The sequence below is a fragment of the Chryseobacterium fluminis genome, assembly GCF_026314945.1.
Lineage (GTDB): Bacteria > Bacteroidota > Bacteroidia > Flavobacteriales > Weeksellaceae > Chryseobacterium > Chryseobacterium fluminis.
This window is the reverse complement of sequence record NZ_CP111121.1, coordinates 4,094,682-4,325,367: the sequence shown is the minus strand read 5'-3', so window position 1 is coordinate 4,325,367 and position 230,686 is coordinate 4,094,682. Positions and strand designations below refer to the sequence as shown.

Sequence of the window (230,686 nt, the reverse complement as noted above, 5' to 3'; positions counted from 1 at the left end):
TCTGCGGGTTTAATTGCCAATAGTTCAGGAAATCATTCTATTGCTGTGGGAGCAGGTTCTCATACCGTAACCCCGATCCTTGAGAATCCTGCTTATTTTACGGTTTCACCAGTGAGCGTGACCGCAGATTTTCCGGCACAAAGCAGTCCGCTGTCACAGAATTTCTGTATCTCAGCCAACGGGAACCATAATGATCTGGAAGTTATGATCATTCCGGTGACTGCTGCAGCCCCAGGTTTTGATGCAGAATATAAAATCATTTACAAAAATAAAGGAACGGGTCTGCAATCTGGAAGTATTGTTTTGAATTTTAACGACGACCTGATGAATTTCCTGACCGCTACCGTAGCTCCTAATACACAATCTACCGGAATTTTAACCTGGAATTTTGTCAATCTGCTTCCTTTTGAACAAAAAGAGATCATCACAACGTTCAAATTAAATACGCCTACTGCTACGCCGCCTTTAAACGGTAACGATGTTCTTCATTATACGGCACAGGTAAACGGGGCAACGGATGAAACTCCTTCGGATGATATTTTTACTTTGAACCAGACTGTAGTCAATTCCTTCGACCCGAATGACAAAACCTGTCTGGAAGGAACCTTCATTACCCAGACAAAGGTGGGAGATTATGTTCATTATTTAATCCGATTTGAAAATACAGGAACTGCCAACGCCAGAAATATCGTTGTGAAAGATGTGATTGACACGTCAAAATTTGATATCTCGAGTTTGGTTGCATTACACGGAAGTCACAATTTTGTCACAAGAATTACAAATCCGAATACGGTAGAATTTATCTTTGAAAACATTCAGCTTCCATTTAATGATGCAGATAATGACGGCTATGTTTCATTTAAGATGAAGACAAAATCTACTTTAGCTGTCGGCGACAGCTTCAGCAATACAGCCAACATTTATTTCGATTACAATGCTCCGATTATCACCAATACCTATACGACAAATGTTCAGAATGTATTGGCAACAGCTGAAATAAACAGCAAAGCCAATGCAGTTTCTGTTTATCCGAACCCGGTACAGGATATTTTATTCATCAAATCAAAAGACCCGGTAATCAAAGCTGAAATTTACGATGCAGCAGGAAGAATTTTAAAATCTGTAAGCGTAAAAGATCACTCGGTAAATGTTTCTGAACTTGCTAAAGGAAATTATATAATCAGATTATCCACGAAAGATCAGACAATCATTGAAAAGTTTATAAAAAAATAAATTTGAATAATATTACCAAAATTAAGACTGTCTGCAAAGGCAGTCTTTTTATTTCAGATTGTATAACAATCGACAGGCATTATTCGTAAAATATGAGTACAGACGGGCATTATTTGAAGATGAGATTAACATTATTCCACTATGATGAATATTTAGTAAATTATGTATTGAAGTATACATTTATTAATTTATTTTTGCTCATTGAAATAATTCAACTAATAACTACATGAAAAAAATCTACTTCATCGTCTCTTTGATGATCTTTGCGGTGTTTCAGTCGCAAATCATCAATATTCCTGATGCCAACTTCAAAGCCAAGCTTCTCGCTGCGGACACCACAAACGGTATTGCTTCTACCAGTTCGGGTAATTTTAATATCAAGATTGACACCAATAATAATGGCGAAATTGAAGTATCGGAAGCTTTACAGGTCGGGATACTGAGGCTTTACGGAGGCGGGATCGCTGACCTTACCGGAATCGCGGGCTTTACAAATTTAGGAGCACTGGAGATTTCGGGGAACAGTCTCACCTCACTTAATCTAAGTTCTAATACAAAACTGGGACAATTGATGCTTGACGGAACGACTCAGCTGAGTGCTCTTAATATTACCAACTGTAACCAGTTAAACAGAGTTCATTTTACGAATACAGCCATCACCACACTTGACTTACAGAACAGACCGAACTTAAAGACACTGTATCTTTTTAACAGCCCTCTGACCAGTGTCAATATTTCCGGATCCACCCAAATTGAAGAACTGGATATTGAGAATACTCAGCTTACAACGTTCGATGCTTCCAATCTTCAGAATATTTTTGTTTTTTATCTTAAAAACAATCCTCTGCTTTCGTCTATTAATTTTACCAATGCGAATATGCAGATCATTGACGTCACCAAAAATAACCTGTCTACACTGAATATTCAGAATCAGACCAATCTGCGGGTTCTGTATTGCGGTGAAAATCATTTGACAAGCCTGAGTGCCCCGGGATGTCCGGATATGAGAATGATCTATTGTAACAATAATCTTCTGACCCATCTTAATCTTTCTATATATCCTCAGTTAATACTACTGGATTGTCATAATAATTCGATTCAGTCGCTGGATTTGTCTCAAAACCCGGAGTTTTACAGCATCAACTGCGCTACAAATGGAATGAGTTTCCTGAATCTGAAGAACGGTAAACTAAGTACCTCTACCAATGTAGCGTATAATCCCAACCTGGTAATCTGCTGTGATGACAGTGAACTGGCGACTTTCCAGAATATGATTACCAATGCTCCGTTTTTTTATTCTACTTATCAGGCTACGACCTACTGTTCATTTACTCCAGGCGGAACGTTCTACACTGTTCTTGGAAATACTAAGTATGACAGTAACAATAATGGCTGTGATACGAATGATCTTAATAAGGCATTTCAAAAATTCAGTATTACCAGCGGAAACAATTCCGGCAGTGTGATTGCCAACAGTTCCGGAAATTATTCGATTCCGTTACAGGCAGGAACACATACGATAAAACCTGTCATCGAGAATCCTGCTTATTTTACGGTTTCACCAGCCCAGGTGATTGCCAATTTCCCAACGCAGGCGAGCCCGCTGAATCAGAATTTCTGCCTTACGGCCAACGGATTACATAACGATCTTGAAGCTGTTATCATTCCGGTAACAGTGGCAAGTCCGGGATTTGACGCGAAATACAAGATTGTATACAGAAACAAAGGAACAAATGCCCAGTCGGGAACAATTGCATTTAATTATAATGATGATGTCATGAACTATATGACATCCACTTTATCTCCGGGCTCTCAGTCAACCGGAGTACTGAACTGGAGTTTTGCCAATCTTCTCCCTCTGGAATCCAAAGAAATCATGGTGACGTTCAAACTCAATACTCCCACTGCCACGCCTTCCCTAAATGGTGGAGATCTTCTTCAGTACACTGCCCAGATCACGGGTGCTGCCGATGAAACCCCTGCCGATAATATTTTCACACTGAACCAGACCGTGGTTAATTCTTTTGATCCGAATGATAAAACCTGTCTTGAAGGAGCTTCAATCTCACAGGCTAAAGTCGGTGATTATGTTCATTACCTGATCAGGTTTGAAAATACGGGAACAGCAAATGCGCAGAATATTGTGGTAAAAGACGAAATTGATGCTGCAAAATTTGATGTATCAACCCTGGTTCCTCTTACTGCCAGTCATCAATTTAACACGAAAATTTCAGGAAATACAGCAGAGTTTATTTTTGAAAACATACAGCTTCCTTTTAATGATGCAGATAATGACGGTTATATTTCGTTTAAAATCAAAACAAAATCTACGCTGAATACCGGCGACAGTTTCAGCAATACCGCTAAAATTTATTTTGATTACAATTTCCCGATCATTACCAATACGTATACGACTACGATCCAAAATGTACTGGCAACAGCAGAAGCAACAATACAAAACAATATAATTTCTGTTTATCCTAATCCTGTACAGGATGTTTTATTCATCAAATCGAAAGATCCTGTGATAAAAGCTGAAATCTATGATGCAGCGGGAAGGGTTTTAAAATCTGTAAGTGTACAAGATTACTCGGTGAATGTTTCTGAACTTCCCAAAGGAAATTATATGATCAGATTATCGACAAAAGATAAGACAATCACAGAAAAGTTTATTAAAAAATAAATTTGAAATAGTATTACCCAATAAAGACTGTCTTTTTAGGCAGTCTTTTTATTTTTAAGATAACCTGAATCATAAATTATAAAAAGTTTTTATCGTAATTTTAATCGGTAAGTTTAAAGTACAAAACATGGAATTTTTACAGGATCATTCAATTCAAAATAAGTTACTGCTGATATTTATTTCGGTTATTCTGGGTTTATTTATTGGTACAGAAAGAGAATACCGCAATAAATCTGCGGGACTGCGAACTTTTATTCTGATATGTTTCGGATCCTGCCTGTTCACCATACTTTCTATTAAAATCGGAGCCAATGATCACGATCGTATTGCTGCCAATATTATTACAGGAATAGGGTTTCTGGGGGCGGGCGTAATCTTTAAAGGAGATAATAAGATTGACGGGATCACCACTGCAACGACCATTTGGGCCACCGCATCCATCGGAATGGCAGTCGGTTCAGGCTACGTGTATTTATCCTTACTGGGAACCGTTCTGGTGCTTCTGGTATTAAATTCACTCACCTTTTTTGAGAGGTTTATTGATAAGGTGCACAAAATAAGAGAGTATAAAATAGCCGTTACGGATTATCATGATATTTCGCACTGCGAAGCGCTCTTTAAGAATCATCAACTGAAATTTTCGTTGTCAAAACAACAGTATACTCAGGGAAATCTTTCCACAACGTGGATCGTTACCGGCAAAAATACACGTCACGAAGCATTAATGAAAAATCTCATGACGGATGATAAAATAATAGCCTACCAGTTTTAAAATCAGAGTTTTTGAAAAACTTCTGGGATCAGCCTTATTCTTTTTGAAAACATACAGATCTTTAGTTGTAGCATCGGTAGGCTGACCGACGCTATTCCTGCAGTTACTGATAAAAACTTAAGACAGTCACATCTTTTTAATAGATTCTACGATGAATACAAGTAAAGCAATGGCTAAGAACATGGCTAAAACAGAATAAGGATTTGCAAAATTAACCGTCCAACCTAAGAATTTATTTCTTTTCGGCGGAAAAAGTCTCCTGTCATCTTTATTGTAATAAAAAACGCCCCATTTCCAGTGGCTTTCATCATCTTTTTCCATACTATTTTTTAATTAATTAATTAAATATACAGTTTTTTCTATTTAAAAATCAAAACATTACAGGTGGTATAATTTACATACAGATCGAAATTTAATATGATATTACAGAAGATGGATAATCAGAAGGATATATAAAAAACCTTAATTATACAACCATTGAGTACCACTGCCCAATTGTAAGAGACTGTTCAAAATTTAAATCATAAAAATCTATGTACCTTTTTATTTTTGTCATACTAAAATATCCGTTATAGAAAATCTATTGAAAAATTTTCAACAGGTTCTTTATTATCAGTTAAAAACTCATCAGTCAGAATTCCTATTTTCTTTGTAAATTAGGGCAAAATTTTGATTATGACAAAAAAGATACTATTATCTGTATTTCTTTTGCCGGCTGCTATGGCTTTTGCACAGCAGTATGGAGGAATGTGGATTCCAACAGAGCTTAATGAGAAGGAAATGAAAGATTTGGGAATGAAAATCTCTGCTAAAGACATCTTCAATCCTCAAAAAGCAAGTATAAAAGATGCTGTCGTTCAGTTCAACGGCGGGTGTACTGCCGAAATCATTTCCCCGAAAGGTTTATTACTGACCAATCACCACTGTGGTTACGGACAGATTCAGGCCCACTCTACGGTTCAAAACGATTTATTATCCAATGGATTCTGGGCTAAAAATATGAGTGGAGAACTTGCGAATCCCGGAGTGACCGTAGATTTCATTGTAGACATCAAAGAAGTATCGACCCGGATTTTAGAAGGCACCGATAACCTTACAGAACCTGAACTTTCAAAAAAAATCGCCAATAATATTGAGATTTATAAAAATTCTCAAAAAACGGAACCGTTTCAGTCTGTTTCTGTAAAACCTATGTATTACGGAAATAAATACTATGCTTATACCATCGAGACTTTCAAAGATATCCGTCTTGTGGGAGCACCGCCTCAGAGTATAGGCAAATTCGGTTCTGATACGGATAACTGGGTTTGGCCGAGACATACGGGAGATTTTTCGATGTTCAGAATTTATGCTGATAAAGACAACAGGCCTGCAGAATACTCCAAAGACAACGTCCCGTATGTTCCGAAGCATTATCTTCCGGTTTCCATAAAGGATAAAAATGAAAATGATTTCACTTTTGTCTTTGGTTTCCCGGGAAAAACAACAGAATATCTTCCGGCTGTTGCTGTGGAAAAGATCATGAAGGAGATCGATCCGGCAAGAATCGCTGTGAGAGATGTAGCTTTAAAAACGCTTGACGAAAAAATGCGTGCCGACGATGCCACGCGGATTAAATATGCTTCAAAATATGCCTCGGTAGCCAATTACTGGAAAAAATGGATCGGTGAAGTGGAAGGTCTGAAAAAATCCAATGCCGTTGAGAAAAAAGTAATGTATGAAGGTTCTCTGGTTGCTAAAAATCATGAGATTAAATCTACTTTGGATCAGCTTAACAAATTATACAATGACCAGGCTCCTTATGCTCTAAATAATGCCTATTACACTGAGGTGATCAGAAATGCGGAAACCTTAAAACTGGCAGGAGATTATTATACATACATTGCCTCTGTGGAAGCAGGAAGAATGAATGACAATGAGCTGGCCAAATTAAAAAGCAGGCTTTCTTCATTCTACAAAGATTACAGCGGAGAACTGGATGCAAAAGTAACGGCCAAGTTATTAGCATTGTATGCCAACAAAACGGCTCCGCAGTTTTTGCCGGCCGGATTTGAAAAGTATAAAAATGAAGCCCAGAATATTCAGGCGATTGAAGAGATGTCTAAAAACTCCATTATCTCAGGTAGAGCTGAGGTCAATGGAACGGCTTTAAACAGAGATATTGAAAAAGCATTCTCCAATCAGGACAAACTGATCAAAACACTGAAGAAGGATCCTGTTTATCAGCTTTACGTGGTCATGAGAGAAACCTATATGACGAAGGCCGATCCTCAGTTTACGGCTATGCAGACCAAAATCGATGCGTTGCAGAAAACATTTATGGCCCAGCAGATGTCGACGGATAAAGACCGTAAATTCTTCCCTGATGCCAATTCAACTTTAAGGGTTACGTATGGAAAAGTAAAAGGATCCTCGCCTAGAGATGCCGTTTCCTACAGCTATCAGACCCACCTGGCAGGAGTTATGGAAAAATATATTCCCGGAGATTATGAATTTGACGTTCCTAAAAAGCTGATCGACCTTTACAGCAAAAAGGATTTCGGAAACTATAAAGACAAAACAGGCGATGTTCCTGTAGGATTTACGGCTACCAATCATACGACAGGAGGAAATTCCGGAAGTCCGGCCCTGGATGCTTACGGGAACCTGGTAGGACTGAATTTCGACAGACAGTGGGAAGGAACCATGAGTGACATCAATTATGATCCGCGTTTCAGCCGTAACATTATGGTTGACACCAAATATATCCTTTTCATCATTGATAAATTTGCCGATTCCAAATGGCTGATCGATGAAATGAAAGTAATTAAGTAAACGGTTACGTTTTAAAATATCTGAATCTATTTAAATTGACCTTAATTTAAATAGATTCTTTTTTTATTTTTGATCTGCAATGAAAGATAGCATTATTAATTTTTTATCAGGATTCGGAAAAGAAAATATCGGGAAATCATTTCCTTTGCCGTATTGCCTGCCCGTGTATCATTGTGTTTCTGATGAAAACCTGCCGCACATCAGGAATGTGATCCAGTATAAAAATGTAAGGCAGTTTGAAAATGATCTGGATGAGTTTTCAAAGTATTTTCAATTCATTACCTGGGATGAGTTTAAACAATTCATCAGGGGAAATTTCAGATCTGAAAAAACAGTCGCCTTACTAACCTTCGATGACGGATTCCGCGAATTTTATGATGTCGTTGCCCCTATTTTGGAAAGAAAAGGAATTTATGCCATCAATTTCATCAATCCTGCCTTTATTGATAACCGGGATCTGATGTTCCGCTGCAAAGCTAGCCTGATCGTTGACCGATTAGAAAAAATGCCTGCCCTCAATCCCGAAATTCAGAGAATTTTTCACTCTCAGGAAGATCTTAAAACGCAGCTTCTTAAAATCAGATATGCCGAAAGAGAAAAACTGGACAGGGCGGCAGATATACTGGACATAAATTTCAATGCTTTTTTAAACGGGCAAAAGCCCTATTTAAGCTTCGACCAATTAAATACTTTAACAGAAAAAGGATTCGGGATTTCTTCTCACAGCTGGGATCATCCGCGTTATCACGAGCTTTCTCTGCAACAGCAGTTAGACACCACCTTCAGGACGTCAGAATACTTAAAAGAGCACCATTTCCTGTACGAAAGCTTTGCATTTCCATTTACTGACTTTGGAGTGAGCGAAGCTTTTTTTAATGAGGTTTTTAAAAATAATGAAATATTCTGTACTTTCGGAAGCGCTGGACTCAAACTCGACAGTGTGGAGAAAAATTTCCAGAGAATCCCAATGGAAACCGGCGAAAGTGCCGCCGCCATTATAAATAAAGAAATTGCTTATTTTAAGGTAAAAAAATTTTTAAACAAAAATAAAATTATCAGAAGATGATCCACTTACGAACTTTGAATAAAAAACAGCTTGAAGAATTGGTGTCATCCGGTGATTTCAAAAAACACGATTTTTTACCGATCAGTGAGCACAGGGCTAAATCACAGATCAAAAACCCTAAAGCAGATCATCACCAGACGTTACTGATTCTGGCTTATGATGATGAGCAGCTGGCAGGTTATCTCGGATGTCTCCCGGATGACTTTGATCTGAATGGTGAAAGGTTTTCGTATGCCTGGCTGAGTACCTTGTATGTAAGTCATAAATTCCGGGGAAAAGAATCGCCCAGAGTCTTTTAAAAAAGGCATTTGAAGAATACAACGGAAATATTGCCATCACCGAATTCACTCCGGAAGCCGAAAGCCTTTACAACAAAATCGGAGTATTCCGGTATATTCAGCCTAAAGCCGGAAAGAGATTTTACTTCAGAACCGAACTGGCTGCGATTATTCCTTCGAAAAAACCATCAATGAAGCCATTCCAGCCTTTGTTTTCCATCGGAGACCGTCTGCTGAATTCATTCGTAAGTTTAAAAAACAGCTTCGTCAGAAAACCTGATTTTAAGTTTGAAATCCTCGATACTGCAGATCCTGAAAGTTCAGATTTTATTTCACGGTTTCACAGCAACCGTACGGGTGATGATATAAACTGGATCATACGCAACCCGTGGATCCTTGAGGGACATGATAAAGAAAAAAATTATTTATTTTCAAGCGCCTCAGAAAGTTTCAGATATTTCTGGATCAAAATTTTTGATGCTGAAGATAAAGTGACGAGTTGCGCACTCCTCCTCGTAAGAGATGGTTATCTTAAAATCCCCTACTTCTTCTCTGAATCAGGTTTTGATGAATTCATCGGCCTTTTGAGTTATTTTATTGTCAGAAATAAAATTAAAGTATTGGTGAGCTACCATTCCGAACTTAATGAAAAGCTGGAAACTTCTCCTGAATTCCCAAAAATTCACCAAAGAGATATAGAAAGGCGATACATGTTCCACGAACAGATGATCCAACATCTTCCCGCTGATTTTTCTCCGAAATTTCAAGACGGTGACGGTGACTGCGCCATGACCTGATTTTTTTAGAATATTGAGGTAAAGGGAAGCCGGAAATTGATCCGCATAGGTGCTGATCAATTTCCGGCTTTTCCTTCAATGTTTTTCTTTTGATTTATTTTAATGCCCGAAAATATCTTCTAAACTCACCTCTGTAAAGCTGCCCATCTGATCTACAGTCTCTCTGTTCAGGTTTTCTTTTTTCCCGATGATAGCGGTATTAAAATGAACGGGTTTGATCTCCGTCTGATAAAACTGTTTTAAATCTTCAAAACTAAGATTCTGGATCTGTTCGTAAATATCCTTCCTGAAATCATGATAAACCCCCAGTTTTTTTAATCTTAACGTGTTGAAGAACGTATTGGTTCTGGTTACCCGTGTTGAAGCTATCTGCTTTAAAGCTGAATTTTTAGCGTTTTCAAACTGAATCGGAACCTCCGGAAGTTCAGCCATTAACTCAGACATCGTATCTACAGCTAACTGAAGTTTGTCTGGCTGTGTTCCAATATAAGTCGTCACATAATCGGGATGCCCCAATTCTGCGTTGGCAGCATAGGAAACGTAAGCAGAATAGGCCAGACTCTTACTCTCACGGATTTCCTGGAATACAATGGATGATAATCCTCTTCCAAAATATTCGTTAAAGACATTTACCTTACCGAAATTATCCGTATTCACCGGACGTCCTTTGCCAACTTTGGTCATTTCCATCTGCACCATATCATAGTCTGTAAAATATACGCTGCCATTGGTTTCAGGTTCAGGATAGTCTTTAGCCTCAGGAATTTCTAAACTCGTTTCTTCCACATATTTCTGGATATACCCATTAAAACTTCCGATATTCTTCCCATAGAAAAATATCTGATACGGATATCTGAACAGGTTTTTTATCCTGTCCGTAAACACTTCTACCCTGCTGGACTTCAGTTCTTCTTCTGAAATAATATCCGTAAAACGCGAGAACTTTCCAAACTTCGTATAATTTGTCAAGGCCGTCATGATCCGGTTTTTATCTTTTTTAGCAGCTGCCCGGTTTTCAAGTACGGTTTCTACAAACTGGTTATAAATTTCCTGATCAGGGCGTACTTCATGCATCCAGTGCTGAAGCAGCGCAATTCCTTTTTCGATATTTTCCTCCAGCCCGCTTAAAGAAATGGTCAGCTGGTTACTGGTTGTTTTAAAATCATTGCTTACCCCGATCTTGAAAAATTCCTTTTTAAGATCTTCCGGAGAAAATGCATCCGTCCCCATATATTGGAGCACCTGTGCAGAAACACCCAGATCCCTGTCGTTGTCTGCTCCAAAAGGAAAAATAAAGTGTACCTGAGCAATTTCGTTATGTTTATTTTTAACAAAACTGATTTTTTTATCTTTAACGAGACCGGTCTGGATTTCTTTCCCGTAATCAATAAATTCAGGTCTGATATCTGTCGTTTTTTCTGCCAGAATCTGTTTTAAAAAATCTGACTGAGCGTCACGGTTAATTTTTACAGGGGTAATTCCCGGATTATCCACTCTCAGCAATTTATCATTGATTCCCTTCTCTTTATATACAATAACATAGTTTTCCTGAAAGAACGCATTGGAAAAAGCGATAACATCTTCTCTGGTAATGGCAGCATACTGATCCATCTCGTTCAGTTCTTCTTCCCAGGTTCTCCCTTTGATATAGGTATCATACAGGTTGGTGGCCAGACCATCAGCCGTCTCCAGCCCTTTCATCCTCTGCAGTTTGAAATCATTGATAATAGCGGGAAGCATCCAGTCCGGAAATTCTCCCCTTTTAAGCAATTCAATCTGCTCAAGTATCATGTCTCTGGCTTCATCCAGGGTCTGGTTTTCTTTCGGAACTGCCACAATAGAAAAATATCCATACTGCCTTAATCCCACCGAAAAAGCCTGTGCCCAGAGCATCTTTTGCGTCTGGTTGATATTAAGATCCAATAGTCCTGCTTCTCCCCTGTTGCTCAGGATATTGGCAACAATATCGGCCAGCATCGCTTCTCTGGACCCATAATCATCAGTTCGCCAGGCCAGCTGAACCCGCGGGGTTGTAGGACTGTTGACGGTTCGTTTGATAATCCCAGTCAGCGGTTTCTCTACAATTGCTGTTTTCTCAGGAAGCTCCCGGTAAGGAATTGTACCGAAATACTGATCGATCAGTTGTATGGTATTTTCAAAATCCAGGTCACCCACCAGAACCATGGCATAATTATTAGGCACATAATATTCATCAAAATATTTATGAATGGCCTTCATCGAAGGATTTTTCAGGTGTTCCGGTTTTCCTAATGTGGTTTGCTGTCCGTTGGGATGCGTTGGAAAAAGGGCGTCCATCAGTTCATAATTCACCAGTCTTGAATCATTATCCTGCGCTCTGTTGAATTCTTCATAAACGGACTCCAACTCCGTATGGAAGAGTCTTAGAACAATCTCTGAAAATCTTTCTTTTTCAACTTTCAGCCATTTTTCAAGCTCGTTGTTAGGAATATTATTTTTGTAAACGGTCTCATCAAACCAGGTATGTGCGTTAGTACCCGTCGCGCCTAGTGAAGAAATGATCTTATCATATTCATTAGGAATCGCAAACTGGCTTGCTTCCTGGGAAATTTCATCTATTTTTTTATAGATTTCTTTTTTCCGACTCGCATCAGCTTCAGCTTTATGCTGCTCATACAGATCTGAAATCCTGTCTAAGAGTACTTTTTCCTGTTCCCAGTTCTGAGTCCCTATTTTGGATGTTCCTTTAAACATCATATGCTCAAGGTAATGGGCCAGTCCTGTATTATCAGAAGGATCATTATTGCTACCGGTTCTTACAGGAATATAAGTCTGGATTCTCGGAGCATCAAAATTCTGGGCAAGAAAGATCTTTAAACCGTTTTTAAGCGTGTAAATCCTTACTTTATTTTCATCATTGGAAATTGTGATATATTCGTTATTATTGTTATCTTTATACGTAGTCTCGATGTATCTTTTATTCGTCATAAATAAATTCATTTTCATTCTTTAAATCTGAATGTATACAAATGTAAGCAATCAAAAGGAACATATGATCATTTCCCTATCATTCCATCTATCGTTTTGATTTGTAATAAAATTTAACCTGTTTTAAGTCAAATATCCAGCCAATGAATATTGAATACCGACCGCTTCTGCCCGAAGAAAGTCAGATGTACAGACACATAAGACTTGAAAGTCTGCAAAAGTTTCCTGAATCTTTCGGAATCACCTATGAAGAAGCCATAAAAAATGAGAAACTGAGAATAGAATATGATATTGAAAATCAATCTGCTGACCGATTTGTGGTAGGAGCCTTTGCTGAAGATCGGCTAATCGGTATCTGCACTTTTGTGAAAAATGAAGATGGGCATGGAAATATCTATCAGCTGTACGTTAAAGAAGCATTCCAGGGAAATAATGCCGGCGCCCGCCTGATCGGTAAACTCATTGACGAAGCATCTACCCGGTTCGGAGATATGGAAATCTGTCTTGAAGTGAAAAAGACGAATCTTAAGGCATATGGTCTTTATAAAAAGCTAGGGTTTGTTGAAATTAACGGTGATTTACAGAATAAAGATGATTCTGCTCTTGTCATGAGATATGAGCCAGATTAAGATTTAAAACACTGGTAGGGCAACATACTATCAGCCTATACGTTCATTTTTTTCTTTACCTTTTCAAAATAAATTCGATAAGTTTGCAGTGGTTTTCCAAAAATTACAACCATGTCCGGAAACATTCTGATCATCGATGATGAGATCAAACTCCTGAAATTACTGGGAATGATCCTTTCTCAAGAAAATTTTAACGTAAAACAAGCCTCAACAGCACGTTCAGCCATGACGATGCTCGAACAGTACGAATTTGATGTTGTTTTAAGCGACGTACGGCTTCCTGATGCTTTTGGGATTGACCTGATAAAATCCATCAGGGCAAAATACCCTCACCTGGAAATCATTTTAATGACTGCTTTCGGAAATATTACGGATGCTGTTCAGGCCATGAAAAACGGAGCGTATGATTACCTGGTGAAAGGTGACGACAACGAAAAAATTATTCCGCTGGTTTATAAAGCACTGGAAAAGGGAAAAGACAACCGATCTGCAATGGTACAGAAAAACCACCATCAAAAAGGATTTGAAACAATTATCGGGAGTTCGCCACTGATTCTTCAGGCGAAAAAACTGGCAGAAAGAGTAGCCTTAACGGACGCAACAGTTCTTCTTACCGGTGAAACAGGAACGGGAAAAGAGGTTTTTGCCAACGCCATTCACGAAGGCAGTGACAGGAAGAAAAACAGTTTTGTGGCCATCAACTGTTCGGCTTTCAGTAAAGAAATTTTGGAAAGTGAGCTGTTTGGGCATAAAGCAGGAGCCTTCACAGGAGCCATAAAGGATAAAAAAGGACTGATTGAAGAAGCCAACGGCGGAACTTTATTCCTCGACGAGATTGGAGAAATGCCCATCGAACTTCAGGCTAAACTACTCCGTGTTCTCGAAACCAAAGAATTTATTAAAATGGGAGAAACGAGAGTTTCAAAATCTGATTTCAGACTGATTGCTGCTACCAACAGGCATTTGGAAGACGAAATAAAACAGGGCCATTTCCGTGAAGATTTATATTTCAGGCTAAATGTTTTTGAGATTACCCTTCCCGCACTTCGTGAAAGAAAAGAAGATCTGAAAGCTCTGGCTAAAAATTTTATCGCCGTATTTTCCCAGAAATTACATTTAACAGCTGTTCAGGTAACTCCTGAATATTACAAAGCATTAGAAAAAAATGATTGGAAAGGCAACATCCGCGAGCTGAGAAATACCATTGAAAGGAGTTTAATTTTAATGAATGACAACACGCTGGACGTCGATACTCTGCCTTTATATTCCAAAACCGTTTCTGCAGAAAGAGATTCATTAAGTATCAGATCTCTGGAAAAAGAACATATTCTGAAAGTTTTACAATATACCAAAGGCAATAAAGCAGAAGCCGCAAGACTGCTTGAAATCGGGATTGCAACGCTGTACCGGAAGCTTGAGGAATATGAATTACGTTGAGAGTAATGAGTAATGAGTGCTTATAGCTTACTTCTTTTTAAAGCATCCTATCATTTTAATAACGAGCCTATCATTCTGATAGGCTTTTCTGTTTTTTGTAACTGCTTCATAAACCCACAAACTATTACCAATCAATAAATTAACTCACCATTCTTCTGATTGGACTTTTTTTTGGCATTACGGTTTAGAATAAAAATATTTAAAAAATGACAATTTCAAGAAAAACATTCAAAAAAAAGGAACACTCAGAATGGAGTGAATTGATGGTATCATATGTATTGCTCACAATTTTAATTCTGGTAGCAGCGATATGATGTTGGTATGTTTACTTGTACTATGCGTAGTACTGTTCTGGATGTTATATCAATCTGTTGAATTCTTTGATAAAATATAAAATTATGTGGACTTTATTTTTTCTTTCAATAGCAGCTTTTGTATACATCTGTTATGTCCTGATAAAACCTGAAAAATTTTAATAAAAATGATGAATACAGAAATTTTGGGCATTATCGTAATGTTTATCATCACATTGGTGATCGGTATTTTTTTAGGAAAATATATTGCTGATGTCTATGGTTATAAAAAAACTTTTTTAGATACCGTTTTTCAGCCTGCTGAAAATTTAATTTATAAAATCTCAGGCATCAACCCGAATAAACCTATGACGTGGAAGCAAAATATGTTCGCCATGCTGACCATCAATATGGTTTGGTTTATCATCGGATTTTTACTTTTATTAAACCAGTCATGGCTCCCTTTAAATCCTGATGGAAATCCGAATATGTCCCCGGACCTCGCCTTCAATACGGCAATTTCTTTCCTCGTAAACTGTAATCTCCAGCACTATTCGGGGGAAACCGGAGTAAGTTACCTGAGTCAGCTGTATTTAATGTTTCTGCAGTTTGTTACGGCAGCGACGGGCATGGCAGCCATGGCCGTCCTTTTTAAAGCTTTCAGAGACAAAACAACCACTGAATTGGGGAATTTCTATGATTTTTTCACCAAATCGGTGATCAGAATTCTGGTGCCGATCAGTATTGTAGTCGCGTTCATTCTTTCTGCGAACGGAAGTCCCATGACTTTTGAAGGCAAAGATCAGATCACTACGCTGGAAGGGCAGAAAACTGATGTTTCACGAGGCCCGGCTGCCGCTTTTATCGCCATTAAACATTTAGGAACAAACGGCGGCGGTTTTTTCGGAGCCAACTCTGCACATCCCCTGGAAAATCCCAATTACCTGACCAATATGACCGAAATGGTGACCCAGATGATCATTCCGTTTGCCCTCGTTTTTGCTCTCGGATTTTATCTGAAGAAAAGAAAACTGTCGTGGACCATTTTCACGGTAATGACCATCGGTTTTCTTGCGTTAACGATTCCGAATGTTATTAACGAGACCCATGGAAATCCTTTAATTACCCAAATGGGAACAGATTCGCACCTGGGAGCCATGGAGGGAAAAGAGATCCGGTTTGGAAGCGCTGCTTCTGCCTACTGGAGCATTGCAACCACGGTTATTTCAACCGGTTCGGTGAATGCGATGCACGACAGTACCATGCCTCTTTCAGGAATGAATCAGCTGCTGGCCATGATGATCAACTGCTTCTACGGCGGATGCGGAGTCGGGATTCTGAATTACTTTATATTCATCATTCTCGCCGTATTCATCAGCGGTCTGATGGTAGGAAGAACACCCGAGTTTTTAGGGAAAAAGATTGAAGCCAAAGAAATGAAAATTGCGATGATCGTTGCCTTGTTTCACCCGTTTTTAATCCTTGTAGGAACAGCTTTGACAGCCTATCTGCCGGAATTCGGAGCGAAGACCTTAAATAATCCCGATTTTCATGGATTCAGCGAGATGCTGTATGAATTTACCTCATCTTCAGCCAACAACGGTTCCGGATTTGAAGGACTGGGCGACAATACCCCGTGGTGGAATATTTCAACAGGCATTGTTCTGTTGCTGTCAAGATTCATCCCGATCATCGGTCCGGTCGCGATTGCAGGGTTGCTGGCACAGAAAAAATACATCCCTGAAAGTTCCGGTACATTAAAAACGGATACGGCCACCTTCGGATTTATGACATTAGCCGTAATTCTTCTGATTGCCGCCCTGTCTTTCTTCCCGGCCCTGACTTTAGGACCGATCTCGGAACAGCTTCAGTATTTTTCAAAATAAAAACAGATCACTAAACCATGAAGAGGGATGTAAGGTATTTTTAACTGAACTTTACTTCTTACATCATTCTTAATGGCTAAAAAAAACATCTTAATAATTAAAAATCAATAGCAAACCATTAAGTGAATCGAATAATTAAAACCAGTCTCACTTTTCATACACTTTAAATAATTATCCATTTTAACGTTACTTTATTTGATTGGTCTTAATGGTTTATATTGGTTTACAATGACATAACTCTTTCAAAAAAATGAAAAATCAATCACAGACATTGTTTCAAAAAGATCTGGTCAACGAAGCTGTTAAACAGTCTTTCGTGAAGCTGAATCCAAAAATCATGTTTAAAAACCCTGTCATGTTCCTGGTGGAAATCGGAACTGTGGTCATGCTGGCAGTAAGCATATTCAGCTTAACAGGAGATCAGTCTCAAGGCAGTTTCACTTATAATTTCCTGGTTTTTATCATCTTATTTTTCACGGTCTTATTTGCCAATTTCGCTGAAGCCATTGCTGAAGCCAGAGGAAAAGCCCAGGCTGACACCCTGAGAAAAACCCGTGAAGAAACGCCCGCAAAAGTAGTTGAAGACAATAAGCCGGGATTCGGGGTGGAAACGGTTTTAAAGAAATCTGCGGAGATGAAAATGGGCGATATCTTCCTTTGTGAAGCCGGAGACCAGATTCCTATGGACGGAGAAATTATTGAAGGTCTGGCTACCATTGACGAATCGGCCATCACCGGAGAAAGTGCCCCGGTCATCCGGGAAGCGGGCGGTGATAAAAGTTCTGTGACGGGCGGTACCAAAGTATTATCTGACAGAATCAAGGTAAAAGTCACCACAAAACCGGGAGAATCCTTCCTTGATAAGATGATTGCCCTCGTAGAGGGTGCTTCGAGGCAGAAAACACCTAACGAAATTGCATTAACCATATTGTTGGCAGGGTTTACCCTCACTTTCATCATTGTTACGGTTACCCTCAAACCATTTGCAGATTATTCGCAGACCCCGATTACAATCGCAGCACTGATATCCCTTTTCGTTTGTCTGATTCCCACAACGATCGGCGGTCTGCTTTCTGCCATCGGAATTGCCGGAATGGATAGAGCACTGAGAGCCAATGTCATCACAAAAAGCGGTAAAGCCGTTGAAACAGCCGGAGACATCGATGTTTTGCTCCTTGACAAAACAGGAACCATTACCATCGGCAACCGGAAGGCTACCCAGTTTCATCCTTCAAACGGAATTCAGCTTGATGAATTTATAAAAGCGTCGGCCTTGAGTTCTGTGGCCGACGAAACCCCGGAAGGAAAATCCATTATAGAACTAAGCCAGTTAAAATCCGAAGATCTGTTGGTGAGCAGCCCGGTTTATATCGATTTTACGGCTGAAACCAGAACTTCAGGTATCGATTTTGAAAACACAAGAATCAGAAAAGGAGCTTATGACACGATTAAAAAGCTGACAGAAAAGGCAGGGAATATTTTCCCTCAGGAAACGCAGGAAGCCACGACAAAAATTTCCGAAAACGGAGGAACGCCGCTTGTGGTATCGGTGAATGAAAAAGTCTGGGGCGTGATCGAGCTTCAGGATATCATTAAAACAGGAATCCAGGAACGTTTCCAACGCCTGAGAAAAATGGGGGTAAAAACCGTAATGGTGACCGGTGACAATCCTTTAACGGCAAAATTCATTGCTGAAAAAGCCGGCGTGGATGATTTTATCGCTGAAGCCAAGCCTGAAGATAAAATGAATTACATTAAGAAAGAACAGCAGGAAGGAAAACTGGTCGCCATGATGGGTGACGGAACCAATGATGCTCCCGCCCTTGCACAGGCTGATGTAGGCGTTGCCATGAACAGTGGAACCCAGGCCGCCAAAGAGGCCGGAAATATGGTGGATCTGGATAATGACCCGACGAAACTCATCGAAATCGTGGAAATCGGGAAGCAGCTGCTGATGACCCGCGGCACACTGACCACCTTTAGTATTGCGAATGATGTTGCTAAATATTTTGCAATCATTCCGGCATTGTTCATCACATTTATTCCGGCCCTCCAGAAGCTGAATATTATGAATCTTCACAGCCCCGAATCAGCGATTCTGTCTGCTATTATTTTCAATGCCATCATTATTCCTTTCCTGATTCCACTGGCATTGAAAGGAGTTGCCTATAAACCGATCGGGGCAAGTGCCTTGTTAAGAAGAAACCTTTTCATCTACGGTCTTGGCGGGATCATTGTTCCGTTTATCGGGATAAAACTTATCGATCTGCTGATCAGTTTATTCTTCTAAAAACCGGGAGCATGATAATGGAAGTCCAGACACGTGGCTTTTAACTTTCATCATCCCGCTCCTACTTTCTATCATTATATAAAAATTTAATTACAATGAAAAATCATATTCTATCCGCATTAAGATTATCCCTGGTTATGCTCATTATCGTCGGTCTTTATTTAGGAATCGTTTATGCGGGTTCTAAAATTTTACCAACTCAGGGAAATGCGGAAATCATCCATGATCAGGGACAAAAATTCTATGTTAATATCGGGCAGAACTTTTCATCTCCGAAATACTTCCACGGCCGCCCGTCTGCAGTAGATTACAATGCAGCAGGAAGTGCGGGAAGCAACAAGGGACCAAGCAATGAAGAATATCTGCAAACGGTTCAGAAAAGAATTGACACCTTAAAAATGCAGAATCCGGAGATGCAAAATGTAAAGATCCCGGTAGAACTGGTGACGGCAAGCGGAAGCGGCCTGGATCCCGATATCTCTCCGGAAGGCGCCTTCTATCAGGCCGGGAGAATTGCAAAAGCGAGAAATATTTCTCCTGATAAAGTTGAAAATCTGATTAAAAATCAAACGGAAACATCGCTTTTCGGTCCTTCTAAAGTCAATGTTTTAAAATTGAATATCGCTTTAAACAAATTGAAGTAAGCTTTACTACAGTCATGAAAAAATATATAATTAACACCCTGCTTTTAGGAATATTTTTTCCGAAAGCTCAGTCATCGGATTCTCTAAAGGCCGAAAATAAAGTAACATTTTCCGCGTATGCAGAATTGTTTTACACCTATGATTTTAACGAACCGGCCAATCACCGCCGCCAGGATTTTTTATATTCGTACAACCGCCACAACGAGCTTAACCTGAATCTCGGGCTTATTAAGGGTTCTTATCAAAATGATAATCTCCGGGCAAATCTGGCTTTCATGGCGGGAACGTATGCCCAGGACAATATGAGTGCGGAACAGGAAGCACTTCGATATGTCAACGAAGCCAATATCGGGATCAAAATCTCAGAAACAAAGAACCTGTGGATCGATGCCGGGATTATGCCTTCCCATATCGGTTGGGAAAGTGCGATCGGGAAAGATAATATGAACCTTACCAGAAGTTTTGCAGCGGAAAATTCGCCCTACTTTGAGACGGGAGCTAAAATTTCCTATACTTCGGATAACGGAAAATGGTTTCTCAGTGGGCTTATTTTAAACGGCTGGCAGAGAATTGCTAAAACACCGGGCAACCAAAGCCTCTCTTTCGGACATCAGCTTATGTATAAACCCAACGAAAAAATTACCCTGAACAGCAGTTCGTTCGTGGGCAATGATCAACCGAAGGAAGAGAAAAAGATGCGTTATTTCCATGATTTATATGGAAATTTCCAGCTGACGGAACAATTTTCGGCCCTGCTTGGTTTTGATATCGGAGCTGAACAGAAAGAAAAGCAAAGTGAAAGTTACAATATCTGGTATTCCCCTAATATTTTAATGAAATATCAGCTGAATAACAAGTGGGCCTTAGCCGGCAGACTGGAATATTACAGTGATAAAAACGGCGTGATTATCAAAACGGAAACCCCCAATGGCTTCCAGACTTTCGGATATTCCGTGAATGTGGACTATGCTATCCTGAAAAATGTCGTTTTCCGTACAGAAGCGAGAGGTTTCTCTTCCAAAGATGCCATTTTTATGAAAAACAATGAATATCGACAGGGAAATTTCTTCATTACCACAAGTCTTGCGGCCTGGTTTTAATTAAACGGAAAACGGAGCCGGAGATCGGGAATAAAAAATGGTGATGATCACTTCCGGCCTACGGCTTCCTAGTTCCGGCAACATTATGTTTCAGAAAATAAAATTAAAAAGAATAAAATCAATGTCATCAGCCACCGATTTTTTAGAACTGATTCAAAAATCCCGGAAAGGGAAATTTAAAATTTACATTGGAATGAGCGCCGGTGTGGGAAAGACTTTCCGTATGCTTCAGGAAGCCCATTCTTTATTACGGAACGGCATTGATGTTAAGATCGGGTATATCGAAACCCATGGCAGACCAGAAACGGAGGCTTTGGTAGAAGGAATTCCGGAAATTCCGAGGAGATCTTCCTTTTATAAAGGGAAAAACCTGGAGGAGATGGATTTGCAGGCCATCATCAATACCCATCCCGAAGTAGTTTTAGTAGACGAACTGGCACACTCGAATATCGAAGGTTCCAAAAATAAAAAAAGATGGCAGGACGTACTGGAAATACTGGATAACGGCATCAATGTGATCAGCGCGATGAATATTCAGCATATTGAAAGTTTAAATGAAGAAGTCAAAAAAATAACAGGTATAGAAGTTTCCGAACGTATTCCTGACAAAATTTTAGCGCTTGCAGACGAGGTTGTGAATATTGACCTGACGGCGGATGAACTCTTAACCCGGCTTAAAGAAGGGAAAATTTATAAAAAGGAAAAAATACAGACGGCCCTGAATAATTTTTTCCGGAGCGGGCCTATTCTGCAGCTTCGTGAACTGGCTCTGAAAGAGGTGGCCACTCATGTGGAAAGAAAGGTAGAAACCGAAATCAAAACTGAAAATTTCAAGCCTGTAAAATTTCTTGCCTGTATCAGCAGTAATGATAAGATCGCCAAAAACATCATTCGGAAAACATCGAGACTGGCAAGTTATTACAACAGTCCATGGACCGTTTTATACATCCAGAGGCCCGCAGAAAATCCTGAAAAAATAGCCTTAAACAAACAGCGTTATTTAATTAATAATTTTAATTTAGCACAGGAATTGGGAGCAAAAGTGATTCGGGTACGGGAAAACAGGGTTCACACAGGAATTTTAGATTATGTTATCGAGCATAATATCACCACCGTATGTATCGGAAAACCCCACGTTCATTTCTGGCAAAGGATTTTTGGCTACAGCTGGATTTACCCACTGATGAACCGGCTGAATGAGAGACAGATTGACATTATTATTTTATCTTAAAAACAATGAAATTAAAAACAAAACTCACCTTAGGAGTCGGTCTTCTGTTTCTTCTGATTGTTTTGCTGTCGGTGATCGGATCTGTGTATATCAACAAACTGAAATCTGATACAGAGAAAATTCTTACCGCCAATTACAACAGTATAGAATTCTCCAAAAACATGCTTCTTGCTTTAGATAAGATGAAAACTGACAGCAGCATTGCCATTAAAGATTTCCGCAAAAACAGCATTTTACAGGAAAAAAATTTAACTGAATTTGGTGAGAAAGAAGCCACTCAGAACCTTAATTTACATTTTAAAAGTTATCTGAGCCAGCCTACCGAAGAGAAAGAAAAACTGATCCGCGAAGATCTGGTAACGATTATGTCTCTAAACATGAAAGGGATTGAGAGAAAAAGCGACATTGCGATCATTACAGCAGAAAATGCTACTTTCTGGATTGTGAGCCTGGGCACGGTCTGTTTTTTAATCGCTTTCATTCTGCTGTTTAATCTTCCTCAGGCGATTGCAGAACCCATTAATCAATTAACATTCAGTATCCGCCAGATCGCCAATAAAAATTACAACGAAAGAGTTCATTTCAAAGGCAGTGAAGAGTTCGGTGATCTTGCGAATTCATTCAATATCATGGCCGAAAAACTGCAGGAATATGAAAGCAGTACCCTATCTGAACAACTGATGGATAAAAAGCGTATTGAAACGCTGGTGAATAATATGCATGATGCGGTGATCGGCCTGGATGAAAATCATTTTATCTACATGATCAACGATGAAGCATTAAAAATCACGAACTTAAATAAAGAGGAAATCATCGGGAAAACAGTTCATGAGGTGGCTGTTAATAATGACCTGATACGGGAATTGTTGAAAAATATAGATCATCCCGTAAAAGAACCCATTAAAATTGTTTCCGATCATAAAGAAAATTATTTCGAACAGGATATTGTTCCTATTAATATTGTCCGGACCGGAGAGAAAGAAAAAAAGTACATCGGGAAGGTTATCTTATTGCGGAACATTACGCCTTTTAAAGAGCTGGATTTTGCAAAAACCAATTTCATCGCGACCATTTCGCATGAATTAAAAACACCGATTTCGGCCATAAAAATGGGGGTTCAGCTGCTTGGAAATCAGAAATTCGGAGCCCTGAATGATCAGCAGCAGGAATTGTTGAAAGGCATTAATGAAGATGGCCAGCGTTTACTGAATATTACGGGAGAGCTGTTAAACTTATCGCAGGTGGAAAGCGGAAATATCCGTTTGAATATTGAAAATTGTTCACCAAAGGAAATCGTTCAGACCGCTATAAAAAATATTGAAAAACTGGCTGAGCAGAAAAATATTACCATCCATACCCAATTTTTACTGCCTGATGATGCTCTTGTCTCCGCAGATTTTGATAAGACGGTCTGGGTGATGAATAATTTCCTGAGCAATGCCATAAAGCATTCTTTCCAGGATGAAAAAATTGAAATCTCAGTTGAAAAAACAGATTCGGAAATACAGTTCAGCATCACCGATACCGGAAAAGGAATCGATGAAAAATATCTCCGCCAGATCTTTGACCGTTATTTTCAGGTTCCCGGAGAGCATCAGAACGGCACGGGTCTCGGTTTGGCCATTTCTAAAAATTTCATCGAAAAACAGAATGGTAAAATTGGGGTGAAAAGCTCATTAAACCAGGGAAGCACATTTTATTTCACATTAAATACACCGTCGTAAAGGTTTCACAGGACTTTTAATTAAATTAGCGAAAATTAAAAAACAAGATGAAGTTGAAAATCTTCGTTATCCTGTTCCTGTTTTCAGGGATATTCCACATGAATGCACAACAAAAAATATATACCATTGATGAAATTGGCTGGCAACTCACTGTTCCGGACGGCTTTAAAATAATTCCCGAGCCTAAGAAACCTGTCAAAAAATCTCCCAGTGGCAGAGTTGAAAAAATGATTTTCAAAAATGACAGACAAACTTCACTTTCGATATTGTATATCAACTCTCCGCAGGATGAAAGTACATTTAAAGAACATATAGAAATTTTCGAACAAAATTTTATTCAGGAGATCAAAAAAAAAGCTTCTGATATTTACACCGAAAAAACAATTTCTGAAGAAAAATTTCAGGGATTGGATTTTCACAAATCCGCTTTTAAATTCGAAGGCGGAAATGATACGAAGCAGTACTTCATATTTTATTTTGCGCAGATTGGGCAGCGTTATGTAGTCTTTAATATTATTGCCGGCACTGATGAAGAAGCAGACAAAATGATGAAGGTATTTGAAAATGAATCGAGATTCGAATAACGAACTGACATTAATTAACTGAAACTTTTTTATTATTTGTTAAAAATTTTAAATCATAAATTAAAAAACTTTTGATAACATATTTCTTTATTTTACTGGATTACAGCATCGCATAATTCCATGATCTTTTAAATGGTAATGAGATCATGTTAAAATTTAAACCAAATTGATTTTCAAACCCATACCCTATTTTAGTTTTTAAGTAAATTTGCCTCATGAGCAGTTTGATATATCAATCCCAGCCACCAGATTCTTCCCTTTCGGATTTTGTCGAGAGTTTCTGGATGCTGGACAATCCGTCGGAAAATAAGGAAGCCGTTCTTTTGCCCGATGGCAGGATTGATCTCATCTTTTCAGAATCTTCGACAGAAGCTTTTCATGTGGTTTTATTAGGAATCGGAACCCTTCCCGAGCAGGTCACCATTGCAGAAAAAACCAAAATTTTTGCGGTCAGCTTTAATTTATTGGCGTCTGAATATATTCTGCATCAGAGTATTTCAGGATTATTAAATACTGCTGAAATTTTATCCTGTGACTTCTGGAATTTCAATGCTGATGATTTCAATGATTTTGAAAAATTCTGCAAAAAAATCTCTGTTAAAATAAAAGAGGAACTCCCCACTCAGAAAATTGATGAGAGAAAAGTAAGACTGTTCGACTTGATTTATTCTTCCAAAGGTTCATTATCCGTAAAAGTACTGTCAGAAAAAGTGGTTTGGAGTGAAAGACAGATCAACCGCTATTTCAATCAGCAATTTGGAATTTCCCTGAAGGCTTATTGCGGTATATTACGTTTCAGAGCTTCTTTCCAGCATATTAAAGAAGGAAAACTATTTCCCGAAGAAAATTTTTCTGATCAGTCCCATTTTATTAGAGAAGTCAAAAAACTTTCCGGATTTCTTCCCAAACAATTGAGCCTAAACAAAAACGACCGATTTATACAATTTTCTGTTCTGCCCAAAAAGTAATTTTGTATCATAAAAATTAAGTTATGGTCATAAAAAACAAGAAAATCGCCATCGTTGGCGGAGGCCCCGGCGGATTGACTCTAGCCAGACTCTTACAGTTGAAAAATGCTGATGTAAGAGTTTATGAAAGGGATGAACATCAGGAGATAAGAGTTCAGGGTGCTACACTGGACCTCCACGAAGAATCCGGACTGGAAGCGCTTCGCAGAGCGGGTTTAATGGAAAAATTCAAAGAAAATTACCGTCCCGGTGCCGGAAAACTAAAGGTTTTAGATAAGGATTTACATATTTATTTAGATGAACATTCCGAAGCAGGATCTCATTCCGAAGGCCGCCCCGAAATTGACAGGGCACCGCTCAGGAAAATATTACTGGAATCTTTAGATCCTGGTACCGTGATTTGGGACTGTCAGTTGGTTTCCATGGAAAAAGAAGGTGAAGGTTGGAGGTTATACTTTAAAAACAACTCATCTCATTATGCGGATATTGTTATTGCTGCAGACGGAGCCCATTCAAAGATCCGGCCTTATCTTACCGATATCAAGCCTGTTTATTCCGGAATTACCATAGTCGAAGGGAATATTCACCATGCTGAAATCAACGCTCCGAAGCTTTGGAAACTCGTGAATGGCGGGAAAATTTTCGCACTGGATAATGCCCGTTCACTGCTTTTCAGCACAAAAGGAGACGGAACCTTAACCTTCTACACAGGTTGTAAAACAGATGAAAACTGGATCTACAGTTCCGGAATCGATTTTAATAATAAGCAACAGGTTTCAGACTGGTTTAAAAAAGAATTTGGCACATGGGATGAAACCTGGCAGGAAATATTCGGAAGTGATGAGATATCTTTTGTTCCTCGCCCCCAATACCACTATCCTTCAGATCAGAACTGGGAAAGCAGACCAGATCTCACTTTGCTGGGTGATGCCGCCCACAGGATGCCGCCCTATGCCGGGGAAGGGGTCAACATGGCGATGCAGGATGCTTATGAATTAGCAGAATGTCTTACGGGCGATACTTTCAGGGATATAAAATCTGCCATCTCATCTTATGAACGGGCTATGCTGAAACGTGCCTCTGCAGTTACAGAAATTACATTATCCAGTACCGGGATGCTGCATGCTCCCGATGCCATAGACAATCTTCTTAAAATATTCCGGGGAGAAGAGGTATGATGTTCGGGGGATTCAGACCTGAGTCTGATGAGATCTGTTTTCGGGCGGGAGCTTTGCTCCCGCCTCAAAACATTTGCTAATCCGGAAGAGTATTTTTACTTATTTTTCTCAGAAAATAAGTAAATTCGGTACTCTTTACTCCATTTATGAAAACAGAAAGAAATAAATATTTAATTCTCAATTATATTTTTATTATTTGCCTGGTGGTCTTATTTGTAAACGATCATTTTTTGAAAGCTCAGTTTTCCAATGGCCTTACCGGAAAGCTTTCCGATATCGTTGGGATTGTTATACTGCCTTTGCTGCTGACTTATATTTTCCCGAAGCTTAAAACAAAATCGATATGGATCAGTGCTCTGTTGTTTACGTTTTGGAAATCTCCGTACTCACAAAGCCTTATCGATTTTTATAATCAACTGACCTTTATTCAGATCACAAGGGTTGTAGATTATTCTGATCTGTCTGTTCTTATTCTGCTGCCCGTCCCTTACTTTTTAATGCATACAATAAAGGAATGGAATACTTTTAAAATTAAGAATATCCAACCTTTTTTGGTATTATTTCCAACCGTCCTGGTCCTGATGTCAACCTCTCCTCCGCCCAGCTTCTACTACACCTACAGCGATGGTAATTTCCGGTGTTACAAATGTAATATCACCGTAAAACACACCCAGGAGGAAGTTATTGAAAAACTGAGACAGGCGAATATGGTTTTCGACAGCATCTATCCTATGAGTGAATTTACCCATCAGAGAATTCCCGGTTTAAGAAGCCAGGATATTCATTTTTACAAGATTAATACCATGGTTATCGGTCAGGATACGTTACGAAATCTTGATTTTTCCATGAGAAGCATCAGTGATACTAAAACCACGATTTATTTTAACGGAATGGATATTAATCGTACAACTTCACATGATCAACTGTACAGAAAAATAAAAAAATACTATAAATCTCTCATTCTGGGGCGAATTTCGGACCCATTGAAGAAATAATAATCACTTGATTTATGAATATTCAGGATATTTACCAGAAAACCATACAATTTGCTGCCAGAAAGCATACCGATAAAAATCAGACCATTCCGGGGACAGATCTTCCGTATGTGGTCCATCTCAGCAATGTCGCTATGGAAATACTCGTAGCAGCAGCAAATACTGAAAATTTTGACACGGCATTTGCTCTTCAGATGGCCCTGCTGCATGATACCTTGGAAGATACGGATCTGACTTTTGAACAGCTGGAAAGCGGGTTTGGAAATGCTGTTGCCAAGGGTGTTCTGGCACTAACTAAAAATCCTGATCTCGAAAAATGCCAGAGAATGGGTGACAGCCTGAAAAGAATTAAGCAGCAGCCAAAAGAAGTCTGGGCTGTAAAATTAGCCGACAGAATTACCAATCTGCAACGCCCGCCTCATTTCTGGACCGAAGAAAAGATCCGAAAATATAAGAAAGAAGCCGAAGTTATTCTGCAAGAGCTTCATCACGGAAATGAGTATCTTGGAAACAGACTGAAAGAAAAAATAGAAATTTATAATTTATAAAAATGACTGCCACATTTTTTACAACACAGGAAGAGTTCCGGGAATGGCTGGAGAAAAACCATATCACTGCGAAAGAGCTGGTGGTCGGATTCTATAAAGTCGGAACGAAAAAACCTTCTCTTACCTGGTCACAGTCTGTAGATCAGGCACTGTGTTTCGGATGGATCGACGGAGTGAGAAAATCGATTGATCATGAAAGTTACAGCATCCGTTTTACTCCCCGAAAATCTACCAGCATCTGGAGTGCCATCAATATTAAAAAAGTTGAAGTGCTTTCAGAAGCCGGATTAATGAAACCTGAAGGATTAAAAGCTTTTGAGCTCCGAAAGGAAGAAAAATCAGCCATTTATTCTCACGAAAAAGAACCGGCAACGCTGGATCCTGAATTTGAAAAGATTTTTAAAGCCCATAAAAAAGCCTGGGAATTTTTTAACAGTCAGGCTCCTTCTTACCAAAAAGTAATGCTGCATTGGATCATGCGGGCAAAGCAGGAGAAAACGAGGTTGTCGCGACTGGAAAAGACCATCAGAGAAAGTGAATTGGAGAAAAGAGTTTTGTAAATTATATGATAAAAGTAGGTTTACGGGTTTCCTTATTACATTTATGTAATTATATATATATTTGTTAAAAGTAATATATATGCAAATCAATAAAATTATTATAAAAAATTTATATGGTTATATAGATAAATCAATTGAATTCAATGACGATTTAACATTGCTTGTGGGAATAAATGGTTCAGGTAAAACCAGTATACTTAATATTATAAATTGGGTATTAAAACCATCAATTGAAAACCTTTGTATAACTCAATTTGACTATATTCAATTATTTTTCACATTTAACAATGATGATTACGAAATTAAATGCCAACATGATAAAATAAAATTTGCTTATAACATTAAACGTAATAAAGTTAAATTTCATCCCTTAATTGTCAAAATTATCACGCCACCCTCAGAACTAAATGAAAACGAATCACTTAGAGATAGTTTAATAACTCAATATGCTCGTTTAAAACCTGACTCTGAAGAACAAGAAACTTGGGAGCTAATTTCTACATTTCCAAGCCCCACTGTTATCGGTCTCGATAGGAATTTATATGCAGAAGAATCTGAATATTTATATTATGAAAGCAGTCATGAATCTATAGCTAACAGGAAATCAATATCTAAATATTCTCCATTAGATAGAGTTAAAGATATATTGAACAAAGAATATAGAAGAAAAAAAAATGAAATATTAAAACTAACTAATAATCTAAAAAATCACCTAATGTTATCCTCATTTGAAGGTAGTATAACATTAGATTCTATATCAGTAACTAGTAGGAATAAGCTTACAATTAATCAAATAGAAAAAGCTGAAAAAAGAGTAAATGACTATTTTATAAATATCGAAAAAAGTGTATTAGACAATACTGCAAAAAAAATTATATCTAATTTTTTCACCAACTTAAAAGAAGTTATTATTAAATATGATGAAAATTCAACAGATCCAACATTTAAATTATTATATAATTTAAATTCAAGTCAATTTGTTAAGGTTAATAAATTACTAAAAGAGTTTGAACAATTTGATACCGAATCAAATAAGAAATTAGAGAAAATTATTAATTTTATAGATACTTTGAATTTTTTTTTGAAAGATTCTTCAAAAAAAATATTGTTTAAAGATGATACTGCTGAACTATGTTTTCATACTCTTGATAGAAGAGGTGAAATTTTAAATCCATATCGAGATCTTAGATTTTTATCATCTGGAGAGCAGCAGCTTTTAATACTTTTCTCATATATTGCCTTTAACAGTCAAGATGGTAAAATTTTTATAATTGACGAGCCTGAACTTTCTTTACATATTAAATGGCAAGAAGATTTTTTAGATCAGTTGGAAAGAATAACACCTAGTGGTATACAATTAATATTAGCAACACACTCTCCTATATTAGCAAATAAAAAAAGAATAAAAACTAAAATTTTATTACCTTATAATGAATAATACTCAAATTGGTTTTCCTGAATTTACTGATTCATTTTTATTGGGACAGGATATTCTTTACACACAGTTTAATGAAGTAGAATTTTACATTGAAGATACTGATCAAGAACATTTATACTTTAATATTCTAAAAAAATTATTTCCTGATTTAGTCTTTGAAAAAATTTTTCCTTTAAATGGAAAATCTAATATTATAAGTTCTGCAGGCATTAATCATGGGAATAAAAAGAAAATATACATTGCTGATTTAGATTTTGATTTAATACTTTCTAGAGTCAGTATCCTTGATAATCTTTTTTATTTAAGAAAATATTCAATTGAAAATTACTTATTTGAAAAGGAATCAATCTATGAAATTATACGTATAAAAGATCCTAAATTAAAAAATCACCAAATTGACTTATTATTAAATTATAAATTTATGCAAAAACAATCTGTACAATGTTTAAAAGAATTGGCATGCGTATTTATAATAATTCAAGAAAAATCATTAAACCATCCTTATTATAAAATAAATAATGCTCGAGATTTTGATTTTTCAACTCCGTATCCTTGTTACAGAATGAATTTCATTACAGATTATTATGATGAAATTCAAATTTTGTTAAAGAACATTAATTCAAGATTCTCACTTTCAAATCAGTTACGAAAATTTAAAAAATATTTTAAAACACAACAATTAGCATTAAGTAATATACCGGGTAAATATTTATTGTTATTCTACAAGGAATATTTACAAAGTTTAAATTTAATATCCCAAATGACACTTGAATCATTCACTTATTTATTATCAAAAGACATTAATGACAAAGCTCTTTTATATCTAAAAACAGAAATAAATTCATATATAAAAAGTTAATAGTAAAACAATTATGACAATAGAAACACTAGATTTCTGGGTAGGAAATTTCAACAGCGAGGAGGATTTTTATGACTTTGTAGAAGAGGATGAAAATTTTTATCTGGAAGAAGAATCAGACGAGAAATACATTTCAAAATTTGCAGAATCCCAGGACACCATCTGGCTTGATCATGATTTTGTAGAATACGGCTTTGATGACAGAAATATCGGACTTTATGAAAAGTTTTCAGACTATTCATTCGCAGAGCAATGGCTTCCTATTTTAATTAACAGAATCAATGCGATGAATCTTGATATGGATATCAATTCGATTATTTTTCTGAATAAGCAAATCCCAAAACCTGTTTCCGTAGAAAATGATTTCTTTTCTCTGGTATACATCGGCGGGATTGAATACAGTGTCTGAAAGTTCAGGATCATCTTTTTATTCCAGTAATTATTCCTTAAATAAAAAACAGAACTTATTTATTCGATGAGCAGATCTTTCAAAATTACCGGGGGAGCCAGAATCGGACGTGCTAACGCCACCTATCCTTTTGCAGATTTATATGTCGATGAAAACATCCTGAAAATCAATGCTTCGCTGATTGGAAATCTTATTTTTCAGCCTCAGGATATTATTACCATTAAGGCATATTCTTCACTTGCATTAGTTGGGCAGGGAATAAAAATCGTTCATAAAGTGGAGAGCTATCATGAAAACATCATTTTCTGGACCATGAAAAATCCGAAGTCTGTCATTAATGAGATTCAAAATACCGGTTTTTAGAAAAAAGAAATTCACCGGAAATAAAAAATGATTCCCGAATTGTCTCCCGGCAAAAACAGGGCGGTTTTCCTCTGAAGCCTTTTTTGCCAATCGTCTTTATTATCATCTGGAATCTTTTATTTCTCTATGATTTCTTACCTCTCTTTCATGAAGGTTCAACATCAAAACCGTTTGGGTTCGGGATTGCAACCGCTCTGGGATTACTCTTTTTCATCGCTCTACTGTCTCTTATTTCCGGAGGCTTCAGGCGATTGATCTTAAAAGACGGGCGGGGCTTAAGTGATATTAAAAAAGCAGCATTATTTATCCTGTTTTTAAGTGCTGTAATGTTCACCGCGTTTTTAATGTTTGCGCTTTCTTAAACAATTTAAAGTAATGAATATTTATTCTGCATTACAGATCGGTGACTATCATGTTAATCATGGTGAAGATGCATAGAATATCATTGTATAAAAAATGCTTCGACAGGCTCAGCATGACATGGCTACAAACTCACTGTTTAAATAATACAGTTAGTATTAAATCTGTCATATTAAGCATGCCGAAGCATCATTCTATTTTTTGAATCTTAATGCGCTTCCAGCCAGTTGTTCCCTACTCCGACTTCCACCAATAGCGGAACCTGCGTTTCGATGGCATTTTCCATTTCCATTTTGATGATATTCTGAGCTACTTCAAGCTCATCAACCGGCGCTTCGAAAATTAATTCATCATGAACCTGCAGCAACATTTTTGTCTTCAGCTTTTCTTTTTCAAGTTCTTTCTGAATTTTAATCATCGCCATTTTTACCACATCAGCAGCGCTTCCCTGAACCGGGGCGTTTACTGCATTCCGTTCGGCATGACCTCTCACCACAAAATTATTGGAATTGATATCTTTTAAATGACGCTTCCTTCCCAGAATAGTCTCCACATACCCTATTTCCCGGGCCTTTCTTACCTGATCCGACATATATTCCTTCAGTTTGGGATAGGTTTCAAAGTAGGCTTCGATCATCTGTTTGGCCTCCGCTCTCGAAAGTCCGGTCTGTTCTGCAAGGGCAAAAGCTCCCTGTCCGTAAATAATTCCGAAATTTACTGTTTTTGCCTGGCTCCTTTGGGTTTTCGACACTTCTTCCAACGGGATTTTAAATAATTTTGCCGCGGTGGAAGCATGAATATCTTCTCCATCCTGGAAAGCCTTAATCATATTATCCTCACCGGAAATTTCAGCAATCAAACGAAGTTCGATCTGTGAATAATCGGCAGAAATAATCTTTTTCCCTTCTCCTGAAACAAAAGCGCCACGGATCTGCTGACCTCTGAGTGTTCTTATCGGGATGTTCTGTAAATTTGGGTTTACACTGGCCAGACGACCTGTTGCCGCCGTAGTCTGTGAAAAATTGGTATGTACCCGGTTATCCGTTTTTTCAATCTGTGAAGGTAATGCATCAACATACGTTGATTTTAGCTTCTGATAGGTTCTGTATTCCAGAATATGCTGAATGATCTCATGTTTTGAGGCTAATTTCTGAAGGACATCTTCAGAAGTGGCATATTGGCCCGTTTTTGTTTTTTTAGCCTTCGGATCCAGCTGCATTTTATCGAACAGAATATCTCCCAGCTGTCTTGGCGAGTTCATGTTGAATTCTTCTCCTGAAATTTCAAATATTTTAGCTTCCAGTTTTCTTAAATCATTATCCAGATCTATACTTTCCTGAGCCAGCCATTTTTCATCAAGAGAGATGCCTTCCAGCTCCATTTTAGCCAGAACTTCCATCAACGGCATTTCTATAGTAAAAAATAAGTCTTCAAGCTTTTCCTTTTTCAGCTGGGGGGCAAACAGCTCATACAGTTGAAAAGTGATGTCTGCATCTTCCGCCGCGTAGTCGGTCTGGGTCCTGAGATCTGCATCTCTGAAAGTACCCTGATTTTTTCCTTTTTTACCAATAATGGTCTCAATAGAAACCGGTTTATAGTTTAAATAAATCTCCGAAAGATAATCCATCCCGTGCCTGCCGTCCGGGTTTAAAAGGTAATGAGCAATCATGGTATCAAACATCGCTCCCTTTACGGTAATATTATATCTCTGAAGAATTTTGTAGTCAAATTTCAGATTGTGAGCTACTTTCAGCAGGTCTTCTTTCTCAAAGAACGGTCTGAAAATCTCCAGGATCTGCAGAACCTCACCCTGATCTTCGGGTAAGGGAACATAGTAAGCCAATCCTTTTTTATAAGAGAAGCTCATGCCGACCAGTTCTGCTTCCAGCTCATTCAGGGAAGTTGTCTCTGTATCGAAGCAGACTACTTTCTGCTTTAACAGGTTATTGACCAGAACTTTCTGCGCTTTCGGATTATCTACGAACTGGTAGAGATGATCGTAGGTATCAATGGTTGACTTGGTTGAGGTAGCCTGATCCAGCTCTTCATAAGTCGCAAAAAGATCCAGTTGACCTACCGCCTGCGCCACTTTTTGCTGAGGCGACGTTTCTGTAACCGTCACTTCTACCTCAGCAACCACCGTTGTTGAAGTTGCAGCCGGAGCAAAGGCACGGTAAAGGTTTTCGTATAATCTTCTGAATTCTATTTCGTCAAAAACCTCTTTTACTTTTTCAAAATCCGGGGTTTCAAGATCGTACTGTTCCTGGTGGAATTCGATGGGAGCGTCGCAAATAATTGTGGCTAATTTTTTAGATAAAATTCCACGTTCTGCCGAGGCTTCCACTTTTTCTTTAAGCTTGCCCTTCAGCTGATCGGTATTGGCCAGAAGATTTTCGATGCTTCCGAATTCTTTCAGGAATTTCATGGCCGTTTTTTCTCCGACCCCTTCCAGTCCGGGGATATTGTCTACGGCATCGCCCATCATGGCCAGATAATCGATCACCTGTTTCGGATCTTCGATTTCATATTTTGCCTTTACCTCTTCTACTCCCAGAATTTCGATGTCTCCACCTTTTAGACCGGGTTTATATATTTTAATTTTATCGGTAACCAATTGGGCAAAATCCTTATCGGGAGTTACCATAAAAGTCGTATAGCCTTCTTTTTCAGCTTTACAGGCAATGGTTCCGATCACATCATCTGCTTCGTAACCTTCCACTCCCAGATGGGGGATGTGCATGGCTTCCAGAATCCTCTGAATATATGGAATCGCTACCTTTATTGCTTCAGGGGTTTCGTTTCTGTTGGCTTTATACTCTGCAAAATCATCGGTTCTTACACTGGCCTGTCCTACATCGAATACAACGGCTAAATGGGTAGGTCTTTCTCGTCGGATCAGTTCGATCAGAGAATTTGTAAAACCAAAAATAGCGGAGGTATCCACTCCTTTGCTGGTAAGTCTCGGATTTCTGATCAGTGCGTAATATCCTCTGAAAATCATCGCATAAGCATCGATGAGAAATAATCTTTTATCTTGAGTCGCGTCCATATTTACAAAGATAAGAAAAAGAGTTCTTTTTTGTGCTGAAAGATAATGAGTCCGGGTGAAAGTCTCGTGAAATAAGTTGTTCTATTTACCGCTTTTTCTATTTAAAATAAAAAGACCTCTTAAAAAATGAGGTCTTTCAATATAGAATGATTTTAATCTAATTCTGCTTTGGAAAACAAATCCTGAATTACCATATCGTCATCACAGGTTTTTTTGAAATCTGAAATGAATTCTTTCAGGCTTTCCGGCTTTTCGGAGTAGGCACAGAACATATCGGCTTCCGGATCGAATTTAATATCATCAGCAAGATGTGGTTTTTTCTCGCTGATAAAAACTTTTGCCAGTGAAGTCCAGTCATAACCATTCCCTTCAAAACCTTCATCTTTTCTCCATTCAAAGATATCCGGTTTTGTACGTTCCCGCATTTAAACAAACTGAAGAAGTTTTTTCGGATGACACCCAGAAAAAGGGTTTAATCGCTGTTTCAAAATTGTAGGCTTCCATACTGTTTTTATTAAAATTAAATTGAATATTAAAGATAATAAATTTCTGTTTTTGGAAAGATCTTTATAACATATATTAACGTTTTAATTCATCATTGGAAAGGTCATTTCTTCCTTATTATTTTATGAGATGATGCTTATATGAGCGTCTTTACCTATGATCATTTCATTGTCCATCCTCAAATATTTACTCGTTATAAAAAGAATTCAAAAAATCTGTAAAAGTTTCCGAAACTAAAATAAATTTTTTGTCAGCTAAGAATTCCGCTTCAATAATGTGTACCTGTCCATTTTCAGATATTACGAAAACATTGCCCCCATTATCATAGGCAAACGGAATCTTTTTTTCGAAAATAATTCCGCTTTTTCTATAATCTGCAATAATTTGTTCAATAGGCAAAGAGCCATACTTCAATGAATTAAAACCATTAATTGTAAAGATATTTCTTACCCCTTTTACATATTCGTAAGGGGGATATCCACCATTATAATTCAGATAATGCTGTATAAAATCCTCAGGAAGATTAATCCCGTTTGTTTTTTCAAATTCTGAAATCTCAAGTTCAGTTAGCTGTTTTTCTGTCTGCTCAAATTCCATAATAATTATATTTACCAAGTTTTAAAAGTATATGAGTTACCAGTAGCTGTTTTATACTGGCTACAACCCCCGACATGCGAAATCCCGTTATGAGCCTGTTGCTTTACCAGCTGCATGGTACCCGTATTGGTTACCGGATCATAATCATCCAGATGATGCCAGACATATCCTTTGGGTGTACTCTTCTGTCCTAAAGCTGCCAAACTTGCAGCTTCAAAATCCATTTTATAATCTCCGGAATATTGTATCGGTATTGTATTTGTCTGCCCTGGTTTTACAGATGGTTTTTTCAGATGGTATTATACAATTACCGAAAGTCTGTCTTAAAACCGGCTACCCCAAATCACTGTACGCAAATTTACCATCTTCACTTAGGATCAAGTGACTGAATATAGTCTTTAAACCTTGGGAATGGTTTTTTATGGTTTGCCAGATTCCAGATCAATTGTCCCGGAGTACCTTAAAGCCTTTATATTATTAAGTTTCTGCTTTTTCAAAATAAACAGATGCTTCACTATATTTTCCCGTTATACTATTCAATTCCCAGATCAAGAAATTTCTGACCGTCCTATTTTAAATAAAATTATCCCTCATTTGCATTTACGGTTATGCTTTCTGCAGTATCTGCAGCAAAGCTTTCTCCGGCAATTCTAATGGCAGCTTCAGCAAAATAATTACTGACGAATGGAGCAATAAGAGTAATAATACCTCCGACAGCCGTTGCAGAAGAAACACGATTTGCTCTCATGTTCTCCATAATTGAAGTATTTCCCCGTTCCGAATGAGAGTTAGCAACATTGTTGATGTTCCGCTCGTTAATCATTCCTCTGAGGTTTCCATTTCTATTTGTTACCATATTCTGAAGCTCCGGGCCGAAATTGCCGTTTCTCATCCTTGTTATCATTTCCCTAAGCTGCGGATTTTCCCTCAGGGAATAAGTGCCTTGTCTTTCCGCTTCGGCCACCCCTGCATCAAATGCCGCTATATCATTTCTTGTAGCATTATTTTGAATCAATCTGTTTCTTATAGCCATCATATCATTTCTTGGAGAAAGCGGATCCCAGCTATCTGTAGGCTGTATGAGACTTGATGATTCAGCTGAATTCCCTTTCACATTCTGATAAGCTCCATCACTTTGTACACTATTCAGCATCTGTCCCGAGGACGAAGCGATGGGGTTAATGATAAAAAAACCTATTGGCAACCATGCCCCGAAAACAGCAGTCTGTGTTAAGATATGCAGACTTTGGGCACCACCCAGAAAGCCTCCAGCCGGCAGAGCAGTCCCTAAACTAAAACCAAACAAAACACCTGCTATTAAACCTGATCCTATATTCACTCCCATCTCCATCCTATTATTAGAAGCTATATTACTTGCAGCTATACTCGCCTGGGTTTCGCTGATGAAAGGCAATAATACTCCGCCCTCCTTGCACGCCAGCATAGATTTTTTAGTCAGGGCCAAGGATAAATCTTCTCTGATGCAATTCTTATCGAAACTGACTTTTTCATGATAAAGCTTCCACATGCTTTCATCATAACCAATCATTTCACTGCAGGTAGGACTTTGCATCATCTGCCAAATCCCGAAACCAATAGCGGCAACTGCTATTATACCTCCAACAATCCATCCTGCTACAGGAACAGTTGCTGCTGTAGCGGCTACAAGTAACATCCCTCCTACGACACCTCCCCCAAAAGCAACTGTTCCGGCTCCAGAGCTCCATCCACTTTTGCAAGTAAAATCATCAGATAATTTTTTATCCAATTTAACCAGAAAAACACGATTCTGTGAGCCAAGCAGGACTGTTTTGCCGGGTCTCTTATCACTGATTTCAAATTGCTTGTATCCAGAGCTCAATTGGCTTGTACATACAGCATAAACTCTTTGTGGTAAATAAACTGCCATTGAGATTTTATTTAATGGTTATCAAAATAATAAAATAAAACTTTCATCAATGTAAACATAATCAGCATCAGGGTTCCTACAATAAGCGTTGCTATCTGCCAAGGTTTTAGCTTATTAATTAAGGTGTAGCGAATTTTCTGCTGTTTTTCAATATATACCCCAAAATTTGGAATAATATTGGGGTTAGCTGCGTTTTTTAAAATCTTTTTATTAAAGTTCTTTTCTATGTAAGGTTTCAGAAACTCTACAAAAGAATCCAATTCATGAATATCTTCTGGTGTAGAAAAAGGAGCAAAACCTGTATTTCCAACCCGGATTTTAATGGTGTCCAGGGTTGTTTTGAGAGTCAGATAACGAATATTGACATTCCCCATATTTTTAATCATCAGGATGTCTTTTAATCCGAAATTATATTCTTTATTTCTGAATTTTATAAATACATTCTGTCCGTTATCAACTTTGATAGTCCATTCTTTGTCATTAATTCTTTTAGTGAGATGTCTTAGCAAAATAATGCTTACTGAAATAGTAAGTATCGCGGCTAAGATTAGCGGTATCAGAAAAAATATTCCGGGAAATATTACGTGTGAAAAATATAAAATTACGATCATAATAATTACTGAAGGGATAATCAGTAATAGTGATATTCTTAATTCAGTTTCCGCGTCCAATCCCTGAAATCTAAACTCTTTTTTCTCCATATATTATGGTGTGAAATTTTCTAATTTTTTAATAATGAAGGTACATTCATTTTCTATGTTATCCGATACTTCTTCTTTTAAGACAACTTTTCCTGTTTTTAAGGTTTTATTGCTGCTATCTATTTCAATGGTAGATCTGAAGATGAGTTTATATGCTGTAAAGTTATATTTAACAACACTTTTGTGAAGTTCATCGTATCTTTTGATTATTTCTTTTTCGAGGTTTTCCGTCAGTTTATATTCAGCCACTTTCCTAACAGTTATGATACCGTCTTTCTCATCTACTTTATCATACCGTATTGACAAAGGTATAATAATGGGCGGTACAATAGTAGATACAAAATCAAACTTCATTTCATCCCAATGATCATTATTGAATAGATATTGATCAAAACAACAGAAATAGAAGAAATTTCTCCAGTATTCTTCTTCATTGTTCGCAGAAAGAGAAAATTGCCTGTCCCCTATATTCTTAAGTTCATGTACGGCAGACGGATTGACCTCCTGAAGCTTCTTAATAAAAGCAAGATTATTAAAAGTATTTTCCTTAAAATCATTCCAGTTCTTATTAATTTCCTCCTTATTGGTAATCTCTTTGATTTTACCTTTAGAATTCAATTTAAAGCTGACATTATTTTTTATCCTTTCGGTAGCCTCAATAAAATCAAAAGTTTCAGCAATCAGGGCAGGAGACATATTTTTTTTGTAATCTTCAAGTTTTACATGCCCTGTTTTTTCCTGGAAATTAATTTTGAGCAGATATTGAAAATTCTGTTCAACATAATGAACCAGATTTCCATTAAATTTTGAAGTGTTGATCTGTTCACATCTGTACCTGGCAGCAAATATATCTTCTTCATTTATATCTTTTTTTTCTTTTTCCAGTAATATGAATGTCAACTGAATTGGAACTTTATCTCCAATAATCATATTCGTTAATCCACAGTTCTCATTATGAAAATTTACAAGTTCCCGTACAGGCAATCCCTGCTGTATAGCTATTGATTCTAATGTATCTCCTTTTTTTATCTCGTATTTAATTATTTCCATTTTTTCTAATTTATATCTACCTGACCACCTTTAATGATTACATTGCTGTTCACCACCATTCCCGGGCTGCCGCCTTTTTTCCCTACATTAGTGGTGGTTACTCCTTCTATGTGTACCGTATCAGATTTTATGGTAATGGAAGTTCCTGTGATCTCAATATAACTTTCACCTACTTTCAAAGTTACTTTCTCTGCTCCGCTCAGGTCTATCACTCCATCTTTTCCCATAGTCAGCACACTCTGCCCTTCTCCTACATCTGTAGTATGCTTACAACCAACACTCGTCGTATTATTATTTTTAACTGTTTTTGTATTGTTGTTTCCGACATTGACGATTTTATCATTGTTGGTATTGGTAGTAGCATTTCCCGCCCCATCGAATTTCATATTAGCTCCTCCCTGATCGGTTAGATAGACGGAACCTTCACCATCATTTAATTCAAGCTTATTCCCGCTACGGCTGCTTAAACTTTTAATATTATTCCCTGTACCGCCGCCAGCGCCGATACTTCCATGAAACATTCCGCCCATCACAAACGGCCGGTCCGGGTGCTGGTGTACAAAATTGGTAATCACCTGGTCGCCTACTTCGGGAACAGACATGAAGCCGCGGTTTTTGTTTACTTTATCACTGCTTCCCGCGTCAGGAGACATCACACGGATAAATTCTGTAGTATCCGCTCCACTCTGCCAGTCAAACTGGACCTGTACACGCCCCTGATTCAGCGGATCTGTATTGGAGACCACTTTTGCAAACTGCGGTTCGGCTTTTGGCTGTTCAAACTCGGGACGCGGAATAAATCCGGTATCTGAAGCGATGGCTTCAAATGTCCCGTCGTAGTATCCTCTTGCATCTACTTCGTGGGTCACTTCAATGATCATTAATTTGGTAAAATAAGAGGTCTCATTGGTCTCTTTTTTACGCATTTCAATATCTGCCACACATCCGGGGTATAAAAATGGAACCGTTGTGGTGGCGGAAGTCAAAAATACATCTGCAGCCTTACTTCCTGCCGTTCCTTTTTGGGAAGCGTCGATATCCATGAATGAAGCAGCCTTAATGGGTGCCACTCTTAAGGATGGGGTCTGAAATGTTTTGTCTGAAATTTCGTATGCTCTTTTTGCGATATCGGAGGTGTGGTTTATTTTTGAATTTCCGGTTGTCAGTTTTTCGTTCTTACTGCTGTTATAGCCATAGAAGGTAGGATTTACATGCTGAGCCTTCATTTTGATCTTTACATCATTCACACTGCTTCCATAGGTAAGGCGGACCGGTTTTTCCTGTGGGGGAAGCTTTCCGAAATGGAGAACTTCACCATCGTAATAAAACTGCTCGCCATAAGCTTCTGCTATTCTTGCCAGATAATTGTAGTGGGTCTCTTCATACTGCGAACTGTAAGAGACATTTCCATGCTGGGCATCTACGCGAAAATCGAATTTATTTTGTCCGAAGGCCTCCTTTATGACCTGATGGGCAATGCTGTTTAAACTTATTTCTTTTGCTCCTCCAAAACTCTGAATATGGGGAGCCGCGTCTAAAAGAACGGTTGGACTGAAACCCGTCAGTAAAATATTCCCTAAACTTCCTTTCTCCTGACTGAAACCTACTTCTGTGATAACGCCGACAAAATTTCTTTCAGGACCGTCTTCAACATCTTTATATTTGAAAACAACGGTAATGCGTTTTCCCAGAAAGTTCTGAGCTTCTTCAAGCTGATGATTTTCGGCATTCCCCAGACTGTCGTATGCCAGCATAAGGCTGAACTCGTGATGTCTTACAGCACTTTGGGTCAGCTTAAAATGTTTGAAATGCTGTATATTTTTTCCTTCAATGACAATGTCAAGCTTTACCACCCGGTTGATCCCCATCACCTGGCTTTCCGGAATGGCCTCTGCGTTATATATTCTGGAGGTCGGCTGTTTAGACCATACTTTATCTTCCACGACGGAGGGGTCATTGTCTCCGGTCAGCTGGTTCATAAACATATGGGGAATATTGCCGGTAACTGCCGGGGAAACCCGCTGTGCTTCAGCTACTTTTTGAGTTGTTTTCCGTATGGACTCGTTCAGCGGTTGCAATTTTTCTTCAGCCACTTTCGCGGCTTCATCTTTAGCCTCATCCTTTATATTCATCGTAGAATGATCTACGGTATCCGGACTCTGTAGTTTTGTTGATTTCTTATCCTGAAACATGGTATCTTGTGTTTTATTTATTTTGATATAACATTCACTATTAAATACTTACAGCATATATCGAACCAAAATATTTTCAATTAATGAGTATCAATTGAAAATTATCTGTCATACAAATGAAATGGAATATCGTTATTGTCAGATGGATATTCATCTGTATTTCATTTGTTCCCACAAAGAAAAAAACAGAATAGTTTCCTCTTTATGAGTTTACTATTCTGTACCAATTTTATTTTACTAAGATGATGATTTTTTAGTTTCTCTGACCACCGTCGCCAGGCCATAATCCTTTGTACTCGGAATCACCATAATTGATCGTTTCAGCGCTTACGATAAAACTGATCAACATGCTGTTTTCGTCTACAGCGTCGAAATCTACTTCGTGCTGGATAACGTACCCGTTCTCCCAGTTTAAAGTAATTAAAGTACCTTCTTCATGAGATTTGTTGAAGGTGATTAAACCTGATGTCGGTTTGTATTTTCCGTTTAATAAGCTTTCAAGAATGTCCGATTTGTCAGTAGCTTCTACTGTAACTTTAACCAATGCATTGGAAGGATCCGAAGCTACTCTGCCTGATACATCTGTAGATCTTGATACACTATAGTTCAGCTTTAACAGTTTCTGATCTTCGCCTCCGTTGAATTTTAAAATTCCTCTCGAATTTGCTGCCATGATTTGTAAATTTTAATCGTTAATATTTTGTGACTTGGTGATTGTGTTTAGCAAATATAGACCACTTTAATTTCAGCTGAAAGTATTTTGACCGCTATTTAAACTTTTGTAGTAATTCTACGACTTCGTGTAGTAATTCTACGATCCAGGGATATATACACTTAAATATTTTATTGAAAAACAGATTATTATAATCCTTCAATACATAAAAATAATATCAGATATTTACACCTGTAAGGGAAATATTAAGATTTGTTAACACCAGTTAACTTAAAGGCCAATCATTCTATGGTACAAAAAATGACAACATCTCTGCTGTCATTTTAAATTATATGAACTTTGAATTTATTTATAAGATTCGTGGAAGTCTCTTTCTGATTTAAAAACTCTTATACTATCTGCAGGTAACAGTTCTCCGTTTAACAGAATCTGAAAACTGCTGTTATCAGACGAAATTTTAAATTCTAAATTCCCTTGATTTTCAGACTTTTTAAATACCTGGTTTACTTTCCCCCAATTAAAATAGGCTCTGCCTATAAATTGCTCATTTGGTCCTGTTTCCCATGTAAAATTCAGTTCCTTAGGAATTGCTCTATCTTTAAGCGGTATATTATCAATCCAGGGACGCAAGATTACTTCTGATTCACCATTGAAGTACATCACATTCATTTCAAATCTTCTTAACTTCTCGTTTTCAGATGAAATTATTGGTTTCCAATTGTATCGGGTCCTGTAATCTTCCCATTCCTTTGAAGAGATATCCAGAAATCTACTTTTCTTCATCTCTTCACGGGTGACAGACAATTTTGAAAAAAATTTCTTTTCCAATTCTTTATCGTCTTTTATGATTTCTGCCTGATATTTCCCTAATTCAATTTGAATGATACCAAAACGCAACCAAACAACGACCATTCCTTTCGGAGCAAAACCAAAAACCAATGTCGAAAAGCTGCTGTAAGGATTTTCTGTACTTCCGAAATGCTCGAATCTGCCAAGATTTTTGTATTCCTCAATTGGTTTTGTATACAAAGACGCTTCACCTTCTGCATAAGCCCGTTTCATATAATCTTTAATCTTATCAAGGGGAAAATCTGTTTTTAAATGATAAAAAGTGTCTTCATATCTTGAAAAATAAATAATATCTGCACCAATTGGAGTTCCGTATTGTTCTGTCCATCCTTTTCCCGACCATCCCCAAGATCCGGACGAACTTCCATAAGGCAGGCTCGCGGACACTCCCTCCAAAGTAATAATTTTATCTTCAACTGGACTGATATCAAGCTTATTCGTGGGGTGGCTGATCTCTACAGTAAATTCAGGAAGTTTTTCCTCCTTATGTTTCTGACAGCTCATATTTTGGGTGACAAGTATAAAAAAGCATACTATTTTTAGTAATTTTTTGTCCATTCTGTGTTTTTTTTCAGTACTGTGCAGCCAGAGTTTATTTTTATCTCAGGCTTTTTCTTATTACAAACTACCGTTTACAGGAAGCTGTTATTTTGTTATTCAATTCGTGCAAATTACGGCATCATATCATGAAATTTAAGTTCAAGCCGTACAAAAACACATGGAATTTAAAATAATCATCTGAAATACATTTGATTATAAAAATAAACCTCATTAAAATAAAATTTATTACTTAAACCCGAAAACAAGGACTTATTAATACAAATGTACTCAAAAAGACAATTTCATTGCACGGTACAAAAAATGACAACATCTCTGCTGTCATTATTATTTTAAGTTAAATCTTTATTGGTAAGAATCTTTAAAGGTGAAATTGCTTTTATAAATCCTGGTACTGTCCACTTTTACAGGATCACCGTTAAGAAGTACCTGACAGGAATTATTATCTGGTGCGATTTTTATCTCCAGTTTGAAATCTTTACCTGCTTTTTTGAACTGATTATCTACTTTTTCCCAGTTAAAAAATGCCCTGCCTTCAAAAGCTTCTCCTTTCCCGGTTTCCCAGAAAAAGGTCATTTCTTTTGGGACAGCCCTTTCTTTTGCAGCTGGATTTTCTACCCACGGACGCAGCATAACCTCACGTTCTCCGTTATAATATTCGGTCTGAATATTAAAAATCTTAAAACCTTTATGATCCGAATGAACGGCCGGAGACCAATTGTAGCGGGTTCTGTATTTCTCCCAGAGCTCCGGAGATGCGTTTTCTATAAACATATCTTTTTTAATACCTTCTCTAGTCTGAGAAATCTTAGAAAAAAGCTGATCTGCGTATTTCTTATCATCTTTTACAACTTCAGCCTGAAATTTTCCTAATTCTTTCTGCACATAACCAAAACGAAGCCAGACTACCACCATTCCTTTCGGTGCAAAGCCAAAAACAAGATCGCCCAATTTTTTATAGGCAGCACAGTAGTTTTCTTTATCGGTATACACAAATTCTTTCAGTACGCCGCACTCATTATCTTCTTCGTCGGCGTAGGCCCTGCGAACCATATCTTTGATATCATGTTCAGGAAAATCGGTCTTCAGATGGTAAAAAGTATCTTCGTATCTTGAAAAATAAACAATATCAACCCCTTTCGGAGTTCCTGTTCTTTCTGTAAAAGTTTTCCCGGAATCTCCCCAGCTTCCTGATGAACTTCCATAAGGCAGACTGGAGTCGTTTCCTTCAAATGTAATAATTTTATCCTCAACAGGAGTTATTAAATAAGAATTGTCCGGATGTGATATTTCTACATTGTAAACGGGTACAGATTCTTTCTTAGACATAGATTCTTTTTTTGTTTGCTGACAACTGATGAGCTGTGATAATCCCAGCAGGCACGTTATTATTTTAGTTTTTAAATTCATATTTTCTATCCGGGAATGATGTATCTTTTCCTTTTATCCGCAGTCGCGACACTGGCAATGTTCGGCCCCATTCCTGTAGAGCCAAGATTAACTGACCAGTGGAAAAAACCGTTCCTTAATTTTTTTAATAATTCTTCATCGATATAAGAAAGGTAAGATTGTTCTTTTACTTCTTTAATATATTGTGAAACCGAAACCTTTTCCCCCCTGTTGCTTTTAGCGACATATCCGTTTCTGATCTGATTACACTGGTTCATATAAGCAACCAACTTATTAAAGGCATTCATAATAATGGGATCGATAATCTCATGATCTTTTACCAAATTATCCACATATTCCACTTCAAATGATTTTGAGTAATGAAACATCTGTTTCAAAGGTATTTTATCATAATGATTAGATAAGAATCTTACGCCTCTCAATTCATACACCGTACTGTAATTGTACCCGAGAAATGTTTTTTCTATTTCATGGATCGTCAGTTCTCCGGTTGTAAACCAACCTTCCTCTTCCAGAATCTTTTTCATCTCTTCACATTCTGATCTGCTTCCTTTAAAAAGGTTTGAATTTTCCTTTTCATTATCCGGATAAGAGCCTCCAATATCAGAGTGTACTCCTGGCAGTGTAAATTCCAGCCCGTTAATGCCCGTACTTCCGATATCAGTAAGGCTGAAATTATCCCTGTATTCATTGTCTGAAGCAATCTGAAGTACAAATCTCGCCTGTCTCACTGCATTTAATCCCAATTCTTCAGAATCATTATCGATAACACTGAACGGACCCACTTTCACTCCTCGGTGGTTCATTCCAAATGATGCCACCGTATCGTAAAGTCCTATAAAATTAAAGAGCACACGTTTAATCTTAATTTTATTTTTCAGAAGACATGCTCCAAAGTACCCGAAAGTCTGCAGATATATATGCTCTTTATCTTCCGCGCTGATTTCGATATTTTGTTCATTATGCGATCCGGCATCCTCTTCCTGTTTCGACTGTTCGAACCAGCGGTGGGCATAGACATAATATTTATTTTTATCTTCATTCCAAACTGCTCTCGACGATGTTGTCGCAACATGTACAAAATGTCTGGCTGCCGCAGCCCCACGACTGAATCCGTAGACATTGATTGTTAAGGTATCAATTTCTTTTCCCTTAAATTTTTTGGCGATGGCTTCGGCACCGGTTTTGCATCCTTTGGTTGCTTTAGCTTCAACACCCCTTTCTCCCTTTCCTAAAGGAGAACCTACATTATTTGGATAGTCATTCATCCATTTCATGGTGTCCCTGCTGCCATCTACCGTACCTATCCCTTCGATATAGACGGTAACCTGTTTTGGAGCACTTGTATTTATAGCATCATATCCTCGTGCCACGTTGCTGAAATCATTTGCATAACTGTCGTTTCCGTTGGAAGTGGGGTTTTTTCCGCCAAGACCTGTATTCGTCTTATTATTTTGTGTTCCGTCAAAGAACAGGTTAAGGTTTACATCAATAGTATTTACCGGTTTATCATTAGGATTTACCTTTTCTGCTTTATTATAGCTTACGCCATTGCTCTTTCCCTTTTGCTCTACCGCTACTCCGCTATTATGGTCAATACCTTCTTTAGCATAGGTTCTGTAATTGCCACCAGTCTGAGTGGTGGTTTTACCTTCTACAAAGTATTCAATGCTCATTTTTAGTGATTTTTAGATTTCTCACCACTGTTATTCTGAACTTCTTTTTCTGCGTGATGTTCAACTTTCCCCTGACTGTTTACCTCAACGCCTTTCAGGCTTGTTAATTTATGTTCTTTTTCACCGTACACTTCCATATCTCCTTTTACGTAGTGACTCATTTTTCCGACCACATTGGTCATAAAATCGGCACCGGTAGTCAGATATTTCATAGATCCTACGCTTTCGGTATGATTCGCAACGATGGTATCGGATTTATTCATTCCCACATTGGTGGTCATATTCATTCCGACATTGATATTCATATTTTTACAGTTCAGCGTCATGGTTTCGGGTGCTGTAATAGTAATGTTGCTGCCTGTGGTATCTAAGTGAATTTCGTTTCCTGATTTATCGGTAATAATAATGCTTTCATCTTCTGTAAAAACTACTCTGTGCCCACTTCTGGTCTGGATTGATTTTACCCTGTTGTTGGCTCCGCCTCCAAGACCTACTCCACCGTGGAACATTCCTCCCATTACAAAAGGTCTGTCGGGATGGCTGTGAACAAAATTCACCATCACCTGATCCCCTACTTCCGGAATGGCGACATATCCTCTGTTCTGGCTGATCTGGTCTGTTCCTCCGGCATCGGGGCTCATCATTCTGATAAAATGGGTGGTGTCACTATTCTGCCAGTCGAACCTCACCTGAACTCTTCCCTGGCCTGCCGGATCTGCATTGGAAATAACCGTAGCGATCTGAGGCTCTGCTTTTGGAATTTTAAACTCAGGTTTCGGTAAAAATCCCGTATCAGAAGCTATCCCTTCAAAACTTCCGGAATAATGACCTATGGTATCTATTTCATGGGTGGATTCCGTGATCATAATTTTAGTGAAATAATCACTTTCATTGGTATCTATTTTTCTCATCTGGATATCGACGATGCATCCCGGATGTAAAAAAGGAACCGTGGTGTTTCCTGATACCGAAAAAACATTCACCGCTTCACTTCCGGACGCACTTTTCTGAGAATATTCAATATCAAGATGGGTTGTTGCTTTAATGGGGGCTACCTGCAAAGCAGGGGTTTTATAGATTTTATCATTAAGGGAATAGGCCGTTTTTGCCAAATCGCTCACATGCTGAACGGGTGTTTCCCCGGAAGTCAGCTTTTCGTTTTTATTGCTGTTATATCCATAGAACTGCGGCTTGGTATGTACAGCCTTTAATTCAACTTTAATATCATTGGCACTGCTTCCGTAAGTAAGGGTAATGGGTTTGTTCTGTGCAGGAAGCTTTCCAAAATGCAGAACTTCACCATCATAATAAAACTGTTCGCCATAGGCTTCAGCCATCCTGGCCAGATAATTATAATGGGTTTCATCGTACTGACTGCTGTAGATGATCTGAGAATAATCATTGGTGTCAATCCGTACATCAAAGCGGCTCTTGTCGATTCCCTGTTTAATTACTTCTTCCGCGATAATTCCCATATTGACAGGTTGTCCGCCTCCAAAACTCTGGATGTGGGGCGCACCGTCCAATAAAATCGTCGGACTGTATCCTGAAAGAACAATATTGCCCAGGCTCATTTTTTCCTGGCTGAAACCCACTCCGGTGATGACCCCTACGAAAGTTCTCTCCGGACTGTCTTCGATGTCTTTATAGGAGATTACTGCTGTCAGGCGTTTTCCGAGAAATTTATTAGCTTCCTCCAGGGTATGGGTCTGGCGGTCACCCAGCGCATCGTGGGCCAGGGTAAGCGTAAATTCGTGATGACGTTTTGCGCTTTGCTTTAGCTTAAAATGTTTGTAATATCTGATCACCTTACCTTCGATGACCACCGATAGCTTGACCAGCCTGTTGATTCCTGCATGATGATTTTCCGATACGCCGTCTGCATTTTGTGATGGACGGAATGACGGGCTTTTTAGTATATTTTGTGATTCTGTTTTCATATTACCTTGTATTTGGAACGGTTAAACATTATCGCTCAGTGTTCATATTATTTGGTGATTATTTTACGCCTTCTTTGATCGACCGGGAAAGAATCTTTGTCTTTCGCAGTAAAAAATCCGGCATTAAATCTGTCGGCAGGTAGAGTGTACCTACTCCTTTATTCTGAAGTTCCTGATCAATCCCGGGATTCCAGGAAAGCAGTTTTTCTTCCTCTACTTTCAGTTCGTCGGCTATTATTTTTAAATTAAAACCTGCATTAATCTCTGTTTGTGACAGGTCACCGTTGTTGATTTTACTCCCGCCATTACCAAAGAAAACAGTATTCATTCTCGATGAATTATAATTGCTTAACACACTCTGTAATTCTCCTGTTGCATAGCAGGCATTGAGGTATTTTTTAACGTGGTTTATGGTTTCAGCAGGAAGGTATTTGTAAAAAATATGATATTGGGAAGATCCTGCTGCCTGCATTGCCTTGGCAACATTTCCTTCTCCGCAGTTGTAGGCGGCAACCACCGTTACCCAGTTATTGTACTTTTTATAAAGACTGGAAAGGGATACGGCTGCTGTTTTGGTACTTTTATACAAATCATTCCGATCTTGCTCTGTAAGGCCATACTGGTTGGCATGGGAAGTCATAAACTGCCATACGCCAACGGCTCCGGCCCCGGAGGTAATGTTTCTGTTGAAATGTGATTCAATTAATGCTAAATTTCTGAGGTGTCTCGGCAGACCTTTTTCAGAAAGCGAATATTCAATAAACTGAACGATTTCCCTGTTAGAACTGATAATGGATTTATATCTTCTCACACTGCTTTCTGAGGTGTCGGATGCAGAAAGAAACTGCCCGCGTACCAGCTGTGAAGTCAGTATGATAAGAATAGGTAAGATATTTCTGAGATTTGGTTTCATTGTTTTATTTTTTGAATAAGGCTAATGCATATATTAGTTTATTCTACTTTCCAGGTTAGTTTTTCTTCCTCCGTATTCCAGTCAACATGAATGGTCTGTCCGGATTTCACTTCTTCCCGTACGATCATTTTTGAAATGGGTCTCGCCAGTTGGGACCTGATAACTCCGGAGATCTGTCGGGCTCCGTATTTACTGCTGAATCCGCCAAGAGCAAGATGTTTCACCGCTTCATCACTTATTCTGAGGCTCATTCCCAGTCGCGTTAATGAAGTGTGCAGTGATTTCAGCTGAATATTAAATATTCTTTCTGCAATAGATTCGGTAATCGGTGCAAAAGGAATAATTTCCGTAATTCTCGCCAGAAATTCCGGCCTGAACCGTCCTGAATTCGACATAATCTGCATTAATGATGAAGATTCCGGTATTTTTCCTTCTTCAAACTGTCTTACAATTTCTTCACTTCCGATATTTGATGTAAATAAGATCAGGGCATTGCTGAAATCCCCTTCCTTTCCAAGCTTATCATGCACCTTTCCTTCGTCCATGATCTGCAGAAACACATCGAAAACAGAATGATGGGCTTTTTCTATCTCATCAAATAATACGACGGTGTAAGGCTGCTGCCTGATTTTATTCACCAGCATTCCTCCTTCCTCATAGCCTACATATCCCGGAGGGGCACCGTAGAGAAGTGCTGCTGAGTGCTCTTCTTTAAATTCTGACATATCAAAACGCACCATGGCTTTTTCATCATTGAAAAGCAATTCTGCCATTGATTTTGCCAGCTCTGTTTTTCCGGTTCCTGTAGGTCCTAAAAGGAAGAATGAACCGATAGGCTGGCCGGGTTTATTCAATCCGCTCCGGTTTTCGACGATGGCATCGGAAAGAATTTTTAAAGCATGATCCTGCCCTACAACCCTGTTCATGAGAAGGCCTTCCATATTCAGTAGCTTTTCTTTTTCCTGCGCCTGAATTTTCCCGATCGGGATATTGGTTTTCGCGGCCATTACTGCTGCCAGTTCCAGACGGTCTACCTTTTCTCTTTTTACCGCTGCATGCTGCAGAAGTTCGGTGTAGGTATCTTCAATAATTTTCTGAATAGCCTCTACCGGCATCGAATTGTCGATTTGTGGCTGCTCACTCAGCGAACCCCACAAAATCGGACTTATTTTATCCCGTAACAGATTATAGGTCCAGATGAGTTCATCTGCTTTATCTTTATCGTCAAAAAATTCTTCCTGCAGAATTTCGTCATATCTTGCTTTCCAGCTTTCAAGCTCTTTTTCAGAAAGCTCATCCAGCATTTTTATTGCGGCCATGGTTCTGTCCAGCAAATCGATGGCAGCATCCGGCAGCTTTTTGCCTTTTGCATATCTTTTTGCCAGACGCACACATTCAGGAAGTGCGGTTTTTTCAACTTCAATGCCATGGTGCTTTTTATAACCTTCCAGTAAAACATCAATCATTTTGACACATGTTTTTTCATCAGGTTCATTTACCGTCAGCACTTCAAACCGGCGGTTAAAAGCCTGTTCCGGCTCTATAATTTTTCTGTACTCCTCCTGGGTCGTCGCACCGATTACCGTAATTTCCCCTCTTGCCAGTTCAGGTTTCAGAAGATTGGCTACGTTTCCGATACTTCCTTTCGGATCTAAAAGAGTGTGAATTTCATCGATAAAAAGGATGGCTTTTTCTATTTTTTTACATTCGTTGATGACTTTCTTGAGACGGTCTTCAATTTCCCCTTTATAAGAAGTTCCGGCCAGCAGAGCTCCGGTATCCAGTTCCAGTAAAGTACCGTTTTTCAGCATTTCAGGAACGTTCCCTTTGATAATTTCTGTGGCAAATCCTTCCACCAAAGCTGTTTTACCCACTCCCGGCTCACCGATGATAATCACATTGGGTTTACTTCTTCTGCAAAGGATTTCAACAAGCATCCTTAATTCTTTATCTCTTCCGATGATATTCTCCAGTTCTCCTTTCCGGGCCTGCGCCGTTCTGTCGATGCAATAGCTTTTAAGGGACGGGAAAGAAGTATCGCTGTAATCTGAGCCATTGGAAAAAATGGATGAGAATTCTCCGCTGTCTGCAGTTTCGTAAGGAGTATCTTTTCTGTATAAATTAAAAATTTCGTGCTCTCTGAGCGGCAATGATTTCAGCTGCTGTAGGGTAAAAGCAACCTGGGGCTTCACAATAGCTGTCAGAATACAGATCGGGGTAATTTCGTCCAGGCCTAATTTCAGACGGATATCATCAGCTTCTTCAACGATATTATCAACAAATTCATCTTCTCCTACTTCGTTGGGAAGATGGGTGGTCTTCGGATAATCCTCTATGCGCACATCGGCCCATTCATAGAAATATCCGGGATCTTTATCGATACTTTTTAAAAATTCGTTTAATCCGATATCTTTATGCATCAGAGCCTGAAGGATGTGCGGACCGCCGTAGGACGCATTATAATTTTCCCTGGCAATGGACTGTGCGATATGAAAGAGTTGTTTTACTGTTTCGTTGGTTACTAGTACTCCCATTTTACAATTTTTCTCAAATTAATATTTATCCGGTGTGATGTGATGTCTTTGATTTGGTTTTCTGTAATGTTCTATAAGGATTAAACCATAATCATTAACAGTTTTAATTCTTTACTAAGATATTAGTTTTTTTTATATTGTAAAAATAGGTCTTGAGAAATAACCTATCCATATTATTCAATGCATAGCAATATAAGACAGATCTGTTCTGTAATGGTAAAAAAGACCGTCTTGAAGGGACAGTCTTTTATTATGAATGTTAGTTAAATGCTGATTATACTCCAGGCCATAACCCTTTATATTCAGAATTACCGTAGCTGATGGTTTCAGCGCTTACGATAAAGCTGATCAACATGCTGTTTTCATCTACTGCATCGAAGTCCACTTCATGCTGGATAACATATCCGTTTTCCCAGCTTAAAGTAATTAATGTACCTTCTTCGTGAGATTTGTTGAATGTGATTTCTCCTGTCGTTGGCTTATATTTTCCGTTCAATAAGCTTTCAAGGATGTCTGATTTTTCAGTAGCCTCTACTGTTACTTTAATAAGTGCGTTGGAAGGGTCTGAAGCTACTCTGCCGGATACATCTGTAGATCTTGATACTCCGTAGTTCAGCTTTAATAGCTTTTGTCCTTCACCTCCGTTGAATTTTAAAATTCCTCTTGAATTTGCTGCCATGATTTGTAAATTTTAATCGTTAATAATGTTGTTACTCAGTGATTGTTAAACAAAGATAAAACCGTTATTGTTTTTTTGAAAGTAATTTTATTTAAATCTTTAATTTTGTCGTAATTCTACGATTTGATGTCGTAATTCTACGACTTTTGAATTAAAGAACACTCTTAGCTTCTTATAACAGAGATTTAAGGTAAATGTTTAATAATTATTTTAGTTTTATTCTGAACATTGTATCGCGAAATAAAATAATCAATTTCCGCTTTACTGATTACAGAATTTTCGGTATACAGGGAATAAGTACCCGAATACATGATATCTTTCTGCAGAGAAATCAGGCTTTGTGAGAGTACAATTTCATCTGAATACTGCTCATCTAAAACTTTTTGCTGAACCTGTATAGGTAGATTTTCTTCTCCGATGGTCTGGTCAAAGTGAGAGGTCCCGTTAATAAATTTATTTCTTATAGCCGCAAAATAGGTTTTAATAAAACTGTCCTCCTTCATTCGCCGGTCAAAAAGTTCTCTATCAAGAACAATAAACTCAAATTCTTCAATATAAATCGCGGCATATTTATCCGGGAAGAGATCGAACAGTTTTTCTTTATTGTGTTTGAAACCCTTGATAATTTCATCCCACAACTCTATTCTCATCACCTCTCCCTGCAGATTTGTATAGATTTTCATCGGATAAATAAAGTTCATACATTCTCTTGCGAGATCCGCCATTTTGCTGCCATCCATATTGAAAAAGTCAGTTTTGGACAGTTCAAACAGATGCTGATTATTTATTTGCCTGATCCACTTTACACGGGCGGCATAGGTAAGAAAATTACGCCCGATATTTTCCCCGTCTCTCTCAGCAGATTCTATAATTTCAACAAAATATTTATCATCAAGGCCCTCAGGGTTAAAGATTAATTCAGGATTCAGCCGGACTGCTTTGAAAGGAGCATCGTTCCTGCTGTTATATTCTATAATCTCTTTAATACCGGGAATCAGCAGCCTTTTGCCCGGAACCAGCCGGTCATGTATATAGTCTACTCTCGCACACCGCTGGTTATGGTATTCTTTGAGGTATTTTGGATTTTCCAGTCGTATTTCTTCAGATATACTTTCCAGTGTTTCCCCGGAAAGAATAAAATGAACCATCATATCATTTCTTTTTTTGGCAGAATACAATTTAATCCAAAATATTTATTTTACAAATATTCTCCTTTACTATTTTTATTAAATCATATATGGTGAGGTCTAAAAGAAAAAGCAACGAAAAATATTCCGTTGCTTTTATCTTTATATCAGAAGTTTACTTTACAAAATTGAGATATTTATCAGCACACTGACCAAAATGATCAAACTGGTTCATTGAATTTCCGTAATTCTGTATGGTGAGCGTATCTCCCTTCAGAATTCCGCCCATCGCTCCGATGGACAGATTAAATTCGTTGCTTTTATCTGTTTTATAAATATTGGCTTTTCCGGATGCAAATACTTTCTTCTTATCAAAAATTTTATAACCAATTCTATTGCCTTTACTTTCAAGCATGATGGAAAATCTTCCGTCTTCGCAGGTTTTAGCCGTAAATTTGCCTTCAATCATAGCCATTTCAGCGGCGGTGAGAGAATCTGCTTTTTTTTCCGCTGGAACTGTTGCTTTCGGAACTGTAGGTTTAATGGCACGTGCCTTTTCAGCCGAAACGGAATCACTATCGGTCCGGTTTACTATTTTTTCAGTCTCTTTGCAGGCAGAGAATGCCAGACAGAACAGGAGACCCAGGCCTATAATTTTTTTTTCAATCATAATTTAACATTTGTTTAACGCTCCTGAAGCAATTGCAGTGCCAAAAATCATATGATCAATATTCTTATTATTTTCATAAAAAACAGGTTATAGAATATTCTACAACCTGACTATGTTTCAGATAAAATTATTTTATGTGCATTTAGATAATGTGACCGGATTTTTTCCTCCGTTTTCCCGGATCATGATAAAATTGTCTTTAAATTCAAATTTCTGAATTCTGTTGTTGTATAAACCAAACCATTCTAGTCTAAGATTATTTTTATCTGAAGATAATTTTCCGATAGGTTTGTCTTTAGAAATTTCCGAATCGTTGACATTCGGTTTGTCTTTATAAAATCTTTTCTGCGAATCGGTGCTTTTAAAGTAAATCAGGAAATCAGGAGTATCCGGTGATTTTTTAACCGTCACATTAATGTAAATGGCATTATCCGAATACAACGTCATAAATCCTTCATTTTTATCAATAGAAAGTTCGGTCAGTCCGTTGTCACAGTTGACGGCCCAGCTGCCTTTTAAATCGGCGACATACGACCCTTCTTTATTATTATCCTTCTTATATTCCGGTACCGGAGCGGTCATTTTCTCACCAACTGATACGCTTGCATTAACCGAAGAAAATTTTGTCTTCCCGGCATCGTTCTTTATTTCAGGGTCTGCGCTTTTTTTACATCCCGACAGCAATAAAAGTGACAGAAGTAGTATATAAAGGCAAAAACTTTTGATATTTTTTATATTGTTCATAGGAATCTGTTTCTGTTACTGTATTTCTTTTTCCAGATAAAGGTACCGGTTATCCGTTTTCAAACTCTCAGAAGCTACTGAATAGGGAGCGATCTTATCTTTATTAAATTTAAAGATCAGCTTTTTATCCATCAGGGAAATGCTGATAAAATCTTTGATGTCCGTGGTTTCAGAATTACTTCTGGGTTCATTGATATAAAACTGATCAAGCAGCTTCTCATTTTTGACTACTACGGCGTAATACCATGCGGTTCCTATATCAGCCTGTCCTTCGATCATGATAATTTCTGTTGCTTTATCCTTACTGGACTGATACGAGTACACCGAAAATCCCGGTCCTTCAAAATCCGAAAAATCGATATGGGTTATTTTCTTATTTCTTTTAAAGATATCAAAACCACCATCTTTCGTATCTGTAAGTCTGGTTGTTTTGTGTACGAAAGAGTTTTCTTTATGATTAAAGGTAAAGGCACCTATGGCATCGAAAGAAATTTCCTTTAATTTATTTCCATACGAACTTCCGCCTGAACGTTCAGAAAATTTCACCTCAGACAGCTGACTGTTGTACAATAAGCTCCAAAGGAATAATCCAAATAAAAAAAATACTTTTAAAAACCTGTGCATGATATCTTATCTACTGTTCACTATTTATTCTGTTGACCTGATTATTTCTGTTTTCACCTATGATCTTGCATTTTTCACGGTTTCCTGAGCCGGCTGGTCTATCGCCGTCAATCTCACAAAATAAGCCGGATTATATCGGTTTTGAAGACCTGTTCCGTTTCCTGTAGCTTTCATGGCTACTTCAAAATGAAGATGCGGATTCGGCACTCCGCTGGCATTTCCCGAATCTCCTGAATGGGCGATCAGTTCTCCTGCCGTTACCGTCCCGCTGGTTTTTTCCGCCGATTTTAAGTGGGCATACCGGAGGTAAAATTTTTCTGCATTGATATCAAATCCGGTTCCACTTTCCACTTCAGCGGTAAATTCATGAGTATAGGCCCTTTTTGCATTCCGCAGATCTTCCCCGCTAACTTCCAGAACCAGTACATTGCCGTATCCGTTGGCTCCTTCGTTGCTGTAACTTACAATAGTCCCGTCAAGACAGGCTTTACACGGCGTGTCCACATCTGCAAAAATATCTAGTCCCTGATGGTTTTTCGGAACGGCTACTCCATTTTCTATTTTAGTTCTTACCGGTCCGAAAGCACCATTCTGCTCCTTATGTGCTCCTGATGAGTTATAATAAGTCCTCTGGGGATTATCGATAGGATCATGCCATGTAGAGTCGCTTTCTACGGGAGAACAGGAATTTACTTTAAATACATCAATTCCTTTTTCGAAATATTCTTTGGCTTTTTTCCAGCCAGCTGTTCCTCCATTGACGGTTCTTCTTATTTTTTTGATGTTATCATCGGTAGACACTTTTATGGTATCTGCAGTTTTCCAGACTTCCACGCTTTCCCAGTAAGCAATGGCAGAGAGCACCGCATACTTGGCTTCTTTTACTTTGTCGGGATTGGCTTCAAGATCAATATATTCGTCAGGGAAAATCTCCTTTAAATAGGTGGACGCCTGTTTATAATTTCCACGACCGGTTAACTGCTTCAGGCCGCGCCCTCTGAAAGTATATCCGTCGCCACTCGCTTCATTCCCGTTTCCGTTTCCAAAACCATTTTCCGCGGCATATAAAAAGCTAAGTAATTTTTTCTGAGGTCTTTCTGCACAATATTCATTGATCTTCCCCTGACTGCTCAGTTTCGTCGCTCTTTCCCCAAATAAACTTGCCGTAATATTGGAGGCACCATAGGGAACGGCATCGGTTTCCACCATCCAGTCGGGATTTATTCCTGATGTTTCAGCGCCTACCTGAGCGAAGAAATGGGCTTTCCGCAAGCAGGTATCAATATGAATATCTTTTCCGGAATCGAAAATGTATTTGTTCAGATTATCGACGATTTCCTGTCTGAAAGCCTTGTGGTTCGGAAGTACGCCAAATAAAGACTCAATCTGTTCCAGCGTGATTTTCTCTTTACACCTCGGGCATTTTTTTCCGATTTCAAAATAGGCACCTTCCTTTTTGAGGAATTCGCCCTCATGTTTTTTAAGGTTTCCCTGACAGTCTGCTTTAAGCCACAGAAATTCGGTGACACTTTTATAAACATCAAAGGTTACCTGCTCGTCTTTATTGTAAACCTGTTTCGTTAAAGCAGCCTCAATGGTTTCTACCTTCGCAAACTTTTTCTGCTCAGTCAGTTCGGCTTTGATTTTATTTAAAATAATCCCGGCAATCCTCTTTTTCTGTGCTTCGGTTCCCGTATTATTTCCGTTACCTCCAAAGGTGTAAGTATGTGTTCCGTCTTTGATCCCACTCAGTTTATCCTGCCAGGCTTTCAAAGTGTCGTCAGATTTCGGACGAAGTTTAATCTTCACTTTTGCAATACCGTTCTGGGCAGTGGCCTTTAATGTTGTGAGCTCATTTCCGTTTTCTTTTGCTTCCAATACCGGAAGGTTTGCATCTTTCTCTACGAGAATAGGCTCTTTTTCGCGTATGTTAATGTTTACTTCCTTACCGTCCAGCAACATCGTGGTGGCTACTATATAAACCTCATCTTCCAGTGGAGCATTGTTGATTCTTACATAAGCCGGCCCGAGTTTATGGAGGGCAAAAGAGACAGATTCTCCTTTCGCGTAGGATGTTTTGGTAAATGCTGCTTTTATTGTTTCAAGTTTAGCATATTTTTTATCTTTTTTCACTGAAGCATCTACCTTCGTTTTAATGATATTGGCTACACTGTCTTTGTTGATATTATTGTTATTGCCTTGAAAAGTATACGTATGCTGCCCGTCGGGCTCGTCCGTTTGTACGGTAAACTCTTCTTTGGCAAAATAAGCATCAAGAAGGCTTTCCGTTTTCAGTTCTTCCACCACACTGGTACTTTTTCCTTCAGGAGCCTGCTGAGTAGGGGTTTGCTCAGGTTCTACCGTTCCCTTTGCTTCCTGATAGTCAACCGGTTTTTCAGCAGCGGGATCTCCGATTCCGTTTTCTTCTTTTTTAGAAGCAGGTTTTTCGGTAGCTGATTCTTCCGGTTGTACAGTCGGGTTATTATCCGGGGAAGGTGCGGGATGCTGTGCCGGTTCTGCTGTTCCAGGCCGGGCGGGTCCTCTGTATTCCGGATTCTGAACGTCTATATTGTTCGTTGCATGCTTTCTGTTTTCATAATATTCTACGGTGACATAAAACTCCAGTTTCTGAGGCTCTCTTTCCCCGTTCACTGCTTTTTGCATCAGTGCTTTTGTCAGTATAAATTCGGCTGTGGCAGTCCCGTTACTTTCAACAACGGCCTGTTTACTGTCCACAAATAAATTTCCTGTATTATGACCATTGCCTGCTGCACTGTCTTCCCAAAGTGTAAATAATAATTTTTCACCTCTGAGGTTAACACATTGAGCTTTAGCAATTAATTTTTCATGATAACTGAACACTGTTCCTACGGAATCGTCGCTATAAAGCAGTTCTACTTTATTGATTTTCGGAACACCTGCCGGTACGGGGTTAATATCGATCGTGGAAGGGCCCTGGCCTTCCGAAGAATGAAGATAGGCCTCCAGGCGATAGGTATGCTTTGAAGCTACTTCTCCGAATGTAAAATCTCCGCTTCCTACTTTCTTGATATTAGTGGTGGTATAGCTTCCGTTGAAACGTCTTTTAAACAGTTCCCAGGTTACCATAGCCGGATTTTTTTTAGTTTGGGGAGTTGCCGGATACCATTCCTCAATAGTATAGGATGTCTGCTCACCCACTTTCGGATGAGGATTTCCGGTAATTCTTGAAACGCCCTGTTTTGACATAGAGAAAATGATTAAAGGTTAATAAGCATCTATTTCACTTTCTTCCACAAGCTCTTTAAAGTCCTGCATTTTTACCAGCGGGCTGATGTGCTGTACGGTTTTATTGTCTGCTGCTTTCACATTCTGTTTGCTCAGTTGTCCGCGCTGTCCATGATCATTAATGGTGATCAGACCGCCAATACAGCATTGCAGTTCTGAGATCTCAGTAACGATACTCTTTCCTAAAATATTAACTTTATTATACGTTTTCTGCCATTTTCCTGCCGGTGCGTAAGTACAGGGTAAATATCCGCCGGGAGTGGGCTTCAGTTTGCACAAACCAAAACTGGGCCCGGGAGGATTAAACTGCAGATCATCTTCCGTTACGGCCAGGAAATCTGCTTTACCATCGGAATCATTCCAGTAATGATGCTGATGGGAGGTCACTTTATGCTGTGGCAACTGATCACCCTGATTGCACTGGGCTTTGCCTTTCTGAACGACAAAATGCTTTCCGTCGTGAGGAGATGATTGGGTAGACATACTTTACAATTTGGTATCATAAAGATAAAAAAATTACATTAAAAAATAAAAAAAGCAGAAATAAATTTCTGCTTTTCAATATTATAGATGATTAATGTTTGGTATACTGGGGTTCTTCAACGGGTAGCATTGTAGGCATGAAGTACTCGTTAAGCCAGTAAAAGGTCTGCCCGTTCTGCTGAATTTTCACCGCCGGATCATTTCTGTGGTTCAACATTCTCTCTGAAAGATTTTTATAATTTCGGAAATAGGTCCTTACGGTTTCATTGGTTACAATCTTAGATTTTTTCCAGCCTTTCAGTTTGTATTTGGACATCAGCTCCTCTTCGGAATTATCAAATCCTGTACTTACTCCTACCGAATAAGACATCGGCTGCTCATACAGATCACTTTTATCCAGGAATTTAATGGTGGGATTGTATTTCTTAAGAAGATTTACATATTCTCTCACGGCTCTGGACTGGCTGAAGTCTGCTCTTTCAGCACCTGTTTTCATGTATACTTCGGTGTAGAAGGCTTTTAAATTATCATATTCTGTTTCAGAAATTAAGATTCCTTTTTCCAATCCCGGTTTGAAATCTTTCAGTTCCTGCGGAATATATCCTTTTGCCAGAAATGGGTTTCCATAATTGATCAGCTGGGCCGCAATGCCTGCCGGAACAGGATTGGTAAGTCCCGGATACAGATATTTGTATTTCACATCTACATCTGTTCTTCCCGCTCCTACCGAAGAGTGGAAAGATTTGTTCAGGGATTTATCCAGTGTTTCATTATCCAGCGTCACCTGTGCAATTAAACTGTCAACAGATTTTTTAAGATATCCCGGAGTTCCGATATCTCCTTTTTTAGGAAAGATCACAAAGCCCTGAGACATGCTCTGTTTAGGATAATCTAATGAGAAGAATCCGGCATCACCTTCAATAAGACTGAAGTTATTTTTGGTCAGCACATCATTCTGATCGATAATTTTCTGCTTCTTCAGTTCTGCAATATTTTTTGCTGTATTGGTGACTACATTTTCAGAAAGCAATACAAAATCATTATAGGTATCAGACGATCTCGCATTGGTCTGAAACATAATGATTCTTGCCTGGGCCTGTGTCAGTGAATTGATCACACCGTACATATTCCCGCTCTGGCTGGAAGATGTTCCTACCGTAACCACAATATTGGTTTCATCCGGAACGTTGGAAAGGAGATTCCCGGCAGCCATCAGCCCTTCATTTACCGGCTGGTTTCCGATATTGCTGGGACAGTTCATTTCATTGGTCTTCTGGTCAATGAACGTTGTGATTTTACTGTAATCTGTGCTTAAGTCAGATACTGCAACATTGTCTCCACACGAATTATTTTTATATAAGACCACTCCGTATTTTACGGTATTAAAATAAGAAGGTTTCTCAAATTTCAGCTGAAGATCCTGAAGCAACGACTTTACAATAGGAGCATATGGTGCATTCTGAGCACTGATATCCAGAGCAAAAACAATATTTATTTTTTTATTTCTATCGGTAATTTCTCTGTAACGGTCAAAATAAATAGGTTCTCCCAGTACATTGAAAACATAATTTTTACTGTAATCTAAAACATTCGTGAAATATTTTGTCTTAGAATCAGGAGTGGGTGCTTCATTCAGGGGTAAACTTATCGGATAAATATTTTCAAGAGGAGATCTTTTATTCACATCGGTCAGAAGAACAGCCGTCCTGTTGTCCGTATTATTCCCTCCCGGATGCCCTTCATGAATTCCTAATGCTGATTCTGAAATTCCTGTGGTATTTTTCATTTTAACCGCAGAACGTTCGCCCCAGGCTGAAATAACGTTGGAACTCACCCATCCGTACAGACTTGTACTGATGCTGTCGATATCAACAGAAGGTTTCTTCCCGACCAGAAATCTTTTGTTATTTTCTGCCTGTTTATATACATACACCATCTGTCCGTTAGGAATCTTTACGTCTGCCTGCTCGATCAGACTTGGAGAATTGAACACCATGATCGAATCATTTTTGTAATATCTCTCAGAACTTCTGATCACTTCACTGTTATTCGGAAGTACTGCGACCCTTACAGGGAAGCCTGTCTTTTCGCTTTTTAAGGAATTACTCCAAAGCAGCAGGTCGGATTCCGGAATCCAGCCGTAGGTTTTAATTGATTTTGAAGAAACTTTTTTCATTAAAGCATCAGGAACATATTCTGCTACTTTCACCATCCCGTCCCTGTGTTTCAAAACCATCAGCGGTTCTAAAAATTTAACTTCCTTATATGATTTTTCATCACTTTTATCGAGATAAGCCGTATTTCTGGACCGGTCTGATATCGCAATCCATGGAACCGATTTTTTCGGAAAGCCGTTGACAACAGGTGAATTATCAACCTGGCCATACTGTGACGGCTCAGGCGTTTTCTTGGAAGGCAGCCTGACCTGGCAACCCGTTAACAGTACCGAAACTCCTATGTAATATGCTGCTAGAGGAAATTTATTTTTCATCCTTATTTCTTTTATGATTGGTGTGCCCGAAAATGAGCCGACAGATTATTTACTTTGATTGATATCTACTTTGGTGACACAGTTCTGTGCATCGTCAAAATTTACTTTTACGGTCTGAATGACATTATTTTTATCAAACTGAAGCCCTGCACAATACATATAGAAGTTGTTGGCTTTGCTGTCATTAACTTTGACTACTGTGTTTTCATTGTTACACAGATACGTTCTCAGTAAATAATTGTAATGGGTATTGAAACTGTTCCCGTTGGCAATCTGCTGCAGGTGATATTTAAAATCGTTATCAATTTTCGCGTAGGCATCTTCCACACTTACTTCTTCTTCCATGGCGTCATAGGCCGGAAGAATTTTGATATGGTGCAGTATAGGTTCTTTTCCCTCATCCGTAAACAAGGTTACCACATAATCGCCCGGTTTTTTATATGAATAAATGGCCATCTTGTCTTTGGAATCTATATTTCCTGTTTCCCCAAACTTCCATGTAAACTGTTTAGCCTCAGAAATCGCACGAAACTGCACATTAATGAACTGCATAGCCTGGGAAGGACCATCAATCGTGGTTTTGATTTTCATCGTATCCTTCGGCTTCGGAAGACTTCTTGCAGAAACCATTACGGGAAATGATTTAGAATACTTGCTGTCCACAATTAAGGTTACCTGATAATATCCCGGTTTATTGTAAAAATGAATTCCGCTGCTTTTGTCTGATGTGGTACCATCCCCGAAGTTCCATCTTTTGGTTTTTGCAAATTGTGTTTTGTCTTCGAATAAAAGGGTATCTCCCACAGCCACCGAAGACGGATAGACAACTCCTACAATATCATCGGCTGAGTGGATGACTTTCTTCTGCAGCCACAATACGACCAAAGCTGCAATGAGCAGCGTCGCAATGACACCGATAATAATGTTTTTCCTGTTCTTTTGAAAGTAATTCATAGTTAATGATTGTGTGATGTGTTTTATTTCTTTAATTCTCTTAATCTGATTATTGGCTTCTGGCTTTCAGAGCATTCTCACGCTGGAACAGCTGGCTTTTCTTTTCTTTAAAACCTATCGAGCAATCTTCAAACTGTTTTTCGAGTTTCTTGATATTCTCTGTTTTACTTGAAATGATCTTCTTATCATCGAAGTACATTTTATAAAAATTGGCAATCTGAGGATAAGCTTCCTTTCTGATGTCCAGTGTATTATTATTTGCATAATAATTGGCTACATCATTAATTCCGTTCATAATCCGGTCTTCTTCAAAAGGAGAAGGGGGCTCATCGGTAAGCCTCCTGATCTGTGAGAACGTACTGTCTAATAATTTATAGGTAAATTTCTGCTGCTGATCAAATTTTGATTTTTCCTCAAGATTCCGGATAGAAATTACATCTTCGTCAGAAAATGGTGATTCAAATCCTTTTAAAAAGATTACACTTAAAAAAACAATGGCGGCGGCAAGCATTAATATTAAATAAATAAACTGGTAATGCTTTTCTTTTTTTGATAACGAAATGTGTCCCTGCATAACTTGTGTTTTTTATTTTCTTCTTCTGCTTCCGGTAAATTTTCTGGTAGGGTCTACCTTCAGTTCACTATTGGCAATTCCGATTTTCCCCCGGCATTCGCTGACATCTCTTAAAGCAATCTGCTCTTTGTACGATACGCCTACGATCTGGTTTTTCAGGGCCAGCATTGGCTCTATATGTTTCATTAAAATAGAGTAATGCTTAAAATTATCCACGCTGTCTTTACCCATGATGTTTTTGGCATCCTGAACATTATCGAGAATATAATTTTTGAGAATAATATCATTATTGACCTTGCCGATGTCCAGCTGATCCATCCTGTAGAAAATACTGTCTACATGGGTTCTGAGAAGATCGCCCCGGGTGAGCAACTCTCTATAAGCATCCGCTTCCTTCTTAATTCCCTCTCTCTGAGTATCATAACTCTTAAAGAAAAAGAAAACGCAGCAAAAAGAAACTGCCGATAAAACGATAAATGATAGAACAAATTTCCAAATGCCTATCCTGACGTCCGATTTATTTAATTTTTTCTCCCTGTTCGAAGACATACGATTGTGATTTGTTTGGCCTGTGAAATTATAAAAAAATAACTTATTCACAAAATTTAACTTTTTAAATCAATTGGCACTACAATGTTAATTAATTTATGATTAATTTTTAATATCACCAGATTTTCATACCTTAGGACTCTAAAAATTTTAAATATCACACGCCAAATCGATATTAAAAATGAGTAAATCATTAACTAATACTGTGAGATTTTCTATTGCTGACAGTGATTTTTATTTTAAAAAAATAATGATCCGGACACTTACTGAAAATCCGTTCTTCATGCTTTTAAATGACTGTAATAACGGTCACGAGCTTATCAGCCGAAATTACAGAAGGCAGGAAGATGTTTTCATCATTGAACTTTTCATGCCTGTCCTCAGCGGAATCGAAGCTATTAAATACATCAGAAAAAACAATCCTGAAACTCCTGTCATCACTTATTCAAGCACCTACCAGGAAGATATGGCGGAAATTCTTTCTAAACTGCCCAATATTTATTACTGTCAGAAAAAAAGTAATATTATCAAAGATATTATTAAGGGAAAAATTGCATCCGACACCTTCGATTATACAGCTTATACTAAAGAATGGGAACAACAGCCGCTGGCTGTACAGGATTATATGGAAAGGCAGAAAAAAAGCCAGGAAGAGCTGTCTTCTACTGAAATCCAGCTTATGAAATTCTGTTACGAAGGCTTCAGCAATAAAGAAATCGGAGAAAAACTGAACCTGAGTACCAGGACGATAGATACCTATATCAACAGGCTTACCGAAAAGCTCGGACTGAAAACAAAACTGCATCTCATCCGCTTCTGCGTAGAGAATGGATATTACAATTCCAGCATGTAAAGTGATTTAATATTAGATGAACAAAGATTAAACACTAATATCTCAACATTTTAAATAAAAATAATTTGCCACTAATTTGCTAGTATTCAATTTTTTTAACTAAATTTGCACACCTAAAATTTAAAATTAAAAAAGGAAATGACAAAGGCAGAATTGGTAAACACCATCTCAAATAAGTTGGGAACAGAAAAGAATGAAACACAGAAAGTTGTAGAAGCTTTTATGCAGGAGATCAGGACTTCTATGTATAATGGGGATAACGTTTATTTAAGAGGTTTTGGTTCTTTTATCATTAAAACGAGAGCTGCTAAAACGGGAAGAAATATTTCTAAGAACACTGCGATTGAGATTCCTGCTCATAACATTCCTGCTTTCAAACCTTCAAAATCTTTTGTTGAGAAAGTAAAAACAAAAGTTGCAGTAAAATAAAAATTAACTGAATATTAACTAGTTACTAAAAATTAAAATTATGCCAAGCGGAAAGAAAAGAAAAAGACACAAGGTTGCAACACACAAGAGAAAGAAAAGAAGAAGAGCGAACAGACATAAGAAAAAATAATCTCTTTTTCTCGAGATTTACAATATAATAATATAGTTGGTGATTTTAAAATTTTAAAAGCTCACCGGCTATATTTTTGTTTTGCAACTATAGGATTCCGTGGATATAAAGCGTTTTTTAAAGATTTTTTTTTAAGAAATCATGAATGTTTTAATTTAATTCTTAATTTTAAGATTCATTCAATAATAAAAAAACAATGCTTATTTCCTTTAATCTTAACAATTACCTTATAACAAAATGAAGAAAGAACTAATAGTTTCGCATGAGGATGATCTTACAAAGATTGTATTGCTGGAAGACGGAAGACTATGTGAACTTCATGAGCAAGAGGACAAAAGCGAATTTATAGTTGGAGATTTGTTTGTTGGAAAAGTAAAAAAACTGGCCCCTAACCTTAATGCCGCATTCGTAAATATAGGATATGAGAAGGATGCATTCCTGCATTATCAGGATCTGGGACCACAATACCTTACTTACCGTAAATTTCTGAAAGATACGATTTCTAAAAAACAAAGCTCCTCAAGCTTAAAAAATTTCGAAATACAACCCGAAATAGACAAAAATGGAACAGTAGACAAAGTAGTCGCTAAAGATGATCTTGTTTTGCTGCAAATTACCAAAGAACCTATTTCTACAAAGGGACCCCGAATTTCTACTCAGGTTTCTTTAACAGGCCGTTTTTTGGTACTGATACCTTTCGATAACAAAGTTTCAATTTCTAAAAAAGTTAAAAGTTTCGAAGAAAAAGAAAGACTGAGAACACTTATTGAAAGTATTAAGCCTGAAGGGTTCGGAGTCATCATCAGAACCGTAGCCGAAGGTAAAAAAGTAGCCGATCTTCATAATGACATGAATCAGCTGATCCAGAAATGGGAAACTACTTTTAAAAACATTCAGAAGAATAAAGTTCCGGCCCGGGTTTTAAGCGAAGAAGACAAAGCTTCAGCTATTTTACGAGACAATTTCAACCAGGATTTCGTCAGCATTACATGCGATGATGAGCAAATGGTGGAAGAAATGAAAAATTATGTGGAAGTTATTGCTCCGGAAAGAAAAAATATTGTCCATTTTTATAATTCCCACATTCCTCTACTCGAATATTACAACGTTGAAAAACAGCTTAAACAAAGCTTTGGAAAACACGTTAATATTCCAAGTTCCAAAGGTGCTTATCTGGTCATAGAACACACAGAAGCCCTTCACGTCGTAGACGTCAACTCCGGCAACAACATTACAGCCGGAAATACCGCCAATAAAGAGCATGCATTACATGTGAACAAAATGGCATCCACAGAGATCGCCAGACAGCTGCGTCTCCGTGATATGGGAGGGATTATCGTGATCGATTTTATCGACATGCCCAATCCTGAACACCGAAGAGATCTGTTCGAACATCTTAAAGAAGAAATGAAACGTGATAAAGCACGTCACAAGATTCTTCCGCCAAGCAAGTTCGGATTGATACAAATTACCAGACAGAGAAACCGTCCGGAAAAACAGATCGAAACCAAAGAAGAAAACCCTAATAAAGACGGAGAAATCGTTGCTCCGATCGTTATTGTGGAAAGAATGGGAGAAACCCTCAGAACAATTATGCAGAAGGAGAAAGGAAAACTGTACCTGCATGTTCATCCTTTCGTGGAAGCATTCCTGACCAAAGGGATCAACAGCATCCAGATGAAATGGTTTGTTAAATACAAAAAATGGGTAACCATCATTCCCAGGGATTCTTTTAAATATTTAGAATATAGAATTTATAATGCCAACAAAGAAGAGCTGATTGGATATTCTAATTAAGACAAAATTAGGAGGCCGTTTTCACAACCAGTGAAAACGGCCTTTTTTATACATTTTTCTTCTGCCTCTTCTGTGAATAGTATCTGCAAATCTATTCTTATCAAAAAGATAATAGAAAATACAGAGAGACATACTGTATCCGTATTACAGACCTTATAAATTACTTACCAATCTATCCTGATCATTCAGCAGTACGGATTTAATAAAAAAATAACTTTATTATCGACTAAAACCATTAAAATTTCTAATTAACAAAAGCAGCAAAACAATGATGAATCTAGATTTACATATAGTGAATTATGATTAATTAACATTTTGCGCGCTTCTTTTCTTCGGGATATATTCTTAAATTTGAGGTATGAGTTTTGGAAAAGATTTATTACGAAAAATAAAAACCACGGAATTGCCCGGGATAAATGCTCATGGAGTATTTTCACCACCCTCGCGTCCCGTCTTCACCTATGATGAGGTTTTGAAGAAGAATCCAAAATTTGCTGCCGTGAATATAGTTTTGTATCTGAAAAATGACGAGTGGCATTTTCCGCTGATCCAGAGAACGATTAACGAACACGACAGACACAGTGGCCAGATCTCTTTACCTGGCGGAAAACGCGAAGAACTGGATCAGGATTTTGCAGAAACTGCGGTCCGTGAAACTTCAGAAGAAATCGGTATAGAAAAACATTATGTGAGAATGATCAGGGAATTGTCACCGATCTATATTCCTCCGAGTAATTTTTATGTGTACCCCTACATTTCGTACACTAAAAAAAATCCCGAATTCATTTTACAGCAAAGCGAAGCGGTAGAAGTAATCGAATTTCCAGTTACCTCTTTCCTAAATCTTCCGGATCAGCCTGAAATGATGGCGCTTCCGAGCGCTGCAGGCCATGAGGTACCGGTTATTAATTTCAACGGATACATCATCTGGGGTGCCACAGCAATGATTTTAAGCGAATTCAGCCAGTTGCTGAAAAAAATGTAACTTTGCACTATCGTGTTTAATTGAGAGATGGCGAAGAAAAATATTTTCACTGATGCATTCGGTACACCCTATTTTTTTAAGAGGGTAATTATTTTTATTTTAGGATTTGTGTCTTACAGAAGATTCAACGGCTTTAATAAATTGAAAATAACAGGTACTGAGCACCTCGTGGATCTTCCGGATTCCAATGTGTTATTTGTATCCAACCACCAGACCTACTTTGCTGATGTTGCGGCCATGTATCATGCATTCTGTGCTGTGAATAACGGATACCTGAATACGATCAAAAACCCGATTTACCTGCTCAATCCAAAGATCGATTTTTATTATGTAGCAGCTGAAGAAACCATGAATAAAGGTATTCTTCCTAAAATTTTTAAAATTGCAGGCGCAGTAACGGTAAAGAGAACCTGGAGAGCTGAGGGTAAAAATGTCAACAGACTGGTAGACCTCACGGAGGTAGATAATATTATGAAAGCTCTGGATAACGGCTGGGTAGCCACTTTCCCTCAGGGTACCACTTCTGCTTTTGCCCAGGGAAGAAAAGGAACTGCAAAACTGGTAAAAAACCAGCGGCCGATTGTGATCCCCATTAAAATTAATGGATTCCGGAGAGCATTCGATAAAAAAGGTCTTCGTGTGAAAGTAACGGGTGTAAAACCTACCATGGAGTTTAAAGCGCCTCTGGATATCGATTACGATAAAGAAAATGCTCATGAAATCCTGTTAAAAATCATGACTGCCATAGAGCAGACAGAAGATTTTAACCTGCTGCACCAGTATGATGAAGAACTGAAAGCTAAAAAATCAGAACAAAAGGAATCAGATAATTAAAGTAAAACAGATGAAAAGAATAATAGAAATCTTATTCGCACTCATAGTATTAGTTTCATGTAATAGCCAGAAGGTATATTCAGATTTTGATATCAGCTATTCCAGAAGCGGGGGACTTGCTCCCGTTTATGAAAACTTACTGATCAAGGATAACAGTGCCCACTATTCTTTTGAAGGGCAGGGAAAAAAGCACAAGCAGGATTTTAAAATTTCTGACGAAGATTTAAAAAAAATAACGGCTACCCTTTCTCAAAATAACTTCAGAAGAATACAGGAAGATCATAAGAAGATTTATGATATCGTAGCGACGACCATCAATGTAAAGAAAAGTCCTAATGAAGGCAGTAAAACCGATGCCAGTTCGATCATGCCCAATTATAAAACCAACTGGGAAAACATCATCACTGTGTTTCAGGAGATCATTAATAATAATGTAAAAAACAGTAAATAAGTTGAAGACCCATTTTATCGCTATCGGCGGGAGTGCCATGCATAATCTTGCCATTGCATTAAAAGACAAAGGATATCAGGTAACAGGTTCAGATGATGCTATTTTTGAGCCTTCAAAATCCAGGTTGGCGGAGAAGGGAATTTTACCCGAGGAGTTAGGCTGGTTTCCCGAAAAAATCTCTTCTGATATTGATGCTGTTATTCTCGGAATGCATGCCCATCAGGACAATCCTGAATTGGCAAAAGCAAAAGAACTGGGTTTAAAAATTTATTCTTATCCTGAATTCCTTTACGAGCAGTCTAAAAATAAAACAAGAGTGGTGATCGCCGGTTCTCATGGAAAAACTACGATTACTTCGATGATCCTTCATGTTCTGAACTTTCATCAGAAAGATGTTGATTTCATGGTAGGCGCCCAGCTGGAAGGCTTCGACTGTATGGTAAAACTTACCCCGGACAATGATTTTATGGTATTGGAAGGCGATGAATACCTGTCCTCTCCTATCGATCTGCGTTCAAAATTTTTGTTGTATCAGCCGAATATTGCTTTGTTAAGCGGAATCGCATGGGATCATATCAATGTTTTCAAAACGTTTGACGATTATACAGAACAGTTCAGAAAATTCGTGGCCAGCATTACGCCGGGAGGAATTCTGGTCTACAATGAGGAAGATCCTGAGGTCGTGAAAGTAGTGGAGGCGGCTGAGAATTATTTCAGAAAAATCCCTTACCATACGCCGGATTATGAGATCATAAGTGGAAAAGTTCATCTAAAAACTGAAATGGGAGATATCCCGCTTTCCGTTTTTGGTGCTCACAATCTTCTGAACCTTGAAGGTGCAAGACACATCTGCCATCATCTGGGCGTGATGGATGAAGATTTCTACGAAGCGATTATGAGCTTTAAAGGTGCTTCCAAACGACTTGAAAAAGTGGAAAGAGAAGATCACGGAACACTTTATAAAGATTTTGCCCATGCTCCCAGTAAAGTTAAAGCTGCCGTGAAAGCCTTTAATGAGCAGTTTAAAAAAGATAAAAAATACGGTTTCCTGGAACTTCATACCTATTCAAGCCTGAATCCTGCCTTTCTGGAGCAGTATGACAATGCGATGGATGACCTGGATGAAGCAGTCGTTTTTTATTCTGAAGATGCCTTGAAGATCAAAAGAATGGACCCGATCTCTCCGGAACTGATCAGAGAAAAATTTAAAAATGAAAACTTAAAAGTTTTTACTGATGCCGAAGAGCTCCACGCCTATTGGGATCTTCTGGATAAAACCCAGGGAGTTTTCCTGATGATGAGCTCAGGTAATTTCGGAGGTCTCGATTTGACGAAATAAAATAATAATTGATATCTGAAAAAGATCTGTACTCACTGAATACAGATCTTTTTTATAGCCTGGGCTATTGATTAATCCTTAAAATCTTCACCATCATTACGGATGGTGCCTTTATTTTCTTCTGTATCGTCAGTTGCCTTACGATCCTCACCACTTTCTTCTGACGGATCAACAGAATGAACTATATTCTGATAAATACTTTCTAAAGTTTCCGCGGAAGTTTCTTCTTTGGCGCCCTCATCGGGCTGCGCAATGGGGTCGGTAATTTCTGACTGGTTCTTAGAAATCATAACTTAAATTTTTTGTGATTATATTTAAAGATAAGTTTATTTTTTAACTTTTTACAAAAATTAATAAAAAAAAGGAAGCGATAATGACTGCTTCCTTTAAAATTTATAAAAATTCTGATTAGATATCGGCTACTGCATTCAGCATTTTTTCTTCCCATGCAGGGTCTTCAGGATCAAAAAATAATCTTTTCCCGGTGTCTAAAGAACGGACGGTATTCATGTCAGCTTCCGTTAACTCAAAATCAAAGACATTGAAGTTCTCTGCAATCCTGGAAGGTGTTACAGATTTTGGAATGACACAGAAACCTTCCTGCAAATGCCATCTCAGGATCACCTGTGCCACTGTCTTATGGTAGGCTGAAGCGATCTTTTTCAGCTCCTCATTATCCAGAAGTCCTGCATTCCCGTTGCCAAGCGGACTCCACGGCTGCGTAATGATATTATTTTCTCTGTTGTATTCCTGAAGTTCTTTCTGTTGGAAAAGCGGATGCAGTTCGATCTGGTTGATAACCGGAGGAACGCTAGCATTTGCTTTCAGCTCATCCATTTTTTTAATAGTAAAATTACAGACTCCAATTGCCTTAATCTTCCCTTCCTGATACAATTCTTCCATCGCCTTCCATGCTCCGTTGAAATCTGAATACGGCCAGTGAATCAGATACATATCCAGATAGTCAAGCGCCAATCTGTCCAGTGTTCTCTGGAAAGCCGCCTTTGTCTTTTCATAGGTCGTATCCTGCACCCATAATTTTGAAGTCACAAATAAATCATCGCGGTCTATTCCACTGTTTCTGATCGCTTTTCCAACCGCTGTTTCATTTTGATAAATGGAAGCCGTATCAATCATCCGATATCCTGTTTCAATGGCTGTCAGGACAGCATTTTCACATTCATTCAGATCTTCCATCTGCCAGACTCCGAAACCCAGCGCAGGAATGTTTACTCCGTTATTTAAGGTAATGACAGGTTGCCCTGTATATGTTTTCTGCTCCATACTGTTTTTATTTTTGATGTAAAGTCAAACAAATTTCCGATAAAATTATGGAATTTCCGGTTACCAATTTTACTTATTATATAACGCCACACCTTTTCTCCTCCGTTAAAGAAGATCGGCGAATGATCCCGTTTTATGAAGAATTTCTCAATATTAAAACTTAATTTTTTAGTTTTGTAAAAATTAAAGTTATGCCACTTCAATTCAGACCTGCAGAACCGGAAGATTATTTCAGAATCATGGAAATCTGGGAATCTGCCGTGAAAGCGACGCACCATTTTCTCACTGAAGAAGATTTTGAATATTATAAAAGGATTATTCCCCTGGAATACCTGCCGGTTCTTGAGATACATCTGGTTACTGAAAATGAGGAGGCCAAAGGTTTTGCCGCAGTGGCAGAAGGAAATTTGGAAATGCTTTTCATTCATAATGAGGTGCGGGGAAAAGGATTGGGTAAAAAGCTTTACCAGATGATGCAGGAACAAACCCCTTTTACAAAGGTAGATGTTAACGAACAAAATCCGCAGGCTATCGGATTTTACGAAAAGTTAGGATTCAGAAAAACCGGAAGATCTGAAAAAGACGGCTCAGGGAAAGAATATCCGGTTATTCATATGAGTTTGTAATCGACACCTAGGGAGGAAATATTAAACAACCAACGGCTCATCCTTACTCATCATCTTTCTGAATAAACCTTTGATGTGATCTATTTCCTCCTGGTACATCGTTTTTTTCCGGCATCCGAAATATAATGTATTTTCCAGTTTTTTTTCACCTTCCCAGATCAGTTTGACCTCTCCGTTTTCGATCTCATTTTTACACAGAAAATCCGGAACGACGGCCAGTCCGGTTCCTCCTTTCAGACAACGGATAATGGAGTTTAAATTCGGTACAATGTAGTTGGGACGGAAATCAGGTTTATGTCCAAAGTTTAAAATCCAGAACTGAAATAGGTGCTCCATATCTCCGGTAGTTCCGTACCATTTTTCTTTTTTCAACCAAGCTTCGATATACTCTGTCCCCTGTGTGGCTGCTATCTTATTAAAATCTTCTGTATCCACATCTTTTCCACCTACTAAAATAATCTGTTCAGAAGAAAATGCTTCATGTAAGATGTTAGGAGATGTCCCTTTTTTTGGGGTAATAATTAAATCTAAAATTCCTTTATCCAGCTGATCCAGCATTTCGGGATATTCCCCAAAACTGATAATCAGATTAAAGGGCAAGGTCGAAACATACTGTTCTAGTGTAGTCTGAAAAGTTTCAAAACACATTCCCACACTGATGGTCGGGGTATGTTTTTCTGTTGACTTCTGGAAATTTTTCTCCACTTCCTCCAGTTTGGTCAAGGGTTCGGAAATCGCATTAAATAATACTTTTCCTCTTTCTGTCGGAATCATTTTCCTTCCGGTTCTGTCAAATAACTTATATCCCACATATGCTTCAAGGGAACCAAGATGAAGGCTGACACCGGGCTGCGAAATAAACAGAGCATCTGCAGCTCCGGTTAGGGTTCCGGTCTTATAAATTGCTTTGAAAGTTCGGTACCATTCAAGATTAACCATAATTCCAGGTATTAATATTCTGATACAAATTTATAAAATAATCAGATAACTGATGATTTTAAGCACTAATATTTCTCTATATTTTCTAAGCTAATACTTGTCGATTATCTGATACGATCAGAATTTAATATTCTGCATTCTTAATTCATGTATTATTTTTATAATACTTAACTATAATTTACATTATTTTTATTATACATCCATCCAACATAACTTTGTACTACAAAATTTAAACAATCATACAATAATGAAAAAAGTATTAATTATCAATGGTGGTCAGAATTTCGGACATTCCGGAGGGAAATATAACCAAACCATTGCTGACAACACAGTGGAAACTCTTAAGAAATTTCAAGATATCGAAGTGAGAATCACCAACGTAGGAGAAGGTTACGAGAAAAATGAAGAAGTAGAAAAGTTTGTGTGGGCCGATTATATCATTTATCACACTCCGATCTGGTGGTTTCAGCTCCCGAACGGTTTAAAAAAATATATCGATGAAGTGTTCACTGCGGGACACGCGAAAGGAATTTACATGAATGACGGAAGAACCTCTGAAAATCCTGAAATCAACTATGGAACAGGAGGAATGCTGGGTGGAAGAAAGTATATGGTAACCACAAGCTGGAATGCGCCGGAAACTGCATTTACCCTGCCGGGAGAATTTTTCAGCGAAACCAGTGTGGATGATGGGCCACTATTCGGATTCCATCGGATGAATGCCTTTGTTTCATTAGAAAAACTGGAAAGTTTCCACTTCCACGATGTCGAAAAAAATGCCGATATCGACCGCGATATGAAGCTTTACAGAGAACATATTACCAAAGTTTTTGAAAAAGAATTAAAACCCAACTTAGTGTCATGAAAATTTATCTTACTGCAATAATACAATCAAAAGAAGAATACAGGACGGAAGTCATGGAAGTTCTTCAGAATATGGTTAAAGAAACCCGGAAAGAGGAAGCCAACGAATCGTACATCCTGCACCAGGGAATCGAAGATAAAAATCAATTTGTGTTCTACGAAATCTGGAAAAATAAAGAAGGATTAGCCCTGCATAATCAGCAGTCCTATATTGAAACCTTTGGAGCTTTAGTGGATGAAAAACTGCAGGAAAAGCCACAGATTTTTCTGACCACTATCATTTAAAATACAACCTTTCATGAAAAAATTAGCCTTTTTAGTGATTACTCTGTTCACTATAGGATTCGTCCAGTCTCAAACGAAAAAATCTGAAAAGATGAAAAAGAAAATTTTATTTGTCGTAACCAGTCATGACAAAAAAGGAAATACGGGTGAAAACACCGGGTACTATCTTGGAGAGGTTTCTCACCCCTGGGAAGTTCTTCGCAATGCCGGATATGAAATTGATTTTGTAAGTCCGGAAGGAGGTACACCGCCCGTTGACGGATTCGATCTAAAGGATCCGGTAAACAAAGCATTTTGGGAAAATGAAGAATACAGAAATAAGATAGAGCATTCTTTTACTCCTTCACAGGTAAATCCTTCAGATTATTCAACCATTTTTTATGCAGGCGGTCACGGTGCGATGTGGGATTTTGCAGATGATACGGAACTGGCCGCTATCGCTTCGAAAATCTACACGAACGGAGGGATTGTGGCGGCTGTCTGCCACGGTCCCGCCGGCCTGGTGAATATTAAACTGGATACCGGTAAGTATTTAGTGGAGGGTAAAAAAATAAATGCTTTCACCAACGAAGAAGAAGCTGAAGTAAAATTAACCCATGTGGTTCCCTTTCTGCTGGAAGATAAGCTGAAAGAAAGAGGTGCAAAATTTGAGAAATCAGGACCCTGGCAGAACCATGTAGTGACAGACCGGAGAGTAATCACCGGCCAAAACCCTCAATCTGCAAAAAGTGTCGGTGAGGCCATTGTAAAAGAATTAAACAGGTAATATCTTATTCATGCTCTCAGGTGACTGAAAAAGCAGCCCTGATGTTTGCCTGATCCTGAGAATAATTGATGCTGACAATTCTGACCTGAATGAATTTAATTATTATTGATTTGGTGTAAAAATTTCATTATACCATATAAAAATAAAACCGGTTATGAATGTATTGAAAACAACCGTCACAGGATGTCTATTTTTTGCGATGAACTTATTTTCTGCCCAGCAGAAGGAAACCTGCCGATATACTAAAACTCCGACGGGATACCTGATGGTCCTTCGACAGGATGACGATGTTCTGGCTCACGTTGAAAATCTGGCCAAAACAGAAAATATTCCGTCAGCCAGTTTTACAGGCATAGGCTTTGCCTCGGAGGTCACTTTCGGATTTTATGATTTCAAGGCGAAGAAATTTAATCCTGAAACTTTTAAGAAAGTGGAAATGGGCAGTTTAACAGGTTCAGTCGCCTGGAATGAAAAAGGTCCTTCCATCCACGTTCACGGCATCGCAACAGATGATCAGTTCAAGGCTGTTGGTGGACATATTTTATCCCTTCGTGTCGGAACAGGATCTATGGAAATTTACGTAGCTGTGAATGATGAGAAACTGGAAAGGAAAATCGAGCAGCCGCTAAATGCGAATGTTTTGCAGATCAACTGCAGTCAATAGCCTTTCAATCAGAGACGTTGTAAACGTTATGATAAATAGACAAATAAAAGAGCTTCTCAAAAATAAGAGAAGCTCTTTTCGAAGGTGATAAATTCCGGATTATTTGGCAACCGGCATGTGGGTGCTGATCGCAATTCTGTTCCATGCATTAATGGTGATAATGGCCATAATGATTTGTGCGATCTGATGTTCATTAAAAATCTGTCGTGCTTTACCATACGTTTCGTCAGTCAATCCTTTCCGGCTGATCAAGGTAATTTCCTCTGTCATTTCAAGCAATACCTGTTCTTCTTCAGTAAACAATTCCTTCGCCTCTCTCCACGCATTCAAAAGATAAATTCTCTGTGGAGTTTCACCGTATTTCACGGCATCTTTCGTGTGCATATCCAGACAGAAGGCACATCCGTTAATCTGCGAAGCTCTGATTTTTATTAATTCTTTTTGAATTTGATTTAAAGAAATCGTCTGAAGATACCCTTCAAGTCCCATCATCGCCTTGTAAGCGGCGGCATCTGCGGTCGCCATGTTAATTCTTGCGCTCATATTATATATATTTTAAGTTAATAATTTACTTCCTGTCATCTGTCGTTATAGCCAATGTAAATGAGTATTTTTCCTGTCCTGCCAATAAAAATGCAGCTGTACCTGCTATCCGGACAGAATAATCCAGAGGCATTTTAATTCCCAGTACCACGGTCATCGATAGAGCAAAAGTGAGTAACAGAAATCCGGCACCGTATGCTCCGGTTTTAGTTCTAAAACCGAAAATCAGCATCAAAGGAAAAATGATTTCCAGAAATGTCGCCATATAAGCAGAAAATACACTCAGGTTTTCAGGAAGAAAAAAAGTGAGCTTACGGGTATATTTTTCAAAATTCTCCCAGTTTCCCCATGCAGAATTTTCACCCCAGAAACCCAACCGGTCAGCGACCGCTGAAAGCATCGTCACAGAAATAGCCAGTCTTAAGAATAGCTGCGAAAACCAAGAATTTTTGCCTGTCATTATATTTGTTTTTCTGAACAGGACAAAGTTGTGATTTCTGCGCCTAAAAAATCTTAAACTGGTTTAAGAACGTAATTTCGCTCTTATTTCACTTAAATATTCCGGGGTAAAACCTAAAAAAGAGGCAACCAGGTATTGTGGAATTCTCTGGATAAACCAGGGATACAGAGTACTGAAGTGAATATAATACTCTTCCTTGGTCATTTCATACAGATAGCGCAATCTTTTTTCAGCCGCAGCATAAGCCGTCTGGTAGACCATCCTGAAATAGCGTTCCATAACCGGGTGTTTTTCCAGCAGGTGCTCCTGCGAAGAATAGTCGATCATTAAAATCCTGGACTTTTCTACCGCCTGGATATTAAAGTCGGATTTCATCTGTTTCTCAAAAGCAAATGTATCGGAAATCCACCAGTTTTCGATGGCAAATTCCGTAGTCTGCTCGATTCCTTTTTCGTTAATGAAGAACTTCCTGAGGCATCCTTCCAGTACAAAATATTTAAATTTACAAATTTCACCTTCAAGCATCAGATTTTCTTTTTTTCCGGTATTTATGATCTGGAAATATGAAATAACAGAAGCAAATTCCTGATCGTCTATTGAAATAAATTTATCTAAATGTGCCTTAAAAGTTTCCATTGTTGAAATTCTGTATCCAAACTTAACTTTATTTTTTTAGTTTTACAATGACAAAACATTAAATCATGGAAGTCGTAGCCAAAATTTTAATTGCCATCGTAGCGATCGAACATCTTTACATTCTATGGATGGAAATGTTCGCATGGGAAACCAAAGGAAAAGAAGTTTTCAAAGCAGCATTGCCGGCTGAAATGTTTAGACCGACCAAAGGACTGGCAGCCAACCAGGGACTTTACAACGGATTTCTCGCTGCAGGGTTATTTTGGTCTTTCCTGATAGAAGACCCCAAATGGCAGACCAATATCGCCTTATTCTTTCTGGGATGTGTGGCTGTTGCAGGAATTTATGGCGCCATTTCAGCTACAAAAAAAATATTTTTCGTTCAGGCACTTCCTGCTATCCTGGCAATGATAGCTGTATTACTGAAATAATAACATAGCTTGCCACGCTTATTATAAACACAAATTCTTACAGTACCGGAACTTATAATTTCATGATGTATTGTGAAAGCTTCTTTTATTTTAAATGAAATTAACTTTACACCCCATTTATATTAACTATTGATATTCAACGCGTTACATGCGTTAAAATCCATTTAATATTAAATTCGTAAATTTGCATAACCGATAAGAAATAAAGCATTGCTTTTTTTATTGGCCTGCATTTTGATAAAATGTAGAAATTCAAGTTGTTCAGTACAAATATCTGTTAATTATCCGGGCGGTAATTATTTTGAAATCTATTGAAAGATTAATTTCTTTTTTCATGATACGCTCACTTTTGAGTACCATCTATAGAAATATTTAAAATATAGCATCAGACTTTACGTCTTTTGCATGTTTTCGTTTTTCATACATGATTCTTTTGAATCCTGAATAGATCCGTATTATGTCCATCCAGAAAATAAATAGATTATACGTTTAATCTGTACTCTAATGAACAATAATTTTATATAACCACAAAATACTGAATATGGATCATATTGAAAACGGCAGAAAAGTAAAACTAAAAGTAGAGGACCTTACGATTATTTTCGGAAAGCAAAAAGAAAAGGCACAGGAACTTCTCGGGAAAGGCTTTTCAAAAAAAGAAATTCTTGAAAAAACAGGCTGTACTGTTGGAATCAATAAAGCCAGTTTTGAAATTTACGAAGGTGAATTCTTTGTCATAATGGGATTATCAGGAAGCGGAAAATCAACGCTGCTGCGCTGTCTTAACAGGCTGAATGAACCCACATCCGGAAAAGTGTATATCAACGATGATAATATTACCGATAAGAATAATAAAGACCTCCTGGAAGTAAGACGGACAGAAATGAGCATGGTCTTTCAGAAATTCGGGCTCCTTCCCCATCACACCGTTCTGAGCAACGCTGCTTTTGGTCTGGAAATACGGGGTGAAGACAAAGCATCCCGTGAAAATAAGGCGCAGAAAGCATTAGACATTGTGGGGTTAAACGGTTTTGAAAATCAGTTTCCTTCCCAACTTTCCGGCGGAATGCAGCAAAGAGTGGGATTAGCCAGAGCACTGGCCAATGATCCGGAAGTTTTATTAATGGATGAGGCATTCTCCGCACTCGATCCGCTGATAAAATCTGAAATGCAGGATCAGCTGCTGGAACTTCAGAATACCCTCCAAAAAACAATTGTTTTTATAACCCACGATTTGGATGAGGCCATTAAGATCGGAGACCGGATTGTGATTATGAAGGACGGGGTGATCGAGCAGATAGGAACTGCGGAAGATATTTTAACCAATCCGGCAAGCGATTATGTAAAAGCTTTCGTAGAAAAAGTAGACCGTAAAACCATCATTACGGCCAGATCTCTGATGTTTGATAAACCTACTGTCGTGCGTTTCAGAAAAGACGGTCCGGAAGGTGCTCTCAGGAAGATGCGGGCTACCGGCCTTGAAAACTTACCCGTAGTGGATTTTCAGAATACATTTTTGGGATTTGTCACTCTCAGTGATATTATGATGATCGCCAGACGTAAAGAGCCTACCGTAGAATCGGTCATCAATACCAATGTTCCTTCTGTTTTCCCCGAAGCTACGGTAGAAGAAATGTTACCGCTTATTTCCGGAAGTAAGTCTTCTATCGCTGTTGTAGACGAAAATAATAAGTTTTTGGGACTGATCAGCCAGTTATCCCTGGTGATAGAAGCGACAAAATTTAACGAAGAAGAAATTATAGAACTAAAAGAAATCGCAAACAACCAGTAAGATGAATAAAATTATAGATATAGGCCAATATGTGGAAACAGCGATCAATTGGCTCACCGAACACGGAAAACCTTTTTTCGATATTATTAAACATGCAGGTAACTCTTCGATCATGGGACTCGAATGGGTTCTGGTACATACTCCTTTTTATGTGATCATTCTCCTGTTTACAGCCTTAGCATGGTGGAAAGCCGGAAAAGGTACGGCAGTGATGACTTTAGCGGGACTGAGCATTATATTTTTAATGGGATTCTGGACAGAAACCATGGAAACGCTGGCACTTATTTTTGTATCCACGCTTACAGCACTAATGCTGTCGGTCCCGTTGGGAATATGGGCTGCTAAAAATAAATTCGCTGCAAAAATGATCCGTCCGATGCTGGATCTGATGCAGACGATGCCGGCCTTTGTATATCTGATTCCTGCCGTCTTATTTTTCAGTATCGGTAAAGTTCCCGGAGCATTTGCCACCATTATTTTTGCCATGCCCCCGGCAGTACGGTTAACCACCTTGGGAATCGAGGCTGTTCCGAAAGATATTGTGGAAGCTGCCCGGGCTTTCGGAGCAACCAACCGCCAGATCCTGTTTAAGGTAGAGCTTCCTCTGGCCACGCAGACCATTCTGGCCGGAGTAAACCAGACGATATTGTTATCACTTTCCATGGTTGTTATTGCAGGAATGATTGCCGCAGGAGGCCTGGGAGAAAAAGTACTGGAAGGAATTAATAACCTTGATATCGGACTGGGATTCGAAAGTGGATTATCCGTTGTGATTCTGGCCATTATACTTGACCGTATTACGCAGGGGTTTGTAAAGAAAAAACAATAAAATGAAGAATATAAAATATGTTATACTTGCTGTTTTAATTGCCTCTTTCGGGATATTTAATTCATGCGAAAAAAAGAACTCAAGATATATCACCATCGGAATGGTCGACGGCTGGGCGGAGGATGTTGCCATGACCCATGTTGTCAAAGCCATTCTGGATGAGCAGGGCTATCATGTCATTATCCAGAAGGCATCCACCGATATGATCTTAGCATCAATGAATAATGAAGATACCGACCTTTTTATGGGAGTCTGGCTGCCCTACACGCACGCCGTAAAAGTCGCAAGGTTTCCGGAACTGATAAACCTTGGAAACAATTATGACAATGGCCGGATCGGGCTGGTAGTCCCTGATTATGTCCCCGTTACTTCCATTGAACAACTTAATAAGCATACTGATCAGTTCAGTCACAGAATCATTGGAATAGAAAAAGGAGCCGGATTAACCGCTGGTACGGATAAAGCCATCACAGATTATGCACTGAATTATAGACAGGTCAATTCATCTACGATTGCTATGATCACCGAACTGCAGAACGCCATTAAGCGTAAAGAATGGATCGTGGTGGCGGGCTGGCAACCCCACTGGATGTTCGGAAAGATGAAACTTAAATTTCTGGATGATCCTAAAAAGACATTCGGTGAAGCAGAGCAGATTAAAACCTACAGCAGAAAAAGCTTTGGTAAAGACCATCCGGAACTGGCAAAATTCTTTTCTAAAATGCATTTTGATGACGCCGATATGACCGATCTTTTAACAAAAATGGAAGACAGCAAAGATAAACAGGCCACCGCCAAAAAATGGGTGAAAAATCATCCTGAACTTGTAAAACTATGGCTTGAGCATAATTAATTTTATAATAAACAGAATATCTGGTCATGATGAAGGTCAAAGAAGCCATGATATCCGTAAAATTTACAGAAATGACAAACTCAAAATTTCTTCAAGCTTCTGTTTCAGCTCTTTTGGTTTAAACTGACCTTCATGATAATCCACTAATTGCAGGTTCCGGTCTAAAATAATCCATAAAGGATAAACAGATTGTCTTTTATTTTTAGAAAGTGCCAGCGCCAGTTCGTGAATCCCGGAATTTCCGTTCACACGGTACGCGAACTCCTTTCCCTGAAAACTGATTTTATCTTTTGTTTTTTCTGCTTCAAAATCAATGTAATAAAATTTGTCATTTATTAATGAAACCAAATCTTTGTTCCTATTTAACTGATAGGATTCAATTTTACATACCGAACACCAATCGGTGTATATATGGATAATAACAGGTCTGGAATTTTCCTGATGTTTCATCTCAAGATCAGAAAAAGTGCCTGTCTTTATCTGTGAAAGATAAAAACAAGGCACAAACATTAAAAATAGTATAAGTTTTTTCATTTAATAGTATACTTTAGTCCCAAAAATCCCCGGATCCCCTGCATCGGAGCATATCCGTAGGTGGTATCAAAAGTATAGCGATAGGGATTAATAACCGGGTCATCCACATTTTTATCAAAAGGATCAAACGGTCTCATCAAAGGATTTTTCGGTGTGAAATTGAGAAGATTTTTAATTCCTCCATAAATCTCCAGTCCTGATCTGAAACTTTTAGAAACCTGAATATTGGCCAGTGTATACCATGGTGAATATTCGGGTCGGTAATCGTTCGGCAGAACGGGCAATCGCATCGGCCCGTAAAACTGGCCTGTAAAATCGATGGTCATATTATTCTGAAATTTATACGACAGACTGTATGTTCCGCTCCATTTTGGAGCATGCAGCTGCTGAACTTTTCCCTTATCACCATCAAATTTCTGGTAGACATCCAGATAGGTAACTCCCAAATTTATACTCAGCGGAAAATTGAAAGTATAGTCTACATTCAGAGAAGCTCCTTGTGAAATGCCGTAACCCTGAAGATTATCATAGATGATTTTCTGTGGATCCGTATCGAAATCACCCACAATTTTATTGCTGAAATAGGTATAAAATAGAGACGCATCAAGATTAATCAATTGGTCACTGACAGGAATTTTCCAGATATAATTTAAATTTCCGTTGGCGGATCTCTCAGGTTTCAGTTCTGATTTAATCACTACCTCCCGTGATCCCGTTAAAGCGGCATGGTCTTCCGTGAACAAGTTAACCACTCTGAAACCTGTTCCGAAATTGAACCTCAGCGTATGAAAAGGATTCGGAGAAAACTTCCATGCAAAACGGGGGGAATGTATGTCATGATGTATTTTATCATAATCCAGTCGGTAGCCTAACAGCAACGTATTTTTTTTGTTAATTTTCCACTGGTCCTGGATAAACACCCCTAAAATCGGTGATTTCATCGGCTCATTGGTAAGTCCGTCGCCTGATAATGTCCCGGGAGTATTATCATCATAAAACGTTCTTTTAAAAGTAATCCCCAGCATCAGATCATGGTTCCCCAATTTCTTATCCCAATACGTCTGGGCAAAAGCCACTTTCTGAGTTGCCGTATAAGGACTGGTTCCATAGAATGAATTCTGATCATGAAAATTATAAGAAAACTGAGTGATGACATTTTCGTTCAGCGGCCACTGATAGACCCCGAAAGCCTCAGCTCTGTTGGTGTAAATACTTTCGCCGTATACTTCACTACTTCCCCGGTAAGATTTATTCCACTGCATTTCACCTCCGAAACGGTCTTCGTAAAGATACCTCAGTGCAAAACCTGCCAGCCGGTTTTCTTTCCTCTGAAAGTTCCATTTATTAAACACTGAAATTCTGTTTTGTAAAGCAGCATCTGTAAAATTGTCTTTATTCTGATCTGTTCTTTGATTGTAATTAAAATAATTAAGGCTTAATAATGAAGCCACATTTTTCCCAAAATTAAATTTCGTTGATAGATCCACATTATTTTCGCTCCATGTGGTGGTCATCACATCCACACTCAGTTTTGGTGCAGTGAGCGCATTTTTGGTAATGATATTGATGACACCGCCCATGGCTTCAGAGCCGTAAATGGATGAAGCCGGCCCTTTCACGACTTCAATTCTGTCGACCAGGCTGTTGGGAATTCCACTCAAACCGTAGACGGTGGACAGTGAACTCACGATCGGCATTCCGTCAATCAGAATCATGGTGTAAGGTCCCTCAAGTCCATTGATGTGAATGTCTCCGGTATTACAGACCGAGCAGTTCAGTTGCGGCTTAATACCGTTGACCATCGCAATGGCCTCAAAGATGCTCGGTGTAGGGTTTTTCCGGAAAAATTTCTGATTGTAGATCTCCACGGCGACCGGGCTTTCTGATCTGCTTACCGGTTTTAGAGTACCGGTAATGACTACGTCATCAATATCTTTTGTGCTTATGTTATTGTTCGAGATCCCTACCGAATCTTTTTTTCCGGTTTGATCCAAACGGAGACTATCAGCTTCCTGTGAAAAGCAATATCCTGAAAATAAAACAGCCGAGAATAACATTCGTTTCATGTAATTAAAATTGTTAGACAAAGCTAACAATTATTTTGGGAATACCAAAAATTCAATAAAAAAAATGTTGTCGTGTGAATTCGGGAAAAAATATTACATTTGAGGAAGTAAATGCACAAGTCATATGAGATATCATCATTCGGGAAATATCCCACAAAAAAGGCATACGATTTTCAAATCGCCTGAAGATAAATTTTACTACGAACAGCTTTTCGGAACAGAAGGTTTTCACGGGATTTCTTCTTTGCTGTACCATATCCACCGTCCTACTCAGATCAAATCTATTGGTGAGGCAAAAGATGTAAGCCCGAAGATCGTGATCGATAAGAACGTGACGCCAAGAATGTTTAAAGGAATGAATGTCACTCCTGAGGATGATTTTATGGACAGCCGGAAATTTTTAATGGTCAACAATGATCTCAAAATGGGATTGTCGAAGCCCAGAAAATCTATGGCGTATTTTTACAAAAATGCGGAATGTGATGAACTTTTATACGTGCACCAAGGAAGCGGAATACTAAAGACCTTTGTCGGAAATTTAGAATTTTCCGTTGGTGATTACCTTATTATCCCCAGAGGAACCATCTATCAGGTTGAACTGAATTCAGATGATACCGTATTTTTTGTAGTAGAAAGCCACTCCCCGATCTATACCCCGAAGAGATACAGAAACGAGTTCGGACAGCTACTGGAACATTCGCCCTTCTGCGAAAGAGATATTATCACTCCAACTTTTGTTGAACCAAAGGATGAAAAAGGAGATTTTTTAATTAAGGTAAAAAAGGAAAACCAGATCACCGATTTTATCTATGCCACCCATCCATTCGATGTGGTGGGTTGGGACGGTTATTTTTATCCTTATAAATTTAACATTAAGAACTTCGAGCCGATTACGGGGAGAATCCACCAGCCACCACCGGTGCACCAGACTTTTGAAGCGCACAATTTTGTGGTCTGCTCATTCTGTGCGAGGATGTACGATTACCATCCTATGGCTATTCCTGCCCCCTATAATCACTCTAATATTGATTCTGATGAGGTTCTATTCTATACAGAAGGGGATTTTATGAGCCGTAACCACATCGATCTGATGGATTTTACTCTTCACCCAGGAGGGATTGTTCACGGGCCGCATCCCGGAGCGATGGAAAGAAGCATCGGCAAAAAATTTACAGAAGAGTATGCCGTAATGGTAGATCCTTTCCGTCCCTTAAAAATTACGGAGGAAGCTTTAAAGGTAGAAAGATCCTTCCTACAAAACTTCATGGCTGGATGAATAATGAACAAAATAATACACTCATATTATTGATAAATCTAAAGAAGGACCGGGTATATGCTCAGTCCTTTTATTTTGCAGAAAGCACTAAAATATGACAAATGTTTTAAAAAAAACAGGTCATTTTTAAGACAGATCAACGCAATATGAAGTATCTTTAAGAGATTAAAACTAAAATATTACTATGCATAATTATATCAGCGCAGAAGAAGCCATTTATACCATCAAAAGTGGAAACCGCGTATTTTTTCATGGAAGTGCATGTACTCCTAATTTTTTAATAGACGAGCTTGCGAGACAATCTCACAGACTTGAAAATGTAGAGATGGTCTCCATTACCCAACAGGGAAATGTAGAGATCGCCAAACCTCAGTATAAAAACAACTTTTTCGTTAATTCTCTTTTTGTATCAACGCCGGTACGCGATGCGGTAAATTCCGAAAGAGGAGATTTTGTTCCTGTTTTTTTAAGTGAGATTCCAATTCTGTTCAGAAAAAATATTTTACCCCTGGATGTTGCATTGATTACCGTTTCTCCACCGGACCAACATGGTTTCTGCACATTGGGTACCTCTGTAGATGTCGCAAGAGCTGCAGTGGACACCGCAAAGATTATCGTAGCTATTGTAAATCCCCTGATGCCGAGAACCCATGGAGACGGAATGATCCACATCAGTAAAATCCATAAACTTGTATGGCATGAAGAAGAGCTTCCTACGGTTGATTACGGAGCTAAAGTGGGTCCGGAAGAAATGGAAGTCGGAAAAAATGTAGCGGAACTCATTGAAGACCGATCAACACTTCAGATGGGAATCGGAACTATTCCTGATGCCGTTTTAAAATGCCTGGGAAACCATAAAGATCTTGGCGTGCATACCGAGATGTTAAGCGATGGAGTCGTGGATTTGATTCAGAACGATGTCATAAACAATAAATATAAGGGATATCACAACAACAAAACCGTAACCAGTTTCTGCTTCGGGACAAGAAAACTTTATGATTATGTAGATGATAATACCGTGTTTGCCTTTAATGATGTAAGCGCTGTCAACTTTCCTATCAATATCATGAGAAATAAAAAAATGGTAGCCATTAATTCTGCCATTGAAATTGATCTGACAGGACAGGTATGCGCAGATTCTATAGGAACAGTACAATACAGCGGTATCGGCGGACAGATGGACTTTATGAGAGGAGCAGCACTCAGTGAAGACGGCAAGCCAATTATTGCAATAACATCCCGGACAAAAAAAGGCGTTTCCAGAATCGTCCCTTTCCTTAAACAGGGTGCCGGAGTGGTCACAACAAGAGGACACATTCATTATGTGGTCACAGAATACGGAACGGCCTATTTATACGGTAAAAACCTTCGCCAGAGAGCTCAGGAGCTGATCAGTATCGCCCATCCTGATGACCGGGAAATGCTTGAAAAAGCAGCTTATGAAAGATTCAAACACTAGGTGTTTTGTTCGTAATAAAAAATAGCGTACATTTAACTAATCATAAAAATCGCGAATAGAGCTTAAGATTTTGGCAATATTTTTGATAAATCGTGTTAAATATTGAAAATTGAAGACCATATATAATTCCATAAGAGAGGAGGTTGTAAAACATTCTAAAGTGAAAAATTCTGTTCTGGGGAATGTTAAAGAATGGAAAAGAAGCCATTATATAATTCTTTCCGACATTATAAAATATGAATTATCTGAAGCCGAGGAATTAAAAGGCGGAAAAAAATTTGAAATCGGAAATACCATTTCACATGTCACCTTACAACGCTTTTTTGAAAATGATTACCAGGACAAAACGCATAATGACCTGAGATTCTTGAAAACACTGGATAAAATCTGTATTTTTTTAGGCTATAAAGATTTAAATGCTTATATCCAGTTTGTAAAGGAGAAAATGGCAAGGTCCGAAGAAAGTGAACATCAGTTTTTTCTGCAGATGGTTTATGATTACTGTGCTGTGGCCTTCGAATTCTGTAAACAATTTCCTAACCACAATACAGACTTGCTGAAAGATCTCTTATTTGAAGATTCGCCTTTTTTAGCAAGAGTATCACAATTCAGTAAAGAGCTTTGTGAAAGAGACTTTCATTTAGTTACAAAAAATAACCGTTCTAACTACGAAGTTTTCGATGTTCATTTGGTTACGGATGAGCCCGAAAAAAAAATACTGGAGGCTCAGGAATTCTGGAACCTTTTATTTGAAGTAGGAAGTTCCGGTGAACAGCATTTTGTCAATCGGCTAAGCACTCAGATTTATTTTCTCCGGAAAATCGACAATGTCTGGAAAATTTGGGATAATTATAATCCTTATGCCGGAATATTAAATAAAAGAGAGTAACATTTGCAAGAAAGCCGTAGAATATTCTACGGCTTTTCTTTCAAAAATACTTTTTTCTCATTTGTCTTCGATACAAAGGTAGAGATAAATAAACACTGAATCATAAACTTAAGCGTACTTAAATGAACTTTTCATCTCCGGTTATCGATAGCTGGTGAATAGTTTATTTATAATTTCCGTATTGATGAGAAATTCGTAATTTGCATCCCAGAATAAAAGTAAAAATAGAAAATATGTCAACACTTACATTTGCCGAAAAAATTGCTCAGGCAGAGAATTTTTTGCCAATTAACGGTACGGATTATATTGAGTTTTATGTGGGCAATGCAAAACAGGCTGCCCATTATTACAAAACGGCCTTTGGCTTTCAGTCTGTAGCTTATGCAGGTCCTGAAACCGGTGTGAGAGACCGTGCATCGTATGTTCTTCAACAGGGAAAAATAAGATTAATTTTAACCACGGGTCTTAAATCCGATTCACCTATTAACGAGCACGTAAAAAAACATGGTGATGGAGTGAAAATCCTTGCCCTATGGGTAGATGATGCTTATAAAGCGTTTGAAGAAACTACCAAAAGAGGCGGAAAACCTTATCTGGAGCCTGTAACACTTACTGATGAACATGGGGAAGTAAGAATGTCCGGAATTTACACCTACGGAGAAACGGTACATATGTTTGTAGAAAGAAAAAATTACACAGGACCGTTTATGCCTGGTTACGAAAAGTGGGAAAGCACTTATCAACCGGAAGAGGCGGGATTATTATATGTAGATCACTGTGTGGGAAATGTAGATTGGGACAGAATGATTCCAACGGTAGAATGGTACGAAAAAGTAATGGGATTTGTTAATATCCTCTCTTTTGATGACAAACAGATCAATACAGAATACTCTGCATTGATGTCCAAAGTGATGTCCAACGGAAACGGATTTGCAAAATTCCCGATCAATGAACCTGCAGAAGGCAAAAAGAAATCCCAGGTGGAAGAATACCTTGACTTCTATGAAGGAGAAGGTGTACAGCACATCGCTGTGGCTACAAAAGATATTATCCACACGGTGACTGAACTTAAAAAGCGCGGTGTAGAATTCCTTTCCGCTCCACCAGAGGCATATTATGACATGGTTCCGCAAAGAGTGGGTCATATTGACGAAGATCTTAAGAAATTACAGGACTTAGGTATACTTATTGATCATGATGAGGAAGGGTATTTATTACAGATCTTTACAAAGCCTGTAGAAGACCGTCCTACCCTGTTCTTCGAAATTATTGAAAGACACGGCGCACAGAGTTTCGGTGCCGGTAATTTCAAAGCGTTATTCGAAGCATTGGAAAGAGAACAGGAAAGAAGAGGAAATCTTTAATTTCAACAACAATATCAAGTTTTGTCAGGATGAAAAGTCTTGACAAAACTTTTTTTATGAGACACATTATTATGAAAAAATTTATGATCGGAATTTCATTTTTCGCAGCGACATTGGGTATTAAAGCGCAATACGGCTCATTAAATGATATTCTTACCAGGCTTGAGGAAAGAAAGGGAGTCAATCAGAATCTCGAAAATGTAAACATCGATAACAAGAAGTTTGTTTATATAAAAGAGGAAGCAGATCACACTGAAAGAGATTTTATTATCATAAAAGGAAACACGGTTACTTATGTGGAAGTTTTTGATGATAAAGCTACCGGAGAAACAAGTTCCAATGTCTTTACGGGTGATATTATAAGAAATAAAAGAAATATATTCTCTTTACGGGCAGATATGCTTGAAAATAAAAAGGTTCCTGTCCCGGTTACCAAAACTTTATTACTGACCAGGCAGGATGATATTTTATATCTTATTGATATCAACACCAGAGCCAGATGGATCGACGAAGCCTCTTATTCTAAGGTGAAAAATAAATAAACATTTCGGGTATGCCACGCAATAAGGCATCTCATCGTCATAATATTCAATATTTTTCATTTCAGATTACCAATATATAATTGGCAATCCGACTATATGTAGAAACTATGAATAGCTGTGCTTTGAAATCCCGGATATTTGAAAATAAATTTAACGTATTATTTAATTCAAATTAAATTCTAAGCTTATGAAGTCATTTGTAGAGTATTCCTCCAATTCGGATTTTTCAATACACAATATCCCATTTGGAGTAGCGGTTTTCAACAAAGAATATATCGCATGTTGCACAAGAGTCGGGGATCAGATCATTGATCTTGCCACACTGTACGATCTTGCGTATTTTGAAGACATCGATGGGCTTGAGGACAATATTTTTGAAGCCTACACCCTGAACGAATTCATTGAGCTGGGAAAACCTGTAACGAATGCAGTCCGTTTAAAAATTCAGGAATTATTACAGGAAGGTTCAATATTGTCAAAAGATGAAAAAACAATCGAAGATGCATTCTACGATTTAGATCAGGTAAAAATGATGATGCCGGTGCACATTCCGAACTATACAGATTTTTACAGCAGCATCGAACACGCCACCAATGTCGGAAAAATGTTCCGGGATCCGGCAAATGCCTTGTTACCCAACTGGAAACATTTACCTGTAGGATATCATGGGAGAGCCTCATCTATTGTAGTGTCGGGTACAGAGATTAACCGTCCGAAAGGCCAGATGAAGCCTGCAGATGCGGAAAAACCGATCTTCGGACCTTGTCAGCAACTGGATTTTGAATTGGAAATGGCTTTTATCATCAATAAAAATACAGAGATGGGTGAAAGTATTTCTACCCAGGAGGCTGAAGATGCCATCTTCGGGATGGTTGTTTTTAATGACTGGTCTGCCAGAGATATTCAGTCCTGGGAATATGTTCCGCTAGGACCTTTCCTTGCGAAAAATTTCGGTTCATCTGTTTCGCCATGGGTGGTCACTCTGGAAGCACTGGAACCATTCAGAACAGCTTCTCCTAAACAGGATCCTGAAGTTTTGGATTATCTTAAATTTGAGGGTGATAAAAATTATGACATCAACCTTGAAGTCTATTTACAGCCTGAAAACGGAGAGCAAAACCTGATTTCAGAAAGCAACTACAAACACATGTACTGGAATATGACGCAGCAGCTCGCTCATCATACGGTAAACGGCTGTAATCTGGAAGTTGGAGATATGTATGCAAGCGGTACGATTTCAGGAAGTGATCCAAAATCATTCGGATCCATGCTTGAGCTTACCTGGAGAGGTCAGAACCCGATTCAGCTCAGCAACGGAGAGGAAAGAAAATTCATCAATGACCATGATACGGTAACCATGAAAGCATGGGCTGAGAAAGATGGCGTGAGAGTAGGTTTCGGTGAAGTGAGTGGAAAAATTATTCCGACAAAATAATCAAACACTTAAGCATTTTTAAGTTGATATAATTATAATTTAAGTTCACTTTAGTTTTCTAAAAATCTACGATTTTTATTTTTCTTTTAATTGATGATAACTCAAAAATTTATAAATGATCTTTCATATAAAATTATTGGAGCCTGTATTGAAGTTCATAAACAGGCTGGTCCTGGATTATATGAAAGTGTCTATCATCAATGTTTGAAAACTGAATTTGAACTGTTGGGGTTAAACTACAAAAGTGAACTTGAAATTCCTTTTGCATACAAGGGAAAACTTATAGATTGTAAATTAAAATGTGATTTTCTGATCGAAGATTTGGTGATTTTAGAAGTGAAATCTGTTTCTGAAATTCATCAGATTCATAGAGCCCAACAATTAATTACATGAATCTTTTAAAATTACCAAGGTCACTTCTTATCAATTTTAATGTCATCAATGTTTATTATGAAGGCTGTGAATCCTTTGCCTCAAAAATTTTCAAAACACTTCCAAAGGAATAAAAATCTTAGATTTTTAGAAAACTAAAGTGAACTTATATAAAGCAAAAATTTAAAACTAATTTAACTTAAGTGTTAAATGTAAAGATGAAAACAGTAACTCCATCCGAATTAACTCCGGTACAATTACAAACTGTAATGCAGACGGCCGTTTCACCACGCCCGATAGCGCTGGCTTCGACGGTCGACAAAAATGGTACTATCAATTTATCTCCCTTCAGTTTTTTTAATATGTTCAGTACGGTTCCTCCGATTTTGATTTTTTCACCATCCAGGAGAGTTCGTGACAATACAACGAAGCATACGCTGGAAAATATTCTGGAAATCCCTGAAGTGGTGATAGGAACGGTCAATTTTCCGATTGTCCAGCAAATCTCATTAGCATCAACGGAATATGAAAATGGTGTGAATGAATTTATAAAGTCGGGACTCACCATGAAAGATGCAGACCTGGTCACCCCTAAACTTATTGAAGAATGCCCGGTTAACTTTGAGTGTAAGGTATTGGAAGTAAAACCTCTGGGAGATCAGGGAGGAGCAGGAAACCTGGTGATTTGTGAAGTTCAGAAAATCCATATCAGGGAAGAATATCTAAATGAAACAGGTGATATCGACCAGAAAAAACTGGATATGGTAGCGCGCCTGGGAGGAAACTGGTATTCCAGAATCAATGAAGATAATCTTTTTGAAGTTCCCAAACCATTGGTAACGAAAGGAATCGGCTTCGATCTTCTGCCGGACTCCATTAAATACAGTCAGGTGTTTACCGGAAATGATTTGGGAATGCTTGCTAATGTCGAGGTATTACCTTCTGAAAATTGCTATGATGACGAAAATATCCATCAGGAGGCTCAGAAATTATTACTGGAAAATAAAATCGACGAGGCCTGGAAAATTCTTATTAAATGATTTTTAAATATTAGGAGAAAATTATCATTTAATAATACTAATGGTAATTCACTAAAAATAAAAGGGAGTGATAATATCACTCCTTTTTCTATTCATTTACAATCTTCTCATTGATAAATTCTATACATTTTTCAACAACCGTTTTCAACTCAGCCGGTAAATTTTCATCGTGCCAGGGTTCCTTTGCGCCAAACGTATGGTTGGCATTTTCGATGAGGTACAATTCCGAATTTGGATTTAAAATATGCAGATGTTCAGCATTTTTAACCGCTACGCTTTCATCATTTGTTCCATGGATGATGAGAACATGGGCCTTTGCCATTTCGGTTGCCCTTTCCACATCAAACCGATGCTCATCTTTTTTGAAATCTTCAAAGAACTGGTAATAATGGGGCATTTCCTGTTTTGTTCTTCCATTAACAACATAATAAACACCGGCTTTCTGCCAGCTTTCAAAAGCTTCATTTTTAGGAAAACGTTCGAGAGAATCTACACTTGCCAGCGTAATCAGTCCGTTGATGCGTTCGTCTTCATAAGTATTAATAATCGAGATCCCTCCTCCCCTGCTGTGACCGATTAAAATGATTTTCTCAGCATCAACCTCAGCATCTTTAATAAAATAATCGATCACTGCCCGTAAATCAGAAAGTTCTTTTGAGTAATTATTATTTCCGAAAGCTTCCAGGTCAGCAAAATTGTGAGGATCCTCCAGAGTAGTTCCGTTGTGGGAAAAATTAAACTTAACGAAGAAGAACCCCGCTTGTGCAAACTTTTCTGCCATCAGGTTCCAGGCGCCCCAGTCTTTATACCCTTTGTAACCGTGAACAAAAATGACCAGCGGCAGCTTTTGTCCTGTTTCGGGGTAAAATGCATCTGCTAAAAAATCTCTGGTTTCCGGATTTGAAATAATAATATTTTGCTTTTTCGTGATCTTCATATTTTATCCTGGTATTTTTATTTCCAGAATGTTGCGCTACATGATAAATCCTGTAATCTGATCATCAAAGCAGGAAATTTTACCGCTAACATTCATTCGAAATCTGTTCTGCACTTAAAAATATTAAAAATACCCGTAAACACAAAGTAAAATCTTATTTTTGCCATATGTTGGATTTAAGAACAGTAACCGTCACGCGTTACATTCTGCCTCTCCGCGAAGGAGGTTCGCTTCCCGCTTTGGCAGAGGCTGATGATGATTTTAAATATGTCTTGAAATTCCGTGGTGCAGGCCACGGCGTTAAGATGCTGATTTCCGAATTATTAGGAGGAAAAATCACCGAAGCACTAGGGTTGAGAATACCTGAACTGGTTTTTATCAACCTTGATGTAGATTTTGGAAGAGCAGAAGCTGATGAAGAAATTCAGGATTTGCTGAAAAACTCTGAGGGTCTCAATTTGGGTCTGCACTATCTTTCAGGCTCCATAACGTATGATCCCGGCATCAACACAGATCCGCTCCTGGCTTCAAAGATCGTCTGGCTGGATGCATTTATCACCAATATAGACCGTACTTTTAAAAACACGAACATGCTGATGTGGAATAAAGAATTATGGATTATAGATAATGGAGCCTCTTTTTATTTCCATCATTCGTGGCAAAGTTTTGACACCGCGGCCAAAACACCGTTCAAGTATGTAAAAGACCATGTGTTGCTTCCCCAGGCGACCATGCTGAATGAAGCGGACCAATTTGCAAAGGAAATTCTGAATGAAAATCTCTTCAGAGAGATCGTCAATACCATTCCTGAAGACTGGCTGCACTGGAACGATGCTGATGAAACACCTGATGAAATCCGTGATGTTTATTTCAAATTCCTGAAAACAAGGTTAGAAAATTCTGAAATCTTTTTAAACGAAGCTAAAAATGCAAGAGGATAAAATATACGAATATGCTGTCATACGCTTGGTTCCGAAAGTTGAGAGGGAAGAATTTTTCAATATAGGGCTGGTGATGTTTTCTAAAAGAGAAAAATTTATCAGGGTAGAGTTTTATCTATGTCCGGATAAATTCAGATTAATGCACAGTAAGCTTGATTATGATGACGTCACCAGGAATCTGGAAAGCTTCAAAAAAATAGCGGAAGGAAACAAAGACGGAGGACCGATTGCTCAGTTTGATATTCCTGAACGTTTCCGTTGGCTGACGGCCGTCAGGAGTTCTGTCGTTCAGACTTCAAGACCCCATCCCGGAAAATCCAAAGATCTGGAAACTACTTTTGGTAAACTTTTTGAGGAGTTAGTAAAATAACAATACTTCAAAAATATTCTATGAAATCAATGAATCACAATATCATGTACAGGTTTTCTATAAACCTGTTTTTTTTATTTTTCCTGGGCTTATGTTCGCTAAGCTTTTCTCAAAATCCAATGGAGCCGAAAACTCCGAAAAGCACACTTCTGCCGGAAAAAACCGATTTTTCAGAAAATGTGGTTTATAAAACGGACGAAAAAGGAAATTCTTTACATTTGGATATTTACAGACCGAAAAATACGCCTGCCGAAAATTTCCCGGTGGTAATCTACGTTCATGGAGGCGGCTGGGTCGGCGGTGATAAGATCATCCATGCAGACAACTATATCGAAAATACCATTCTGAAACTGGTTGAGAAAAAGTTTGCCGTTATCAGCATAGATTATACGCTGGTCAGTAAAGATGTCCATTTTCCCGCTCCGGTAAATGACACTAAGGATGCGGTACGATGGGTAAGAAAGAATGCGGGAACCTATCATTTCGATACGAATAATATCGGTCTGTTCGGAGCCTCTGCCGGTTCACATCTGTCAATGCTCGCAGCGTATACTCAGGATAATGAATTCGTGGGAGCTCCGGAACTATCCGGATATTCGGCAAAGGTAAGCTATGTGGTTAATAATTTCGGACCTGCCGATTTAAATAAACTTTTACTGACCAGGATCGGAAGATTTCCGGCATCTGTTGTCGGACTGTTTTCTAAAGAGATCGTCACCCTGAGAGAAAATCTGATCCGCGGAATATCAGGTTACGAAATTAAAAGCGATAAAAGAAAAGTTGTCGATTATTTTAAAACGATATCTCCCATTACCTATGCGGACCATGCGGTTCCAACGCTTATTTTACAGGGGAATAAAGATAAGATTGTCCCTTTAAAGCAATCAAAACAACTTCAGAAAGCCCTTCAGAAAGCAAATATAAAAAGTTCTTTAACCATCGTCGAAGAGGGAAATCATGGTTTCAGAACAACGGATAAAGATGATCTGAACCGGCTCGCCGATGAAATGGTGGATTTTATCGTTGCGCAGAAAATTAATTAATTATCCGGTTCCTCGTACAACTGACTTCCCCAGAACTGAATGTCTCTTTCTACCAGGTTAGAGTGGTAAAAAATCTCTTTCACCTCTTCTGTGATCTTGGCAACAGCATTGGGATCCGAAGTTCTGATTCGGGTTTCATGATTGTCCCGGACCCCGCTTCCGGTAAAATTCAGGGAGCCCATATAGGCAACCTCATCATCGATGATATAAATTTTGCTGTGAATGAATGTTTTATTGAAAGAATTTCCACTATTCGGAGAGACAAATACTTTAAAGGGAAAAAGCTGTTTATAGGTGTAATGATAAACTTTTGTTCTTTTGATCTTTTTAACAACAGAATCTCTCACAAAGAACATCAGGACAACGAGAATAAAACCATAGGCCGGTTTAAAATTGTTTAAAAGATACATTAAAGGAAGCAGAACCACTCCCAGACCGATCATGGCAAAAAGCAGGGTTCCGGATAACGTAACAAGGCTATCACGTTTTTCTTTTGCTTTTTCATCGACATGCTTATGCTGAATAATCAGCTTGTGAATATTCTTGTCATAACCGTAAAAATCCTCTATCTCATCGCTTGTAATAAGCCTGATCCGGATTCCCCGTGAGTGCAGATCAATTAATTCTTTGATCAGAAAAGGCGAAAGATAGGGAGAAACAATTTTCACGTTGCTCTTTGCATTTCGTATATCCTGCATCAGCTTTGCTCCTGCACTCTTCCCTATGTAAATATCACAGAGCGCATTGTTATAAAATATTCCCATTGTCCGGACTCAATTTAATTTCATCAAAGTTTAAAAATAAAAGCTGTGCAAAAGTAATCCTGCAAAGCGATAATCAATCCTGTTTTACCAATAACTGAAAGTCTTTTTATTTTTTCAGTTTCTCCACTCTTTTTACTTCATTCAGAAGTAACGGAAATGCGGGCTGGGCCATTCCTCCATGATCAAAACCGTCCAGCTCGTATAAAGTCGTTTCCTTATGTCCCTTTAATTTCATAATTCTCGCCATGTAGGCGTTTTCCTCATATCTTCCCAATAATTCTTTTTCGCGGTCACCGGTGATCAGCAACAGAGGAGGTGCATCGGCACGGATAAAATGAAGGGGTGCAAAGTCATCAATTCTTGCGTCCAGCTCATCAATCCCTTTTTCTTTTCTGGCCGTAAAATGAGAAATCATCTGTCCGCTGAAAGGAATAATTCCGGCCAGTTTATTGGCGTCAATTCCATACGTATCAAGATAAGATTTGTTGAGGCCTACCATCGCGGCAAGATAACCGCCTGCGGAATGTCCCGAAATAAAGATCAGGTCTTCACGGCCTCCGTATTTTTTTATATTTTTAAAAGCCCAGGCCGTAGCAGCTGCTGCATCTTTAATATATTCCGGAGCATTAACCTTAGGAGAAAGCCTGTAATTAACCCCGATGATGGCAACACCTTTATTTTTTAAAGCTTCAGGTATTTCTTTCTGTCCTCCTGTCAGGCCCCCACCGTGAAACCAAAGTATGGTGGAAAAATTTTTAGCATTCTCAGGAACGTACAGATCCAGAATACACCTTTCGTTGATATAAACATCTGATTTGTTTATTTTTTCATCGTAGTAATGAATATTACTGAAAGTATGATCTTTCTGTGAAAATACGTTAAGAGAAATTAAGGTCAGTACTAAACAAGTGATAATCTTAGGCATCATAATCATTTTAAGCTTTAAATATACAAATTTACTCCAGTCAGACGTAAAATAAGCTTAAAACTGCGATCTTTAAAAAAACAAAACGGACTCAAAAAAATATTGAATCCGTTCCGTAGAGATTTTTGATTATTTAAAAATTAATGTTGAGCCTTGAAAACACATATCTCCCGTTCTGGCCAAACTGTGAGGTAGACCGTGAATAGATGAACTGATCATTATTGGTAGATGCCGGAAGGTTTTCGGTAGGATAAATATCAAAAAGATTGTTTACGCCCAGGGTGAGCCCTACGTTTTTTGTAAATTGATAGGCCAGAGAAATGTCTGTAATGATTTTAGCTGCAATTTTCTGATGCTCATTGAAACCGATAACTCCGTCTCCATTAGCGTCGATAATGTCGGCCCCTGTCACTTTTCCGAAATACGTATTTCTTAAATAAACACTGGCATTTCTCCAGGCTAAACTATGTGATAAACTGGCTTTCACCTGCGGCACCGCTTCTTCAAGATAAACCCTTGATTTTTCTGAAAAAAAAGTATTTTCCAGTCCCAGGCTTTCCAGTTTAGAAGAAGTGTGGGTGTCTCCGACCTTGCGGGTATGGTTTAAATTAAGCGCAAAATTACTGTCCAGCTTAAAATCCGAGAACCGTGCCTGCTGAGTAACAACAATATCGAGCCCTTTTGTTTCCGTATCGATAGAATTGGCAAAAAACTGTGCACCGTTTACCCCTAAAGTATTCACCAAAGGACCTGTAAACTGATCCGTTAACACAATTCTGTTATCAATTCTTGTGAAATATCCATCAGCCGTAAAGCTCAGATTGAAATCCGGAATTTTGTATGTAAAACCTATACTTGCAGATTTTGACGTCTCCTGTTTCAATTTCGGAATTCCAAAATCTTCAGCGATTTGAGAATCATTGCTGAAGGTTCCTACTTCCCTTAATTGCCCGTCTGTGAATAAGGTAGACGTTACATTATAATAAATCTGGTGAATGGACGGCGCTCTGAATCCCGTAGAACCGGCAAATCTGAAATTCAAATTGGGAGCCAATCTGACTCTTGATGCTAATTTATAATTAAAGGTAGAACCAAAATCAGAATAATTTTCATATCTCGCAGCAGCATCTACCAGGAGCCAATCGGTAAAATTCAGTTCTACATCGGCATATCCCGCTACGGACTGCCTGTTTTTATCTACGGCATTTTCCGGTCGGAACCCTGCAAAAACCTGGGAACCGCCGGCAAGGGCATTTCCAAAGAAATCTGTGGGACGCTGAGTGGTATTATTCCAGACATTTCCGTTCACATCATACGTGGCATAAGAAGCTTCCTCTCCTGCTGTGATTTTGAAATTTTCGTACCGGTGTTCTGCTCCGAAAGCAACATTAATACCGCTCCACACATCATATTTTTTAGCAATATCCAGATTAATGGTATTCTGGGAAAAACGCAATCCTCCCGCGCGGAATTCTCTTGGAGATACAAACCTCAGAGATGTATTTCCCGTATTCTGAATAGTATAATCGAAAGCGTTCTGTCCGAAAGTATTGCTGAAATCTACGTTCCAGCCTTCCCAAATTCCTTTGATTCCGGCAGAAAGTGAAAGGTCCTGAATATCTGTCCCGATCTGGGGCAGGTAGCCGTCGATATACAGGCCTGTAAATGTCCGGCTCTGGTTCGGTTTTCTGTAAAACCCTCCCGAAGTACCGCTTCTATAGCTGTATCCTCCAAAAGTGTACACTTTCCAGTGATCGTTTATCGGAACTTCCACATTCGCAAAAAGCTGTTGGTTGTTCAGTTTGGACTGCCCGACCTGCATATTGTAATCTTTTCTGGAAAGGCCTCTGTAGTCCAGTTCCTGATTGGTTACATCCTGATTCAAAATCCCCTGCAACGCAGCAATGGTATTGGCTCCCTGAATCTGATTTTGAAAGGCCTGTGAAAAATAATTTACTCCCTGAGCATATTGATGTATATAATTAATCAACTGCTGAGAATCAGGGGTTGAGTTGATATTGGTAAACAGTGAAGAAAGATTAACCCCGTCGTTCAGGGCTCTTTTTTCAATGGCATTGTACGCATTAAAAATCGTTCCGCTTTCCGTTCCGGCTCTGTAGGTCGGATTTCGGAACTGTGAAGTCCAGGTAATGTTATAAAAGCCTCCTTTCCTGCCAATCTTGTTACCATAGTTGAGATCCACCTGAATATTTTGCCCGTCAAAATCACCGGTATGGTCATTTGCCGCGGAGGTCAGGTTTCCACCGTAAGTCAGTTGACCGGTCAGTTTTCCGGTATCTCTTTTCAATCCTAGATTGATAACTCCTGCAATCGCGTCAGAACCATACTGTGCGGAAGCGCCGTCTCTTAAAACTTCTATTCTGTTGATGGCGAAAGAAGGAACTGCATTTAAATCCGTACCTACGGTTCCTCTTCCGGGACTTCCGTTGACATTGACCAAAGCAGAAGTATGTCTTCTTTTACCATTGATCAGAACCAGTACCTGATCCGGACCCAAACCTCTCAACTGAGCCGGATCCAAATGATCGGTCCCATCTGCATTGGTTTGAATGGTTGATGTAAACGAAGGGGCCACTGCATTTAAAATCTGTGAAATATTGGTCTGAGGTAAAACGATGGAAGATTCTTTTATATTAAAAACATCTACGGGAACCGGACTGTCTGTTTTTGATCTTGCTCCGCTTCTTGAACCTAAAATAACCACTTCCTCCAGATCTGATGTTTTCACCGTATCGGTTTTCTCCTGTCCAAAGGCATAAGCTCCCAGAAAAAATAAAACTGAAGCTGAAAAAATTGTCTTTTTATTTGCCATACCTTCTATGTTAATTTGTTTATATGAGGGGCAAAAGTAATTCATATTTATTAGTCTACAAAATTAGTAGATTAAAATAACAGAAATTCGTCATCGATCAAATCTATTTTTATTCAACAGAATCCTAATATTAAACGAAATTCTTAATTGGAACAGGAAACCGTGCTCACTTGAATTCCGGAATATCAATAAAAGTCCGCCTCACAGTAAATGAAGCGGACTTTCTGTCTTTCTCAGGTTCATTCTGAGATTTATTTATGATAATCAAGATCAAACCATTGGGTAATGGAACTAATGCTTAGATTTTAAATTATATTTTTGTAAGCTTAGCGTATTTTAAAATTAAGTTCTTTTCGCCTTCATGCATGAAAACTACTTTTGCCTTAATATTTTGGGGATCCGTTCCGTCCAGGAATGTTACTTCTCCGATCCCGAAACGGTCGTGTCTTACCTTATCACCTACTTCAATATCCTGTGACGAAGCACCGCTCGGGTTAATAATTTTTGCGGTGGCAACAGGTTTCAGCTTACGGGGTTCCGCAATAGGCTTCGAGCCCTCTGCTTTCTCAATCGTCTTTTTTTCGACTCTTTTAAAGCTTTTCATTTCGGAAGGGTGTTCATCAAAAATATTGGATTTCACTCCGGAATTGTTGATAAAGCGTTTTTCAATGGCCGGATTCACAAATTCAATGTACTGGTCATCAATTTCGCTTAAGAATCTGGAAGGCTCCGCATCCGTAATTTTGCCCCATTGGAAACGGGAAACCGCATATGAGAAAAAGGCCTGCTTTTCAGCTCTTGTTAAAGCCACATAAAAAAGTCTTCTTTCTTCTTCCAGATCTTCTCTGGTAGCCGAACTCATAAAACTCGGGAAGAGATTTTCCTCCAGACCAACCAGGTGAACTACCGGGAATTCTAGGCCTTTTGAAAGGTGAATGGTCATGAGCGAAACCATTTCCTCATCATCATTCTTATTCTGCGTATCTGCAGAAAGGGCAATATTCTCAAGAAAATTCGGCAGACTCGGATCTCCGTCTTCAATCTGCATCTGCTCTTCTATGAATCCCTGCATCGAGTTCATTAATTCCTGAATATTTTCCACACGCGAAATTCCTTCCGGTGTCTGATCGTCTTTTAAAAACTTGATTAAACCGCTGCGTTTTGCCACTTCCATCGCAACATCATAGGCCGTTTCTGTTTTAAGCAGGACCTTAAATGCTTTGATCATTGACCAGAAATCATTCAGTTTATTTAAAACCCCGTTATTGAGTCCTAGCTGAGGAGCATACATCGGAAGACTGTCTAAAACTTTCGAGACAGAAATATTATGGGCATCTGCAAAAACAATGATTTTATTCTGCGTGGTTTCCCCTATACCTCTTACCGGATAATTAATAATTCTCATTAATGCCTCGGAGTCATTTTCATTGATCAGAAGACGCAGATAAGCAATTAAATCCTTCACCTCTTTCCGTTGATAGAAAGACAGACCTCCATATACCCTGTACGGAATATTTTTGCGTCTCAGAGCATCTTCAAAAGCACGCGTCTGAGAGTTGGTCCGGTATAAGATCGCGAAATCACTGTATTTCCTCTGTTCCCTGTTCCGGGTTTCCCAGATATTTCCTGCTACGAAATTTGCCTCATCAGCATCAGAAAGTGACCGGTAGACTTTTATTTTTTCTCCTTCTTCATTTTCACTGAATACATTTTTCTTAAACTGCTGTAAGTTTTTGGCGATCACCACATTTGCCGCGTTCACGATATTCTGCGTAGAACGGTAATTCTGTTCCAGTGAGACCGTAATAGCGTCAGGATAATCTTTCTTAAAATTTAATATATTGTAAATATTAGCTCCACGGAATGAATAGATAGACTGAGCATCATCACCCACCACACAGATATTTTCAAACTTTGAAGCCAGTGCCTTTACAATCAGGTACTGGGAATGGTTGGTATCCTGGTACTCATCCACAAGGATATATCTGAACCTGTCCTGGTATTTTGCCAGCACTTCGGGGAAACGGGTCAGCAGCTCATTGGTCTTTAATAACAAATCATCAAAATCCATGGCTCCGTTTCTGAAACAGGCATCGACATATTTTTCGTAGATTTTCCCTATGAATTTCATATTCGCTTTTTCATCAGCTTCCATCAGTTCCGGATTATTGTAATAAGCTCTCACTGTGATCAGATTGTTCTTATAGGTAGAGATCCTGGACTGAACTTTTTTAGGCTTGTACAAATCGGCATCGATGTTCATGTCTTTGATTACTTTTTTGATCACATTCAGCGCATCCTGCTGATCATAGATCGTAAAGTTGGAGGGGAAACCAAGGAGGTGTGCTTCTCCTCTCAGAATTCTTGCAAACACCGAGTGAAATGTTCCCATCCAGAGACTTCTTGCATTGCTTTGGCCCACCACTCTTGCAATACGTTCTTTCATTTCTTTTGCTGCTTTATTGGTAAAGGTTAGCGCGAGAATATTGAAGGGGTCTACTCCATTCGTAATTAAATGAGCAATACGCATTGTCAACACACGTGTTTTTCCCGAACCAGCCCCGGCAAGTACCATTAATGGTCCCTGTAATGTGGTAACGGCGTCAAATTGTGATTCATTAAGTCCTTTCAGATAATCCTCCATGCTGCAAAAAATTTTGGGAACACAAAATTAGTGTATTATATGGAGAATTCAAATTTTAGATTGACCCTGAATATTTTTTCAGAACAGCATCTGCCCTTTCAGGCTCTGCAGTCCATACGGAAACTGATAGAATATTTCTATTTGCACCATCTGCAGCTGATCTCACAAAGGTTAGAAAAAAATATTCCGGAAACTGTAACAATTAAGGTATTTTTGGAACTCATTGACAAAACAATTTCTACTATATGAAAAAGCGACTTCTTTCTGTTGTTGCAGCGGCGTTTTTCGGAATGGCCTTAAATGCACAACAAATTAAATTTGAAGAATATGACTTACCAAACGGTCTTCATGTAATCCTTCATCAGGATAATTCTGCACCGGTAGTCACTACAGGTGTCATGTACCACGTAGGTGCCAAAGATGAAGTAAAAGGAAGAACTGGTTTCGCTCACTTCTTTGAGCATCTTTTATTTGAAGGAACTCCCAACATCAAAAGAGGCGACTGGTTCAAGATCGTTTCATCAAACGGAGGACAGAATAATGCCAACACGACCAACGACAGAACGTATTACTATGAAACTTTCCCTTCCAATAACGAGCAGCTCGGACTTTGGATGGAAGCAGAAAGATTACGTCATGCGGTGATCAACCAGGTAGGTGTAGATACCCAGAGAGAAGTTGTAAAAGAAGAAAAAAGACTGAGAATGGATAACCAGCCTTACGGGAATCTTTTCACAACGATTCAGAAAAACCTTTTCACCAATCACCCATACAACTGGCCTACGATCGGGTCTATGGAAGATTTAAATGCAGCAAAACTGGATGAGTTCCAGGCTTTTTATAAAAAATTCTATGTTCCGAATAATGCTACTTTAGTAGTGGCGGGAGATATCAAACCCGAGCAGACCAAAAAATGGATTCAGGAATACTACGGAGGGATTCCAAAAGGAACGGTAGCTCCGAAAAATTTCCCGAAAGATGAGCCTATCACCAAAGAAAAAGAAGTAACCGCTACGGACCCGAACATCCAGCTTCCTGCATATGTTTTCGCATACAGAACTCCTGGAAATAAAGAAAAGGACGCCTATATTTTAGATATGCTTTCTTCTTATTTAAGCAATGGTAAATCTTCCGTTTTATACAAAAAATTAGTTGATCAGGAGAAAAAGGCGCTGCAGGTAGCTGCTTTCAATCAGGGACTTGAGGATTACGGTATTTTCGCATTCTTTGCCATCCCGATGGGACAGACGACGAAAGCAACGTTACAGGCCGACATCGATGCGGAGATCAAAAAACTTCAGACCGGATTAATTTCTGAAGAAGATTATCAGAAGCTTCAGAACCAGTATGAAAACCAGTTTGTGAATGCCAACTCAAGCATTCAGGGAATTGCGGCTTCTTTGGCGACAAATCACGTATTGATGGGAGATACCAATCTTATCAACAAGGAAATCGATATTTACAGATCGGTTACGAGACAGGATCTTCAGAATGCTGCTAAAAAGTACCTGAATTCTAATCAAAGAGTAATCATTAATTACGTACCTGAAAAAAAATAATTCTGAAACAAAACAGGATATATACATGATCCATTGTTAAAAAAAGGAATTATTAAAAATTAAATTTTTACAAATGAAAAAGCAATTAACATATATAGCTGCAGCGTTTTTATTCGCAGGAACGGTTTCAGCCCAAAAAATAGATCTTAATGCAATGCCAAAACCGGGGCCTACTCCTGCCATTAACATTGCCAAGCCAAAAACTTTCCAGCTGAGCAACGGGCTTACGGTAATGGTGGTTGAAAACAACAAATTACCAAGAGTAAGTGCCAACCTTTCGATGGACAGACCTCCATACTATGAAGGAGCAGTTTCCGGGGTAAGCTCTATCATGGCCGAACAGTTCGAAAACGGAACAACGAACATGAGCAAGGATGATTTCAATAAAAAAGTGGATTATCTGGGGGCTAATTTAAGCTTCTCATCTAATGGTGCTTTTGCCAATTCTCTTTCAAAATATTTTCCGGAAGTATTGGGTTTAATGGCTGACGCTATTATCAATCCAAAGTTTTCTGCTGAGGAAATTCAGAATTCAAAGGAGAGAACAATCGAAGGACTGAAATCTGATGAGAAAAATGCTTCTTCTATTGCTTCAAGAGTTTCCAATGCTCTGATGTACGGAAAAAACACGTCAAGGGGAGAATTTGAAACCGTAGAATCCGTAAGCAAAATCCAGTTATCGGATGTGCAGAATGTTTACAAGAAATATTACGCTCCCGACAATGCTTATTTGGTCATCGTAGGAGATGTAAAATTTGACCAAGTAAAATCATTAGTTGAAAAATCGTTTAGCGGATGGAAGAAAGCCAATACGCCGGCTTCTCAACTCGAGCCGGCTTCCAATGTTGCCAAAACGGAAATTAATGTTGTGGATGTTCCTTCTGCAGTACAGTCGGTTGTTTCTTTAAATAACCTGAATACGCTGAAGATGAAGGATCCTAACTATTTTCCGGCCACGATCGCGAACTATATCCTCGGAGGTGGAGGTGAAGCAAGACTTTTCATGAATCTTCGTGAAAAAAACGGTTTCACCTATGGTGCCTATTCAAGCTTGAGCGCAAGTAAATATTCTCCGGCATTCTCTGCTGAAGCAAGTGTAAGAAACGAAGTAACTGACAAGGCTGTTAAGGAATTCATGAATGAACTGAACGCTATTTCTACGGTAAAACCTGAAGAACTGGCCAATGCTAAAGCGAAGTTAAAAGGTTCTTTCATCATGTCTCTGGAGAAGCCTGAAACCATCGCCAGATTTGCATTAAACCAGAAGGTTCAGGATCTGCCGGATGATTTCTACACCAATTATTTAAAATCCATCGACAAGGTTACAGCTGCAGATGTTTCAAACGCTGTAAAATCGACTATTTTACCTACTCAAAGCAGAATCTTCATTGCAGGTAAAGCTTCGGATATTTCTGAAGGCCTGGAAAAATTAGGATATCCTGTGAAATATTATGATAAAGACGCGAATCCGGTTGCAAAGCCAACTGCTCAGAAAGTTGACGCCAGTGTCACCATCGGATCTGTAGCTGACAAATATATCAATGCCATCGGCGGGGCAGCTGCCGTTCAGAAAATTACTTCTATTGCCACTGACGCCACTACAAAGGTGCAGGGAATGGATATGAGCATGAAGATGGTTCAGGCAAAAGGCGGAAAAATGTCTATGAATATCAGCATGATGGGAAATACCGTTCAGAAAATCGTTTTTGACGGAAAAGAAGGATATATGGAAGCTCAGGGACAGAAAAAACCGTTAAGTGACAAGCAGAAAGCAGAAATGTCTAAAGACACCGAGCTTTTCCCGGAATTAACGTTTGCAAAATCTGCTGAATATAAACTGGCAGGAATCGAAAAGTATAATAATGAAGATTCTTACGTTATAAAAGGGGCAAAAGAAACGTATTACTACAGTGTAAAAACCGGTCTGAAAACCGGAGAAGTAAAAACCGGGGAAGGTGGTTCTATCCCAACAAGCTATGCCGATTACAAAGAGGTTTCAGGAGTGAAGTTACCATTCACGATCATCCAGAACATGGGTGGGATGGACATCAACCTGACTGTAAAATCCTATCTGGTAAATCAGGCTAAAGATTCAGATTTCAAATAAGAATCGCCCTGTTTCATATAAAAAACGGCAACCATTGTTGCCGTTTTTATTTTTATTAACATTTGCGGACATCTTTCTTTGCTATTCGGTAAAAAAAGATTAAATTTGCCCATTCAAAAAGATATCAAATTAATGGATACAATATTTATATTATTGATGGTTCTTATTATGATTGCTAGCGTTTTACTGGTAATCGTTGTTATGGCTCAAAACCCTAAAGGTGGAGGTCTTTCAAGTACATTCGGAGGTGCATCTTCTGCACAGTTTGGCGTACAGAGAACCAATGACTTTATGGAAAAAGCAACATGGAGCCTGGGTGCAGTCATTATTGTTCTTATTCTTATAAGTGTTGTTATTACAGGTAAACCTTCAGTGGCGGCCCCGAAACTTCCGGCGAAGCAGGAAGCTCCGGCAAAACAGTCATCTGCTCCGGTTTCTACAAGTACTCCGGCTCAGGCTCCGGTAACACCGGCTCAATAAGCATAAACTATTTATATATAAGAAAAGCAACCTGTCCGGGTTGCTTTTTTATTTTAACTCATTCTTTCTAAAGGAAGTCCAGTACGAATGCTGATCCTCAGAAAACAAAGCACTGATAAAGGAATCCAAAGACATCATATGCAGAACGTGATCATCGAGTTCCTGAAAATCGCTTTTAAAAAAATCAGAGTTCAGCTTTATGTCTTCCCGATCTATAATTAAAATATTATCCGGACTGTAAAAAGGATAATTTCTGATATCGGCATTGGTGGTAATGAGTTTTCTGCCAGCGGCCAGAACTTCAAAGGTTCGTATCGTCAGACCATTCTGAAAGGGCTTATTAATATCCAGGACCGTTTTTGTTTTCTGATAGAATGAAATGATCTGCTGATGGTTCAGTTTTTCAAAGCTTAATTTTTTAAGGTCAAACTGCTCCAGACTGTTATCTACCAGTTTTTTTAATCTGAAAGCAATTTTTCCCATCGCATAATAGTAAAAGAAGGCCTTCAACCCCAGCTTATCTGCCATAGATTTTACCTTCTCTCCTACAATATACCGATCCGTATGTGCGCTTCCTATAAAAATGATATCATAATCGAATGAATCAATATGATTATTCAGATTTTTATATTCATCAACGTAAAACAAAGGCCGGAAGCTGAGGTTATACGCAACGGAATCGTGGTACTCAAAGGTAAATTTCTTATCAAAATACTCCAAATGGGAAATCAGTGTAGGATATTCTCCCAGAGGATCGAAGTTATAATAGATCATCTCCATTCCCGGACGATCGTGTTTTATCTTTTCAAGAAAGAAAGAAGGTGTAGCTTCTCCTTTAATAAGCAGAAAATAATCATATTCCTTATTCTCTATTTCTTTTAAAATTGTTCTATAATATGAACTGATCTTCGCATGGTACAGCTTTTTATTAAAACGGATGATTCCTTTCGAAAAATTGGAATTAGACGGTCTTTCATCATAAAAATCAACCTCAGCCCCCATTTCACAAAGCCTGTTGGCGATCGCTCTTTCATATTTAAAAAAGCTTACTGACAGAAAAAGTATTTTCTTACCTTTCAGACCCATTATTTTAAAAGACCTTTAATTTTCATTTCTTCCAGTGATTCTTTAAACTTCACATCCTGAATATTCTGCTGTAATACCCAACTGGTGAATTTACACATGCCTTCTTCAAAAGATATCCGTGGCTGAAAATTCAGCTTTGTCCTGATCTTGCTGATATCCGCAAAATTATGCCTGATATCTCCTAAACGGAACTGTCCTGAAACATGGATTTTAAAATCGATGTTATAAAACTTCCTGAGACTTTCCGCAACGGTGGTTACCGAGGTTGAAACACCGGTTCCGACATTGAATACTTCGCCGTTTGCAGCGTCATTTTCGATACATTTTATTGTGGCTTCAACGGCGTCATCCACGTGAATAAAATCCCTTGATTCTTTACCGTCTTCAAAAACATTGATATTGTTTCCGTTAAGGATCTGTGATGAAAAAATAGATAAAATTCCGGTATATGGATTAAGCAGCGACTGCCCTTCTCCGTAGACATTCTGAAAGCGAAGGGCTACCGGGGCCACCCCCATTGATGAACAGGCCGTCATGACCATCTGTTCCTGGGTATATTTGGTAATTCCGTAGATGGAAGTGGGATGAATTTTCGATTCTTCGTCTGTCGGAAGTGCCGTCAGCATCTGCCCGTCGGGATAAATAATCTCAAATTTCCCGTTCCGCATGGTTTCTACATTTCGGGGTTTGGGATAGATTAATCCCAATTCCGGATGCAGATATTTGCCTTCTCCATAGACTGCTCTGGAAGAAGCGATAATAACTTTTGTGACTTTATGCGGCTGATTGACCAGGATATCCAGCATGATGGCGGTTCCGGAAACATTTACTTCCGTATATTTTTCAATCTGGTACATCGATTGGCCGGTTCCGGTTTCTGCAGCAAAATGCACAACGACATTCTGATTCTCAAGTGCGCGTTCCCAATCTTCAAAATTAGCAACATCCCCTTTGATAAAGTTTACTTTCCCGAGAATACTTCTGTATAGGGGCGAATCCGACTCAGGATTTTCCCCGTGAATCTGTGAAGAGAGATTGTCTAATATCGTTACTTCGTACCCTTTCTGTTGCAATTCCAGAGAAAGTTTGCTGCCTATAAATCCGGCTCCTCCGGTTATCAGAATCTTCTTCATATCATTCGTGTATTTTTTCCCATTTCTGAGTCTCAAAATTATATGTTTTTACAATTTTTGCAGGTGCCCCCACGATGACACAATAGTCCGGAAACTCACCCCGTACTACGGAGTTGGCTCCTACCACACATTGCTTACCAAGTCGGGTTCCGGCCATGATCGCCGATCCCATGCCTATGTAGCAGTTTTCTCCGATGACCGTATCTCTGATCAGGTACTCCTGTTTCACCACATGTTTATTAATTTCTTCATAATCATGATCAATATTGGTAATAAAGACATTTGCCAGTATCAGGGAACTTTTACCGATGACCAGATTTCCGGCCGATGTGATGTGCACATTCTGTGAAATCACCACGTCATCATGAATATGAATACTGCCCGAGCGATGGACTTCCATCCTCAGATGAGGAAAAATCCTTACTTTTTTTCCTATAAAAACTTTCCGGGTCCCCATTAAAAACAATGGCCTGCCCAAATACGAGGGAAAACCGAATTTCCCGAAAAAAGGTGCATACAAAACTGCTCTCAATGCCCAAAATATTTTATAGATCATCGTTTCATTTTTAAAATGCGAACATAATATTTTACTTTCGAAAACAAAAAAAACAGAATATACTCAAAATAATTAATTCTGTTCATGGTATACATTTCCAATATATTTTTCTGAATTCCTTTTTCCATTTCCGGAATATTGGCAGAAAGTCCGGAAACGCCGAAGGATCTCTTCCCTCCGCCCGTGCGCACCAGTTCTTCCCCTAAAATATACATAGCATTGTTCGCAGAAATCTTCATCCAGTAATTGGCATCTTCGGAGTACCTTTGATTTTCATCAAACAAGCCTGTATTATCAATGATCTTTCTTTTAAAAAGAGCCGTTGATGTTTGTCCGTCCACTCTTATCAGCAATTTCTTCAGGGTAATACGCGCCAGATTATTCTTATCTGCGGCATAGGGAACCCAGATTTTTTCTCCATTCCGAAGGCTTGTAATAAAATCTACGGAACGGTTTTTATCAGTCAGAAACTTCATCTGCTTTTCTGTTTTATCGGGTAGCCATTCATCATCAGCATCCAGGAAAGCAATATAGTCTCCTTTTGCAGTATGTAATCCTTTATTTCTGGCTTTTGAAACACCACCGTTTGGCTGATCAATTATGATGATATGGATCTCAGGGTGAGCGGCTTTATATTGTTCAGCAACCTTTTTGCTTTGATCTTCAGAGCCATCGTTGATCACAATAACTTCGAATTCCTCCCGATTATAATTCTGTTGAAAAACAGAATCTAAAGCTTTGACAATTGTCTTTTCAGCATTATACATCGGAATTATTACGGAGATCATGATTTAGTTTTAAAAGAGTTAAAAAGAATTAGGAATTGCTTTCGTTATAGGGCAACCTGTTCAAAATGGATCTTCCGAGCGAGATTTCATCAGCATATTCCAGTTCATCACCCACAGAAATTCCTCTGGCAATACTGGAAAAATTCACCTGAAAACCTTTAAATTTCTTATAGATATAATACGCTGTCGTATCCCCTTCCATTGTAGCACTTAAGGCAAAGATAAATTCTTTTACATTACCTTCATTAAGCTTCTTTTCAATACTTGAGATATTCAATTGATTTGGCCCCATTCCTTCCATTGGAGAAATTTTGCCTCCGAGAATCAGGTATTTTCCTGTATATTTCCCTGTGTTTTCTATGGCAATGACATCCCTAACATCTTCAACAATACAGATTACCTGGTCGTTTCTTTTTTCATTACTGCAGATTTCGCAAATCTCAAAATCCGAAAAATTATGACATTCCTTACAGTATTTTATCTCATTAACAAGATTAATAAGGGAATTTCCCAAAGTGACCGCTCTGGTGTTAGGTTGTTTTAATAAATGTAATGCCAGACGCAAAGCTGTTTTCCTGCCAATTCCGGGAAGTCCCGATATTTCATCTACTGCTTTTGCTAAAACTTTACTAGGATAGTCCATAGCTGCAAAAATAGTGATAATAGTTGTAAAGTATGAATTGTCACTATACAATTATGCGACAATTCCTTATTGATTTATCAATACATGTGCTGTTGAAATTCTCTTACTATTACCCGTAATATAAGTATTCATCAGCATAACTTATTGTGGTATCTTTAAAAAAACTTCTATCTTTGCACATCCTTAATATTAATTGAAAATTTAACTAGAATGGTACTTAACAATTTAAATTATCCGCTGGATTTTAAATTCAAAATCACGACGCTTGCCAGTGATTTCAACATTACGGACAAAAACGGGAATTATGTGGCTTATGTACGTCAGAAAATGTTTAAACTCAAAGAAGATGTTATCGTTTTCAATGATGAAAGCAAATCAAAAGAGCTTTTCAGAATCCGTGCGAACAAATGGATTGATTTTAATGCTTCATATGCACTCACGGAGGTAAATACCGGAAAAAACTTCGGACGACTGGCCAGAAAAGGCATGCGCTCGCTGTGGAAGGCCAGCTATGATATTCTGGATGCTCAGGATCAGCCGAAATTCAAAGTTCAGGAAAACAGTGCCTGGGTAAGATTCTGGGATAATTTTGTAGGTGAAATTCCTATTATCGGAATGTTTACAGGTTACTTCCTTAATCCTACTTACACGGTAACAGGAATTGACGGAAAAGTTTATTTCAAACTTAAAAAAATGCCGTCTTTCTTCGGAAGAAGATTCCAGCTGGACAGACTGATCGATATTGATGATGAGGAAGAAAGCCTGGTAATCCTTTCATTGTTAATGATGACCCTTCTCGAAAGATCAAGAGGATAAAACAATACAAAACCACAAACAATGAAATATCTGATTATTCTGTTTTCGGCCTTTGCCCTGGTCGCCTGTAAAAAAGATAAGCCAACCGTTTCTGATAAAGCAGCAGCAGATTCTCTTACCGTTGTTCAGGACTCTGCAAAAACAGAGCCTACTTCAGGAAAAATCTTAGTGGAAACTTTTCCGTTTCCTGCTGAAATTAAAGAATGCTCATGCTATTTTGCTAAAAGCAAGGCTGATTTTGAAGCTGAAAAATATATTTATGCCGATGATGCCGGGAAAACAGCGTATATGAAACTGGACGGTAAAAGACTGGCCATGAAGCTGATCTCATCCAGCGATATGGAAGTGGATGAAGAATTAACCAAAGAGATTGAAAGTGATCACTATAAAATTTCGGTGAAGGGTAAGAAAATAAAGCATGAAGAGGCGTTGTTGTTCGAGGGAACCTTAACGGTTGAAAAACCTGACGGAACTGTAGAAACAATGCCTATCTACGGAGAGTGCGGATGTTAATCTCCTTCCAGTAAAAATAATGCTCCTGAATTTACAGGAGCATTTTTTATTTCGTAATTTTGAGAAAAATAAATTTCATGGAATTATCTAATATAGAACCGCAGATCATATGGAAAAATTTCTCCAGATTGAATGCTGTTCCGAGACCATCAAAAAAAGAGGAAAAAGTAATTGCTTTCATCAAAGAATTTGGTGAAAATTTAGGATTGGAAACCACAGTGGATGAAGTAGGAAACGTGATCATCAGAAAGCCCGCCACGGCAGGTATGGAAAACCGAAAATCCGTTGTTCTGCAGTCTCATTTAGACATGGTTTGCCAAAAAAACAATGATGTTACTTTTGATTTTGAGACTGAAGGAATCAAGATGGAAGTGGACGGCGACTGGGTAAAAGCTAAAGGAACTACGCTGGGAGCCGACAACGGCCTGGGTGTAGCTACGATAATGTCTATTCTTGAAAGCTCAGATATTCCGCACCCAGCTTTGGAAGCACTTTTTACGATTGATGAAGAAACAGGGATGACAGGCGCTTTAGGATTAAAACCCGGACAGTTAACCGGGCAGATTTTACTAAACCTTGATACGGAAGAAGACGATGAAATCGATATCGGATGTGCAGGCGGAATTGATGTAACGATTGCTCAAACGTATGAAAAAGCTGAGGTTCAGGGACAAATTGTAAGATTTGAAGTAAAAGGATTACAAGGGGGCCACTCCGGGATGGATATCCACAAAGGTTTCGGAAACGCCAATGTTATTTTGGGAAGATTGCTATACAAAGGTCTTGAAAAAGAAAATATTCAGCTGATTTCCATTGACGGCGGCGGATTGAGAAATGCGATTCCGAGAGAAGGTGTTGCTATTGCTTCCGTGAGAAATGTTCAGGAATTTATTGAAGAATTATCCAACGGACTTAAAAAAGAAATTCTTGAAGAATTTGCAACTGTTGAGCCTAATCTTCAAATCAATATTGAGAATGCAACTTCATCCGAACAAGCCATTTCAGAAGCAGACTCAAAGAAAATTATTTTAGTGTTAAAATCTCTTCACAATGGCGTTTACAGAATGAGCCCGGATGTAAAAGATCTTGTGGAATCTTCCAATAACGTGGCAAGAGTTGAATTAAAAGAAGGAGCGCTTAAGATCTTAAACCTTTCAAGATCATCTGTAGAATCATCAAAAGATTCTGTAGCAGAGCAGTTAAAATCTGTAGCCGAATTAGCGGGAATGAATGTGGAATTCAGCGGTTCTTACCCTGGCTGGAAACCGAAACCGGGGTCTGAAATTGTTCAGCTGATGGAGAAAATCTATATTGAAAAATTCACAGATAAGCCTCATGTTGTCGCTTGTCATGCAGGATTAGAATGCGGAATTATCGGCGCCAATTATCCTGAAATGGAAATGGTAAGTTTCGGGCCTACCATCAGAGGAGCGCATTCACCGGATGAAAAGGCAAATATTACTTCAACACAGAAATTCTGGAACTTCACTAAGGATATTCTGGCGAATATCCCTCACAAATAACAGTAAAATTTATATTTGAATATCCAGAGTCACTTGATTTTGGATATTTTTTATTATTAATCTTTACCATATTCACAAAGCAGTCATTCTTAAATTCAATACGATGTATTACCGTATACGAATCGGGAATGTAGAAATTTTATCGTTTTTCTCTAACAGATATTTTCCGGATAAGAGAAAGATTTAAAACATTTTATAATTAAATAATGAAAAGCATCACCGTATTCTGCGGATCAAGTTTCGGTTCGGATGAAAAATATAAAAGACAGGCAACTTTGCTTGGACAAACCCTGGCAAAGCATAATATCCAATTGATTTATGGCGGCGCAAACGTTGGCTTAATGGGCGCTGTTGCTGATGGAGCATTAAATTCAGGAGGAAAAGTAATAGGGGTACTTCCCCATTTCTTACAATCTAAAGAAATTGCCCATAAACAATTAACCGAATTGATTTTGGTTGAAACCATGCACGAAAGAAAAACCAGGATGAATGATCTCTGCGATGGTGTAATCGTTCTCCCAGGAGGCTATGGTACGCTGGAGGAGTTTTTCGAGATGATCACCTGGGCACAGCTCGGACTTCACCAAAAACCGATTGCGGTCTTAAATATTGACGGATTTTATAATGACCTGATCAAGCTTGTTCAAACGATGGCCGATAAAGGATTTTTAAAGCAGGTTAACCGTGATATGCTGTTGATAAGTGACAACATTGACGAACTGCTGAATATGATGAAAAATTATGAGGCTCCAACGGTTGGAAAATGGATTTCAAAGGAGGAAGTTTAGAATAAAAGTATGAAAAATTTAATTATTTTTTTATTATTAATTCCCTGTGTCTCATTTTCTCAAAATAAAGACAATGCCTGTGATTATATTTCTCAGTATTTAAAAGAAAAACCTTTGGAATGTATAGACAAATCAAAGCTTCAAAATAATGAAGAGATTTATCAGTTTTTCAAATGGTCATCATTCAGACAGGACTATTTTATCCGCGTTGAAAGAAAAAGAGATCTGAAAACTCTAGTAGTAAAAAAAATTTTCAAAAGCTCATATGATCAGGAGACGGGTAATTACCAACCCCAAAGATTTGAAATTCTAAAGCAAAGAAGACTTACTAATTCTGAATTTGGTGAATTTAAACACTTGTTATATAAGCATGGCTTTTGGGAAAAAAACGATTATCATGTAAAGTCTCTTTGCAATGATGGGAGTGGTATTCTGGTTTACGCTCTTAAAAAAGATTATTTAATAACCATGAGCAACGGAAACTGCTCACCCGGAAATGAATATTTATACTATCTATACGAGCAGATCTCTGAAATATTCGGATTATAATACACCAGAGCTCCCAAAGAAAAATCTTCGGGAGCTCTGTATTTTTAAAATAGGATTTTCTAAGGATAAGGAGCAATTTCCACTTCAAGCCCTTCCATTTCCAAGGCCATATGCAGCTGGCAGCCCAGTCTGCTGTTATCTTTTACATGGAATGCTTCAGCAAGCATAGCATCTTCCTCATCTCCCATCGGCTCAAGTCCGGGATCATGGGTTACATATACCTGGCATGAAGCGCACATCGCCATTCCTCCACAAACTCCGATTGTTCCTTCCTCTGCCAATTCGTACGAACGGATAATTTCCATTAAATTCATGGACATATCTGTTGGGGCAACAACATCGTGAGTTATACCTTCTCTATCGGTGATTTTTATATTTATATCGCTCATTTTAATTGAATCGCTGATCGTTTACAGCTGATGGTTTTACGTTCAACTGATAACCGTTACTGACTACAAATTTAGTCAATTTTTTTCACAACTGCTTTCTCCGCTTCTTTTCTGCTTCCGTCAAAACCATCTACCCCACTAACGGTAGTATATTTCAATACGAATTTTTTACCCGGATTTAATCGGTTATAGACACTCTGGCACATCAACGTAGCCTCGTGGAAACCACAAAGAATCAGTTTCAGTTTTCCCGGATAAGTATTGATATCTCCGATGGCATAAATTCCGTCGATATTCGTCTGATAATCTAAAGCATTATTTACTACGATCGCATTTTTTTCGATATTTAATCCCCAATTCCCGATTTCACCTAATTTTGGTGTCAGACCGAATAACGGGATAAAATAATCCGTTTCGATATCATAAGCTTCCTGGCCATCTACCTGTACGGTAATCGCTTCTACTTTTCCCTCCCCTTTAATAGCCGTAACTTCAGCAGGGGTAATCAGCTTGATCTTACCCTGGTTTTTCAGATCCTGAACTTTTTCTACAGAATCCAGCGCTCCTCTGAACTCATTTCTTCTGTGAATCAGCGTGACTTCACTGGCCACATTGGATAAAAATACACTCCAGTCAAGCGCAGAGTCGCCTCCTCCTGCGATAACCACTTTTTTATTTCTGAAATGTTCAGGCTCTTTTACGAAATATTCCAGACCTTTTTCCTCATAATCGGCAATATTATCCATGGCAGGTTTCCGGGGCTCAAAAGTTCCCAACCCACCTGCAATAGCGATAGCTTTAGCTCTGTGAACAGTTCCTTTATTGGTAACCACTTCGAACCATTCATCATCTACTTTTGTATAAGAAACAGCTGTTTCTCCTAAGGTAAACCCAGGCTGAAACTGCTTGATCTGCTCCATTAAGTTATCTACCAATTCTCCTGCATTTACAGAAGGATAACCCGGAATATCGAAAATAGGCTTTTTAGGATATAATTCTGCCAGCTGCCCCCCAGGCTGAGGAAGTGCATCAATGATATGGCATTTCATCTTAAGCAAACCCGCTTCAAATACAGCAAAAAGCCCCGTTGGTCCTGCTCCTATAATCAATATGTCTGTCGTTATCATAATTTTAAAGATAATTTAATTATATATATAGCCGCAAATTTACTAATTTTAATGCGAAGCCTATTTAATTCAGTCTAAATAAAAAACTGAGATTTATCAAATACCATGAACGCTTATTATTGGCAACCTTTTTGTAAACCACTTGATATGAAGAAAGTATTCATTTTTTTAACTTTACTGATGTTTGGTCTGGGAACAGCTCAGATTGATAATATAGCCAACGGCGAATCGATAACCCTCCGGATTCATTATGGATTTCTAAATGCCGGTACTGCTAATTTAACCACAAAAACAACAACCTATCTCGGCGCTCCACACCTCTATGTAAAAGGTACCGGATCTACGACAGGCGCTGTTAAAGCTTTCTTTAAAGTAGAGGACTTATATGAAAGTTTTATCAATATCCAGACGGAACTTCCCAGCTTTTATGTGAGAAATGTCAAAGAAGGCAGCTACCGTCAGCATTTTGAAACGGTTTTCAATCATAATAACAATACTTTGATTTTAACAGATAAAAAAACTCCTGCCAACGGTTCTAAGGTGATCAAATCTGTCAAAGGTGTTCAGGATATGCTTTCGTGCTTTTATTATCTGAGAAGCAAAAGCCCTGCTGAATTGAAAGTAGGAACTGTCATCAATATGAATATATGGATTGATGATGAAATGTTTCCTTTTCAGCTGAAAGTAGTAGGCACAGAAAATTTAAAAACCAAATTCGGAACGATTAATTGTTTAAAGATTATTCCGTCTGTAAAAAGCGGAAGGGTTTTCAAGGAAAAAGAAGGCGTGACCATGTGGGTCTCTAATGACGCCAATCATGTTCCGATGCTGCTGAAAGCCGAACTGGCTGTCGGATCCCTGAAAGCCAGTATTGATGATTATAAAAATGTGAAATATCCACTAAAATTCACAAAATAAATAACTTAGTTAAGGAAAAGATGTCTGCAGTATTTTGCGGGCATTTTTTATGTGATGTAATATTTTTCATATCACGATTATATATAGTAACAATCATCAGATACAGTCATATAAACATACTACGCTATTTTATCTTTTAAAGCAGATTTAAAAAAAAGAAGCCGGCATCTTTTTATGGATACGGTGCTATATTTTTATAATGATACAGAGGTTTAATTACGTTTTGTTTCTAAGGTCACTAATTAAACCAAAAGCTCCGAAAAATTTCGGAGCTTCGATTTTTCCATCATTTGTGCTTTGATCATTACTTCTACTCATCTTAATGTCTGTCAAAACCAAGATCAGTTTCATTTGTTGCTTTGTGGTACAAAAATATCAATATAGAAATAATTATACATCATTAATTCTATAGATATATATCTTTCAAACGATCGATGTTTTCTATAATTATCTTATTTTATAACTAAATATCAATTAGTTACTTTTCATGCTCTGCGGTTTATTATTACACGAAGCATCTCTATTCAATTCCTGCATTTAAAAATATTAACCAAAAAACCTCCAAGTAGCCTCGGAGGTTCATTAACCATTTGTGTTTGTGTTTGTGAGAAATTTCAATTCTTTTTCATCATTTGTGTTTTATAGAAATCAAAAGGTTAATTAAAAATATCTCGTTCTTTTTTCGATTACAAATTTACCAACATCTCATCAATCAATCCTCTTAATAAGTGTAGATATATATCGTCGGCATTATAGATATTTTTCTACAAAAAGCGATGAGCCATAATTGCACACAAAAATTCAATATCATTTCTGAAGGTAAAATCCAAAATCTCCGATAATTCGGAGGTTTTGGATTTTTCGATCATTTGTGTTGTGTCAGCTTTGATTCTTTCTCATCATTTGTGTTGTAAGCAGAACCAAATTTTTTTTAATAATTTTCTTATTTGCTTCACAAAGGTACTAAGATATAGATGAAGCATTATGACAAACCCTGTAGATATATATCGAAAGACCTGTAGATATTTATCTACAATTTTATTATGTACTTTTGATCAGTTCGATCAGCGCTACGATATTGTCTATCTGAAGTTTGTCGAATATTCTTCTTTTAATCGTACTTACTGTATTTTGTTTAACGTCCAGCTGATTTGCAATTTCGAGATTTCCATATCCGGCCGCATACATTTCTGCAATCTGTAATTCCCGCTCTGTGAGACGGGACAGCGGATTAATAAAACCGGGATTTTTTACCGACTCCATGAGTAAAGTCTGTGTAGCCGGCGAGATATATTCCCCATTCTGCAGCATTTTAAAAATGGCCTGTTTTATTTCTTCCTCCTCACTCATCTTGCTTATAAAACCGTGGGCTCCGGCACTGAGAAATTTAAGGGCATACTTATCTTCTTCGATTCCCGTAAAAATCAGAATTTTAGTATCTGGACTTATTTTTTTTATTTCCGGCAGAATGGTCATACTGTTCCCGTCGGGAAAATGAGCATCTATTATGGCGATATCTATAGACCTGTTTCTTATCTTTTCCAATGCCCGCTGCAGATTAGAGGCCTGGAAAACTTTATATTCCAGTTCCATATCTTCCAACAGAAACATGATTCCCTGTCTTATAAGACTGTGGTCATCAGCAAGCAGAAAATGTATCGTTTTTTTATTTATCTCATTCATTATTACAATTTAAATTTATCGAAAAAATCACAGTCGTTCCTTTTTTCATTTCGCTGGATACCGTAATGCTTCCATCGTACAGCTCGACGATCTCTTTGCATAAACTTAATCCCAGGCCGGCACCCAGGTTATCTACATCTTCGGATAAAACTCCCTGGTAATAAGGCTCAAATATTTTTTCTAAATCGGATTTTGAAATTCCGATTCCGGTATCGCTTATTTTTGCAGTAAAGGAAATGACATTTTCATTAATCATTTCCGTGCTTATATGAACGCTGATTTCTCCATTTTCTGTAAACTTATTGGCATTTCCGAGAATGTTCATAAAAACCTGATTTATTTTTTTGTTGTCTGAAAACACGACCACTTCAGGATTTATATTTTCTATAATGATAAACCTGTTATTCCTTGTTTCTATATAAGGTTCAATCGAATGTAAGATGGACTGGATTTCCTGTTTCAGATTAAAGACAACAGGAATCAGCTTATTTTCAACCGCCTGATTTCTCGTATATTCAAGGATCTGATTGGCCTGCATGAGCAGCGTATCATTCGTAAAACTGATAAAGGTAAGATATTCTTTAATTTTAGCATCATCTGTCTTTTTATTGATCCGGTTGATAAACAACCCTATAATTTTCAGAGGTGAGCGCAGTTCATGACTCAGCATTCCCAATATCCTGTTTTTAAAATTCAGATTTTCTTTAATCTGGGCATTGGCAATGTTCAGTTTTTTTTCATAAACAAATGCTATTCTGGTTAACAGCATAATCAGTATGGATACAATAAACATCAGAATCATCGATCCGAATATAAGATTGGTTCTGATCCTGTTATTTCTGGAATTCTGCTTATTATATTCTTTTTCAAGATCAGCTTTCGATCCTTTAATGGCAGATTCATAAATGTTCATCAGACCATCGCTGTAGATCAGCAGATTACTGAACATCTTATACACTTCGCTGGTATTATTCTGCTTGTCGGTGGCATTCACCTGTATTTTTTTAACTTCCCCCGTATAATAATTATTAACCAACTGAAAAATACTGTCCAGATCCTTGCGCATCACGGAAGCATCAGGCGCTTTTTTATGTTTCAGGGTAATCACCGTACTCTCTTTACGTACATTTTCTTTTCCGGATATGGCGTCCCCTATGCGTCCGAACAATCCTTTTTTCTTGATCGTATCAGAATAGGTCTTTGTCTCAACATTAAAGTTAAATAGGTCTAAGCTGTTTCCGAAATCATATTTTTCAAGTTTAGGAAGATCATTCCGTATTCTGAAATTAGGTTTTGTTGAAAACTGGTGTGTAGAATCAATCAGTAATTTTAATTTTTTTATTTCTAACGAATCTTTTTTATGAGACGTTAAAGAAGTTTTAAGTTTTGGATATTTATTTTTGTAATGGCTGATGCTGTCCAAATTACTCCCAAGTTTGTTTAATGACTGAAAGTAAGAGCTCAGATACCGATCATCCTCGCTGATGACATATTTCTGAAGATAGGTCTGTGCATTGATCAGTTCTTTTCTGGAATTATCCGTCAGGTTTTCCAACGAGTGAATGCCCTTTAATTGTTGTTCAATAAAAGCTAAATTTTTCCTATTGATAAATTCATTATAAAAAAATGCGGCTATGATGATTTGTATTAATAAAATACAGACAATGAGAGAATAATGAACAATTTTTCTTAATTTAAAATTCAACAGTTTTTCAAACATTTTTCCTCTGATTTATGATAAAATTAATAAAAAAATCCTGTAAATTAAATTTTACAGGATTTGAATTTATTTAGGTCGGTTTCTACAGGGTTTTAAACTGTTCCAATGTTCTGATATCATTTTCAAAGAACATTCTGATGTCGCTCATTTGGTAAAGAAGCATTACAATTCTTTCAATTCCCATTCCGAAAGCATATCCGGAATATTTTTCGGCATCGATATTCACATTTTTCAGAACAGCAGGATCTACCATTCCACAACCCATGATTTCAAGCCAGCCTGTACCTTTCGTAATCCTGTAATCCGTTTCCGAATTTAGTCCCCAATATACATCAATTTCGGCACTTGGTTCTGTGAAAGGAAAATAAGAAGGTCTCATTCTTATTTTCGACTTTCCGAAAAGCTCGGTCGTAAAAAACTGAATGGTTTGTTTCAGATCTGCAAAACTTACATTTTCATCAATATACAATCCTTCGATCTGATGGAAGATACAGTGAGAACGCGAAGATACCGCCTCATTTCTGAATACCCGTCCCGGAGATAAAATCCTGATGGGCGGTTTATTTTCTTCCATATATCGGATCTGGACAGAAGAAGTATGGGTTCTCAAAAGGATATCCGGGTTTTGTTCAATAAAGAAAGTATCCTGCATATCTCTTGCCGGATGATATTCGGGAAGATTCAGGGCGGTAAAATTATGCCAGTCATCTTCAATCTCAGGACCATCTGCTACTGCAAAGCCGATGGATTTGAAAATTTCAATGATTCTGTTTTTGACTAAATTAATAGGATGTCTTGACCCTAAATCTAAAGGAAAAGCAGGTCTCGTAAGGTCCTCTTTCTCTGAGACCACAGAAGATTCGGAAGAATTTTTTAAATCCTCCAGCTTTACGTTGACAGCGTTCTTTAAGGTATTGATTTTCAGACCGAATTCTTTCTTCTGATCGTTAGGAACTTCTTTAAATTTTTCGAAAAAATCGTTCAGAATTCCTTTCTTACCATTATACTTGATGCGGAAGTTTTCGATCTCTTCCCTAGATGTAGTACTGAAGCTGTTTACCTCAACCAGTAGTTCTTCTATCTTTTCTATCATTGTTTTACCCTTTCAAAATGTTTTGCAAAAATACGGTTTTTCAGCGAAATAAATTTCCTTAATATGTTAAAAAAAATCTGCCTCCTCTTGGGAAGCAGACTTCAATCACTTATTTCACTTAAATAAAAAAATTATTTTTTCTCTAAAGCTTTCACGTTGATCTGGAGCGTTACCTCATCTTTAATGACGCCATTTTCAGCAGGAGCCTGAAATTTCACTCCGAAGTCCTCTCTTTTAATATCTTTGGGTTCGGTTTTAATGCTTACTTCTCCGTTTTTCACCGCGACATTGGCCTTAAACTGTACTGGTTTTGTGATCCCTTTTACCGTTAAGTTCCCATCTAAAGTCGTATTGTAATCACCTTCGGCAGAGGGCGCAACTTTTGTTATCTCGTAAGAAGCGGTTGGGAATTTTTCTACCTCAAAAAAATCTCCGCTTTTAAGATGACCGTTTAATTTATCCAACTGTTCAGCATCATTCTTAAGATCTTCAGAAGTTAAAGAATTCATATCAGCAACAAATTTTCCGCTTTTAAGTTTACCGTCCTTTACGGTCACATCTCCACTTTCAAACTTTATTGTTCCAAAATGACCTGTGTTTTCAGATTTAAATATTTTATAGCCTTTCCATTCTACTCTACTGTTTAAAGTATCCAGCACGTACTGGTTTCCGTCTTTTGTAGTCACCACTTCATTGCTCTCACTGGTCAGAGGTTTTTCTTTTGTACACGAAATCAATACGGCAGCAGCAAAAAAAGCCGGAACGGCTATCGAAAACAGTCCTTTTTTCATATTTTTCATTCATTTTTATTACTAGTGCTAATATAATAAAAAATTCTATTTTTTCCTAAAAACGTAACATTTCAGTACATTTGTATGATGCTGTTAGAAATAAACAATTTATACTTCTCTCATACCAAGGAAAAACCTCTGTTCCAGAACCTGAATCTAAGGTTCGAAGAAGGTAAGATCATTGCATTGGCCGGTGAAAGCGGATGCGGAAAATCGACTTTACTGAACTTAATTTATGGTCTTCTGGACTGGGAAAGCGGAGATATTATTTTCAGGGGAAAGCCTCTTTTGGGACCAAAAGGAAATCTTGTTCCCGGAGAAGCAGACATGAAATTTGTTGCTCAGAATTTTGATCTGATGCCCTATGCTACTGTCGCAGAAAATGTCGGGAAATTTATTTCAAATATTAACCTCACTCAGAAAAAAGAAACCGTTGCCGAACTTCTTGAAGTGGTAGGATTATCCGAATATGCCGATGTTCTTCCTAAATATCTGAGCGGCGGGCAGCAACAGAGAGTAGCTATTGCCCGGGCCCTTTCTGTACTTCCGAAACTTCTGATCCTTGACGAGCCTTTCAGTAACCTTGATTTTTCAAGAAAAATAGAATTGCGCGAAAAGCTGTTCCGGTACGTGAAGCAGAATCATATTTCTCTGCTTATTTCGACCCACGAATTACAGGATGTGATCCCCTGGCTGGACCAGATTGTTATTTTACAGGACGGTAGACTTATCCAGAACGAAAATCCCGAGGAAACATATAGAAGCCCCTACCAACCTTATGTAGCAAGGCTTTTTGGTGAGGTGAATATTTTCAGTGATGAAGAAATGGCAGATTTTAATCTCTCCAGGTTCTGTTACTATCCACACCAGATAAAAATCTCTGAAACCGGCTGTAAAGCAGAAGTTATAGAAAGCAGATTTGCAGGAAGCCATTATTGGAACAAAATAAGAGCAAAGGGGAAAGAGCTGATTATGTATACGGACGAAAAGGCAGAACATCAGGTAACCATTTCCTTTGAGTAATCGTGTCATCTGAACAGTAGATAAAGTTTAACAATACTCCTGCCGGTTATTTCAACATTATAGAATACGCATATGTTTCAGAATGCAGGATACCAGAAACTACCCGGAATACAAGATAACCTGCACATTAACTTATACTTATTAGAAATTTATGAATAAAAAAAATACAAACATAAGACTTGTGTTTAAAACTTTTTCTTACATTTGTATTTCCACAGCATAAGGAAATTATTGGTTAATTCTCTTTCTGCCTTAAAGACGGACATTAGTCCTGTTCAATAACGGGACAATCAAGTTTTTGAAAGATTACACTGTCCAATTTTTTCCTTTTTTTATGCTTTTTTCACGAATTCTGACTTCAGAGCCATAGAACCGAAACCGTCAATTTTACAGTCAATATTATGATCGCTGTCGGGTCTTAACCGGATATTTTTAACTTTAGTACCAGCTTTTACCGGTTTTGGAGCACCTTTAACAGGTAAATCTTTAATAACTACAACAGAATCTCCGTCCTGCAATTCATTTCCGTTCGAATCAAGAATTTTTCCTTCGTTTGAAGATTCAGCAGCTGTTTCGTCAGCATTCCACTCATAGAAACACTGGGAACAAACGGTCATGTTATCACTTGGATAGGTAAATTCGGAACCACATTTCGGGCAAAGTACAGTATCACTCATATTTTATTTTTTTGCAAAGGTAGCTTTTTGGATGATGAGTTGAAAATTATAGGTGATGAGTTTCTCTTACCAGTATACCGTAAAGTAATCATTATACCATACTGAACGCCGAGCGGATCTTTTATTCCTGAAACAGAACTTACAATCTTTACTTAAAAAAACATTTAAATTTTCGTACTTTTGCAGATTCAAAACAGCAGAACCCAATTTTATGGAACTTATTCACAGAAATTTAGCCATCGGAATTCACGATGCTTTACAAGAAACATTTTTCGAGAAAAATAAATACGCCGATAAAGTAATTGAAAGACTTTTAAAGGCACACAGAAAATGGGGAAGCCAAGACAGAGCGGTTGTTTCTGAAATTTTCTACAATATCATCCGTTGGAAAAAACGTCTTGAATATTATATGGGAGAAGGCGTAAAGCCTAACAATATCTATAAATTAATCATTGCCTATCTGCTTTGGAGTAAAACTAATTATAAAAAGTTTGAAGAATTCGACGGAATAAAGATCGCCGATATCCTTACAAAACTTAAAAAAAATACCGTTCCTACCAAAGCAATCGAACACTCTATTCCGGAGTGGCTTGCCGAAACGCTGCAAAAGGAATTGGGAGACCAATGGGAAAAGAGATGTATGCTCTGAATGAGCAGGCACCTACCGTCTTAAGAGCCAATTCTCTAAAAACGACCACAAGAGAGCTTATTTCTGATCTTTCCGATGAAAATATTGTCGCTCATCCTATTAAAAACTATCCTGATGCCGTTCAGCTGGAAGAAAAAAAGAATGTTTTTCTGACCACTGCATTTAAAGAAGGATTATTTGAAGTTCAGGATGCTTCGTCACAAAAAATCGGGTATTTCCTTGATGTAAAAGAAGGACAGCGGGTTGTGGATGCCTGTGCGGGAGCGGGTGGCAAAACACTTCATTTGGCAGCTTTAATGGGAAATAAAGGGCAGATCATCGCCTTAGATATTTTTGAATGGAAACTGGCAGAGCTGAAACGCCGTGCCAAAAGAGCCGGAGCTCACAACATTGAAACGCGCATGATCTCTGATAACAAAGTGATTAAAAGACTTCATGAGAAAGCAGACCGACTGCTGATCGATGCGCCATGTTCAGGCCTGGGAGTTTTGAAAAGAAACCCGGACAGCAAATGGAAGATCGATCAGGATTTTATCGACAGAATCAAAAAAGAGCAGCAGCAGATTCTTCAGGATTACTCGAAAATGCTTAAAAAAGGCGGACAAATGGTTTATGCAACGTGCTCCATTCTTCCATCGGAAAATAACGGACAGGTTGAAGAGTTTATTAAGAACAATCCTGATTTCAGAATGATCAAAGAGGAAAAGGTAATGCCGAGCCAGGGCTACGATGGATTCTATATGGCTTTAATTGAAAGAGTTTCTTAGTATAACCATTTTTATTAACAATATTACAGACTACTCTGCTTTCGGGGTAGTCTTTTATTTTCTTACAGTTTAAAAGATTTATTCTGGGGGTGAGAATGCGAGGTCTGTAAACGGCAGTTTAATTCTGCAGCGTAGCTTCTTACAAAAAAACCGCACCCTTATCCTATCAAATTATTTAAAACTGACAAAGTTTGACTGTCTGTAAACTAAAAATTTATCTTTGTAAAAACGATTTTCTATTATGCATCAAAGAATTTTAATAAGTTTCTTTATTCTATTGTTCTATCTGAGTTCTGCGCAGACTTATGAAGTTCAGTACACCAGTTCATACAACGGAAAAGAGGTGACCGGACAAACGCCTACCCTGGTGTGGGCCAACGAAAGAGAAAATTACATCCTTACTAATAAAATCAGGGAACGGAAGGCGGAGTATCCGTTTGAAATAACAAAAGTCGAGAAACCAGCCAATACTGTTATCTCTTTTGCATTTTTAAAACCGAATGAGATCATCTCGGCATCAGATACAGAATCGGTAGGAAAACAGACTTTCGAACTGACAGACGAAACAAAGAAAATCCTGGGCTATACCTGCAAAAAGGCGGTAACTAAAATTAATTCCAACACCATCGAAGTCTGGTATACCAAGGATCTGAAAATAAAAGGCGGACCTTCTGCTCTTGGACAGAACCTGGGCTTCGTCCTTGAAATTGAAAGAAATAAAAATTCAATGATTACTGCCACTTCGATCAGAAAAGTAAAAAAAACGGGTATAGAAAATGTATTGAAAGGATCCATCAGTCCCACTGATCAGTTAGGTTATAAAGACCTGCTATGGAAAAGCAGGTTTACAACATTAAATATTTTCGACCATGAAACGGTTAACTTCTCGGACCAGTCAAAATCCGATGGGAACATAAAAAGATTTGCCAACGGAACCATCATTCTCAAAAAAATCAAATTTCCGAAGATCTCTGAGGGTGAGCTTATCTTTACCGAACTCAGACAACAATCTAATGGAGATGCTTATGACCGGACAGGAACCGTTTTTATTGTTCCGGAAAATACATCACAGTCTTTTTTTGACGGACTTGAAAAAGGAGCTAAGACACTTCCGGTATACGATAATGGAAACGGAAAACAGTATTATGGAATAACCGCTACAGAAAACTACAGTCCCGCCATTGAAATGATGCGCTTCTTTACGGCTTTTGGCATTAATAAGTTTAATCATATTCAGCTGAAAGATAAAAACTGGCAAAGTGTGAGCCCGTACCGTCAGGATATCACAGAGCTGAAACCGTCACTTTCTGAAAAAGAACTCTGGGTAGGCGTATTTATAGGAAATTACGATAAAGGCGGCCATCAGGTAAGTCTGGAAATCACGATCCATAAAAGTGATCAGACCGTCAGCAGAAACAATACGGTGATCCCTTTATTCAACAGCTTAAATATTATGGAAATGGCGGGACAGGACTATTCCACTATGTTCAATAACGATAATGGTTTATCGGTAGAATTCACGTTAAAAAAAGATCTGAAAAGCGCACAGCTGAGATATATCACAACAGGTCATGGCGGCTGGGAAAACGGAGACGAATTCATTCCTAAAACCAATTCTGTTTTTCTCGATGGAAAAATGGCTTATTCTTTTGTTCCCTGGAGGACAGACTGTGGCTCTTACCGTCTTTATAATCCAGCTTCAGGAAATTTCCCGGACGGGCTTTCATCATCAGACCTCAGCAGATCCAACTGGTGTCCCGGAACGGTTACCAACCCCAATTTCATCCCTCTCGGAGACCTCAAAGCAGGCAAACACCGCATTCAGATTAAAATTCCTCAGGGTCTGCCGGAAGGAACAAGCTTCAGTTCCTGGAATGTTTCGGGAGTACTCTTAGGGTCCGAATAAAACAAAACCTTCTCGCAAACTGAATTGCAAGAAGGTAAAAACACAAATGATGAAAAAAAATTATTTCGAACCACAAAGTAAAGCTAAAAATTTCAAATATTAATTATCATAGATTAATAAATATTTGATTTTTATTTCGTATACAGCTGATAATTTCGATTGCAGAGTGAAAAAAATTAACTAAAAACCCATTTTTAACAAAGAATAATTAAAATTATACTACTAAATAATTAATTTGGTTAATTTTTTAAACTAAATTAAAATTTCTGTTGTTAATTTTAAACCACATGTATATTTTTGTTTAAAATAAATGATAATATGTGCGGAATTGTATGCTTGTTTGATGCCAAACAAAAAACAGAAATATTGAGACCTCAGGTTTTGGAAATGTCAAAGAGAATTCGCCACAGAGGGCCTGACTGGAGCGGTGTCTTTCAAAATGAAAAGGTAATTTTCTCCCACGAAAGACTCGCCATTGTAGATCCTACCTCTGGAAAACAGCCGTTATTTTCGAAAGACGGTACCATTGTTTTAGCGGTAAACGGAGAAATATATAACCACAGGGAATTAAAAGAGGAATTTCCGGATTATGAATTTCAGACACAGTCGGACTGTGAAGTTATCCTGGCACTTTACGGGAAATACGGAAAAGATTTTGTAGAGAAACTCAACGGCATTTTTGCCTTCTCACTTTATGACATTAAAAATGACACCTATTTAATTGCCCGTGACCATATGGGAATCTGCCCTCTTTATCATGGCTGGGACAAAAACGGAAATTACTATGTCGCTTCCGAACTGAAAGCACTGGAAGGAATCTGCAAAACGATCGAAACATTTTTACCGGGACATCTTGTATACAGTGAAGATGGCAGCCAGCTTCAGCAGTGGTACACCAGAGACTGGGAGCGCTTTGACCATGTAAAAGATAATGAAACTGATATCTCAAAAATAAGAAAAGGACTGGAAGATGCTGTACACAGACAGTTGATGAGTGACGTCCCTTACGGTGTCCTGCTTTCCGGAGGGTTGGATTCTTCGGTTATTTCTGCCATCACAGCCAAGTTCGCAAGGCAGAGAATTGAAAGTGGAGACACACAGGAAGCCTGGTATCCAAGATTACACAGTTTTGCGGTAGGACTGGAAGGTTCCCCGGATCTGGCCGCCGCTCAGAAAGCAGCTGAACATATCGGTTCTGTTCACCATGAAGTTAACTTTACTGTTCAGGAAGGCCTGGATGCGATCCGTGATGTTATTTACCATCTGGAAACATATGATGTGACGACGATCAGGGCATCTACCCCAATGTATCTTTTAGCAAGAGTGATCAAATCCATGGGGATCAAAATGGTTCTTTCCGGCGAAGGATCCGATGAGCTTTTCGGCGGATATCTTTATTTCCATAAAGCACCGAACGCCAAGGAATTTCACGATGAAACCGTAAGAAAACTGGGAAAACTTCATCTTTATGACTGCCTGAGAGCCAACAAAGCTTTAATGAGCTGGGGCATTGAAGGCCGTGTTCCTTTCCTGGATAAGGAATTTATGGATATTGCCATGACGGTGAACCCTAAGGACAAAATGATCAGTGCTTCTGAAGGAAAAATTGAAAAATGGGTCTTAAGAAAAGCGTTTGAGGATGTACTTCCCGATTCTATCGTATGGAGACAGAAAGAACAGTTTTCTGATGGCGTAGGGTATTCATGGATCGACACTTTAAAAGAGGTGGCTGAAAAAGAAGTTTCTGATGAGGTGATGGCTCATGCGAAATTCAGATTCCCGGTAAATACTCCTCAGAATAAAGAAGAATACCGTTACCGTACAATTTTTGAAGAACACTTCCCGAGTGAAACTTCTGCTGCAACGGTACCTTCCGTACCATCCGTAGCCTGTTCCACTCCTATTGCCCTGGAATGGGATGAAGCTTTCAAAAAAATGAATGATCCAAGCGGAAGAGCGGTGAAAGTGCATGAGACTTCTTATGAATAGTAGTGACGAGTTATAAGTGATGAGTGATGAGTTTTTGTATTGAACTTCTGACCTCTTAGTCAAAATTTATTAATCCTGTAGTGATACAGGATTTTCTTTTGAATTAACGATAACAATATTGTCAGAATTTAACCGTTAATCAAAAATAATATCTAATAAATAATTATATTTGGAAAACGAAAATATCAACTATAAGAAAATGAGAAGAAACCTTACTATTTTATTTGCCTTATTATCTATATCCTTTGCTTTCGGACAGGGAAAGTACGGCAAATATCTTAATTCAAGAAAGCTTGCTTTATCCTATAAAAGTGTGAAGGATGCCGATAAAGATGATTATTATCAGCAGTACTACTGGCTGGTAAAAGCAGAGCAGTTAAAAACCTATCCTCACCTGAAGGATATAAAACCTGTGGTTTTATACGAATTTGTAAAGAAGGTAAATCCTCAGAATCCGACTAAAACATTGGATGAACGTGGAAAAGAACTCAGAAAGACAGCAGAATTATCTTTAGACCAATATTTTAAAAATAAAAATTTTGAGAATAATTCTGTCCTGATGTATAATCTTGAAACCTATGTAGATCCTTCTAAAGGCCAGTATTACACAAAAGTGGACGCTGAAAAAATAAAAGAGCTGGTTCCTAAAGAACTGTTTGCTTTTAACTCGAATAACAGGAACTCCGGTGAAGATAAAACCTATTACCTTTGGATCGACAAGAAAAAAGACGGTTTTCATATTGTAGATATTATTCCTAATGAGAAAGACAATAAAGATTTCTACGCCAGGGTAAAGCAATATCTTCCGAACTATAAATTTTCCAAGTATGTACCTTCGGTAAAAAAAGGGAATAAAACGGATAAGACAGACGTTAATTTTTATTACATCATGCCGTTTGAACAGAATACAGACAATATAGAATACAAAACAGAAGACTTCAAAACGTTCTATCTGAGCCAGTACAGAAAAGCCGGTGATGAATGGAAAGGAGTGGAAAAATCCAGAAAATAAAACTTAAAAGTCCTGTGAAATTTCACAGGACTTTTTTAATTTTATAGAGACTTCTTTATCTAAAAGAATGGACTGTTTTTTGAACAGTAGTCTTTGAACTAAAAAAATCTGGAGTCTTTACGGTTCCAGTAAATGAAAAATGTCAGAAGTAATCTCACAACCCCCTTCAATTAAAAAAATTCTCCCGCTGATTCTGGCCACTGCCATCTTTATGCAGATGCTGGATTCGACGATCCTCAACACTTCCCTGCCTTCTATCGCGAGAGAACTGAACGAATCTCCGCTTAATATGCAGAATGCTATTATCAGCTATGTATTGACATTAGCGGTATTTATGCCGGCAAGCGGATTTCTGGCAGACCGGTTCGGAACAAAAAAGGTCTTTATTTTTTCTTTAATTCTTTTCAGTCTGGGGTCGCTGTTTTGTGCCATGTCCCAAAACCTTACCCATCTTGTTATTTCCCGGGTCATTCAGGGTGTGGGAGGAAGCTTGATGACCCCTGTGGGCAAATTGGCATTAATAAAAACTTTTGATAAAAATGAATTGCTGAAAGCCATGAATTACGCTATTATTCCTGCACTGATAGGCCCTGTTTTAGGTCCTTTGGTAGGAGGTTATATGGTAGATTATCTTTCATGGCACTGGATTTTTTTAATTAACATCCCCATTGGGATTCTCGGAATTGTTTTAGGATTAAAATTCATGCCTGACTATAAATCCGAAAATGTAGATTTCGACTTAAAAGGTTTTCTGATCTTTGCTGCTGCCTCCCTCCTGCTTTCTGTTTCGCTGGAGCTTTTCGGCGATCTTCAGAATACCACACCTGTTTTGGTGATCTTCATTTTAGGCTTTCTTTTTATGTATTATTATTACCGGCACGCCAAAAGAGATAAAAGTCCTATCTTCCCCCTGAACTTATTCCAGGTGAGAACCTTCCGGGTAGGGATCGTAGGAAATCTGGCCACCAGATTAGGAATCAGTGCAGTTCCTTTATTGCTGCCGCTGATGATTCAGATTGCGTATAAACAGTCGGCGGTAACTTCGGGATGGATTATTGCCCCGATGGCCATCACCGCAATGTTCGGAAAATCTTACGTCATTAAAATCCTGGATAAATTCGGATACCGGCAAACCTTAATGACCAATACTTTCATCATCGGGACTTTGATCTGTCTTCTTGCCATTCCTGATATCCATACTTCGTTGTACTGGTTTATCCCGATTATTGCTGTTTTAGGCTTTTTCAACTCGATTCAGTTTACTTCCATGAATACCATTTCGATCGCTGACCTGAGAAACTTCCAGACCAGCAGCGGAAACTCACTTTTAGCCGTAAATCAACAGCTTGCCATCGGTTTCGGAATTGCTTTCGGGCTCATTGTTCTGAAAATATTCGAAAATTCAGATCTTGTCAACGGGGAAGTTCATAACGCGTTCAGAGGCACATTCCTTACTGTGGGCATTTTAACGATTCTTTCCGGGTTTGTATTCAGAAGACTTCATATTTCTGATGGTAAGAATATGCAGTCTAAGGAGGAATAAGAGCGATGAATGATAAGTCTGGGTAGCATTGATCACAAAAATTTCTGATCATACTTCCTTGTATATGGAACGCCAGAAATGGGTTTCAGGCCAATACAAGTTATTGGTTCATTCCTTAATTATCACAGGTCAATGCACCTGATTTTCAGGTGCCGTAAGTTTGTTTCATAAATACACACTATTATGACAACGAAAAAAGTAGAAAAGATAATATCTCCAAAACCCGCTCATTTTGTGGGTGACGGTTTTAGAGTTCATAATTTTATTCCGGGGGTGCATGGATTGGATATGAAAAGAATGGATCCTTTCATCATGCTTGATTATAATTCAAAATTTCATTTTAACGGAACAGATCAGCCACGGGGGGTCGGCGTCCATCCTCACCGTGGTTTTGAAACCGTAACCATAGCTTATCAGGGTCGTGTTCAGCATCATGACAGTGCGGGCGGCGGCGGAATTATCGGTGAAGGCGATGTTCAGTGGATGACTGCTGCGAAAGGCGTTCTTCACAAGGAATATCACGAGACGGAGTGGGCTAAAACAGGCGGAATCTTTCAGATGGTTCAGCTTTGGGTCAACCTGCCTTCCGTGTATAAGATGAGCTGTCCGAAATACCAGGCTATCAAAAATTCGGATATGAGAAAAATTGATCTTAGCGAAAATGGCTTTATCGAATTAATTTCCGGTCAGTATCGGGATCAAAAAGGTCCGGCCTTTACTTTCAGCCCGGTTCATATGATGAATGCAAAACTGAAAAAGGGAGGAAAAGCAGATTTTAGTTTTCCCGGAAGTTTCAATACAGGTGCCCTGATCATAGAGGGGAATGTTATCATCAACGGAGAAGAGAAGGCTCCTGTGAATAATTTCGTTTTATTTAGAAATGAAGGAGAGCTGTTTACCATTGAAGCTACAGAAGATTCGGTGATCTTAATCATCAGCGGAATGCCATTGGAAGAACCTATTTATCCACATGGTCCATTTGTCATGAATTCCAGAGAGGAGATCATGCAGGCCTTTGAAGATTACAATCTGGGAAGATTCGGATATCTGGCAGAATAAGATCAAATTTCACTTATTTCTTTTTCTTAATTTTATATGATGTTCTTCGGGTAATTTCTGCAAAGGCCGGATGTTAGTATCACCACTATGATCAGGACTGAAATGACCTTCCTGAAGAAGACAAAGCATAACAAAAAATATAATGATGAAACCTGAATTTGAGAATATTCCTTTAACACAGACAGAAAACCGATTTGAAATCGAGTTCAACGGACATTCTGCCTTCATCGATTACCGTGAAATAGGAAGTCAGATCGCTTTAAATCATACTGAGGCAGATCTACTGATCTCAGGAACAGGTGCCGCTGCTGCAGTGGTGGAAAAAACCCTCCAGTATATCGGAGATCATCACAGGAAGGCACTTCCTTTCTGTCCGTACATTGTCTCATTCATTAAAAAAAATCCCGAATGGAAACGTGTTGTCGATGAAAGGTTTCACGGATACGATCAACTTTAAATTTCATTAAAGTGTGATACATCGCAGAAAATTTAATTACATTAGCTTAGACAAAATTTTAAAACCATATTATAGATCATGTCAAATATAGGACTTATTATTGAGGAGAAATCAGCAGATATAGGAAACTTTCTGGTGGGCAGGTTATTGCCTTTCCGTGAAAAAAGAGCCGTGGGGCCCTTCGTCTTCATCGACCATATGGGTCCGTCAGAACTGAAAGATTATCAGAATCTTGATGTTCCTCCGCATCCTCATATCGGACTTTCAACATTAACCTATCTCCTGGAAGGATCGATATTTCACAGAGACAGCATCGGCAGTGCTCTTGAAATCAAGCCGGGAGCTGTCAACTGGATGACAGCCGGAAAAGGGGTTGTCCATTCGGAGAGAACTCCTGAATACCTGAGACATTCTGAAAAAAGGCTTCACGGATTTCAGATCTGGGTAGGACTTCCGAAACATCTGGAACAGTCTGAGCCGACTTTTCACCATATCGAAGCCCACGACATCCCGGTTTGGGAAGAAGATGGGATACACTATAAATTAATTGCAGGCGAAGCATTCGGAAAAAAATCTCCGGTCCCTGTTCACAGTCCGTTGTTTTTTATTGAGATTAAAACAAAAGACGCTAAAAAAATCAGCATCGGAAAAGACCTGTATGGCGAAGCGGCCATGTATGTTTTAGACGGAACTGTTACTACGGAAGGAAATACGTATGGCTCCAAACAATTAATGATCGCCAAAGACACCAAACTGTGTGAATTTGATATGAGCGAAAACGGGACCGTTTATCTTTTCGGCGGTGAACCTTTCGATGAAGAACGTTTTATTTTCTGGAATTTTGTAAATTCAGACAGAGCAATGATCCAGCAGGCAAAAGTAAACTGGAATGACCAGAATCACGATGCTTTCCCTCTTGTTCCGGGAGACGAAGAGGACTATGTTCCGCTACCGAAAGCCATTTTAAACAGAAAACCTTAGGCATTACAAATATAAAAAAGATGAAAATATTAGCATTTGCAGGAAGCACCTCTTCTACCTCTATTAACAGGGAACTGGTAAAATTTGTTTTAAAAGATTTTCAGGATGATGAAATTAATTTAATCGATCTGAATGATTTCGACATGCCTGTTTTTTCTGTAGACCGCGAAAAGAAAGGTTTTCCGGATGAAGCTCATGATTTCCTTAGAGTGATCGGGGAATGCGATGTGATCATATGCTCCCTGGCCGAGCACAACAGGTCTTACAGTGCGGCATTTAAAAATGTGTTCGACTGGGCATCAAGAATTGACGTTAAGGTTTTCCAAAATAAACCGATGCTTCTATTATCTACCTCACCGGGAGGCTATGGCGGCGGAAATGTAATGAATACCGCAAAAACATTTTTCCCCAGTTCGGCGCCGATATCAAAGACACTTTTTCCCTGCCTAAATTTTATGAAAATTTTGATTTTGAAAGCGGTGTCATCAATCCTGACCTGCTGAAGGAACTGAAAGATAAGATCGGGAACTTTAAAAATCAGATTAAAACCGAAAAATAATTATATCGACTACAATGGCAGTAACCGTAAAAGCAAGTTTAGGAAAAGAAAAGTACTATACACAAGTGATCGCAGGTGAAAATACCCTGATAACCGACGAGCCCGTCGACAAAGGTGGACAGAATAAAGGATTCAACCCGTTTGAGATCCTGGCAACCTCGCTGGCAAGCTGCACTGCAGCGACATTAAGAATGTATATCGACCGGAAAGAATGGGACGTGGAAAAAATAGATGTGGAAGTGGAACTTGAAAATTTTCCGTTAACAAAACTTGCTGTTTTCAAAAGAAACATTAGCTTTGAAGGAACGAATCTTGATGAGGAAAAGATGAAGAGGCTTCGTACGATTGCGGATGCATGCCCGATCCATAAAATCTTAACAAACGAAATAGAAATTCAAACCAAATTTTCATAATATGACAGAAGTAAAACAAAACAATGACGAGAAACACGGAAGTTTTGAAGCTTTCATAGACGGAACCCGTGCAGGATTAATGACTTATACCTGGGCCGGAGAGGAGCGATTTATTATAGACCATACGGAGGTAGGTGAAGAATATAACGGGAAAGGCGTGGGCAAAGAAATGCTTTTAGCGGCTGTGGATTTTGCAAGAAAAAACGGGAAAACGATTATTCCGCTTTGTCCTTTCGCGAAAGCCACCTTCCAGAAGCATGAGGAGCTCCAGGATGTCTTAGTGAATCAGACTCAGGCTTAGATTTACAGAAGATAAAGGATGTTAAAGCTTACTCTGAATTTTATATTGAGTTCAACAGGTTCAGCATAACATCTTTAATACACGCTGCTTTTTATTAAAACAAAATTTATACCGTGGTCCTGTCTGCCTTACTTAAGCATTTCAGACACAAAATACAAACCTTTCGGAATACAGATCCGGAAGGTTTTTTCTTTTTTGAACAGAACAGAAAAAAACTATATTTGTAAAATTTTAATCGAATAAATATGTCTCCAATTGTATTATTATCCATTATTATCATCTATTTCGCATTGCTGCTCTGGGTGGCTTACAGAACCGGAAAGGGAAGTGATAATGAAAGTTTCTTTATCGGAAACCGTAAAAGCAATTGGATGCTTGTTGCCTTCGGAATGATCGGAACCTCCCTGTCAGGAGTTACTTTCGTAAGTGTCCCGGGAGCGGTGGGAAATGATAAGTTTGGCTATCTTCAGATAACTTTAGGCTATCTCATCGGGTATATCATTATTGCTTATGTGCTCCTTCCCCTGTATTACCGGTTAAAGCTGACATCCATTTACGGCTATCTTCAGCAGAGAATGGGACAGCTCTCCTATAAGTCGGGAGCCTGGATTTTTATTGTTTCAAGACTGGTAGGTGCCACAGCGAGATTATACCTTGTCGTGAATATTTTACAGATTACCATTTTAGACAGTCTGGGAGTTCCGTTTATCGTGACCACACTCATTATTTTAGCAATGATCATCCTTTACACTTACGAAGGCGGTGTAAAGACCATTGTCTGGACCGACACCCTGCAGACTTCCTGTATGCTTTTGGGATTGATTATCTGTACTGTTTATATGCTGAATCATCTAGGGTTGAATGTTGGAGAAAGCTTAACCGCCATGAATGAAAAAGGATACACTAAAATCTTTGATTTTGATCCACATCAAAAAAGTTTCTTTCTCAAACAGATATTGGCCGGAGCTTTTATTACGATTACCATGACCGGAATAGATCAGGAAATGATGCAGAAAAGCTTATCGGTTACCAGGTTAAAAGATTCGCAAAAAAATATGGTAACCCTGGGATTTATCCTGCTTGGCGTAATTTCCCTGTTCCTTTATATGGGTGGTCTTCTGCATCTTTACGGTGCTGAAGAACAGGTAACAAGTGCTGGAGATCAGCTGTTCCCTGATATTGCACTCAATCATATGCCGCCGTTTATTTCCATTATCTTTATCATTGCTTTAATTTCGGCTCTGTTTCCCAGCGCAGACGGTGCCATGACTGCTCTTACCTCTTCTTTATGTATCGATGTTTTCGGAATGAAGGAAAGAAAAGAATGGGATGAGAAGAAAAAGGAAAGATTCAGAAAAAATGTGCATCTGATCGTAGCATTTTCTTTCCTGATTATGGTGGTTATTTTTAAACTCATCAACGATAATTCCATGATCGGGCTGATCCTGAAACTGGCAGGTTTTACATACGGACCTCTGTTAGGACTTTTTGCCTTCGGGATTTTTACGAAATACAAAGTGGAGGATAAACTGGTGCCTTTCGTCTGCATCGCCTCTCCTATCGCTTCTTATTTTATCGATAAATATCAGGAAATTATTTTCGGAGAATTTAAAATCGGTTTAGAACTTTTAATCATCAACGGATTCCTGACATTTATAGGACTCTGGCTGATCAGAAAAAGATAATTTTACATTTTATCTGAAATAAATTAGTATCATATTAATCATACCAACTCAAAATCCGGGTTTCAATCCGGATTTTTGCATTTCCGTAAGCCGGCAAAAAATTGTAAATTCGCATGCAAATAAATCTTATAAAATGAGTAAAAGTATCGAAGAGTTAAAATCTCTTACTACGCAAATCAGAAGAGACATTTTAAGAATGGTTCATGCTGTAAATTCCGGTCACCCGGGTGGAAGTTTAGGTTGTACGGAATACTTCACAGCCCTTTACGGAAAGGTCATGAACTATAATCTTCCTTTCACCATGGAGGGTAAAAATGAGGATCATTTCTATCTTTCGAACGGACACATTTCTCCGGTTTACTATTCTACTTTAGCGAGATTCAACTTTTTTCCGGTAGATGAGTTGCGAACTTTCAGAAAATTAGATTCAAGATTGCAGGGTCACCCTACTACTCACGAAGGGCTTGAGGGAATCAGAATTGCTTCAGGATCTCTTGGACAGGGTCTTTCTGTAGCATTAGGTGTTGCACAGGGCAAAAAATTAGACGGTGACGATTCTTTGGTGTACACCCTTCACGGAGACGGTGAGCTGCAGGAAGGTCAGGTTTGGGAAGCCTTTATGTATGCGGCTGCTAAAAAAGTGGATAATATCATTTCAACCATCGACTACAATGGTCGTCAGATCGACGGAGATACCGATGATGTATTGAGTTTAGGAAATCTTCATGCAAAACTGGAAGCCTTCGGATGGACTGTTCTTGAAGAGAAAAACGGTAATGATCTTGAAGCGGTGATTGCTATTCTGGAAAAAGCAAAAACAGAAACGGGCAAAGAAAAACCTGTCGTTATCATCCTGCATACAGAAATGGGCTTCGGAATAGATTATATGATGGGAAGCCATGCATGGCACGGAAAAGCGCCGAATGATGAGCAATTAGATACTGCATTCAAACAATTATACTTAGAAGCTCCGGCTGATTACTAATATCTTATATCAGATTTATTCAGTTACCATGAAAAAGTTTTTATTGATCTTTTTATTTTTCAGTTTTTTTTCCGGGATTTCCCAGGAAAAGAAAATTTATTTCGACAAAGAAATTGATTATAAAGTCATTGATAAAAACAAGGCTGATGGTTTCCTGAAGACCTATACCGGCAAAAACGGAGAATTTCTGACTAAGATGGCGCTTAAAAACCTGCCTGTCTATTTCTTTACAGACAGGATCGGAACGTCTGCGGTAGATCTGGTCATGAATAACCGTCTCGAAAGTTCAGACCTTTTAATTTCATCTTTGTATTACGGGTTCAGCGGGTATTCACGAGATAAGAAAGACTATGATCTTGAAAGTAAGAAATTAGATACCCGAGAAACGCTATTGGGCATTTCCTGTTCTCATTATTTGCTTACTCTTAAACGGAAAGACCGTGACGAAGGAAAGGAATCTTTTAAAGTCTGTATTGATGATCATTCGGCATATAACAATATTCCTGTTCTTAGCGGACTCATCAGTTTTTTTGATAAGAGTATAAAACTAAAAAGTTCAGGGGTAAAAGGACTCATTTTAAAAGGCGGTCCTGAAAAGACCTATGATACAGAATATTTTGTAGCTACTTCGATAAAAGATTCCAAAGACTTTGTGTATTTTGATCATCTGAAAACGATGATGAGCCAACAGAGAAAACAGGATTCTATCATGCTGGCTCAGCAGAGACAGGAAGAGGAATATAGTAATATGAAAACAGATTCGGTAGTGTATGCAGATTCTGCATTTGTAGATGTAGATACTGCGGCGGCTTTTGCAGATCCTGTACCTGATACTCAAGTTGATTCTTACATTCCGGATTATGTTTCTGAGTACAAAAATGTTCAGAGCGGACCTTCTGACCTGGCCATTCATAATGTGATCAATAAAAATCTTTTGAAAGGCATCCCGAAACACTGTAAGAATTTCGAAACCGAGCTGCCTTCTTTCAGTAATAAGGAGCTGGGCGGTCATCTGAAAAATTATGTCGGTCAGATATGTGACCTGTATCTCACCCAGGCAGATAACCATTCGGTAGGAATCAAAATCACATTGGATGAAATACGGAGGGAAGTTCTCTATCTTAATGAAATTCAGGGGAAACTAGATCAATCTGATAAAAAGAAATTAAACACTTATTTAAAAAATCTCGATTAAAAATTAAAAAATGAAATATACATATACAGAAAAAAAGGACACACGTTCAGGATTCGGAGCCGGATTAGCTGAGCTTGCTGATAAAAATCCCAATGTTGTAGCTCTTTGTGCAGACCTTATCGGTTCTCTGAAAATGGAGAAATTCATTGAAAAAGCTCCGGAAAGATTTTTCCAGGTAGGTATCGCAGAAGCGAATATGATCGGACTTGCCGCAGGTCTCAGCATTACGGGAAAAATTCCATTTACGGGAACGTTCGCCAACTTCTCTACTTCAAGAGTATATGACCAGATCCGTCAGTCTGTTGCCTACTCCGGTAAAAATGTAAAGATCTGTGCCTCTCACGCAGGACTTACCTTAGGGGAAGACGGAGCAACACACCAGGTACTGGAAGACATCGGTATGATGAAAATGCTTCCCGGGATGACCGTTATTAACCCTTGTGATTATAACCAGACAAAAGCTGCTACCATCGCGATTGCTGATCACGAAGGTCCTGTATATTTAAGATTCGGAAGACCTACGGTTCCGGTTTTCATTCCTGAAGATATGCCTTTCGAAATCGGTAAGGGAATTCTTTTACAGGAAGGTACGGATGTAACGATCGTTGCAACGGGTCACCTGGTTTGGGAATCTTTGGTTGCTGCTGACGAACTTGAAAAAGAAGGAATTTCCTGCGAGGTAATCAATATCCACACGATTAAGCCTCTTGACGAAGAAATCATCTTAAAATCGGTTGAAAAAACGGGCAAAATTGTAACGGCTGAAGAACACAACTATCTTGGTGGTTTGGGTGAGTCTGTTGCAGGTATGCTTGCAAGAAAGAGACCGACAAGACAGGAATTCGTAGCGGTAAATGATTCTTTCGGGGAATCTGCAACCCCTGCTGAACTGATGAAAAAATATAAAATCGACGCTACTGCCGTGAAAGAAACAGTGAAGAGAATTTTAGAAAAATAAAGTATTCTTTTATCTGATATAAAGTAAAAGCATCCAAAAATGGATGCTTTTTTTGTTATTTTAAATGGCAGATAAATATTTTACTACAATTCTATAAAAAAAGCACAAAACCCTGATTATCAATGTAAATTTATTTTTTTTCATATTTTTGAGAAAAACAAAATATATGAAAGCCACTTACGCGGACGATAAACTTTCCTGTCTCTCAGACGAATTAAAAAAATATTAAATTTAGTTTGTAAGACATTATGAAAAAGAGCAAACTTTCAGAACATCAGATTATCAATATTCTGAAAGAATATGAATCTGGGAAATCGCACCCTATAACAGCAAACTTCCTCTTGTATTCTACATACCGAAAGATATGGAAGTACAGTGCCGAATCTGGAGTGCGGACTCAACAGTGCAGAAATAATTTAAGACTATTAATAATAAAACTCCTCACATTTTTTGTGGGGAGTTTCTGATTCTTACAGCATAATAGGTTCGTTAAAATTTATCTGCACAACAGGTTATTTATTTTTTGTATTTTTCTTAGGCTGGTAATCCGGATGTCCTAACTGCCAGAAGGCGAATGCGAAAATGTCAGCTATATTTTCATATGCCTTTTTCTTAGTGCTATCAATTCCATGACCACCGTCAAAATCGACCTTCAGTAAGATGGGATTCTCAGAAGCATTATCAGCCATTAGTTTCGCTGCGAATTTTGCAGGTGCCCATACTGGGACTCTTGGATCATTATATCCCCCTGTTATAAGGGTTGCAGGATACTTTATTCCTTTCTTAATGTGGTGATAAGAATCCATCTCATATAAATAATCAAACTCCTCTTTATTATTGACTGTGCCGAACTCTTTTATATTATTAGGACCATTCGGAGATGTTTCCATTCTTACCGTGTTCAGAGATCCGGCTGCTATAATTACCGCTTTTATTAAATCCGGTCTTTCTGTCATTGTCCTACCCATTACTATTCCTCCTGCACTACTTCCCCAAATTGCCGTCTTACCTGGGTTTGAATATCCTTTTTGATGCATAAATTCGATACAGGAAATAAAGTCTCTCCATGAATTAGGTTTTGTCTTTTTAAATCCTCCTAAGTGCCACTCATCTCCTTTTTCTCCGCCACCTCTTACATGTGCATATGCCACGATCCCTCCTTTTACAGCCCATAACAAAGCAATCTTAGCATAAAATGGGCTGTAGGAAGTTCCGTATGCTCCATAGCCCAAGACCAATAATGGTAATTTATCTTTCGGATTGAGTTCTTTATTATAAATGACGGATAAGGGAATGTCTTTCCCATCGAAGGATTTTACCGTTGTTTCTAAAACCTTAACATTCTTAAAATCAGAAAATTCTATTACAGGATTTATATTTTCAGGAATAAATTTGTTTTCGGAGACATTGTATTTATATCGTCTGTCCGGATTGTTCCATCCTGAACAAGTTACCCAAAGATCAGTATAGTTGTTTGATTTTGTTGTTAAGTTTAGATTACCGGCCGAAATCGGTAAAATAATTTCATGAAGTTCTTTTCGCGAATTATAAAGGTATAATTTAGATTCGACTCCATTCTTTGTTGTTGTAATAAATAAGCCGTCTTTTGTAGAATATAAAGATCCAATCACCTCATCATTCATCTCGTTTATAATAATTTCTGGGTATAGGAAATCAGGTTTTTTTAAAGAGGTGTGTGCAACAAAATTGTTTTTTGAATCTTTTGCACTCACATAATATAAATCATCATTTACCAATGTATAATCTACAACTTTATCCTCTTTTTTATACAGGGATTTCCAATTAATATATCCACTGTTCAATTCTGAAGAATAAGCAAAGTAAGTGTCTGAAAAATTTGCAACCCCTCCAATCTTTCCTATCAGGTAGTTCTTGTTATTTTTGTCAATTGAAACAATAGGAAAATCTTCTTCTTTTAAGTTTAGCTCTATATATTCTGTTTTTGACAATATGGGATTAATTTTTTCAGGATCATTACCTATTTTATATACTACGGCAGCCATGTTTTTTAAAAACAAATCTGATTTATTATCCGTTATAGGATAATGGAGATAAATGAAGCCGTTATTATCAGGTAACCAGGAAACTCCACCCCCGTCAGATGGCCAACAATGCGTAATCAGATAAGGCAATATGATTTTTTTTTCAACATCAATAATGATCATTTCTCCAATTTCTTTTCCTCCTTCGGTTAGAGCAACAACAATTTTGGATCCATCACCATTAGGTTTTATATAATTTATAACATACTCCTTATTATTTTTTTTGTATTCAGCAGAAGAAAATAATAATTCTTCTTTTCCATCATGCCCATTTCGGAGATAAAGTTTTTGACTATTTTCTTTAACCTCTCTCTTTAAATAGAAATATTTGTCGTTATCTGTAATTTGCAGATGGGATATTGAATATTCGCTTTCGCTGTCCATTTCACTAAGTTTGTCAATCAAATATTGACGGTTTGAAATCGACTTTAAAATAGTGTCAGCATAACGATTTTGACTTTTCATCCAGTCCAAAACAGATGAATCTTTTACATGCTCAAGATGACGATATTCATCAATTATCTTTTTTCCGAAATATTGATCTGTTGAAGGTATTTGCTTAAGCAAAACCGGTGTTTGGGAAAATAGAAGGTGATTACAAAAAATCAAAATTATATATTTCATATTATTATAATTTAAAATAAAGATGCAAGGAACTTAAAGTAGTACCTCACATCTTAAAAATGCTGATCTAGAATTCTATTTAAAAATTATTTATAATATTCAAACTTTGGATTGATGTATTTTGCCCTAGATCCCCTGTATTATTTCCTCCGTCACTTCCATCACCTCCTTTAATTTTTCTCAAACTAGTAACATTAATAATTCGAATTTTTTTTAAAGATAATTTCCTTTGCGTTTTTTCATTTTGTTTTTTCATTCTATTTGATTTTTAAGATTAGATTACCATTCAAAATAAGTGCTTTTTTTCGAAATATGTTTAGAGAATGTTACCGATATTGATCAATATCGTATTGTTAAGTCATAAAAAGGTTAATAATTATTGATTGTCGTCTTCTCGTAAAATTCTTATGTAATATGACGGCAGCGTACCAGTAATATTTTTAAATGCTTTCGTAAAGGATTCGACATTATTAAACCCAACATCTTCTGCAATAGCAGCTATAGTTTTTAATCTTAATTTTTTGTTTTCTTTTAATTCGGTAATGACATAATTAATTCGCAATTCATTTATATAATTTGAAAAGCTTTTACCTTTTGTTTCATTAATTATTTTAGACAGATAGTCTCTATTAGTTTCAAAGTCTTTAGATAAAGAATACAAGGTAATACTTTTAGTTAAAAATATTCTCTGCTGTTCAAAATCATTCAATTTTAATATAAGTGCCTGTCTTATATTTTCAGGGATTTGACTTCTAATTTTATTTTTCTGATCTCCTGATATCTCAGGAACCTGTATTTTTTCAATCTCTCCATCAAGTTTTTTAAAACTATCAGATTGATCAATCGCCAAATTTTTATTTTGTATATCAATTAATTTTTGAGCCCTAATTTGATATATTTCCAATTTGCTCTGATTTATACTGTATAAATAAACGAATATAAGCAACAGCACCAAACCTCCACCGAGAAACCAGTACAATATTGTATTTTTTTTGTCTAAATTTGAAATCAGTTTCTGTTTTTGATTTAACAGTTCAGGAGTGTCAAACTTTTGGTGAATCTCTTTGGAAAATTCATAATTTGATTTATAAATAGTATCATTAAGGTTTATAAGCCTATCAATCAAATAAACTTGTTTATCTTTATTTCCTTCCTCTTCATAATATTGTAAAGATTTTTTGTATAAACCTATCAATTCAGGACGAATAAATTTTATTTTTTTCTGTACAGAATCCATTTTATTAAAATAATAAAAATATTCGCGTCTATTATTCAATTGCTGGAAATTCATGGATAGGTACATGTATGATATCCCAAGATTGGTAGAATCATATTTTTTAAAATAATCAATATTTAGTTTTAATCCATTAATTGAATTAGAGTATTCTTTGAGATAAAACTTAATAATATAGCAACTGAGATCATATACTCTGAAATAATATTTTTTATTATAAATAAGGCATTTTGACCTACCCATTTCTGCACAATTATAAGCCGAATCATATTTTCCAATAGCGTTATATGTAATTGCCAAACTATGTAAAATCGATAAATAATTATTGGGGTCTTTTTTTTCCTCGTTTTTAATATAGTTATAATTTTCTTTAAAAATTTCTAAAGCTTCTTCGTAATCATATGTTAAATATTTTATTTTTCCAATTGCATGCTTTATAAGGATTATTTCTTTAATATTGTTATTCTTTTTTGCATAGGAAAGTGCTTTTAGATAATTACTTAATGCCTGATTATATTTATGACAATTGAAGTAGATATCTCCAATTTTATAATTTCCATATGATAATACATCTATACTATTGTTTTTATTAATGACATTTTGTATACTGTCAGTATACTTCAAATTCTTTTTAAATTTTGTGAAGAGAAAAAAGTATCCGTCAAACTGTTTTTTGGTATTCTTTTCATTTTTAGCTTTCTTTAAAAAAGTATTTGCGTATAATATTGCTTTGTCATCATTCCGAAATTCTTTACTATAATAATTCTCTAGCTGTTCAAAAGTTTTATTTTTTAAAGAGTCAGGAATATGAAAATTGCTTATACTTTGAGAAAAGTGTATACAACTGCTAAAAAGAAAATAAAGTAACAAAATTTTAGGCATAAGTGTTTTTTGAAATGCAATAATACCACATTTTTATTATTTTTACCAAATAGTTTATAGTGTTGAAAATTAATAATTTGAATACTGTTTAATTCCAAAATTGGTCAATGTTGATTTCAATTAAACTAAGATTGGTCAATTTTGGAGTGTTTTATTTGTTATAGTTATTATTCCCTCGCATCTTTGTTATCAGGAAAAACAAATATTTTATTTCTTGTATGTGTACAGTACAAAAAATATAGATATAAAGCTGATCAGCAAATACCCATGCCAGGGATTATATGGCAAAAAAAAATACTAAATTTAAAATCTTGACAAAATGAAAAAATTAAATGTTTCGCAAATGGAAAATTTGCAAGGTAGTGGCCACGGAAGGGATTGCGCTTTAAAAGGAGCTGCTATTCTTGGTATGGGTGCCGTTGCTGCCTTTTACCCAGCAGTACTTGCAGGTATGATTGGTCTGGCTTCTACTGCTGGCGACTGTTTTCCTTAATTAAAAAATAAAAAGATGAACACAAAGGTAAAAATTCGAAATGGACTCTATATAAGTATTACATTGATCACGTTATATTTAATTTTATCTCCAAGTAATATTTTAAAAATTAAGAATGATGTTTATTATTATTTATTCTTGATACCCGCTTTATGTGTTCTGGCAAATGTAGTATATATTAATTCTAAAGAACAATGTAATGAAAAAAATATCAAAAAATAGACTTGAAAATATCCATGGTGGAAATTGCTTTCTCTCTTCCTGGATGGTAGTTGCAGGTGTTGCAACGAGGAATGTTGCATTAGTAGATATTGGTGCAACAGTATTTTATACATGTGTAAGATATCTATAAATAGATTAATACTAATTAACTAGAGGGGCGGCCCCCCTCTGGTTTTTGAATAGCCAAGATGCATTTTATAGAAAGGATCAAAATAAGAAACAAAAACCAAAAAACCGTTTTTGAAAAAATGTTTCTCTATTTTTCTGCGAATGAAAGAATTCTATTAATTACTTTTTAATGTTCCTGATTTTTTGTTTTTACAGCTTTCATATATTGAACAATAACTGGATAAGCAATTAGTATTTATTTTAAAAACATATTTTGATGAAAAACCTTACATTTTACATAAGCATTGTTTTATGCTATTTTTTACTGACTTATTTAGACAAAACATATATTACCACCTATTCCAAAATCACAGATTTTCTAGCTAAAGATTATCCAAGCGAAGTGGTGCAAAATTATTTGCAGAGCCAGAAGAAATGGGGATGGGTTAGCTACGCAGCTACACCTTTACTCATTGGATTAAAGGTTTTATTGGTCGCTTTTTGTCTCAATTTTATTAAGCTTTTAGATTTGCCGGGTTTAGATAATATCAAGTTCTCAGATCTTGTTCTTCTCGCATTAATAGGAGAATCTGTATTTATCATCGCAGGATTTTATAAGTTCGCCAATTTCTATTGGATCGATACGGATTATTCCATGGAAACTTTACAGACCTATTATCCTATTTCCCTGCTTAACTTGCGGAATTCCATTTCCACTGAAAAATGGCTGGCATATCCTTTACAACTGGTGAACCTGTTTGAGCTTTTCTACTGGGGAATTCTTGCCTGGGGAATCCGGGAGCTTTCCGATAATAAGATAAGCTATTTTAAATCCTTTGGCCTGGTCGCTCTTACCTATGGAGTCGGACTTCTATTCTGGGTCGGCCTGGTTTCATTTTTTATCCTTAATGCCCAGTACTGACATGCTGAATCCTAAATATAGAGCGTATACGTTTCTCTTTATAGCCATTCTTAATGTAATGGTACAGGGGTATGGAATGGCGGGCCTATGGTCTTACATAGGTGCGGGTGGTTTTCTGATCCTCGCTGTCATGCAGGTGGTAAAATATCATCAGGATAAAAAATAAAGGTCCCGGATAACCTTTAAAAAACTTAAGAAAAATGAAAAAGAGGAAACTTTTAAAAATATCGGCTGCTGTTATCCCGATTTTACTGATTGGGATTATGGTTTATCTATATTTCAGCTTCCGGGAAAAGAAGGAAAAAACAGAAGCTTTGAAAAATGCTCCTGCATTTCATCTCACCACCATTTCCGGAACTTCTTTCTCTTCTGATGATATGATGGATGGCGCCGGAATTAAAGTACTGCTGTACTTCAGCCCGGGCTGCCATTTCTGTCAGGCAGAGGCGGAGGAGTTATCCAAAAAATATCAAAACTATAAAAATGTCCGGTGGATCTGGGTGGCCAGCGAGCCTTTGGATGAAATCAGGCAATTTTCCCGGCACTATCAGCTGGAGAAAAAAGATCACATCTTCTGGTGTCACGATGAGCAGGCAGTGCTCTACCGAAAACTGGGCATCAGCAGTATTCCTTATTTCCTGATTTATGACAGAAACAACCGCCTGATCAAAAGAAATCCAGGCGTCGTAAAACTTGAAAAATTAATGAGCATCACTGATGAAAATAACTAAGCGGGTACAAAAAACATTTGCTCTTCAAAAAGATCTGACAGATTGTGGCGCAGGATGTCTGCAGTCTTTGGTGCGGTACTACGGCGGAGATATTTCACTGGAGATGCTCCGCGAAAAAAGCGGAACAGGCAAAACAGGGACCACCCTTCTCGGTTTATACCAGTGCGCCCTGGCTATAGGCTTTGATGCTGAAGGCTGCGAAGCGGATATAGAGGCGCTTAAAAAACATGGGGAGCCTGTGATTTTACACGTTATCATAGACCAAAAATTTGAACATTATGTTATATGCTATTCTTGCCCTTTTAATGGAACTCATCAGTTTCTTATCGGAGATCCTGCCAGCGGCCTGAAGTACTGGACACAAGAATATCTGGAAGAAGTCTGGCAGTCTAAGACCTGCCTCACTTTAAAGCCTAATGCCACGTTCCGGAGAAGAGATCAGGTAAACACAGAAAAGAGAAAATGGCTTAAAAGCCTTATCCGGGAAGATCAGGAAGCGTTGTACAGTATTATTTTCCTGGGGATCATTTTAAGTATACTGAGCTTGTCCATGTCCGTTTTTTCTCAAAAGCTTATAGACGACATTTTACCCGGTAGAAAAACAGCTCTTCTTATTTTAAGTATTTGCTTTCTGGGATTCGTGCTCTTTTCGAAAGTCATCATACAGGCATTAAGGGAATTATATATTATTAAACAGAGCAAAGCTTTTAACGAAAGAATCAATAAAAAGTTTTATACTTCTCTTCTTTATCTTCCCAAAATGTTTTTCGACAGCAGGAGAATCGGGGACTTTGCAGCAAGACTGAATGATACCCAGAGAATTCAGACGGTTATAAAACAACTGATCACCGGCACTGTAGTAGATTTTCTGAGCCTGTTTATATCCATAGGATTTCTTTTCTTTTACTCATGGAAATTGGCATTCATCTGTATTGCTGTTTCACCGGTAATTTTTTATATTATTTTCAGTTTTAATAAGAAAATTATAGAGGCTCAGAGAAACGTTATGCAGTCCTACAGTTCGAATGAAGCGAATTATATAGACAGCATCAGGGGAATAGAGGTGGTTAAAGGATTTTCGAAACAGGAACTGTTCATACAGAAAAACGAAACTGTTTTCAGCTTTTTTCAGACGAAAATTTTTGAATTGGGGAAAATTAATCTTTTTATTTCATTGTATTCCGGAACAGCACTGGTTATTTTTCTGCTGCTCATTATCGGTTTTTCCTCCTATCATGTCTTAAATAATGAGATTAAAATCGGTGAATTGATGGCCATTATAGGAATTTCAGGTTCACTGCTCTCCTCAGTGGCTAATCTGGCTTTAACCAGTATTCCGATACAGGAAGCTAAAGTGGCTTTTGACAGAATGTTTGAATATTCTTCGTTAGAAAAGGAAAAATCAGGCGGCGTGGAAATAGAAGACCTTATTTCTATTGATATCAGAAATATGGATTTCCGGTTCAATGGAAGAAGCAGACTGCTCAATCGCGTTTCTTTCTCATTGCAGAAAGGAAGCCTCACCTGTCTTCTGGGAGAAAGCGGAAGCGGTAAAACCACCTTAACTGAAATATTACAAAAAAATTATCTTCCGGAAAAAGGGGAACTTATTATCAATAGAGTTATCCGTCTGGAAGATGTTTCACTGAACAGCTGGCGCCGCTTAACCGGCATTGTTCCGCAGAACATACAGGTATTCAACGGAAATGTTCTTGAAAATATTATTATTGACAGACAGGCAGATGAATCAAAATTACGGGAATTAACTTCACTGGGTTTTGATAAGTTGATCCACATCTTACCACAGGGATTTTCAACGCTTGTAGGGGAAGAAGGAATTAACCTGTCCGGGGGGCAGAAACAACTGCTGGGATGGATGAGGGCCTTATACCATGATCCGCAGTTTTTAATCTTAGATGAACCTACCTCTTCGTTAGACAAAGAAAATAAGGTATTTATTTACGGCTTAATACAAAAACTCAAATCAGAAAAAATCATTTTTGTTATCAGTCATAACCCTGAAGAAGTGAGAGAACTGTGTGATAAAGTTTTATTATTAGAGAATGCCCGGATTTCTGAAGAATAATCAAATATCATTTGCAGTTGGAATTTACTTAAAAAACTTCCATTTTGGAATAATCGCCAGCATCCCGAATCCTGTAAACAGGAAAAGATTGGTAACATCCGTATACAGAAACGTGGATAAGTAATAGTTATGCATAAAAAAGTGCAGCACGAGTAAAGCCGGAAATGTGAAGATGCCTATTTTTCTGTAAAAGAACATCAGTACCAGGCTTACCATCATCAGGAAATCTATTGAAAAAATGATATAGAAATACCATCTGGGAATATTAAGAAATTCATGCTGTAAATATTCATCGAAATCGATTCCCAGGCCCATAATCGTAAACAGCATTAAAGAAGCAAATGCCAAAATAAAGCCCCATCCTTTCTTAGGATCTTCGTCAAAATAACTGTATTCTTCCATAGGTACAAAAATAAAGAACTTATGAGAGATTTCATAAGTTCTTTTATATAATTCGTTTAAAATTTGAATTAAATAGAAATAGCGTTGATCAATCTATTCTTGTCACTTAGGTACTCTTCCATAGAAATCATACTTTCAGTTCTCATGACATCCTGAATATCATCTATTTGATAAATAATTCTTTTCGCATCTTCTGTATTTTTAGCTCTTACTTTACAGAAAATATTGTATTTTCCTGAAATTACACTTGCTTCAATTACATTAGGAATACTGGTTAACTCCTTCAGTACTTCCTGAGTACGGTTGGATTTTGTTAAAAGTATACCAATGAATGCTGTAAAATGGTAGTCTAATTTACCATAATCGATATTAAGAGATGATCCCAAAATAATACCTGCATCTTCCATCTTTTTCACTCTTACGTGAATTGTTCCAGCAGAAACATCCATCTGCTTAGCAATCTCTGTAAAAGGCATTCTTGTGTTCTCTACTAAGAAATCAAGAATTTTCTTGTCTATTTCGTCCAGTTGATAGTTCATATTAGTTAAATTACAATTTCCTTAAAAAATATAAGTATTTTTTGCAAATTTATAAAAAATTATTTAACTAAAAAAATTATATCAAATATTAACAATAATTAACACAGATGATAAAAATCATTAAAATATTCAGATTATTTACCCCCTGATTTTGTAGAATCTGTTTTTATTTCAGTTTTGGCATCTGCCTGTTTTTTATCTTTTCTCTTCTTTTTAAACAAAGAATTAAAGCTCTTGGTCCATACGATACCTCCACCATAGGCCTGATTAGCAGTTCCGTTTGACCCCGCACCATTCACCATACCGATATTGGAAGGCTTGGAATACCCTCTTAAGATCAAACCTCCGTCGTTCTTTTTAGAGATGTCGTACTCGATGGATCCTTCTCCGGAGAGGTAATTGGTTTCTGTATTTTCTGTTTTTGTTAGAGGAATCCCTAAACCGGTTTTTACTTTGATACGTGGTGAAAGGGCAAAACTTACTCCTGCATTGGCCCGGTCTCCTATATTGGAGTACTGATCACCTTTTACGTAATTAAGGTCAATCTGAAATTCATTACTCATCGTATTAAGAACAGAACCCAGCTGCTTCAGCAGCATATTATACCCTGAAGATTCAGCGACACCGGCCACATCCACCTCTACTCCCCCGGTATTGGAAACGTTGAAACTGTTCAGCAAAAGAATAGAGCCGAACTGCAGCACCTTTTCCCCATCCTGACTCATTTTTGCCGCAAGTGTTTCTTTTACCTGACTGGAAACATCCAGGGCAGAAACGTTAAGATCCACCTTCGGATCGGTTAATGATTGGGTAATATTGGCCTGAAGCAGAATACTGATCGGCTGCAGGCTTCCCATATTAAGGTATTCCCCTGCATTGGAGACCATTCTCACATAATTGGCGCTGATATCCAGGGCAGGCTTCATCGCATCGCCGTCCCAGCGGATACTGCTCCCTTTCTCGATCTGAAATGTTTTATTCAGAATAGCCTTTGAGACGAATGTCCCGTTATCGACTTTATAGGTACCGCCCATGGCTATATTTCCCTGTCTGCTCATCTGGAATCTCAGGTCATCTGCCACTCCTTTTACCATAATATTCCCAACATCGTCTCCTACCAGAACATTTACGGTTGTCCCTTTATCAACATCAAGGTTGAAGTCGAGATTCATATTCGCTCCCGTTTTTTTCTTTTCTTCAAGAGTAATTAATCCGTCTTTTCCTTCTTTCAGGAACCTCAGCATCTTAAATTCTTCCACATTTGACGTGGAACCGGAATTAAAGGTAAAGGTACTTCCATTCAGGGCTTTCATATTAGGCGTCGTTATACTTAAGCCCGAAACAGGTCCGTCCACATAAAGGTCGCCCTGGCCGTAGACCCTACCCCAGAAAAGATCATAATCCTTCTGAGCCGTATTCAGCATCAGTAAATTGTCTGCTCTCATCACCAGGTTGACCCCCAAGGAAGAAATGGTTTCAAACTGGATGGCTCCGGAAATATTTCCTTTGGAATTTGTGCGTCCGTCATGCACTTCAATATTGTTAAGGATGGCCAGACCTTTCGTTAAAGGAATCACGGTATCATCAAAGGTATAATCTACCCCTGTAAATAACAGTTTCAGACCGAAACCTTTCAGAGCGATATCACCACTGTAATCGAGATCACTGAACTTGCCCGTCACTTTAAGGTCGCCTGTAGCCTTACCTCTTAAATTACCAAAAACAGTATGTACAAACTGCTGGGCAAAAGCAACATCAAAGTCTCTCATTTCAGCCGTCAGATCGATGGTAGGAGAAGCTGTATTGTTATTGATCGTTCCGATAACACTCAGGTTATTATTTCCGATAACGCCTGCCGACGTCACTTTGATATCGATATCATAAACATTTAAGGAAAAACCATTCGTTGCAGAAATGGTGATATTCCCCATGTCATTTCCATTCATTTCAATATCATCAATGGTCATATCCACCAAAGGCTGAAGTGTACTTTTGTCCATTTTAATTTTCACACTACCGTTTGCCAGCCCTTTGATATTCATGGAATTTCCGCCAGGCTGCATTTCCAGAATTTTTTCAACTGAAAAATTATCAATATCGGCATCTACGTAAAAATCTTTTGCTGATTTAAACTGCGCATCTTTTATTAATAGCGCACTGTTATCCGAGTAAATGCGCAGGTTATGAATGTCAAAATCTGCGGTCTTCTTCCGGTAAGTAATAGAATGATCTAATTCCGTACTGGTATCAATGGCCCAGGTTACATTATTAAATTTTACCTCCGTAGGTTCAAATCTGAATACGTAATCCCCGACAGGATCAGTAGACTGATTCACATTGATGGCGTATTCTTTCAGATTACCACTCGTCTCATCTTCCGGATTGCCATGCTTAAATTTTGCAGCCAGGTGAAGGACGGAATTATTTTCGTTTCTGCCACTCAGGGTGATATCTTTTAGAATGTTCTGATTGTACTGTATCCTGTTTATTTTTGCATAAATCTGTTCATCGAGGTTCGCAGTATTTATTCTCACCATAACACTGTCGACCATTGCACTGTCCCGGGAGATATTTCCCCTGTCATTAATTTTATACTCAGGATTTGCTGCAGCGAGAGCCTTGTCTGCTTCTGTGATTTCCTCCTTTTGGGTCATCATATATTTTAAAGCAGCTGCATCCAGGTTCAGTATTAAATTATTTGAGTTCCCGTCATATCTTCCTTCTACTTTGGCTCCCTGCGGAATCTTCAGATCCGGCAGAAAATAACTTACCAGTCCCTGCTGAACCTCGAAATTCATATCAAACTCCTGTCCTCGGTACAGTTTTCTCGGTGGCGGTCCTACCAGTATCTTACCTAATCCGTTCTGAACCATCCCGGATAAGTCTGCCAGGTTGTATCTCCCTGAAATTGTACCGTTAACGGCTCCGGGAGCATCCACATCGATCACCCGCTTCCCTGCTTCAATAAAAGTTTTAAGCTTAGCACTGGGAATACTGTATTTTTGATCAGCTGTTGCAAAATTGACATGATTGGCTTCGACATCCAAAACGAGATCATTAAGAGAAGACATGGACATTTTACCAACTACCTGACCACTTACGATCTGGTTTCCGGATTTGTCGGTAAAATAATTCATATTTAAATAGCTTACATCAGCATCCACATTCATTGAAATCCTTGGCGTGCTGAAATCGATCAGCCCCTTCACCGTGGCTTTTGCCTGTTCATCATTTACGGTAATAAGACCATTATATTTTTTATGATCCAGTAAACCATCCAGATTAAGGTTATTGATTTCCTTATTCATAATCTCGATACTTGAAATCTGGGATTTTGTCGTTATCCGCATGGTATTCAGCATCGAAACTCTGGCCATTGAGATCAAAATTTCCGGAAATCAGGCCTACCGATTTATTTTTTGTAATCACAGAAGTATTCAGGTCTCTCACTTCTACATAACCGCTGTATTTAGGAAGCGCTGTACTGTAATCTCTAAGAGAAAATCTGGTAATTTTTGCCTGCCCTATTCCGGTCATCAGGCTACCGCTTGGCACATCAACCTGTTGAGGAGTCACCCTTGCGGCACCATTATATTTTAATTTTCCGAAATCATCAGCAAAATTCTTCATTTTTACCGAAATAAATGAAGGCATCATGGCTTTAAGATCCTTATAGGTGAAGTCTGTCGAAAGGCTGTTGGTCTCAATCAGGAAATTCCCCTTCAGCAAATTGTCTACCCTCATGGTCCTGGTGGCAATATTCACGTCCGGATTCCGGATAAGAAAGTTATCAAGGTGAAATTTATTAAGTGGACCTGTCATTTTTCCGGAAACATTGAAAGGCTTACTGTTATCCCAGTTGGTAACAAAATAACTGATATCATATCCGCTGAGCTGACTTCCCTGCTTAAGATCCATATCCCAGCGTACCCGGTCTGCAAAGTCTGCCCACGATCCGTTATTGAGATTGAATTTAATATTTCCCTGTAACAGGGTATGATCCGTATTTAAGGTCAGATCTTTCAGAGCCAGAAAATCCTGGGTCATCGAAAGCTCGGTTGAAAATGTATCTACCGTATGAGATTTCCCCCATCTTTTGGTGACGAAGGACATATTATTGATCAGCGCAGAAATATTGGCTCCGTTCACCTTTACATTCGGAGCTTTTAAATTGAAATGGGTTGCCGTCAGCCATTTTCCGGCCTCTCCTGGTGAATTAAGGTTGACAATGGAAACTTTGGAATCAAGAATCTGAAGTCTGGAATTTAACTGAAAAGGCGGCTTACTCGGATCTCTTTTCTTTCCGCTGTCGAATAATTGGGTAAAACGGATAAAATTCGAAATACTGTCTCCTTTATAAGTAATGACTTTTACATCTGCATTTTTAAGGGTAAGAGAATTAAAACTTAAAGAGTTGTTCTTCCCGATATTGGTCGCCAGAGAAAACCAATCGGAATTGGCAATAAATTCCTTTGCGGTGATAAAATCGAGTCCTTTGTAATCTTTAATTTTAAGACCTTTAATTTTCACATTCCCAAAGAAATTAACCTCTACACTTTCCGTAGACATTTTTGCTTTGAAATCCCTGTTAACGATTTGCAGAGCCTGATTGGCAGCCCACTGTTTGGTAGCCGGAAGATTAATGATGATGACAATGGCAGTAACAATAAAAACGGCAAGCCAGAAGATAATCAGCAACAATTTAGCCCACCACGAATAGCTTGTCACATCTTTCACGGCCTGTTTCCCGAATTCTTCAGCCGTTTCTACCGGATGATGAATAGCATCTGAAGCCAGTTCAGATGCTCCCTTTACGGTATCCTTTACTACTCCTTCAGCATTTTCAACAGCTTTCTGTACCTGGTCACCCAGGTTTCCAGCTACTGATTTTTTGTTCTCATTCTCGTTATTATTCTCTAACTTTGCCATTATTATGAGCGACTCTATAATTTTAGGTATTGAATCGTCCTGCGACGATACATCAGCAGCTATCATCAAGGGAAATTCTATTCTGTCTAATATTGCAGCGAATCAGGCGATCCATCAAGAATATGGAGGCGTTGTTCCCGAGTTGGCTTCGCGTGCACATCAGCAAAATATCATCCCCGTTGTTGAAAAATCTTTAACTAAAGCAAATATACAACAAAATGTAATTTCTGCTATAGGATTTACACGCGGCCCCGGACTTTTAGGATCACTGCTTGTGGGAACATCATTTGCTAAGTCTTTGGCAATGAGTCTGGATGTCCCTTTAATTGAAGTAAACCACCTCCAGGCGCATATTTTAGCGCATTTCATTGAGGATGCAAATCCTATGCCGCCTAAATTCCCTTTTCTGTGCCTTACCGTAAGTGGCGGTCATACCATGATCGTATTGGTAAAGGATTATTTTGATATGGAAATCATTGGAAAAACTACCGATGATGCGGCGGGCGAAGCGTTTGACAAGATCGGAAAGATCTTTGACCTGGATTACCCGGCCGGCCCTATTATCGATAAACTGGCTGGAAATGGAAATCCTGACGCTTTTAAGTTTAATAAACCCAAACTTGAAAATTACGATTATTCATTCAGTGGAGTAAAGACTTCTGTATTATATTTCATCCAGAAAGAGGTAAAAAGAGATCCTGATTTTATTAAAAGTAACTTAATTGATCTCTGTGCTTCGGTTCAGAAGACCATCGTTGAAATACTGATGAATAAACTGGAAAAAGCGGCAAAAGATTTAGGAATCAGGGAAGTGGCGATTGCCGGTGGTGTTTCTGCCAATTCCGCGTTAAGAAAAGCGATGCAGAAAAATCATAAAAGACTCGGCTGGAATATTTATATTCCGAAATTTGAATATACAACCGATAATGCAGCGATGATCGCCATGGTGGCGCAGTTGAAATATGAAAGAGGTGAATTTACGGATTTGAGGACTTCTGCAACAGCTAAATACGATTTATGAAAATACTCTTAGAAGAAAAAGTACTCGGAAAGCATTCTAAAAAGAACTCTAAGTATTATTGGATATTAGAAACCATCACCGGGAAAAATGATACCTCAGGGCTTTCAACGGATTATTTTCCCGCAAGCTCAGAAACCGGATATATTCAGAATATAAAAGAAGAAATTATTGAAAAAATAAATTCGGAGAACGTTTTCAGTTTCGCATATGAGCCTAAAGAAGGAGATTATCTTTCTATTAAAAACAATCTGAGAAAAAATGAATATCTGAATATGATTTTCATGAATAATGTCTGGGTGGAAGAAATTTATCTATGTTCTTACCGTGACTGCGAAGGTGATGTTTACACCACAATAAAAACCGGAGTAGCATTTTTAAGCGAGAACGAAATTACGTTTTAAAAACAATTGACTTTATGAAACTTTTTTACGGGGAAATATTTGATAACCAAGTAATTATTAATGAAGAGGAGCAACAGCATATTTTAAAAGTTCTCCGTATGAAGAATGGAGAGGAAATTCATGTGACCGATGGCAAAGGAAATGTGGCTTCAGGAAAACTTATTGTTGAAGGTAAAAAAGCAAATATCGAAGTTTCCGAAATAAAGATGGGTTCACTTGATTTTAACCCAAGACTTCACATTGCTATTGCCCCTACCAAAAACATCGACAGAATTGAGTTCTTTGTAGAAAAGGCCGTAGAGATGGGAATTTCTGAGATCAGTATTATCATAACTGAAAAAACGGAGCGTAAAAATATTAATATTGACAAAATCAGAAAACAGGCTGTGGCCGCATCAAAGCAAAGCCTGAGATTTCATTTTCCGTTAATCAACGACGCTGTAAAACTCACCGATTTTCTGAAGAATACCGATCCCGAACATACGTTTGTTGCCCATTGCCATGAAAATTTAGAAAGAATTGATCTTAAGAGCATTCCTTCATGTGAACAATTTACTTTTTTAATAGGCCCCGAAGGTGATTTTTCCGAAAGGGAAATTGCATTTCTGGCAGAAAATCAGATCAAAGCAGTATCACTCGGAAATCAGAGACTGAGAACGGAGACTGCAGGTGTTTTTGTCGCAGCATGGAATTATTATCAGATGATATAAATAACACAAAGAGAAGGTTTGCAGGCCTTCTCTTTTTTCTTTCCGACTGATTATTTCCAGTCGATATTATTTTCTCTCAGGTATTTTTCGAAGATTTGTGGTCCGCTTCTCATAGAATTTACCGCCCAGATGATCTTCATTCTCAAAAGTTTTTCTTCATTTAACTTATAATCCAGATCAGATTTTAGAAGTTTCTGTTTCAATTCATACATACAAATGGAAGCCGCCACTGACACATTAAAGCTCCTGGTAAAACCGTACATGGGAATGGCCAGTGTTTCGTCCGCAAAATCAAGAATTTCCTGAGAAACCCCTTCCATTTCAGTTCCGAAAACCAAAGCAATGGGCTCGGTAATTTCATATTCCGGAAGCATTTTCGCATTTTTTTCCAGGGAAACGGCCACGATCTTATATCCTCTGTCTTTAATTTTCTGAAAAGATTCCATGTTCCGGGGCAGCTTTTCAACCTCAACCCAGGTATCTGCTCCTTTTGTGACCCGGAGATTGGGCTCAAAGCTGTATTCTTCCTGCAAAGCCACCACTTTATGAAAACCGCATGCTTCCACAGAACGTACAATTGCTGCTGCATTTCTGAACTGATAGACATCTTCTACAACGGGAAGGATAAAATCAGAACTTTCCCGGGAGAAATGATGAATTTTTGCCAACCGTTCTTCGGTTAAAAACTGTTTTAAATATTCAAAAGTCTGTGCTAAATCTTTCATCTGATAATCATATATTTTTTCAGTATACCGTGGTAACGCGCATCATGACAGCCTTAGTGCTGTAAAATTCTGTCATAAACGTTTCATTCATTTTCAAATCTTTGCAAATTAACGTAATTTTGAGGAATGAACCTGAACTGAGGTTCATTTTACTTTAATACAAACAGCTACATGAAACGAAAAGTACTGCTCATCTACACTGGAGGCACCATTGGTATGGAAAAGGATTATGAAACCGGAAGTCTCCGGGCTTTTGATTTTGGAAATATCTTCGAAAAAATGCCCGAAATGAAACTGATGGAGTGTGAAGTTTTCGTGCATCCCTTCGCAAAACCCCTTGACTCTTCGGATATGGGGCCGGAAGAATGGAAAATCATTGCTAATTACATCCACAAAAACTATAATCAGTATGATGGGTTTTTAATCCTTCACGGCACAGATACGATGTCTTACACCGCTTCGGCACTAAGCTTTATGTTAAAAGGTCTTACAAAACCCGTTATTTTAACCGGTTCGCAGCTCCCGATCGGTGATTTAAGAACGGACGCGAAGGAAAATCTTCTGACCAGCCTGTATTATGCGAGTTTATACGAGCAAAATGAAGCCGTGATTCAGGAGGTGGCGATTTATTTTGAATATAAATTACTGAGAGGCAACAGAACGCTGAAATATTCTGCAGAGTATTTTGATGCCTATTCAAGTCCCAACTACCCTATTCTTGGGCAATCGGGAGTACACTTGAATATTATTAAAGACAATCTTTACCGTTGCGATCCGCGAATAGGATTCCATGTAGATGAACATATTTGTGACAATGTTCTGTTCTGGAGGATCTTTCCGGGAATGAAACTGAATCATTTTAAAGAAATTCCCAGAATGAAAGTTCTTATTCTTCAGGTTTTCGGTTCAGGAACCATTTTCAGCAGCGAAAAGACGATAGAAATCCTACAGCAGATCAGAAACAACGGAACTGAAATCGTGGTGGTGAGTCAGTGTATTTCAGGCGGAATATCCTTCGGAAAATATGAAAACAGCAATATCTTTTCAAAAATCGGTGCTATCAGCGGAAAGGACATGACGGCTGAATGTGCTATTACCAAGGCCATGCATTTAATTGACAACCCAGACTACAGGGGAAGTTTTGCCGATAACTTCTCCAGAAGCTTATGTGGAGAAATATCTGAGTAATTTTTTGCCATAATAATTTGCTTATTCAAGAAATTACTGTATTTTTGCAATCTCAATTAGAAAGGTGTCCGAGTGGTTGAAGGAGCTACCCTGGAAAGGTAGTATACGGGTAACTGTATCGAGGGTTCGAATCCCTTCCTTTCTGCTGAAAATCAGAGTCTTAGGTTTTATGCTTAAGACTTTTTATTTTTATCATACGGTAATATAGGAATTTCAAACGGCAGAACTTTTCCTGCCGGCTTTTTACATTGTTCACATGTGTACTCAGTCGTCGTGCAGATTAATTCTCTAATGACAATTTTGGTACTTCTGTTATTCCACACCACTTTATATTGTATATCGTATTAATTATAAAGACTGAACATACTACTGAACAGGAATTAAAACAATTTATTAAATTGCTTTTTGCCTGAAATAAAACCTGTAATTTCCGGAATTACAGGTTTGTCATTTTATGGGTTTCTTATATTTATTGTTTCATGCCGGGTTCAGTCTTTTCAGACTTATCAAAATTAAAATTTGATCATGGCAATGCTCAATTATATTACGTATTACAACCTGAAAATAGTCAATGTATAGGTTCTTGCCACATTTCCGTTATTGGTAATGGTATACACATTTGCTGCGGTCTTAGTAAGGGATCATGAACAAAAGTTGGGGACTATGCAAAAAGTTGAGAGAGTCTGAACAGGAAAAATGCTTTGTCTTTTACTCCCCGAAGCTGTAATCTGAAGTTTTTAATTTTAGCATTAAAAGATTCTGCCGAAGCGTTGGTACTTCTTCTGTCGAAAAAGTTTAAGATGCCGCTGTAATGATTCATTATTGTTTTTCTTAAAACTGAGAATGATTTAAAACCTGATGTTTCAACATCCCTGAACCAATGCGCTAACTTTGTCATGGCAATAGATTTGGGAATATTCTGATTGTAAATCTTTCTTAATCCATCCGATAACCCATATGCCTTCTTTAAATCAGGATATTCTGTAAATAAAATTTCAGCTCTCTGCATTTGAGAAGGCGTCCACTTTTCCCTGCTTTTGTAGAGTAAATACCTGCTTCTTGCCAGAAGCTGTTTGCGGGTATCACCGTTTTCAAACGTTTCTATCTCAATAGGCTCCCTGTTTTTCTTTGCTTCATCGAGCAGGCTATTTTCCCATTCTATAGCTTCCCAACGGTAGTTGATCCTTAATTCCTGAAGGGCTTCAGTGGCGAGCTTCTGAACATGGAACCGGTCTATGACCTTAATAGCATCAGGGAAACAGCGTTTGGCAATAAGCTTCATAGACCCGGCCATATCAAGGGTAATTTCCTTTACATTTTTGCGAAGCTTCCTGTTTATTTTCAGAAGCTGCTCAATGACCTCTTCACTCTGTGTACCTTTGATAATGGCAACAATACTGCCTTTCCTGCCTTTTGCTTTTTTGGAAGTAAGAACCGTGTATAATTCTCCCTGGGAAAGAGCAACTTCATCCAGAGACAGAGAAGAGGAGCAATTTTCCGGATAAAGAATCCAATCTTCCGCATGGGGCTTTTGGAGCCAGTCTTTGAACCCGCTTAATGATTTTTTGTATTGCCTGCGGAATGTCTTTCCCTGTACCCCATACATCTCACCGATGGTTTCTAAGGGAAGGGCTTTAGTATCGGCTGATTTTTTTTAAGAACTCCGCAAAGTCCTTTGTCATGCGGGTTCCAACGGCAATGAGATTCCAGTCTCTCTGCAGGATCTTACCAGATTTTATATCGGTCCATCTTCTTCGTCTGATGTGAAGTTTTACAGGTTTTCCACGGAGAGGAAAGTCATTAACCGTGATTTCTTCATGAAAGCCTTTGGATTGTAGATGCAAAGAGGAAAGCTCTTTGGGAACAGTATTTTTTTCCTCAAAATAAAGATGAAGCAATCCTTCTTTTTCTTCAAAATGGGTAATATCAAAGTATTCAACCAGATATTCCGGTAACAGTAATTTTAATAATTCTTTCTCAGATGACATCTGGTAAAATTACATTTATTAATTTTTCTCCCCAACTTTTTATACTGATCCCGTTAATGTCAAGTTTTTTTTGTGGGGCTACAATTCCAATTCCTACATTTCCTGTGGAGGTCACAATGAAATCGTTAATTTGAGCAGTTGTAGGAGCACCTGTGGATGGGTTATCCCTAGCTCCGTCAACATGGAATACTCCCTGAGGGTTTGTCGTATTAATACCGACCTGTGCATAGCTGAAGCTAAATGCAATCATACAAAAGAATGTAATACTTTTTTTCATTTTAATTATTTAGGATTAATAGTGTTTTATGTAAAATTTTTCTTTAAAAAATATAATATGACTAAAAAAATAGATCATACCGTATATTATTCACAAATATACCATTTTTATTTAATCCAATTAATTAAATTTTATTCATTTACTTGATAAACTGAATATTGTTTATCCGAATCAAGTAATATATACATATAATTGAGCTATCTGATACCTTGCTGCATTAAGTCATATGATACTTGATTAACCGTATTGTTCCGAATAAAAGTGTATAAGTTTTAGTATTTTGAAAATTGTTGCGTCAAGTTCTGACGTTGTGTGACCTTACTTTTGTCCCAGTTAATTAACCCTCCCCGTACAAGAATTCTTAACGACAATTATCAATTAAACCCATTACAAAATGATTTACACAGAAGCTTTTTTCTCAACAGGAAGTACTTATCCAAACGATGATCTGGTACAATTAGTCGATAGCTATACCCATGAAAAATGTTAATTTTAAAAAGTTGATTTCTGGCATGATGGGTCTTTCATGACGCCCAATAAGATCAGATGGTATTATTTACAGACAAAAGGGAAGCGAATATTACGCAGATGTTGAGTGGCTTTCCAACAGGACCGTTTATGTTAAAAGGTTCGGGGCTGTCGGAGACGGAGTAACCAACGATGCTCCTGCGATTCGAAGAATGATCAGTTTTCTTCCCTCAAGTGACTTTAGCGTTGTATTTGAAAAAGTTTTACTGTACAAAGGATTCCGTCCGGAAAATATATCGATCTTACTTTTGATGATCTCACATCAGATTTTGCAGCGGGGGATCTTTATCTTAAGGTAACCACAAAAGGATATTAGTATGACAGTGATTTCACCAATATAAAAGAGGAAATCATTTCAGTTTCCAGTGTCAATCCGCTGAGCTATACCGGGACTTTGAATGATTTCAGAAAACTCCCTGTTTCTACAGGGGGATATATTAAGAATAACAAATCAAGCATTTCCTTCAGGCAGAGTGATGATGATATGCTTACGAATAGTCTCTGGGACTTGGATATTGTTGTGGAAGTGCTCGGAAAATATACAGACGGTTTTCCTGTCAACATTTCAGGTTACGATGACACAAACAGCCGGGGCATGATTATCAATACTCCCATTACAAAATCACAAAGCCAAACGGATTCTTCAGCTACAGACATCGCGGTTTTGCGCAATGATTTTAGTAATTTACTCTTAAAACTTAAGACGTCAGAGGTCATGCTGAGCTAAGTCATTATATAATACCCAAACTCCCGGGCAAAAACATCCGGGAGCTTTTATTTTATAAATATTCAATTTAACAGAAAACCACCTGAACAGTCCTGATCAGGTGGTTTTGTCTGAAAATTTTATCTAAATATTTTCAGACGATATAATCTAGTTATGAATGTTGGTGCGTAATTAATTACAAATGGTCAGAAACTGGTGGCTCATCTGGACTTTAAATTTGGCATGGGATTTAAGTTTTGAATAAATACTGTACTCGGAGGCATTTATCTCTTTCAGTTTGTAATCGATATATTCTGCAATATGAACGATTGAGAAAATAAAATCCCTGTACACTGCCATATCAACGTTCAGTCCGCATACCGGAAGGTACGCTTTCAAAAAAGGAATGGTTGACTGATGCTGACGGTAGTTGACACAATATCCGGCGCCTTCTCTGTAGGTGATGATCTGATGATCATTAAGGGAATCTAAAATACTTTTATGCTGATCGGTTTTATTCCTGGAATAATGTCTGTTAATCTTGTCTAAAATATGTTGTGCATATTCCATCATCGTAATGGTTTTCCATTCGAATATATGGTTCATATTTTTCGTATTTTTGAAACGTTTTCTGTCTTCATCTTCACAGGATGTGCAGAATGCAATCCCGAGCTTATCGTAATAGGGAAAAAAACAGTCTTTGATCTCGAGGGTAGCATCTGCCATAAGCCTGTCATTCGTAAAATTATAATACACATAAGGGCTGTAAAGATTGGCAAGAGCCTTCAGATAATCGATCTCGCTGGCATTATGATATTCTTCAAACCATTTTTCAAGATCATTATAATAGGCATTCTCGAATTCTTTAAAACTTAAATAAAACGGCAGTTCCATAGCTTTGTCATTTTGATACGACAAATCTAGGAGCGTAATGCGTCAAAACTTGACGCTTTAAAAAATTATTTCAAAGATTGTAAAATTATTTTTAAAATAAAAACGGGGGAATTTTTCCAGAGACTCATTTTCAGGATTCAATTCAGAACTTTAAGAAAAATTACTTTTTACTTTTTACTTTTTACTTTTTACTTTTTACTTTTTACTTTTTACTTTTTACTTTTTACTTTTTACTTTTTACTTATCATAATTCATCATCACATATTCAAAATAATGAATCATTTTTAAATAGTTTTCGATGCTGATATATTCGTTGGTACCGTGGATGCTCTGTTTTTCCGCTTCATTGATCTTGAGCGGCATAAACCTGTAGATATTTTTGCTTACGATCTGATACTTGAAGGCATCTGTTGCGGCAATGGTAAGGTAAGGAGTGGCAACTGCATCAGGATAAATTTGCCTGATTCCTTCTTCTATCAGTTTAAAGGATCTGGTATGGGCAGATGAGACCATTGACGCTTCTTTGGTATTATCAATTTCCTGAATTTCTACGTCAAAACCTTTTGTAGCCCTGGCAATATGTTCTTTTACATCTTTTATTGTATTTCCGGGCAGTAATCTGAAATTAACTACAAATTCGACTTCCGGAGAAAGCACATTCGGTCCGTCGCTTCCCTTCATCATTGTAAGTGCAGTGGTGGTCCGTACCAGCGCATTGGTAGAATTATTTTTAGTCAGCTGAGATAAAAGCAAAGGTTTCAGTAACCACTGATTGGAAATCGCAAGCCTGCTGGCAAACGGCATGGATCCTCCGATATTATCAAAGAAATTTTTAATCAATGGGGTGATTACCGGTTTCATTTGTTGATCTTCCAGCCGCTGCATAATGATGGCCGCCTTTCCGATCGCGCTTTCTGAGGGAGGCATCGATGAATGACCGCCCAGCCCTTTAACCTTAATTTTTACAGAAAGAAAACCTTTTTCAGCACAGCCGATTACGGCTATATCAGAATGTATTCCTGCTATACTCCCCTTTCTTAAAATCAGTCCGCCTTCATCATACACGGCATCGAAGTGTATTCCTTTTTCTTAAAATCCGCAGCAATCTGTGCCGCTCCTTTCTGTCCGCCCACCTCTTCATCAAAACCGAAGGCCATATAGATATCACGTTGCGGAGTATGCTTATTTTTAATCAGGTTTGAAAGGGATTCCATTAAAGAAAAAAGCATTCCTTTCATATCGATCGTTCCTCTTCCATAAATTCTGCCATGGGCAACGGCGCCGGAAAAGGGAGCATAATCCCAGCCTTCCGCGACTTTGGAAACGGGAGGCAAAGCCTGATCATCAGGTCTGAAAACATTTTCCTCTCTTGACTTAACATCCGCATCCCCGGGAGGCACAACATCCATGTGAGAAAGAAATAAAATGGGATCCAGCGCAGGATCGCTACCTTTCCATTTAAAAACCAGTCCGTAGGTATTGATCTCGTAATGCTCTGTCTTCTGATAAATTTCGGGATACGATTTTTTTAAATATGCTTTAAATATCTCAAACGTTGAATAATCAAAATTACCCAATTCCCCGGCAGAAACCGTAGGAATTTTAATGCCTCCGGAAAGCCGGTGCACCGCAGAATCATTTTTCACCGGTTTCCAGCCTTCGGCCTCTCCTGAAGCTATTTTTTTAAAAGGATAGGTGAAGGTCCTGATTAAAACTATGCCAATAAGGATGATAAAGGCACAGATAGTAAGGAAGAGGATTTTTTTCATGGAGATTGGATTTAGTTTTTTGTAAAGATAAAATAAAAATCCGTCTCACTGAATAACTTGTGAGACGGATTAGTATACTTGTCAAAATTCAAATTTCATTTTGATTTGTGAATATAAACTGATGCTAAAAATTAACCTAAAAATCAATAATATGTTTCTCATAATATTTTATTTTTTTGATAAACTGTTCCAATAGATAGACGAGGCCCGGTCTAATCTTGACCAATAATTTTGAACTTTATCAATAACAGTAGCAGGATAGCGAATAATTCTGGAACTGTACTTGCTCCATGTCTGCTATATGTATATTCCAAGAATTTTAATATCAGGATCCCTATCCTGCCTTCCCATGAATAGGACTTCCCCAATGTGCTCCTTCATATCCGATCAATGAAGCCATGTAAAATAAATTTTATAATCCAGATGCATTTTTGGATTTTTATATACATTTTCACACCCTGTTAAAACTTCTCTATTTATTGAAATGCTGTTTAATTTCTTCATACGACTTGTCACTCAATGTCATACAATTCGGTAATATTTGGTTCAAAACATGAATAGTCAATTGATTTTCAGAATTTTTAAAATTAAAACCCTAGCAATTTCGCTAGGGTACTTTCATGAATTAATTATTTAATCTTATTAAAAATAAATACATTAAAAAATATTAGTGACCAAGAAATTATAATAGTAAAAATAATCAGTATACCTTTTTTAATTTTATCGCCTTTGCTTTCATTGATCCATTGATCTCTCAAAAGAAAATATTTTTTTCTGTATTTTTTTTTATTGTAAACAATAGTTCCTACCATAATTATTAGAAAAAAAATCCATCCATATTTTATTTTTTCGCCTTGAAAAAATAATTCTTTAAAGAAAAGTAATATATTCACAATAATCCATCCTTGGACTGCTGATACACTTATTAAAGCTGTTGTCGCATCAGCTCCATCTCTATTATAATAAAATTTTGCTATTCTATAATAATGATAATCAAAAAAATTATTAATGTTCATAAATTAATCGTTTAGTTCACTAAAAATATTAAAACCTGTTCCCAATCTACTATTATCTATACCTGAAGCAATTCTATCTGGTATTGTTGTGTACAATTTTTAAATTTTTTGATACTTGTCTTAAAGTACTTATTGATCCTCCTTTCGCTCCTAGTTTTAAAAGACCCTAATACTCATTCAAATGAAGACCACTACATCCAATGAAAGCTGAAGTTGATACGAAATTACTTCTATCTGCATATATTACACCTTCAATGAAATCACCAAAAAAAGCTAGGTTCATCATTGCTACTCATTGTCGATCTATGCATTTCTCCAATCTCACCCTCACTGTAAATGTCACCTGCAATATTATAAGTAGTTTGTTTCTTAATTCCTGTCCACCATATGGCCTCGCCGTTACTAAAAGAAAGTGCTCCCATACTTTCCGTTTGCAAAATAATCAACATAGACATGGCATCCTTTCCTGAAAAGGTATATCCGCCACCGCCGCCTTCATCAGGAGTTCTTCCCAGAAAAGACTGCTGATACTGTTTACCTGTAACAAAACCGGGTGTATGTCCGGAAACATCAATAGTGCCATCATCATTAAACCGTCTTCCGTCAAAATCCACCCTCGAAACAGGATTAATCGCGACATAAGCATAAGGACTGGTTGGGATATACTGCTCCGATAACAGATCTATCCCGCTCCATTTTCCAAGATCCGGAAGATACTATCTCCAGCCATAATCTAAATTTCCGTTGTTTTGAATAAAATGAGGAAGAGAATTTTTTTCATGGGGATTGGGTTTAGTTTTTGTAAAGATAAAAATAAAAGTCCGCCTCACTGAATAACTTGTGAGACGGATTAGTATACTTGTCAAAATTCAAATTTCATTTTGATTTGTGAATATAAACTGATGCTAAAAATTAACCTAAAAATCAATAATATGTTTCTCATAATATTTTATTTTTTTGATAAACTGTTCCAATAGATAGACGAGGCCCGGTCTAATCTTGACCAATAATTTTGAACTTTATCAATAACAGTAGCAGGATAGCGAATAATTCTGGAACTGTACTTGCTCCATGTCTGCTATATGTATATTCCAAGAATTTTAATATCAGGATCCCCTATCCTGCCTTCCCATGAATAGGACTTCCCCAATGTGCTCCTTCATATCCGATCAATGAAGCCATGTAAAATAAATTTTATAATCCAGATGCATTTTTGGATTTTTATATACATTTTCACACCCTGTTAAAACTTCTCTATTTATTGAAATGCTGTTTAATTTCTTCATACGACTTGTCACTCAATGTCATACAATTCGGTAATATTTTGGTACAAAAAAAATGGATAATCAATTGATTTCATATTTTTTAAAATAAAACCCCAGCAATTTTGCCAGGATTTTATTTCAAGTCTCACCGATTATGAATTTGTAAGATCATTTTCAGAAACACATAAGCTATAGAATCGCTATTACGATCAGTATTATCCAATCAATTTCTTTTATATTCTTCTTCACTAACTTCAAATTGCGATATATCACTGGTTTGCCTTCCATAAAGAAAAATATAATCCTTAAAAATTTCTTTTTGTTCAGAAGTCAAATTAGAATATATTTCCTTATCAACAGAATATTCTAATGAGAAGTTATATTTTTTATCATATTCAAGTGGATATAGATTATAATAGTCCTTATTATCATTAAAATCTAAGAAATCAAACGTTTTATAAAAAGAAAGAATTTCTCCTGGATTTAAGATTTTTAAACTATTATACAGATATTTATTCTTTTTGGCAGCATCCTCGTCTTTGATCTTATATTTTTTTCTCCAACGATCTATTTCTTTCTTATAAGTATTTTGTTTTTGTTTGTATTCTTTCGACATGTGGTCATCAATATCCGTTTCTCTGAATGCATGTGATCTTGACTCTCCGGTAACATATTTATCGACATCCTTAAATAACAAAATTAGACCTAAGCCTCTGTCAGCTTGTTCATAATAGAATTCAGAAACGGGTTCATCAGGATAGTATACACGAAAACCCGTAGTATCAATGGGAATTACATACTTTTTATCAGTATTATTTTTAATACTGATATATATCCTATAATTACGTGTCTCTGGAATTTTTTTTATATCATAGTTTATAGTAATTTGAGATTTCAGCAATGCCGTTGAGAACAACATAGTAATTATTAGTATTTTAATTTGGCTTCTCCTTTTGGATTTGATTTCCATGTCATGACTATTTGTGAGTGAAAAGAATTGAAAATATGAAAGTACCATATCCTATAATCTAGTCCCACCGCAATACATTACTTCTCAAATTACCCGAAAAAAGCTGATAGCCTGATAATTTTTCTTTTTGTTCTCTCGTTAAATACTCATACATTTTTTTATCTATACAATAGAAGAGTTGGAAATTATATTTTACGTTTTTCTCTAAATGATAAGAATAAAAATAATTTCCTGTCTCGTGCATTTTTGATGATGACAGTTTTAAGGGATCAATGTGTCTTTTTAAAACAATTTCCTGATTGGGTTCTAAAAATAGAACGCTTGAAAATAACTTGTGATTCATCTCAGCCCAATTTCTATTGGGATTAAGCCCAAAATCTTTTATCCAACGATTGATGCTTCGGTCATATGTTTTATTTGCTGAATCTTTCTCTTTCTTAAACTCAGTCTTTACTTTCATACTTGAATGAAGAAGCAGTGAAGGATCAGGATCATTGTAAATTTTATTATTAAATAAATTATTTTCTGGATTTATGAAGGCTAGTGCAAATAATAAATCATTTGTTTCTCTGAATGAAAACAAGTCATATTTCAAACAGTTTTCGCCGTTGAAAAAAGGTTTAAAATCAGTAGTATCAATGGGAATTACATACTTATCATTTGTTTTATTAGTTATTTTTATCTCAATTTGCTTTGTAAGTTTATCACCATTATTCTTTATTAACGTTATTTCTAATTTTATTTGCGAGTTAAATAACACTGCTATAAATAATAGACTCATTAGGATTATTTTTTTATCCATATTGATTTTAAAGGTTTATAATAGTTGGACTAGTTTTTAATTTTGTAAATATTTTCCAAATATACTATAAGCCGCTAGAAATAAATTTTAATATTCAATCTCAACTCATTTATATCGTGTCTACATTTTGCAATAACATCAAGCTTCTTGTCAAATCACTCCAAAATATGTATTATCAAGATGATCCAAAAAAAAATCCTTTTTATGAAAGTTCTCCCTACTTCACACTCCCGTTGGACCATAAACTATCATTTAAAATCAAACCCCAGCAATTTACCAGGGTTGTTTTTTTAAATTATAAATTCATAAGATTTAGTAAATTCTACTTTATTAGAGAATCTAATTACTACAGAACAATATATTTGCAAGAGTTTGATTCATTTAATAGTCTCATTAGTTTTCCCTTCTGTAAAACTATATTGAATTTCTTGCGACTTAATATTTCCACTAAATAACCTGTAACCATATAATTCTTTTTTCTGCCGATGAGTTAAGACCTGATAAGATTTTGCATCAATACAATGATAAAGGGAAAATAGATACTGTTTTTCGGGTTGCAAATAATATGTATTAAACAAAATAAGATTTTCATCCTGATTAAATAGATTAGGATCCAACTCAGTTTTAAATTCGATAGCTTGACGAGGATTTAATAAAATTATACTCTCAAAAAAATATTTGTTCTTTTCTGCTATCGAGTCAACTTTAATATTGTATTTAGTCTTCCATTTCTCTAATTGTCTATGATAACTATCAGACTGATTACTAATAGATTGTTTATCGAAATTTTCTTCATTTATATAGCCTCCTCCCGATTGGCCATTTTGATACTCTCCTTTATTACTAAAGAGTACAGTTAATCCCAACCCTCGGTCTGCACCTCCAAAAAAGAAATTGGAATAAGATTCATCTCTATAGTAGACTCTAAAGCCAGTAGTATCAATGGGAATAGCATATTTTTCTCCGCTCTCGTTTGTAATCTTTATTGATAAAAATATTTTTCGGCTATTGTTGATTTTATTTGCAGTATAGTCTATTGTTATTTGTGAATAAGACAAAAAAGGTAGTAGAAAAAAAATATATTTTAAGTTTCTCATTATTTAAGATTTTTAATTAACCTCTTTACTAAGTATTCCTATAGTATAAAAGACTCTTCAATAAATTTGATATACTCTTTAGTTGTTTCATGTAGCATATGGTAATAAAAATATGCATGTTTTTTCAACTTTTTTCCAAACTCTTCAGACATAAATAGCCGAACATTTCCATTTTCCAAAAAGTCTTTCTCGATAATATAATTTAATCTCATTTCATTATTATTGACATAATAAGAATTCTCTGCGTAGTAATACCAACCAAATGAATATGCAGGAGGATTAAAATGAGGATGAACAAATTTATCAAATGTTACTACGTGATCTATTTTCTTTTTATCAATCTTTTTGAATATGACTAATTTATGATTAGGTTCTGCATCAAAATTTTTTTTTAGATTTGATTTTAATGTTTGGTAATTAATTTTTATTCCTAAGTAAAAATCTTCTTTAAGGTGCCTATATTGTATAATTTCCTTATCTACAACTATTACCTCTGAAAATTCAGGAAATTTTATTTGTAATAATTTTTGGTAATAAAGGCCCCATCCATCTATATTAAAAGGAATATTAATTACTTTTTTATTGATCTTGTCAGCAGGAATAAATTTGTCTTCAAAACAATTAAAGTCGCTAATACTTTGATAAATATTTTTTTCAGTGTTATTTGACCAAAAAATTTCTTTTGATAACTTTTCTAGTTCGAATTTTTTATCAGATAATTTTCGAAGGAGTTCGTAATTATTATCAAGATAGCCCGAAATATTGTTTTCAAAGGTTACTTCGTCATAATCTATTGAAAATTCAAGTTTTGACAATCTTTCTTTTAAAAAAGACTCATGTTTTCTCAAATCTCCGTATTTTTCAAGGGGATTTAAAATATTTAAATATAAGGTGTATTCAACATAGCTATTCTCGATTGAATAAATATATTGTAATGTTTGTTTACTTAGTTCCTTATTATTTAATTCTATTGGGAAAAATCTGTTCATAAATTTTAATTTGGAATTAATCTTACTACAATATTAAGGTTTAATAAAGCGATAGCTAAACCTTTCCCCATTTAGTTCGATGTCTGGGATTGAGGCTCTCTATCTCTAATAGGATCTCTATGAAACGACAAAGCCTTATTAAAGATCTGGCAGGTAATCATAAATTGCCTGCCAGATAATTTTTAAAATATTTCACCCGTTATGAAAAATTTACTTTTTATCCTCTCCATATATCTTCTTAAGCTTTTGAATTTGTTGGGCTTTTTGTAGTGAATCTTTCTTCCTTTTCTTTGTTATAACCTCTGAAGCATAAGGTCCTGTTTGATTTTCTTTTGCTTTTTGATCTAAACAGTAAAATGAAAAAATTAAATTTCCAACAATCAACAGGATTACTCCAAAAACGATCCAACTTCCAATATTATTCTTTCGTTCAGGTAATTTGTCATATTCAGTAATAAGATCCTTCCATTGATCTTGATGATGAAATATAAAGTAATTGAAAAATACAATTACAATAACTGAAATAAATATATTGTTATTATTCTCACTTAAATGTACCGTGATATTAAAAAAAACTTTATAATAAATAAAAGCTGATGTTACTATGAAATAAATTAAACAATCTAACGTCAAGCTGGATTTCCAATCACTCCAAAATTTTGGATAAGAAACACCATCCCAAAACTTATACAGTTTATAGAAAAAATAGCAATATACTTTTTTAACTGACATATTTTAAAATTTTTGAGACCCATAAGGTGCTGAGTCTTTAACTTTAATACCAGAAAGGCATAATAAATGTGTTATACTTTTTAAAAAAACACAGCAATGTGGTGACTTTTTAATCTGCATAAAGTTACAAACATTGCTCAGCGGGATTATTTATGATCCCTTTCTTTATTTTTTTACTTGTTCAATAGAGAAATTATCCTGCTCTGCCATGACTTTCTATTTTTTCATTCTCGAAAATTCGCTTTTGATTGACGTTCATGGAATAAAACGCTAATATGAATGTAAAGCCAACAATTAAGAAAAAATAAAAATAATATTTTATACTGTAGTCTCTAAAGGAGTCAAGGCTTTCGAAGCCAATTATATATATATTTCTTCCAACAAAAAATCCAATAATTGTAAATATTAAAATATAATACATATAAAATGTATGAATAACATCATTATCATGGTATAACCTAATAAACACAGATAGGGAGTATATAATTACTCCAAAAAGTAATGTGAAAATCAACCATGTTGTAAACTTAGCAAGTGCTTTATTCCCATTATCTACTTTATAGAAGTATAAATATATATGATAAAAAAGTAATCTTATAAATCTAATCATGTTAAAATACTGCTTTGCCATCATTAAAATTCGTCTCATCAATTGCCATCCCACCAAAATATATTAGTGATGCTGCTGCTCCCCAAGGTCCAAAAAAACCTACAACTCCCATGGCAGTATCTACAGCTGCACGAGTTGAAGAAATATTACCCTCCATACCTTGGTATATAGAGTTAGCAATTCCAATTCCACCAACAATTCTACCTCCCCATTTTAAAGCTTTTGAAAATTTCCCTAACGCCTGAGCGGAAGCGGGTAGCCTTGTACTCATTACTTCTGCAAAAATACGGCTTTTTGCTATACTTGAAGGGGCATTCCAATTTCTTATTCGTCAATCTGCTAACTGTGAAGAACCCTCAACTGCCCTGCTATTGCTGTAAATTCTCTTGGGTGTCCTTGAATGGCGTTGAGAGTAACACTGAAACATTACCCCAATGAGTAGAATCAAGAGGTTCAAACCTTGCTCTGTGCTGTTCTCCGGGATCTATTTCTCCAGCCATAATCTAAATTTCCGTTGTTTTGAATAGAATGAGGAAGAGGATTTTTTCATGGGGATTGGGTTTAGTTTTTGTAAAGATAAAATAATAATCCGTCTCACTGAATAACTAGTGAGACGGATTATTTGTCATTTTAATTAAATACTAAGGAAATTTTCTGAAAGTATATTTAAAAATAGTTTTACTTTCTAATGTCTAGGAAGTTAATCATACATTCCGTTTCCTGCAATTCTTTTCCGTTACACTTATATTGATAAATACCCTCGCAATTGGCAGGGTTTACGCTTATCTGCCACACGATAAAATCGTGTGATAGCGAGGATTATTTTATTCTAAACAATTCAATCATTCTAACTTTTCCATTATTTCTTGCAACAATATGCCAATGTGCATTATTACCTATCAATCCAGCGCTTTTCATATCAACATATTGAGATTGACCCGTTTTTAAATATTCATCAATTTTCTGAATATTTTCTATGTCAGATTTATTAACTTCAAATTTCTCATTTTTTTCAATAAACTTATCATTTTCATAATTATAATAATGTTTAAAACCAAAATAATTATTTTCAAAATTTAATATTGTCTTTGTACTGTGAGGTATCATTGAGTTATCATTGATGTAGTTAATAATTACAAAATCTTTTTCTTTTGGAATTTTTTCTAACATCTTTAGGGTGTTTTCTCTATAAAAATTAAAGTGTTCATATCTAGCAATGCAAGCATCTTGTACAGTATTAATTGTTATTTTGTCAATTTTTTGCTTTTTAAGTTCTTCACTTTCTCTTTGACAATTTTTAATTTCCTTACCATCTATTTTAAAAAAAGAAGCAATATCTGATTGTGAAATTTGGTTATTTTGTGCTTGACAGGAGTTACCAAGAAGTAAAACAGTACTTATTAAAAAGATTCTCATTTTTTTTGTTTTTTTACGTTATTATAATAATTGAACCTGTTTGTCAAAGGCTTTCCGCATCCTATACAATCAAGATAAGCATTAAATAGGTCACCTGCTTTCATGTCAAAGCGAATATTTTTCCCATAATTATTGTAATACACACTGTTGCCTGTACTATCAATGAGCATTGTTCTAGGATCTACACCATTAGCAACTTTATTATTCAAATTAATTCCATAGGAAACTCTCAATGGTAATCCATTTTCTGCTCTGATCTTATTTTCTATATGACTTGCATAAATTTCACTTGCACTTATTGTTGGATCTGTCCAGCTTCCGAATAAAGCATATTTATTAGGATCCATTTTGTGCCCTAATTCATGCCCAAGATTTACGAAGAATGGGGATTCCTGAAATCCATTTGTTTGTGGAAGCTTTCTTGACATTTTTGGGTCTAATTTTATAGGATCAGACTTTTCGATTCCCGCCTCCATACTGCCTTTTTCATATACAAGACTTACATTATGATCTGCATTATCAAAATAAGAAACTAACTCTTTTCCTGTATCTCCGCCACTTTCTAATGCTGACAAACCTGCAACAATTCCTATTACGTTATCTGATAAAGTTACGCTTGAATCAATTGCTTGCCATTTTCCGTTTACTTGATGTTGAGTTTGTCCATTAGAATATCGATACTGATTATTTCCATCAAAAATACTAATCCATAAACCATCGGGATCAATAAAACGTATCGGATTATTGATAGCATAACTGTAAGGAGAAAAATTATGTCCCTTTTCACTTAAAGGATCCACAACACCCCATCTTCCCAAATCCGGCATATACATCCTCGCTCCATAATCATACATTCCTGTTTCCTGTAACTCCTTCCCATTATACTTGTACTGATATGCATTCTGGGTAGTCAGTGTATAATTATGCAGTAAACCAAACGGATAATAATTATTAACTTCCATAATCTCGCCCGGCTTATAATAGTCTACACAATTGGGAATCTCAAAGGGTGGATTATTCGGTCCGTCACATTGCTGGACTTTATATTGCCTCGGTTGAATAATCCCATCTTTATTCGTATCGGTATAGCTTAATCTTACATTTCCTAAATGGTCAGTATAATGGTAAATATAAGAATTATTTATAAAATCATAATATCCTTCGGAAGTCGGGACAAACTGTAACCCTGACGGATTTATTGTTCCTACTGATCCTGTGTAAAAACTGTACTGGAAGCCATCTAAATAACCCGTGTTTGTTACCGATCCTCCCGCATTGGTACTGAATATCTTCGAAACCTTAACACCATCTGCTCTATACGTTAAGCGGCTGGTATTTGCCGTTTTCGTACCCGGTCTTACACTGATGTTATCCGGAAGATTTAAAAAGTTATAGTTTATTTTTGAAATTCCCTTGTCCGGATGACTGGTCATATTTCCATTATCATCATAACCCATTGAATTTGGAGTGGCAAAATAAGGATATCCTAAACTGTTGCCGATCTGTTCTTCTGTTACTTTTGTGAGCTTGTTGCCTGCATAATCATATTTCAGGTTATCAATCATTAAAGCGGTATTTCCTGACACCAGCCCTTCAGATCTTTGCAGTCTTTTTATGTTTCCATTCAGATCATACTCCAGTCTTTCAAAATATTCACGCGCCGACTCAGCACCCTGTTTCTGGTAAAATCCTGCTGATAACCGGTTTAAATCGTCATACACATAACCATACCTTTTTAAAGGCTCATTATCTTCCGTTAAGGTTTTCCAGGATACTTCAGCGATATTTCCATTGTATTTAGGCTTTACTTTTAGATCCATAAAATCGGTATTCGGATTCTCCAAACCTTCAACATGGTTGTAATTGATCTTATAGCCAAACAGATCATTGCCCAAATTGGAAGGATCATTGATCTGGGTCATCCATCCCCGGATGTTATACGCATAATCAATGCTCTGAAGATTATTCCCTACTTTTTTATTGGCCAGCTGGGAAAGTTCGTTGTACGTGTTTTCAGCCAGTAATTCCCCTGGGTTATTGCCTACGTAATGCCAGTGTTTTTTTACCCTGTTCTGATGATCGTATTCAAAGACTTCCGCAATACCGGTTTCGGGATCACCCGCCAGTCTTTTATGATAGGTATTGGTCTGAAGGACAGCACCAGCAAAATCAAGTTTATGATTGACCACCGTATAGCCTCCCAGATGATTATCGCTCCTTGAGCCTATACTTCTTCCTTTGGTATCATACCAGGTGTAGATTTTGGTCCAGATGTCGTCTTCAATATTTTTGATATAACTGGCTACCGGTAACCCTTTTGTGGATACCGTATTGGAATGGTTGTCGGTTAAAAGCTCCTGTGAGAACACATTGGTGACAGCAGGTGAACCGGCAGGATACGTATCATAATAAGTAACTGTGAGCGCTGTATCAAAATACGGGAAGCTGTCATTGGAATAATAGATCTGCATCCCGTTTTTTGTAAAACCGGCAGCATCTCTGCGCTCGGTAAGAATGGTAGCATTCCCAATGGCAGTCTGCATATCGTTTCGGTCGGTTCCCGAAACTCGTCCTGTAATAATAGGTCTTCCAAACGAGTCATACTTGGTAAAAAGCCATTTCCCGTCAGCACGCATTACAGCATCCTGCGTAAAAATCAGACGATCCGCTTTATCATACACCAGATGTTCCCAACCTTTTCCCGGGACTTTCTTTTCCACGAGTCTTGCCCTGCCGTCGTACCGGTACTGGTAACAGAGATCATCCATAACAGTGTTGAGGTCTGTAGCTACGGCTGCTTTCGGAGGGATCACAAATGCCAGCTGATTATACTCATTGTATACATAATAGGTGTCAACTTTTTCGGTTCCGTTGATTTTTCTGACTAAAACGACCTGGCCCTGACCGTTTTTAAATTCAATGGTTTTGTTTCCGTCTTCATCGGTGACCGTATTTTTATACAGCTGGTTGGCTCCGTAATTTCCGGTATAACTGATCGTGGATCTGGTGGCATTATTTTCCCAGGTGGTTGTGGTGGTATATTTGAACACTTCATCGGCTACTGCATTGGCATCATAATCGAATTTCACCGGCTTGTTGCTCCAGTCCGTTCCCACCTGGATCTGCTGCTGAATACGGTCTAACGGAGAGTTTTCCAAAATCTTTTCCGCATAGATCTTTTCTGAGCCGTAAGACGCAGAAGCGTTGGCCAGTGGCGTCGGGAAAATAGCGCCGTTTAAGGTTTGGGATTGTGGGATGGGAAGATAGTCTTTGGTCTGCCTTCCGAATCCGTCATATTCAATATGGGTCACCACATCTTTTCCCTGTGGTGAGGCTTTGACATTCACGATCTGTTTTGGCCGTCCCAGGCCATCGAAATACTGGACGGTTTCTGAGGTTTTGACAGGAGTAGCTCCGTTGTAATCTAAATACGTTTTGCTGTATACATAGTTTTCTGTCGGAGATAACTGACCGTACATGATATTGGATAGAAGCAGTGCTCCTATCGGGATTAATATTTTTTTCATCGTGTTTTTAGTTTTTATAATTGTATTTGAATTCTTTTAACAGCCTGCCTGCTTCATTGTTTTCTCTTACTTCTTTCAGTCTATTTGCTGTATCATAAAGATAAACTTCACGGACTCCTGAGGGTGGCGTGATGCTTCTTACCCCGATCAAAGGATCGTAGGTATAGGTTGTAATCTAGTAAGCGGATAAACTCGTTCTAAAAGTATGTAACGCTGCGATTAAACTTTCATCAGAAGCAGTTGTTCCCTGCTGCGCGTCAGTTACAGATGCACTAACAATAGCATCGATAGCAGATTGCGGGATATCGGATAGCTTGGCTCCTTCAATCCTAGCAATAGGCTGCGTTCCGTTATACCCCCAGATGATGGTAGTGGAAATACCATCTTTGGTGGTGTACTGAAGGATATTCCCTTTTGAATCGTACTGATCATAGATAACTTCTGTGGTCGCAGACGCTGGACTTTGAAGGTCAAAAGATTTTGAGGATAATGGCAATACGAGAGTTCCTGTTTGGGCCGTGGGTACAGAAGTAGGGTAAATTGTTTCAGATTTAGAAATGACTTTATTATCTTTTTTAGCCTCGATAATTATTGGAATTCCCACCACATTCTTCGAAGCCATCAAAGCATTTGAACTATTAGAATCCTGCGCGTATAAATAATTTTTAATTAATTCAGAGTTATCAGACAGAACTATGTTTTCTTTTGTAAGATTTAAATGATTACTACTATTGTAAGAATAATCCGTTATAGTTGCAATAGGGTTGTTGTTTAAAAAATCAGTGACAATTTTCTTTTTAATAGCAGAGGTGTTTAAATATCTCTTATATCCCTGCACCCAATATCCTGTTTGATGGTTTAGAGTTACATAATTATTATTATCCTGAGAAGTATTCGGATTGTAATCAATATTGTCGTTATAGATATGCTCTGTTTTTTTTAATGGATTTGCTGAACTTTCAGGATATATAATCTCAGATTTTAGCTTTCCTCTTAAAATGCTTCTGTCAATCCCATATAGATTTCTGAAATTTTTATATAAATTTTCGGGGGAAGCTTGATAGGTTCCCATATTTGGATTTATTATGAAATAATTTCTAATATTTCCAGAATCAGGATTCAAAATGTCAGGATAATCTTCATAGTTAGTGAAATTATATTCTGTGTAACCTTTTCCTGAATTAATCTCATAAACTCTCTGATATCCTACATTATAGCTATCCAAACTATTTTGCTGAACATTGGAGCTGGATCTGTTCATTACCTTTTGAATGAAGCCCGGCCCTGAATATTCTATATAATACATATATCGTGGCCAGTTCATAAGAATCCCTGACGAAATGGCTCCGTTTACTGTAGTGGTGTATTTATAAGTTTTATCATTAATAATCCCTCCATTTTCAGAATAATCATACTGTCTGTGAATCCTCGCACCTCCTACTACCCCCGCATTATTAGTCAAAGTTGGTAAAAAAGCACTTCCTGAATTTCTTTCAATTCTTTTCCCATAAAAATTAGGTTCATATTCAAAAGTGGAATACCCTTTTGTAGGATAGATGATTTTACTCAGCATTCCAACATTGTGCTTTTGAATTTCCGTATCTCTGAACGTATTGTTTAATGTATAATCCCCGGTTGTAAAGTCGTAAGTATCAAATGGTGATAGGCTCGTATTTCCATCCCTACCATTCCAATATCCCCAATGATCTAGACCTTTCGTTATGTATTTAGGTAAGTTTGTTGTATTAAAATATTCAAAACTATATACTCTGTTGCTTTTAGTTTCTGTAATCGTTTTTAAAAATGGCCTTTTATTTACTCCTCCAAGATCATCATAGGCAAATACTGTATTTTGAATTAGTTGGCTATTATTCAAAACCTGAATATTATCTAGCACATATTCATTGAATTCCAACGAATTGGATACTCCTTCATAATGTTTAATAGGATAGCCAGTGTCCTTATAATTGATTTTAATTTCATTACCTTCATATTTTATAGACTCTAACAGAGATCGTTTCGTTAATATAAAATTTTCCGTATTACTGGGTGAATTATTTGATACATATTCACATCCTATTCCTCCTGGACAATTCTGCCACTCTCCATAGCTTGTTCCATCCTGAAAATATCCCTCAAAGTTGAGTACTTTAGCATTTGCTTTAAGATTTATTGAACTGGTGGTCAGATTACAAAAAATATTATTCAAAGTGTCTGCCGCATAATCAAAAGTTACGATTTGCCCATTAGTAAACTCTATTTTAGCAAGACTGAATGAATTAATATAAGGAAAGCTTTCAAATCGGTTATCTTTATGCAGCCCTGGTGATTTTAGCAAATATCCAATTTCATATTTGGAAAAATCTCCTCCAAAGTAGTATTTGTTACCTTGCCCGTCGGTAATCACAATAGTCTCGTTGGGAGGCTTGCAAAACTGTTTACCTCCATAAGATACTAATCCAGACAGATCTACTTTCACATTCGGATCATTAGATTCGACTAAGACAGTACCATTATTTCCCACCATAAATTTTCCAGAAAGTCCCATTGCGTTAAAGTGGAAGGTATCAGGCTCGCCTTCATATCCGTTTTGAGCAGTCCCCAATCTCCAATCTAATCCGTTAAGTCCACCCGCGACACCATACAAATCATAAACTTGACTGTTTTGATACGGATTTAATCGGACACCCGTTAGAAAGCCGTTAAGATCTGCCCCGGGCCCAAAAGGATTACCTAAATTGGATGTAGGATTGCCTAGATATTCATCTGCTATTCTGTTAACGCTTCTGGTAATTCTTCCGCCCGCAAGCAGTGACCAACTTACTCCTGCATAATCAGATTTTTTATGAGGCAAAAATCCAGATGAATCATATGAGATAAACACATCCAGACTTTTCCCGCTACTTGTGGGAAGTGAATAAATAGGAATCTTTAAATCTAAAGTTCCTGTATATAAATTAACCGGTACATTCCCATGTTTTTCAAAAGCATAAGATTGTGGAGATTTTATTTCTAATACACTCATTGTTGGCAAGTCTTGAGCGCTTATCCCTATATATAAGCCTAAAAAAATACTTAATTTTATTTTTCTCATTTGTATTTATTTCTTAATCAATTTCGCATTCGCCGTTTTATCCGTATCCGTTTTTATGACCACCAGGTAAGCCCCCTGAATCAAATTCTGTGTATTGATCTTGGTCACCATATTTTTAGTTTTTAAACTCTGCAGCTGCCTTCCTCCCATATCATACACCACAATTTCCGCTTCTGTAAAGTTCATCCCGATTTCTACGTACGCATAATCCGACACCGGATTCGGATAGATTTTTATATCCTGTTTCTCAATGAGCTGATCAATCTGCTTGTCACCCAGCTTTACAATCTTCCAGTTCTCTTTTCCCAATTCCTCGGCGCTGGTGCCTGCCAGGATAATAGAACCGTCCCGGTTGAGCTTAATATCAGATAACCTTTCCTCTTTTTTAGAAGACTGACCTTTCACATGCTTTCTCCACTGCTCATTTCCGTTCTCATCCAGATACAGCATCCAGAATTTTTCATCATCAGCCTCTATCCTGCCTTCCGCCTGCGTATAACCACCCAATAAAATCCCTGTCGTAGAGTCTTTATTCTTTTCTCCTTTCTCTTTTTTCTCAATAACGCTCATTCCCATCAGCACATCCCTGTTTTTAAAGTTGTAGGACTTTTGCCAGATTTCTTCTCCCCTGTTATTTAAAGAAATCAACCATAAATCTGTCCCTTCAGTGATCCCAACTGATTTATTTCCCGATCTTTCCGATCTTGATTCTCCTCCAACGATATAGCCGCTGGAAGTCAGTGCCAGGGTTCTTAAATGGTCATCTTCTTTTCCGCCGAAGTTCTTTTCCCATTCTACTTTTCCGTCTTTGGAAAGTTTTATGATCCAGTAATCGCCTTCCCCGAAATTTTCGGTTTTCTTAGAGCCTCCAACGGTACTTCTGGAGTAAATGCCTAACAGAGCCCCGCCGTCTTTTGTCGGAATCATTTTCTCCACTTCATCCAGGCCTTTTCCGCCCAGAATCAGCTGGGAGAGTTCTTTGCCATTTTTATCGAGTCTTACCACCAGAACATCTTTGGATCCGTACCCTTTGGCTGAGTTCTGGATGTTTCCAGCTACAAAGAATCCTAAATCGGTGGTCTGGATCACCGCTCTCGCTTCTTCATCAGAAGCGGTGCCGATGGTTTTCTGCCAGAGTTCATCTCCAAACTCATTTAGCCGGATCAACCATAAATCTGATCCTCCTTTAGAATCCTCCTTCTTATCCAGTCCTTTATTGCTGTACGAAGTTCCTGCAACTAAAAATCCGCCTTCCTGTGTATTGACCGTCGCGGTCAAAAAATCGTGGTTCTGTCCGGAGAAGTATTTTTCCCAGATTTCTTCACCCTTTTCGTTTAGTTTGACTAAATGAAAGTCGTAGCCACTGTTCTGCTTACCCGCCCCGGCCTGAAGTTTACTGCTCTGAATGCTGCTTCCCGAAATTAAGTATTGCCCGTCGATGGTCGTAGTGACCTGGCTCAGAAAATCCTGGGTGTTGGATTTGATATCTTTCTGCCAGATTACTTCCTGGGCAGAAAAATTTAAAATAGTGCATAGGAAAAATGCACCCGTATAGAATTTTATCATATGTAGAGTTTACCAGTTAATTAGTTAAAATTTTCCGCAAAAGTAGTCTTTTTATATCATTGAATAATGATTTATTAAAAATTAATATATTATTAATACTATTTCATTGATCTGTACAAAGCTAATAACGGAGTACGACAAAACTCGTCGTAATATAATAAGAGATAACAGTCATCAGACAATTTGAGTCAAAATATCTGATTGTTTCAGATTAAACCTATAGAGTTTAATTGATATAAACCTAATCCACATCATAAATTCCTCAAATAGGATCTCGCCCTTTCTGATCAAGTTCCTGTTTCCTTTTCTTGATAAAATCTGTCGGGCGGATGCCATTGATCTCGAAGAAGAGATCGGAGAAATTTTGTCGGGAGGCAATTCCGCATTCCTGCGCAAGACCTTCGATCCCATATTTCAGATATTTGGGATCTTCAAAAAGTAGATTAGTGATATAACGTATTCTCAGTTCACTCAGATATTTATTAAAATTAACGCCTTTATGCTCGTTGATCACCTGTGAGAGGTAGTTTGAATTGGTACCCAACTGTGTTGCCAGCTTACCCATGGTAAGACCTTTCTGAATAAATTCTCCTTTTTCTTCAAAAGTTTTCAGTTTACCCAGCAGCTCTTCCACTTTATCTTCGTTCAGACTCACTTTCTTTTCTTGAGTAGGAAGGACTGCTTCCGCATCTGGATGTTGCTGTTCTGCAAACTTCTCTTCAATCAGAATATATTTCTGCTGAATGTCTTTAGCTTTTTTATGGCGCCTGGTCAGTAAAGTAACAAGTCCTATTGCCCAGATCAGCAAAACGGTAATCACGACGATACCCAGATAATTAATTTTCTGCAGCTCATTCTTTTCATCCAGTAAAGTCTGGGTATCATATTCTTTATGGATCTTAGAGGACAAATAGATAAAATCTTTAGAAATAATACTGTCCGCTTTCAGGAGCTGGCTTGTATAATGCAGCTGCTGCTCCTTATTACTTTCTTTTTTGCTGTGATTGATCAGAATTTCGTAATTCTCCCTTAATTCCGGTAAGATGAACTGATTCTTCTGAAAAATGGAATCTACTTTTTTGAAATAAATTATAGATTTTTCAGGGTTCTTCAAATCAAGATAGCTCTTGCCAATGTAAAAATAGTTAACGGAAAGTCTTGCAAAATCCCGGCTTTTTTTAATGGAAGGGAGTGATTGTTTCAGATCCGAAAGGGCCAGCTGATACTGAGCATCTTTATACTCAGAAATTCCCTTAGATAACAGAAAATAGGCTTTTTCCTGCGCATAATCAGGATTATTGCCTGCTTCGGCGAGTCCTCTGTTGATATTCTGACCGGCTTCTTTAAATTTCTCCAAATGCCTTTCACAGATGACCAGCTGATGAAGACTGTTCAGGTATCCTTTTTTATTATTATAGATTAAATTGGGATGAATATCGGATTCCGATACTTTTTTGTAATAATCGATACACTGTCTGAAAATGACGGAAGCCTCTTCGTAATATCCCAAATAACTTTTTACGACCCCTATATGATAGAGATTCTGGAATTTCAGATAATTATTTTGGGTCTTTTTGGAATACTCGTAAGCCTTAAGATATTCATTAAGTGCGAGCTGGTACTTTTTGTAATGATAATAGTAGACAATTCCTTTTTCCAGGTAGGCCGTTATTTTAAGATCACCATCTTTAGACTGCCCTGCAGCCCAGACAATACTGTCTGCATATTTTAGCTTATCTTCATTCAGGTAAGAATAAAAAACACCATCCTTATAACCCTGAACCAGCTTTTCATAGTTCTTTTCTTTTTTTGCTTTATTAATATAAGCGTGCAAAGACGGGAAAGCCTGTGAATTATTTTCTTCAAGATTCTCGTATTTTTTCCTGATCTGATAATAATCAAGGGAAGCTTCCTGTGAAAGAAGAAAATTAAAAAATCCGGAAAAAAGTAAAAAGAGGAGCTTTTTAATCACGTTACTAGTTATTCAAGGTCTGATCAGGAGTCAAAAATACACAAAATACCTTAGTTTTTTGCCATAGAATCGGGAATTAACATTTAGAGCTCCATGGATATGGAATCACTATTCAATATGTTATTAATCAACTGATTAAATTAATCCAATTCATCAATTAGGACGTCTTAATTCACGAATAGAGACCATAAGTACTTTTTTTTGTCAGATCAAGATGATAATTTCGGTTCAGAATTTAAAACAAAATTACCTGCATGGCGCTCATTAAGAAATGACATTAAAGTTAGTTGCATTATAAAACACTTTTTTTTGAAATAATTAAATCGATAAAACACAAATCTGACTAAAAATTATTTCGAAACTAATGATGATCAATGCAGACCTTCTTTATGGTGATCCAATACCTACAGAAGTCTGGTTTTTGTCATTTTATTTTTTTAAAAACTAATAACCATTTATCATATAACAAACTAATAACCTGAAAACATATTTTAGTTGGTTAATGTCCTGCAGGTAAATTTTGACAGATTCCTTAACAGGAGCCTTAAAGACAAGTTCTATCCTTAAACCGAAAAGAGACTGCCCGTTTGGATAGCCTCTTTTCTTTTTAAAACATTAAGGATTTACAATCACTTCCAGCCTCCGCCTAAGCTCTTATAAATATCAACAACTGTACTCAGCTGTTTCTGTTTTGCTTCAACCAATTCCATTTTCGCATCAAGGGCATCCCTCTGGTTCAGAAGAACTTCCAGATAGTCTGCTCTTGAGTTCCGGAACAGCTGATTCGCAATATCGATAGATTGGTCCAAAGCCGTTGCCTGTTCGGACTTCAACTTGTAATACTGATCTATGTTTTTCACTTTAGACATTAAATTGGCAACATCTAAATACGCATTCAGAATCGTTTTGTCATATTCGTACAAGGACTGGATCTGTCTTGCATCCGCCGTCTGGAAATTCGCTTTTATCGCACTTTTATTAATGAGCGGACCGGCCAATTCTCCAGCCAGACTGGTTGCAACAGATTCCGGTAATTTTACCAGATAAGAAGGCTTAAATGCTTCTAATCCCAAAGTTGCAGAAATCTCCAGTGAAGGATAAAATTCTTTTCTTGCGGCTTCTACGTCTAATTTTGCTGATTTCAATTCCAGTTCTGCCTGTTTGATATCAGGACGGTTCGCCAATAACTGTGACGGAATTCCTGTATATACCGTTTGCGGAATAATGGTCATAAAATCTTCTTTCGTTCTCACAATGGTCTGCGGATAGCGACCGCAAAGCGCATTGATCTGATTTTCCTTTTCAGTAATTTCCTGACGGATAGTATAGGCTGATGCTTTTGATTTTGCCAGTTCTGCCTCGAACTTTTTCACTGCCAGTTCAGTTGCCGCCGCAGCTTCTTTCTGAATTTTTGATATTTCCAGAGCTCTCTGCTGAAGTTGGGTATACTGCTGAATGATATCCAGCTGATTATCCAGAGCCAACAGTTCATAGTAATTATCTGCAACCTCCTCAATCAAATTTGAAAGGACAAAATTCTTCCCTTCCACTGTTGAAAGATAATGGGCTACGGCAGATTCTTTTTCTGTTCTCAGTTTTTTCCAGATGTCGATCTCCCAGTTTGCCGTTAATCCACCTTCAAAATTTCCAAGCGGATCCGGCATCTTTTTTCCGGGCTCGATCTCTGTACTGGCGTCCCCTGCTCCTTCACTTGTGTAGCGTCCTACTTTTGAAACTCCGGCTCCCAATCCTGCAGAAACAGTGGGTGTCAGCCTTCCTTTTTTAGCTAAAACCCCGCTTTTTGCAATTTCAATTTCCTGCAGGGTGATCATTAATTCCTGATTGTTTTTTAAAGCGGTCTCAATTAAAGCCACCAGATTCGGATCCGTGAAAAATTGTCTCCATGGAGTTGTTCCGCTGTTGTTATTGGCATCTGCCTGTTCTTCCTGATTAAAATTCTGAGGCACATTTTCTTTTACCTCATCTTTTATAACCGTTGCCATGGGTGCCTTACAGCTTGCTAAGACAAGCGATAAAGCAATGGCTGCTATATATTTATTATAAATCTTCATGTTTGTTGTCGTGTTGATAAGGTTCTGTTTGTTCTGTAAGAGGGTTTTCCTCTTCATATCGTGCCAGCTTGGATTTATCCGCAATCGTTCCGAAAATGTAATATAATCCCGGAATGATCATTAATCCGAATATGGTTCCGATCAACATTCCTCCTGCCGCCGCTGTACCGATGGTCCGGTTACCGATCGCTCCGGGTCCGGTTGCCATTACAAGGGGAATCAGTCCCGCAATGAAGGCAAATGAGGTCATTAAAATCGGACGGAAACGGATCGCAGCTCCTTCAATAGCTGCCTGTGCCACCGGAATACCTTCTTCTGCCTTCTTCTGCACCGCAAACTCAACAATCAATACGGCATTTTTACCTAATAAACCAATCAGCATTACCATGGCCACCTGGGCATAAATGTTGTTTTCCAATCCCAGTAACTTCAGACATAAAAAGGCTCCAAAAATACCTGTGGGTAAAGATAAAATCACCGGTAACGGAAGAATAAAACTCTCATACTGTGCAGCAAGGATCAGATAAACGAATCCCAAACACACCAGGAAGATAAATATTGCTTCATTTCCACGACTCACTTCATCTTTTGAAATCCCCGCCCAGTCGATGCCGAAACCTCTCGGAAGCGTCTTGTCTGCTACTTCTTTTATCGCTGCGATCGCCTGTCCGGAACTGTAGCCCGGGGCAGGGGTTCCGCTTACTTCAGCAGAATTATACATATTATGTCTTGTAATTTCTGATAAGCCGTACACTTTTTCCAGGTGCATGAAATCTGAGTACGGAACCATCTGGTCCTTATCATTTTTAACATATAATTTTAATAAATCCGTCGGTAATGCACGATATTGCGGTCCCGCCTGAACAATCACCTTATATGGCCTGTCGAAACGGATGAAACTCGTTTCATAATTCGAGCCAATCAGCGTCGATAAATTGTCCATGGCTTTTTCGATGGTCACTCCTTTCTGTTCAGCCAGGTCATTGTCAATTTTCAGCATATACTGCGGGAAACTTGCAGAATAGAAGGTAAATGCAGATCCCAGTTCAGGACGCTTTTTCAGTTCGGTCACGAAGTCGTTGCTCACCTTCTCCATTTTCTGATAATCACCGCTTCCGGCCTTATCAAGCAAACGGAGTTCGAAACCACCGGCTGCTCCATATCCCGGAATGGATGGCGGCTGGAAGAACTCTATATTGGCTCCCGGAATATTTTTAGCTTTTTCTTCAAGCTTTTCGATAATTTCTGCAGCAGATTCCGAACGTTCCTCCCAACTTTTAAGGTTAATCAGGCAGGTCCCTGAGTTGGAACCTGTTCCTTCCGTTAGGATTTCGTAACCCGCCAATGACGAGACAGACTGTACGCCGTCGATACCTTCAGACTCCCTAAGCAGCTCCTTTGCAATCTGATTGGTTCTTTCCAGGGTAGAACCCGGAGGCGTCTGAATAATGGCATAGATCATCCCCTGGTCTTCTGCCGGAATAAATCCTGAAGGCAGTGAGTTACTTAAGAAAAATGTACAGGCACAGAATGCCAATAATAACGGCAGAGTAAATGTTTTCTTTTTAACCGTTTTATTTAACATTTTCTCATACTTTCCTGCTCCTTTCGTAAATAAATTATTAAACTTACCTAAGAAAATGGTAATTGGCGTTCTTTTCCTTGCTTTTCCATGATTATTTTTTAGGATCAGGGCACATAAAGCAGGCGTCAGGGTTAGGGCCACAACCCCCGAAAGGATAATCGCAGAAGCCATCGTAATGGAGAACTGTCGGTAAAATACTCCCACCGGACCGGACATAAATGCAATAGGAATGAATACAGATGCCATTACCAGAGTAATGGCGATAATCGCTCCGCTGATTTCGTGCATCGCTTCCTCGGTCGCCTTCAGCGGAGACAGATGTTTCTCTTCCATCTTAGCGTGCACGGCTTCAATCACCACGATCGCATCATCCACGACAACCCCGATGGCCATTACCAAAGCAAAAAGTGAAATCATATTCAGCGTAATACCAAAAGCGGACATGATCGCAAAAGTACCGACCAGCGATACCGGAACTGCAATGGCAGGAATTAAGGTGGATCGCCAGTCTCCCAGGAAAAGAAATACAACAATGGCTACCAGTATAAAGGCTTCAAATAAGGTGTGTATTACTTTTTCAATCGAGGCATCCAGGAATCTTGATACATCATAACTGATGTCGTAATGCATTCCTTTCGGAAAGCTGGTTTTCTGCAGCTCGGCCATCAGGGTTTTTACATTTTTGATTACATCACTGGCATTGGAACCGTAAGATTGCTTTACCGTAATTGCTGCAGAAGGTTTTCCGTTCAATGTAGAGTAAATATCATACATTGAAGAACCGAATTCAATATCGGCAACATCTTTCAGCCTTACAAATTTCCCGTCTGTTTTTGCTTTAAGGATAATATTACCATAATCCTTTTCATTATTGAAACGGCCCGGATATTTTAAAATATATTCAAATGACTGTGATCTTTTTCCCGAACTTTCACCGGTTTTTCCAGGTGATGCTTCAAGACTCTGTGCATTTAATGATTCCATTACTTCATCTGCTGAGATGCTGTAAGCCGTTAACCGGTCAGGTTTAAGCCAGATACGCATCGCATATTCCCTTGTTCCCAGGATGTCTGCAAAACCTACACCACCTACCCTTCTCAATTCAGACATAACATTGATGTCTGCATAGTTGAAAAGGAATTTCTGGTCAGCTTTCGGATCGTCGCTGTATAAATTAATATACATCAGCATATTGGGCTCTTCACGGGTAATCTTCACCCCTTCACGTACCACCAGCGGCGGAAGTTTATTGACAACCGAAGATACTCGGTTCTGAACATTGACGGCGGCTACGTTCGGGTCGGTTCCCAGATCAAAAACTACCTGAATGGAGGCTTCCCCGTCGTTTCCGGCGTCGGAAGTCATATATTTCATGCCCGGAACACCATTTAAACCTCTTTCCAGCGGAATAACCACGGATTTGACCAACAATTCGTTGTTGGCTCCCGGATATTCTGCGGTGATATTTACTTTTGGCGGTGAGATAGACGGAAATTGTGTTACGGGAAGTTTTACAAGTGATAAAACTCCCATAAATACGATAATCAATGAGATTACGATAGACAGAACGGGTCTGCGAATGAATTTCTTAAACATAATACTGCTTCATTTATAGAGTCCTACTCTGCTTTTAATTTCAATGACTGAAGAACTCTTTTGGGATCCTGTGCTTTAACTTTAACTTTCTGATCGTCCTTCACTTTCTGTACTCCTTCCAGCAAGATCCTGTCTCCTGTTGCCAGGCCTGAACCGACTACATAAACATCCGGAAGCTCATAAGCTACTTTTATATTTTTAGATCTTGCCACCCCGTCTTTTCCAACCACGAAAACATATTTCTGATCCTGAATTTCATAGGTTGCTTTCTGAGGAATGATCATCGCATTTTTTAAAGGTAAAGTCATTCTTACTTTTCCGGTTTCTCCGTTTCTTAATAATTTATCCGGATTCGGGAATTTCGCACGGAATGCAATATTTCCTGTCTCGTTATCAAACTCTCCTTCGATCGTCTGAACTTCACCTTTCTGAGGGTAAATATCTCCGTTTGCCATGACTAAAGAAATCTGATTGCTTCCTCTGTCGGCTGCATGCATCTGATAATTAAGATATTCCGGTTCTGAAACATTGAAATAGGTATAGACCTCATTGTTATCCGATAAGGAGGTCAGCAAATCGCCTTCATCGACCAAACTTCCCAGTTTCAGGGGTAACCTGTTGATAATCCCTGAAAACGGAGCTTTAATATTGGTAAATGACAAATGCGTCTGAGCCAGGTTTGCTTCTGCATTGGCTGCATCCAATTTAGCTTTGGCCATTGATCTTTCGTTTTTAGAAACAATGTTGCTGTTGGCTAACGTACTTGCATTTTTCAGCTCGATGGTAGCCTGGGCTACTTCTGCCTGGGCTTTCAGTAACTCTGCCTGATACAGCTTGGGCATAATCTGGAACAATACTTGTCCCTGATGAACGTACTGTCCTTCGTCTACATAGATCTTCTCAAGAAAACCTTTTTCCTGTGCACGGACTTCAATGTTCTTGACGGATCTGATCTGAGCTACAAATTCTTTGTCAATCACGGTATCCATCATCACCGGAGTGGTTACAGGATAAACTGACACTTCTTCTTTTTCTTCTTTTTTCTTGTTACAGCTGAACAATAAAAGACTGCTTAGCGCAATACTTGCGACAACTCTCTTGATCATAATTCTGGAGTTTATATAAATCGTTAATGTTTTAAAATGAAAAGGGTAATGAGAAAAAAGGCGATGTGATGATTACCGGCGGACACAACGCACCTTCTTTCCTGCCGAACAGTCAGCAGAAAACAGATTGAAAAAATGGAATTTTTTAAATTCTGATCGAACGAATCAGGATAAATCTTTTTATGGAAGCAAAATGAGCTGGAAAACCATGAATGACAGGCTTAGCTCTCTTAAAACTTTCTAAACCGAAAATGTATACCAGGGTAAAAATACTGGTTAGCAGAACTGTGGTCTGAAAAGTAGTATCCGACCATTGAAAATCGTCTTCAGTGAGCTCTAAAGAATAGGAATTCCCTGCATCATCAGACGCCTGCTGTACAGAAAGTTTTTCGTACGTCTGGTTTAAGCGGTTCGCTCTTTTAGGTAATTGATGACAAGTATGACTGTTATAATCATTGCGTAACGTTTTGACGTTAATTTTGCTCTCCACTACGAATAGCAGGAAAAGACTTGTCAAAAAGTATACGATATAATTTCTCATAATTAAGCCACAAAGGTAAGCTTTAGAATAAAAACGGAGATGAGTAATTTTATGGTCAGGATATATATTAACATTATTTAACGCTCCTTTAAATTATCTGAATGCTATTAAAATGCACCTTAGCAGCATAAACCTCTAATTTCCAATTGTTATTGCACAATGACTGGAGCCGCGATCTTCTATTAGACTGTATCCAAATAGTTAACACTCTACCACCAGGATCAATTTATTAATATTTATCATCATATTTCAACATTTAACTTAAAATATACTGATTATAATTTTAATGTTCTCAATTTTATTTTACCTAATTGAAAAAAATGATACTAAAAATTAAATTATCGTAATATTAATAGAAATTATTATGAATTATTAACATGTATTTGATAATATATCTTATCTTTACAATAAATTAATCCCCCTGATGTGAAATGGCACAGCGGGACTGAACTTAAAATGACTTTAAGATAAACTTAAATATGATGCATGAAAAGAAATTATTTTATAAGAGGTTTTTTTCTCTGTAGCCGGATTTTCCCAAGCCGGTAGATAAACCAGATAAATTCTATCAGAGATTATTAAGCTTTCTTAAAACTGGTTTTGTCAGTAATAAAGATTCTAGAAACACAAACTTCAAAAGGAACAGTATACTTTGTTCCTTTTTTGCTAAACCGCTACGGACAAAAAAAGACTGTTTCATGAAAAGGAATTATTCATGAATACGAATGAATTATTATAATTAAATTATTAAAATTTAACATTTTTATATTATTTTTTGTATATTTAATGAATATTATCACTAGTACACACCATCTAAAAATCACTTATCATATGAAAAAATTATTATTAATTTTTGCAACAGTATTTCTATTATTTTCTGTTATAGCATGCAAACATTCAGGCAAGGAAACGGAAACCATCTTAACAACACCCGTAAATACTGTACATACGGAGAATGAAACCACAAAAGAGGTTTTCAGCAATGATTTGGGAGAACAGATGGAGGTCATTATCAATCATACAAAAAATACGGCAACGATACGTTTGGACGGTAACACTTATGAGCTTAAAAAGAATGAAAGTCTTCCTGAATACACTGCTCACAATTCAGAATACCAATACTCCAATATCCATGGAAATATTATTTTTCTGAAAAGAGATTACGACATGGTTCTGTTTCGCTCTAAAAAAAGCCGTTCGTCAGAATCTACCAAGATGGCATCTTATTAGCATATCAATTTTTTTAAACTAAATAATAAAATTGAAGCTTATGAAAAATGTATTCAGCCATCTATCTGTCCTACTTTTAGGAATTGCACTAACTTCTTGTATAAGCAGAACGGCATCTTCGGCCCAGCCTTCCAATGACATTACCGGAAAAACATGGAAGCTTACTGAAATTAACGGCAAACCCGTCGTCTTGGTCAACGCTGACAGTAACCCTTACTTTAAGCTGAACATGCCTGATATGAGGTATGAAGGTAACGGAGGATGTAACGGCGTAAGCGGAACTTTTGAACTAAAGCCCGATGTTATGCGGATAAAATTCAATCAGGGAATGTCTACGATGATCGCATGTGAGGATCTTGCTACAGAGCAGTTATTTACCAAAGCCCTGCTGGCTGCTGACAATTATACTGTGAATGGTGACACACTGAGTCTTAACAAAGCAAAAATGGCTCCTCTGGCAAAATTTGTACGGCAGCAATAATTCATTTTCATAAAACACATCAACATAATGAAGTCACTCTACATTCCGTAAAGTGACTTTTGCTTTTTAGCGAAAGTATTAAAAGATTAATCCTTATTTTAAATAATTGAGGCCTGTTATCTAAAATATAGGCATTAAGACTTTTTATACAGCATATAACAGATAAGCAGACTTATATTAACCATTACAGAAAATGCATTGGACAGAATGATCGGCCACTCATCTTTAACAACGCCATACCAAACCCATAACGAAACCCCGGTGATGAGAACAAGAAGCATCACCCAAGACAAATCATTGACATTTTTATCCTTAAGAACTTTTATAAGCTGTGGAATCATGGATACTGAAGTAAGGATTCCTGCAACAATACCTAAGACATTTTCATTCATAGTATACTTTTATGTTTACTACATGGATTTTCGTGCCATTTGGAGATGACGTGGTATTTTTATTCAGCTTTGAGGTGATTTGTCATTCAACGAACTGTTTAGATATATTGATTTCGGCATTGGATAACAGGATCTTTAATATGACCTGACTGAACATCAATTATCTAAACCGGTCTGCCGAAATTTCTTCGTGCAAAGGCACTTTAAATTCAATATAATCAAACAGGCTTTTTGAAAAGTAGCATCCATTTAGAATTCCTCTTGCTCCCAGACCGTTAAAAACGTGCAGATTTGTATATTGGGAATGGCTTCCTATTATCGGCCTCCGGTCTTTTACTGTAGGCCTGAAACCGAAATTAACCTCTTTAACCTCAAAATCGTAAGGGTAAAATTCAGACAGGCCCCTGATCAGCTGTTCAACGGCAGAATCATCTACGTGATGATGAAGCTGCTCCCTGTCATAGGTTCCGCCATAGAAATAAATCCCGTTATGGGTAGGAAATAAAAAATGCTTCTTTTTAATGGTGATATTTTCATGAATGTTTTCAGATAATGCTACTTTAATATGATGGCCTTTATTAGCCTCCACTTTAATCTCCGAAAAAAAAGGGTTTGCCTTTACTCCCATTCCTTCACAGAAGATTATATTTCTGTATTTAAAATCTTTATACACCGAATTATCAGGATCAATCTTGGTATAATCGAATTTTTCGCTTACAAAGTGAGAATTTCTTTTTAAAAAATCAAATAAACCCGTGAAAAATCCATTTACATTAAGTCTGGCAGACTGGTTAACCTTTCCTGAATGATATTCGTTTTTTATACCCTCTATGTGATCAATTTTTTTATCAAGAAACTGGGTAAGTTCATCATGATCTGATTTTTTAAGCCACAGCTTCTGTTCATTCTCATCATGAAAGATTCTGTGAATAGGTGCTTCGATCAGATAATTTTCTCCGGTATACGACTCAATTTCTTTTAAAACATTTTTAAGGAAATCGATCTGCTCCTGAGCTTTCCAGAATGTAGTGAATTTTTTAAGAACAACAGGGTTGATGATCCCTGCAGAAACCTGTGAAGCACTTTTTCTCTCTTCCGAAAAGAGAACAAAAGTCCTGTTGTTTTTAATCAGCTGATGGGCAAAGAACAGGGCTGCATAGCCGTCTCCCACGATAATATATTCTACATTCTTCATAATAAAAAAACCTGAGTAAATGTACTCAGGTTTTCTATAATTATCAAGTGAAATTTAGTAATTCCACATATCATTTTCCATCTGAAGAATCTGAGCTTTAATTCTGTCGCTCTCTTCGATCTGGTCATCAGCATCTCTAGGAATATAATCCTTGATAACGCCATCTCCTAAACCTGTTGAAGATTTGAAGATTACAGAAGAAAATCTTCTCGCATTGATTAAGTCATCGAATGATAAATCAGCAGAGGTATTTTTTCTGTTATAAACATAATTATTTGCTAAGATCTCTCTGGCATTTGGATAATATACCCAGAAAAGGTCAATCAAATCATTAGCACCATCAAGTGGCTGTCCATCAGGACCTAACCTACCGATCATCTGCGGATCAGGACCCATTGCAGCAATACCTAGAGGTCTGTACTTCATCTGCCCGTCTCTCTTATCGATAAACCACATACCGAATACCTTTAAGACTCTAACTTTATCAGTTGTTGTCTCATAAACATCGGTAAGTTCTTTTTTCTCCTGTTCTGTCAGCTGACGTCCGCTGTTCAGAATATTTACAGCTTCATCATCAACACGCACACTCACCAATCGGTCTTTGATTTGCTGAGGAGTAAGTCTCTGAACGAAGTTCTCATCATCATACACTTCAGCGATCTGACCGCTTAAAGCTCCGTCTAATAAGAGTTTGTATAGGGATACGGTCTGTGTTGCCAGCAATCCGTCCGGATTGTTATAATAGAATGGCTGATTGATCTTGTCATTCATATCAATGACTTCCCAGACAAACATACTTTTCATGATGTCTTTATCATCAACAAATCCATATTCTAATGGCTTTACTTTCTTGTCAATGACAGTATCTCCCACTTTCATTTTGTTTTCAGCTCTCATTTTTCTAAATTCCTCCGGAGAAGAAGCATTTAGAATCGTCTGGGAAAACATAAAACCAGAAACTAAAACTAAAAAACTGCTAATATATTTTTTCATAATACTTTTTATTGGATATTAATTAAAACAGGTGAGATATTTCCAATCTTCTGATCTCCTAAACCAGTAGCCGAAGCTTTAATTTCAAATATATACACACCGTCTCCAGGTCTTAAATTTTTAAACATTCCAGCAGCACCCTGTAATGAATTACCCTGAACCTGCATCGCTGCTCTACCAGGCACTCTTACCATAAACGATGTTACGTTGAAAGATACCGGGAAATCAAAGTCCGGAATCGTAGCCGATAATGACTGGTTCTCCACCGAAGTTGCAGGCATTGTCAACATATTTTTTCCTCTGATCTGACCTTGCGGTGGCGGCACATTTTTAATTCTGTATTCGAATACCTGAGTAAGAGACTTACCATAAGGGTCTGTTCCTGATAAAGTGATCTTCAGTACATTTCCTGCACCTGGTCTTACATCCCATTTACCCGGACCTGTACTTTTTACAGCAGCTCCCGGAGCAGATAATGAAAGTTTAGCATTATCAGCACCCAAAATAGATCCTGTAACAGGGTTATCAAGATTTCTGTACATTACATTCATCTTATCAGCAGAAAGTAATAAACCTTTTTGAAGTTTTACTTCTTGCGGACCGGCGATCACATTATATGTATGAGTGAAAGGGAAGCTTTGCGCTTTACCGCTTGCATCAGTTAATGTAATGTTACCACTTAAAGTATGAGGACCAATTCCACCCGTATTAAGTGAAGCATATCCTTTTCCGTTTTCCTGTCTGCTCACTCCTGACATTACAATTTTATTACTGTTAGAATAATTTCCTAACATAATAACTGCTTCAGCCGGTTTACCCGCTACTACATCTACCGGAGCAGATACAATCGCTTCATAGCTTGAGAACTTGATGCTGGCATCCACTTTTTCCTGAAGCATTAAAGCCAGTGCATCAGACTGTACGTTTCTTGCATCATTCTGAATGATTTCCAAATTAGAGATCGCTGCGATCAACGGCTGGTGATAGAATTTATTCTGAAACCATGTTTTCTCATTTGGAGATTGCCCTTTAGCATATTCGGCAATCAAAGATTTGTTTGCTCTCTCTATTAAAGATTTCAATTGAGGATTATTACCAAAAGTACTGTTGATATAATTTCTTACATCATCTATTTTAGCTTTAAGCTCCAACGCTCCTTTAGAAGGGGTATTTTCATCTCCTTCCGTAAAGAAATACTTTGTCGTCGCTTCATTGTTGTTTAATGCGGAGAAGTTCTCACTAACATCAACAAGTTTTTTAGTTACCGGATCGATCTCAACAAATTCGGATTCTTTCTTCAATCCGTCTTTAATCTTTTGAGCGTGAGCAACCAAAATATTAATTTTCTCTTTTAATACCTGATATTGCGCCCAAGGCTGAGCATAAGTATCCGGTACTTGTTGTGCTTTTGCCTGTAAAGTTTTCTCAAAAATATCCTCGTTTCTTCTTTCTGTTAAAAATCTAGTATCTTTTAGTGAAACTGTAGAGTCATAATATGATCTGATGATTTCTGCATCAATGTTTAGGGCCATCATAGCGATGAACACCAGATACATTAGGTTGATCATCTTCTGACGAGGGGTCTGTTTTCCTGCTGCCATTCTTTTTTCTTTGTTTTTTGATTAAGTAGTTAAATTTAGAAAATAGGTCAGGAAATTAAGATTTCATTGCTGTTAACATACCACCGTACACTCTGTTTAAGTTGTTTAAGTTAGATGTTAAGCCCTGTAACTCTTGATTGAATTTTTCTGATTGTTCAGCAGATTTTTGCATGTCTGCTACATATTTGTTAGCAAATTCCGATTGTCTTTTACCGCTTTCCAACTGCATGGCATATAAAGCATTCATGCTTTCCATGTGAGTTGCCGCTTTGTTAAGCTGATCATTATATTTATGAGTGGAAGCAGAAACATCTACGGTCTGATTGATCTGATCAACGGACTTGGAGAATTTATCGATCCCCGTTCTTAGTCTTTCAAATAATTGAACGTCTAACTTAGCATCTTCCAGCATTTTGTCCAACTTTGTTGAAAGCGAATTTTCCAATTCAGCAAATTGAGCAGCAGCGTTGTTATTTCTTGAAGATACATTGGAATGCAAAGGGTTTGGGTTAGCATGCTTATCTAATAATTCAGGATAAACATTTTCCCAGGCGTAAGACTCTTCAGATTTTGGAGGGTCAAATGCGAAGATGATGAAGATAATTGCTTCAGTAATAAGTCCTACCGTAAGAGCAATGTTACCATTAATAGGCCCCAAAGTGATGTGGGTAATTTTAAGCCAAGCTCCAAGAATTACAATTGCAGCACCGAATGAATAGAAGAAATTCATCCAAGCATCTTTAGTCTTAAACATATACGTTAGTTTTTTTAATGTTAAATAAAATTGTTATTGAAAAATAGTTATTCAAAGATTATCTGTTAACTCTCCTTGGTTTAACAGCTGCTTCAGGAATATCCTGTACAGTTCTGAATCCGATATAACTTCTGGCAGAATCTTTTCTTTCCCAATCTCTGGCACCCGTCATCAACATATATCCCACATCTTTCCAAGAGCCTCCTCTAACAGATTTTTTCGTATCCGTCTGACCTTTGGTTGTAGGGTTCAGCGTAGATGAGAATCCGTATGATGAGTTGTTATAGTCAGATACAGTCCATTCAGAAACGTTACCGGCCATATCATATAACCCAAATCCATTTTTCTTAAATTTCTTTACAGGAGCTGTATATGTATAAGTGCCTTTTTTATCATCTTCCATATAATTACCTCTTTTTGGCTTAAAGTTTGCAAGATAACAACCTCTGTCATCCATCAGGTAAGGACCTCCCCAAGGGTAAGTAGCATTCTGCATTCCCCCTCTTGCGGCGTATTCCCACTCTAATTCTGTAGGTAAACGGAATATTAACGGTCTTTGTTTTTTTCTCTTTAAACTTTCGTTGTAGTCAGATTTCAATTTTGATCTGAAGTTACAGTAAGCTCTTGCCTGATCCCAGGTAACTCCTACAACCGGATAATCCTTATATGCTTTGTGCCAGAAATACTGTTCAAATAATGGCTCATTATAAGCGAAGTGGAAATCTTTAACCCATACAGTGGTATCAGGATAGATGGCAATACTGGAGCTTCTAAGGTAGTTTACTCCTCTTTCCTTGTCAGCAAGTGCAGCATCCATATCTCCCCATTTGTAATTATATTTCAGTTTACTCACATCAAGAATCCTTTCATTGGATATTCTTGAAGAAGCCGGCAGATACATAGACTCTAACACTTCTGCGTATTCTACATCAGGATATTTTGATGTAGACCAGTGCAAAGGAACTTTCCAATCCAGTTTTTTGGTTGCATCGTATCCTTCATCTTCTCTACCTCCCTGTCCTTCTAAATATTCCTGATATGGTGTTAAATTTTCTTCTTTTTGAGCCAGATAAGCATAATCTCCTATGTTGGTCCCTCTTCCTTTACCTTCACCACCTTCACCGGCAGCTTCAGCAAGTAAAGTTCTGGCAATAGAATCTCTTACATAATTAATGAATACTCTGTACTCTGCATTAGTCGTTTCTGCTTCATCCATGAAGAATGCGGAAACCGTAACTGTTTTCAAAGCTGCTTTCTCAGGAGTATTGGTAGGGTCCTGATCTGCCAAACCTGCAACAAATGATCCTGCAGGTATTGCAACCATTCCGTATGGTCTTTCTGCAACAAATGATTTAGTTTTTTCTCTTGGTATCAACTCTCCTTTTGTTCCCGGTTTACCTACTGAAGAGGCTCCTCCACCTGAACAAGATACCGATGCTACTGACGCAGACAATAATAAAAGAAATATCCTTTTCATGTTAATTTTTATAATTAAGCCGTAAATATATAATTTTTTTAAGAAACTTTTAAGATTTTTTTTGAAATAACGGAAGAAATCTAAATTTATTTTATTTCCTACAAACAATTATTCTACCGTTACCGATTTGGCAAGGTTTCTCGGCTGATCGACATTTGCTCCTCTGTACACTGCTATGTAGTATGCCAGCAGCTGTAAGGGCACTGATGCGACGATGGGCGAGAAACATTCCGAAGTTTCAGGAATCTCAATAACATAATCTGCCATTGCACTTACCTGCTTGTCTCCCTTATTGACAACAGCAATAATTTTCCCTTTTCTGGCTTTAATTTCCTGAACATTACTTACAATCTTATCATAATGTCCTTTTTTAGGAGCAATAATTACGATAGGCATATTTTCATCAATCAAAGCAATAGGTCCGTGCTTCATTTCTGCAGCCGGATATCCTTCAGCATGAATATAAGAGATTTCTTTTAATTTTAAAGCACCTTCCAATGCAGCAGGATAATTATATCCTCTTCCCAGGTAAAGGAAGTTGGTAGCACCAATAAAGTCTTTGGCTATGCTTTGTGTCAACTCATGGGTAGTACTGAGCACCTCTTCAATTTTTTTAGGAATTGCATCCAGTTCGGCAATTAAGCTCATAAATTCGGCATTTCCTAAATTACCGTTATGTTTACCTAATTTGAGAGCAATTAAAGAAAGAATAGTAAGCTGCGCCGTAAAGGCTTTTGTAGACGCTACTCCGATCTCCGGACCGGCGTGTGTATAAGAACCTGCATCAGTAATTCTTGCAATAGAAGAATCTACCACATTACAGATCCCATAGATAAATGCTCCTTTTTCTTTAGCGAGCTTTAAGGCAGCCATTGTATCTGCAGTTTCTCCGGACTGAGAAATGGCAATAACCACGTCTTTATCTGTAATAATAGGGTTTCGGTATCTGAATTCCGATGCATATTCTACTTCTACAGGAATTCTTGCATACTCCTCGATAAGATATTCACCGATAAGACCTGCATGCCACGAAGTTCCACAGGCAATAATGATGATTCTGTTGGCGTTTTTGAATTTTTCAATATGATCCCAGATTCCGGCCATTTTAATAACGCCTTCATCTACAATCAGCCTCCCTCTCATGGTATCATGTACAGATTTGGGCTGTTCAAAAATTTCTTTAAGCATAAAATGCTCAAATCCACCTTTCTCAATTTGCTCCAAACTCAGTTTAAGCTCCTGGATTTCAGGTTCAATTTTGGAATTATCATTAATTGTTCTGATATCAACTCCGCTTTCCAATGAAATGGTAGCCATATGACCTTCTTCAAGATAGATGGCCTCTTTTGTAAACTCTACGAAAGGAGAAGCATCTGAAGCAATAAAATATTCTTTTTCTCCGATACCGATGGCTAACGGAGATCCTAATCTCCCTACCACCAATACTCCCGGATAATCTTCATGCATAACCGTAATTGCATACGCACCATATACCTCATTAAGGGCGTATCTTACTGCCGTAGGGAAATCCATTTCGGTATTTAAATCCATAAAATACTGAATCAGATTTACCAGTACTTCCGTATCGGTTTCAGATTTAAAGCTGAACCCTTTTTCGATAAGCATTGTTTTTATGGTATCATAATTTTCGATAATCCCGTTATGAACAAGTGCTATTTTTCCGTTATTGGATAAATGCGGGTGAGAATTTCTGTCGCTCGGTACTCCATGAGTCGCCCAGCGTGTATGTCCCATCCCTATTTTTGCGATCCCTTTCAGTTGTTTAGAAATATTAACAAGATCTTCTACTTTTCCTTTTGTTTTTTCAACTTCCAGTTTATTATTTTCCGTTTCCAAAACAATACCGGCACTGTCATAGCCTCTGTATTCCAATCTCCTAAGACCGTTAATAACGATATCATAAGCATCCTGAAATCCTGTATATCCTACAATTCCGCACATAATTTTATCAAGTGTTTTTATTTTTATTTTGTTCCGTAGATTACTCTAAGGCTAATTCTGTTTGCATTTGCCGTATCATTTCCGATAAACACAGCTCTTTCTCTGGCATACGCTCTGGATGTAAATTGGAATCCTGCCAGTGCACCTGTAGAGGTTGTCAGGAAGCTTCCCATATCTATTTTAAAGTACTGTAAAGCTTTATCAACTTCTGAATCCGATTTTTCCACAAGATCTTTTACAGATTTTGTAACCGTAAACTCATAGTATGCCTGGCTTTTGTCCAGATCAAATGATTTATAGATCGCAAAATTATTTGATCCGGCAATATCTGTCAGATCAGATGTAAAACCGAATTTTAACTTATTATTATCCTTCCTGTCAATATATCTTTGAATAATCGTAAACGCTGTTGGTTTTGCATAAGAATTTTGGTTCCAGTCATTGGTGTCCGTATAAATTCTCACCTTTGCACTGATGATCGCAGCTTTATTATTTTGATATAATTGTTTAAGCTCATTAATGGTAGCATCAGGAATTTTGATACCCATTGAGTTTCCACCCATCCCCTGCGTATAAAGTCTTGGATCTCCAGTACTTCTATTTCCTATTAAACCTGAGTTTTTTGCATTGTCTACTGCTGATGCCGATCTGTCGTATTCATACTGACCGATATGCGCATTCGCAGAACCTAATGCAAATGCATAAGTGGTCTGAGCTCTTGTGGTAGTTCCGTTCTCCGTTTTATCAGATTTGTAATACATAATCAGCTCCATGTCATTCGGGCTGATCTGCATCAGATATCCGTCATCTTCCAAAACAGAAATTCTTAGCCCTCTGAAATATCTGATGAAGTTCGAAGCATCCTGCAATTCAGGCTTTCCTTTCATCGCGATGATCTTCGACTGGAAAAATGAAGGTGATAACTGCAGTCTGATGGCAGGAGTAGTTGTTGCAAATAACGAAGAAGCATCAGAATCTTTCGTAATGGTCACTGTACTTACTTTTCCGTTGAACACTTTCGTAGCAAGAGGTGTTGGGTTGATGGCGTATGTTTTGTTAGACTTTACACTATCGGTAGGGCTGTTTAGGAAGTCCAGCACCTCATTAACCTGCAGGGTCATCTGCTTTTTGGCTCGGCCGTATTTATTAACCGGATAGGTATTAACGACTTTTTTAGCATCTACATTTCCATCCGGATATACATAATTTTCATCCGTCGTGGTGGTCAGGGAGTCAGAAGAGTAAGTCGGTTTTATAACCAAAACTACGGAGTCTACCTGGGCATTGGTCCCAAAATCAGGATTGTATGACGATAATCTTAATTGAGTAATATAAGAAGCTCTCTGCATACCAAACTGACCTTCTTTAAAAGCCCCCAGTGCAGCACTTGTTAATTTGGAAGCATCACTCCGGATGCTGTCATGATTGTCAATATTAAAACCAATCACCTCAAAGGATTTTTCATTACCCTGCGCAGCGCCATCCGAAAAAAGCTGTTCTCCTAAAGTATCCGGATCCGGCTCACAATTATACAGTAATGCACTTCCGAAAATCGCTAAAAAAAATATAGCGAATGTCCTTTTAATTGTATAAGTCATTAAAAATGTGTTTTTTAATAAATTTGATTTATAGAATCTACATCAAGATATTCAGATTTTGAAGTGGTTGTCTCATTGAAGGCATGATCCAGATCCCCATCCAAAAACTCATCTCCTTTTATCACAGCATCTACATATTTCATACTTTCGATAACGAAACTCTGCGTTGTCGGATTTTCTAACGCTTTTAATCCTGAAATATTATCGAATGCTAATTTTGCAGCGATATTCTTATCCAAAGGGGCTTCCTTTTCATTGTATAACGAAAGTACGATTTTTGCATCTTTGAAATAAGTATCGGATTCGTAATATGTTTTGAGATAAACGGGAACAAACGAAGCCATCCATCCATTCAGATGAATAACGTCCGGAACCCAGTTCAGTTTTTTAATGGTTTCAATCACTCCTCTTGCAAAGAAAATCGCTCTCTCGTCGTTATCATCAAAAGGGTTCCCTTCATCATCAACATAGTATTGTTTTCTTTTGAAATATTCTTCATTGTCTATAAAGTAGACCTGCAGTCTTTCCCCCGGAAGAGACGCTACTTTGATAATCAGGGGCTGATCAAGATCATTAATAATTATATTCATCCCTGAAAGACGGATCACCTCATGAAGCTGGAATTTCCGCTCACTTATTTGTCCAAATCTTGGCATAAAAACTCTAACATCATTACCCTCATTGTGCATCTTAAGTGCCATTTTGTTTACTACGGTAGCCATATTGGTATCTTCTTGATATGGGAACATCTCTGTAGTAATGTACAGTATCTTTTGATTCGGCATAAACTTCTATCTAATTTTTGTAAAATTGCTTTAATGTGCAAAATTACAAAAAAACATCCAACATTATTTTAATTAACATTTTTTTACGATAATTCCCTTTTCCCAATTATTAAAACCACACTTTATTATGTGATATTTTTAGTATTTTTGAATTAGTATTAATATAAACTATGGAAGTTCTAAAAAACAAAAAAACGCTGCAGGATTTCGTTGAAAGACAGAAAGAAATGGGTAAAAAGATAGGCTTTGCCCCTACTATGGGAGCTTTGCATAACGGCCATCTTTCTTTGTATGAAGAAGCAAGAAAAGAAAATGATCTGGTCGTTTCATCAATTTTTGTTAATCCTACTCAGTTCAACAACCCCGAGGATCTTGAGAAATATCCCAGAGATATCAACAGAGACCTGCTAATCCTTAAGAATTCAGGATTGGTAGATGCTGTCTACATCCCAGAGGTAGCCGATATTTATCCTGAAAAAGCCGAAAGCCAGCCTTACGATTTCGACGGCCTGGAGAATGAAATGGAAGGAAAGTCGAGACCAGGACATTTTGACGGCGTAGGAACTGTAGTGGAAGAACTGTTCCGACAGGTACAGCCGGACCATGCTTATTTTGGAGAGAAGGATTTCCAGCAGCTTGCCATTATCAGAAAAATGGTCGAAAAAAAAGGACTTCCCGTCAAAATCAAAGGTGTTCCTATTTACAGAGCCGAAAACGGACTGGCACTGAGCTCAAGAAACCAAAGACTTCATGAAGACAGAAAGCAAGCGTCAAAAGTTATTTATGAAACATTAAAACAAGTGACCGGATGGTTCGGGCAAATAAGCGTTTCTGAAATTAAAGATAAAGTGAAAGACATCTTTGATGACCAGAAGGGCATGCAGCTGGAGTACTTTATGATCGCCAATGAAGAGTCATTAAAAGAGACCGATTTTTTCTACAAAGATAAAAAGTACAGAGCTTTTATTGTAGTGGTGGTAGACGGTGTACGATTGATTGACAATATGCATCTTGCATAGCCTGAATTTAACTTTAACCATTCCCTGACTGCTTAAAGTTAAATCCATATAAAAAAATCAAAGGCTTCTTGCGGAAGCCTTTGAAACACCAAATCACAAAATATTAATATGAAAAAAATTTACTTTTCAGTAAACTTGTGACCCGGCTGGGATTCGAACCCAGGACCCATACATTAAAAGTGTATTGCTCTACCAGCTGAGCTACCGAGTCGGTCACTTAATTATAAATCCGTTAAAAAAAACGATTTTTATTTTTAAGAGTTGCAAAGATACAAATTTTTCTGTTCCTGCAAAATTTATTTTTAAAAATCAAAGGCCTCTTGCGGAAGCCTTTGAAACACCAAATCACAAAATATTAATATGAAAAAAATTTACTTTTCAGTAAATTTGTGACCCGGCTGGGATTCGAACCCAGGACCCATACATTAAAAGTGTATTGCTCTACCAGCTGAGCTACCGAGTCGGCCACAATTGTAATGACAATATAAATAAAATTCTTATTATCACATCAATTATTTCAATTTTCTGCTGTGCCTGCGACTGGACTCGAACCAGCACATCCTTAGGAAACCACCCCCTCAAGATGGCGTGTCTACCAATTTCACCACGCAGGCAATAAATTACAAAAATCCAGTAATTTTATATGCTAGTGACCCGGCTGGGATTCGAACCCAGGACCCATACATTAAAAGTGTATTGCTCTACCAGCTGAGCTACCGAGTCGGTCACTTATTTCCGATAAACACTGTGATAATGTCACTCGTTTTTAGTGGTGCAAAGATATGAGTTTTTTCTTTATCTCAAAACTTTTTCGCAAATTTGTTTAAAAAAAATTCATGATAATTTCACTGGTCGGATACATGGGAAGTGGCAAATCTCACATTTCCAAAATATTAAGCGAAAAAATAAATTTTAAATTAATTGACCTCGATAAAGAGATTTCCAGAAGAAATAAATTAACCATTCCTGAAATCTTTGAGAAAAAGGGCGAGATCTACTTTAGAAAGCTGGAACGCGAGACCCTGGAGGAGATTCTTGCTTCTGAAGAAAACGTAATTTTAAGTCTGGGTGGTGGTACTCCCGCATATTATAACAATATGGAAATCATCAACCTCAATTCCAAAAGTGTTTTTCTGAGAGCATCTGTAGGAACTTTAGCCGGCAGAATTTCAAAACAAAAAGAAAAAAGACCGTTGATTGCCAATATTTCGGACGAGGACCTTCCTGAATTTATAGCCAAACATTTATTTGAAAGAAACGAATTTTACGGGAAAGCGCAGTATCAGGTGAATACCGACTCCCGCGAACCTGAAGCCATTGTTCAGGAAATTATAGAAAAGCTCTATCTCTAGAGCTTTTCCATCATCGGTTAATCCTCAGTTTCCGGACTTTCAGAACCACTGCCGCTTTCACCGAAGAAATCGTCCCAATCGGTAAAATCTGCTTCAACATCATTTTCAGAATAATCATCGATGTCCCGCCGATCTTTTTTGGTAGGTCTACCCTCTCCTTTTATTCTGTAATAATTCTGAGAAGCTTTACGGAGTTTTAACAGGTCATACTGCTCCTTGTCGGTTACATCTTTAATATGAAGCGGTACGAGCTTGGCTCCCATTCTGCTTTTCGGAATCTGCAGGACTTTAATTTTATAATCGATCTGGTTTTTTCTGATCTTAATAACATCTCCTTCCTTTACCTCCTTTGAAGACTTTACGGCGGACGCTCCAATAGAAACTCTGTTCTTTTTAATCTCCTCTGTTGCAATACTTCTGGTTTTATAAAAACGAATGCACCACAAAAATTTATCTATTCTCATAATTTTTTATACTTTTGCCGTTATATTATTTGTAAAGTAATTAAACTTTTTTGAAATGAAAAAAATATTTTTATATATCCTTGCGGGTTCATTAGGCTTCACTGCATGTAAAAAGGATGATGATGATACTTCTACCTATGTAGAACCGGAAGATATTACAGTGCAGAATTCGTATGATGACCAGTCCATTGAAAAATTTTTAGATGCCAATTATCTGGACGCCCAAGGGAATATAAAAGCATTCAGTTCTACGGATACAGCGGATGATCACCAGACCAAATTAAGTGCCATGATCCCGGCACCGGTAAAGCTTCCTTCCGGAGTTGTCTATATCGTAAGAGCAGGAGCACAACCGGCAACCGGAACTGCAATAGAGCACAGGGATATCGTAAAGCTTATGCTGAGATCTAAAACCTACCTTGCGGCCAATACCGATGGCAATGTTGCCTTTATTTCAGGAAGTGATTTTGTGAACACGATTGACGGAGGCGCTTCTCCAGTCTTGGATCCTACGTATTACTATATCGCTAAGAAAAACCCTCTAATCGTAAATGCAACAACTGATGCTACAAAAAGTCAGGGATATTATATGATTGAAGGATTTAACGAAGCTCTGCAGAAATTCAAAGCTTTCGATCTTCCGAACGAAGCGAATTATAATTTACAGGGTGTTATTATTGTTCCTTCAAGAGCTGCTTTTGCAAGAGATCCTCATTATAACTATACAGGATATTCATTCAGAAACAGAAGTTTCGTATTTAATTTCCAGGTATACAAGACCGAAACAAGACCTGCGGATCAGGATTAATATTTTGTACATATAAAAAAGAAACCACTTCGATGAGAAGTGGTTTTTATTTTCTTAATATCTTGCTTTCTGCCTTACGTTTCCTAAAATATCAGGGAAATAAAGATCTGCCAGATGATCAAATTCATCCCCTCTCATAAACATGGTCGCATCCACCTCTTCATAAGAACTCTTTCCTGCGGCTGCAATCAGCTCGTTGCAGGTATGCAGCGTATTTTTATGAAAGTGATACACTCTCTCTGCCTTGTCTGTCACATCAAGACCTTTAATCAGCATTTTATCCTGGGTGGCAACTCCGGTAGGACATTTATTGTTATTACATCTCAGTGCCTGGATACAGCCTAAAGAGAACATAAATCCCCGTGCATTATTACACATATCGGCACCCATGGCAATGGCTCTCAAAATATCCAGGCTGGTTAAAACTTTCCCGCTGGCAATTACCTTTAGTTTATTTCTGAGATTATAATTGTTAAGAGTTCTGTTCACAAAAATCAAAGCCGGTTCCAGCGGCATTCCCACTCCATCAGAAAATTCAGGAGGCGCCGCTCCTGTTCCTCCCTCTGCTCCGTCGATAGTAATAAAATCCGGGTAGATTTTCTGGACGTTCATCTGAACACAGATATCTTCAAATTCCCGTGTATCTCCTATACAAAGCTTAAATCCTACAGGTTTTCCTCCTGAAAGCTCTCTTAACTGCTGTACAAACCTCAGCAGTTCCCCCGCGTTGGAAAAAGCGGAGTGTGACGGCGGTGAAATGATGGTCATTCCCGGGGTGACATGACGGATCTTAGCAATTTCGGGAGTATTTTTAACGCCAGGCAAAACTCCTCCATGGCCGGGCTTTGCTCCCTGGGATAATTTGATTTCAATCATCTTTACATTAGGAAGACTGGAGTACTTTGTAAACAGTTCAGGATTAAATTTTCCCTCTTCATCTCTGCATCCGAAATATCCGGTTCCGATCTGCCAGCACAGATCTCCTCCTTCCAGGTGATGTGGGGAAATTCCTCCTTCTCCTGTATTATGATAAAAATTACCTTTTTTAGCCCCTCTGTTTAATGAGATCTGTGCCCTGTCACTTAAGGCTCCGAAACTCATGGCCGAAATGTTGAATAATGAAGCGTGATAAGGCTGTGTGCACTGCTCGCCTCCTACCCAGACTCTCGGAAGTTCTTCTGATGGGGATTTGGCGTAAATGGAATGTTTAATCCCTTCATATTTTCTGTGATTCACTTCCAGCTGCGTTCCGAAAGGAACCGTATCACTTAAGTTTTTTGACCGTCTGTATACTGCAGAACGCTGATTTCTCGGGAAAGGTTTACCATCTGTTTCTCTCTCAATGAAATATTGCTGCATTTCAGGGGAAATGCCTTCGAAAAAATATCTGAAATACCCGATGACAGGAAAGTTTCTTAAAATAGCGTGTTTGGACTGGTAAGTGTTGTACACGCCCAGTGCGTAGAAGGCAGTTAACAGAATCGGTATCCAGTAATGCGCTCTGATTAGCAATGCTACGATCCACGTAGCAATGACTAATACAATTCCCCAAGATAAAAACTTATCTCTCATGAATGTAGTATTTAAAGTTAAAATAAATTTAGTGGAATTTTCGCAAAGAGCCTATGCTTTTGCTAAAAAACTTTCGTACGAAGACTGCACAGAAACTGTGCCATCTGACAGGATTTTTTCCAGATTCAGAAATTCGATCCGGTTTACGGAAGCCTGGTCAAAATCTTTTTGTACCCTTACATAATTTTCGGTGAAGCCGTACATTTTGCCGTCTTTATTTTCATGTTCCCAAAGAACAGGAAGCGTTTTACCCAGCTGCGTCTGGTAAAAAGCCATTTTTTTCTTTTCAGAAAGGATTCGGAGCATTTTATTCCGCTTCTTTCTTTCGGGAATCGGAACAACACCTTCCATGCCTGCAGCCTCTGTATTTTCTCTTTCAGAATAGGTAAAAACGTGTAAATAGGTGATAGGAAGCTCGTTCAGGAAATTATACGTTTCCATAAATTTTTCCTCGGTTTCCCCGGGAAACCCAACGATCACATCTACACCTATGGCTGCATCCGGCATTACTTCACGGATTTTATGCACCCTGTCGTTATATAATTTGGTAAGGTAGCGCCGTTTCATTTTTTTCAGCAGATCATCACTTCCCGACTGCAGCGGAATATGGAAATGCGGAACAAAGCTTTTACTTTGAGAAACCAGTTCGATACTCTCATCTTTGAGAAGATTCGGCTCAATGGAAGAAATACGGATTCTTTCGATTCCCTGTACTTTATTAAGCTCCGAAATCAAGTCCAGGAAAGTATGTTCGTGTCTTTTATTTCCAAATTCGCCTTTACCGTAATCACCGATATTAACCCCTGTAAGAACAATTTCTTTAATGTCCCGCTCAGCGATTTCTTTAGCATTTTTCAATACATTTTCGATGGTATCGGAACGTGAAATTCCTCTGGCCAAAGGAATGGTACAGTAGGTACATTTATAATCACAGCCATCCTGAACTTTAAGGAAAGCTCTGGTACGATCTCCGATCGAATAACTTCCGATAAAAAAATCAGTTTCTTCTATTTCGCATGAATGAACGATACCTTCATTTTCAGATTTCTCAAGATCATCAAGATAGCTTAAGATATTGAATTTTTCTTTGGCGCCTAATACCAGATCCACTCCTTCAATTTGTGAAATTTCTTCTGGTTTCAACTGGGCATAGCATCCTACGATCACGACCAGACCTTCAGGATTGGCCTTCATGGCTCTTTTCACGTGGAGTTTACATTCACGGTCAGCATTTTCCGTTACGGAACAGGTGTTAATCACATAAATGTTTGCCTTTTCATCAAAACTCACCTTATCATAACCTGCCTCTGTTAACTGACGGGCAATAGTAGATGTTTCCGCAAAATTTAATTTGCAGCCCAGGGTGTGAAACGCGGCTGTTCGCTGAAAAGTTGACATGTAAATACTCCTTTTTTCTGGGTGCAAAGATAGTAATTTAATTATATTTTTAAATTGATTCAGTCTATTGATAATATTCACCGCGAATGTCAGGACTGTTTTGAAAGCATACCGGCGAAGAATTTGAATTTAGGTTATCGTTCGAAACTTTGTTTTTCATTTCATTATTAAACTCCTGAGATTTATTTCTTGCAATAGAAAGTGTTTCCCAGTTATGATCTTTCATCATTTTAGCGATATAAACAATTTGCCCGATATGATAAGGATAATGGGCCAGCTGTCTGAGGACCGCATCCAAAACGGTATGTCCTTCTCCTCTTATATAAATTACTGACTGTAAATTTTCATCATTAATCTGGTCCAAAGCTTCAAAAAGACACTTCCAGCCATCTTCCCAATAATCGAGGATGTCTTTGCCGGTTTCAAATCTATTTACAAATTCTTCATCCCGGTTCCGCCAGGATTTTTCACCGTCTTCGCTTAAAAAGTCAGTCCATCTGGACAGCATATTTCCTGCAATATGCTTTACGATAACCGCAATTGAGTTGCTTTCATCATTAAATTGCCAGAAAAACTGCGTTTCTGAAGCTGCTGAAATGTCTTGTCGCCGAGCATTTTATAATATTTAAAACGCTTTATAAATAAATCATTCATATCAATACTATAAAACCAAGTTAAGGTTTTTCGCGTATATTAAATTAAATGGAAATTATGAATTGTAAGATCAGTCATTTTATGAAGGATTTAAATTCTTTAAATACAGAGCATCTTGAAAAGTGGTTTACTGATGAAAGTACCATCTGGATTCCGCCTTCCAAAGAGATTTCGGGTAAAAGCAGAATTTTAGCGCTCTTCAGGGCTATTTTCAGACGGTATGAAAAGATTGAATGGCGTGTTTCCGAAATTTTTCCTTTAGGAAACAACAAATATTTTTATCAAACCCATTCTGTAGGAAATATGTTTGGAAAAGGGATCTATCAAAATGAAATCTGTACCATTGTTCAGTTTTCACAATGCGGTAAAATCCTCTATCTCTCTGATTATTTTAAAGATACAGAAGCCTTCAACTGAAAAAGCCATCTCTTTCGAAATGGCTTTTATCTGTGAATTTAATCTCTGTTCTTTACCAATATCCACCCTGTATATTTAAACGGGGTATTTTTTTTATCATTTTCAGTCCATGTTACAGAATACCAGTAGGTACCTGTCGGCACCTTTTTTCCGGCAATGGTTCCGTCCCACTTGTATCCTTCTGAGTTTATCCGCCTGGAAAACACGGGTCCCATAACGGTCAAAAATAGTAAATATCAAATTCTGCTTGTTTCCCAGGGCCGAATAATCGATGAAGTCATTCACACCATCACCGTTCGGAGTAATTACATTAATCAGATTGGGAACAACGATCATAACATTAATAGGTTCACAGTCATAAGCATCTTTTACAAACACCTGATAATCTCCTCTTGTGACATTGGTAAACTGATTGGAATCCTGCCAGTTGATACCATCCATGGAATATTTATACGGTGGAGTTCCGCCATTGACAATGACACTAAAAGAATTATTGGAAATTTCTACGCTTGAAATGACAGGCTGTTCAGAAGCATAAATTTTCACATGTTGTGTAGCGATACATTCTCCGGTTTTCAGCTTTACCCAATAGGTGCCTACTCCTGCATTGCTGATGCTTTGGGTAGTAGCTCCTGTACTCCATTCATAAGCAGTAAACCCGGGTCCGGCATCCAGCGTGGTGCGGTCTTCCATACAGATGGTTTTGTCTTTTAATACATCTGAATAAACAGGAGGAAGAACCACCAGTGTGACTTTAGCAATGGCATAACATCCGTTTCCGTTGGTCACTTTTATATAAACAACACCGTTGGGTGCTATATAAGTGGCCGGAAGCAGGATTTCATTGGTACTGTTTTCCGCATCGGTGAGTGAAGGATAATAGGTTTTGGTAATACCACTCTGCACAGTGACCCCGGCTGCCGTAAGATTGAACAGCGCTGTCGAAGGATTGGTCTCAATGAAACATGATCTTAACGTTGCATCATTAACGACTACTGCAGGATAAAATTTAAGAGAGATCTGTGCTGTTGCCGTGCATCCGAACTGAGACGTTATTTTAACGTAAACCGTTCCTTCCGCGGAGACGAATCCCGTTGGATTTAAAATCTCATTAATTCCCGCATTAAGATCACTCATCGAATGATAATACTTTTTGATAGCCGTGGGATCACCAAATACCGCAGCAGTAGTAAGATCAAATGTTGCTACTCCTGCATTGTTGTTATTACACTGAAACAGTGTGGTATTGGTACCCGTAATACTTCCCTGCTTAAATTTAAAAGTTCCTACCTGCCTGCAGGAATTAATCGGATTAACTGGGTTTGCGGGATCTTCATAATGTATGCTGTAATAATAAGTAGCTGTTGTGCTTACAGTCTGCGGCGTGACAATAGGGTTAGCTCCTGAAAGCGCATTGTTTTGCGTGGTATGGTAGGTAATGATAAAATTGGGATTATTGTTGAGGATACCCGCTGTTAAACTGCTGAAATCAAAAACTGCAGGGTTGGTGCATATGATAATTTCTCTGGGATCCGCAGGATTCGCTGCAGGAATTCCCGGCGGAACAAAAGGATGGGGCTGTATTGTAGGATCCGTAAATGGCGAAGCCAACGTTGCCGTCCCACCCCAGGTCAGCGAAAACGGGGCTGTTGTCGGGTTAAGTATATCCACCCAGTTGTCTATGTACAGGTAATAGGTTTGCCCCGGCAGAACGTCCAGATACCTGCAGTAAGGGGTAAGCGAGCCCCCGGGCGCGGAAGTGATCGTGCTGGTCATATTGAGTCCTGTAGATGCTCCCACCCCGTTTACAGTAGCCGCATTACAGCGGATGGGAGTTCCCAAACTTCCACATGCCACATTAGGACCGTACATCCCCCAGTCATAATCCGCATCAGGATCTGTGGGCACCAGATTAAAAGTCAGAGTCCCGCCGGTGGCAATCGTTATTTTATACCATATTGAATTATGTTCCCCTGTTGTCAGGCATCCTCCGAGGTTTTCATTAACGGCTCCGATCCCTGACGGGGAATAGGTGATATCTGAATTTCCGCAAACCGTTAATGCAGTAGCACAATCCTCCTGTGAGAAAAATGTTTGGGAAGTAAAAAAAAGAATAAGCAGTAAAGTTTTCTTCATAAGTCATCAGTTAAGAATGTGTATGTCAAATATAAACATTTCATACCAACAACACCTTATTTAAAATAATTTATTCAAAAAAAACGAAATAATAATGAATTTTTAATAACAAATCACTTTATACTCGTAATATTTCCGCAAAGATTTTCTAAATGAAGAATTTTATGAAAGGGACTTTTTACCTTCCGAAGATGTTCTTTATCCTGAATAAAAGTATACCGTGAAGCGATAGAATTCATATCCGAAACAATAACCAGCCAGCATTCATCCACAGAGGCATCGTAATAAGGAAATTTTTCATTCTTTTTTTCAATGAGTTCAAGTATTTTCTCCGAGCATAGTTCATCAAATAAATTCATATTATACTCATGGGTAATAAAGACATTTCTGCGATGCGAAGATTTCCGGACACTGTTGACAGATCCCACAGGCTTTCCTTTTCTGATGCTTTTGTAAATATCGGAAATAATTACTTCATGGTTTTCCGGCACACCCAGCCTGATATGGGTATTAAATGATAAAAAATAAACACCACGATATTTCGCAGTGTCCTCTTGTTCCAACAGTATTTCAGCATGACGGAAAATTTTATTTAAATTACTTTCCACTTTTTTCATTTCCAGATGGTTGATCACCTCCGTCAACTCGATTCCGATCTTTTTGTCGTTGAATTTGGCAATGAAGTCCGGACTTTCGCAGATAAGGTTTTCAAATTGTACATCGGGAAAATGATGCATAAAAGAATTCAGAAGTAAAATTTCAGCTTTTTTCCTGTATTTTTCGCGGTCGTGTAAGGGAGACTCGTCTATTTTACGATGATACTTTTCTATCGGTTTTTTTTTCAAATACCCGTTCAGATAATATAAACTTAGATTTTTAATTAAATCTTCATCAGAAAATGCCTTTTTCATGTGTTAAATTTATAATTGTTATAATACCGGTAAATCCATAGGTTTTACATCATGAACTTGATGATTTTCAAAATTTTACGTATTAAAGATACACAAAAATAAGTTTCTGAAATAGGGTTATAACGTTAATTATAAAAGAATTAATATAAAATTTACTTTCATAATTAATACCTTTAACTATTCAAATATAAAACTGTTCCTATGGATTTTAAAAATTTTAAAATACCCTTCACCGTTAATCCCCAATATTCTAAAAAGATAGCTTACTTTTCAATGGAATTTGCCATTGAACAGGTGCTGAAAATATATTCAGGAGGTCTTGGATTTTTAGCCGGGTCTCATATGAGAAGTGCTTATAACCTTAAGCAGGATCTCGTCGGAATCGGTATCTTATGGAAATTCGGATACTATGATCAGGCAAGAAACCATGATCAGACCCTGCAGCCGACATGGACCAAGAAAATGTACAGCTTTCTTGAAGATACGGGCATAAAATTTCAGATTGAGATTCACAGCGCATCGGTTTGGGTGAAAGTATGGTATCTTGATCCCGAAATTTTCAACACCGCCCCCATGTTCTTTTTATCCACCGATGTTCCCGAAAATGATCATGTCTCAAAAACCATCTGCCACAGACTGTACGATGCTAACGAATCCACGAAGCTTGCTCAGTACATTTTATTAGGCAAAGGAGGAGCCCAATTGCTGGATGAATTGAACCTTGAAAGGGAGGTATATCATTTAAACGAGGCTCACGGACTGCCTGCCGCTTTCCATCTACTGAAAAAATATAACGGAAATCTGAATAAGGTGAAAGAAAAACTGGTTTTCACCACGCATACTCCGGAAGAGGCAGGAAATGAAAAGCACAACGTAAAGCTATGCTATGATATGTCGTACTTTTCAGGACTGAGCATCCAGGAGGTTAAAGATATTGAAGGTTCTGAGGACGACCGTTTCAATCACTCGCTTTGTGCCCTGAAAATGGCAAAGGTAGCCAATGGAGTTTCACAGCTTCATGGAGTGGTGTCCAGAAGCATGTGGAGCAAATATTCAGGAATTTGTGAAATTAAATCCATTACCAATGCTCAGGAATTCAAATATTGGGCTGACAAACCCCTGTATAACGCAAAAGATGAAAATGACGAAACCGTTTTTGATTACCGTAAAAAGCACTTAAAGAAAAGGCTGTTTAAAATTGTAGCTGATCAGACGGGGAACCTTTTTAATCCTAATATTTTCACTATCGTATGGGCCAGAAGATTTGCAGGCTACAAACGGGCCGATCTTCTTTTACATGATAAAGAGCGCTTTTATAAGTTGCTGAATCACCCCCAATATCCTGTACAGATGATCTGGGCCGGAAAACCTTATCCCATGGATTATTCTGCGATCTCAACTTTTAATTCCTTGGTTGAAGAAAGCAAAAATCATAAAAACATGGCCGTTCTTACAGGATATGAACTGGCTTTGAGCAAATCACTGAAACAAGGATCTGACCTGTGGTTAAATAACCCGAGAGTTCCCAGAGAAGCATCAGGAACTTCAGGAATGACCGCTGCGATGAACGGTTCGGTAAATCTCTCAACGGATGACGGATGGATCCCTGAATTTGCAAAGCACGGTGAAAATTCTTTTGTAGTTCCGAAAGCAGATTATGAGAATATGAGTGTTTATGAGCAGGATAATTATGATCTGGAAAAATTATATGAAATTCTTGAGAACGAAATTCTTCCTGCGTACTATGACCATCCGAATCAATGGAGAAAAATACAGCATAATTCGATGAATGACGTTAAGGATCAGTTTAACAGCGACAGAATGGCTGATGAGTACTACAAGCTGCTTTATGATTACAAAGGATAATTTTTTCCCGATAAGAGATAAAATACCGTTCTGTTGCTCCCGGTGGATTTAAATAAAAATCGTACCGGGAAGTTTATTAATCTAAAAATTCCCGATACTTTTTATTCTGAAAAACACCCGATCGACGGAATGATAATAAATTACCACATAAAGAAAAACCGGTCTGAAATATTCAAACCGGTTTTTTTAATTATTCCTTTTTCTTTTTAGGCACTTTCAGCCCTTTTTCTTTGGCTTCAGAAATACCTATGGCAACGGCCTGTTTTCTGCTTTTCACTTTGTCTCCGGACGATGATTTCAACTTTCCTTCCTTGAATTCCTGCATCACTTCGCCAATTTTGTCCTGAGCTTTTTCCGAATATTTTGTTTTGCTCATGATGATATATTTTTAAGAGTTTGGGACGGAAACTGCTATTTCATAAACATTGGCATGTTTCAGATATTTCGAACGTTCTCTTGACGTTACGGATTCCAATTGATCATTTTTCAGAACAATGATAGGGTCTTCTGCATTTTCTATCTCAAAATTGGCAATGTATCTCTCATCCGGTGGAGACTGCAGCAGTTTCGCTTTTATTTTCTGAAGTTCGTCTGCATATTCTCTGAATCCGGGATCCGATGAATGGATAAACTTATACTCCGGTCCGGCGTCTACGAAAAAATGAAGCTTATTTTCTATCAGCTTACCTTCCTGACCGATCTCCGGGTTGTCATTGCCATCTTTAAATCCTACTTCTACCAAAGTCCCGTTCTTTTTCTGTGCATATTCTTCCGCATCATTAAAACTTGAAAATCCGGTATACAGGGTCTGATCACTCAAAACATACCGGTTCAGTTTTTGGTCATAAGCATTCGTTTCCATAATTATTATTTGATTGATTATATGCTGTAGCTTATTCAATTTTGTTGCCAAAGGCAGTGTTTTAAAAAGCTTTTTTTAGCATTTTAAAATTATTATATTTGAGAGCTTTAAAATTAGAAATGAAAAAATTCTTACTTACCCTTACCGCAGCCGCCGTATTTCAAAGTTTTTCCGCACAGGAGATCACTTTAGATAAGATCTATTCAGGATATTACCGTGGCAAAGGTATTGCGGGAATCACCTCCATGAAAAACGGTGAAAATTATCTGGTTATCGAACCTGCAGGAATTGCTAAATATTCTTATAAGACTTCTCAGAAAGAAGGAAATATTGTGGATGGACAGTTTGAAAGTTACGAATTTTCAGATGACGAGTCAAAAATCCTTCTGTTAAAGGATAGCCAACCCATTTACAGACATTCTTTTCTGGGAAAATATGAGGTTAAAGATTTAAAGTCAGGAAAAACAGTAAGCCTTAATGAGGGAAAATTTGTACAGGAACCGAGATTCTCGCCTGATGCCACAAAAATCTCCTTTATTGTTGATAATAATTTATTCTACCAGGATTTGAATTCGGGAAAAATCACCCAAATTACCGAGCATGGCGTTAAAAACAAAATATTAAACGGTCTTGCCGACTGGGTATATGAAGAAGAATTCGGACACGCGAGATTATATGAGTGGACAAAAAATTCGGACGCAATTCTTTTCGTAAAACTAGACGAAACAGAAGTTCCTGAAATTTATATTCCGGTGTACGGTAAAACACTTTATCCCGGTGAAATGCGTTACAAATATCCAAAAGCAGGAGAAAGGAATTCCGTGGCTTCAGCGCATATCTACCAATTGAATGGCGGAAAAAAAACAAAAGTCAATTTAGACAATTTCAGACACTACTATATTCCCAACGTGATTCAGACCGCAAAACCGGATGAGATCGTGCTGATTACCTCAGACAGAATTCAGAATGCCTCTGATGTTTTGAAAGTAAATACAAAAACAGGAGCTGTTCAGAAACTATTCACTGAAACAGATGACAAGTGGATCGATACAGACAGCCCGACACTGGAATTTTTAGAAGATAATTCTTTCCTTTGGGGTTCAGAAAGAGACGGATACCGTCATCTCTATTGGTATGATCAAAACGGGAAGCTGAAAAAGCAGATTACAAAAGGAGACTGGGAAGTGACAGATTATTACGGATTTAATCCAAAATCAAATGAAATTTATGTCCAGACGACTGAAAAAGGAAGCATCAATAAAGTGATTTCAAAGATCAATATTAAAAATGGAAAAGCCCAGCTGATTTCAAACGCAGAAGGAAATAATTCTGCGAATTTCAGTAAAAATTATAATTACTTCATCGAAACCTCTTCCACCGCTGCAAAGCCTTATACTTTCGTTTTAAAAGACGGAAACGGAAAAGTAGTTAAAGAGCTTCAGAATAACGAGGAGCAGCTTCAGAAATTAAAAGCCGATAATTTCACTGAAAAAGAGTTCATCACCATTCCAAACGCTGCAGGAGATCAGATGAACGCCTGGATCATAAAGCCTAAAAACTTCGATAAGAATAAAAAATATCCTTTGTTTATGTTCCAGTACTCCGGGCCGGGCTCTCAGCAGGTTGCCAACTCGTGGGATAACGGAAACGGAATCTGGTTTGAAATGCTGGCGCAAAAGGGCTATATTGTTGCTTGCGTTGACGGGCGTGGAACAGGTTACAAAGGCGCTAAATTCAAAAAGGTAACCTATATGAATTTAGGAAAATATGAAATTGAAGACCAGATTACCGCTGCCAGATGGTTCGGGAACCAGTCGTATATCGATAAATCCAGAATCGGAATGTTTGGCTGGAGTTTCGGAGGTTATATGACCAGTCTCGCGATGACCAAGGGAGCAGATGTTTTCAAAATGGGTATCGCTGTAGCACCGGTAACCAACTGGAGGTATTACGATTCGGTCTACACGGAAAGATTCATGAGAACCCCTCAGGGAAATGCTGACGGATATGATAAAAATTCACCTACTGAATATGCCGATCTGTTAAAAGGAAAATTTCTTTTAATTCACGGAACAGCAGATGACAATGTACATTTCCAGAATTCTATGGAGTTTTCGGAAGCATTAATCCAAAATAAAAAACAATTTGATTTCATGGCTTACCCTGACAAAAACCACGGGATTTACGGCGGGCAGACAAGGCCACAACTGTATCAGAAAATGACAGATTTCATTTTAAATAATTTATAGTTTAATTTACATCATTTAAAAGCCATTTCAACTGTTTTGAAATGGCTTTTTACTGTTTATCCGGTAGTATACACCGAGACAAAACATTTGCTTCCCAATTACTTCAGCAAATCAATCTCAATAATATTATTATCTTTTTTTAATCTTTCTTTTACCAGTTGCTCAACCTCTCTCACGATTTCGGCCCCTGTCCGGAATTTTCCTGAGGTATCTGTATGATCAGGTAATTTCCCTTGTATATAAAGTTGTTTTATACTACTTGCGGGATCATTTCTATATCGTTTGAACAGTTTATTAAAATCCTTCTGGTTCAGGACTAATTCTTTTGTTCCTGAATTCAACGCAGGATATTGGGTTTGGTGATCTATACTTCTGACTCCCACCAATTGATAGGAGTGATTTTGAGTGGCATCTTCTATTTTTATAATAAGCCCCGGCAGTCCGGCAAATTTATAGGGTCCGTCCTGTAGAGGTATATCTACAGTAAACCACGCTATCCATTTTCTTCCTCCAAAATCTGTTACTGCTTTTTGTGCCTTATATTCTCCGATACTTTTTTTATCAGGTAATATATTCCACATCATTCTCCTGTTATCTTCAACCCTGAGATTTTCCACTCCGTAATCACTGGTTAAAAAGAAGACTTTATCTTTTATTTTTTCAACTCTATAAAAAACATTGGCATTGGGAATATAGAACTGCCCTTTTTTTGCCTCAGCAATTGAAGTGGAGTCTTCAGCATATTTATTCTGACTGTAAAATAAAGATTTCTGATCAGTAATGTCTAAATACATTAATTCCGTTAAAGCAGAAGTTATATTTGTTGAATCAGGAACATAAGTATACTGATAAATAAACCTCTTATTCTGAGCCAAGAGTAGTTGCGTACCTAAAAAGAATAGAAATAATATTTTTTTCATATCAGTAAATATAGAATAAATATGTCATGCAAAGGTTGTGATGTATTCTTTTCAGTACTACGGATATTTCACGGCTGTGTCCAATTCTATCGGGTTATTAAAAGATTTCAATTTTTTCCTTTCATTGGCTTCGGCAGGCTTCAGTTGCTCTTTAGAGAGTACCGTACCGTCATCCAATTGCAGTTTTTTTCCTTCCGGTATCGTTAATACTCCATTGAATGCATATTTAAAGGGATTAGAATAGAGGTCCAGCCTTAATTTGTTTAAATCTTTCTGAGTTACGGGTATTGCCCTGGATATAGAGGCATTTAATGAATAACGCTGGTAATCATTCAGTATTTTTTCACTTTTAATCACCTTAAAACAGTAGTCCTTTCTGGTATCGTATAATTCCATAATTAATCCCGGCAACCCGTTAAACTTATAAGGTCCATAAGGAATTGGGATATCGCGGGTGAACCAGGCAATCCAGCTTCTCCCTCCAAACTCTGCAACTGCTTTTTGAACCTGAAAACTATTTGAATTTTTTATACTGTCTGTAATAATCCATTGTTGTTTTGGTTCTTCTGTTAATTTATAATAGTTTGCATCCCCGATATATTCATAGTTTTGATAGATGGGGCTTTTGTTTTTTTTGATGAGAAACGATGTGAGCCTGTTCCCTTTTAACGGATATCGGCCTGTAGCACTATATGTCGAATCGCTGATATAAATCAGTCTGTTATAATAGGCGATATCTTCTTTTGTAATATCCAGATAGTAATTTTCCCTTGTGATCTCTTTTGATGTTGAATCTTTCTTATATTTCACTTCGTAGATGAACCTGTTATTCTGAGAAAAGAACATAACCGTTCCCAGCAGGAAAAAAAATATGTTTTTCATAGTTGATTTTAATTTTCAGATAGAACTTCCGGGATAAAGTATTCCAGATCTGCCCGTTCATACTGTACCGGATATTCCGTATTATTGATAAAAATATTTGGGGTGAAATGGATGTTATTGCTCCTTACCCACTTTTCATGATTTTTCAGTACCTCAAGGGCGGTTTCCGAGCTTTCGAAGTATCTTGAATATTTTCTGTACCATCCGCTTTTGTCTTCACTATATCCCTGGACGTCATACCAATTGCTCAAAGCTTCCAGAAACTCTGCCTTATTTTCGCTTTTAAGATAAATATTGGTTAGGTTGAGATGAACGGTTCTGTTATCGGGATCATCCCTGCCGAGATCTACATCAAAGAAAATATTGATTCTCAGATCGGCAGAATATTTTTTGATCAGTTTCATAAAAACTGGATAAAAATCTTTGCAGTGCTTACAGAAAGGATTGGTAACAAAGGTTAAGCTGTGTTCAGCATTCTCATTTCCAAAAACAAAAGCGCCCGAAAAATCAGTATTACTCAGTTTCTTCTGAAAAGACAGATTGTTTTTAAAAAACTGATAATTTCTCCTGAACTTCAGACTTTTCTTGATGATATACTCATTTTTTTGAATGCTTTCATCCTTAGCTTTAAGATTCAGCAAAACAATCATTGCGCCCAGAGTTCCAATTAAAAATAGGATCACTGCACGAATATTGACAGCTGTATGACTGAAAAAAATAAAGTTAGCGGCTGCCAGTTGGGTCAGTACGCAGGCGATGATCACCATACAGACCGGACAGAATTTTTTAACCTTAAATATCTGATAGTATAAAGATATCATAGCCATAGGGATAAATGCCAGCAAACCATATTGATAAACCTGAAAAAAGAATCCGGTATTTCCTGACAGTGAAAAGAGAATAAAACAGGTGATCTGACCGGTAAAAAACAGCAATGAAATCTCAGACAAATCTATTTTCGAGAAAATTTTCCACTTTTTTGAATTAAATACCAGATCACAATCTGTATTTAAATAGTTGCTTCTGCATACACCTACCGGAATAAATGTTCCTTTTCCATGCGTCTTTTTGTAAGCTTCCAATCCCATAATAAAACCTATTACAGAAGTACAGACAAATATTAATTTCAAAATTCCATCAGAGAAATTATATCCCAGCAGAAAGACCAGTAACAGGATGACAATTCCCCAATTAACGTAGGAATAATTAAGTTTAATTTTTGGTGCTACAGATTTTTCCTGCTCTACAACAAGGATGATATTTTCCCATTTTGTAAGAAAATCCTGTTCTATAGTACCATTTACAGTAAACTGATCATTTGTATGTTTTACAACAGCCAGTTCCCTCTCTACCAAAGCCAAAAAATCTTCCGGTAAGAAATCTTTTTCATTATTTTCTATTCTATAACTGTAATTATCAATACTGAAAAAATTCAAGGCATCGGAAAATGCCAGAAGACTCGGGAAATCGGGATGCCCTTCCAACTGAAGCTCAAATTCATCCTGATCTATCGGGATATTATTGTGGGCTAAATAATCGATAACTGCAGTGTAACTTTTGCGTGTCATTTACTATATCTTTTACATTTAAAAACAGCAACAGTTTCCTGTTGCCATTTTTGATAACCTGGTCAGTTATCCACAACAGAAAGTGCCGTTACAGTAAGAATCACCATTCCCGCCATGGGTATTTGCACAAGCTGCATTTGTGCAAGCACATCCTGCTTCTTCTATTGATGCTCTCCCACCTGTAATTACTTTAAGCTCATTTCTCGACAAGCTTCCTTTCATGCTTTTCAGATCATATTTTTTCATAATGTTTTTTTTAATGATTATTTGTCACTATTGACACTCCGAAACTAGAAAACCAATATCACATCTATGAGAAATACGCTTGTATTTTTTATGCAATTTTCTTGCAGAATCTGTATATGTTTTATAAACTTTTAGTAGGGCAACAAAAGCCTTCAGGAGTATCATTGCAATGACAATCACCATTACCATACATAACATAGCAAGTTGCTTTTATACATGCACAACCCATATCATATGGATCCTCCCTTACTACGCCTCCTCTGATTGTTTTCAATTCGTTTCTGGATAAGCTCCCTTTCAATTTTTTTAAATCATTTTTTTTCATAATAGTTTTTTTAATGATTATTGATCACTATTGACATTCCAAATCTAAAAACAAAAATCAAATGACTGTGAAATGACTCATGCATTTTTCCTGTAATTTTCTTGCAGAATAGTTACATGTTTTGCATATTTGTAAAAAACATTTTAATGATGATTCACGAAAAACTTAGAAACTTACGTAAACAAAAAGGTATGTCTCAGGAAAAAATGGCTAAGATACTCTCTACAGATCCATCCAATTACTCCCGCAAAGAAAGAGGAGAAGTAAAAATTCATGATGATGAATGGCAAAAGTTGGCTGACGCTCTTGAAGTACCGGTTGAAGATATCAAAGAAGAGAAAGAATTGAAAATGGTACACAATGACAACTCGACTTTTAACGATCATTCAGGCAACTATTATAATCAACATTTTAATATACCAAATGTATTGTTAGATAGTTTACAAGATTATATTACTATTCTAAAAGAGCAAAATGCACTTCTCAAACAAGAAAACGAGGAATTAAAAAATAAATTAAAAGTCACTGAAGAGTAATCCAGATTAAGAGGTGGTTCTTTTACATTATTCCAGGAAAATGTTTTTGGAAATGACCGTTCAGACGCCTCAATTATCTCAACAAATCAATCTCAATAATATTATTATCTTTTTTTAATCTTTCTTTTCTGAGATTTTCTACTAATCTCATATGTTCCTGTCTTTTTTCTTCTGACTCATAATATATATCGCCACTCAAAGCTTTCTGTCTGAATTCTCTGACAGGATCTCTGCGATATTCTTTATAAAATTTAACGAAATCTTTCAAAGTAAAATTTCGGGGTTTCTCTTTTTCATCGATTATATTTGAGATAGAGTTATCCGTTACCTTTTTCATTCCCTGAAGGTGAAAGCTGTGGGAATTTGTAGTGTCTGTAATTTCTACGATTAGCCCTGGTAAACCTCTAAATTTATATGGCCCATCATTAAATGGAATTTCTTCCGTAAACCAGGCTATCCATCTTCTTCCGGCAAAATCTACTTCTGCTCTTTGACAGTCATAAGTCCTAATAGTCTTTTTTTCAGGAAGAAGAACCCAGTTTAAGGACCTGTCGTCAGAAACAATAAAATTATAGGATGTTGAAAATTCATCTGTTATTAAAGAGGTTTTAAGATCAGGATATTTTTTTATAACAATATACCTTGTATTAATATTTTCATCCGGCATTGTTATAATTTCTTTTTTAGCATCTTCGATCATGGTAGAGTCAGAAATCATCTTTTTTTGACTGATAAAAACAGATTTTTCCTTATCAATCTCCAAAAGCATATTCTCATTGATAATATGGTTTTTATTCAGGGTATCAGGTATAGAGGCATAAGTATATACGAAACGATATTTCTGGGCAGAAACAAGGGGGAAAATACAAAAGACGAAAATTATTATATATTTAAGATTACTATAACTATACATATATTTAATTTTAACAATAAAGGAAGGTGTATCACAACTCAATGATGTAGGTTGAGAAAACCCTTCTCGTATAGGGTACAGGAAAACTCATTAAAAAGGCCGTTTTCACGAGTTGTGAGACGGCCTCGTTTGTTTTTAACAAGGTACAGGATAAGATCCGCTACTGCATTTAGGTCTGGACCTGATATAAACACATTCACTACATGCATCGCTGTTATTAGAACAACATTTATAGCGTCCTCCTTCGCTATTCTCTTCTACAAAACCTCCTTCAATAAATTTCAAATCTGTTCTCGAAAGTTTTTTTAAATTTTTCATAATGGTTTTTTTTAATGATTATTTGTCACTATTGACACTCCGAAACTAGAAAACTAATATCACATCCAGGAGAAATACGCTTGTGTTTTTTATGCAATTTATCTGTACATAAACAATACAAATTTTAAATGATCAGAAGCTTTCTTTCTCATCCCAGTTCCCGATCGGAATTCTACATTTATTCGCACATATAAACCATAGAAATTGTAAAATCAATCAGAATTGTTCTCTATCATCCGAATGCACCATTGGAATACTGGATTCATTTCACTTATCATTTCTGCTTAATATTATTTATTTTATCAATTGAAATTAAAAACTTATTTTTGAGAAATTTGAAATTTGATTATATGAAGACTAAACATCCTAAAGGCCTTCCCTTTCTGTTTTTCACAGAGATGTGGGAACGTTTCGGGTACTATCTCATTCTCGGAATCTTTGTTCTGTATGTTATTGAACCTACCGGAATAAAAGGCGGACTTGGGCTTCCCGACAAAACAGCAGATGATATTTTCGGAACCTATATTGCCCTGACTTATCTCACCCCTTTTATCGGCGGGTTTTTAGCAGACAGGGTTTTAGGATATATAAAGTCTATTTATCTTGGGGGAATCTTAATGGCTGCCGGATATATCGGGATGGGGGTATTTAAAGATCTGACGCTTTTTTATTCTTCTTTAGCTCTGATTATCATTGGAAACGGATTCTTTAAGCCTACCATTTCCACCCTGTTGGGAAATTTATATTCAGAAGAACCTTATAAGGCCAATAAAGATTCGGGATATAATATTTTTTATATGGGAATCAATATCGGAGCGTTTATCTGTAATATCATTGCAGCCTTTATGCGGAATAAATTCGGCTGGGGCGAAGCTTTCATCACTGCCGGAGTCGGGATGCTCATCGGGATGGTTATTTTTACCATTGGAAGAAAGCACTATATCCATGCTGCTCAGATGAAACCAGTACAGGAAGGTGATACAAAGCTTTCTGAGATTATGATTAAGGTTTTCCTGCCGGCTATCATTGCAGGAGTGATCGGTTGGGTTATACCGGGAAATATTTTCGGAAGCGACAGTACGGATGCCTTTATTTTTGCCTGCGTTCCTGTCATCTATTTTTATGCTTCTCTTTATTTTAAAGCAAAACCCCAGGAAAAATCATCCATCGGAGCTCTGTTATCGGTCTTTCTGATCAGTATGTTTTTCTGGGCTGTCTTCAAGCAGAACGGAACAGCTTTGACAAGATGGGCCAATTACTATACCGACAGAAGTGTGCCCGCAGCTCTGGAGAAACCTTTGGAAGGAATTTATATGGTTGACGGGAAAGGTTATGAAGACAAGGAAGTTTCTGTGTATGACGATCAGTATCAGTCCCAAAAAGATAAAGACGGAAATACCATCAAAGAACAGGGCAAAGACATCTATTTTAAAAACATCTCACATGAACAGCGTGCAGAATTGGAAAACAACCCTGAAAAGAAAGTTTATCTTTACAATACAGAACTGTTTCAATCGATCAATCCGTTTTGGGTAATCGCATTAACACCACTTATCGTGGGGTTCTGGGCCCTGTTAAGAAGAAAAGGGAAAGAACCTCTGACCCCTACAAAAATTGTTTTGGGACTTTTTATTTCAGGATTGTCCTGTCTGGTCATGGTGCTGGCAGTTTGGGCCGGAGATAACGGCGCAGTGAAAGTTTCGCCCTGGTGGCTGGTGGCCAGTTATGGAGTTATTACTGTCGGTGAGCTTTGCCTTTCTCCCATGGGTCTTTCATTTGTTTCCAAACTTTCCCCTGCAAGAATTACGGCACTGATGATGGGAGGCTTTTTCCTGGCTAACTCCGTAGGTAATAAACTTTCAGGGATTTTAGCAAGCACCTGGTACAGCTACGACAATAAGATGAATTACTTCCTTGTGAACTTTGCGCTGTTGATATTTGCCACACTATTGGGGCTATCGATGTTAAAAAGACTCAACAAAATCATGAAAGAAAAAGGACACTAATTTTACAAACATAAAGAAAATCAAGCTGTAGAATAGGTCTGCAGCTTTTTTATTTAAATATAAAATTAAAATCTTGCTGAAAACACAAAAAAAACTATATTTGTCAGTCTTAACAAAAATTAACAATAAAAATGGATAATACTCAAGCATTAGGTCCTAAGCCGGATGAAATTGTAGAAAGAAGTTCCAGACACCCAAAAGGATTGTGGGTACTTTTCGGAACAGAAATGTGGGAGCGTTTCAACTTTTATGGAATGAGAGCACTTCTGACGCTCTTCATGGTAAATTCCTTACTAATAAAAGAAGCAGATGCAGCGATCATCTATGGCGGATTTTTAGCTTTATGTTATCTTACTCCGCTTTTGGGAGGTTTCATTGCTGACAAATATATCGGAAACAGAAACGCGATCCTGATCGGAGGTTCATTAATGGCCATCGGGCAGTTTTTACTGTTCATCAGCGCATCAAGCTTTTCAGCTGACTTAGGAAGTGCAAAAACGATCATGTGGCTGGCTTTATTCGTTATTATTTTCGGTAACGGATTCTTTAAGCCAAATATTTCCTCGATGGTAGGAAGTCTTTATCCTAAGCAGGAAAAATCAAAACTGGATTCCGCTTTTACGATTTTCTATATGGGAATCAATATCGGTGCGTTTTTAGGACAGTTTATTTGTCCGTACGTAGGAGACGTTAAGGATGCTGCGACAGGAGTAAGAGATATTTTCGCTTTTAAGTGGGGGTTCTTAGCGGCTTCCATTGCGATGGTAATCGGAACAATAACCTTCTTTATCCTTAAAAACAAATATGTCGTAACCCCTGAAGGAAGACCTATCGGCGGATTACCTAAAAACAATACAAGTGCAGATTTTGAAGAAGGTGAAACTCAGACGGCAAAATTCTCCGGAGCGTCATTAGGGATCACAGGAGGTA

General features: G+C 37.7%; 206 protein-coding genes, 5 tRNA genes and 4 pseudogenes (2 of these 215 only partly in view). 104 read left to right on the top strand and 111 right to left on the bottom strand.

The features are described 5' to 3' along the window. From ODZ84_RS19805 to ODZ84_RS19795, 3 genes are all read left to right on the top strand, one after another. Nucleotides 1-1,233: the end of a DUF7619 domain-containing protein gene (locus tag ODZ84_RS19805; protein ID WP_266174131.1), read on the top strand. It extends 1,377 nt beyond the left edge of the window; the window shows 1,233 of its 2,610 coding nt (coding positions 1,378-2,610); its start codon lies off the left edge, out of view; the stop codon is at nucleotides 1,231-1,233. Nucleotides 1,234-1,459: 226 nt separating this feature from the next. Then, nucleotides 1,460-3,916, top strand: a complete 2,457-nt coding sequence (locus ODZ84_RS19800) for a DUF7619 domain-containing protein (RefSeq protein WP_266174130.1) — start codon at nucleotides 1,460-1,462, stop codon at nucleotides 3,914-3,916. A gap of 127 nt (nucleotides 3,917-4,043) precedes the next feature. Then, a complete protein-coding gene (locus ODZ84_RS19795; protein ID WP_266174129.1) occupies nucleotides 4,044-4,688 on the top strand; it encodes an MgtC/SapB family protein in 645 nt (214 codons plus the stop codon). A 126-nt stretch (nucleotides 4,689-4,814) separates the two neighbouring features. Here the strand turns inward: ODZ84_RS19795 and ODZ84_RS19790 are convergent, their stop codons facing one another. Continuing rightward, nucleotides 4,815-5,009 (bottom strand): DUF5808 domain-containing protein, encoded by a 195-nt coding sequence (locus ODZ84_RS19790; protein ID WP_266174128.1) that lies wholly within the window; start codon nucleotides 5,007-5,009, stop codon nucleotides 4,815-4,817. A gap of 354 nt (nucleotides 5,010-5,363) precedes the next feature. Between ODZ84_RS19790 and ODZ84_RS19785 the strand changes: the two genes are divergently transcribed. The 4 genes from ODZ84_RS19785 (at nucleotide 5,364) to ODZ84_RS19770 (ending at nucleotide 9,643) form a co-directional block, all read left to right on the top strand. Then, entirely contained in the window at nucleotides 5,364-7,502 is a 2,139-nt protein-coding gene (locus tag ODZ84_RS19785; protein WP_266174127.1) for a S46 family peptidase, read from the top strand. 79 nt (nucleotides 7,503-7,581) lie between these two features. After that, a complete protein-coding gene (locus tag ODZ84_RS19780) occupies nucleotides 7,582-8,568 on the top strand; it encodes a polysaccharide deacetylase family protein (protein ID WP_266174126.1) in 987 nt (328 codons plus the stop codon). Then, nucleotides 8,565-8,867, top strand: coding sequence for a GNAT family N-acetyltransferase (locus tag ODZ84_RS19775; protein ID WP_266174125.1), 303 nt, complete (start codon nucleotides 8,565-8,567; stop codon nucleotides 8,865-8,867). Before ODZ84_RS19780 ends, ODZ84_RS19775 begins: the two co-directional genes overlap by 4 nt. 170 nt (nucleotides 8,868-9,037) lie before the next feature. Next, the gene (locus ODZ84_RS19770; protein WP_266174124.1) at nucleotides 9,038-9,643 is read left to right on the top strand and encodes a hypothetical protein; all 606 of its coding nucleotides are present in this window, start codon (nucleotides 9,038-9,040) and stop codon (nucleotides 9,641-9,643) included. 99 nt (nucleotides 9,644-9,742) lie between these two features. Here ODZ84_RS19770 and ODZ84_RS19765 read toward each other — a convergent pair whose 3' ends face one another. Beyond that, nucleotides 9,743-12,610: a M16 family metallopeptidase gene (locus tag ODZ84_RS19765; RefSeq protein ID WP_266174123.1), complete on the bottom strand. Its 2,868-nt coding sequence runs from the start codon at nucleotides 12,608-12,610 to the stop codon at nucleotides 9,743-9,745. Between the two features lie 143 nt (nucleotides 12,611-12,753). On the opposite strand from ODZ84_RS19765, the gene ODZ84_RS19760 reads away from it, so the two are divergent. The 20 genes from ODZ84_RS19760 to ODZ84_RS19670 all read left to right on the top strand — a co-directional run bounded on the left by ODZ84_RS19760 (nucleotide 12,754) and on the right by ODZ84_RS19670 (nucleotide 32,108). Further along, nucleotides 12,754-13,239, top strand: coding sequence for a GNAT family N-acetyltransferase (locus ODZ84_RS19760; protein WP_266174122.1), 486 nt, complete (start codon nucleotides 12,754-12,756; stop codon nucleotides 13,237-13,239). 111 nt (nucleotides 13,240-13,350) lie between these two features. Then, nucleotides 13,351-14,676, top strand: a complete 1,326-nt coding sequence (locus ODZ84_RS19755; protein ID WP_266174121.1) for a sigma-54-dependent transcriptional regulator — start codon at nucleotides 13,351-13,353, stop codon at nucleotides 14,674-14,676. A 398-nt stretch (nucleotides 14,677-15,074) separates the two neighbouring features. Further along, the gene (locus tag ODZ84_RS23710) at nucleotides 15,075-15,152 is read left to right on the top strand and encodes a potassium-transporting ATPase subunit F (RefSeq protein ID WP_408612443.1); all 78 of its coding nucleotides are present in this window, start codon (nucleotides 15,075-15,077) and stop codon (nucleotides 15,150-15,152) included. Nucleotides 15,153-15,160: 8 nt separating this feature from the next. Further along, nucleotides 15,161-16,855, top strand: coding sequence for a potassium-transporting ATPase subunit KdpA (gene kdpA / locus ODZ84_RS19750; RefSeq protein WP_266177413.1), 1,695 nt, complete (start codon nucleotides 15,161-15,163; stop codon nucleotides 16,853-16,855). A 250-nt stretch (nucleotides 16,856-17,105) separates the two neighbouring features. Next, the gene (gene kdpB, locus ODZ84_RS19745) at nucleotides 17,106-19,145 is read left to right on the top strand and encodes a potassium-transporting ATPase subunit KdpB (RefSeq protein ID WP_266174120.1); all 2,040 of its coding nucleotides are present in this window, start codon (nucleotides 17,106-17,108) and stop codon (nucleotides 19,143-19,145) included. A 95-nt stretch (nucleotides 19,146-19,240) separates the two neighbouring features. Further along, a complete protein-coding gene (gene kdpC / locus ODZ84_RS19740) occupies nucleotides 19,241-19,789 on the top strand; it encodes a K(+)-transporting ATPase subunit C (protein ID WP_266174119.1) in 549 nt (182 codons plus the stop codon). A gap of 14 nt (nucleotides 19,790-19,803) precedes the next feature. After that, nucleotides 19,804-20,889: a porin gene (locus tag ODZ84_RS19735; protein ID WP_266174118.1), complete on the top strand. Its 1,086-nt coding sequence runs from the start codon at nucleotides 19,804-19,806 to the stop codon at nucleotides 20,887-20,889. A gap of 121 nt (nucleotides 20,890-21,010) precedes the next feature. Continuing rightward, nucleotides 21,011-22,120 (top strand): sensor protein KdpD, encoded by a 1,110-nt coding sequence (locus tag ODZ84_RS19730; protein ID WP_266174117.1) that lies wholly within the window; start codon nucleotides 21,011-21,013, stop codon nucleotides 22,118-22,120. A 5-nt stretch (nucleotides 22,121-22,125) separates the two neighbouring features. Next, entirely contained in the window at nucleotides 22,126-23,844 is a 1,719-nt protein-coding gene (locus ODZ84_RS19725; RefSeq protein WP_266174116.1) for a HAMP domain-containing sensor histidine kinase, read from the top strand. Between the two features lie 47 nt (nucleotides 23,845-23,891). After that, entirely contained in the window at nucleotides 23,892-24,428 is a 537-nt protein-coding gene (locus tag ODZ84_RS19720; RefSeq protein WP_266174115.1) for a hypothetical protein, read from the top strand. A gap of 215 nt (nucleotides 24,429-24,643) precedes the next feature. Further along, the gene (locus ODZ84_RS19715; RefSeq protein WP_266174114.1) at nucleotides 24,644-25,396 is read left to right on the top strand and encodes a helix-turn-helix domain-containing protein; all 753 of its coding nucleotides are present in this window, start codon (nucleotides 24,644-24,646) and stop codon (nucleotides 25,394-25,396) included. Between the two features lie 23 nt (nucleotides 25,397-25,419). Next, on the top strand, nucleotides 25,420-26,574 hold the full coding sequence (locus ODZ84_RS19710) for an FAD-dependent oxidoreductase (protein ID WP_266174113.1): 1,155 nt from the start codon (nucleotides 25,420-25,422) through the stop codon (nucleotides 26,572-26,574). A 146-nt stretch (nucleotides 26,575-26,720) separates the two neighbouring features. Then, entirely contained in the window at nucleotides 26,721-27,569 is an 849-nt protein-coding gene (locus ODZ84_RS19705) for a hypothetical protein (protein WP_266174112.1), read from the top strand. A 14-nt stretch (nucleotides 27,570-27,583) separates the two neighbouring features. Continuing rightward, on the top strand, nucleotides 27,584-28,117 hold the full coding sequence (locus ODZ84_RS19700; RefSeq protein WP_266174111.1) for an HD domain-containing protein: 534 nt from the start codon (nucleotides 27,584-27,586) through the stop codon (nucleotides 28,115-28,117). 2 nt (nucleotides 28,118-28,119) lie between these two features. Continuing rightward, complete coding sequence (locus ODZ84_RS19695; protein WP_266174110.1) at nucleotides 28,120-28,677, top strand: YdeI/OmpD-associated family protein; 558 nt, start codon at nucleotides 28,120-28,122, stop codon at nucleotides 28,675-28,677. 79 nt (nucleotides 28,678-28,756) lie between these two features. Then, nucleotides 28,757-30,115 carry an AAA family ATPase gene (locus ODZ84_RS19690; protein ID WP_266174109.1) on the top strand — a complete coding sequence of 453 codons (1,359 nt, stop codon included), beginning with the start codon at nucleotides 28,757-28,759 and terminating at the stop codon, nucleotides 30,113-30,115. Then, entirely contained in the window at nucleotides 30,108-30,974 is an 867-nt protein-coding gene (locus ODZ84_RS19685; protein WP_266174108.1) for a DUF4435 domain-containing protein, read from the top strand. The genes ODZ84_RS19690 and ODZ84_RS19685 overlap by 8 nt, the downstream gene beginning before the upstream one ends. Nucleotides 30,975-30,987: 13 nt before the next feature. Next, entirely contained in the window at nucleotides 30,988-31,383 is a 396-nt protein-coding gene (locus ODZ84_RS19680) for an immunity 22 family protein (protein WP_266174106.1), read from the top strand. Between the two features lie 66 nt (nucleotides 31,384-31,449). Continuing rightward, the gene (locus tag ODZ84_RS19675; protein ID WP_266174105.1) at nucleotides 31,450-31,746 is read left to right on the top strand and encodes a hypothetical protein; all 297 of its coding nucleotides are present in this window, start codon (nucleotides 31,450-31,452) and stop codon (nucleotides 31,744-31,746) included. A gap of 83 nt (nucleotides 31,747-31,829) precedes the next feature. After that, complete coding sequence (locus ODZ84_RS19670; RefSeq protein WP_266174104.1) at nucleotides 31,830-32,108, top strand: hypothetical protein; 279 nt, start codon at nucleotides 31,830-31,832, stop codon at nucleotides 32,106-32,108. Nucleotides 32,109-32,314: 206 nt separating this feature from the next. Here the strand turns inward: ODZ84_RS19670 and polA are convergent, their stop codons facing one another. The 26 genes from polA to tssO form a co-directional block, all read right to left on the bottom strand. Next, nucleotides 32,315-35,155 carry a DNA polymerase I gene (gene polA, locus ODZ84_RS19665; protein ID WP_266174103.1) on the bottom strand — a complete coding sequence of 947 codons (2,841 nt, stop codon included), beginning with the start codon at nucleotides 35,153-35,155 and terminating at the stop codon, nucleotides 32,315-32,317. Nucleotides 35,156-35,307: 152 nt separating this feature from the next. Beyond that, the gene (locus ODZ84_RS19660) at nucleotides 35,308-35,580 is read right to left on the bottom strand and encodes an Imm51 family immunity protein (RefSeq protein ID WP_266174101.1); all 273 of its coding nucleotides are present in this window, start codon (nucleotides 35,578-35,580) and stop codon (nucleotides 35,308-35,310) included. Between the two features lie 265 nt (nucleotides 35,581-35,845). Next, on the bottom strand, nucleotides 35,846-36,256 hold the full coding sequence (locus ODZ84_RS19655) for an SMI1/KNR4 family protein (RefSeq protein WP_266174100.1): 411 nt from the start codon (nucleotides 36,254-36,256) through the stop codon (nucleotides 35,846-35,848). Nucleotides 36,257-36,267: 11 nt separating this feature from the next. Further along, a complete protein-coding gene (locus ODZ84_RS19650; RefSeq protein WP_266174099.1) occupies nucleotides 36,268-36,480 on the bottom strand; it encodes an HNH endonuclease signature motif containing protein in 213 nt (70 codons plus the stop codon). A 359-nt stretch (nucleotides 36,481-36,839) separates the two neighbouring features. Beyond that, complete coding sequence (locus ODZ84_RS19645) at nucleotides 36,840-38,165, bottom strand: hypothetical protein (RefSeq protein WP_266174098.1); 1,326 nt, start codon at nucleotides 38,163-38,165, stop codon at nucleotides 36,840-36,842. An 11-nt stretch (nucleotides 38,166-38,176) separates the two neighbouring features. Beyond that, on the bottom strand, nucleotides 38,177-38,674 hold the full coding sequence (locus tag ODZ84_RS19640; protein WP_266174096.1) for a hypothetical protein: 498 nt from the start codon (nucleotides 38,672-38,674) through the stop codon (nucleotides 38,177-38,179). A 195-nt stretch (nucleotides 38,675-38,869) separates the two neighbouring features. After that, nucleotides 38,870-39,916: a LysM peptidoglycan-binding domain-containing protein gene (locus ODZ84_RS19635; protein ID WP_266174095.1), complete on the bottom strand. Its 1,047-nt coding sequence runs from the start codon at nucleotides 39,914-39,916 to the stop codon at nucleotides 38,870-38,872. 5 nt (nucleotides 39,917-39,921) lie between these two features. Next, entirely contained in the window at nucleotides 39,922-42,108 is a 2,187-nt protein-coding gene (locus ODZ84_RS19630) for a type VI secretion system Vgr family protein (RefSeq protein WP_266174094.1), read from the bottom strand. Nucleotides 42,109-42,361: 253 nt separating this feature from the next. Beyond that, nucleotides 42,362-42,781, bottom strand: a complete 420-nt coding sequence (tssD, locus tag ODZ84_RS19625) for a type VI secretion system tube protein TssD (RefSeq protein WP_266174093.1) — start codon at nucleotides 42,779-42,781, stop codon at nucleotides 42,362-42,364. A gap of 345 nt (nucleotides 42,782-43,126) precedes the next feature. Further along, nucleotides 43,127-44,188 carry a DUF2931 family protein gene (locus tag ODZ84_RS19620; RefSeq protein WP_266174092.1) on the bottom strand — a complete coding sequence of 354 codons (1,062 nt, stop codon included), beginning with the start codon at nucleotides 44,186-44,188 and terminating at the stop codon, nucleotides 43,127-43,129. A gap of 345 nt (nucleotides 44,189-44,533) precedes the next feature. Continuing rightward, nucleotides 44,534-45,517, bottom strand: a complete 984-nt coding sequence (locus tag ODZ84_RS19615; protein WP_266174091.1) for a DUF2931 family protein — start codon at nucleotides 45,515-45,517, stop codon at nucleotides 44,534-44,536. 86 nt (nucleotides 45,518-45,603) lie between these two features. Continuing rightward, nucleotides 45,604-47,274 carry a T6SS phospholipase effector Tle1-like catalytic domain-containing protein gene (locus ODZ84_RS19610; RefSeq protein ID WP_266174090.1) on the bottom strand — a complete coding sequence of 557 codons (1,671 nt, stop codon included), beginning with the start codon at nucleotides 47,272-47,274 and terminating at the stop codon, nucleotides 45,604-45,606. Nucleotides 47,275-47,276: 2 nt separating this feature from the next. Then, nucleotides 47,277-49,214, bottom strand: coding sequence for a type VI secretion system Vgr family protein (locus ODZ84_RS19605; protein ID WP_266174089.1), 1,938 nt, complete (start codon nucleotides 49,212-49,214; stop codon nucleotides 47,277-47,279). Between the two features lie 58 nt (nucleotides 49,215-49,272). After that, nucleotides 49,273-50,127: a lytic transglycosylase domain-containing protein gene (locus ODZ84_RS19600; protein WP_266174088.1), complete on the bottom strand. Its 855-nt coding sequence runs from the start codon at nucleotides 50,125-50,127 to the stop codon at nucleotides 49,273-49,275. Between the two features lie 38 nt (nucleotides 50,128-50,165). Then, the gene (locus ODZ84_RS19595; RefSeq protein WP_266174087.1) at nucleotides 50,166-52,661 is read right to left on the bottom strand and encodes an ATP-dependent Clp protease ATP-binding subunit; all 2,496 of its coding nucleotides are present in this window, start codon (nucleotides 52,659-52,661) and stop codon (nucleotides 50,166-50,168) included. Nucleotides 52,662-52,935: 274 nt separating this feature from the next. Next, nucleotides 52,936-53,340, bottom strand: a complete 405-nt coding sequence (gene tssD, locus ODZ84_RS19590; protein WP_266174086.1) for a type VI secretion system tube protein TssD — start codon at nucleotides 53,338-53,340, stop codon at nucleotides 52,936-52,938. Between the two features lie 185 nt (nucleotides 53,341-53,525). After that, entirely contained in the window at nucleotides 53,526-54,491 is a 966-nt protein-coding gene (locus tag ODZ84_RS19585) for a hypothetical protein (RefSeq protein ID WP_266174085.1), read from the bottom strand. Between the two features lie 151 nt (nucleotides 54,492-54,642). After that, nucleotides 54,643-55,137: a hypothetical protein gene (locus ODZ84_RS19580; RefSeq protein WP_266174083.1), complete on the bottom strand. Its 495-nt coding sequence runs from the start codon at nucleotides 55,135-55,137 to the stop codon at nucleotides 54,643-54,645. 132 nt (nucleotides 55,138-55,269) lie between these two features. Continuing rightward, entirely contained in the window at nucleotides 55,270-55,881 is a 612-nt protein-coding gene (locus ODZ84_RS19575) for a hypothetical protein (RefSeq protein ID WP_266174082.1), read from the bottom strand. A gap of 15 nt (nucleotides 55,882-55,896) precedes the next feature. Then, entirely contained in the window at nucleotides 55,897-56,505 is a 609-nt protein-coding gene (locus ODZ84_RS19570) for a hypothetical protein (RefSeq protein ID WP_266174081.1), read from the bottom strand. A gap of 57 nt (nucleotides 56,506-56,562) precedes the next feature. Beyond that, on the bottom strand, nucleotides 56,563-59,733 hold the full coding sequence (locus ODZ84_RS19565) for a hypothetical protein (protein WP_266174080.1): 3,171 nt from the start codon (nucleotides 59,731-59,733) through the stop codon (nucleotides 56,563-56,565). A gap of 18 nt (nucleotides 59,734-59,751) precedes the next feature. Further along, nucleotides 59,752-60,255 carry a DUF4280 domain-containing protein gene (locus tag ODZ84_RS19560; protein WP_266174079.1) on the bottom strand — a complete coding sequence of 168 codons (504 nt, stop codon included), beginning with the start codon at nucleotides 60,253-60,255 and terminating at the stop codon, nucleotides 59,752-59,754. 91 nt (nucleotides 60,256-60,346) lie between these two features. Next, complete coding sequence (tssR, locus tag ODZ84_RS19555; RefSeq protein ID WP_266174078.1) at nucleotides 60,347-62,746, bottom strand: type VI secretion system protein TssR domain-containing protein; 2,400 nt, start codon at nucleotides 62,744-62,746, stop codon at nucleotides 60,347-60,349. A 45-nt stretch (nucleotides 62,747-62,791) separates the two neighbouring features. Continuing rightward, a complete protein-coding gene (locus ODZ84_RS19550) occupies nucleotides 62,792-63,700 on the bottom strand; it encodes a PKD domain-containing protein (protein WP_266174077.1) in 909 nt (302 codons plus the stop codon). A 49-nt stretch (nucleotides 63,701-63,749) separates the two neighbouring features. Then, on the bottom strand, nucleotides 63,750-64,274 hold the full coding sequence (locus ODZ84_RS19545; RefSeq protein ID WP_266174075.1) for a type VI secretion system transmembrane protein TssO: 525 nt from the start codon (nucleotides 64,272-64,274) through the stop codon (nucleotides 63,750-63,752). Between the two features lie 12 nt (nucleotides 64,275-64,286). Beyond that, on the bottom strand, nucleotides 64,287-64,823 hold the full coding sequence (gene tssO, locus ODZ84_RS19540; protein WP_266174074.1) for a type VI secretion system TssO: 537 nt from the start codon (nucleotides 64,821-64,823) through the stop codon (nucleotides 64,287-64,289). A gap of 181 nt (nucleotides 64,824-65,004) precedes the next feature. On the opposite strand from tssO, the gene ODZ84_RS19535 reads away from it, so the two are divergent. From ODZ84_RS19535 to ODZ84_RS19505, 7 genes are all read left to right on the top strand, one after another. Continuing rightward, the gene (locus tag ODZ84_RS19535) at nucleotides 65,005-65,676 is read left to right on the top strand and encodes a response regulator transcription factor (RefSeq protein WP_266174073.1); all 672 of its coding nucleotides are present in this window, start codon (nucleotides 65,005-65,007) and stop codon (nucleotides 65,674-65,676) included. Between the two features lie 138 nt (nucleotides 65,677-65,814). Next, entirely contained in the window at nucleotides 65,815-66,105 is a 291-nt protein-coding gene (locus tag ODZ84_RS19530; RefSeq protein WP_002984212.1) for an HU family DNA-binding protein, read from the top strand. Between the two features lie 367 nt (nucleotides 66,106-66,472). Beyond that, entirely contained in the window at nucleotides 66,473-68,032 is a 1,560-nt protein-coding gene (locus ODZ84_RS19525) for a ribonuclease E/G (RefSeq protein ID WP_266174065.1), read from the top strand. A 358-nt stretch (nucleotides 68,033-68,390) separates the two neighbouring features. Next, nucleotides 68,391-69,017, top strand: a complete 627-nt coding sequence (locus ODZ84_RS19520; RefSeq protein ID WP_266174064.1) for an NUDIX hydrolase — start codon at nucleotides 68,391-68,393, stop codon at nucleotides 69,015-69,017. Nucleotides 69,018-69,044: 27 nt separating this feature from the next. Further along, on the top strand, nucleotides 69,045-69,851 hold the full coding sequence (locus ODZ84_RS19515; RefSeq protein ID WP_266174063.1) for a lysophospholipid acyltransferase family protein: 807 nt from the start codon (nucleotides 69,045-69,047) through the stop codon (nucleotides 69,849-69,851). A 10-nt stretch (nucleotides 69,852-69,861) separates the two neighbouring features. Next, complete coding sequence (locus ODZ84_RS19510; RefSeq protein WP_266174062.1) at nucleotides 69,862-70,302, top strand: hypothetical protein; 441 nt, start codon at nucleotides 69,862-69,864, stop codon at nucleotides 70,300-70,302. Nucleotide 70,303: 1 nt separating this feature from the next. Then, complete coding sequence (locus tag ODZ84_RS19505) at nucleotides 70,304-71,641, top strand: UDP-N-acetylmuramate--L-alanine ligase (RefSeq protein WP_266174061.1); 1,338 nt, start codon at nucleotides 70,304-70,306, stop codon at nucleotides 71,639-71,641. A 71-nt stretch (nucleotides 71,642-71,712) separates the two neighbouring features. On the opposite strand, the gene ODZ84_RS19500 is transcribed toward ODZ84_RS19505, so the two are convergent. Next, complete coding sequence (locus ODZ84_RS19500) at nucleotides 71,713-71,931, bottom strand: hypothetical protein (RefSeq protein ID WP_266174060.1); 219 nt, start codon at nucleotides 71,929-71,931, stop codon at nucleotides 71,713-71,715. A 118-nt stretch (nucleotides 71,932-72,049) separates the two neighbouring features. Next, the gene (locus tag ODZ84_RS19495; RefSeq protein WP_266174059.1) at nucleotides 72,050-72,925 is read right to left on the bottom strand and encodes an aldo/keto reductase; all 876 of its coding nucleotides are present in this window, start codon (nucleotides 72,923-72,925) and stop codon (nucleotides 72,050-72,052) included. A gap of 191 nt (nucleotides 72,926-73,116) precedes the next feature. On the opposite strand from ODZ84_RS19495, the gene ODZ84_RS19490 reads away from it, so the two are divergent. After that, on the top strand, nucleotides 73,117-73,551 hold the full coding sequence (locus ODZ84_RS19490) for a GNAT family N-acetyltransferase (RefSeq protein ID WP_266174058.1): 435 nt from the start codon (nucleotides 73,117-73,119) through the stop codon (nucleotides 73,549-73,551). A 21-nt stretch (nucleotides 73,552-73,572) separates the two neighbouring features. On the opposite strand, the gene ODZ84_RS19485 is transcribed toward ODZ84_RS19490, so the two are convergent. Continuing rightward, nucleotides 73,573-74,490 (bottom strand): LysR family transcriptional regulator, encoded by a 918-nt coding sequence (locus tag ODZ84_RS19485; protein WP_266174057.1) that lies wholly within the window; start codon nucleotides 74,488-74,490, stop codon nucleotides 73,573-73,575. A gap of 247 nt (nucleotides 74,491-74,737) precedes the next feature. Here ODZ84_RS19485 and ODZ84_RS19480 point away from each other — a divergent pair, with 247 nt between their 5' ends. From ODZ84_RS19480 to ODZ84_RS19465, 4 genes are all read left to right on the top strand, one after another. Beyond that, nucleotides 74,738-75,355, top strand: a complete 618-nt coding sequence (locus ODZ84_RS19480) for an NAD(P)H-dependent oxidoreductase (protein WP_266174056.1) — start codon at nucleotides 74,738-74,740, stop codon at nucleotides 75,353-75,355. Continuing rightward, a complete protein-coding gene (locus ODZ84_RS19475) occupies nucleotides 75,352-75,639 on the top strand; it encodes a putative quinol monooxygenase (protein ID WP_266174055.1) in 288 nt (95 codons plus the stop codon). Before ODZ84_RS19480 ends, ODZ84_RS19475 begins: the two co-directional genes overlap by 4 nt. Before the next feature lie 91 nt (nucleotides 75,640-75,730). After that, entirely contained in the window at nucleotides 75,731-76,405 is a 675-nt protein-coding gene (locus ODZ84_RS19470; RefSeq protein ID WP_266174054.1) for a type 1 glutamine amidotransferase domain-containing protein, read from the top strand. Nucleotides 76,406-76,559: 154 nt separating this feature from the next. After that, nucleotides 76,560-77,069 carry a PPC domain-containing DNA-binding protein gene (locus ODZ84_RS19465; protein WP_266174053.1) on the top strand — a complete coding sequence of 170 codons (510 nt, stop codon included), beginning with the start codon at nucleotides 76,560-76,562 and terminating at the stop codon, nucleotides 77,067-77,069. A gap of 99 nt (nucleotides 77,070-77,168) precedes the next feature. On the opposite strand, the gene ODZ84_RS19460 is transcribed toward ODZ84_RS19465, so the two are convergent. The 3 genes from ODZ84_RS19460 to ODZ84_RS19450 all read right to left on the bottom strand — a co-directional run bounded on the left by ODZ84_RS19460 (nucleotide 77,169) and on the right by ODZ84_RS19450 (nucleotide 78,708). Beyond that, nucleotides 77,169-77,612 carry a carboxymuconolactone decarboxylase family protein gene (locus tag ODZ84_RS19460; RefSeq protein WP_266174052.1) on the bottom strand — a complete coding sequence of 148 codons (444 nt, stop codon included), beginning with the start codon at nucleotides 77,610-77,612 and terminating at the stop codon, nucleotides 77,169-77,171. Between the two features lie 25 nt (nucleotides 77,613-77,637). Then, the gene (locus ODZ84_RS19455; RefSeq protein WP_266174051.1) at nucleotides 77,638-78,072 is read right to left on the bottom strand and encodes a DoxX family membrane protein; all 435 of its coding nucleotides are present in this window, start codon (nucleotides 78,070-78,072) and stop codon (nucleotides 77,638-77,640) included. A 63-nt stretch (nucleotides 78,073-78,135) separates the two neighbouring features. Then, entirely contained in the window at nucleotides 78,136-78,708 is a 573-nt protein-coding gene (locus tag ODZ84_RS19450; RefSeq protein WP_266174050.1) for a Crp/Fnr family transcriptional regulator, read from the bottom strand. A gap of 65 nt (nucleotides 78,709-78,773) precedes the next feature. Between ODZ84_RS19450 and ODZ84_RS19445 the strand changes: the two genes are divergently transcribed. From ODZ84_RS19445 to ODZ84_RS19430, 4 genes are all read left to right on the top strand, one after another. Beyond that, nucleotides 78,774-79,139 (top strand): DUF1304 domain-containing protein, encoded by a 366-nt coding sequence (locus ODZ84_RS19445; RefSeq protein ID WP_266174049.1) that lies wholly within the window; start codon nucleotides 78,774-78,776, stop codon nucleotides 79,137-79,139. Nucleotides 79,140-79,680: 541 nt separating this feature from the next. Beyond that, the gene (locus ODZ84_RS19440; protein WP_266174048.1) at nucleotides 79,681-80,931 is read left to right on the top strand and encodes a quaternary amine ABC transporter ATP-binding protein; all 1,251 of its coding nucleotides are present in this window, start codon (nucleotides 79,681-79,683) and stop codon (nucleotides 80,929-80,931) included. Between the two features lies 1 nt (nucleotide 80,932). Beyond that, entirely contained in the window at nucleotides 80,933-81,760 is an 828-nt protein-coding gene (locus tag ODZ84_RS19435; protein WP_266174047.1) for an ABC transporter permease, read from the top strand. A gap of 1 nt (nucleotide 81,761) precedes the next feature. Beyond that, on the top strand, nucleotides 81,762-82,613 hold the full coding sequence (locus ODZ84_RS19430; protein WP_266174046.1) for a glycine betaine ABC transporter substrate-binding protein: 852 nt from the start codon (nucleotides 81,762-81,764) through the stop codon (nucleotides 82,611-82,613). 63 nt (nucleotides 82,614-82,676) lie between these two features. Here the strand turns inward: ODZ84_RS19430 and ODZ84_RS19425 are convergent, their stop codons facing one another. Both ODZ84_RS19425 and ODZ84_RS19420 read right to left on the bottom strand, forming a co-directional pair. Then, nucleotides 82,677-83,147 carry a thiol:disulfide interchange protein gene (locus tag ODZ84_RS19425; RefSeq protein ID WP_266174045.1) on the bottom strand — a complete coding sequence of 157 codons (471 nt, stop codon included), beginning with the start codon at nucleotides 83,145-83,147 and terminating at the stop codon, nucleotides 82,677-82,679. Continuing rightward, on the bottom strand, nucleotides 83,144-85,213 hold the full coding sequence (locus ODZ84_RS19420) for a TonB-dependent receptor plug domain-containing protein (RefSeq protein WP_266174044.1): 2,070 nt from the start codon (nucleotides 85,211-85,213) through the stop codon (nucleotides 83,144-83,146). The genes ODZ84_RS19425 and ODZ84_RS19420 overlap by 4 nt, the downstream gene beginning before the upstream one ends. 124 nt (nucleotides 85,214-85,337) lie before the next feature. On the opposite strand from ODZ84_RS19420, the pseudogene ODZ84_RS19415 reads away from it, so the two are divergent. From ODZ84_RS19415 to ODZ84_RS19380, 8 genes and pseudogenes are all read left to right on the top strand, one after another. Further along, nucleotides 85,338-86,493: pseudogene (locus ODZ84_RS19415) on the top strand (homogentisate 1,2-dioxygenase). A 180-nt stretch (nucleotides 86,494-86,673) separates the two neighbouring features. After that, nucleotides 86,674-87,948, top strand: a complete 1,275-nt coding sequence (locus ODZ84_RS19410) for an acetyl-CoA hydrolase/transferase family protein (protein WP_266174043.1) — start codon at nucleotides 86,674-86,676, stop codon at nucleotides 87,946-87,948. A gap of 109 nt (nucleotides 87,949-88,057) precedes the next feature. Beyond that, complete coding sequence (locus ODZ84_RS19405; protein ID WP_266174042.1) at nucleotides 88,058-88,837, top strand: hypothetical protein; 780 nt, start codon at nucleotides 88,058-88,060, stop codon at nucleotides 88,835-88,837. Nucleotides 88,838-89,070: 233 nt separating this feature from the next. Next, nucleotides 89,071-90,201, top strand: a complete 1,131-nt coding sequence (hppD, locus tag ODZ84_RS19400) for a 4-hydroxyphenylpyruvate dioxygenase (protein WP_266174041.1) — start codon at nucleotides 89,071-89,073, stop codon at nucleotides 90,199-90,201. A gap of 56 nt (nucleotides 90,202-90,257) precedes the next feature. Further along, complete coding sequence (locus ODZ84_RS19395; protein WP_266174040.1) at nucleotides 90,258-90,743, top strand: hypothetical protein; 486 nt, start codon at nucleotides 90,258-90,260, stop codon at nucleotides 90,741-90,743. Nucleotides 90,744-90,930: 187 nt separating this feature from the next. Then, nucleotides 90,931-92,178, top strand: coding sequence for a fumarylacetoacetase (gene fahA / locus ODZ84_RS19390; RefSeq protein ID WP_266174039.1), 1,248 nt, complete (start codon nucleotides 90,931-90,933; stop codon nucleotides 92,176-92,178). Between the two features lie 93 nt (nucleotides 92,179-92,271). Further along, on the top strand, nucleotides 92,272-92,571 hold the full coding sequence (locus ODZ84_RS19385; RefSeq protein ID WP_266174038.1) for a GxxExxY protein: 300 nt from the start codon (nucleotides 92,272-92,274) through the stop codon (nucleotides 92,569-92,571). A 197-nt stretch (nucleotides 92,572-92,768) separates the two neighbouring features. Further along, complete coding sequence (locus tag ODZ84_RS19380) at nucleotides 92,769-93,590, top strand: flavin reductase family protein (RefSeq protein WP_266174036.1); 822 nt, start codon at nucleotides 92,769-92,771, stop codon at nucleotides 93,588-93,590. An 88-nt stretch (nucleotides 93,591-93,678) separates the two neighbouring features. Here ODZ84_RS19380 and ODZ84_RS19375 read toward each other — a convergent pair whose 3' ends face one another. After that, nucleotides 93,679-94,527 (bottom strand): alpha/beta hydrolase family protein, encoded by an 849-nt coding sequence (locus tag ODZ84_RS19375; protein WP_266174035.1) that lies wholly within the window; start codon nucleotides 94,525-94,527, stop codon nucleotides 93,679-93,681. 167 nt (nucleotides 94,528-94,694) lie between these two features. Here ODZ84_RS19375 and ODZ84_RS19370 point away from each other — a divergent pair, with 167 nt between their 5' ends. The 3 genes from ODZ84_RS19370 to ODZ84_RS19360 are packed head-to-tail and all read left to right on the top strand — an operon-like array spanning nucleotide 94,695 to nucleotide 96,881. Continuing rightward, complete coding sequence (locus ODZ84_RS19370) at nucleotides 94,695-95,468, top strand: HipA family kinase (protein ID WP_266174034.1); 774 nt, start codon at nucleotides 94,695-94,697, stop codon at nucleotides 95,466-95,468. Continuing rightward, nucleotides 95,455-95,838 (top strand): DUF3037 domain-containing protein, encoded by a 384-nt coding sequence (locus ODZ84_RS19365; RefSeq protein ID WP_266174033.1) that lies wholly within the window; start codon nucleotides 95,455-95,457, stop codon nucleotides 95,836-95,838. Before ODZ84_RS19370 ends, ODZ84_RS19365 begins: the two co-directional genes overlap by 14 nt. Nucleotides 95,839-95,858: 20 nt before the next feature. After that, on the top strand, nucleotides 95,859-96,881 hold the full coding sequence (locus tag ODZ84_RS19360) for an alpha/beta hydrolase (RefSeq protein ID WP_266174032.1): 1,023 nt from the start codon (nucleotides 95,859-95,861) through the stop codon (nucleotides 96,879-96,881). On the opposite strand, the gene ODZ84_RS19355 is transcribed toward ODZ84_RS19360, so the two are convergent. From ODZ84_RS19355 to ODZ84_RS19340, 4 genes are all read right to left on the bottom strand, one after another. Further along, nucleotides 96,878-97,645, bottom strand: a complete 768-nt coding sequence (locus tag ODZ84_RS19355; protein ID WP_266174031.1) for a phospholipase D family protein — start codon at nucleotides 97,643-97,645, stop codon at nucleotides 96,878-96,880. The genes ODZ84_RS19360 and ODZ84_RS19355 overlap by 4 nt on opposite strands. A gap of 106 nt (nucleotides 97,646-97,751) precedes the next feature. After that, nucleotides 97,752-98,573, bottom strand: a complete 822-nt coding sequence (locus ODZ84_RS19350) for an alpha/beta hydrolase (protein WP_323136787.1) — start codon at nucleotides 98,571-98,573, stop codon at nucleotides 97,752-97,754. A gap of 130 nt (nucleotides 98,574-98,703) precedes the next feature. Beyond that, nucleotides 98,704-101,403 carry a TonB-dependent receptor plug domain-containing protein gene (locus ODZ84_RS19345; RefSeq protein ID WP_266174030.1) on the bottom strand — a complete coding sequence of 900 codons (2,700 nt, stop codon included), beginning with the start codon at nucleotides 101,401-101,403 and terminating at the stop codon, nucleotides 98,704-98,706. Between the two features lie 310 nt (nucleotides 101,404-101,713). After that, nucleotides 101,714-104,047, bottom strand: a complete 2,334-nt coding sequence (locus tag ODZ84_RS19340) for an ATP-dependent helicase (protein ID WP_266174029.1) — start codon at nucleotides 104,045-104,047, stop codon at nucleotides 101,714-101,716. Between the two features lie 39 nt (nucleotides 104,048-104,086). Between ODZ84_RS19340 and ODZ84_RS19335 the strand changes: the two genes are divergently transcribed. The 4 genes from ODZ84_RS19335 (at nucleotide 104,087) to secG (ending at nucleotide 108,193) form a co-directional block, all read left to right on the top strand. Then, nucleotides 104,087-104,296 carry a hypothetical protein gene (locus ODZ84_RS19335; protein ID WP_266174028.1) on the top strand — a complete coding sequence of 70 codons (210 nt, stop codon included), beginning with the start codon at nucleotides 104,087-104,089 and terminating at the stop codon, nucleotides 104,294-104,296. After that, nucleotides 104,293-105,606: a M16 family metallopeptidase gene (locus ODZ84_RS19330; protein WP_266174027.1), complete on the top strand. Its 1,314-nt coding sequence runs from the start codon at nucleotides 104,293-104,295 to the stop codon at nucleotides 105,604-105,606. The genes ODZ84_RS19335 and ODZ84_RS19330 overlap by 4 nt, the downstream gene beginning before the upstream one ends. 73 nt (nucleotides 105,607-105,679) lie before the next feature. Beyond that, nucleotides 105,680-107,713 (top strand): M16 family metallopeptidase, encoded by a 2,034-nt coding sequence (locus ODZ84_RS19325; RefSeq protein WP_266174026.1) that lies wholly within the window; start codon nucleotides 105,680-105,682, stop codon nucleotides 107,711-107,713. Between the two features lie 132 nt (nucleotides 107,714-107,845). Next, nucleotides 107,846-108,193, top strand: a complete 348-nt coding sequence (secG, locus tag ODZ84_RS19320; protein WP_266174024.1) for a preprotein translocase subunit SecG — start codon at nucleotides 107,846-107,848, stop codon at nucleotides 108,191-108,193. Between the two features lie 48 nt (nucleotides 108,194-108,241). Here the strand turns inward: secG and ODZ84_RS19315 are convergent, their stop codons facing one another. The 5 genes from ODZ84_RS19315 to recR are packed head-to-tail and all read right to left on the bottom strand — an operon-like array spanning nucleotide 108,242 to nucleotide 112,399. Continuing rightward, nucleotides 108,242-109,279: a CgeB family protein gene (locus ODZ84_RS19315; RefSeq protein ID WP_266174023.1), complete on the bottom strand. Its 1,038-nt coding sequence runs from the start codon at nucleotides 109,277-109,279 to the stop codon at nucleotides 108,242-108,244. Further along, nucleotides 109,279-110,412 carry an NAD-dependent epimerase/dehydratase family protein gene (locus ODZ84_RS19310; protein WP_266174022.1) on the bottom strand — a complete coding sequence of 378 codons (1,134 nt, stop codon included), beginning with the start codon at nucleotides 110,410-110,412 and terminating at the stop codon, nucleotides 109,279-109,281. Before ODZ84_RS19310 ends, ODZ84_RS19315 begins: the two co-directional genes overlap by 1 nt. A gap of 1 nt (nucleotide 110,413) precedes the next feature. Further along, nucleotides 110,414-110,968 carry an acyltransferase gene (locus ODZ84_RS19305; protein WP_266174021.1) on the bottom strand — a complete coding sequence of 185 codons (555 nt, stop codon included), beginning with the start codon at nucleotides 110,966-110,968 and terminating at the stop codon, nucleotides 110,414-110,416. Next, nucleotides 110,965-111,756 carry a glycosyltransferase family 2 protein gene (locus tag ODZ84_RS19300; protein ID WP_266174020.1) on the bottom strand — a complete coding sequence of 264 codons (792 nt, stop codon included), beginning with the start codon at nucleotides 111,754-111,756 and terminating at the stop codon, nucleotides 110,965-110,967. Before ODZ84_RS19300 ends, ODZ84_RS19305 begins: the two co-directional genes overlap by 4 nt. A gap of 28 nt (nucleotides 111,757-111,784) precedes the next feature. After that, nucleotides 111,785-112,399, bottom strand: coding sequence for a recombination mediator RecR (recR, locus tag ODZ84_RS19295; RefSeq protein ID WP_266174019.1), 615 nt, complete (start codon nucleotides 112,397-112,399; stop codon nucleotides 111,785-111,787). A 210-nt stretch (nucleotides 112,400-112,609) separates the two neighbouring features. Between recR and ODZ84_RS19290 the strand changes: the two genes are divergently transcribed. From ODZ84_RS19290 to ODZ84_RS19270, 5 genes are all read left to right on the top strand, one after another. Then, the gene (locus ODZ84_RS19290; protein ID WP_266174018.1) at nucleotides 112,610-113,215 is read left to right on the top strand and encodes an LURP-one-related/scramblase family protein; all 606 of its coding nucleotides are present in this window, start codon (nucleotides 112,610-112,612) and stop codon (nucleotides 113,213-113,215) included. A 21-nt stretch (nucleotides 113,216-113,236) separates the two neighbouring features. Continuing rightward, a complete protein-coding gene (locus ODZ84_RS19285; RefSeq protein WP_266174017.1) occupies nucleotides 113,237-113,728 on the top strand; it encodes a hypothetical protein in 492 nt (163 codons plus the stop codon). A gap of 77 nt (nucleotides 113,729-113,805) precedes the next feature. Further along, entirely contained in the window at nucleotides 113,806-115,251 is a 1,446-nt protein-coding gene (locus tag ODZ84_RS19280) for an aminoacyl-histidine dipeptidase (protein WP_266174016.1), read from the top strand. Nucleotides 115,252-115,457: 206 nt separating this feature from the next. After that, a complete protein-coding gene (locus ODZ84_RS19275) occupies nucleotides 115,458-116,039 on the top strand; it encodes an LOG family protein (protein ID WP_266174014.1) in 582 nt (193 codons plus the stop codon). 9 nt (nucleotides 116,040-116,048) lie between these two features. Then, nucleotides 116,049-116,588 (top strand): hypothetical protein, encoded by a 540-nt coding sequence (locus ODZ84_RS19270; RefSeq protein WP_266174013.1) that lies wholly within the window; start codon nucleotides 116,049-116,051, stop codon nucleotides 116,586-116,588. Between the two features lie 59 nt (nucleotides 116,589-116,647). Here the strand turns inward: ODZ84_RS19270 and ODZ84_RS19265 are convergent, their stop codons facing one another. Then, complete coding sequence (locus tag ODZ84_RS19265; protein ID WP_266174012.1) at nucleotides 116,648-116,977, bottom strand: 2Fe-2S iron-sulfur cluster-binding family protein; 330 nt, start codon at nucleotides 116,975-116,977, stop codon at nucleotides 116,648-116,650. 71 nt (nucleotides 116,978-117,048) lie between these two features. Next, on the bottom strand, nucleotides 117,049-118,104 hold the full coding sequence (locus ODZ84_RS19260) for an NAD(P)/FAD-dependent oxidoreductase (protein WP_266174011.1): 1,056 nt from the start codon (nucleotides 118,102-118,104) through the stop codon (nucleotides 117,049-117,051). A gap of 147 nt (nucleotides 118,105-118,251) precedes the next feature. Between ODZ84_RS19260 and ODZ84_RS19255 the strand changes: the two genes are divergently transcribed. Beyond that, nucleotides 118,252-119,022 carry a DUF3108 domain-containing protein gene (locus tag ODZ84_RS19255; RefSeq protein WP_266174010.1) on the top strand — a complete coding sequence of 257 codons (771 nt, stop codon included), beginning with the start codon at nucleotides 118,252-118,254 and terminating at the stop codon, nucleotides 119,020-119,022. A 1,041-nt stretch (nucleotides 119,023-120,063) separates the two neighbouring features. On the opposite strand, the gene ODZ84_RS19250 is transcribed toward ODZ84_RS19255, so the two are convergent. The 4 genes from ODZ84_RS19250 to ODZ84_RS19235 form a co-directional block, all read right to left on the bottom strand. Further along, the gene (locus ODZ84_RS19250) at nucleotides 120,064-120,705 is read right to left on the bottom strand and encodes a response regulator (protein WP_266174009.1); all 642 of its coding nucleotides are present in this window, start codon (nucleotides 120,703-120,705) and stop codon (nucleotides 120,064-120,066) included. Further along, nucleotides 120,698-122,425, bottom strand: coding sequence for a sensor histidine kinase (locus ODZ84_RS19245; RefSeq protein ID WP_266174008.1), 1,728 nt, complete (start codon nucleotides 122,423-122,425; stop codon nucleotides 120,698-120,700). The genes ODZ84_RS19250 and ODZ84_RS19245 overlap by 8 nt, the downstream gene beginning before the upstream one ends. 82 nt (nucleotides 122,426-122,507) lie before the next feature. Beyond that, nucleotides 122,508-123,518 carry a phenylalanine--tRNA ligase subunit alpha gene (gene pheS, locus ODZ84_RS19240; RefSeq protein WP_266174007.1) on the bottom strand — a complete coding sequence of 337 codons (1,011 nt, stop codon included), beginning with the start codon at nucleotides 123,516-123,518 and terminating at the stop codon, nucleotides 122,508-122,510. A 131-nt stretch (nucleotides 123,519-123,649) separates the two neighbouring features. Continuing rightward, a complete protein-coding gene (locus ODZ84_RS19235) occupies nucleotides 123,650-124,309 on the bottom strand; it encodes a YceI family protein (RefSeq protein ID WP_266177411.1) in 660 nt (219 codons plus the stop codon). Between the two features lie 87 nt (nucleotides 124,310-124,396). Here ODZ84_RS19235 and ODZ84_RS19230 point away from each other — a divergent pair, with 87 nt between their 5' ends. Continuing rightward, entirely contained in the window at nucleotides 124,397-125,332 is a 936-nt protein-coding gene (locus tag ODZ84_RS19230) for a sulfate/molybdate ABC transporter ATP-binding protein (protein ID WP_266177410.1), read from the top strand. A gap of 332 nt (nucleotides 125,333-125,664) precedes the next feature. On the opposite strand, the gene ODZ84_RS19225 is transcribed toward ODZ84_RS19230, so the two are convergent. Beyond that, entirely contained in the window at nucleotides 125,665-126,009 is a 345-nt protein-coding gene (locus ODZ84_RS19225) for a zinc ribbon domain-containing protein YjdM (protein ID WP_266174006.1), read from the bottom strand. 211 nt (nucleotides 126,010-126,220) lie between these two features. Between ODZ84_RS19225 and ODZ84_RS19220 the strand changes: the two are divergent. The 16 genes and pseudogenes from ODZ84_RS19220 (at nucleotide 126,221) to ODZ84_RS23490 (ending at nucleotide 142,883) form a co-directional block, all read left to right on the top strand. Further along, nucleotides 126,221-127,425 (top strand): annotated as a pseudogene (locus tag ODZ84_RS19220) (RsmB/NOP family class I SAM-dependent RNA methyltransferase). Nucleotides 127,426-127,666: 241 nt separating this feature from the next. Then, the gene (locus ODZ84_RS19215; protein WP_266174005.1) at nucleotides 127,667-129,331 is read left to right on the top strand and encodes a GLPGLI family protein; all 1,665 of its coding nucleotides are present in this window, start codon (nucleotides 127,667-127,669) and stop codon (nucleotides 129,329-129,331) included. 318 nt (nucleotides 129,332-129,649) lie between these two features. After that, complete coding sequence (asnB, locus tag ODZ84_RS19210; RefSeq protein ID WP_266174003.1) at nucleotides 129,650-131,320, top strand: asparagine synthase B; 1,671 nt, start codon at nucleotides 129,650-129,652, stop codon at nucleotides 131,318-131,320. Between the two features lie 169 nt (nucleotides 131,321-131,489). Further along, the gene (locus ODZ84_RS19205) at nucleotides 131,490-132,332 is read left to right on the top strand and encodes a hypothetical protein (RefSeq protein WP_266174001.1); all 843 of its coding nucleotides are present in this window, start codon (nucleotides 131,490-131,492) and stop codon (nucleotides 132,330-132,332) included. A 139-nt stretch (nucleotides 132,333-132,471) separates the two neighbouring features. Then, a complete protein-coding gene (locus ODZ84_RS19200; RefSeq protein ID WP_266174000.1) occupies nucleotides 132,472-133,875 on the top strand; it encodes an MFS transporter in 1,404 nt (467 codons plus the stop codon). 183 nt (nucleotides 133,876-134,058) lie between these two features. Continuing rightward, a complete protein-coding gene (locus ODZ84_RS19195) occupies nucleotides 134,059-134,934 on the top strand; it encodes a pirin family protein (RefSeq protein ID WP_266173999.1) in 876 nt (291 codons plus the stop codon). A gap of 142 nt (nucleotides 134,935-135,076) precedes the next feature. After that, complete coding sequence (locus ODZ84_RS19190; protein ID WP_323136782.1) at nucleotides 135,077-135,391, top strand: GNAT family N-acetyltransferase; 315 nt, start codon at nucleotides 135,077-135,079, stop codon at nucleotides 135,389-135,391. 78 nt (nucleotides 135,392-135,469) lie between these two features. Continuing rightward, nucleotides 135,470-136,372: a pirin family protein gene (locus ODZ84_RS19185; protein WP_266173998.1), complete on the top strand. Its 903-nt coding sequence runs from the start codon at nucleotides 135,470-135,472 to the stop codon at nucleotides 136,370-136,372. 20 nt (nucleotides 136,373-136,392) lie between these two features. Further along, nucleotides 136,393-136,931, top strand: a pseudogene (locus ODZ84_RS19180) (NADPH-dependent FMN reductase). Nucleotides 136,932-136,945: 14 nt separating this feature from the next. Continuing rightward, entirely contained in the window at nucleotides 136,946-137,344 is a 399-nt protein-coding gene (locus tag ODZ84_RS19175; protein ID WP_266173996.1) for an OsmC family protein, read from the top strand. Nucleotide 137,345: 1 nt separating this feature from the next. Beyond that, a complete protein-coding gene (locus ODZ84_RS19170; RefSeq protein ID WP_266173995.1) occupies nucleotides 137,346-137,645 on the top strand; it encodes a GNAT family N-acetyltransferase in 300 nt (99 codons plus the stop codon). Between the two features lie 245 nt (nucleotides 137,646-137,890). Beyond that, nucleotides 137,891-139,330 (top strand): sodium:solute symporter, encoded by a 1,440-nt coding sequence (locus tag ODZ84_RS19165; RefSeq protein ID WP_266173994.1) that lies wholly within the window; start codon nucleotides 137,891-137,893, stop codon nucleotides 139,328-139,330. Nucleotides 139,331-139,463: 133 nt separating this feature from the next. After that, nucleotides 139,464-140,315, top strand: a complete 852-nt coding sequence (locus tag ODZ84_RS19160; protein ID WP_266173993.1) for a transketolase — start codon at nucleotides 139,464-139,466, stop codon at nucleotides 140,313-140,315. Nucleotides 140,316-140,343: 28 nt separating this feature from the next. Next, on the top strand, nucleotides 140,344-141,510 hold the full coding sequence (locus tag ODZ84_RS19155) for a hypothetical protein (RefSeq protein ID WP_266173992.1): 1,167 nt from the start codon (nucleotides 140,344-140,346) through the stop codon (nucleotides 141,508-141,510). A gap of 10 nt (nucleotides 141,511-141,520) precedes the next feature. Then, nucleotides 141,521-142,468: a transketolase family protein gene (locus ODZ84_RS19150; RefSeq protein WP_266173991.1), complete on the top strand. Its 948-nt coding sequence runs from the start codon at nucleotides 141,521-141,523 to the stop codon at nucleotides 142,466-142,468. Nucleotides 142,469-142,772: 304 nt separating this feature from the next. Beyond that, nucleotides 142,773-142,883, top strand: a complete 111-nt coding sequence (locus ODZ84_RS23490; protein ID WP_323670687.1) for an ecotin family protein — start codon at nucleotides 142,773-142,775, stop codon at nucleotides 142,881-142,883. Nucleotides 142,884-142,980: 97 nt separating this feature from the next. Here ODZ84_RS23490 and ODZ84_RS19140 read toward each other — a convergent pair whose 3' ends face one another. The 3 genes from ODZ84_RS19140 to ODZ84_RS19130 all read right to left on the bottom strand — a co-directional run bounded on the left by ODZ84_RS19140 (nucleotide 142,981) and on the right by ODZ84_RS19130 (nucleotide 147,271). Next, entirely contained in the window at nucleotides 142,981-145,155 is a 2,175-nt protein-coding gene (locus ODZ84_RS19140; protein WP_266173990.1) for a prolyl oligopeptidase family serine peptidase, read from the bottom strand. A 79-nt stretch (nucleotides 145,156-145,234) separates the two neighbouring features. Continuing rightward, on the bottom strand, nucleotides 145,235-145,411 hold the full coding sequence (locus ODZ84_RS19135; RefSeq protein WP_266173989.1) for a hypothetical protein: 177 nt from the start codon (nucleotides 145,409-145,411) through the stop codon (nucleotides 145,235-145,237). A gap of 120 nt (nucleotides 145,412-145,531) precedes the next feature. Next, nucleotides 145,532-147,271, bottom strand: coding sequence for a helix-turn-helix domain-containing protein (locus ODZ84_RS19130; protein ID WP_266173988.1), 1,740 nt, complete (start codon nucleotides 147,269-147,271; stop codon nucleotides 145,532-145,534). A gap of 319 nt (nucleotides 147,272-147,590) precedes the next feature. Here ODZ84_RS19130 and ODZ84_RS19125 point away from each other — a divergent pair, with 319 nt between their 5' ends. From ODZ84_RS19125 to ODZ84_RS19100, 6 genes are all read left to right on the top strand, one after another. After that, nucleotides 147,591-147,764: a hypothetical protein gene (locus ODZ84_RS19125; RefSeq protein ID WP_266173987.1), complete on the top strand. Its 174-nt coding sequence runs from the start codon at nucleotides 147,591-147,593 to the stop codon at nucleotides 147,762-147,764. A gap of 199 nt (nucleotides 147,765-147,963) precedes the next feature. Beyond that, nucleotides 147,964-148,116 carry a hypothetical protein gene (locus tag ODZ84_RS19120; RefSeq protein ID WP_266173986.1) on the top strand — a complete coding sequence of 51 codons (153 nt, stop codon included), beginning with the start codon at nucleotides 147,964-147,966 and terminating at the stop codon, nucleotides 148,114-148,116. A 255-nt stretch (nucleotides 148,117-148,371) separates the two neighbouring features. Further along, the gene (locus ODZ84_RS19115; protein WP_266173985.1) at nucleotides 148,372-149,016 is read left to right on the top strand and encodes a hypothetical protein; all 645 of its coding nucleotides are present in this window, start codon (nucleotides 148,372-148,374) and stop codon (nucleotides 149,014-149,016) included. 1 nt (nucleotide 149,017) lies between these two features. Continuing rightward, on the top strand, nucleotides 149,018-149,182 hold the full coding sequence (locus tag ODZ84_RS19110; protein ID WP_266173984.1) for a hypothetical protein: 165 nt from the start codon (nucleotides 149,018-149,020) through the stop codon (nucleotides 149,180-149,182). Nucleotides 149,183-149,216: 34 nt separating this feature from the next. Further along, complete coding sequence (locus ODZ84_RS19105) at nucleotides 149,217-149,747, top strand: TlpA family protein disulfide reductase (protein WP_266173983.1); 531 nt, start codon at nucleotides 149,217-149,219, stop codon at nucleotides 149,745-149,747. After that, entirely contained in the window at nucleotides 149,734-151,833 is a 2,100-nt protein-coding gene (locus ODZ84_RS19100) for a peptidase domain-containing ABC transporter (RefSeq protein ID WP_266173982.1), read from the top strand. Before ODZ84_RS19105 ends, ODZ84_RS19100 begins: the two co-directional genes overlap by 14 nt. 24 nt (nucleotides 151,834-151,857) lie before the next feature. Here the strand turns inward: ODZ84_RS19100 and ODZ84_RS19095 are convergent, their stop codons facing one another. From ODZ84_RS19095 to ODZ84_RS19085, 3 genes and pseudogenes are all read right to left on the bottom strand, one after another. Further along, on the bottom strand, nucleotides 151,858-152,235 hold the full coding sequence (locus ODZ84_RS19095; protein ID WP_266173980.1) for a hypothetical protein: 378 nt from the start codon (nucleotides 152,233-152,235) through the stop codon (nucleotides 151,858-151,860). A 68-nt stretch (nucleotides 152,236-152,303) separates the two neighbouring features. After that, nucleotides 152,304-152,774: an Lrp/AsnC family transcriptional regulator gene (locus tag ODZ84_RS19090; protein ID WP_042723244.1), complete on the bottom strand. Its 471-nt coding sequence runs from the start codon at nucleotides 152,772-152,774 to the stop codon at nucleotides 152,304-152,306. Nucleotides 152,775-152,908: 134 nt separating this feature from the next. Then, a pseudogene (locus ODZ84_RS19085) lies at nucleotides 152,909-157,703 on the bottom strand (translocation/assembly module TamB). Between the two features lie 4 nt (nucleotides 157,704-157,707). Here ODZ84_RS19085 and tsaD point away from each other — a divergent pair. The 3 genes from tsaD to ODZ84_RS19065 are packed head-to-tail and all read left to right on the top strand — an operon-like array spanning nucleotide 157,708 to nucleotide 159,835. Next, nucleotides 157,708-158,724 (top strand): tRNA (adenosine(37)-N6)-threonylcarbamoyltransferase complex transferase subunit TsaD, encoded by a 1,017-nt coding sequence (gene tsaD, locus ODZ84_RS19075; protein ID WP_266173975.1) that lies wholly within the window; start codon nucleotides 157,708-157,710, stop codon nucleotides 158,722-158,724. Beyond that, the gene (locus tag ODZ84_RS19070) at nucleotides 158,721-159,125 is read left to right on the top strand and encodes a hypothetical protein (RefSeq protein ID WP_266173974.1); all 405 of its coding nucleotides are present in this window, start codon (nucleotides 158,721-158,723) and stop codon (nucleotides 159,123-159,125) included. The genes tsaD and ODZ84_RS19070 overlap by 4 nt, the downstream gene beginning before the upstream one ends. A 14-nt stretch (nucleotides 159,126-159,139) precedes the next feature. After that, entirely contained in the window at nucleotides 159,140-159,835 is a 696-nt protein-coding gene (locus tag ODZ84_RS19065) for an RsmE family RNA methyltransferase (RefSeq protein WP_266173972.1), read from the top strand. A gap of 50 nt (nucleotides 159,836-159,885) precedes the next feature. Here ODZ84_RS19065 and ODZ84_RS19060 read toward each other — a convergent pair whose 3' ends face one another. Continuing rightward, nucleotides 159,886-160,560: a TrmH family RNA methyltransferase gene (locus ODZ84_RS19060; protein ID WP_266173971.1), complete on the bottom strand. Its 675-nt coding sequence runs from the start codon at nucleotides 160,558-160,560 to the stop codon at nucleotides 159,886-159,888. Nucleotides 160,561-160,731: 171 nt separating this feature from the next. On the opposite strand from ODZ84_RS19060, the gene ODZ84_RS19055 reads away from it, so the two are divergent. Beyond that, complete coding sequence (locus ODZ84_RS19055) at nucleotides 160,732-161,748, top strand: asparaginase (RefSeq protein ID WP_266173970.1); 1,017 nt, start codon at nucleotides 160,732-160,734, stop codon at nucleotides 161,746-161,748. A 58-nt stretch (nucleotides 161,749-161,806) separates the two neighbouring features. Beyond that, nucleotides 161,807-161,893, top strand: a tRNA-Ser gene (locus tag ODZ84_RS19050). Between the two features lie 516 nt (nucleotides 161,894-162,409). On the opposite strand, the gene ODZ84_RS19045 is transcribed toward ODZ84_RS19050, so the two are convergent. From ODZ84_RS19045 to ODZ84_RS19035, 3 genes are read right to left on the bottom strand one after another with little or no spacing between them, the layout of a single operon-like run. Then, entirely contained in the window at nucleotides 162,410-163,354 is a 945-nt protein-coding gene (locus ODZ84_RS19045) for an ISAon1 family transposase (RefSeq protein WP_266172842.1), read from the bottom strand. A gap of 28 nt (nucleotides 163,355-163,382) precedes the next feature. Further along, nucleotides 163,383-163,736, bottom strand: a complete 354-nt coding sequence (locus tag ODZ84_RS19040) for an ISAon1 family transposase N-terminal region protein (protein WP_266172843.1) — start codon at nucleotides 163,734-163,736, stop codon at nucleotides 163,383-163,385. After that, on the bottom strand, nucleotides 163,726-164,013 hold the full coding sequence (locus ODZ84_RS19035) for a hypothetical protein (protein ID WP_266173969.1): 288 nt from the start codon (nucleotides 164,011-164,013) through the stop codon (nucleotides 163,726-163,728). Before ODZ84_RS19035 ends, ODZ84_RS19040 begins: the two co-directional genes overlap by 11 nt. 922 nt (nucleotides 164,014-164,935) lie before the next feature. Between ODZ84_RS19035 and ODZ84_RS19030 the strand changes: the two genes are divergently transcribed. Then, a complete protein-coding gene (locus ODZ84_RS19030; protein WP_266173968.1) occupies nucleotides 164,936-165,268 on the top strand; it encodes a hypothetical protein in 333 nt (110 codons plus the stop codon). A gap of 171 nt (nucleotides 165,269-165,439) precedes the next feature. On the opposite strand, the gene ODZ84_RS19025 is transcribed toward ODZ84_RS19030, so the two are convergent. The 20 genes from ODZ84_RS19025 to ODZ84_RS18930 form a co-directional block, all read right to left on the bottom strand. Next, entirely contained in the window at nucleotides 165,440-166,141 is a 702-nt protein-coding gene (locus tag ODZ84_RS19025) for a hypothetical protein (protein WP_266173967.1), read from the bottom strand. A gap of 237 nt (nucleotides 166,142-166,378) precedes the next feature. Beyond that, complete coding sequence (locus ODZ84_RS19020; protein ID WP_266173966.1) at nucleotides 166,379-167,206, bottom strand: peptidase dimerization domain-containing protein; 828 nt, start codon at nucleotides 167,204-167,206, stop codon at nucleotides 166,379-166,381. Beyond that, the gene (locus ODZ84_RS19015) at nucleotides 167,185-167,910 is read right to left on the bottom strand and encodes a M20/M25/M40 family metallo-hydrolase (protein ID WP_266173965.1); all 726 of its coding nucleotides are present in this window, start codon (nucleotides 167,908-167,910) and stop codon (nucleotides 167,185-167,187) included. Before ODZ84_RS19015 ends, ODZ84_RS19020 begins: the two co-directional genes overlap by 22 nt. A gap of 629 nt (nucleotides 167,911-168,539) precedes the next feature. Further along, nucleotides 168,540-168,926 carry a hypothetical protein gene (locus ODZ84_RS19010; RefSeq protein WP_266173963.1) on the bottom strand — a complete coding sequence of 129 codons (387 nt, stop codon included), beginning with the start codon at nucleotides 168,924-168,926 and terminating at the stop codon, nucleotides 168,540-168,542. 260 nt (nucleotides 168,927-169,186) lie between these two features. Next, entirely contained in the window at nucleotides 169,187-169,540 is a 354-nt protein-coding gene (locus ODZ84_RS19005) for a hypothetical protein (RefSeq protein WP_266173962.1), read from the bottom strand. 874 nt (nucleotides 169,541-170,414) lie between these two features. Then, nucleotides 170,415-171,161, bottom strand: coding sequence for a hypothetical protein (locus ODZ84_RS19000; protein ID WP_266173961.1), 747 nt, complete (start codon nucleotides 171,159-171,161; stop codon nucleotides 170,415-170,417). Between the two features lie 58 nt (nucleotides 171,162-171,219). Then, complete coding sequence (locus ODZ84_RS18995; protein WP_266173960.1) at nucleotides 171,220-171,942, bottom strand: hypothetical protein; 723 nt, start codon at nucleotides 171,940-171,942, stop codon at nucleotides 171,220-171,222. 398 nt (nucleotides 171,943-172,340) lie between these two features. After that, complete coding sequence (locus ODZ84_RS18990; RefSeq protein WP_266173959.1) at nucleotides 172,341-173,060, bottom strand: hypothetical protein; 720 nt, start codon at nucleotides 173,058-173,060, stop codon at nucleotides 172,341-172,343. Between the two features lie 38 nt (nucleotides 173,061-173,098). Beyond that, nucleotides 173,099-174,049 (bottom strand): hypothetical protein, encoded by a 951-nt coding sequence (locus tag ODZ84_RS18985; protein WP_266173958.1) that lies wholly within the window; start codon nucleotides 174,047-174,049, stop codon nucleotides 173,099-173,101. A gap of 210 nt (nucleotides 174,050-174,259) precedes the next feature. Next, nucleotides 174,260-174,781, bottom strand: coding sequence for a hypothetical protein (locus tag ODZ84_RS18980; protein WP_266173957.1), 522 nt, complete (start codon nucleotides 174,779-174,781; stop codon nucleotides 174,260-174,262). Between the two features lie 611 nt (nucleotides 174,782-175,392). Continuing rightward, entirely contained in the window at nucleotides 175,393-175,662 is a 270-nt protein-coding gene (locus ODZ84_RS18975; protein ID WP_266173956.1) for a hypothetical protein, read from the bottom strand. Between the two features lie 548 nt (nucleotides 175,663-176,210). Further along, on the bottom strand, nucleotides 176,211-176,807 hold the full coding sequence (locus ODZ84_RS18970) for a hypothetical protein (protein ID WP_266173955.1): 597 nt from the start codon (nucleotides 176,805-176,807) through the stop codon (nucleotides 176,211-176,213). Beyond that, entirely contained in the window at nucleotides 176,804-180,334 is a 3,531-nt protein-coding gene (locus tag ODZ84_RS18965; RefSeq protein ID WP_266173954.1) for a DUF6443 domain-containing protein, read from the bottom strand. The genes ODZ84_RS18970 and ODZ84_RS18965 overlap by 4 nt, the downstream gene beginning before the upstream one ends. A 175-nt stretch (nucleotides 180,335-180,509) precedes the next feature. Next, the gene (locus ODZ84_RS18960; RefSeq protein ID WP_266173952.1) at nucleotides 180,510-183,359 is read right to left on the bottom strand and encodes a hypothetical protein; all 2,850 of its coding nucleotides are present in this window, start codon (nucleotides 183,357-183,359) and stop codon (nucleotides 180,510-180,512) included. Between the two features lie 75 nt (nucleotides 183,360-183,434). Then, a complete protein-coding gene (locus ODZ84_RS18955) occupies nucleotides 183,435-184,994 on the bottom strand; it encodes a T9SS type A sorting domain-containing protein (protein WP_266173951.1) in 1,560 nt (519 codons plus the stop codon). A gap of 262 nt (nucleotides 184,995-185,256) precedes the next feature. Continuing rightward, nucleotides 185,257-186,966, bottom strand: a complete 1,710-nt coding sequence (locus ODZ84_RS18950; protein WP_266173950.1) for a helix-turn-helix domain-containing protein — start codon at nucleotides 186,964-186,966, stop codon at nucleotides 185,257-185,259. A 629-nt stretch (nucleotides 186,967-187,595) separates the two neighbouring features. Further along, nucleotides 187,596-189,038 carry a TolC family protein gene (locus tag ODZ84_RS18945; protein WP_266177406.1) on the bottom strand — a complete coding sequence of 481 codons (1,443 nt, stop codon included), beginning with the start codon at nucleotides 189,036-189,038 and terminating at the stop codon, nucleotides 187,596-187,598. Beyond that, nucleotides 189,025-192,219, bottom strand: a complete 3,195-nt coding sequence (locus ODZ84_RS18940) for an efflux RND transporter permease subunit (RefSeq protein WP_266173949.1) — start codon at nucleotides 192,217-192,219, stop codon at nucleotides 189,025-189,027. The genes ODZ84_RS18945 and ODZ84_RS18940 overlap by 14 nt, the downstream gene beginning before the upstream one ends. Nucleotides 192,220-192,242: 23 nt before the next feature. Continuing rightward, the gene (locus ODZ84_RS18935) at nucleotides 192,243-193,325 is read right to left on the bottom strand and encodes an efflux RND transporter periplasmic adaptor subunit (protein WP_266173948.1); all 1,083 of its coding nucleotides are present in this window, start codon (nucleotides 193,323-193,325) and stop codon (nucleotides 192,243-192,245) included. A 145-nt stretch (nucleotides 193,326-193,470) separates the two neighbouring features. Beyond that, nucleotides 193,471-193,866 carry a hypothetical protein gene (locus tag ODZ84_RS18930; protein WP_266173947.1) on the bottom strand — a complete coding sequence of 132 codons (396 nt, stop codon included), beginning with the start codon at nucleotides 193,864-193,866 and terminating at the stop codon, nucleotides 193,471-193,473. Nucleotides 193,867-194,697: 831 nt separating this feature from the next. On the opposite strand from ODZ84_RS18930, the gene ODZ84_RS18925 reads away from it, so the two are divergent. Both ODZ84_RS18925 and ODZ84_RS18920 read left to right on the top strand, forming a co-directional pair. After that, on the top strand, nucleotides 194,698-195,096 hold the full coding sequence (locus tag ODZ84_RS18925; protein ID WP_266173946.1) for a hypothetical protein: 399 nt from the start codon (nucleotides 194,698-194,700) through the stop codon (nucleotides 195,094-195,096). A gap of 40 nt (nucleotides 195,097-195,136) precedes the next feature. Continuing rightward, the gene (locus ODZ84_RS18920; protein ID WP_266173945.1) at nucleotides 195,137-195,577 is read left to right on the top strand and encodes an META domain-containing protein; all 441 of its coding nucleotides are present in this window, start codon (nucleotides 195,137-195,139) and stop codon (nucleotides 195,575-195,577) included. 134 nt (nucleotides 195,578-195,711) lie between these two features. Here the strand turns inward: ODZ84_RS18920 and ODZ84_RS18915 are convergent, their stop codons facing one another. The 9 genes from ODZ84_RS18915 to ODZ84_RS18875 form a co-directional block, all read right to left on the bottom strand. Next, nucleotides 195,712-195,969, bottom strand: a complete 258-nt coding sequence (locus ODZ84_RS18915; RefSeq protein ID WP_266173944.1) for a SemiSWEET transporter — start codon at nucleotides 195,967-195,969, stop codon at nucleotides 195,712-195,714. Between the two features lie 160 nt (nucleotides 195,970-196,129). Further along, complete coding sequence (locus ODZ84_RS18910) at nucleotides 196,130-197,164, bottom strand: NAD(P)/FAD-dependent oxidoreductase (protein WP_266173943.1); 1,035 nt, start codon at nucleotides 197,162-197,164, stop codon at nucleotides 196,130-196,132. A gap of 54 nt (nucleotides 197,165-197,218) precedes the next feature. Then, nucleotides 197,219-198,157, bottom strand: a complete 939-nt coding sequence (gene porN, locus ODZ84_RS18905) for a type IX secretion system ring subunit PorN/GldN (RefSeq protein WP_266173942.1) — start codon at nucleotides 198,155-198,157, stop codon at nucleotides 197,219-197,221. Nucleotides 198,158-198,165: 8 nt separating this feature from the next. Beyond that, nucleotides 198,166-199,758: a type IX secretion system motor protein PorM/GldM gene (gene porM, locus ODZ84_RS18900; RefSeq protein WP_266173941.1), complete on the bottom strand. Its 1,593-nt coding sequence runs from the start codon at nucleotides 199,756-199,758 to the stop codon at nucleotides 198,166-198,168. A gap of 55 nt (nucleotides 199,759-199,813) precedes the next feature. Further along, on the bottom strand, nucleotides 199,814-200,512 hold the full coding sequence (gene porL, locus ODZ84_RS18895) for a type IX secretion system motor protein PorL/GldL (protein WP_266173940.1): 699 nt from the start codon (nucleotides 200,510-200,512) through the stop codon (nucleotides 199,814-199,816). A gap of 58 nt (nucleotides 200,513-200,570) precedes the next feature. Further along, a complete protein-coding gene (porK, locus tag ODZ84_RS18890; protein WP_266173939.1) occupies nucleotides 200,571-201,989 on the bottom strand; it encodes a T9SS ring complex lipoprotein PorK/GldK in 1,419 nt (472 codons plus the stop codon). A 108-nt stretch (nucleotides 201,990-202,097) separates the two neighbouring features. After that, on the bottom strand, nucleotides 202,098-203,951 hold the full coding sequence (glmS, locus tag ODZ84_RS18885; protein ID WP_266173938.1) for a glutamine--fructose-6-phosphate transaminase (isomerizing): 1,854 nt from the start codon (nucleotides 203,949-203,951) through the stop codon (nucleotides 202,098-202,100). A 23-nt stretch (nucleotides 203,952-203,974) separates the two neighbouring features. Beyond that, nucleotides 203,975-205,549 (bottom strand): DUF4270 family protein, encoded by a 1,575-nt coding sequence (locus ODZ84_RS18880; RefSeq protein WP_266173937.1) that lies wholly within the window; start codon nucleotides 205,547-205,549, stop codon nucleotides 203,975-203,977. 14 nt (nucleotides 205,550-205,563) lie between these two features. Then, nucleotides 205,564-206,334 (bottom strand): glycogen/starch synthase, encoded by a 771-nt coding sequence (locus ODZ84_RS18875; protein ID WP_266173936.1) that lies wholly within the window; start codon nucleotides 206,332-206,334, stop codon nucleotides 205,564-205,566. Nucleotides 206,335-206,504: 170 nt separating this feature from the next. Between ODZ84_RS18875 and panC the strand changes: the two genes are divergently transcribed. Beyond that, complete coding sequence (gene panC, locus ODZ84_RS18870; protein ID WP_266173935.1) at nucleotides 206,505-207,353, top strand: pantoate--beta-alanine ligase; 849 nt, start codon at nucleotides 206,505-206,507, stop codon at nucleotides 207,351-207,353. A 138-nt stretch (nucleotides 207,354-207,491) separates the two neighbouring features. On the opposite strand, the gene ODZ84_RS18865 is transcribed toward panC, so the two are convergent. From ODZ84_RS18865 to ODZ84_RS18850, 4 genes are all read right to left on the bottom strand, one after another. Further along, nucleotides 207,492-207,564, bottom strand: a tRNA-Lys gene (locus ODZ84_RS18865). Between the two features lie 179 nt (nucleotides 207,565-207,743). Beyond that, nucleotides 207,744-207,816 (bottom strand) — tRNA-Lys (locus ODZ84_RS18860). 68 nt (nucleotides 207,817-207,884) lie between these two features. Beyond that, nucleotides 207,885-207,967: transfer RNA gene (locus ODZ84_RS18855), tRNA-Leu, on the bottom strand. Nucleotides 207,968-208,003: 36 nt separating this feature from the next. After that, nucleotides 208,004-208,076: transfer RNA gene (locus ODZ84_RS18850), tRNA-Lys, on the bottom strand. A gap of 113 nt (nucleotides 208,077-208,189) precedes the next feature. Between ODZ84_RS18850 and ODZ84_RS18845 the strand changes: the two genes are divergently transcribed. Beyond that, nucleotides 208,190-208,705: a shikimate kinase gene (locus tag ODZ84_RS18845; RefSeq protein WP_266173934.1), complete on the top strand. Its 516-nt coding sequence runs from the start codon at nucleotides 208,190-208,192 to the stop codon at nucleotides 208,703-208,705. 17 nt (nucleotides 208,706-208,722) lie between these two features. On the opposite strand, the gene ODZ84_RS18840 is transcribed toward ODZ84_RS18845, so the two are convergent. Then, nucleotides 208,723-209,169: an RNA-binding S4 domain-containing protein gene (locus ODZ84_RS18840; RefSeq protein ID WP_266173933.1), complete on the bottom strand. Its 447-nt coding sequence runs from the start codon at nucleotides 209,167-209,169 to the stop codon at nucleotides 208,723-208,725. 55 nt (nucleotides 209,170-209,224) lie between these two features. Here ODZ84_RS18840 and ODZ84_RS18835 point away from each other — a divergent pair, with 55 nt between their 5' ends. After that, nucleotides 209,225-209,977, top strand: coding sequence for a hypothetical protein (locus ODZ84_RS18835; protein ID WP_266173932.1), 753 nt, complete (start codon nucleotides 209,225-209,227; stop codon nucleotides 209,975-209,977). Between the two features lie 54 nt (nucleotides 209,978-210,031). Here ODZ84_RS18835 and ODZ84_RS18830 read toward each other — a convergent pair whose 3' ends face one another. From ODZ84_RS18830 to ODZ84_RS18820, 3 genes are all read right to left on the bottom strand, one after another. Next, a complete protein-coding gene (locus ODZ84_RS18830; RefSeq protein ID WP_266173931.1) occupies nucleotides 210,032-211,549 on the bottom strand; it encodes an FMN-binding glutamate synthase family protein in 1,518 nt (505 codons plus the stop codon). Between the two features lie 51 nt (nucleotides 211,550-211,600). Next, nucleotides 211,601-212,947, bottom strand: coding sequence for a tRNA (N(6)-L-threonylcarbamoyladenosine(37)-C(2))-methylthiotransferase MtaB (gene mtaB, locus ODZ84_RS18825; RefSeq protein ID WP_266173930.1), 1,347 nt, complete (start codon nucleotides 212,945-212,947; stop codon nucleotides 211,601-211,603). 64 nt (nucleotides 212,948-213,011) lie between these two features. After that, nucleotides 213,012-213,488, bottom strand: coding sequence for a DUF1572 family protein (locus tag ODZ84_RS18820; RefSeq protein WP_266177405.1), 477 nt, complete (start codon nucleotides 213,486-213,488; stop codon nucleotides 213,012-213,014). A gap of 170 nt (nucleotides 213,489-213,658) precedes the next feature. Between ODZ84_RS18820 and ODZ84_RS18815 the strand changes: the two genes are divergently transcribed. Next, nucleotides 213,659-214,018, top strand: coding sequence for a nuclear transport factor 2 family protein (locus tag ODZ84_RS18815; RefSeq protein WP_266173929.1), 360 nt, complete (start codon nucleotides 213,659-213,661; stop codon nucleotides 214,016-214,018). Nucleotides 214,019-214,120: 102 nt separating this feature from the next. Here ODZ84_RS18815 and ODZ84_RS18805 read toward each other — a convergent pair whose 3' ends face one another. Together ODZ84_RS18805 and ODZ84_RS18800 are read right to left on the bottom strand one after the other, a co-directional pair. After that, the gene (locus tag ODZ84_RS18805; protein ID WP_266173927.1) at nucleotides 214,121-216,154 is read right to left on the bottom strand and encodes a T9SS type B sorting domain-containing protein; all 2,034 of its coding nucleotides are present in this window, start codon (nucleotides 216,152-216,154) and stop codon (nucleotides 214,121-214,123) included. Between the two features lie 113 nt (nucleotides 216,155-216,267). Then, the gene (locus ODZ84_RS18800; protein WP_266173926.1) at nucleotides 216,268-217,065 is read right to left on the bottom strand and encodes a hypothetical protein; all 798 of its coding nucleotides are present in this window, start codon (nucleotides 217,063-217,065) and stop codon (nucleotides 216,268-216,270) included. Between the two features lie 201 nt (nucleotides 217,066-217,266). On the opposite strand from ODZ84_RS18800, the gene glgP reads away from it, so the two are divergent. Next, a complete protein-coding gene (glgP, locus tag ODZ84_RS18795) occupies nucleotides 217,267-218,931 on the top strand; it encodes an alpha-glucan family phosphorylase (protein ID WP_266173925.1) in 1,665 nt (554 codons plus the stop codon). A 190-nt stretch (nucleotides 218,932-219,121) separates the two neighbouring features. Here glgP and ODZ84_RS18790 read toward each other — a convergent pair whose 3' ends face one another. Together ODZ84_RS18790 and ODZ84_RS18785 are read right to left on the bottom strand one after the other, a co-directional pair. Then, complete coding sequence (locus ODZ84_RS18790) at nucleotides 219,122-219,307, bottom strand: DUF6496 domain-containing protein (RefSeq protein WP_266173924.1); 186 nt, start codon at nucleotides 219,305-219,307, stop codon at nucleotides 219,122-219,124. A gap of 12 nt (nucleotides 219,308-219,319) precedes the next feature. Continuing rightward, nucleotides 219,320-219,793 (bottom strand): hypothetical protein, encoded by a 474-nt coding sequence (locus tag ODZ84_RS18785; RefSeq protein ID WP_266173923.1) that lies wholly within the window; start codon nucleotides 219,791-219,793, stop codon nucleotides 219,320-219,322. A 119-nt stretch (nucleotides 219,794-219,912) separates the two neighbouring features. Here ODZ84_RS18785 and ODZ84_RS18780 point away from each other — a divergent pair, with 119 nt between their 5' ends. Further along, nucleotides 219,913-222,042, top strand: coding sequence for a S9 family peptidase (locus tag ODZ84_RS18780; RefSeq protein ID WP_266173922.1), 2,130 nt, complete (start codon nucleotides 219,913-219,915; stop codon nucleotides 222,040-222,042). Between the two features lie 98 nt (nucleotides 222,043-222,140). Here ODZ84_RS18780 and ODZ84_RS18775 read toward each other — a convergent pair whose 3' ends face one another. From ODZ84_RS18775 to ODZ84_RS18755, 5 genes are all read right to left on the bottom strand, one after another. Next, complete coding sequence (locus tag ODZ84_RS18775) at nucleotides 222,141-222,962, bottom strand: GLPGLI family protein (RefSeq protein WP_266173921.1); 822 nt, start codon at nucleotides 222,960-222,962, stop codon at nucleotides 222,141-222,143. A gap of 57 nt (nucleotides 222,963-223,019) precedes the next feature. Then, complete coding sequence (locus ODZ84_RS18770) at nucleotides 223,020-223,844, bottom strand: GLPGLI family protein (protein ID WP_266173920.1); 825 nt, start codon at nucleotides 223,842-223,844, stop codon at nucleotides 223,020-223,022. Nucleotides 223,845-223,852: 8 nt separating this feature from the next. Then, nucleotides 223,853-225,412, bottom strand: coding sequence for a vitamin K epoxide reductase family protein (locus ODZ84_RS18765; protein ID WP_266173919.1), 1,560 nt, complete (start codon nucleotides 225,410-225,412; stop codon nucleotides 223,853-223,855). A gap of 66 nt (nucleotides 225,413-225,478) precedes the next feature. Next, a complete protein-coding gene (locus tag ODZ84_RS18760; RefSeq protein WP_266173918.1) occupies nucleotides 225,479-225,658 on the bottom strand; it encodes a hypothetical protein in 180 nt (59 codons plus the stop codon). A gap of 121 nt (nucleotides 225,659-225,779) precedes the next feature. Then, the gene (locus ODZ84_RS18755) at nucleotides 225,780-225,983 is read right to left on the bottom strand and encodes a hypothetical protein (RefSeq protein ID WP_266173916.1); all 204 of its coding nucleotides are present in this window, start codon (nucleotides 225,981-225,983) and stop codon (nucleotides 225,780-225,782) included. Nucleotides 225,984-226,129: 146 nt separating this feature from the next. On the opposite strand from ODZ84_RS18755, the gene ODZ84_RS18750 reads away from it, so the two are divergent. Then, entirely contained in the window at nucleotides 226,130-226,519 is a 390-nt protein-coding gene (locus ODZ84_RS18750; RefSeq protein ID WP_266173915.1) for a helix-turn-helix domain-containing protein, read from the top strand. A gap of 73 nt (nucleotides 226,520-226,592) precedes the next feature. Here ODZ84_RS18750 and ODZ84_RS18745 read toward each other — a convergent pair whose 3' ends face one another. Continuing rightward, nucleotides 226,593-227,432, bottom strand: coding sequence for a GLPGLI family protein (locus ODZ84_RS18745; protein ID WP_266173914.1), 840 nt, complete (start codon nucleotides 227,430-227,432; stop codon nucleotides 226,593-226,595). Nucleotides 227,433-227,567: 135 nt separating this feature from the next. Continuing rightward, on the bottom strand, nucleotides 227,568-227,750 hold the full coding sequence (locus ODZ84_RS23705) for a bacteriocin-like protein (RefSeq protein WP_408612351.1): 183 nt from the start codon (nucleotides 227,748-227,750) through the stop codon (nucleotides 227,568-227,570). A gap of 350 nt (nucleotides 227,751-228,100) precedes the next feature. On the opposite strand from ODZ84_RS23705, the gene ODZ84_RS18740 reads away from it, so the two are divergent. Both ODZ84_RS18740 and ODZ84_RS18735 read left to right on the top strand, forming a co-directional pair. Next, nucleotides 228,101-229,756 (top strand): peptide MFS transporter, encoded by a 1,656-nt coding sequence (locus ODZ84_RS18740; protein ID WP_266173913.1) that lies wholly within the window; start codon nucleotides 228,101-228,103, stop codon nucleotides 229,754-229,756. 131 nt (nucleotides 229,757-229,887) lie between these two features. Beyond that, nucleotides 229,888-230,686, top strand: partial view of a peptide MFS transporter gene (locus ODZ84_RS18735; protein ID WP_266173911.1) — the start only. Its footprint extends 953 nt past the window's final position; only the first 799 of its 1,752 coding nucleotides appear in the window; it begins with the start codon at nucleotides 229,888-229,890; the stop codon falls past the right edge of the window.

Excerpts from the sequence above, each read along its gene's own strand:
- ODZ84_RS19800 (WP_266174130.1), top strand. The coding sequence starts at position 1,460 with ATGAAAAAAATCTACTTCATCGTCTCTTTGATGATCTTTGCGGTGTTT.
- ODZ84_RS19795 (WP_266174129.1), top strand. The coding sequence starts at position 4,044 with ATGGAATTTTTACAGGATCATTCAATTCAAAATAAGTTACTGCTGATA.
- ODZ84_RS19790 (WP_266174128.1), bottom strand. The coding sequence starts at position 5,009 with ATGGAAAAAGATGATGAAAGCCACTGGAAATGGGGCGTTTTTTATTAC.
- ODZ84_RS19785 (WP_266174127.1), top strand. The coding sequence starts at position 5,364 with ATGACAAAAAAGATACTATTATCTGTATTTCTTTTGCCGGCTGCTATG.
- ODZ84_RS19780 (WP_266174126.1), top strand. The coding sequence starts at position 7,582 with ATGAAAGATAGCATTATTAATTTTTTATCAGGATTCGGAAAAGAAAAT.
- ODZ84_RS19775 (WP_266174125.1), top strand. The coding sequence starts at position 8,565 with ATGATCCACTTACGAACTTTGAATAAAAAACAGCTTGAAGAATTGGTG.
- ODZ84_RS19770 (WP_266174124.1), top strand. The coding sequence starts at position 9,038 with ATGAAGCCATTCCAGCCTTTGTTTTCCATCGGAGACCGTCTGCTGAAT.
- ODZ84_RS19765 (WP_266174123.1), bottom strand. The coding sequence starts at position 12,610 with ATGACGAATAAAAGATACATCGAGACTACGTATAAAGATAACAATAAT.
- ODZ84_RS19760 (WP_266174122.1), top strand. The coding sequence starts at position 12,754 with ATGAATATTGAATACCGACCGCTTCTGCCCGAAGAAAGTCAGATGTAC.
- ODZ84_RS19755 (WP_266174121.1), top strand. The coding sequence starts at position 13,351 with ATGTCCGGAAACATTCTGATCATCGATGATGAGATCAAACTCCTGAAA.
- ODZ84_RS23710 (WP_408612443.1), top strand. The coding sequence starts at position 15,075 with ATGTGGACTTTATTTTTTCTTTCAATAGCAGCTTTTGTATACATCTGT.
- kdpA (WP_266177413.1), top strand. The coding sequence starts at position 15,161 with ATGAATACAGAAATTTTGGGCATTATCGTAATGTTTATCATCACATTG.
- kdpB (WP_266174120.1), top strand. The coding sequence starts at position 17,106 with ATGAAAAATCAATCACAGACATTGTTTCAAAAAGATCTGGTCAACGAA.
- kdpC (WP_266174119.1), top strand. The coding sequence starts at position 19,241 with ATGAAAAATCATATTCTATCCGCATTAAGATTATCCCTGGTTATGCTC.
- ODZ84_RS19735 (WP_266174118.1), top strand. The coding sequence starts at position 19,804 with ATGAAAAAATATATAATTAACACCCTGCTTTTAGGAATATTTTTTCCG.
- ODZ84_RS19730 (WP_266174117.1), top strand. The coding sequence starts at position 21,011 with ATGTCATCAGCCACCGATTTTTTAGAACTGATTCAAAAATCCCGGAAA.
- ODZ84_RS19725 (WP_266174116.1), top strand. The coding sequence starts at position 22,126 with ATGAAATTAAAAACAAAACTCACCTTAGGAGTCGGTCTTCTGTTTCTT.
- ODZ84_RS19720 (WP_266174115.1), top strand. The coding sequence starts at position 23,892 with ATGAAGTTGAAAATCTTCGTTATCCTGTTCCTGTTTTCAGGGATATTC.
- ODZ84_RS19715 (WP_266174114.1), top strand. The coding sequence starts at position 24,644 with ATGAGCAGTTTGATATATCAATCCCAGCCACCAGATTCTTCCCTTTCG.
- ODZ84_RS19710 (WP_266174113.1), top strand. The coding sequence starts at position 25,420 with ATGGTCATAAAAAACAAGAAAATCGCCATCGTTGGCGGAGGCCCCGGC.
- ODZ84_RS19705 (WP_266174112.1), top strand. The coding sequence starts at position 26,721 with ATGAAAACAGAAAGAAATAAATATTTAATTCTCAATTATATTTTTATT.
- ODZ84_RS19700 (WP_266174111.1), top strand. The coding sequence starts at position 27,584 with ATGAATATTCAGGATATTTACCAGAAAACCATACAATTTGCTGCCAGA.
- ODZ84_RS19695 (WP_266174110.1), top strand. The coding sequence starts at position 28,120 with ATGACTGCCACATTTTTTACAACACAGGAAGAGTTCCGGGAATGGCTG.
- ODZ84_RS19690 (WP_266174109.1), top strand. The coding sequence starts at position 28,757 with ATGCAAATCAATAAAATTATTATAAAAAATTTATATGGTTATATAGAT.
- ODZ84_RS19685 (WP_266174108.1), top strand. The coding sequence starts at position 30,108 with ATGAATAATACTCAAATTGGTTTTCCTGAATTTACTGATTCATTTTTA.
- ODZ84_RS19680 (WP_266174106.1), top strand. The coding sequence starts at position 30,988 with ATGACAATAGAAACACTAGATTTCTGGGTAGGAAATTTCAACAGCGAG.
- ODZ84_RS19675 (WP_266174105.1), top strand. The coding sequence starts at position 31,450 with ATGAGCAGATCTTTCAAAATTACCGGGGGAGCCAGAATCGGACGTGCT.
- polA (WP_266174103.1), bottom strand. The coding sequence starts at position 35,155 with ATGGACGCGACTCAAGATAAAAGATTATTTCTCATCGATGCTTATGCG.
- ODZ84_RS19660 (WP_266174101.1), bottom strand. The coding sequence starts at position 35,580 with ATGCGGGAACGTACAAAACCGGATATCTTTGAATGGAGAAAAGATGAA.
- ODZ84_RS19655 (WP_266174100.1), bottom strand. The coding sequence starts at position 36,256 with ATGGAATTTGAGCAGACAGAAAAACAGCTAACTGAACTTGAGATTTCA.
- ODZ84_RS19650 (WP_266174099.1), bottom strand. The coding sequence starts at position 36,480 with ATGGATTTTGAAGCTGCAAGTTTGGCAGCTTTAGGACAGAAGAGTACA.
- ODZ84_RS19645 (WP_266174098.1), bottom strand. The coding sequence starts at position 38,165 with ATGGCAGTTTATTTACCACAAAGAGTTTATGCTGTATGTACAAGCCAA.
- ODZ84_RS19635 (WP_266174095.1), bottom strand. The coding sequence starts at position 39,916 with ATGGAAATAATTAAATACGAGATAAAAAAAGGAGATACATTAGAATCA.
- ODZ84_RS19630 (WP_266174094.1), bottom strand. The coding sequence starts at position 42,108 with ATGTTTCAGGATAAGAAATCAACAAAACTACAGAGTCCGGATACCGTA.
- tssD (WP_266174093.1), bottom strand. The coding sequence starts at position 42,781 with ATGGCAGCAAATTCGAGAGGAATTTTAAAATTCAACGGAGGCGAAGAT.
- ODZ84_RS19620 (WP_266174092.1), bottom strand. The coding sequence starts at position 44,188 with ATGGACAAAAAATTACTAAAAATAGTATGCTTTTTTATACTTGTCACC.
- ODZ84_RS19615 (WP_266174091.1), bottom strand. The coding sequence starts at position 45,517 with ATGTCTAAGAAAGAATCTGTACCCGTTTACAATGTAGAAATATCACAT.
- ODZ84_RS19610 (WP_266174090.1), bottom strand. The coding sequence starts at position 47,274 with ATGAGCATTGAATACTTTGTAGAAGGTAAAACCACCACTCAGACTGGT.
- ODZ84_RS19605 (WP_266174089.1), bottom strand. The coding sequence starts at position 49,214 with ATGAAAACAGAATCACAAAATATACTAAAAAGCCCGTCATTCCGTCCA.
- ODZ84_RS19600 (WP_266174088.1), bottom strand. The coding sequence starts at position 50,127 with ATGAAACCAAATCTCAGAAATATCTTACCTATTCTTATCATACTGACT.
- ODZ84_RS19595 (WP_266174087.1), bottom strand. The coding sequence starts at position 52,661 with ATGGGAGTACTAGTAACCAACGAAACAGTAAAACAACTCTTTCATATC.
- tssD (WP_266174086.1), bottom strand. The coding sequence starts at position 53,340 with ATGGCAGCAAATTCAAGAGGAATTTTAAAATTCAACGGAGGTGAAGGA.
- ODZ84_RS19585 (WP_266174085.1), bottom strand. The coding sequence starts at position 54,491 with ATGATGGTTCATTTTATTCTTTCCGGGGAAACACTGGAAAGTATATCT.
- ODZ84_RS19580 (WP_266174083.1), bottom strand. The coding sequence starts at position 55,137 with ATGATTGAAAAAAAAATTATAGGCCTGGGTCTCCTGTTCTGTCTGGCA.
- ODZ84_RS19575 (WP_266174082.1), bottom strand. The coding sequence starts at position 55,881 with ATGAACAATATAAAAAATATCAAAAGTTTTTGCCTTTATATACTACTT.
- ODZ84_RS19570 (WP_266174081.1), bottom strand. The coding sequence starts at position 56,505 with ATGCACAGGTTTTTAAAAGTATTTTTTTTATTTGGATTATTCCTTTGG.
- ODZ84_RS19565 (WP_266174080.1), bottom strand. The coding sequence starts at position 59,733 with ATGTCAAAACAGGGCGTTTCAAGAATTACCGGAAATCCTCATCCGAAA.
- ODZ84_RS19560 (WP_266174079.1), bottom strand. The coding sequence starts at position 60,255 with ATGTCTACCCAATCATCTCCTCACGACGGAAAGCATTTTGTCGTTCAG.
- tssR (WP_266174078.1), bottom strand. The coding sequence starts at position 62,746 with ATGAAAAATAAATTTCCTCTAGCAGCATATTACATAGGAGTTTCGGTA.
- ODZ84_RS19550 (WP_266174077.1), bottom strand. The coding sequence starts at position 63,700 with ATGAATTACTTTCAAAAGAACAGGAAAAACATTATTATCGGTGTCATT.
- ODZ84_RS19545 (WP_266174075.1), bottom strand. The coding sequence starts at position 64,274 with ATGCAGGGACACATTTCGTTATCAAAAAAAGAAAAGCATTACCAGTTT.
- tssO (WP_266174074.1), bottom strand. The coding sequence starts at position 64,823 with ATGTCTTCGAACAGGGAGAAAAAATTAAATAAATCGGACGTCAGGATA.
- ODZ84_RS19535 (WP_266174073.1), top strand. The coding sequence starts at position 65,005 with ATGAGTAAATCATTAACTAATACTGTGAGATTTTCTATTGCTGACAGT.
- ODZ84_RS19530 (WP_002984212.1), top strand. The coding sequence starts at position 65,815 with ATGACAAAGGCAGAATTGGTAAACACCATCTCAAATAAGTTGGGAACA.
- ODZ84_RS19525 (WP_266174065.1), top strand. The coding sequence starts at position 66,473 with ATGAAGAAAGAACTAATAGTTTCGCATGAGGATGATCTTACAAAGATT.
- ODZ84_RS19520 (WP_266174064.1), top strand. The coding sequence starts at position 68,391 with ATGAGTTTTGGAAAAGATTTATTACGAAAAATAAAAACCACGGAATTG.
- ODZ84_RS19515 (WP_266174063.1), top strand. The coding sequence starts at position 69,045 with ATGGCGAAGAAAAATATTTTCACTGATGCATTCGGTACACCCTATTTT.
- ODZ84_RS19510 (WP_266174062.1), top strand. The coding sequence starts at position 69,862 with ATGAAAAGAATAATAGAAATCTTATTCGCACTCATAGTATTAGTTTCA.
- ODZ84_RS19500 (WP_266174060.1), bottom strand. The coding sequence starts at position 71,931 with ATGATTTCTAAGAACCAGTCAGAAATTACCGACCCCATTGCGCAGCCC.
- ODZ84_RS19495 (WP_266174059.1), bottom strand. The coding sequence starts at position 72,925 with ATGGAGCAGAAAACATATACAGGGCAACCTGTCATTACCTTAAATAAC.
- ODZ84_RS19490 (WP_266174058.1), top strand. The coding sequence starts at position 73,117 with ATGCCACTTCAATTCAGACCTGCAGAACCGGAAGATTATTTCAGAATC.
- ODZ84_RS19485 (WP_266174057.1), bottom strand. The coding sequence starts at position 74,490 with ATGGTTAATCTTGAATGGTACCGAACTTTCAAAGCAATTTATAAGACC.
- ODZ84_RS19480 (WP_266174056.1), top strand. The coding sequence starts at position 74,738 with ATGAAAAAAGTATTAATTATCAATGGTGGTCAGAATTTCGGACATTCC.
- ODZ84_RS19475 (WP_266174055.1), top strand. The coding sequence starts at position 75,352 with ATGAAAATTTATCTTACTGCAATAATACAATCAAAAGAAGAATACAGG.
- ODZ84_RS19470 (WP_266174054.1), top strand. The coding sequence starts at position 75,731 with ATGAAAAAGAAAATTTTATTTGTCGTAACCAGTCATGACAAAAAAGGA.
- ODZ84_RS19465 (WP_266174053.1), top strand. The coding sequence starts at position 76,560 with ATGAATGTATTGAAAACAACCGTCACAGGATGTCTATTTTTTGCGATG.
- ODZ84_RS19460 (WP_266174052.1), bottom strand. The coding sequence starts at position 77,612 with ATGAGCGCAAGAATTAACATGGCGACCGCAGATGCCGCCGCTTACAAG.
- ODZ84_RS19455 (WP_266174051.1), bottom strand. The coding sequence starts at position 78,072 with ATGACAGGCAAAAATTCTTGGTTTTCGCAGCTATTCTTAAGACTGGCT.
- ODZ84_RS19450 (WP_266174050.1), bottom strand. The coding sequence starts at position 78,708 with ATGGAAACTTTTAAGGCACATTTAGATAAATTTATTTCAATAGACGAT.
- ODZ84_RS19445 (WP_266174049.1), top strand. The coding sequence starts at position 78,774 with ATGGAAGTCGTAGCCAAAATTTTAATTGCCATCGTAGCGATCGAACAT.
- ODZ84_RS19440 (WP_266174048.1), top strand. The coding sequence starts at position 79,681 with ATGGATCATATTGAAAACGGCAGAAAAGTAAAACTAAAAGTAGAGGAC.
- ODZ84_RS19435 (WP_266174047.1), top strand. The coding sequence starts at position 80,933 with ATGAATAAAATTATAGATATAGGCCAATATGTGGAAACAGCGATCAAT.
- ODZ84_RS19430 (WP_266174046.1), top strand. The coding sequence starts at position 81,762 with ATGAAGAATATAAAATATGTTATACTTGCTGTTTTAATTGCCTCTTTC.
- ODZ84_RS19425 (WP_266174045.1), bottom strand. The coding sequence starts at position 83,147 with ATGAAAAAACTTATACTATTTTTAATGTTTGTGCCTTGTTTTTATCTT.
- ODZ84_RS19420 (WP_266174044.1), bottom strand. The coding sequence starts at position 85,213 with ATGAAACGAATGTTATTCTCGGCTGTTTTATTTTCAGGATATTGCTTT.
- ODZ84_RS19410 (WP_266174043.1), top strand. The coding sequence starts at position 86,674 with ATGCATAATTATATCAGCGCAGAAGAAGCCATTTATACCATCAAAAGT.
- hppD (WP_266174041.1), top strand. The coding sequence starts at position 89,071 with ATGTCAACACTTACATTTGCCGAAAAAATTGCTCAGGCAGAGAATTTT.
- ODZ84_RS19395 (WP_266174040.1), top strand. The coding sequence starts at position 90,258 with ATGAGACACATTATTATGAAAAAATTTATGATCGGAATTTCATTTTTC.
- fahA (WP_266174039.1), top strand. The coding sequence starts at position 90,931 with ATGAAGTCATTTGTAGAGTATTCCTCCAATTCGGATTTTTCAATACAC.
- ODZ84_RS19385 (WP_266174038.1), top strand. The coding sequence starts at position 92,272 with ATGATAACTCAAAAATTTATAAATGATCTTTCATATAAAATTATTGGA.
- ODZ84_RS19380 (WP_266174036.1), top strand. The coding sequence starts at position 92,769 with ATGAAAACAGTAACTCCATCCGAATTAACTCCGGTACAATTACAAACT.
- ODZ84_RS19375 (WP_266174035.1), bottom strand. The coding sequence starts at position 94,527 with ATGAAGATCACGAAAAAGCAAAATATTATTATTTCAAATCCGGAAACC.
- ODZ84_RS19370 (WP_266174034.1), top strand. The coding sequence starts at position 94,695 with ATGTTGGATTTAAGAACAGTAACCGTCACGCGTTACATTCTGCCTCTC.
- ODZ84_RS19365 (WP_266174033.1), top strand. The coding sequence starts at position 95,455 with ATGCAAGAGGATAAAATATACGAATATGCTGTCATACGCTTGGTTCCG.
- ODZ84_RS19360 (WP_266174032.1), top strand. The coding sequence starts at position 95,859 with ATGAAATCAATGAATCACAATATCATGTACAGGTTTTCTATAAACCTG.
- ODZ84_RS19355 (WP_266174031.1), bottom strand. The coding sequence starts at position 97,645 with ATGGGAATATTTTATAACAATGCGCTCTGTGATATTTACATAGGGAAG.
- ODZ84_RS19350 (WP_323136787.1), bottom strand. The coding sequence starts at position 98,573 with ATGATGCCTAAGATTATCACTTGTTTAGTACTGACCTTAATTTCTCTT.
- ODZ84_RS19345 (WP_266174030.1), bottom strand. The coding sequence starts at position 101,403 with ATGGCAAATAAAAAGACAATTTTTTCAGCTTCAGTTTTATTTTTTCTG.
- ODZ84_RS19340 (WP_266174029.1), bottom strand. The coding sequence starts at position 104,047 with ATGGAGGATTATCTGAAAGGACTTAATGAATCACAATTTGACGCCGTT.
- ODZ84_RS19335 (WP_266174028.1), top strand. The coding sequence starts at position 104,087 with ATGGAGAATTCAAATTTTAGATTGACCCTGAATATTTTTTCAGAACAG.
- ODZ84_RS19330 (WP_266174027.1), top strand. The coding sequence starts at position 104,293 with ATGAAAAAGCGACTTCTTTCTGTTGTTGCAGCGGCGTTTTTCGGAATG.
- ODZ84_RS19325 (WP_266174026.1), top strand. The coding sequence starts at position 105,680 with ATGAAAAAGCAATTAACATATATAGCTGCAGCGTTTTTATTCGCAGGA.
- secG (WP_266174024.1), top strand. The coding sequence starts at position 107,846 with ATGGATACAATATTTATATTATTGATGGTTCTTATTATGATTGCTAGC.
- ODZ84_RS19315 (WP_266174023.1), bottom strand. The coding sequence starts at position 109,279 with ATGGGTCTGAAAGGTAAGAAAATACTTTTTCTGTCAGTAAGCTTTTTT.
- ODZ84_RS19310 (WP_266174022.1), bottom strand. The coding sequence starts at position 110,412 with ATGAAGAAGATTCTGATAACCGGAGGAGCCGGATTTATAGGCAGCAAA.
- ODZ84_RS19305 (WP_266174021.1), bottom strand. The coding sequence starts at position 110,968 with ATGATCTATAAAATATTTTGGGCATTGAGAGCAGTTTTGTATGCACCT.
- ODZ84_RS19300 (WP_266174020.1), bottom strand. The coding sequence starts at position 111,756 with ATGATCTCCGTAATAATTCCGATGTATAATGCTGAAAAGACAATTGTC.
- recR (WP_266174019.1), bottom strand. The coding sequence starts at position 112,399 with ATGGACTATCCTAGTAAAGTTTTAGCAAAAGCAGTAGATGAAATATCG.
- ODZ84_RS19290 (WP_266174018.1), top strand. The coding sequence starts at position 112,610 with ATGGTACTTAACAATTTAAATTATCCGCTGGATTTTAAATTCAAAATC.
- ODZ84_RS19285 (WP_266174017.1), top strand. The coding sequence starts at position 113,237 with ATGAAATATCTGATTATTCTGTTTTCGGCCTTTGCCCTGGTCGCCTGT.
- ODZ84_RS19280 (WP_266174016.1), top strand. The coding sequence starts at position 113,806 with ATGGAATTATCTAATATAGAACCGCAGATCATATGGAAAAATTTCTCC.
- ODZ84_RS19275 (WP_266174014.1), top strand. The coding sequence starts at position 115,458 with ATGAAAAGCATCACCGTATTCTGCGGATCAAGTTTCGGTTCGGATGAA.
- ODZ84_RS19270 (WP_266174013.1), top strand. The coding sequence starts at position 116,049 with ATGAAAAATTTAATTATTTTTTTATTATTAATTCCCTGTGTCTCATTT.
- ODZ84_RS19265 (WP_266174012.1), bottom strand. The coding sequence starts at position 116,977 with ATGAGCGATATAAATATAAAAATCACCGATAGAGAAGGTATAACTCAC.
- ODZ84_RS19260 (WP_266174011.1), bottom strand. The coding sequence starts at position 118,104 with ATGATAACGACAGACATATTGATTATAGGAGCAGGACCAACGGGGCTT.
- ODZ84_RS19255 (WP_266174010.1), top strand. The coding sequence starts at position 118,252 with ATGAAGAAAGTATTCATTTTTTTAACTTTACTGATGTTTGGTCTGGGA.
- ODZ84_RS19250 (WP_266174009.1), bottom strand. The coding sequence starts at position 120,705 with ATGAATGAGATAAATAAAAAAACGATACATTTTCTGCTTGCTGATGAC.
- ODZ84_RS19245 (WP_266174008.1), bottom strand. The coding sequence starts at position 122,425 with ATGTTTGAAAAACTGTTGAATTTTAAATTAAGAAAAATTGTTCATTAT.
- pheS (WP_266174007.1), bottom strand. The coding sequence starts at position 123,518 with ATGATAGAAAAGATAGAAGAACTACTGGTTGAGGTAAACAGCTTCAGT.
- ODZ84_RS19235 (WP_266177411.1), bottom strand. The coding sequence starts at position 124,309 with ATGAAAAAAGGACTGTTTTCGATAGCCGTTCCGGCTTTTTTTGCTGCT.
- ODZ84_RS19230 (WP_266177410.1), top strand. The coding sequence starts at position 124,397 with ATGCTGTTAGAAATAAACAATTTATACTTCTCTCATACCAAGGAAAAA.
- ODZ84_RS19225 (WP_266174006.1), bottom strand. The coding sequence starts at position 126,009 with ATGAGTGATACTGTACTTTGCCCGAAATGTGGTTCCGAATTTACCTAT.
- ODZ84_RS19215 (WP_266174005.1), top strand. The coding sequence starts at position 127,667 with ATGCATCAAAGAATTTTAATAAGTTTCTTTATTCTATTGTTCTATCTG.
- asnB (WP_266174003.1), top strand. The coding sequence starts at position 129,650 with ATGTGCGGAATTGTATGCTTGTTTGATGCCAAACAAAAAACAGAAATA.
- ODZ84_RS19200 (WP_266174000.1), top strand. The coding sequence starts at position 132,472 with ATGTCAGAAGTAATCTCACAACCCCCTTCAATTAAAAAAATTCTCCCG.
- ODZ84_RS19195 (WP_266173999.1), top strand. The coding sequence starts at position 134,059 with ATGACAACGAAAAAAGTAGAAAAGATAATATCTCCAAAACCCGCTCAT.
- ODZ84_RS19190 (WP_323136782.1), top strand. The coding sequence starts at position 135,077 with ATGATGAAACCTGAATTTGAGAATATTCCTTTAACACAGACAGAAAAC.
- ODZ84_RS19185 (WP_266173998.1), top strand. The coding sequence starts at position 135,470 with ATGTCAAATATAGGACTTATTATTGAGGAGAAATCAGCAGATATAGGA.
- ODZ84_RS19175 (WP_266173996.1), top strand. The coding sequence starts at position 136,946 with ATGGCAGTAACCGTAAAAGCAAGTTTAGGAAAAGAAAAGTACTATACA.
- ODZ84_RS19170 (WP_266173995.1), top strand. The coding sequence starts at position 137,346 with ATGACAGAAGTAAAACAAAACAATGACGAGAAACACGGAAGTTTTGAA.
- ODZ84_RS19165 (WP_266173994.1), top strand. The coding sequence starts at position 137,891 with ATGTCTCCAATTGTATTATTATCCATTATTATCATCTATTTCGCATTG.
- ODZ84_RS19160 (WP_266173993.1), top strand. The coding sequence starts at position 139,464 with ATGAGTAAAAGTATCGAAGAGTTAAAATCTCTTACTACGCAAATCAGA.
- ODZ84_RS19155 (WP_266173992.1), top strand. The coding sequence starts at position 140,344 with ATGAAAAAGTTTTTATTGATCTTTTTATTTTTCAGTTTTTTTTCCGGG.
- ODZ84_RS19150 (WP_266173991.1), top strand. The coding sequence starts at position 141,521 with ATGAAATATACATATACAGAAAAAAAGGACACACGTTCAGGATTCGGA.
- ODZ84_RS19140 (WP_266173990.1), bottom strand. The coding sequence starts at position 145,155 with ATGAAATATATAATTTTGATTTTTTGTAATCACCTTCTATTTTCCCAA.
- ODZ84_RS19135 (WP_266173989.1), bottom strand. The coding sequence starts at position 145,411 with ATGAAAAAACAAAATGAAAAAACGCAAAGGAAATTATCTTTAAAAAAA.
- ODZ84_RS19130 (WP_266173988.1), bottom strand. The coding sequence starts at position 147,271 with ATGCCTAAAATTTTGTTACTTTATTTTCTTTTTAGCAGTTGTATACAC.
- ODZ84_RS19125 (WP_266173987.1), top strand. The coding sequence starts at position 147,591 with ATGAAAAAATTAAATGTTTCGCAAATGGAAAATTTGCAAGGTAGTGGC.
- ODZ84_RS19120 (WP_266173986.1), top strand. The coding sequence starts at position 147,964 with ATGAAAAAAATATCAAAAAATAGACTTGAAAATATCCATGGTGGAAAT.
- ODZ84_RS19115 (WP_266173985.1), top strand. The coding sequence starts at position 148,372 with ATGAAAAACCTTACATTTTACATAAGCATTGTTTTATGCTATTTTTTA.
- ODZ84_RS19110 (WP_266173984.1), top strand. The coding sequence starts at position 149,018 with ATGCTGAATCCTAAATATAGAGCGTATACGTTTCTCTTTATAGCCATT.
- ODZ84_RS19105 (WP_266173983.1), top strand. The coding sequence starts at position 149,217 with ATGAAAAAGAGGAAACTTTTAAAAATATCGGCTGCTGTTATCCCGATT.
- ODZ84_RS19100 (WP_266173982.1), top strand. The coding sequence starts at position 149,734 with ATGAAAATAACTAAGCGGGTACAAAAAACATTTGCTCTTCAAAAAGAT.
- ODZ84_RS19095 (WP_266173980.1), bottom strand. The coding sequence starts at position 152,235 with ATGGAAGAATACAGTTATTTTGACGAAGATCCTAAGAAAGGATGGGGC.
- ODZ84_RS19090 (WP_042723244.1), bottom strand. The coding sequence starts at position 152,774 with ATGAACTATCAACTGGACGAAATAGACAAGAAAATTCTTGATTTCTTA.
- tsaD (WP_266173975.1), top strand. The coding sequence starts at position 157,708 with ATGAGCGACTCTATAATTTTAGGTATTGAATCGTCCTGCGACGATACA.
- ODZ84_RS19070 (WP_266173974.1), top strand. The coding sequence starts at position 158,721 with ATGAAAATACTCTTAGAAGAAAAAGTACTCGGAAAGCATTCTAAAAAG.
- ODZ84_RS19065 (WP_266173972.1), top strand. The coding sequence starts at position 159,140 with ATGAAACTTTTTTACGGGGAAATATTTGATAACCAAGTAATTATTAAT.
- ODZ84_RS19060 (WP_266173971.1), bottom strand. The coding sequence starts at position 160,560 with ATGAAAGATTTAGCACAGACTTTTGAATATTTAAAACAGTTTTTAACC.
- ODZ84_RS19055 (WP_266173970.1), top strand. The coding sequence starts at position 160,732 with ATGAAACGAAAAGTACTGCTCATCTACACTGGAGGCACCATTGGTATG.
- ODZ84_RS19045 (WP_266172842.1), bottom strand. The coding sequence starts at position 163,354 with ATGTATGGGGTACAGGGAAAGACATTCCGCAGGCAATACAAAAAATCA.
- ODZ84_RS19040 (WP_266172843.1), bottom strand. The coding sequence starts at position 163,736 with ATGTCATCTGAGAAAGAATTATTAAAATTACTGTTACCGGAATATCTG.
- ODZ84_RS19035 (WP_266173969.1), bottom strand. The coding sequence starts at position 164,013 with ATGAAAAAAAGTATTACATTCTTTTGTATGATTGCATTTAGCTTCAGC.
- ODZ84_RS19025 (WP_266173967.1), bottom strand. The coding sequence starts at position 166,141 with ATGGAACTGCCGTTTTATTTAAGTTTTAAAGAATTCGAGAATGCCTAT.
- ODZ84_RS19015 (WP_266173965.1), bottom strand. The coding sequence starts at position 167,910 with ATGAAAAAAATCCTCTTCCTTACTATCTGTGCCTTTATCATCCTTATT.
- ODZ84_RS19010 (WP_266173963.1), bottom strand. The coding sequence starts at position 168,926 with ATGAACATTAATAATTTTTTTGATTATCATTATTATAGAATAGCAAAA.
- ODZ84_RS19000 (WP_266173961.1), bottom strand. The coding sequence starts at position 171,161 with ATGGAAATCAAATCCAAAAGGAGAAGCCAAATTAAAATACTAATAATT.
- ODZ84_RS18995 (WP_266173960.1), bottom strand. The coding sequence starts at position 171,942 with ATGAGTCTATTATTTATAGCAGTGTTATTTAACTCGCAAATAAAATTA.
- ODZ84_RS18990 (WP_266173959.1), bottom strand. The coding sequence starts at position 173,060 with ATGAGAAACTTAAAATATATTTTTTTTCTACTACCTTTTTTGTCTTAT.
- ODZ84_RS18985 (WP_266173958.1), bottom strand. The coding sequence starts at position 174,049 with ATGAACAGATTTTTCCCAATAGAATTAAATAATAAGGAACTAAGTAAA.
- ODZ84_RS18980 (WP_266173957.1), bottom strand. The coding sequence starts at position 174,781 with ATGTCAGTTAAAAAAGTATATTGCTATTTTTTCTATAAACTGTATAAG.
- ODZ84_RS18975 (WP_266173956.1), bottom strand. The coding sequence starts at position 175,662 with ATGAGTACAAGGCTACCCGCTTCCGCTCAGGCGTTAGGGAAATTTTCA.
- ODZ84_RS18970 (WP_266173955.1), bottom strand. The coding sequence starts at position 176,807 with ATGAGAATCTTTTTAATAAGTACTGTTTTACTTCTTGGTAACTCCTGT.
- ODZ84_RS18965 (WP_266173954.1), bottom strand. The coding sequence starts at position 180,334 with ATGAAAAAAATATTAATCCCGATAGGAGCACTGCTTCTATCCAATATC.
- ODZ84_RS18960 (WP_266173952.1), bottom strand. The coding sequence starts at position 183,359 with ATGAGTGTATTAGAAATAAAATCTCCACAATCTTATGCTTTTGAAAAA.
- ODZ84_RS18955 (WP_266173951.1), bottom strand. The coding sequence starts at position 184,994 with ATGATAAAATTCTATACGGGTGCATTTTTCCTATGCACTATTTTAAAT.
- ODZ84_RS18945 (WP_266177406.1), bottom strand. The coding sequence starts at position 189,038 with ATGAAGATTTATAATAAATATATAGCAGCCATTGCTTTATCGCTTGTC.
- ODZ84_RS18940 (WP_266173949.1), bottom strand. The coding sequence starts at position 192,219 with ATGTTTAAGAAATTCATTCGCAGACCCGTTCTGTCTATCGTAATCTCA.
- ODZ84_RS18935 (WP_266173948.1), bottom strand. The coding sequence starts at position 193,325 with ATGATCAAGAGAGTTGTCGCAAGTATTGCGCTAAGCAGTCTTTTATTG.
- ODZ84_RS18930 (WP_266173947.1), bottom strand. The coding sequence starts at position 193,866 with ATGAGAAATTATATCGTATACTTTTTGACAAGTCTTTTCCTGCTATTC.
- ODZ84_RS18925 (WP_266173946.1), top strand. The coding sequence starts at position 194,698 with ATGAAAAAATTATTATTAATTTTTGCAACAGTATTTCTATTATTTTCT.
- ODZ84_RS18920 (WP_266173945.1), top strand. The coding sequence starts at position 195,137 with ATGAAAAATGTATTCAGCCATCTATCTGTCCTACTTTTAGGAATTGCA.
- ODZ84_RS18915 (WP_266173944.1), bottom strand. The coding sequence starts at position 195,969 with ATGAATGAAAATGTCTTAGGTATTGTTGCAGGAATCCTTACTTCAGTA.
- ODZ84_RS18910 (WP_266173943.1), bottom strand. The coding sequence starts at position 197,164 with ATGAAGAATGTAGAATATATTATCGTGGGAGACGGCTATGCAGCCCTG.
- porN (WP_266173942.1), bottom strand. The coding sequence starts at position 198,157 with ATGAAAAAATATATTAGCAGTTTTTTAGTTTTAGTTTCTGGTTTTATG.
- porM (WP_266173941.1), bottom strand. The coding sequence starts at position 199,758 with ATGGCAGCAGGAAAACAGACCCCTCGTCAGAAGATGATCAACCTAATG.
- porL (WP_266173940.1), bottom strand. The coding sequence starts at position 200,512 with ATGTTTAAGACTAAAGATGCTTGGATGAATTTCTTCTATTCATTCGGT.
- porK (WP_266173939.1), bottom strand. The coding sequence starts at position 201,989 with ATGAAAAGGATATTTCTTTTATTATTGTCTGCGTCAGTAGCATCGGTA.
- glmS (WP_266173938.1), bottom strand. The coding sequence starts at position 203,951 with ATGTGCGGAATTGTAGGATATACAGGATTTCAGGATGCTTATGATATC.
- ODZ84_RS18880 (WP_266173937.1), bottom strand. The coding sequence starts at position 205,549 with ATGACTTATACAATTAAAAGGACATTCGCTATATTTTTTTTAGCGATT.
- ODZ84_RS18875 (WP_266173936.1), bottom strand. The coding sequence starts at position 206,334 with ATGCCGAATCAAAAGATACTGTACATTACTACAGAGATGTTCCCATAT.
- panC (WP_266173935.1), top strand. The coding sequence starts at position 206,505 with ATGGAAGTTCTAAAAAACAAAAAAACGCTGCAGGATTTCGTTGAAAGA.
- ODZ84_RS18845 (WP_266173934.1), top strand. The coding sequence starts at position 208,190 with ATGATAATTTCACTGGTCGGATACATGGGAAGTGGCAAATCTCACATT.
- ODZ84_RS18840 (WP_266173933.1), bottom strand. The coding sequence starts at position 209,169 with ATGAGAATAGATAAATTTTTGTGGTGCATTCGTTTTTATAAAACCAGA.
- ODZ84_RS18835 (WP_266173932.1), top strand. The coding sequence starts at position 209,225 with ATGAAAAAAATATTTTTATATATCCTTGCGGGTTCATTAGGCTTCACT.
- ODZ84_RS18830 (WP_266173931.1), bottom strand. The coding sequence starts at position 211,549 with ATGAGAGATAAGTTTTTATCTTGGGGAATTGTATTAGTCATTGCTACG.
- mtaB (WP_266173930.1), bottom strand. The coding sequence starts at position 212,947 with ATGTCAACTTTTCAGCGAACAGCCGCGTTTCACACCCTGGGCTGCAAA.
- ODZ84_RS18815 (WP_266173929.1), top strand. The coding sequence starts at position 213,659 with ATGAATTGTAAGATCAGTCATTTTATGAAGGATTTAAATTCTTTAAAT.
- ODZ84_RS18805 (WP_266173927.1), bottom strand. The coding sequence starts at position 216,154 with ATGAAGAAAACTTTACTGCTTATTCTTTTTTTTACTTCCCAAACATTT.
- ODZ84_RS18800 (WP_266173926.1), bottom strand. The coding sequence starts at position 217,065 with ATGAAAAAGGCATTTTCTGATGAAGATTTAATTAAAAATCTAAGTTTA.
- glgP (WP_266173925.1), top strand. The coding sequence starts at position 217,267 with ATGGATTTTAAAAATTTTAAAATACCCTTCACCGTTAATCCCCAATAT.
- ODZ84_RS18790 (WP_266173924.1), bottom strand. The coding sequence starts at position 219,307 with ATGAGCAAAACAAAATATTCGGAAAAAGCTCAGGACAAAATTGGCGAA.
- ODZ84_RS18785 (WP_266173923.1), bottom strand. The coding sequence starts at position 219,793 with ATGGAAACGAATGCTTATGACCAAAAACTGAACCGGTATGTTTTGAGT.
- ODZ84_RS18780 (WP_266173922.1), top strand. The coding sequence starts at position 219,913 with ATGAAAAAATTCTTACTTACCCTTACCGCAGCCGCCGTATTTCAAAGT.
- ODZ84_RS18775 (WP_266173921.1), bottom strand. The coding sequence starts at position 222,962 with ATGAAAAAAATATTATTTCTATTCTTTTTAGGTACGCAACTACTCTTG.
- ODZ84_RS18770 (WP_266173920.1), bottom strand. The coding sequence starts at position 223,844 with ATGAAAAACATATTTTTTTTCCTGCTGGGAACGGTTATGTTCTTTTCT.
- ODZ84_RS18765 (WP_266173919.1), bottom strand. The coding sequence starts at position 225,412 with ATGACACGCAAAAGTTACACTGCAGTTATCGATTATTTAGCCCACAAT.
- ODZ84_RS18760 (WP_266173918.1), bottom strand. The coding sequence starts at position 225,658 with ATGAAAAAATATGATCTGAAAAGCATGAAAGGAAGCTTGTCGAGAAAT.
- ODZ84_RS18755 (WP_266173916.1), bottom strand. The coding sequence starts at position 225,983 with ATGAAAAAAAATGATTTAAAAAAATTGAAAGGGAGCTTATCCAGAAAC.
- ODZ84_RS18750 (WP_266173915.1), top strand. The coding sequence starts at position 226,130 with ATGATGATTCACGAAAAACTTAGAAACTTACGTAAACAAAAAGGTATG.
- ODZ84_RS18745 (WP_266173914.1), bottom strand. The coding sequence starts at position 227,432 with ATGTATAGTTATAGTAATCTTAAATATATAATAATTTTCGTCTTTTGT.
- ODZ84_RS23705 (WP_408612351.1), bottom strand. The coding sequence starts at position 227,750 with ATGAAAAATTTAAAAAAACTTTCGAGAACAGATTTGAAATTTATTGAA.
- ODZ84_RS18740 (WP_266173913.1), top strand. The coding sequence starts at position 228,101 with ATGAAGACTAAACATCCTAAAGGCCTTCCCTTTCTGTTTTTCACAGAG.